216 protein-coding genes and 1 tRNA gene (2 of these 217 only partly in view) are annotated in these 230,686 nt (G+C 71.0%); 107 read left to right on the forward strand and 110 right to left on the reverse strand.

The annotated features are described in order from the left end of the window. On the reverse strand, positions 1–70 hold the 5' portion of the coding sequence (locus HQ603_RS01615; protein WP_308126305.1) for an ABC transporter ATP-binding protein. 1,949 nt of this gene lie to the left of the window's left edge; 70 of the gene's 2,019 nt are visible here — the first part of the coding sequence; it begins with the start codon at positions 68–70; its stop codon lies off the left edge, out of view. Between the two features lie 54 nt (positions 71–124). On the opposite strand from HQ603_RS01615, the gene HQ603_RS01620 reads away from it, so the two are divergent. Continuing rightward, complete coding sequence (locus tag HQ603_RS01620) at positions 125–1,396, forward strand: MFS transporter (RefSeq protein WP_222682623.1); 1,272 nt, start codon at positions 125–127, stop codon at positions 1,394–1,396. Here the strand turns inward: HQ603_RS01620 and HQ603_RS01625 are convergent. The 7 genes from HQ603_RS01625 to HQ603_RS01655 all read right to left on the reverse strand — a co-directional run bounded on the left by HQ603_RS01625 (position 1,376) and on the right by HQ603_RS01655 (position 7,914). Further along, positions 1,376–2,749, reverse strand: a complete 1,374-nt coding sequence (locus HQ603_RS01625; RefSeq protein WP_222682624.1) for a DEAD/DEAH box helicase — start codon at positions 2,747–2,749, stop codon at positions 1,376–1,378. The two genes, HQ603_RS01620 and HQ603_RS01625, sit on opposite strands and share 21 nt — an antisense overlap. Before the next feature lie 163 nt (positions 2,750–2,912). Then, on the reverse strand, positions 2,913–3,419 hold the full coding sequence (locus tag HQ603_RS01630; RefSeq protein WP_222682625.1) for a WS/DGAT domain-containing protein: 507 nt from the start codon (positions 3,417–3,419) through the stop codon (positions 2,913–2,915). Continuing rightward, positions 3,420–4,229 carry a wax ester/triacylglycerol synthase domain-containing protein gene (locus tag HQ603_RS01635; RefSeq protein ID WP_222682626.1) on the reverse strand — a complete coding sequence of 270 codons (810 nt, stop codon included), beginning with the start codon at positions 4,227–4,229 and terminating at the stop codon, positions 3,420–3,422. 52 nt (positions 4,230–4,281) lie between these two features. After that, positions 4,282–5,628 (reverse strand): HNH endonuclease, encoded by a 1,347-nt coding sequence (locus HQ603_RS01640; RefSeq protein WP_308126306.1) that lies wholly within the window; start codon positions 5,626–5,628, stop codon positions 4,282–4,284. A gap of 71 nt (positions 5,629–5,699) precedes the next feature. Then, positions 5,700–6,599, reverse strand: coding sequence for a DUF3089 domain-containing protein (locus HQ603_RS01645; RefSeq protein WP_222682627.1), 900 nt, complete (start codon positions 6,597–6,599; stop codon positions 5,700–5,702). Between the two features lie 23 nt (positions 6,600–6,622). Continuing rightward, positions 6,623–6,698, reverse strand: a tRNA-Arg gene (locus HQ603_RS01650). A 46-nt stretch (positions 6,699–6,744) separates the two neighbouring features. Beyond that, entirely contained in the window at positions 6,745–7,914 is a 1,170-nt protein-coding gene (locus HQ603_RS01655; protein ID WP_222682628.1) for a PucR family transcriptional regulator, read from the reverse strand. Positions 7,915–8,195: 281 nt separating this feature from the next. On the opposite strand from HQ603_RS01655, the gene HQ603_RS01660 reads away from it, so the two are divergent. After that, positions 8,196–9,146, forward strand: coding sequence for an acyl-ACP desaturase (locus HQ603_RS01660; RefSeq protein WP_222682629.1), 951 nt, complete (start codon positions 8,196–8,198; stop codon positions 9,144–9,146). A 13-nt stretch (positions 9,147–9,159) separates the two neighbouring features. On the opposite strand, the gene HQ603_RS01665 is transcribed toward HQ603_RS01660, so the two are convergent. Genes HQ603_RS01665 through HQ603_RS01675 form a run of 3 tightly spaced genes read right to left on the reverse strand, consistent with a single transcriptional unit; the run spans position 9,160 to position 10,798 of the window. Next, the gene (locus HQ603_RS01665; protein WP_068102784.1) at positions 9,160–9,486 is read right to left on the reverse strand and encodes a cupin domain-containing protein; all 327 of its coding nucleotides are present in this window, start codon (positions 9,484–9,486) and stop codon (positions 9,160–9,162) included. Positions 9,487–9,518: 32 nt separating this feature from the next. Continuing rightward, a complete protein-coding gene (locus tag HQ603_RS01670; protein WP_222682630.1) occupies positions 9,519–10,004 on the reverse strand; it encodes a dihydrofolate reductase in 486 nt (161 codons plus the stop codon). Continuing rightward, complete coding sequence (locus HQ603_RS01675) at positions 10,001–10,798, reverse strand: thymidylate synthase (RefSeq protein WP_222682631.1); 798 nt, start codon at positions 10,796–10,798, stop codon at positions 10,001–10,003. The genes HQ603_RS01670 and HQ603_RS01675 overlap by 4 nt, the downstream gene beginning before the upstream one ends. Before the next feature lie 36 nt (positions 10,799–10,834). Here HQ603_RS01675 and cobF point away from each other — a divergent pair, with 36 nt between their 5' ends. Further along, on the forward strand, positions 10,835–11,590 hold the full coding sequence (gene cobF, locus HQ603_RS01680) for a precorrin-6A synthase (deacetylating) (protein WP_222682632.1): 756 nt from the start codon (positions 10,835–10,837) through the stop codon (positions 11,588–11,590). A 10-nt stretch (positions 11,591–11,600) separates the two neighbouring features. After that, positions 11,601–12,467 (forward strand): Fpg/Nei family DNA glycosylase, encoded by an 867-nt coding sequence (locus tag HQ603_RS01685; RefSeq protein ID WP_222682633.1) that lies wholly within the window; start codon positions 11,601–11,603, stop codon positions 12,465–12,467. A gap of 13 nt (positions 12,468–12,480) precedes the next feature. Here HQ603_RS01685 and HQ603_RS01690 read toward each other — a convergent pair whose 3' ends face one another. Next, positions 12,481–14,043, reverse strand: a complete 1,563-nt coding sequence (locus tag HQ603_RS01690) for a carboxylesterase/lipase family protein (protein ID WP_222682634.1) — start codon at positions 14,041–14,043, stop codon at positions 12,481–12,483. Positions 14,044–14,083: 40 nt separating this feature from the next. On the opposite strand from HQ603_RS01690, the gene HQ603_RS01695 reads away from it, so the two are divergent. Further along, positions 14,084–14,656, forward strand: a complete 573-nt coding sequence (locus HQ603_RS01695) for a molybdenum cofactor biosysynthesis protein (RefSeq protein WP_222682635.1) — start codon at positions 14,084–14,086, stop codon at positions 14,654–14,656. Here HQ603_RS01695 and HQ603_RS01700 read toward each other — a convergent pair. Further along, positions 14,653–16,086: a dihydrolipoyl dehydrogenase family protein gene (locus HQ603_RS01700; protein WP_222682636.1), complete on the reverse strand. Its 1,434-nt coding sequence runs from the start codon at positions 16,084–16,086 to the stop codon at positions 14,653–14,655. The genes HQ603_RS01695 and HQ603_RS01700 overlap by 4 nt on opposite strands. Positions 16,087–16,148: 62 nt before the next feature. On the opposite strand from HQ603_RS01700, the gene HQ603_RS01705 reads away from it, so the two are divergent. Then, entirely contained in the window at positions 16,149–16,910 is a 762-nt protein-coding gene (locus HQ603_RS01705; protein WP_222682637.1) for an SDR family oxidoreductase, read from the forward strand. An 8-nt stretch (positions 16,911–16,918) separates the two neighbouring features. On the opposite strand, the gene HQ603_RS01710 is transcribed toward HQ603_RS01705, so the two are convergent. The 4 genes from HQ603_RS01710 to pgi form a co-directional block, all read right to left on the reverse strand. Next, positions 16,919–17,164: a DUF2630 family protein gene (locus HQ603_RS01710; RefSeq protein ID WP_068102768.1), complete on the reverse strand. Its 246-nt coding sequence runs from the start codon at positions 17,162–17,164 to the stop codon at positions 16,919–16,921. 39 nt (positions 17,165–17,203) lie between these two features. Then, the gene (locus HQ603_RS01715; RefSeq protein WP_222682638.1) at positions 17,204–18,511 is read right to left on the reverse strand and encodes a hypothetical protein; all 1,308 of its coding nucleotides are present in this window, start codon (positions 18,509–18,511) and stop codon (positions 17,204–17,206) included. Next, positions 18,508–19,269, reverse strand: coding sequence for a crotonase/enoyl-CoA hydratase family protein (locus tag HQ603_RS01720; RefSeq protein ID WP_222682639.1), 762 nt, complete (start codon positions 19,267–19,269; stop codon positions 18,508–18,510). The genes HQ603_RS01715 and HQ603_RS01720 overlap by 4 nt, the downstream gene beginning before the upstream one ends. Positions 19,270–19,435: 166 nt before the next feature. Further along, positions 19,436–21,079, reverse strand: a complete 1,644-nt coding sequence (gene pgi, locus HQ603_RS01725; RefSeq protein WP_222682640.1) for a glucose-6-phosphate isomerase — start codon at positions 21,077–21,079, stop codon at positions 19,436–19,438. Positions 21,080–21,185: 106 nt separating this feature from the next. Here pgi and HQ603_RS01730 point away from each other — a divergent pair, with 106 nt between their 5' ends. Continuing rightward, the gene (locus HQ603_RS01730) at positions 21,186–22,655 is read left to right on the forward strand and encodes an NAD-dependent succinate-semialdehyde dehydrogenase (RefSeq protein ID WP_222682641.1); all 1,470 of its coding nucleotides are present in this window, start codon (positions 21,186–21,188) and stop codon (positions 22,653–22,655) included. A gap of 35 nt (positions 22,656–22,690) precedes the next feature. Here the strand turns inward: HQ603_RS01730 and HQ603_RS01735 are convergent, their stop codons facing one another. Then, positions 22,691–22,984: a chorismate mutase gene (locus HQ603_RS01735; protein WP_068144987.1), complete on the reverse strand. Its 294-nt coding sequence runs from the start codon at positions 22,982–22,984 to the stop codon at positions 22,691–22,693. A 113-nt stretch (positions 22,985–23,097) separates the two neighbouring features. Here HQ603_RS01735 and pcrA point away from each other — a divergent pair, with 113 nt between their 5' ends. Further along, complete coding sequence (gene pcrA, locus HQ603_RS01740) at positions 23,098–25,533, forward strand: DNA helicase PcrA (RefSeq protein WP_222682642.1); 2,436 nt, start codon at positions 23,098–23,100, stop codon at positions 25,531–25,533. A 21-nt stretch (positions 25,534–25,554) separates the two neighbouring features. On the opposite strand, the gene HQ603_RS01745 is transcribed toward pcrA, so the two are convergent. Continuing rightward, entirely contained in the window at positions 25,555–26,655 is a 1,101-nt protein-coding gene (locus tag HQ603_RS01745) for a M23 family metallopeptidase (RefSeq protein WP_222682643.1), read from the reverse strand. A 215-nt stretch (positions 26,656–26,870) separates the two neighbouring features. On the opposite strand from HQ603_RS01745, the gene HQ603_RS01750 reads away from it, so the two are divergent. From HQ603_RS01750 to purH, 9 genes are all read left to right on the forward strand, one after another. Continuing rightward, positions 26,871–28,586: a hypothetical protein gene (locus HQ603_RS01750; RefSeq protein ID WP_222682644.1), complete on the forward strand. Its 1,716-nt coding sequence runs from the start codon at positions 26,871–26,873 to the stop codon at positions 28,584–28,586. Between the two features lie 136 nt (positions 28,587–28,722). Continuing rightward, the gene (gene sucC, locus HQ603_RS01755) at positions 28,723–29,886 is read left to right on the forward strand and encodes an ADP-forming succinate--CoA ligase subunit beta (protein WP_222682645.1); all 1,164 of its coding nucleotides are present in this window, start codon (positions 28,723–28,725) and stop codon (positions 29,884–29,886) included. 15 nt (positions 29,887–29,901) lie between these two features. After that, entirely contained in the window at positions 29,902–30,804 is a 903-nt protein-coding gene (sucD, locus tag HQ603_RS01760; protein ID WP_068102750.1) for a succinate--CoA ligase subunit alpha, read from the forward strand. A gap of 193 nt (positions 30,805–30,997) precedes the next feature. Next, complete coding sequence (locus HQ603_RS01765) at positions 30,998–32,227, forward strand: acyl-CoA dehydrogenase family protein (protein WP_222682646.1); 1,230 nt, start codon at positions 30,998–31,000, stop codon at positions 32,225–32,227. Positions 32,228–32,268: 41 nt separating this feature from the next. After that, a complete protein-coding gene (gene sfnG, locus HQ603_RS01770) occupies positions 32,269–33,393 on the forward strand; it encodes a dimethylsulfone monooxygenase SfnG (protein WP_222682647.1) in 1,125 nt (374 codons plus the stop codon). Between the two features lie 82 nt (positions 33,394–33,475). Continuing rightward, the gene (locus HQ603_RS01775) at positions 33,476–34,657 is read left to right on the forward strand and encodes a DUF5336 domain-containing protein (RefSeq protein WP_222682648.1); all 1,182 of its coding nucleotides are present in this window, start codon (positions 33,476–33,478) and stop codon (positions 34,655–34,657) included. A gap of 72 nt (positions 34,658–34,729) precedes the next feature. Then, a complete protein-coding gene (locus HQ603_RS01780; protein ID WP_222682649.1) occupies positions 34,730–36,151 on the forward strand; it encodes a cell division protein PerM in 1,422 nt (473 codons plus the stop codon). 46 nt (positions 36,152–36,197) lie between these two features. Further along, complete coding sequence (purN, locus tag HQ603_RS01785) at positions 36,198–36,824, forward strand: phosphoribosylglycinamide formyltransferase (protein WP_261773272.1); 627 nt, start codon at positions 36,198–36,200, stop codon at positions 36,822–36,824. Then, complete coding sequence (gene purH / locus HQ603_RS01790; protein ID WP_222682651.1) at positions 36,817–38,379, forward strand: bifunctional phosphoribosylaminoimidazolecarboxamide formyltransferase/IMP cyclohydrolase; 1,563 nt, start codon at positions 36,817–36,819, stop codon at positions 38,377–38,379. The genes purN and purH overlap by 8 nt, the downstream gene beginning before the upstream one ends. 35 nt (positions 38,380–38,414) lie before the next feature. Here purH and HQ603_RS01795 read toward each other — a convergent pair whose 3' ends face one another. Beyond that, positions 38,415–40,406 (reverse strand): DUF222 domain-containing protein, encoded by a 1,992-nt coding sequence (locus HQ603_RS01795; protein ID WP_222682652.1) that lies wholly within the window; start codon positions 40,404–40,406, stop codon positions 38,415–38,417. 114 nt (positions 40,407–40,520) lie between these two features. Between HQ603_RS01795 and HQ603_RS01800 the strand changes: the two genes are divergently transcribed. Then, complete coding sequence (locus HQ603_RS01800) at positions 40,521–41,033, forward strand: hypothetical protein (RefSeq protein ID WP_222682653.1); 513 nt, start codon at positions 40,521–40,523, stop codon at positions 41,031–41,033. Between the two features lie 46 nt (positions 41,034–41,079). On the opposite strand, the gene HQ603_RS01805 is transcribed toward HQ603_RS01800, so the two are convergent. From HQ603_RS01805 to HQ603_RS01815, 3 genes are all read right to left on the reverse strand, one after another. Continuing rightward, positions 41,080–42,495, reverse strand: coding sequence for a PepSY-associated TM helix domain-containing protein (locus tag HQ603_RS01805; RefSeq protein ID WP_222682654.1), 1,416 nt, complete (start codon positions 42,493–42,495; stop codon positions 41,080–41,082). A gap of 92 nt (positions 42,496–42,587) precedes the next feature. Beyond that, the gene (locus tag HQ603_RS01810) at positions 42,588–43,106 is read right to left on the reverse strand and encodes a hypothetical protein (protein ID WP_222682655.1); all 519 of its coding nucleotides are present in this window, start codon (positions 43,104–43,106) and stop codon (positions 42,588–42,590) included. A 35-nt stretch (positions 43,107–43,141) separates the two neighbouring features. Continuing rightward, positions 43,142–44,353, reverse strand: a complete 1,212-nt coding sequence (locus HQ603_RS01815; RefSeq protein ID WP_222682656.1) for a PucR family transcriptional regulator — start codon at positions 44,351–44,353, stop codon at positions 43,142–43,144. A gap of 139 nt (positions 44,354–44,492) precedes the next feature. Between HQ603_RS01815 and HQ603_RS01820 the strand changes: the two genes are divergently transcribed. From HQ603_RS01820 to HQ603_RS01845, 6 genes are all read left to right on the forward strand, one after another. Further along, positions 44,493–45,344 carry an SDR family oxidoreductase gene (locus tag HQ603_RS01820; RefSeq protein WP_222682657.1) on the forward strand — a complete coding sequence of 284 codons (852 nt, stop codon included), beginning with the start codon at positions 44,493–44,495 and terminating at the stop codon, positions 45,342–45,344. Positions 45,345–45,379: 35 nt separating this feature from the next. Next, entirely contained in the window at positions 45,380–45,583 is a 204-nt protein-coding gene (locus HQ603_RS01825; protein WP_222682658.1) for a zinc-ribbon domain-containing protein, read from the forward strand. Between the two features lie 21 nt (positions 45,584–45,604). Next, positions 45,605–46,243, forward strand: coding sequence for a vitamin K epoxide reductase family protein (locus HQ603_RS01830; RefSeq protein ID WP_222682659.1), 639 nt, complete (start codon positions 45,605–45,607; stop codon positions 46,241–46,243). 117 nt (positions 46,244–46,360) lie between these two features. Continuing rightward, the gene (locus tag HQ603_RS01835) at positions 46,361–47,698 is read left to right on the forward strand and encodes an MFS transporter (RefSeq protein ID WP_222682660.1); all 1,338 of its coding nucleotides are present in this window, start codon (positions 46,361–46,363) and stop codon (positions 47,696–47,698) included. Between the two features lie 23 nt (positions 47,699–47,721). Beyond that, on the forward strand, positions 47,722–48,384 hold the full coding sequence (locus tag HQ603_RS19070) for a response regulator transcription factor (protein WP_222682661.1): 663 nt from the start codon (positions 47,722–47,724) through the stop codon (positions 48,382–48,384). Positions 48,385–48,391: 7 nt separating this feature from the next. After that, complete coding sequence (locus tag HQ603_RS01845; protein ID WP_222682662.1) at positions 48,392–49,843, forward strand: sensor histidine kinase; 1,452 nt, start codon at positions 48,392–48,394, stop codon at positions 49,841–49,843. Here the strand turns inward: HQ603_RS01845 and HQ603_RS01850 are convergent. Further along, positions 49,770–50,744: a TAXI family TRAP transporter solute-binding subunit gene (locus HQ603_RS01850; protein WP_222682663.1), complete on the reverse strand. Its 975-nt coding sequence runs from the start codon at positions 50,742–50,744 to the stop codon at positions 49,770–49,772. The two genes, HQ603_RS01845 and HQ603_RS01850, sit on opposite strands and share 74 nt — an antisense overlap. 117 nt (positions 50,745–50,861) lie before the next feature. Between HQ603_RS01850 and HQ603_RS01855 the strand changes: the two genes are divergently transcribed. Next, the gene (locus HQ603_RS01855) at positions 50,862–51,101 is read left to right on the forward strand and encodes a hypothetical protein (RefSeq protein WP_222682664.1); all 240 of its coding nucleotides are present in this window, start codon (positions 50,862–50,864) and stop codon (positions 51,099–51,101) included. Here HQ603_RS01855 and HQ603_RS01860 read toward each other — a convergent pair. Both HQ603_RS01860 and HQ603_RS01865 read right to left on the reverse strand, forming a co-directional pair. Next, the gene (locus HQ603_RS01860) at positions 51,079–53,472 is read right to left on the reverse strand and encodes a molybdopterin oxidoreductase family protein (RefSeq protein ID WP_222682665.1); all 2,394 of its coding nucleotides are present in this window, start codon (positions 53,470–53,472) and stop codon (positions 51,079–51,081) included. The genes HQ603_RS01855 and HQ603_RS01860 overlap by 23 nt on opposite strands. A 33-nt stretch (positions 53,473–53,505) precedes the next feature. After that, positions 53,506–54,153, reverse strand: a complete 648-nt coding sequence (locus HQ603_RS01865) for a TetR/AcrR family transcriptional regulator (RefSeq protein WP_222682666.1) — start codon at positions 54,151–54,153, stop codon at positions 53,506–53,508. 266 nt (positions 54,154–54,419) lie between these two features. On the opposite strand from HQ603_RS01865, the gene HQ603_RS01870 reads away from it, so the two are divergent. Then, complete coding sequence (locus tag HQ603_RS01870; RefSeq protein WP_222683173.1) at positions 54,420–55,886, forward strand: MDR family MFS transporter; 1,467 nt, start codon at positions 54,420–54,422, stop codon at positions 55,884–55,886. 321 nt (positions 55,887–56,207) lie between these two features. Continuing rightward, entirely contained in the window at positions 56,208–57,551 is a 1,344-nt protein-coding gene (locus HQ603_RS01875) for an MFS transporter (RefSeq protein ID WP_222682667.1), read from the forward strand. A 101-nt stretch (positions 57,552–57,652) separates the two neighbouring features. Here HQ603_RS01875 and HQ603_RS01880 read toward each other — a convergent pair whose 3' ends face one another. From HQ603_RS01880 to HQ603_RS01895, 4 genes are all read right to left on the reverse strand, one after another. Then, positions 57,653–59,158 (reverse strand): HNH endonuclease signature motif containing protein, encoded by a 1,506-nt coding sequence (locus tag HQ603_RS01880; protein WP_222682668.1) that lies wholly within the window; start codon positions 59,156–59,158, stop codon positions 57,653–57,655. 87 nt (positions 59,159–59,245) lie between these two features. Then, positions 59,246–60,964 (reverse strand): bifunctional 3-(3-hydroxy-phenyl)propionate/3-hydroxycinnamic acid hydroxylase MhpA, encoded by a 1,719-nt coding sequence (gene mhpA, locus HQ603_RS01885; protein ID WP_308126307.1) that lies wholly within the window; start codon positions 60,962–60,964, stop codon positions 59,246–59,248. A 61-nt stretch (positions 60,965–61,025) separates the two neighbouring features. Continuing rightward, complete coding sequence (locus HQ603_RS01890) at positions 61,026–61,739, reverse strand: IclR family transcriptional regulator (protein WP_222683176.1); 714 nt, start codon at positions 61,737–61,739, stop codon at positions 61,026–61,028. 10 nt (positions 61,740–61,749) lie between these two features. Beyond that, positions 61,750–63,009, reverse strand: coding sequence for a DUF3500 domain-containing protein (locus tag HQ603_RS01895; protein WP_308126308.1), 1,260 nt, complete (start codon positions 63,007–63,009; stop codon positions 61,750–61,752). Between the two features lie 86 nt (positions 63,010–63,095). Between HQ603_RS01895 and HQ603_RS01900 the strand changes: the two genes are divergently transcribed. Continuing rightward, the gene (locus HQ603_RS01900) at positions 63,096–64,010 is read left to right on the forward strand and encodes a fumarylacetoacetate hydrolase family protein (RefSeq protein WP_222682669.1); all 915 of its coding nucleotides are present in this window, start codon (positions 63,096–63,098) and stop codon (positions 64,008–64,010) included. 139 nt (positions 64,011–64,149) lie between these two features. After that, complete coding sequence (gene msrA / locus HQ603_RS01905) at positions 64,150–64,686, forward strand: peptide-methionine (S)-S-oxide reductase MsrA (RefSeq protein ID WP_222682670.1); 537 nt, start codon at positions 64,150–64,152, stop codon at positions 64,684–64,686. 70 nt (positions 64,687–64,756) lie between these two features. On the opposite strand, the gene HQ603_RS01910 is transcribed toward msrA, so the two are convergent. After that, positions 64,757–66,094 carry a helix-turn-helix domain-containing protein gene (locus HQ603_RS01910; RefSeq protein WP_308126309.1) on the reverse strand — a complete coding sequence of 446 codons (1,338 nt, stop codon included), beginning with the start codon at positions 66,092–66,094 and terminating at the stop codon, positions 64,757–64,759. A gap of 237 nt (positions 66,095–66,331) precedes the next feature. On the opposite strand from HQ603_RS01910, the gene HQ603_RS01915 reads away from it, so the two are divergent. From HQ603_RS01915 to HQ603_RS01935, 5 genes are all read left to right on the forward strand, one after another. Further along, positions 66,332–67,381, forward strand: coding sequence for an amidohydrolase family protein (locus HQ603_RS01915; RefSeq protein WP_068102518.1), 1,050 nt, complete (start codon positions 66,332–66,334; stop codon positions 67,379–67,381). Further along, positions 67,378–68,103: an iron-sulfur cluster assembly protein gene (locus tag HQ603_RS01920; protein ID WP_222682672.1), complete on the forward strand. Its 726-nt coding sequence runs from the start codon at positions 67,378–67,380 to the stop codon at positions 68,101–68,103. The genes HQ603_RS01915 and HQ603_RS01920 overlap by 4 nt, the downstream gene beginning before the upstream one ends. 43 nt (positions 68,104–68,146) lie before the next feature. Continuing rightward, positions 68,147–69,172 (forward strand): NAD(P)-dependent alcohol dehydrogenase, encoded by a 1,026-nt coding sequence (locus tag HQ603_RS01925; protein WP_068106108.1) that lies wholly within the window; start codon positions 68,147–68,149, stop codon positions 69,170–69,172. Positions 69,173–69,253: 81 nt separating this feature from the next. After that, entirely contained in the window at positions 69,254–69,577 is a 324-nt protein-coding gene (locus HQ603_RS01930) for a putative quinol monooxygenase (protein WP_068102514.1), read from the forward strand. 172 nt (positions 69,578–69,749) lie between these two features. Continuing rightward, positions 69,750–72,140 carry a transketolase-like TK C-terminal-containing protein gene (locus HQ603_RS01935; RefSeq protein ID WP_261773275.1) on the forward strand — a complete coding sequence of 797 codons (2,391 nt, stop codon included), beginning with the start codon at positions 69,750–69,752 and terminating at the stop codon, positions 72,138–72,140. Position 72,141: 1 nt separating this feature from the next. Here HQ603_RS01935 and HQ603_RS01940 read toward each other — a convergent pair whose 3' ends face one another. Next, positions 72,142–73,389: an MFS transporter gene (locus HQ603_RS01940; protein ID WP_371830950.1), complete on the reverse strand. Its 1,248-nt coding sequence runs from the start codon at positions 73,387–73,389 to the stop codon at positions 72,142–72,144. Between the two features lie 83 nt (positions 73,390–73,472). Here HQ603_RS01940 and HQ603_RS01945 point away from each other — a divergent pair, with 83 nt between their 5' ends. Then, a complete protein-coding gene (locus HQ603_RS01945) occupies positions 73,473–74,387 on the forward strand; it encodes a LysR family transcriptional regulator (RefSeq protein WP_222682674.1) in 915 nt (304 codons plus the stop codon). Here the strand turns inward: HQ603_RS01945 and HQ603_RS01950 are convergent. From HQ603_RS01950 to HQ603_RS01975, 6 genes are read right to left on the reverse strand one after another with little or no spacing between them, the layout of a single operon-like run. Beyond that, positions 74,359–75,156 (reverse strand): TauD/TfdA dioxygenase family protein, encoded by a 798-nt coding sequence (locus HQ603_RS01950; RefSeq protein WP_222682675.1) that lies wholly within the window; start codon positions 75,154–75,156, stop codon positions 74,359–74,361. The two genes, HQ603_RS01945 and HQ603_RS01950, sit on opposite strands and share 29 nt — an antisense overlap. Further along, positions 75,153–76,259, reverse strand: coding sequence for a D-alanine--D-alanine ligase family protein (locus HQ603_RS01955; protein ID WP_222682676.1), 1,107 nt, complete (start codon positions 76,257–76,259; stop codon positions 75,153–75,155). Before HQ603_RS01955 ends, HQ603_RS01950 begins: the two co-directional genes overlap by 4 nt. A gap of 1 nt (position 76,260) precedes the next feature. After that, positions 76,261–77,583 (reverse strand): ATP-grasp enzyme, encoded by a 1,323-nt coding sequence (locus HQ603_RS01960; protein ID WP_222682677.1) that lies wholly within the window; start codon positions 77,581–77,583, stop codon positions 76,261–76,263. Continuing rightward, the gene (locus HQ603_RS01965; RefSeq protein ID WP_222682678.1) at positions 77,580–78,386 is read right to left on the reverse strand and encodes an O-methyltransferase; all 807 of its coding nucleotides are present in this window, start codon (positions 78,384–78,386) and stop codon (positions 77,580–77,582) included. The genes HQ603_RS01960 and HQ603_RS01965 overlap by 4 nt, the downstream gene beginning before the upstream one ends. After that, the gene (locus tag HQ603_RS01970) at positions 78,383–79,636 is read right to left on the reverse strand and encodes a sedoheptulose 7-phosphate cyclase (protein WP_261773280.1); all 1,254 of its coding nucleotides are present in this window, start codon (positions 79,634–79,636) and stop codon (positions 78,383–78,385) included. Before HQ603_RS01970 ends, HQ603_RS01965 begins: the two co-directional genes overlap by 4 nt. Positions 79,637–79,656: 20 nt before the next feature. Beyond that, complete coding sequence (locus tag HQ603_RS01975; RefSeq protein ID WP_222682680.1) at positions 79,657–80,328, reverse strand: HAD-IA family hydrolase; 672 nt, start codon at positions 80,326–80,328, stop codon at positions 79,657–79,659. Between the two features lie 232 nt (positions 80,329–80,560). On the opposite strand from HQ603_RS01975, the gene HQ603_RS01980 reads away from it, so the two are divergent. Together HQ603_RS01980 and HQ603_RS01985 are read left to right on the forward strand one after the other, a co-directional pair. Then, positions 80,561–81,160, forward strand: coding sequence for a TetR/AcrR family transcriptional regulator (locus HQ603_RS01980; protein ID WP_222682681.1), 600 nt, complete (start codon positions 80,561–80,563; stop codon positions 81,158–81,160). Positions 81,161–81,197: 37 nt separating this feature from the next. After that, positions 81,198–82,511 carry an NADH:flavin oxidoreductase/NADH oxidase family protein gene (locus HQ603_RS01985; protein WP_308126310.1) on the forward strand — a complete coding sequence of 438 codons (1,314 nt, stop codon included), beginning with the start codon at positions 81,198–81,200 and terminating at the stop codon, positions 82,509–82,511. A 13-nt stretch (positions 82,512–82,524) separates the two neighbouring features. Here HQ603_RS01985 and car read toward each other — a convergent pair whose 3' ends face one another. Continuing rightward, positions 82,525–86,028, reverse strand: a complete 3,504-nt coding sequence (gene car, locus HQ603_RS01990) for a carboxylic acid reductase (RefSeq protein WP_222682682.1) — start codon at positions 86,026–86,028, stop codon at positions 82,525–82,527. Positions 86,029–86,188: 160 nt separating this feature from the next. On the opposite strand from car, the gene HQ603_RS01995 reads away from it, so the two are divergent. The 4 genes from HQ603_RS01995 (at position 86,189) to HQ603_RS02010 (ending at position 91,312) form a co-directional block, all read left to right on the forward strand. Then, positions 86,189–87,580, forward strand: a complete 1,392-nt coding sequence (locus HQ603_RS01995; protein ID WP_222682683.1) for an ABC1 kinase family protein — start codon at positions 86,189–86,191, stop codon at positions 87,578–87,580. A 117-nt stretch (positions 87,581–87,697) separates the two neighbouring features. After that, positions 87,698–88,615, forward strand: coding sequence for an AurF N-oxygenase family protein (locus HQ603_RS02000; RefSeq protein WP_222682684.1), 918 nt, complete (start codon positions 87,698–87,700; stop codon positions 88,613–88,615). Between the two features lie 12 nt (positions 88,616–88,627). Beyond that, positions 88,628–90,151 carry an FAD-dependent oxidoreductase gene (locus HQ603_RS02005; RefSeq protein WP_222682685.1) on the forward strand — a complete coding sequence of 508 codons (1,524 nt, stop codon included), beginning with the start codon at positions 88,628–88,630 and terminating at the stop codon, positions 90,149–90,151. A 387-nt stretch (positions 90,152–90,538) separates the two neighbouring features. Further along, positions 90,539–91,312: a hypothetical protein gene (locus HQ603_RS02010; RefSeq protein ID WP_222682686.1), complete on the forward strand. Its 774-nt coding sequence runs from the start codon at positions 90,539–90,541 to the stop codon at positions 91,310–91,312. On the opposite strand, the gene HQ603_RS02015 is transcribed toward HQ603_RS02010, so the two are convergent. The 5 genes from HQ603_RS02015 to HQ603_RS02035 are packed head-to-tail and all read right to left on the reverse strand — an operon-like array spanning position 91,299 to position 97,562. After that, on the reverse strand, positions 91,299–92,606 hold the full coding sequence (locus tag HQ603_RS02015) for an MFS transporter (RefSeq protein WP_308126311.1): 1,308 nt from the start codon (positions 92,604–92,606) through the stop codon (positions 91,299–91,301). The two genes, HQ603_RS02010 and HQ603_RS02015, sit on opposite strands and share 14 nt — an antisense overlap. Before the next feature lie 41 nt (positions 92,607–92,647). After that, the gene (locus tag HQ603_RS02020; protein ID WP_222682687.1) at positions 92,648–94,441 is read right to left on the reverse strand and encodes an ABC transporter permease subunit; all 1,794 of its coding nucleotides are present in this window, start codon (positions 94,439–94,441) and stop codon (positions 92,648–92,650) included. After that, complete coding sequence (locus HQ603_RS02025; protein WP_261773191.1) at positions 94,438–95,922, reverse strand: ABC transporter substrate-binding protein; 1,485 nt, start codon at positions 95,920–95,922, stop codon at positions 94,438–94,440. The genes HQ603_RS02020 and HQ603_RS02025 overlap by 4 nt, the downstream gene beginning before the upstream one ends. A gap of 27 nt (positions 95,923–95,949) precedes the next feature. After that, positions 95,950–96,756: an ABC transporter ATP-binding protein gene (locus HQ603_RS02030; protein WP_222682688.1), complete on the reverse strand. Its 807-nt coding sequence runs from the start codon at positions 96,754–96,756 to the stop codon at positions 95,950–95,952. Then, the gene (locus HQ603_RS02035) at positions 96,753–97,562 is read right to left on the reverse strand and encodes an ATP-binding cassette domain-containing protein (RefSeq protein ID WP_222682689.1); all 810 of its coding nucleotides are present in this window, start codon (positions 97,560–97,562) and stop codon (positions 96,753–96,755) included. Before HQ603_RS02035 ends, HQ603_RS02030 begins: the two co-directional genes overlap by 4 nt. A 169-nt stretch (positions 97,563–97,731) precedes the next feature. On the opposite strand from HQ603_RS02035, the gene HQ603_RS02040 reads away from it, so the two are divergent. Then, the gene (locus HQ603_RS02040; protein ID WP_222683187.1) at positions 97,732–98,013 is read left to right on the forward strand and encodes a DUF1490 family protein; all 282 of its coding nucleotides are present in this window, start codon (positions 97,732–97,734) and stop codon (positions 98,011–98,013) included. Position 98,014: 1 nt separating this feature from the next. Next, positions 98,015–100,144, forward strand: a complete 2,130-nt coding sequence (locus HQ603_RS02045; RefSeq protein ID WP_222682690.1) for a heavy metal translocating P-type ATPase — start codon at positions 98,015–98,017, stop codon at positions 100,142–100,144. A gap of 12 nt (positions 100,145–100,156) precedes the next feature. Here the strand turns inward: HQ603_RS02045 and HQ603_RS02050 are convergent, their stop codons facing one another. The 8 genes from HQ603_RS02050 to HQ603_RS02085 form a co-directional block, all read right to left on the reverse strand. Beyond that, complete coding sequence (locus tag HQ603_RS02050; RefSeq protein WP_222682691.1) at positions 100,157–100,576, reverse strand: ChaB family protein; 420 nt, start codon at positions 100,574–100,576, stop codon at positions 100,157–100,159. 105 nt (positions 100,577–100,681) lie between these two features. Continuing rightward, positions 100,682–101,542 (reverse strand): cyclopropane mycolic acid synthase family methyltransferase, encoded by an 861-nt coding sequence (locus HQ603_RS02055; RefSeq protein WP_222682692.1) that lies wholly within the window; start codon positions 101,540–101,542, stop codon positions 100,682–100,684. A 174-nt stretch (positions 101,543–101,716) separates the two neighbouring features. After that, positions 101,717–103,387 carry a RecQ family ATP-dependent DNA helicase gene (locus HQ603_RS02060; RefSeq protein WP_222682693.1) on the reverse strand — a complete coding sequence of 557 codons (1,671 nt, stop codon included), beginning with the start codon at positions 103,385–103,387 and terminating at the stop codon, positions 101,717–101,719. A 59-nt stretch (positions 103,388–103,446) separates the two neighbouring features. Further along, positions 103,447–105,126 carry a phospholipase D family protein gene (locus HQ603_RS02065; RefSeq protein WP_222682694.1) on the reverse strand — a complete coding sequence of 560 codons (1,680 nt, stop codon included), beginning with the start codon at positions 105,124–105,126 and terminating at the stop codon, positions 103,447–103,449. Then, a complete protein-coding gene (gene idi, locus HQ603_RS02070; protein WP_222683189.1) occupies positions 105,123–105,698 on the reverse strand; it encodes an isopentenyl-diphosphate Delta-isomerase in 576 nt (191 codons plus the stop codon). Before idi ends, HQ603_RS02065 begins: the two co-directional genes overlap by 4 nt. A 43-nt stretch (positions 105,699–105,741) precedes the next feature. Beyond that, the gene (locus tag HQ603_RS02075) at positions 105,742–107,004 is read right to left on the reverse strand and encodes a cupin domain-containing protein (RefSeq protein ID WP_371830951.1); all 1,263 of its coding nucleotides are present in this window, start codon (positions 107,002–107,004) and stop codon (positions 105,742–105,744) included. Then, on the reverse strand, positions 107,001–107,258 hold the full coding sequence (locus tag HQ603_RS02080) for a BatC protein (RefSeq protein ID WP_222682695.1): 258 nt from the start codon (positions 107,256–107,258) through the stop codon (positions 107,001–107,003). Before HQ603_RS02080 ends, HQ603_RS02075 begins: the two co-directional genes overlap by 4 nt. 38 nt (positions 107,259–107,296) lie before the next feature. Beyond that, positions 107,297–108,691, reverse strand: a complete 1,395-nt coding sequence (locus HQ603_RS02085; RefSeq protein WP_222682696.1) for an APC family permease — start codon at positions 108,689–108,691, stop codon at positions 107,297–107,299. Positions 108,692–108,865: 174 nt separating this feature from the next. On the opposite strand from HQ603_RS02085, the gene HQ603_RS02090 reads away from it, so the two are divergent. Continuing rightward, the gene (locus tag HQ603_RS02090) at positions 108,866–109,777 is read left to right on the forward strand and encodes a manganese catalase family protein (protein ID WP_222682697.1); all 912 of its coding nucleotides are present in this window, start codon (positions 108,866–108,868) and stop codon (positions 109,775–109,777) included. A gap of 299 nt (positions 109,778–110,076) precedes the next feature. Here HQ603_RS02090 and HQ603_RS02095 read toward each other — a convergent pair whose 3' ends face one another. Continuing rightward, the gene (locus tag HQ603_RS02095; protein WP_222682698.1) at positions 110,077–111,732 is read right to left on the reverse strand and encodes a catalase; all 1,656 of its coding nucleotides are present in this window, start codon (positions 111,730–111,732) and stop codon (positions 110,077–110,079) included. Between the two features lie 123 nt (positions 111,733–111,855). Between HQ603_RS02095 and HQ603_RS02100 the strand changes: the two genes are divergently transcribed. Continuing rightward, the gene (locus tag HQ603_RS02100; protein ID WP_308126312.1) at positions 111,856–112,344 is read left to right on the forward strand and encodes an NUDIX domain-containing protein; all 489 of its coding nucleotides are present in this window, start codon (positions 111,856–111,858) and stop codon (positions 112,342–112,344) included. On the opposite strand, the gene HQ603_RS02105 is transcribed toward HQ603_RS02100, so the two are convergent. Beyond that, the gene (locus tag HQ603_RS02105; protein ID WP_222682699.1) at positions 112,329–112,502 is read right to left on the reverse strand and encodes a hypothetical protein; all 174 of its coding nucleotides are present in this window, start codon (positions 112,500–112,502) and stop codon (positions 112,329–112,331) included. The genes HQ603_RS02100 and HQ603_RS02105 overlap by 16 nt on opposite strands. A gap of 190 nt (positions 112,503–112,692) precedes the next feature. On the opposite strand from HQ603_RS02105, the gene HQ603_RS02110 reads away from it, so the two are divergent. Next, complete coding sequence (locus HQ603_RS02110) at positions 112,693–113,667, forward strand: ferritin-like domain-containing protein (RefSeq protein ID WP_222682700.1); 975 nt, start codon at positions 112,693–112,695, stop codon at positions 113,665–113,667. A 72-nt stretch (positions 113,668–113,739) separates the two neighbouring features. Here the strand turns inward: HQ603_RS02110 and HQ603_RS02115 are convergent, their stop codons facing one another. Both HQ603_RS02115 and nadE read right to left on the reverse strand, forming a co-directional pair. Next, positions 113,740–113,925, reverse strand: a complete 186-nt coding sequence (locus HQ603_RS02115; RefSeq protein ID WP_222682701.1) for a hypothetical protein — start codon at positions 113,923–113,925, stop codon at positions 113,740–113,742. 180 nt (positions 113,926–114,105) lie between these two features. Continuing rightward, the gene (nadE, locus tag HQ603_RS02120) at positions 114,106–114,939 is read right to left on the reverse strand and encodes an ammonia-dependent NAD(+) synthetase (protein ID WP_222682702.1); all 834 of its coding nucleotides are present in this window, start codon (positions 114,937–114,939) and stop codon (positions 114,106–114,108) included. 126 nt (positions 114,940–115,065) lie between these two features. Here nadE and HQ603_RS02125 point away from each other — a divergent pair, with 126 nt between their 5' ends. Then, entirely contained in the window at positions 115,066–115,605 is a 540-nt protein-coding gene (locus tag HQ603_RS02125) for a CinA family protein (protein WP_222682703.1), read from the forward strand. Between the two features lie 18 nt (positions 115,606–115,623). Here HQ603_RS02125 and HQ603_RS02130 read toward each other — a convergent pair whose 3' ends face one another. The 5 genes from HQ603_RS02130 to HQ603_RS02150 form a co-directional block, all read right to left on the reverse strand. Next, positions 115,624–116,979, reverse strand: a complete 1,356-nt coding sequence (locus tag HQ603_RS02130; protein ID WP_222682704.1) for a PP2C family protein-serine/threonine phosphatase — start codon at positions 116,977–116,979, stop codon at positions 115,624–115,626. A 98-nt stretch (positions 116,980–117,077) separates the two neighbouring features. After that, the gene (locus HQ603_RS02135; protein WP_222682705.1) at positions 117,078–117,527 is read right to left on the reverse strand and encodes an ATP-binding protein; all 450 of its coding nucleotides are present in this window, start codon (positions 117,525–117,527) and stop codon (positions 117,078–117,080) included. Positions 117,528–117,576: 49 nt separating this feature from the next. Continuing rightward, positions 117,577–117,963: an STAS domain-containing protein gene (locus HQ603_RS02140; RefSeq protein ID WP_222682706.1), complete on the reverse strand. Its 387-nt coding sequence runs from the start codon at positions 117,961–117,963 to the stop codon at positions 117,577–117,579. A gap of 65 nt (positions 117,964–118,028) precedes the next feature. Continuing rightward, positions 118,029–119,276: a glycosyltransferase gene (locus tag HQ603_RS02145; RefSeq protein WP_261773193.1), complete on the reverse strand. Its 1,248-nt coding sequence runs from the start codon at positions 119,274–119,276 to the stop codon at positions 118,029–118,031. A gap of 220 nt (positions 119,277–119,496) precedes the next feature. Further along, the gene (locus HQ603_RS02150) at positions 119,497–119,829 is read right to left on the reverse strand and encodes a DUF3140 domain-containing protein (RefSeq protein WP_222682707.1); all 333 of its coding nucleotides are present in this window, start codon (positions 119,827–119,829) and stop codon (positions 119,497–119,499) included. A gap of 68 nt (positions 119,830–119,897) precedes the next feature. Between HQ603_RS02150 and HQ603_RS02155 the strand changes: the two genes are divergently transcribed. Next, entirely contained in the window at positions 119,898–120,713 is an 816-nt protein-coding gene (locus HQ603_RS02155) for a PIG-L family deacetylase (protein ID WP_222682708.1), read from the forward strand. Positions 120,714–120,749: 36 nt separating this feature from the next. On the opposite strand, the gene HQ603_RS02160 is transcribed toward HQ603_RS02155, so the two are convergent. Next, positions 120,750–122,504 carry an HNH endonuclease signature motif containing protein gene (locus HQ603_RS02160; protein ID WP_222682709.1) on the reverse strand — a complete coding sequence of 585 codons (1,755 nt, stop codon included), beginning with the start codon at positions 122,502–122,504 and terminating at the stop codon, positions 120,750–120,752. Between the two features lie 201 nt (positions 122,505–122,705). Between HQ603_RS02160 and HQ603_RS02165 the strand changes: the two genes are divergently transcribed. From HQ603_RS02165 to HQ603_RS02175, 3 genes are read left to right on the forward strand one after another with little or no spacing between them, the layout of a single operon-like run. Then, positions 122,706–123,941, forward strand: coding sequence for a glycosyltransferase family 4 protein (locus HQ603_RS02165; RefSeq protein ID WP_222682710.1), 1,236 nt, complete (start codon positions 122,706–122,708; stop codon positions 123,939–123,941). Then, positions 123,935–124,675, forward strand: coding sequence for a class I SAM-dependent methyltransferase (locus HQ603_RS02170; RefSeq protein WP_222682711.1), 741 nt, complete (start codon positions 123,935–123,937; stop codon positions 124,673–124,675). Before HQ603_RS02165 ends, HQ603_RS02170 begins: the two co-directional genes overlap by 7 nt. Further along, complete coding sequence (locus tag HQ603_RS02175; RefSeq protein WP_222682712.1) at positions 124,672–125,769, forward strand: prenyltransferase; 1,098 nt, start codon at positions 124,672–124,674, stop codon at positions 125,767–125,769. Before HQ603_RS02170 ends, HQ603_RS02175 begins: the two co-directional genes overlap by 4 nt. Here HQ603_RS02175 and HQ603_RS02180 read toward each other — a convergent pair. From HQ603_RS02180 to HQ603_RS02210, 7 genes are all read right to left on the reverse strand, one after another. After that, positions 125,745–126,389: a class I SAM-dependent methyltransferase gene (locus tag HQ603_RS02180; protein ID WP_222683194.1), complete on the reverse strand. Its 645-nt coding sequence runs from the start codon at positions 126,387–126,389 to the stop codon at positions 125,745–125,747. The two genes, HQ603_RS02175 and HQ603_RS02180, sit on opposite strands and share 25 nt — an antisense overlap. 26 nt (positions 126,390–126,415) lie before the next feature. Then, positions 126,416–127,816 (reverse strand): AMP-binding protein, encoded by a 1,401-nt coding sequence (locus HQ603_RS02185; RefSeq protein ID WP_222682713.1) that lies wholly within the window; start codon positions 127,814–127,816, stop codon positions 126,416–126,418. Beyond that, on the reverse strand, positions 127,806–128,453 hold the full coding sequence (locus HQ603_RS02190; protein ID WP_222682714.1) for an energy-coupling factor transporter transmembrane component T family protein: 648 nt from the start codon (positions 128,451–128,453) through the stop codon (positions 127,806–127,808). Before HQ603_RS02190 ends, HQ603_RS02185 begins: the two co-directional genes overlap by 11 nt. Then, complete coding sequence (locus tag HQ603_RS02195) at positions 128,450–129,130, reverse strand: energy-coupling factor ABC transporter ATP-binding protein (RefSeq protein ID WP_222682715.1); 681 nt, start codon at positions 129,128–129,130, stop codon at positions 128,450–128,452. The genes HQ603_RS02190 and HQ603_RS02195 overlap by 4 nt, the downstream gene beginning before the upstream one ends. A 13-nt stretch (positions 129,131–129,143) precedes the next feature. After that, positions 129,144–130,259, reverse strand: a complete 1,116-nt coding sequence (locus HQ603_RS02200; RefSeq protein ID WP_222682716.1) for a thiolase family protein — start codon at positions 130,257–130,259, stop codon at positions 129,144–129,146. After that, on the reverse strand, positions 130,256–130,837 hold the full coding sequence (locus tag HQ603_RS02205; RefSeq protein ID WP_222682717.1) for a biotin transporter BioY: 582 nt from the start codon (positions 130,835–130,837) through the stop codon (positions 130,256–130,258). Before HQ603_RS02205 ends, HQ603_RS02200 begins: the two co-directional genes overlap by 4 nt. 69 nt (positions 130,838–130,906) lie before the next feature. Next, a complete protein-coding gene (locus tag HQ603_RS02210) occupies positions 130,907–131,893 on the reverse strand; it encodes an NAD-dependent epimerase/dehydratase family protein (RefSeq protein ID WP_222682718.1) in 987 nt (328 codons plus the stop codon). A 58-nt stretch (positions 131,894–131,951) separates the two neighbouring features. Here HQ603_RS02210 and HQ603_RS02215 point away from each other — a divergent pair, with 58 nt between their 5' ends. Continuing rightward, entirely contained in the window at positions 131,952–133,076 is a 1,125-nt protein-coding gene (locus tag HQ603_RS02215) for a class I SAM-dependent methyltransferase (protein ID WP_222682719.1), read from the forward strand. Positions 133,077–133,080: 4 nt separating this feature from the next. On the opposite strand, the gene HQ603_RS02220 is transcribed toward HQ603_RS02215, so the two are convergent. Beyond that, complete coding sequence (locus HQ603_RS02220) at positions 133,081–133,548, reverse strand: hypothetical protein (protein WP_222682720.1); 468 nt, start codon at positions 133,546–133,548, stop codon at positions 133,081–133,083. A 218-nt stretch (positions 133,549–133,766) separates the two neighbouring features. Between HQ603_RS02220 and HQ603_RS02225 the strand changes: the two genes are divergently transcribed. Further along, a complete protein-coding gene (locus tag HQ603_RS02225; RefSeq protein WP_222682721.1) occupies positions 133,767–134,609 on the forward strand; it encodes a Bax inhibitor-1/YccA family protein in 843 nt (280 codons plus the stop codon). A gap of 226 nt (positions 134,610–134,835) precedes the next feature. On the opposite strand, the gene HQ603_RS02230 is transcribed toward HQ603_RS02225, so the two are convergent. Both HQ603_RS02230 and HQ603_RS02235 read right to left on the reverse strand, forming a co-directional pair. Beyond that, positions 134,836–136,053, reverse strand: a complete 1,218-nt coding sequence (locus HQ603_RS02230) for an acetyl-CoA C-acetyltransferase (protein WP_222682722.1) — start codon at positions 136,051–136,053, stop codon at positions 134,836–134,838. Positions 136,054–136,093: 40 nt separating this feature from the next. Further along, complete coding sequence (locus HQ603_RS02235; RefSeq protein ID WP_308126313.1) at positions 136,094–137,080, reverse strand: SGNH/GDSL hydrolase family protein; 987 nt, start codon at positions 137,078–137,080, stop codon at positions 136,094–136,096. A 44-nt stretch (positions 137,081–137,124) separates the two neighbouring features. Here HQ603_RS02235 and HQ603_RS02240 point away from each other — a divergent pair, with 44 nt between their 5' ends. The 3 genes from HQ603_RS02240 to ilvA all read left to right on the forward strand — a co-directional run bounded on the left by HQ603_RS02240 (position 137,125) and on the right by ilvA (position 141,036). Further along, the gene (locus tag HQ603_RS02240; RefSeq protein WP_222682723.1) at positions 137,125–138,510 is read left to right on the forward strand and encodes a cystathionine beta-synthase; all 1,386 of its coding nucleotides are present in this window, start codon (positions 137,125–137,127) and stop codon (positions 138,508–138,510) included. Between the two features lie 51 nt (positions 138,511–138,561). Beyond that, positions 138,562–139,731 (forward strand): cystathionine gamma-synthase, encoded by a 1,170-nt coding sequence (locus HQ603_RS02245; RefSeq protein ID WP_222682724.1) that lies wholly within the window; start codon positions 138,562–138,564, stop codon positions 139,729–139,731. 87 nt (positions 139,732–139,818) lie between these two features. Beyond that, entirely contained in the window at positions 139,819–141,036 is a 1,218-nt protein-coding gene (gene ilvA / locus HQ603_RS02250; RefSeq protein ID WP_222682725.1) for a threonine ammonia-lyase, read from the forward strand. A 16-nt stretch (positions 141,037–141,052) separates the two neighbouring features. Here the strand turns inward: ilvA and HQ603_RS02255 are convergent, their stop codons facing one another. From HQ603_RS02255 to HQ603_RS02265, 3 genes are all read right to left on the reverse strand, one after another. Next, positions 141,053–141,673 carry an FAD:protein FMN transferase gene (locus tag HQ603_RS02255; protein ID WP_222682726.1) on the reverse strand — a complete coding sequence of 207 codons (621 nt, stop codon included), beginning with the start codon at positions 141,671–141,673 and terminating at the stop codon, positions 141,053–141,055. 184 nt (positions 141,674–141,857) lie between these two features. Then, the gene (gene greA, locus HQ603_RS02260; protein WP_222682727.1) at positions 141,858–142,352 is read right to left on the reverse strand and encodes a transcription elongation factor GreA; all 495 of its coding nucleotides are present in this window, start codon (positions 142,350–142,352) and stop codon (positions 141,858–141,860) included. A 281-nt stretch (positions 142,353–142,633) separates the two neighbouring features. After that, positions 142,634–143,074, reverse strand: coding sequence for a DUF4307 domain-containing protein (locus tag HQ603_RS02265; protein WP_222682728.1), 441 nt, complete (start codon positions 143,072–143,074; stop codon positions 142,634–142,636). Between the two features lie 132 nt (positions 143,075–143,206). Here HQ603_RS02265 and mca point away from each other — a divergent pair, with 132 nt between their 5' ends. Genes mca through HQ603_RS02280 form a run of 3 tightly spaced genes read left to right on the forward strand, consistent with a single transcriptional unit; the run spans position 143,207 to position 146,356 of the window. Continuing rightward, entirely contained in the window at positions 143,207–144,061 is an 855-nt protein-coding gene (gene mca, locus HQ603_RS02270) for a mycothiol conjugate amidase Mca (RefSeq protein ID WP_222683198.1), read from the forward strand. A 14-nt stretch (positions 144,062–144,075) separates the two neighbouring features. Continuing rightward, complete coding sequence (locus HQ603_RS02275; protein ID WP_261773297.1) at positions 144,076–144,303, forward strand: hypothetical protein; 228 nt, start codon at positions 144,076–144,078, stop codon at positions 144,301–144,303. A gap of 37 nt (positions 144,304–144,340) precedes the next feature. Beyond that, the gene (locus HQ603_RS02280) at positions 144,341–146,356 is read left to right on the forward strand and encodes a thioredoxin domain-containing protein (protein ID WP_222682730.1); all 2,016 of its coding nucleotides are present in this window, start codon (positions 144,341–144,343) and stop codon (positions 146,354–146,356) included. 6 nt (positions 146,357–146,362) lie between these two features. Here the strand turns inward: HQ603_RS02280 and trhA are convergent, their stop codons facing one another. The 3 genes from trhA to HQ603_RS02295 are packed head-to-tail and all read right to left on the reverse strand — an operon-like array spanning position 146,363 to position 149,130. Then, entirely contained in the window at positions 146,363–147,031 is a 669-nt protein-coding gene (trhA, locus tag HQ603_RS02285) for a PAQR family membrane homeostasis protein TrhA (protein WP_222682731.1), read from the reverse strand. Positions 147,032–147,076: 45 nt separating this feature from the next. Further along, the gene (locus HQ603_RS02290) at positions 147,077–148,699 is read right to left on the reverse strand and encodes a phytoene desaturase family protein (RefSeq protein ID WP_308126314.1); all 1,623 of its coding nucleotides are present in this window, start codon (positions 148,697–148,699) and stop codon (positions 147,077–147,079) included. Continuing rightward, on the reverse strand, positions 148,696–149,130 hold the full coding sequence (locus tag HQ603_RS02295) for an SRPBCC family protein (protein WP_222682732.1): 435 nt from the start codon (positions 149,128–149,130) through the stop codon (positions 148,696–148,698). The genes HQ603_RS02290 and HQ603_RS02295 overlap by 4 nt, the downstream gene beginning before the upstream one ends. 153 nt (positions 149,131–149,283) lie before the next feature. On the opposite strand from HQ603_RS02295, the gene HQ603_RS02300 reads away from it, so the two are divergent. Further along, complete coding sequence (locus HQ603_RS02300) at positions 149,284–150,051, forward strand: isoprenyl transferase (RefSeq protein ID WP_222682733.1); 768 nt, start codon at positions 149,284–149,286, stop codon at positions 150,049–150,051. Positions 150,052–150,099: 48 nt separating this feature from the next. On the opposite strand, the gene coaA is transcribed toward HQ603_RS02300, so the two are convergent. Beyond that, the gene (coaA, locus tag HQ603_RS02305; protein WP_222682734.1) at positions 150,100–151,032 is read right to left on the reverse strand and encodes a type I pantothenate kinase; all 933 of its coding nucleotides are present in this window, start codon (positions 151,030–151,032) and stop codon (positions 150,100–150,102) included. A gap of 92 nt (positions 151,033–151,124) precedes the next feature. Here coaA and HQ603_RS02310 point away from each other — a divergent pair, with 92 nt between their 5' ends. Both HQ603_RS02310 and glyA read left to right on the forward strand, forming a co-directional pair. Then, positions 151,125–152,318 carry a DUF885 domain-containing protein gene (locus HQ603_RS02310; protein WP_222682735.1) on the forward strand — a complete coding sequence of 398 codons (1,194 nt, stop codon included), beginning with the start codon at positions 151,125–151,127 and terminating at the stop codon, positions 152,316–152,318. A gap of 76 nt (positions 152,319–152,394) precedes the next feature. Then, a complete protein-coding gene (glyA, locus tag HQ603_RS02315) occupies positions 152,395–153,696 on the forward strand; it encodes a serine hydroxymethyltransferase (protein ID WP_222682736.1) in 1,302 nt (433 codons plus the stop codon). A 3-nt stretch (positions 153,697–153,699) separates the two neighbouring features. On the opposite strand, the gene HQ603_RS02320 is transcribed toward glyA, so the two are convergent. Further along, complete coding sequence (locus HQ603_RS02320; protein WP_308126315.1) at positions 153,700–154,527, reverse strand: alpha/beta hydrolase; 828 nt, start codon at positions 154,525–154,527, stop codon at positions 153,700–153,702. Between the two features lie 302 nt (positions 154,528–154,829). Here HQ603_RS02320 and HQ603_RS02325 point away from each other — a divergent pair, with 302 nt between their 5' ends. Both HQ603_RS02325 and HQ603_RS02330 read left to right on the forward strand, forming a co-directional pair. Further along, on the forward strand, positions 154,830–156,143 hold the full coding sequence (locus tag HQ603_RS02325) for a PhoH family protein (RefSeq protein ID WP_222682737.1): 1,314 nt from the start codon (positions 154,830–154,832) through the stop codon (positions 156,141–156,143). 146 nt (positions 156,144–156,289) lie between these two features. Then, positions 156,290–157,150, forward strand: a complete 861-nt coding sequence (locus tag HQ603_RS02330; RefSeq protein ID WP_222682738.1) for an acyl-ACP desaturase — start codon at positions 156,290–156,292, stop codon at positions 157,148–157,150. Positions 157,151–157,154: 4 nt separating this feature from the next. On the opposite strand, the gene HQ603_RS02335 is transcribed toward HQ603_RS02330, so the two are convergent. The 3 genes from HQ603_RS02335 to glpX all read right to left on the reverse strand — a co-directional run bounded on the left by HQ603_RS02335 (position 157,155) and on the right by glpX (position 160,151). After that, positions 157,155–157,574, reverse strand: a complete 420-nt coding sequence (locus HQ603_RS02335; RefSeq protein WP_222682739.1) for a hypothetical protein — start codon at positions 157,572–157,574, stop codon at positions 157,155–157,157. Between the two features lie 84 nt (positions 157,575–157,658). Continuing rightward, positions 157,659–159,056 (reverse strand): class II fumarate hydratase, encoded by a 1,398-nt coding sequence (locus HQ603_RS02340; protein WP_222682740.1) that lies wholly within the window; start codon positions 159,054–159,056, stop codon positions 157,659–157,661. 57 nt (positions 159,057–159,113) lie between these two features. Next, positions 159,114–160,151 (reverse strand): class II fructose-bisphosphatase, encoded by a 1,038-nt coding sequence (gene glpX, locus HQ603_RS02345; protein ID WP_222682741.1) that lies wholly within the window; start codon positions 160,149–160,151, stop codon positions 159,114–159,116. Between the two features lie 98 nt (positions 160,152–160,249). Here glpX and HQ603_RS02350 point away from each other — a divergent pair, with 98 nt between their 5' ends. After that, positions 160,250–160,822 carry a DUF4245 domain-containing protein gene (locus HQ603_RS02350; protein WP_222682742.1) on the forward strand — a complete coding sequence of 191 codons (573 nt, stop codon included), beginning with the start codon at positions 160,250–160,252 and terminating at the stop codon, positions 160,820–160,822. Positions 160,823–160,846: 24 nt separating this feature from the next. Here HQ603_RS02350 and HQ603_RS02355 read toward each other — a convergent pair whose 3' ends face one another. The 3 genes from HQ603_RS02355 to HQ603_RS02365 are packed head-to-tail and all read right to left on the reverse strand — an operon-like array spanning position 160,847 to position 162,959. Next, positions 160,847–161,059, reverse strand: coding sequence for an exodeoxyribonuclease VII small subunit (locus HQ603_RS02355; RefSeq protein WP_222682743.1), 213 nt, complete (start codon positions 161,057–161,059; stop codon positions 160,847–160,849). Beyond that, positions 161,056–162,324 carry an exodeoxyribonuclease VII large subunit gene (gene xseA, locus HQ603_RS02360; RefSeq protein ID WP_222682744.1) on the reverse strand — a complete coding sequence of 423 codons (1,269 nt, stop codon included), beginning with the start codon at positions 162,322–162,324 and terminating at the stop codon, positions 161,056–161,058. The genes HQ603_RS02355 and xseA overlap by 4 nt, the downstream gene beginning before the upstream one ends. Beyond that, positions 162,321–162,959: a lipid droplet-associated protein gene (locus HQ603_RS02365; RefSeq protein ID WP_222682745.1), complete on the reverse strand. Its 639-nt coding sequence runs from the start codon at positions 162,957–162,959 to the stop codon at positions 162,321–162,323. Before HQ603_RS02365 ends, xseA begins: the two co-directional genes overlap by 4 nt. A gap of 90 nt (positions 162,960–163,049) precedes the next feature. Here HQ603_RS02365 and HQ603_RS02370 point away from each other — a divergent pair, with 90 nt between their 5' ends. Next, complete coding sequence (locus HQ603_RS02370; protein ID WP_222682746.1) at positions 163,050–164,099, forward strand: 4-hydroxy-3-methylbut-2-enyl diphosphate reductase; 1,050 nt, start codon at positions 163,050–163,052, stop codon at positions 164,097–164,099. A 9-nt stretch (positions 164,100–164,108) separates the two neighbouring features. Here HQ603_RS02370 and HQ603_RS02375 read toward each other — a convergent pair whose 3' ends face one another. Then, positions 164,109–165,002: a DUF6542 domain-containing protein gene (locus HQ603_RS02375; protein WP_222682747.1), complete on the reverse strand. Its 894-nt coding sequence runs from the start codon at positions 165,000–165,002 to the stop codon at positions 164,109–164,111. Between the two features lie 20 nt (positions 165,003–165,022). Further along, on the reverse strand, positions 165,023–166,201 hold the full coding sequence (locus HQ603_RS02380; protein WP_222682748.1) for a DNA recombination protein RmuC: 1,179 nt from the start codon (positions 166,199–166,201) through the stop codon (positions 165,023–165,025). Positions 166,202–166,313: 112 nt separating this feature from the next. On the opposite strand from HQ603_RS02380, the gene HQ603_RS02385 reads away from it, so the two are divergent. Beyond that, positions 166,314–167,510, forward strand: a complete 1,197-nt coding sequence (locus HQ603_RS02385) for a metallophosphoesterase family protein (protein WP_222682749.1) — start codon at positions 166,314–166,316, stop codon at positions 167,508–167,510. Beyond that, the gene (locus HQ603_RS02390) at positions 167,507–170,485 is read left to right on the forward strand and encodes an AAA family ATPase (protein ID WP_222682750.1); all 2,979 of its coding nucleotides are present in this window, start codon (positions 167,507–167,509) and stop codon (positions 170,483–170,485) included. The genes HQ603_RS02385 and HQ603_RS02390 overlap by 4 nt, the downstream gene beginning before the upstream one ends. A gap of 3 nt (positions 170,486–170,488) precedes the next feature. Here the strand turns inward: HQ603_RS02390 and HQ603_RS02395 are convergent, their stop codons facing one another. The 4 genes from HQ603_RS02395 to HQ603_RS02410 all read right to left on the reverse strand — a co-directional run bounded on the left by HQ603_RS02395 (position 170,489) and on the right by HQ603_RS02410 (position 175,269). After that, positions 170,489–171,748 (reverse strand): AI-2E family transporter, encoded by a 1,260-nt coding sequence (locus HQ603_RS02395; protein WP_308126316.1) that lies wholly within the window; start codon positions 171,746–171,748, stop codon positions 170,489–170,491. 99 nt (positions 171,749–171,847) lie between these two features. Next, a complete protein-coding gene (locus HQ603_RS02400; protein WP_308126317.1) occupies positions 171,848–172,768 on the reverse strand; it encodes a DNA-3-methyladenine glycosylase family protein in 921 nt (306 codons plus the stop codon). Between the two features lie 24 nt (positions 172,769–172,792). After that, entirely contained in the window at positions 172,793–172,984 is a 192-nt protein-coding gene (locus HQ603_RS02405; RefSeq protein WP_308126318.1) for a YbdD/YjiX family protein, read from the reverse strand. Positions 172,985–172,986: 2 nt separating this feature from the next. After that, entirely contained in the window at positions 172,987–175,269 is a 2,283-nt protein-coding gene (locus HQ603_RS02410; protein ID WP_222682751.1) for a carbon starvation CstA family protein, read from the reverse strand. A 165-nt stretch (positions 175,270–175,434) separates the two neighbouring features. On the opposite strand from HQ603_RS02410, the gene HQ603_RS02415 reads away from it, so the two are divergent. Next, the gene (locus tag HQ603_RS02415) at positions 175,435–175,884 is read left to right on the forward strand and encodes a CD225/dispanin family protein (RefSeq protein ID WP_308126319.1); all 450 of its coding nucleotides are present in this window, start codon (positions 175,435–175,437) and stop codon (positions 175,882–175,884) included. 19 nt (positions 175,885–175,903) lie between these two features. Then, positions 175,904–176,983, forward strand: a complete 1,080-nt coding sequence (ychF, locus tag HQ603_RS02420; protein ID WP_222682753.1) for a redox-regulated ATPase YchF — start codon at positions 175,904–175,906, stop codon at positions 176,981–176,983. A 9-nt stretch (positions 176,984–176,992) separates the two neighbouring features. Here ychF and arr read toward each other — a convergent pair whose 3' ends face one another. After that, positions 176,993–177,394 (reverse strand): NAD(+)--rifampin ADP-ribosyltransferase, encoded by a 402-nt coding sequence (gene arr / locus HQ603_RS02425; protein ID WP_222682754.1) that lies wholly within the window; start codon positions 177,392–177,394, stop codon positions 176,993–176,995. Between the two features lie 45 nt (positions 177,395–177,439). Between arr and HQ603_RS02430 the strand changes: the two genes are divergently transcribed. Further along, the gene (locus HQ603_RS02430; protein ID WP_222682755.1) at positions 177,440–177,976 is read left to right on the forward strand and encodes a putative immunity protein; all 537 of its coding nucleotides are present in this window, start codon (positions 177,440–177,442) and stop codon (positions 177,974–177,976) included. Between the two features lies 1 nt (position 177,977). On the opposite strand, the gene HQ603_RS02435 is transcribed toward HQ603_RS02430, so the two are convergent. Next, on the reverse strand, positions 177,978–178,997 hold the full coding sequence (locus tag HQ603_RS02435) for an LLM class flavin-dependent oxidoreductase (protein WP_222682756.1): 1,020 nt from the start codon (positions 178,995–178,997) through the stop codon (positions 177,978–177,980). Between the two features lie 52 nt (positions 178,998–179,049). Between HQ603_RS02435 and HQ603_RS02440 the strand changes: the two genes are divergently transcribed. Next, positions 179,050–179,622 (forward strand): GNAT family N-acetyltransferase, encoded by a 573-nt coding sequence (locus HQ603_RS02440; protein WP_308126320.1) that lies wholly within the window; start codon positions 179,050–179,052, stop codon positions 179,620–179,622. Between the two features lie 9 nt (positions 179,623–179,631). Here the strand turns inward: HQ603_RS02440 and HQ603_RS02445 are convergent, their stop codons facing one another. Further along, a complete protein-coding gene (locus HQ603_RS02445; protein ID WP_222682758.1) occupies positions 179,632–181,449 on the reverse strand; it encodes an HNH endonuclease signature motif containing protein in 1,818 nt (605 codons plus the stop codon). Between the two features lie 137 nt (positions 181,450–181,586). Here HQ603_RS02445 and HQ603_RS02450 point away from each other — a divergent pair, with 137 nt between their 5' ends. Further along, the gene (locus HQ603_RS02450; RefSeq protein ID WP_222682759.1) at positions 181,587–181,940 is read left to right on the forward strand and encodes a VOC family protein; all 354 of its coding nucleotides are present in this window, start codon (positions 181,587–181,589) and stop codon (positions 181,938–181,940) included. A 19-nt stretch (positions 181,941–181,959) separates the two neighbouring features. Here HQ603_RS02450 and HQ603_RS02455 read toward each other — a convergent pair whose 3' ends face one another. Both HQ603_RS02455 and HQ603_RS02460 read right to left on the reverse strand, forming a co-directional pair. Next, entirely contained in the window at positions 181,960–182,925 is a 966-nt protein-coding gene (locus HQ603_RS02455) for an SDR family NAD(P)-dependent oxidoreductase (protein ID WP_308126321.1), read from the reverse strand. A gap of 2 nt (positions 182,926–182,927) precedes the next feature. Beyond that, complete coding sequence (locus HQ603_RS02460) at positions 182,928–183,155, reverse strand: antitoxin (RefSeq protein WP_214503171.1); 228 nt, start codon at positions 183,153–183,155, stop codon at positions 182,928–182,930. A gap of 20 nt (positions 183,156–183,175) precedes the next feature. Between HQ603_RS02460 and HQ603_RS02465 the strand changes: the two genes are divergently transcribed. Further along, entirely contained in the window at positions 183,176–185,122 is a 1,947-nt protein-coding gene (locus HQ603_RS02465; RefSeq protein ID WP_222682760.1) for an alpha-amylase family protein, read from the forward strand. Here the strand turns inward: HQ603_RS02465 and HQ603_RS02470 are convergent. Next, positions 185,100–186,278 carry a lipase family protein gene (locus HQ603_RS02470; protein ID WP_222682761.1) on the reverse strand — a complete coding sequence of 393 codons (1,179 nt, stop codon included), beginning with the start codon at positions 186,276–186,278 and terminating at the stop codon, positions 185,100–185,102. The two genes, HQ603_RS02465 and HQ603_RS02470, sit on opposite strands and share 23 nt — an antisense overlap. A 76-nt stretch (positions 186,279–186,354) precedes the next feature. Between HQ603_RS02470 and HQ603_RS02475 the strand changes: the two genes are divergently transcribed. The 6 genes from HQ603_RS02475 to HQ603_RS02500 all read left to right on the forward strand — a co-directional run bounded on the left by HQ603_RS02475 (position 186,355) and on the right by HQ603_RS02500 (position 191,307). Then, positions 186,355–187,605 (forward strand): acyl-CoA dehydrogenase family protein, encoded by a 1,251-nt coding sequence (locus tag HQ603_RS02475; protein ID WP_222682762.1) that lies wholly within the window; start codon positions 186,355–186,357, stop codon positions 187,603–187,605. A gap of 19 nt (positions 187,606–187,624) precedes the next feature. After that, positions 187,625–187,945 carry a hypothetical protein gene (locus HQ603_RS02480; RefSeq protein WP_222682763.1) on the forward strand — a complete coding sequence of 107 codons (321 nt, stop codon included), beginning with the start codon at positions 187,625–187,627 and terminating at the stop codon, positions 187,943–187,945. Next, complete coding sequence (locus HQ603_RS02485; RefSeq protein WP_222682764.1) at positions 187,942–188,619, forward strand: class I SAM-dependent methyltransferase; 678 nt, start codon at positions 187,942–187,944, stop codon at positions 188,617–188,619. Before HQ603_RS02480 ends, HQ603_RS02485 begins: the two co-directional genes overlap by 4 nt. Further along, on the forward strand, positions 188,609–189,007 hold the full coding sequence (locus HQ603_RS02490; RefSeq protein WP_222682765.1) for a VOC family protein: 399 nt from the start codon (positions 188,609–188,611) through the stop codon (positions 189,005–189,007). The genes HQ603_RS02485 and HQ603_RS02490 overlap by 11 nt, the downstream gene beginning before the upstream one ends. Next, a complete protein-coding gene (locus tag HQ603_RS02495) occupies positions 188,992–190,341 on the forward strand; it encodes a WS/DGAT domain-containing protein (RefSeq protein WP_308126323.1) in 1,350 nt (449 codons plus the stop codon). The genes HQ603_RS02490 and HQ603_RS02495 overlap by 16 nt, the downstream gene beginning before the upstream one ends. A 132-nt stretch (positions 190,342–190,473) precedes the next feature. Further along, entirely contained in the window at positions 190,474–191,307 is an 834-nt protein-coding gene (locus HQ603_RS02500) for a DUF1906 domain-containing protein (protein ID WP_222682766.1), read from the forward strand. Positions 191,308–191,445: 138 nt separating this feature from the next. On the opposite strand, the gene HQ603_RS02505 is transcribed toward HQ603_RS02500, so the two are convergent. Then, positions 191,446–192,165, reverse strand: coding sequence for an Rv1157c family protein (locus HQ603_RS02505; RefSeq protein WP_222682767.1), 720 nt, complete (start codon positions 192,163–192,165; stop codon positions 191,446–191,448). 395 nt (positions 192,166–192,560) lie between these two features. On the opposite strand from HQ603_RS02505, the gene HQ603_RS02510 reads away from it, so the two are divergent. Then, a complete protein-coding gene (locus HQ603_RS02510) occupies positions 192,561–193,787 on the forward strand; it encodes a mannosyltransferase (RefSeq protein WP_308126324.1) in 1,227 nt (408 codons plus the stop codon). On the opposite strand, the gene HQ603_RS02515 is transcribed toward HQ603_RS02510, so the two are convergent. Next, positions 193,750–194,034: a 4a-hydroxytetrahydrobiopterin dehydratase gene (locus HQ603_RS02515; RefSeq protein ID WP_222682768.1), complete on the reverse strand. Its 285-nt coding sequence runs from the start codon at positions 194,032–194,034 to the stop codon at positions 193,750–193,752. The genes HQ603_RS02510 and HQ603_RS02515 overlap by 38 nt on opposite strands. 6 nt (positions 194,035–194,040) lie before the next feature. On the opposite strand from HQ603_RS02515, the gene HQ603_RS02520 reads away from it, so the two are divergent. The 6 genes from HQ603_RS02520 (at position 194,041) to HQ603_RS02545 (ending at position 199,960) form a co-directional block, all read left to right on the forward strand. Further along, positions 194,041–194,466 carry a (deoxy)nucleoside triphosphate pyrophosphohydrolase gene (locus tag HQ603_RS02520; protein ID WP_222682769.1) on the forward strand — a complete coding sequence of 142 codons (426 nt, stop codon included), beginning with the start codon at positions 194,041–194,043 and terminating at the stop codon, positions 194,464–194,466. A 240-nt stretch (positions 194,467–194,706) separates the two neighbouring features. Next, on the forward strand, positions 194,707–196,614 hold the full coding sequence (gene typA / locus HQ603_RS02525; protein ID WP_222682770.1) for a translational GTPase TypA: 1,908 nt from the start codon (positions 194,707–194,709) through the stop codon (positions 196,612–196,614). Positions 196,615–196,636: 22 nt separating this feature from the next. Further along, positions 196,637–198,385: an ABC transporter family substrate-binding protein gene (locus tag HQ603_RS02530; protein WP_222682771.1), complete on the forward strand. Its 1,749-nt coding sequence runs from the start codon at positions 196,637–196,639 to the stop codon at positions 198,383–198,385. Next, positions 198,382–199,257, forward strand: coding sequence for an N-acetyl-1-D-myo-inositol-2-amino-2-deoxy-alpha-D-glucopyranoside deacetylase (gene mshB, locus HQ603_RS02535; RefSeq protein WP_308126325.1), 876 nt, complete (start codon positions 198,382–198,384; stop codon positions 199,255–199,257). Before HQ603_RS02530 ends, mshB begins: the two co-directional genes overlap by 4 nt. Before the next feature lie 108 nt (positions 199,258–199,365). Continuing rightward, entirely contained in the window at positions 199,366–199,524 is a 159-nt protein-coding gene (locus tag HQ603_RS02540) for a hypothetical protein (RefSeq protein ID WP_156509752.1), read from the forward strand. A gap of 34 nt (positions 199,525–199,558) precedes the next feature. Next, positions 199,559–199,960 carry a hypothetical protein gene (locus tag HQ603_RS02545; protein WP_222682772.1) on the forward strand — a complete coding sequence of 134 codons (402 nt, stop codon included), beginning with the start codon at positions 199,559–199,561 and terminating at the stop codon, positions 199,958–199,960. A 23-nt stretch (positions 199,961–199,983) separates the two neighbouring features. Here the strand turns inward: HQ603_RS02545 and HQ603_RS02550 are convergent, their stop codons facing one another. From HQ603_RS02550 to HQ603_RS02560, 3 genes are read right to left on the reverse strand one after another with little or no spacing between them, the layout of a single operon-like run. Further along, entirely contained in the window at positions 199,984–200,721 is a 738-nt protein-coding gene (locus HQ603_RS02550) for a uracil-DNA glycosylase (protein ID WP_222682773.1), read from the reverse strand. After that, complete coding sequence (locus HQ603_RS02555; protein ID WP_222682774.1) at positions 200,718–202,265, reverse strand: PH domain-containing protein; 1,548 nt, start codon at positions 202,263–202,265, stop codon at positions 200,718–200,720. Before HQ603_RS02555 ends, HQ603_RS02550 begins: the two co-directional genes overlap by 4 nt. After that, positions 202,262–202,786 carry a PH domain-containing protein gene (locus HQ603_RS02560; RefSeq protein ID WP_308126326.1) on the reverse strand — a complete coding sequence of 175 codons (525 nt, stop codon included), beginning with the start codon at positions 202,784–202,786 and terminating at the stop codon, positions 202,262–202,264. Before HQ603_RS02560 ends, HQ603_RS02555 begins: the two co-directional genes overlap by 4 nt. 59 nt (positions 202,787–202,845) lie before the next feature. Between HQ603_RS02560 and HQ603_RS02565 the strand changes: the two genes are divergently transcribed. The 9 genes from HQ603_RS02565 to HQ603_RS02605 are packed head-to-tail and all read left to right on the forward strand — an operon-like array spanning position 202,846 to position 212,166. After that, positions 202,846–205,425 (forward strand): bifunctional FO biosynthesis protein CofGH, encoded by a 2,580-nt coding sequence (locus tag HQ603_RS02565; RefSeq protein ID WP_222683218.1) that lies wholly within the window; start codon positions 202,846–202,848, stop codon positions 205,423–205,425. Continuing rightward, positions 205,422–206,210 carry a hypothetical protein gene (locus tag HQ603_RS02570; RefSeq protein ID WP_371830952.1) on the forward strand — a complete coding sequence of 263 codons (789 nt, stop codon included), beginning with the start codon at positions 205,422–205,424 and terminating at the stop codon, positions 206,208–206,210. Before HQ603_RS02565 ends, HQ603_RS02570 begins: the two co-directional genes overlap by 4 nt. Before the next feature lie 12 nt (positions 206,211–206,222). Beyond that, positions 206,223–206,546, forward strand: coding sequence for a ferredoxin (fdxA, locus tag HQ603_RS02575; protein ID WP_068102344.1), 324 nt, complete (start codon positions 206,223–206,225; stop codon positions 206,544–206,546). 38 nt (positions 206,547–206,584) lie between these two features. Beyond that, positions 206,585–207,688 carry a succinyldiaminopimelate transaminase gene (dapC, locus tag HQ603_RS02580; RefSeq protein WP_371830960.1) on the forward strand — a complete coding sequence of 368 codons (1,104 nt, stop codon included), beginning with the start codon at positions 206,585–206,587 and terminating at the stop codon, positions 207,686–207,688. Positions 207,689–207,698: 10 nt separating this feature from the next. Next, the gene (locus HQ603_RS02585; protein WP_222682775.1) at positions 207,699–208,238 is read left to right on the forward strand and encodes a DUF6584 family protein; all 540 of its coding nucleotides are present in this window, start codon (positions 207,699–207,701) and stop codon (positions 208,236–208,238) included. Between the two features lie 60 nt (positions 208,239–208,298). Next, the gene (locus HQ603_RS02590) at positions 208,299–208,505 is read left to right on the forward strand and encodes a hypothetical protein (protein ID WP_222682776.1); all 207 of its coding nucleotides are present in this window, start codon (positions 208,299–208,301) and stop codon (positions 208,503–208,505) included. 12 nt (positions 208,506–208,517) lie between these two features. Then, positions 208,518–209,924, forward strand: a complete 1,407-nt coding sequence (locus HQ603_RS02595) for an acyl-CoA synthetase (RefSeq protein ID WP_222682777.1) — start codon at positions 208,518–208,520, stop codon at positions 209,922–209,924. A gap of 22 nt (positions 209,925–209,946) precedes the next feature. Beyond that, a complete protein-coding gene (locus HQ603_RS02600; protein ID WP_222682778.1) occupies positions 209,947–210,972 on the forward strand; it encodes an NADP-dependent oxidoreductase in 1,026 nt (341 codons plus the stop codon). Positions 210,973–210,981: 9 nt separating this feature from the next. Beyond that, a complete protein-coding gene (locus HQ603_RS02605) occupies positions 210,982–212,166 on the forward strand; it encodes a lipase family alpha/beta hydrolase (protein WP_222682779.1) in 1,185 nt (394 codons plus the stop codon). On the opposite strand, the gene HQ603_RS02610 is transcribed toward HQ603_RS02605, so the two are convergent. Genes HQ603_RS02610 through HQ603_RS02620 form a run of 3 tightly spaced genes read right to left on the reverse strand, consistent with a single transcriptional unit; the run spans position 212,145 to position 215,415 of the window. Then, positions 212,145–213,155 (reverse strand): crotonase/enoyl-CoA hydratase family protein, encoded by a 1,011-nt coding sequence (locus HQ603_RS02610; protein ID WP_222682780.1) that lies wholly within the window; start codon positions 213,153–213,155, stop codon positions 212,145–212,147. The genes HQ603_RS02605 and HQ603_RS02610 overlap by 22 nt on opposite strands. After that, the gene (locus HQ603_RS02615) at positions 213,152–214,789 is read right to left on the reverse strand and encodes an acyl-CoA dehydrogenase family protein (protein ID WP_222682781.1); all 1,638 of its coding nucleotides are present in this window, start codon (positions 214,787–214,789) and stop codon (positions 213,152–213,154) included. The genes HQ603_RS02610 and HQ603_RS02615 overlap by 4 nt, the downstream gene beginning before the upstream one ends. Next, the gene (locus tag HQ603_RS02620; RefSeq protein WP_222682782.1) at positions 214,786–215,415 is read right to left on the reverse strand and encodes a TetR/AcrR family transcriptional regulator; all 630 of its coding nucleotides are present in this window, start codon (positions 215,413–215,415) and stop codon (positions 214,786–214,788) included. The genes HQ603_RS02615 and HQ603_RS02620 overlap by 4 nt, the downstream gene beginning before the upstream one ends. Before the next feature lie 69 nt (positions 215,416–215,484). On the opposite strand from HQ603_RS02620, the gene HQ603_RS02625 reads away from it, so the two are divergent. The 4 genes from HQ603_RS02625 to HQ603_RS19075 all read left to right on the forward strand — a co-directional run bounded on the left by HQ603_RS02625 (position 215,485) and on the right by HQ603_RS19075 (position 219,455). Next, positions 215,485–216,642, forward strand: a complete 1,158-nt coding sequence (locus HQ603_RS02625) for a hypothetical protein (protein ID WP_222682783.1) — start codon at positions 215,485–215,487, stop codon at positions 216,640–216,642. Between the two features lie 71 nt (positions 216,643–216,713). Beyond that, entirely contained in the window at positions 216,714–217,502 is a 789-nt protein-coding gene (locus HQ603_RS02630; RefSeq protein ID WP_222682784.1) for an ABC-three component system protein, read from the forward strand. Between the two features lie 25 nt (positions 217,503–217,527). After that, positions 217,528–217,728, forward strand: a complete 201-nt coding sequence (locus HQ603_RS19185) for an ABC-three component system middle component 6 (protein WP_371830961.1) — start codon at positions 217,528–217,530, stop codon at positions 217,726–217,728. Then, complete coding sequence (locus HQ603_RS19075) at positions 217,728–219,455, forward strand: DUF2326 domain-containing protein (RefSeq protein WP_222682785.1); 1,728 nt, start codon at positions 217,728–217,730, stop codon at positions 219,453–219,455. The genes HQ603_RS19185 and HQ603_RS19075 overlap by 1 nt, the downstream gene beginning before the upstream one ends. A gap of 585 nt (positions 219,456–220,040) precedes the next feature. On the opposite strand, the gene HQ603_RS02640 is transcribed toward HQ603_RS19075, so the two are convergent. Continuing rightward, positions 220,041–221,738, reverse strand: a complete 1,698-nt coding sequence (locus HQ603_RS02640; protein ID WP_308126327.1) for an LGFP repeat-containing protein — start codon at positions 221,736–221,738, stop codon at positions 220,041–220,043. 367 nt (positions 221,739–222,105) lie between these two features. Then, positions 222,106–223,173, reverse strand: coding sequence for a hypothetical protein (locus tag HQ603_RS02645; protein WP_222682786.1), 1,068 nt, complete (start codon positions 223,171–223,173; stop codon positions 222,106–222,108). Between the two features lie 168 nt (positions 223,174–223,341). On the opposite strand from HQ603_RS02645, the gene HQ603_RS02650 reads away from it, so the two are divergent. Continuing rightward, on the forward strand, positions 223,342–223,809 hold the full coding sequence (locus HQ603_RS02650; RefSeq protein ID WP_222682787.1) for an antitoxin Xre/MbcA/ParS toxin-binding domain-containing protein: 468 nt from the start codon (positions 223,342–223,344) through the stop codon (positions 223,807–223,809). Continuing rightward, complete coding sequence (locus HQ603_RS02655) at positions 223,810–224,370, forward strand: RES family NAD+ phosphorylase (RefSeq protein WP_222682788.1); 561 nt, start codon at positions 223,810–223,812, stop codon at positions 224,368–224,370. Between the two features lie 7 nt (positions 224,371–224,377). Here HQ603_RS02655 and HQ603_RS02660 read toward each other — a convergent pair whose 3' ends face one another. After that, a complete protein-coding gene (locus tag HQ603_RS02660; protein ID WP_222682789.1) occupies positions 224,378–224,917 on the reverse strand; it encodes a GNAT family N-acetyltransferase in 540 nt (179 codons plus the stop codon). A 35-nt stretch (positions 224,918–224,952) separates the two neighbouring features. Continuing rightward, complete coding sequence (gene dapD / locus HQ603_RS02665; protein ID WP_222682790.1) at positions 224,953–225,903, reverse strand: 2,3,4,5-tetrahydropyridine-2,6-dicarboxylate N-succinyltransferase; 951 nt, start codon at positions 225,901–225,903, stop codon at positions 224,953–224,955. A 39-nt stretch (positions 225,904–225,942) separates the two neighbouring features. Between dapD and dapE the strand changes: the two genes are divergently transcribed. From dapE to folP, 5 genes are all read left to right on the forward strand, one after another. Beyond that, positions 225,943–227,058 (forward strand): succinyl-diaminopimelate desuccinylase, encoded by a 1,116-nt coding sequence (gene dapE, locus HQ603_RS02670; protein ID WP_222682791.1) that lies wholly within the window; start codon positions 225,943–225,945, stop codon positions 227,056–227,058. A 10-nt stretch (positions 227,059–227,068) separates the two neighbouring features. Next, positions 227,069–227,803, forward strand: coding sequence for a TIGR00730 family Rossman fold protein (locus tag HQ603_RS02675; protein ID WP_222682792.1), 735 nt, complete (start codon positions 227,069–227,071; stop codon positions 227,801–227,803). Next, complete coding sequence (locus HQ603_RS02680; RefSeq protein ID WP_308126328.1) at positions 227,800–228,342, forward strand: TIGR00730 family Rossman fold protein; 543 nt, start codon at positions 227,800–227,802, stop codon at positions 228,340–228,342. The genes HQ603_RS02675 and HQ603_RS02680 overlap by 4 nt, the downstream gene beginning before the upstream one ends. A gap of 85 nt (positions 228,343–228,427) precedes the next feature. Then, positions 228,428–230,200 (forward strand): long-chain-acyl-CoA synthetase, encoded by a 1,773-nt coding sequence (locus HQ603_RS02685; RefSeq protein WP_222682794.1) that lies wholly within the window; start codon positions 228,428–228,430, stop codon positions 230,198–230,200. Between the two features lie 107 nt (positions 230,201–230,307). Further along, on the forward strand, positions 230,308–230,686 hold the start of the coding sequence (gene folP / locus HQ603_RS02690) for a dihydropteroate synthase (RefSeq protein ID WP_222683225.1). Its footprint extends 434 nt past the window's final position; the window shows 379 of its 813 coding nt (coding positions 1–379); it begins with the start codon at positions 230,308–230,310; the stop codon falls past the right edge of the window.

A 230,686-nucleotide genomic window follows, 5' to 3' on the forward strand; every position in this document is an offset into this window, starting at 1 on the left:
CGAGAGCCGTCATGACCGAGCCGGTGGCCGTTTCCTCCGGATGTAGTCTCCTGTCAGCCCGAACCGTCACTCCGTCGAGTGTGCCACCGAGTGTCCGAATCGCCGGAGCTGGAAGGAGCGGTGTGTGACCGTCGTCGCCCGCGGGACCACTGCCCGACGCGTGCATCCCGCCTGGGTCGTCGCCGCCGTCGCGTTCCTCGCGCTGGTCGGCGCCGCCGGGTTCCGCGCGGCCCCGTCCGTTCTGATGGTCCCGATCACCGACGAGTTCGGGTGGTCACGCTCGGTCCTGTCCGCGGCGGTCGGCATCAACCTGCTGCTGTTCGGCCTCACGGCGCCGTTCGCGGCCGCGCTCATGGAGCGATTCGGCGTCCGCCGGGTCACGACGATCGCCTTGACGGTGGTCGCCGCCGGCAGTGCGCTGAGCGTCCTGGTCACCTCGCCCTGGCAGATCCTGCTGACCTGGGGACTGCTCATCGGGCTGGGGACCGGATCGATGGCTTTGGTGTTCGCCGCGATGGTCACCGACCGGTGGTTCGTCGCCCGGCGCGGGTTGGTCTCCGGCATCCTCACCGCCGGCAGCGCGACCGGGCAGCTGATCTTCCTGCCGGTCGTCGCGTGGCTGGCGGAGGGCGCGGGGTGGCGTACCGCATCGCTCGTCGTGGCCGGAGGTGCGCTCGCCGTCGTGCCGCTGGTGGCGCGCTTCCTGCGCGATCGCCCGTCGGACGTCGGGGTGCTGCCGTACGGGGCGACGGAGGAGCCGCCCGCGCGGGCCGTCGTCGGCAACCCGGCCCGACGCGCGGTGCAGGCGTTGCTCGACGCGGCGCGGGTGCGGACGTTCTGGGCGTTGGTCGTCGGGTTCGCGATCTGCGGGGCCACCACCAACGGTCTGGTGGGCGTGCACTTCGTGCCGTCCGCGCACGATCACGGGATGCCGCAGACCACCGCGGCGACGCTGCTCGCGGTGGTCGGCGTCTTCGACATCGCGGGGACGATCGCGTCGGGATGGCTCACCGACCGGGTCGATCCCCGGTTGCTGCTCGGCGCCTACTACGCGTTCCGCGGGGTGGCGCTGCTGTTCCTGCCCACCCTGCTGTCGGATGCGCTGCACCCGTCGATCGTGGTGTTCGTCGTCGTCTACGGACTCGACTGGGTGGCCACGGTGCCGCCCACCATCGCGCTGTGTCGCGAGGTGTTCGGCGACCGCGGGCCCCTGGTGTTCGGGTGGGTCTTCGCCGCGCACCAGATCGGTGCGGGCGTCGCGTCCGTCGCCGCCGGGGCGATCCGGGACGCCACCGGTGAGTACACCGCCGCCTGGTTCGGCGCCGCAGGTCTCTGCGCCGTGGCGGCGGTGCTCAGCGTCGGTATCGCGCGGAGATCAGCCCCGGTAGCCGGCTGATTCGCTGCGCGCGGACGTCGGGCGTCCGCCGCGACGCCCGGAGTTGCCGGCGTGGCCGCCGCGTGCGGACCGCGAGCGCGGCTGCTGGCCCGTGCGGGGCTGGCCGGACCGCTGGCCACCGCCGGTGCGCGGACCGCGAGCCTTCGGCGCGGGGGCCGGCTCCTTCGGGGCCGGTGCGACGTACTCGGCGAGCGGGCCGACGAGTTCCGCCACGGCGGGGGTGTCGACGGTGACGCGCTGCGGTGCGGCGTCGATCTTGGCCTTGCGCAGCAGCACCGCCACGTCACGACGCTGCTCCGGCAGCACGACGGTGACGACGTCCCCGGCGCTGCCGGCGCGGGCCGTGCGACCGCTGCGGTGCAGGTACGCCTTGTGCTCGGCGGGCGGATCCACGTGGACCACCAGCTCGACGTTGTCGACGTGCACGCCGCGGGCGGCCACGTCCGTCGCGACGAGCACGCGGGCGTCGCCGCCGGAGAACGCGGCCAGGTTGCGGTCACGCGCGGCCTGCGAGAGGTTGCCGTGCAGGTCGACCGACGGGATGCCGGCCTCGGTCAGCTGCCGGGCGAGCTTGCGCGCCTGGTGCTTGGTGCGCATGAACAGGATGCGTCGACCCTCGCCGGACGCGAGGCGCTGCACCAGCACCTTCTTCGCGTCGACGCCACCGACCTCGAAGATGTGGTGCGTCATCGCGGCGACGGGGGAGTTCTCCTCGTCCACCGAGTGCTGGACCGGGTTGGACAGGAACTGCTTGACCAGCTTGTCCACGCCGTTGTCGAGCGTGGCGGAGAACAGCAGACGCTGCCCCTGCGACGGCGTCGCCTTGAGGATGCGAGTCACGCCGGGCAGGAAGCCGAGGTCGGCCATGTGGTCCGCCTCGTCGAGCACGGTGATCTCGACCTCGTCGAGGAACACGTGGCGCTGCTTCATCAGATCCTCGAGGCGGCCGGGGCACGCGACGACGATGTCGACGCCGCGATCGAGCGCCGTGACCTGACGGTTCTGCGACACCCCACCGAAGATGGTGGTGACGCGCAGGTTCGACGCGAGCACCAACGGCTCGAGCGTGGCGGCGATCTGCGTGGCCAGCTCACGGGTGGGGGCGAGGATCAGGCCCCGCGGACGGTTGGGGGTGCGCGACCGCGACGCGGTCTCGGACAGCCGCGCGACCATGGGGATGGAGAACGCGAGAGTCTTTCCGCTGCCGGTCTTTCCGCGTCCAAGGACGTCGCGACCACGCAGGGTGTCGGGCAGGGTGTCGGCCTGGATGGGGAACGGTGCGGTGATACCCGCGGCCGTGAGGGCGCGGACGAGGCGGTCGTTCACGCCGAGGTCGGCAAAAGTAGCAGTCATGAAGGGTTCGAGTGCCTTTCGGGCATCGGAGCGCCCCGATGTCCGGGACACAGATGGCGAGACTGCCGGCGGGCAGTATCGATCGCCGTAAGAAACGTGTTCGTGCTGATTCCACGACGTACGCCGCGAACGAGAGCGCGGCAGCGTGACCCAGTGTAGACGGTCAGTGGATGTGACCGACGTCTCGCCGAACGGCGTCCCGGAGCCGTGCGACGTAACCGGCGAAATCGGTGCAGCCCCCGGGGTCCGCCAGGATCCCGATCGTGACGTGCTCGCCGATCACGGCGACGCTGTGCGTCAACACGATTCCGGGCGTCAGCATCGGAAAGCCCGTCGAGAATCGGTAGGCGTGGCCGATTCCGCCCAGTGCCGTGGCGGGACGCACCGCCGAACTGACGACGGTGTGCCCGCCGACCGGCCCGTTCGCGTGCGGTCGGCGGACGCCGCGCCGGATCAGCCGCGACACCACGGCGGGCGGCAGTTCCTCCACCACCTCGTACCGGGCGAGGTACTCGGGAGTGAACATGCGCGCGCGGGTCTCGGACACCGATGCCCGGATGGCGCGGGCACGGTGGGTCGGATCCTCGACGTCGGCGTGGAAGGGGATGGCCGCGGAGACGAAGCGGTTGGCCGACGACCACGAAATCGACGGCGGCAGAACGAGAGTCACCTAGGCCGCGAGCGCCGCGCGGGCGTCGGCATCGCCGTGGACGTGCGCGTGGTCCGCCATCGCCGACGAGATCGCCGCCAGGGTCCGCGACAGCGGGTCGGCCACTCCCGTGCCGTCGACGGCAAGGATCTCCACCGCCCGGTCGCGGTGCGGGACGGCCGTGTAGATCAGGGGCGTCGTGGTTCGCGGGGGATCGACGTCGCCGTGCCGGCGGAACGCGATCGCCGCGCGAGCGGACCGGGCCACGTCCGCCGGTATCCGGGCGAGGCCGCGCAGCGCGGCACGACGCCGGGACCGCACGTCCGGATCGGGGAGGTTGGGAACCGGCAGGTCGCCGTCGAACAGCACCGTCTGCACCGACAGGGACAATCCGAAGCCCGCGCACAGGCTGTGCGACGCGTGCACCACCACCAGGACCGTCGTGCCCTCGGGGCCGTCGGTGAACCCGTCCAGCACCGTGACTTCCCAGAGATGCCGGTGGACGTCGAGCGGTGTCCGGACGATGTCGGCCACCGCGGCCAGTCCTTCGCGCCAGCTGCCGACGTGCCGCCCGACGACGCGGGACGGATCGAAGGTGGGGTCGACTCGGATCAACGGGTGCGCGAGATCCCCCGGCACCCGTTCCAGTCGGCGGTGGAAGAACGGTGCCAGGTGGTACCGACGCGCGAATTGTTCGCGCACTGCGTCGAGCGGACTCTCCCCGTCGGTCGGCCACGCGAAGGCGTAGACCAGATGCTGGTCGGTGGAGGACGGCGACCCGTGTATCCAGGGGTAGACGAACGCCGCATCCTTGGCCGACAGTGGACTCACCGGGGCATTGTGCACGGCGGAACAATCGGTCCACGGGCTTTCTTCGTGCCGTTCACCCCGTCCTTTTCCACGGCGTCGGAAGGGGTGGGGAAATAGACCGGTAGGTATGGCCGGTGGGGGTGCGGAAGTCCACGACGTGCCCGGTCCGACTGTCGGTGTCGTCGGTTCTGGTGGTGGCCCAGCCGTCACCCTGCTTGGCCAGATTGCAGGCCGCGCACAGGCCGAGGCCGTTGTCGGCGGTGGTGGGTCCGCCGTCCTCGTGCGGGGTGATGTGGTCGTGGTGGCGGATGGGGGCGTCGCACCACGGGGTGCGGCAGGTGCGGTCCCGCAGGTCGATCAGCCGGGCCAGGCCGGTGGGGAAGCACCGGGCGACGGACTCCACGGCGGTGAGGTGTCCGTCGGTGGGTCGGGCGTAGAGCTTCCGCAGCGTCACCGCGGTGTCGGAGTCCACGGCGTCGTGAATCCACTCCCGTGCTGCCGCGGCGGGGATCGGCCCGTACCCGGGCACCTCGGCGGGGATATCGCTGCCGCCGAGGAGACTCTGGTCGGAGATCACGACCTGCACCGCCACCGGCGGTCTCAGGGCGGGGGCGAGTCCGATGGTCCGCTCGACCAGCAGGTCCGCCATGATCTGATCGCGGGTGCGGCCGTCGGCGTCGCCGGTGGCGATGAGGGTGTCCGCATCCCGGCGCAGGGTCGCCCAGACGCACACGGCGCGGTCCATCGGCAGCAGCGCGCCGAGGTGGCCCATGAAGTCCGGCGCCGGTCGGACGGTGACGCGGCGGTGCCGGGCGGCGCGGGCCTTGCGGCGGGCGACGGCGGCGGCGTCGAGTTCGGCGGCCAGACGGGCGGCCATCGCCGCGACGGTGCTGTCGCCCTTGCCGGTGAGGACGGCGGGGTCGGCGCAGAGACGGGCGTCCACGAGGCGACGGTCCTCGGCGGTCAGGCACGCGGTTTCGCGCACCAGGATCGTCGCTCGCCATTCGGAGAGGTCCCCGCGGCGCAGTTGTCCCAACGTGTGGGGCATCTCGGCGGTGAGGGCGCGGGCGAGGCCGAGGTGGGTGGTGCCGCGGTGGGGTGAGTCCTTCCGGGCGAGTCCGATCTGGGTGGCGATGCCGGTGTTCCAGCGGGCGGCGGGGCGCCCGGCCTCCCTGCGTTGCTGTCGGATGGTGTCGGCCACGAGGGTCGTCAGCACGGCCTGGGCGCCGGCCGCGGCGGCTTTCAGCTCCTCCAACGCGGTGATGGTCTCGACCGCGAGCGTTGCCGAGGCCCCGTCGGCCCCGTCGTCGTCGACCCCGCCCTCGGTCTCCGCACCGCTCACCGCGACGGCGGCGATGCGTGTCAGGAATTGTCGGATGTCGTTCGGCGACAACCCGTCACCGCATGATTCGTCGTGCACGTGAATCCCCCCGATTTCGTGTCACCGACACCATGACACAGGGGTCCGACAAGAATTCGTCGTCGGGCGATCTACCGCCCGAGGAACGCCGCGCTCTGCGTCCGAACCAGGTCGACCAGGCTGTCCTGCGCCAGGGTGATGTCGAGCAGGTGGAGTCCCCAGGTCGCGTCGGGCACGGTCGGCAGAGCGCCCGTCACCCCGCCTTCGACGTGAAGGACGTTGTCGGCGTCGCACCGGGCGCTCACGTCGGGAATCGGACCGCGCAGCGGCGCAGGGGCGGTGGATCCGAGTGCTGCCGGGTTGGTGCACACGGCAGTCGGACCGCCGTAGCGCGCGTCGGCGGGACGCGGGCGGTTGTAGGTGGAGTAGGCCACGAAGCACCCGGTCTCCCCGGGCGCGGAACACGGTGTCACGGTGCGGAAGTCGTCGTCGGTGATCGTCACGCCGATGAGCAGCGCCGACACCAGCCGATCCCGGGCGGGCGTGGTTTCGATGTCCTGCACCAGGTTCCGCAACATCCGGGTGCCCTGCGAATGGCCGACGAGCACGACGGGCCGACCGTCGTTGTGATTCGCGAGGTAGTCGTCCCACGCTGCTCGCACATCGGTGTACGCCGTGGCGAGGGCGGCGTCGCGAGCCGGGCCGCCGTCGAGCGTCGCGAGGCTGCGCAGCGTCAGCTGGCGGTAGGTGGGTGCCCAGACGTTGCACACGTCGTCGAACGGCCGCGCCTGCAGCGCGGCCACGGCGGCCAGTTCGGGTGAGGGGGAGCGATCGGCATTGACCGACTGTTGCAGGGAAGCCGTGGGGTAGACGTAGAAGCAGTCGACCGGCTTGTCGTCGCCCCCGCCGCACGGCCCGGCATCACCGGGCCGACACAGCCAGGTGGTGGGGGATGGGTCGGCGGAGGCGGTGGGAACCCACACGCCGAGCAGGACGACCAGAGCGGAGAGCAAGACGGCGAGTCGGGTCACCGCCGCATCGTAAGCGCAGAACCTGGTGCCCTCGGCAGGATTCGAACCTGCGACCTACCCTTTAGGAGAGGGTTGCTCTATCCCCTGAGCTACGAGGGCCGACCCGGCGTGCGCATCGCACTCTACCGGGTCGGCGGCGCGGCGATCAGGCGCTGGGCGCGATGGCTTCCAACTTCCGGGCCACCAGGGCGGCCTGCAGATGACGCATGCCGGACGGGCGCGTCGGGTCGAATCCGGTGAGGTGCGCGATGCGCTTGAGCCGGTAGTCGACGGTGTTGGTGTGCAGGTGCAATTGCCGGGCCGACCGCTGACGGTTCAGGTCGTGGTGGATGTGGATCTCGAGCGTCTCGAGAAGCTCGGGGGAGTTGTCGAGCGGCGTCAACACCCGCGACAGGTACGCCCGGCCCGGGCCGGGGCGCGTGAGCTGGTATTCCAGCACCAGGTCGGTCATGCGGTAGACCCCCGGCGGCCGGCGCAGCTGCTGGGCCAGATCGAGCAATTCGTGCACCTGGTCGGACGAGGTGGGCACGTCGTTCGCCGCGCTGACGGCGACGGTGGCGGTCACGGGTGCGTCCGCAGCGGTGGACAGACGGGAGACCAGGGAGGACACCCACTCGTCGTCGTGCTCGCCGGGGATGAGGATGGTGCCGCCCTCGGAGCTGAGCATCGACAGCGGCGACCGCTCGCAGGCCGTCGCCAGTTCCGCCTGGACACGCCGCAGCTTGCGCCGCGCGACGATGGGCCGGGGGAGCGAGGGGTTGGATTCGTCCGCGTGCGCGCCGATCGAGACCGCGAGCACGGTGTAGCAGTCGGCCAACTCGATGCCGGACTGACGGGCGACCGAGCGGGCGTTGTGCCCGCTGAGCAGGGCGGTGACGACGGTGTGGGCGGCCGTGTGATGCTCGCTGGCGACGGCCTGCAACTCGTCGACGTACGCGGCGGATGCGGCGGTGGAGATGCGGTCGAAGAGGCCGACGAACGCCTTGGCCGCCTTGGCCAGATGCGCGGTGCCGTTGTTCGCGGCCCGCTCGGCCACCAGGTCCCAGCCCATCTGGACGCCCTCGTGGTACGCGGCTAGCACGGCCCGCAGCGGAACGCCCTCGCGTGCCCACTGCGCGGCCCGGGCGCCGAGCTCCGCGATGTCGTGGTCGGTGGGCGCGGTGCTGTCGGTGGCTCCGACGGCGAGCGAGAGACACGCGGCGGTCAGCTCGGTGACGTCGGCGCGCAGCGACACGCCGGCCGACGTGCCTCGGGAGGCAGGTGCGGGCGCGGCGGAGCGGCGAGGGGCGTTCTTCAGCGTGTTGTCGACACTCACGTGCGGGGTTTCCTTCCGTCGACCGGAACCAGGAGCATCCGGAGCCGGTGTGGCCCCCGATGCCCGAAACGGGGCGCTGGTTCAGATTGTAGGGGTAATACCGGCACGGAACGGGGTTAGCGCCCGATTGTCGGGGCGCCTGTGACTGCATCCAGCGGCCTTGCGTGGGTGCTGCGAAGTTTCCCAACATCGCCGCAAGGCCCCGGTGGAGCCCGTCGCACGCTCCTAGCGTCGGTCGTCGGCGCCGGATCTCGGTGCTGTCGAACAACCCGGGAGACGACATGCGACCGCTGTCTCAGATCGAACTGTTGCGCGAACTCGAGCCGGTGGCCGAGGCCAATCTCGAACGTCACCTCGACCTCGCCAAGGCCTGGAATCCGCACGACTACATCCCGTGGAGCGACGGTCGGAACTTCGCGATGCTCGGCGGCGAGGACTGGTCGCCCGAGCAGTCCACCCTGTCCAAGGTCGCCAAGGCGGCGATGGTGACCAACCTGCTGACCGAGGACAACCTGCCGTCCTACCACCGCGGACTGGCCGAGAACTTCTCCATGGACGGGGCCTGGGGCACCTGGGTCGGCCGCTGGACCGCGGAGGAGAACCGCCACGGCATCGCCATGCGCGACTACCTGGTGGTGACCCGCAGCGTCGATCCCGTCGCCCTCGAACAGGCCCGCATGGAGCACATGACGGTCGGCATCGACTCGCCGATGGAAGGCGCGAACCTGCTCCACGGCGTCGCCTACGTGACGTTCCAGGAGTTGGCGACGCGGGTGAGCCATCGCAACACCGGCAAGGCCTGCAACGACCCCATCGCCGACGCCCTGCTCGCGCGGATCGCCGCGGACGAGAACCTGCACATGATCTTCTACCGGAACATGTGCGCGTCGGCCATCGAGCTCGCGCCGGACCAGACCATGAAGGCGATCGCGGACGTGGTCATGAACTTCCAGATGCCCGGCCTGAACCAGCCGGACTTCCGCCGCAACGCCGTGCTGATCGCCAAGTACGGCATCTACGACCTGCGTCAGCACCTCGACGAGGTCATCATGCCCGTCCTGCGCAAGTGGAACCTGTTCGAGCGCACCGACTTCGGGCCGGAAGGCGAGCGTCTGCGCGAGCTGGTCGCCGACTTCCTGGCCGACCTCGAGAAGCAGGCCGTGCGGTTCGAGGAATCCCGTGACCGTGCGCTCGCCCGTGAACGCGAGCGCGGCGAGGTGCTGTCGGTCTGAGCCGGACCGCGACCTACATCGCGACGGTCAACAGGAAGGCGACGTCCTCGACGGCCTCGACGCTGTGCCGCGCGTCGGGGACGACGAGGAGGTCGCCGGCCGACCCCTTCCAGGACTTGTCGCCACTGCGCAGTTGCAGCTGGCCGCTGAGGACCAGGACGGTCGACTCGCCATTGAGATCGTGCTCGGCGAGCGACTGCCCGGCCGACAGTCCCACCACCGTCTGACGCAGGCTGCGCTGATGCCCGCCGTACACCGTCTGCGAGCTCCGTCCGCTCGTGGCGGACTGCGCGAGCTTCAACTGCTGCCGGGCCACGGCCGTCAGTGATTTCTTGTCCATACCGTCCGAGTATCACCGACGGCGGGGCGCAATCAGTGGGAACGGCGGCGGTGACGCACGAATCGATACCGGACGCCCGACGTGCTGTCCTGCCACTCGCCGGCGGTCGCGGCGTAGGCGTCCGGGATCTCGGGGGCGACGGTGTCCCCGCCGTCGACGTCGAGGTCCAGCTCGGTTACCTCGACGACGTCGGCGTGCGGAAGCGCGAGCGCGTAGATCTGGGCGCCGCCGATGATCCAGGTGTCCGTGCCCCCGAGCAGCGCTTCGTCGAGGGTCGCCGCGCGGGCCGCGCCCTCCGCGGCCCACGAGGCGTCGCGGCTGATCACGATGTTGGTGCGACCGGGCAGGGGGCGGAAGCGCTCGGGCAGCGAGTCCCACGTGCGTCGCCCCATGACGACGCGGGCACCCGCGGTCACCTCGCGGAAGTGCGCCATGTCCTCCGGCACGCGCCAGGGGATGCCGCCGTCGCGACCGATCACGCCGTGGCGATCCTGCGCCCAGATCAGCCCGACGGTCACACCGCCACCGGTGCCTTGATGGCCGGGTGGTGCCGGTAGTCCAGCACCTCGACGTCGTCGTAGGTGTAGTCGAAGATCGACTCCCGCGGCGCCAGCCGGAGCGTCGGGAGCGGGAACGCCTCGCGGGTGAGCTGCTCGCGCACCTGCTCGACGTGGTTGTCGTAGATGTGGCAGTCCCCGCCGGTCCACACGAAGTCGCCCACCTCGAGCGAGGTCTGCGCCGCGACCATGTGGGTGAGCAGCGCGTAGCTCGCGATGTTGAACGGCACCCCGAGGAACATGTCGGCGCTGCGCTGGTAGAGCTGGCAGGAGAGCTTGCCGTCGGCGACGTAGAACTGGAAGAACGCGTGGCACGGCGCCAGCGCCATCCGCGGGATGTCCGCGACGTTCCACGCCGAGACCACCATGCGTCGGGAATCGGGATCGCGGCGGATCGTCTCGATCACCTGCGAGATCTGGTCGATGTGCTCGCCCGACGGGGTGGGCCAGCTGCGCCACTGCACGCCGTAGACGGGCCCGAGGTCGCCGTCGGCGTCGGCCCATTCGTCCCAGATGCTCACCCCGTGCTCACGCAGGTACGCCACGTTCGACTCGCCCCGCAAGAACCACAGCAACTCGTGCACGATCGACTTGAGATGCACCCGCTTGGTGGTCACCAGCGGGAATCCCTCGGCGAGGTCGAAGCGCATCTGGTGGCCGAAGACGCTCCGCGTGCCGGTGCCCGTGCGGTCGGACTTCGGGGTGCCGTGATCGAGAACGTGGCGGAGCAGATCCTCGTAGGGCGTGGCGACCATACGACCAGACTAGGCGCGCACCCTAGGCTGGCCCGAATGAGGCTCCTGCACGTCATCGGCATCGGCGCCGGCGATCCGGACCAGGTGACCGTCGCGGCCGTCAAGGCGATGAACGACGTCGACGTCTTCGTCATGATCGACAAGGGCGCGGCCAAGCAGGAGTTGATCGACGTTCGCACCCGCATCCTCGACGCGCACGTGCGTCGTCCCCATCGCGTCGTCGAGTTCGTCGACCCCCCGCGCGACCGGACGCCGCGTGACTACGACGGCGCCGTCGACACCTGGCACGAGGCGCGCGCCCGGGCGTTGGCCGACCTCCTCGCCGCCGAGCCCGACGACGCCGTGGGCGGCATGCTCGTGTGGGGTGACCCGTCGCTCTACGACAGCACGCTGCGCGTCGTCGACCGCGTCCGCGCGCGACTCGACGACCCCTTCGACGTCCACGTCACCCCCGGTGTGACCAGCCCGTCCGCCCTCGCCGCCGCCCACGCCACGGTGCTCAACCGCGTGGGCGAGCCGGTGCTCACCACCACCGGCCGGCGACTGCGCGAGGACGGCGTTCCCGACGGTGTCGACGCCGTCGTCGTGATGCTCGATTCGGACTGCGGATTCCTGGCCCTGCCGGACTGGCACGTGCACTGGGGAGCCAACCTCGGCACACCCGACGCCGTGATCCGGGCCGGGCTGGTGTCCGATGTCGGCGACGAGATCGTGCGTCTGCGGGCGGACCTGCGACGACGGGCTGGGTGGGTCATGGACACGTACCTGGTCAGGCGGCCCGTGGGTCGTTAACCTCGGGTCGGTGCCGGAATTACCCGAAGTGGAGGCCCTGGCGGGCTTCCTGCGCGATCACGCCCTCGGAGCCGTGATCGGCCGCATCGACGTCGCCGCCCTCAGCGTGCTCAAGACGGTCGACCCGCCGCTCACCGCGATGCAGGGCCAGGACGTCACCGACGCCGCCCGCTTCGGCAAGCACCTGGGTCTGCAGGCCGGCGGGCTGTGGATGATCACCCACCTCTCGCGCGGCGGCTGGTTGCGCTGGACCGACAACCCGTCGTCGGCGCCGCCGAAACCGGGCAAGGGCCCGTTGGCGTTGCGCGTGCACCTCTTCACGCCGGAGGGGTCGACGCCGGCGTTCGATCTGACCGAGGCGGGCACCCGCAAGCGCCTGGCCGTCTGGGTGGTGCGGGACCCGAACGAGGTGTCGTCCATCGCGCGCCTCGGCCCCGACGCGTTGGCGATCGCCGAACCGCAGTTCGTGGATCTGTTGCGCGCGAAGAGTTCTCGGCTCAAGACGGTGCTGGTCGACCAGCAAGTGCTGGCGGGCATCGGCAACGCGTACAGCGACGAGATCCTGCACGCCGCACGGCTCTCGCCGTTCGCGACGACCGGGTCGCTGAGCGACGAGACCTTCCACGAGCTCTACGTGACGATGCGGCGCATCCTGCTGGACGCGGTGGAGCGGTCGGTGGGACAGGACGCGGCGCGGTTCAAGGGCGAGAAGCGGTCCGGCATGGCCGTGCACGCGCGTACCGGCGAGGCGTGCCCGGTGTGCGGGGACACGGTGCGCGAGGTGTCCTACGTCGACCGGTCGTTCCAGTACTGCCCGACGTGCCAGACCGGCGGCCGCGTCCTGGCCGACCGCCGGTTGTCCCGTCTGGTCAAGTGACCTGTCGAGTGACCTACTGCGCGGTGCTCGACCGGAAGTCCTGCGACGACTCGCCCGACGCGGTGTCCCATCCGTCGAATCCGTCCCACGCGGCCCGGCGCTCGCCGAGCGGATCGTCCTCCATGCGGGAGGTCGCGTCGAGAATGCGGGTGGCGCGCCGAGGCACGTCGTACCGCGTCCACTCCGGTCCCGGCTCGCCGGTGGTCGCGAACGCGAGCCACTGACGCTGCACCTCGTCGGTGATGCGCCGGGCGCTGCCCCAGTCCCCGAGAATCGTCATCATCTTGCCGATCCGCGAGCGGTACGCCCCGAACACGGCGAGCAACTCGGACCCGTGGGTGGCGTGCAGTTTCAGCAGGTCGAACAGTCGCGGCGCGTAGTCGTAGCGGTAGACCCAGGTCGGCGCGTGCTCGGAATGCGCGTCCGCGAGTTCGAGCGACGGCCGCCAGAACGTGAAGTCGCCGCCGAAGTCGACGGCGGACAGACCCGCCGGGTAGCCGGGGTACTGCGCGAGGATGCGCTCCTTCGCGGCGGGATCGGTGGCCTCGAAGAACGCGTCGATGCGGGGCGCCTTGGTGAGCAGCGCGTCGAGGAAGCGGGAGAAGAGCGTGCCCTCGTGCTCGTTGCTGCCGATGATCATCGGGACCGCGTGCGCCGCCCCGGACCGGTACGCCTCGAGGGGAGCGGCGGGCACAATCTCGCCGTCCACGTTGGGCCCGAACGGGATCAGCCCCGGCGTCTCCTTCAGGACCTTCGCGTTGAGCCGACGCGCGGCACTCACCAGGTCCGCGGGGCGCGCGTCCTCGAGGACGGTCCGCGCGGTCTCCTCGGTACCGCCGAGCAGCCGCACGAAGTCGCGGGCCCAGCCCTCGCTGCGCTCACGGGAGGCGACCATGCCGGGGGCGGAGCTCTGCGCGATCGCGCGGTGGAAGAGCCCGGCCGCCGACGGGGTGGCCACCAGCGTGGTGACGGCGTTGCCGCCCGCGGACTCGCCGAAGACGGTGACGTTGTCCGGATCGCCGCCGAACGCGGCGATGTTCCGCTGCACCCACTCGAGCGCGGCGATCTGATCGCGCAGCCCCAGGTTGCCCTCGAACGGCCGCTCGGGCGTCGAGAACTGTCCGAAGTCGAGGTAGCCGAGCGGGCCGAGGCGGTAGTTCATCGACACGTAGACCACGTCGCCCCGCCGCACCAGCGACGACCCGTCGTACAGCGACGTCGCGGACGTCCCCACCAGGTACGCACCGCCGTGCACGAACACCATGACCGGGCGCGGCCGGGTGGACCGAGTGGTCGGTGCCGTGACGTTCAGCGTCAGGCAGTCCTCGCTGGCCCGCTGTCCGCGGACCGGACCGATCGGCGACCGCGCGGTGTCCTGGATGGACGCGTCGCCGTAGCGGGTGGCGTCGCGCACCTCGGTCCACGGCGTCACCGGCGCCGGCGCGCGGAACCGCAGCGGCCCGACGGGCGGCGCGGCGTACGGAATGCCCCTGAAGATCGAGCGCGATCCGCGGACGAGCCCGCGAATCGGCCCGTCGGCGGTGGTCACGACGGTATCGGTGTCTCCCTGCCCCATTCGGCCGACTGTACGTGATGCTGCGTTACGGTCACCCGCGATGACATTCACGTATCCGCTCGAGATCGTGCAGCTCCTCGTGGCTCCGTCACACGCCTACTTCGGTCGGAGCAAGGACGGCCCCGCCGACGTGCCCACCGTCTTCCCCGAGTCCGTCGAGGTGGTCGAGGGGAAGGGCATCCGCGGCGACCGGTTCTTCGGCGTGCGTGCGCACACCGAGGCGGCCGTCAGCTTCCTGGCGATCGAGGCATGGGGAGCGGCGACCACCGCCGCGAACGGCGCACCCTGGCGAGGGGATGTGTCCGTGGCCCGACGCAACGTCGTGACGAGGGGCCTCGAGCTGGACCCGTTGCGCGGCGAGGACTTCGCGATCGACACCGGCGACGGCCCCGTGCTCTTCCGCGGCGGGCGTCCCGCGCACCCGTGCGCGTGGATGGACCGCATGGTGGTCGACGGCACCCGCAAGGCGCTGATCGGCCGCGGCGGACTCCGCGCCGGGGTGCTCGGCTCGGGTGTCCTGCGGGTCGGCCCGGGCGTCGTCGTCTCGCCCGTGCCGCTCGACGCCGCCCGCGCCGCGGACTCCGTGCGGCGCGCGCAGCCGCTGGGGCACTAGCGCTCGCGCGCCTCCTCGAGCAGCCGCAACCAGATCTCGCTGGTGGTCGGGTACGACGGAACTGCGTGCCACAGCACGTCCAGCGGAACGGCCCCCACGACGGCGACGGTGGCCGAGTGCAGGATCTCGGCCACCCCCTGCCCGACGAACGTCGCCCCGAGAAGAGTGTCCGACAACCGGTCGATCACCAGCTTCGCGTGACCGGAGAAGTTGTCCTGTCGCAGCGACGAGCCCGCCACGGCGATGTCGGTCTCGACGGTCCGGACGTCGCGTCCCGCCTCGCGAGCAGCCTCCTCCGTGGGGCCGATCGACGCGACCTCCGGCGTCGTGAAGACCACCTGCGGCACCTGACCGTGGTCCGCCGTCGCCCGGTGGCGTCGCGAGTCGGTCGGGCGGCCGTCCGCGCGGGCGGCGATCACGTCGCCGCAGACCCGGGCCTGATACTTGCCCATGTGGGTGAGCAGCGCGCGCCCGTTGACGTCCCCGGCGGCGTACAGCCAGTCCCCGACGGCCGTCAGCGTGTCGTCGACGGTGACGTGGTCGCCCGGAGTCAGGCCCACCGTCTCGAGTCCGAGATCGCCCGTGGCCGGACGACGTCCGGCGGCCACCAGAATCTCGTCGACCTCGACCGTGTCGGTGCCGCCATCGGTCTCGATCGTCACCGTTGCCGGTCCGCCGTGGCGGTGGCCGTAGCCCGTGTCGCGCACGTCGGGACGGTCGACGCGCGCGATCGTGGCGCCCGTGCGGATGTCCGCGCCCGCCGCGGTCAACGCGTCGAACACCGCGGTCCCGGCGAACGGTTCGGCGGTTCCGAGCAGTCCGCTGCGCACCACCATCGTGACGCGCGCACCCAGCGCCAGCAGCCACGTCGCCGACTCGCAGGCGACGACGCCGCCGCCGAGAATCAGGACGCGGTCCGGCACCTCGTGCAGGTTGGTGGAGTCACGCGAGGTCCACGGATTCGCCTCGCGCAGACCCGGAATCGGGGGTATCGCCGCCGTGGTGCCGGTGGCGAACACCACCGCGTGACGCGCGGTCAGAGTCCGATCGCCGACGGTCACCGTCTTCTCGCCCGCCAGTCGGCCGTGCCCGCGAACCACGTCGATTCCGGCGCCCTCGGCCCACTCGACCTGCGACGAGTCGTCCAGGCCGTGGGTGTAGGAGTCGCGTCGGGCGAGCACGGCGTCGACGTCGAGCGGTCGGTCACCCACCAGTGACGCCACCCCCGGCATGTTGCGCGCCTGCTCGAGCACGGACCCGGGCAACAGCAGCGCCTTGCTGGGCATGCACGCCCAGTAGGAGCATTCGCCGCCGACCAGCTCGTGCTCGACGATCACGGCCGTGCGGTCCGAGTTCGCGACGGCGTACTGGGCGGCGTTCTCGCCCACCGGTCCACCGCCGAGGACGATCACGTCGTAGGTATCGGTCATGGGCGGAATCCTTCGCATCGATCGGACGGGAGACGAGACGGGCATCGGTATAGGTTCGCCCGATGGGGAGAACGCGAATCGTGATCACGGGAGCCAGTTCGGGACTCGGCGAGGGGATGGCCCGGCGCTTCGCCGCCGAGGGGCGTGACCTGGGGTTGTGCGCTCGGCGCCTGGATCGTCTGGAGGCGCTGCGCGACGAACTGGTCCGCGCGCATCCCGGCATCACCGTGGCCGTGGCCGCCGTCGACGTCACCGACCACGCGTCGGTCGTCGACGGGTTCGCCGCGTTGCGACGCGAGCTGGGCGGCATCGACCGGGTGATCGTGAACGCCGGGCTGGGCAAGGGCGCCCGGCTGGGCACGGGGCGCGCGGACGCGAATCTCGAGACCGCGCGCACCAACTTCGTCGGTGCGGTGTCGCAGATCGAGGCGGCGCTGGCGGTGTTCCGCGAGCAGAACGCCGGTCACCTGGTTCTGGTGTCCTCCATCAGCGCGGACCGCGGGCTGCCGGGCTCGATGGCGGTGTACTCGGCGTCGAAGGCCGGGGTCTCGGCACTCGGGGAGGCGTTGGTCGCCGAGCTGCGCGGCACCCCGATTCGCGTCACCACCCTGCTGCCCGGCTACGTCGCGACCGACATGTCGGCGCGCGCGGAGAACTCGGGCCGGATGATGTCGACGCTCGACGCCGGGGTGTCCGCGATGGTCGACGCCATCGAGAAGGAAGTCACGCGCGCGGCGCTCCCGGGACTCACCTGGCGCGCCGTGGACGTGGTCCTGCGGGTGTTGCCCCGGCGTCTGACGGATCGGCTGGTCGGCTCCGCCTGACCGGGCCGTCACTGCAGGTAGTTCTCCACCTGCGTGACCGGTTGCGCCTCCGCGTCCTCCGGCGCGAGCCCGGCGTCGCGGCGAGCGCGCCGCCGACGCAGCAGGTCCCAGCACTGGTCCAGCGACTCCTCGATGCGCTGCAGTTCCGCGCGCTCCTCGGCCGGGTCGATCTCCCCGGATTCCGCGCGTGCGCGGAGCCGGTGCTCGGTGTCGATCAGCTCGGTGATCCGGGCGTGCAGATCCTGCTCGGCCATGAGGGGTGTCCTTCCGTCGAGGGTGGGCGGACGGTCCGCTCACCAGAACCGTGGCGTCAACTCGTGCCGCGCGGCGGCAGCGGTGACGGCGTCGCGGACGGCGGCCGAGGTGTGTGCCGCGGTCGGGTCGGTGACCACCACCGACATCGTGTACGTACCCGCGCATCGGCTGACGTATGCGGAGAGCACCGTCGGCGACGCGGCGGCCTGCTCCCAGCGCAGACCGGGATGAATCGCGCGCGTGGCCACCCGCCGCGCGGTGATCCCACCGACGTGCCGCACCGCGTCCGGGAGGTCGCCGATGTTCGAGCACAACGCATCCCGACGACCGGTGGACGGCGCCAACGCCGCGGCCCACCGATCGGGGACGACGTGGAGCAACTCGTCGGGAAATCCGGCGGGAGCGGTCAACGGGTGGCGGTACGCCGTGCGGGCCGCGGCCCGGACGTCCGACAGCGGGGTGTCGGGCGCCGCGCGGACGGCCGTGACGGACAGGGCGTTCGCGCCGCCGGCCTCGACCCGCATCGGCACCCCGAGCGTGACGGGCGCACCGTGTCCGCGCCGCAGCAGGTCCACCACCCCGGCGACGATCGAGAGGAACAGCACGTTGGGGGTGCCGCCGTCGCCCTGTGCCCGCGCCTCGAAGTCGGCCGCCGACACGTCCGCGACGACGGAGACGGGTGCCCAGCCCACCGGCGGCGTGCGGGGGACACTCCGACCGGTGGCGCCCGGGGTGCTGCGCGACGCGGCCAGGTATCGGCGCAGGTCCGCGCGGCGGTCGGGATCGACCGCCAACGACGCCGACGCCGCGGCGGTCCGCCCGATCACCCGCCCGAGCACGGTCGCGGCGTCCCGGAGATCGTCGGATCCGGTCTCGTCGGAGTGCTCGTCGTCGACCAGGGGGCTCGGCTCGGGACGGGCGTCGGAGACGGCCGCCGTGGCGGCCGCGATCAGGCCGCGGGCGTCGGCGACCACGTGGGAGCAGACCACGGACACCGCGGTCCCGGTGCCGTGGGGCGCGGCCGACAGTCGCCACCCCGGACCGAACTCCGGGTCGAGCGGCACGTCGGCGCAGTGGTCCGCCCAGGCCGCGACGTCGGTGATCGGGTCGCTCCACGTCACTCCGGCCGGGTCGGTCGCGCGCACCCAGCGCCGTCGCGCGCCCGGAATTCGGGGGCGCACGATGCGCACTCCGAGCGCGCCCTGACCGAGCTCGAGGTCGGCCCGGTCGAGCGCCGTACGGTCGATGGGCTCGTCGAACACCCAGATGCCCTGCATGGCAACGGGTATGCCGTATCCGCGGTGGGTTCGCAGGAAGATCTCGTCGACGACGGACAGTCGGCTCACTCGGCGGGCGCTCCGTGCCGACCGGCCCCGGCGGTGAATCGCTGCACGCCGGTGGCGGCGTCGGCCAGCGAGATCGCCCCGTGCCGGAACTCGGCGACGATCGCGTCGGCAGTGCTCAGTCCGTTCTGCTCCAGCACCGACAGGCGGTCACGACGCAGGCAGGTCTGGGGGAGGGCGGCGAGCTGCTCCGCGAGTTCCTCGGCCGCGGCGCGCGCGGTGCCCGTCGGGACGACGCGGTTGGCCAGACCGAACGCCGACGCTTCCTGCGCGTCCACCGACCGCCCCGTGAGAATCATGTCCATCGCGCGGGACTCGCCGATCAGCCGGGGCAAGCGGACCGTGCCGCCGTCGATCAGCGGCACGCCCCACCGGCGGCAGTAGACGCCGAAGACGGCGTCCTCCTCGACCACCCGCAGGTCGCACCACAGCGCCAGTTCCAGACCGCCGGCGACGGCGTGGCCGGCGACCGCGGCGATCACCGGCTTGGACAGCTCCATCCGGGTCGGTCCCATCGGTCCGTCACCGTGCTCGGTGGCGACGTTCGATCGATCGGTCCCCAGTGCCTTGAGATCGGCGCCCGCGCAGAAGGTGCCGCCCGCACCGTGGAGGACGGCGACGGCGGCCGTGGGGTCGGCGTCGAAGTCCTCGAACGCGGCGACCAGTTCCGCCGCGGTGGGCCCGTCGACGGCGTTCCGGACATCGGGACGATCCAGGATGATCGTGACCACCGGGCCACGGCGTTCGACGGTCACGTTCATGAGACGACCGTACCGTCGTCGGGCGTCGATCGTGACTGTTCACGAACGGTTTCCGACGTGTTCGTCGTGCGGTGTAACGCCGGGCCACGCTGCGACGACATGGTGAGCGAGACCGTGCCGGCCCGTCAGACCCCCGACCCGACGGACCGGCACGGTCTCGCCTGTGTCAGCGTCCGCGGGCCGCTCGGTACCACTGCACGAGGGACGCGGTGGAGGAGTCGAGATCGTCGCCCGGCCCCGCCTCGTCGGTGAGGGTGGCCGTCAGTTCCTGAGCCTGGGTCTTGCCCAGCTCGACACCCCACTGGTCGAACGAGTCGATGCCGAAGACCACGCCCTCGACGAACACCTGGTGCTCGTAGAGAGCGATGAGTTGGCCGACCACCGACGGGGTCAGGCGCGGCGCCAGGATCGACGTCGACGGCCGGTTGCCCGGCATCACCTTGTGCGGCACCACGTCCGCGGGCGTGCCCTCCGCGGCGATCTCCTCGGCCGTCTTGCCGAAGGCCAGCACCTTGGTCTGCGCGAAGTAGTTGCTCATCAGCAGGTCGTGCATGCTGCCGGTGCCGTCGGCCGTCGGGAGGTCGTCGGTGGGCTCGGCGAGCCCGATGAAGTCGGTCGGGACCAGGCGGGTGCCCTGGTGCAGCAGTTGGTAGAACGCGTGCTGGCCGTTGGTGCCGGGCTCGCCCCAGAAGATCTCCCCGGTGTCGCCGACCACGGGCGACCCGTCGAGCCGCACCGACTTGCCGTTGGACTCCATCGTCAACTGCTGGAGGTAGGCGGGGAAGCGCGCCAGATCGTTCGAGTACGGCAGCACGGCCCGCGACTGGGCGCCGAAGTACTCGGAGTACCAGACCCCGAGCATGCCCAGGAGCACCGGCGCGTTCTCCTCGAGCGGGGCCTCGCGGAAGTGGGTGTCGATGCGGTGGAAGCCGTCCAGGAACTCCCGGAAGCGCTCGGGTCCGACGGCGATCATCACCGACAGGCCGATGGCGGAGTCGACGGAGTAGCGGCCGCCCACCCAATCCCAGAAGCCGAACATGTTCGCGGTGTCGATGCCGAAGTTCGCGACCTTCTCGGCGTTGGTCGACACGGCCACGAAGTGCTGCGCGACGGCGTCGTCGCCCAGGGCGTCGGTCAGCCACCGCCGCGCGGCCGTCGCGTTGGTCAGCGTCTCGAGCGTGCCGAACGTCTTGGAGGCGACGACGAACAGCGTCGTCGCCGGGTCGAGATCGGCGAGCGTGCCCACCAGATCCGCCGGGTCGACGTTGGAGACGAACCGCGCGGTGATGCCCGCGTCGACGTAGTGGCGCAGCGCGGCGTACACCATCACCGGACCGAGATCGGATCCGCCGATACCGATGTTCACCACGGTTCGGATGCGCTCGCCGGTGGCGCCCGTCCACTCCCCGCTGCGCACCCGGTCGGCGAACTCGCTCATGCGGTCGAGCACGTCGTGGACGTCGGCGACGACGTCCTGGCCGTCGACCTCGAGCGACGCGTCGCTCGGCAGACGCAGCGCGGTGTGCAGGACGGCGCGGTCCTCCGAGACGTTGATGTGCTCGCCGGCGAACATCGCGTCGCGTCGGCCGGGGACGTCGGCTGCCCGCGCGAGATCGACCAGGGCGGTGAGGGTTTCGCGATCGATCCGGTGCTTGCTGTAGTCGACGAAGAGGTCGCCCGCGGTGACGGTGAGGTCGCTGCCCCGCGTCGGATCGTCGGCGAAGAACTCGCGCAGATGGCGATCGGCCAGCGCGGCGTGACGGTCGGCGAGTCGGGCACGGACCTGATCGGTGGAGGTGTCGGCGCTCATGGGTCGACCCTAATCGTGTTCGCTTCGAGCGGTCGGGGTATGACTGCGGGACGGGGACGTACCCGGCCCGGAACGTGAGGAGAGACCTGTGTCAGGAACGGCCGCAGTGACCGAGGAGCAGAGTCGGCGCGAGCGTGAGTTGATCGCGTCGGTGCCCACCAGGCTGTGGGTGGGCGGCGAGCAGGTCGACGCCGAGAACGGCGCCACGTTCGAGGTGCGTGATCCCTCGACGGGGGAGGTGCTCACCTCCGTGTCGGACGCGAGCCCGGCCGACGCGGCGCGCGCGCTCGACGCGGCGGTGGCCGCCCAGAAGGGATGGGCTGCGACGCCCGCCCGCGAGCGCGGCGAGATCCTGCGCGCGGTCTTCGAGTCCATCTCGGCGCACGCGGACGACATCGCGCTGCTCATGACGCTCGAGATGGGCAAGGCGCTGGCCGAGAGCAAGGCCGAGGTGAAGTACGGCGGGGAGTTCTTCCGCTGGTTCTCCGAGGAGGCCGTGCGGATCGCGGGTCGCTACACCCCGGCACCGGCCGGCAACGGGCGGATCCTGGTGACCAAGCAGCCCGTCGGACCCGTGCTGGCGATCACGCCCTGGAACTTCCCGCTGGCCATGGGCACCCGCAAGATCGGTCCCGCCCTCGCCGCCGGCTGCACCATCCTGGTCAAGCCCGCGTCCGAGACGCCGCTCACCATGCTCTACCTGGCGAAGCTGATCCAGGACGCCGGTCTGCCCACGGGCGTGCTCTCGGTCCTGCCGACGTCGAAGTCCTCCGCGGTCACCGGACCCCTGCTCGAGGATCCGCGGCTGCGGAAGTTGACGTTCACCGGCTCCACCGAGGTGGGCCGGATGCTGGTGGAGAAGTCGTCGACCAACCTGCTCCGCACGTCGATGGAGCTCGGCGGGAACGCCCCGTTCGTGGTCTTCGACGACGCCGATCTCGACGCCGCGGTCGAGGGCGCCATGCTCGCGAAGATGCGCAACGGCGGCGAGGCCTGCACGGCCGCCAACCGTTTCCACGTGCAGAACTCGGTGCGCGAGGAGTTCGTCGCCAAGGTCACCGAGAAGATGAAGGAGATGACGGTCGGGCGGGGCAGCGACCCGGACACCAAGCTCGGCCCGCTGATCAACTCCGACCAGCGCGACACGGTCGCGGAGCTGGTCGACGACGCCGCCGCGAAGGGCGCGACCGTCGCGCTCGGCGGGACCGCCCCCGACGGCCCCGGGTGGTTCTACCCGGCCACGGTGCTCACCGACGTACCCGACGATGCGCGCATCCTCGCCGAGGAGGTCTTCGGGCCGGTGCTCGCGGTGCGGGGCTTCGAGACCGAGGACGACGGCATCGCGGCGGCCAACGACACCGAGTTCGGCCTGGCGTCGTACATCTACACCGAGAGCCTCGACCGGGCGCTGCGCGTGGCGGAGGCCGTCGAGACCGGCATGGTGGGCGTCAACCGGGGCGTGATCTCCGACGCGGCGGCGCCGTTCGGCGGGATCAAGGCCTCCGGATTCGGACGCGAGGGCGGCAGCGAGGGCATCGAGGAGTACCTCGAGACCAAGTACATCGCGCTGCCCTGAGGGCAGGGACCGCCCTCGGGGGGGGGGGGGGGGGCTCAGTGGCCCAGGCGACCTCGGCCGAGGCGCAGCAGCAGCATCGCGAGGGTGTGACCCTCCTGGCCGAGGTCGCTGAACCGCTGCAGGACGGCCATCTCGCGGGTGTGGACCAGCCGGGGTCCACCCTGGGCCATGCGGGTGCGGCCGATGATCTGCGACACCTCGGACCGGCGCTTGACCGCGGCCAGGATCTCCGCGTCGAGTCGGTCGATCTCCTTGCGGAGTTCGGTGATCTCGGCCTCGGTGGTGGGGACGTCGACGCCCGTGTCGTGCGTCGTGTGCGAAGTACTCATGGCGACTCCTCCTGTCACGACGTGTGTCGCACGCCCGGACCGATCCGTTACCGGGCCGTGTCCAGTATGCGCCCCGCCGAGGTGTCGGTGGTCGGCGGTAACCTGGACGCACGATGAACACCACGTCTCCTGCGCGCGCACACCGGTCGGCCCCGTCCTCCGAGCACCTTCTCGAGGGCCTCAACCCGCAGCAGCGTGAGGCGGTGGTACACACCGGATCGCCGCTGCTCATCGTGGCCGGTGCCGGCTCGGGCAAGACGGCGGTGCTCACCCGCCGCATCGCGTATCTGCTCGGGGAGCGGGACGTCGCCCCCGGTCAGGTCCTGGCCATCACGTTCACCAACAAGGCCGCGGCGGAGATGCGGGAGCGTGTCGCGCAGTTGGTGGGTCCGCGCGCGCACTACATGTGGGTGAGCACCTTCCACTCGAGTTGCGTGCGCATCCTGCGCGCGCAGGCGGCCCTGCTGCCCGGTGTGAACAGCAACTTCTCGATCTACGACGCCGACGATTCGCGTCGCCTCCTCACCATGATCGGCAAGGACCTCGAGCTCGACCCGAAGAAGTTCTCGGCCCGCCTGCTGGCCACGCAGATCTCCAACCTGAAGAACGAGCTGATCGATCCCGATCGGGCGGTCGCCGACGCGCAGCAGGACACCGCGGAGCTGCCCGCGATCGTGGCCAAGGTCTACACGCACTACCAGCAACGGCTCCGCGCGGCCAACGCGTTCGACTTCGACGATCTGATCGGTGAGACCGTCGCGTTGCTGCAATCGCATCCGGACGTGGCGGAGTACTACCGTCGGCGGTTCCGGCACGTGCTGGTCGACGAGTACCAGGACACCAACCACGCCCAGTACATGCTGGTGCGGGAGCTGGTGGGCACGGACGGCGAGTCGAGCGAGGGCGTGCCGCCGAGCGAGCTGTGCGTGGTCGGTGACGCGGACCAGTCCATCTACGCCTTCCGCGGCGCCACCATCCGCAACATCGAGGAGTTCGAGCGCGACTACCCGGATGCGCGCACCATCCTGCTCGAGCAGAACTACCGCTCCACCCAGACCATTCTGTCCGCGGCCAACGCGGTCATCGCGCGCAACACCGGCCGGCGGGAGAAGCGGCTGTGGACCGACACCGGTGAGGGCGAGCAGATCGTCGGATACGTCGCCGACAACGAGCACGACGAGGCACGGTTCGTCGCGTCGGAGATCGATCGGCTGGTCGACGGCACCGACCTCAAGTACTCCGACGTCGCCGTCTTCTACCGGACCAACAACAACTCGCGTGCGCTCGAGGAGATCTTCGTGCGCCTCGGCCTGCCCTACAAGGTGGTCGGCGGAGTGCGGTTCTACGAGCGCAAGGAGGTCCGGGACATCGTCGCGTACCTGCGGGTGCTCGCCAATCCGGACGACACCGTGAGCATGCGCCGCATCCTCAACACCCCGCGTCGCGGTATCGGGGACCGGGCGGAGGCCTGCGTCGCGGTGCACGCCGAGCGGAAGAACATCAGCTTCAACGCGGCGCTGCTCGACGCCGCAGTGGGGCGGGTGTCGCTGCTGAACACCCGCGCGCAGAACGCGATCGGCTCGTTCGTGGAGATGATCGACGAGTTGCGCGCGGCCATGAACCAGGTCGACGCGGACGGCAACGACGTCGCCGACATCGGCGACGTGGTGGAGGCGGTCCTGGACCGCACCCGCTACCGCGCCGAGCTCGAGGCCAGCTCCGATCCGCAGGACGGCGCGCGCCTGGACAACCTCAACGAACTCGTCTCCGTCGCACGAGAATTCAGTGCCGACGCGCGCAATGCTGAGGGTCTGGAGGATCTGGACGTCGAGGCGGACACCGACCGCGACACCGAGGGTGTGGCCGAGCCGGGTTCGCTGGCGGCGTTCCTCGAGCGGGTCTCGCTCGTGGCGGACACCGACCAGATCCCCGACAACGGCGACGGCGTGGTCACGCTCATGACCCTGCACACGGCCAAGGGCCTCGAGTTCCCCGTCGTGTTCGTCACCGGGTGGGAGGACGGGCAGTTCCCGCACATGCGCGCCCTGGGCGACCCGGCCGAGCTGTCGGAGGAACGTCGGCTGGCCTACGTGGGCATCACGCGCGCGCGGCATCGGCTCTACCTGACCCGCGCGATCATGCGCTCGGCGTGGGGGCAGCCCATCCAGAACCCGGAATCGCGTTTCCTGCAGGAGGTTCCGCAGCACCTGATCGACTGGAAGCGCGAGGATCCCGGCGTCGGTGGCGGCGGGACGGGCGGCGGTTTCGGCTCGGGCCGTCAGCGGGACTGGACGTCGAACCCGCGCGGGGGATGGTCGGGCGGCTCGTCGCCGTCGTCGACCCCCACCCCGAGTTTCGGCAAGGCGCGTGCCTCCAACACGGTGCTGTCGTTGGCGGTCGGCGATCGCGTCAGCCACGACAAGTACGGGCTGGGCACGGTGGTGGAGTCCGAGGGGACCGGTCAGCGCGCGATGGTGCTCATCGACTTCGGTACGGCCGGTCGGGTGAAGATGATGCTCATCGGCGGAGTGCCGATGCAGAAGCTGTAGGCGCGGGGAGCGGGCCGACGATCAGTCGCCGGCCGGCCCCAGGCTGATGCCGCGGGTGGCCAGCCAGGGGAGGGGGTCGATCTTGTTCTCGCCGGGCAGGTGCACCTCGAAGTGCAGGTGCGGTCCGGTGGACTGGCCGCGGTTGCCCATCTTGGCGATCTCGTCGCCCGCCATGACCGTCTGGCCGACCTGGACCTCGGACGAGTCGATGTGCCCGTAGACGGTGATGGTGCCGTCGGCGTGCTGCAGGCGGATCCACAGCCCGAAGCCGGCGGCGGGGCCGGAATCGATGACGGTGCCGTCGGCAACGGCGCGAACCGGGGTGCCGATGGCGTTGGCGATGTCCACACCCGCGTGCAGCGTGCCCCAGCGGGCGCCGAAGCCGGAGGTGTAGGTGCCCAGAGCCGGGAGCACGAAGAGCGGGCGGCGCGCCGCGGCTTCGCGGGCCTCACGCTCGGCGAGGAAGCGCTGGCCCTTGGCCAGCAGCTCGTCGAACTGACCGAGGTCGATCGGCGAGGTGACGTTGAGGATCTGCGGTGCGGCGGACTTCGACGGCGCCGAGATGGGCGCTCCGGTCGAGGTGGCCGTGGGCAGCGTGTCCGACGTGGGCGCAGCGACGTCGAGGACGGCCGGAGCGGCGGCATCGTCCACCCCGGCGGACGCGGCCGCGGCGGGAGCCTGGCCGGCGGCCAGGGCGTACTCGGAGACGTCCGTGCGCTCGGCAGACTGGTGTCCGGTCACGGCGGCCTGGCCGGCGGAGACCACGGCGCCGGCGGCGACGGCCACGACGGCGACGCGGCCCTTGAGTGCGCTGGGGGGAGCAGGAATGCGGTGGGCGCCGGAGCGGCGCGGGGCGACCTCGTCGACCGTGTCGGGGTCGGTGGTGGCGATCAGGAACTGGGTGGCGGGCACCGAGCGGCGGCGACGCGGTGCGTCGTCGGCGGGGGTGGTCGCGGACCAGGCGGGAACGGTGGCGTCGTAGTCGTCGGCTTCGTGATCGCGGTCCCACGGACTGGAGGTGTCGACGGGGGAGGGATCGGGAATGCCGGTGATTCCGGTGGTGTCGGTAGAGCTGTCGCCGACGAAGCGGCTGGGTGTGAACGGAGTGCGGTGGTGCTGCAAGAGCTGCCGTCCTCCTGATCGTGAAACCCCGGTGGGTCGCGGTGAGAATCCGTGACCTGCTCGTGATGTGAGCCTCGGCGACGGTAACGAAACGGTCGCAGGCAGCGCAAGCCGATCCGCGGTCCCGCATGAAACTGTGAGGTGGCTCACAAGCCCACCTGGCGGAACTCGGGAGAACGACCGAAGCGATCGGGTCCCCGATACCGTCGTCCATCGTGACGACGTCCCGCGCTGCCGTGCTCACCGGGTCCGCCGCGTTCGTCGTGGTGGGTGCGACCGCGGTGACGGTGGCCGCCTTCGTCGGCGTGGCCGCCCCGGTGCTCGGCGGTCCCGTGTGGGGGTCGACCGCGGTGACCGCGATCCTGTCCGTTCTGCTCGTCGCGCTCGTCCTCGGGGGCCGTCGGTCACGCCCCGATCTCGCCGCGGCGGCGACGGCCGCCGTGGGTGCGGTGAGTGTCGGGCTCGCCGTGACCGATCTGCAACTGTTCACGCGCGCGCTCGACGCGGACCGGCTGGACCTGTTCCGCCCGACGACGACGGCGTCACCCGTGGCCGGCCTCGGCGCCGTCGTGCTGACCGCCGGGCACCTCGCCCTCGTCGTCGCCGGCGTCCTGGCCGTGCTCGCGCTGGCTCGGCCGACGTTTCTCGACGACCCTGCTCTCGACGACCCTGCTCTCGACGACCCTGCTCTCGACGACCCTGCTCTCGACGACCCTGCGAACCCCGACCGTCGGCCCGTCCTGGTCGCCGTCGGGGCGGTCGCCGCCGCGTCGAGCGTCGCGTTGCCCGCCTACGTCAGTGCCGATTCGGTGTTCCTGGCGCCGTCGGTGCTGGGCGCGCCGCTCCCGCTCGCGTTGGGCTACGTCCTCGCCGCGCTCGCGACGCTGGTGGTCGTCGCGGTCGCGGCCACGTCGTCACGCGGCGACGTGCTCCGGGGCGCGCTCCTCGGGATCGTCCTGTGCGTCCTGCTCGTCTGCGCGCCGCGACTCCCGGCCGCCGCCGCGGCGGGTGACCGCATCGACGTCGGTCCCGGCACGTGGGCGGGGCTCGTCGGAGCGGCTGCGCTGCTGGCGGCCGCGCGCCCGGCCGCGGCCCCACGCGACGACCGAAGCGACCGTCGGGGGCCGCGGCCGAGTCGGACCCGTGGACCCGTCCCGCACGTGACGGCCGGGCTCGCCCTCCTGGGGTCCGCGATCCTCGCTGGCGTCGGGTCGCTGCTGCCCGTGCTCGCGGCGGACGGGCCGGTGCCGTCCCCGGGCGGAACGGCAGCCGTCGCGGTGTCGTCGATGGTCGTCGCCGTGGTCGGCGTCCTGTTGCTGCTCTCGGAGTTCGCACCGGCCGTGCGACCCGCCGCGCCGCCGATCCTGGCCGCGCACGTGGCCGTCGTCGCCGTCGTACTCCAGGCCGTCGTGCTGGGCGTGGGGGTCGACGGGGTCCGTCCGGGCCTCGGAGGATGGCTGCTCGTCGTGGCGGTGCTCGTGGCGGTGGTGGCGGGCATCGCGCTCGCTGCCGCGGGTGCGACCGACCGCGGTGCGTCCGAGGGGACCGCGACCGGACCCCGGGACGAGCCCGAACGTCCGCGGCCCGTGCACCTCCTGGCGTGGGCGACGGCCGCGTCGATCGTCGTCGGGTCGCTGCTCCCGGCGCGCACGGTCGCCGGCCGCGTCGGCGGCTGGGTCGGCACGTGGCCGTGGGGGTGGGACGTGTGGGGGCGCGTCGTGTTCGCCGCCGTCGTCGTCGCGACGACGGCGATCCTGCTGCGCGCGCGGCGGTCTCGCGCCGTCGCGGCCGCGGTCGGGACGGCGATCGCGGCGGGTGGTACGGCTGCGGCGGCGCTGCTGGAGGGCGGCACGATCGGCGGCGCGATCACGGGCGTCGGTGCAATCGGCGCGGCCCTGCTCGCGGGTCTGCTCACCCGTACTGACCAGTAGCTTTCGTGCAGGTCGGTGAGATGGAGCACAACATCCACGGGGTGTTGTCCAGGCCTCCGGGCCGGTCGTTATTGTCGTTGGTCGGACCCGCTCCTACCCCTCGAGCGGGCATCAACGCAGACGAGATGGTGAGCTGATGGATCTCTTCGAATACCAGGCGAAGGAACTCTTCGCCAAGCACGAAGTTCCGACCTCGGCCGGACGTGTCACCGACACGGTGGCCGGAGCCCGCGCGATCGCCGAGGAGATCGGCAAGCCGGTCATGGTCAAGGCGCAGGTCAAGGTCGGCGGCCGCGGCAAGGCCGGCGGCGTGAAGTACTCGAAGGACGTCGCGGAGGCGGAAGCCAACGCCGAGGCAATCCTGGGCCTGGACATCAAGGGCCACGTCGTCAAGAAGCTCCTGGTCGCCGAGGCCAGTGACATCGCGGAGGAGTACTACATCTCCTTCCTGCTCGACCGCACCAACCGCACCTACCTGGCGATGTGTTCCGTCGAGGGTGGTGTCGAGATCGAGGTGACGGCCGAGGAGAACCCGGACGCCCTGGCCCGCATCCCCGTCGACGCCGTCAAGGGTGTCGACCTGGCGTTCGCGCGGCAGATCGCCGAGGCCGGCAAGCTGCCCGCCGAGGTGCTCGACGCCGCCGCCAACACCATCCAGAAGCTGTGGGAAGTCTTCATCAAGGAAGACGCCCTCCTCGTCGAGGTCAACCCCCTCGTGCGCACGCCGGACGACCAGATCCTCGCCCTCGACGGCAAGGTCACCCTGGACGCCAACGCGGACTTCCGCCAGCAGGGTCACGCCGAGTTCGAGGACGCCGACGCGGCCGACCCGCTCGAGGCGAAGGCCAAGGCCAACGACCTCAACTACGTCAAGCTCGACGGCCAGGTCGGCATCATCGGCAACGGCGCCGGGCTGGTCATGTCGACCCTCGACGTCGTCGCGTACGCCGGTGAGGCCCACGGCGGCGTGAAGCCCGCCAACTTCCTCGACATCGGTGGCGGTGCCTCGGCCGAGGTCATGGCCAACGGTCTCGACGTCATCCTCGGCGACGATCAGGTCAAGAGCGTGTTCGTCAACGTCTTCGGCGGCATCACCGCGTGCGACGCCGTCGCGAACGGCATCGTCGGTGCGCTGAAGAAGCTGGGCGACGACGCCAACAAGCCGCTGGTGGTTCGCCTCGACGGCAACAAGGTCGAGGAAGGCCGCACGATTCTCGCCGACGCCGCGCACCCGCTGGTGACGCTCGCCGAGACCATGGACGAGGGCGCCGACAAGGCCGCCGAGCTGGCTGCGAAGTAGAGGGCTGAACACACAATGTCGATCTTCCTGAACAAGAACAACAAGGTCATCGTCCAGGGCATCACGGGCGGCGAGGGCACCAAGCACACCGCTCTCATGCTCAAGGCCGGAACGCAGGTCGTGGGTGGCGTCAACGCCCGCAAGGCCGGAACCACGGTGTCCCACAAGGCCGCCGACGGTTCCGACGTCGAGCTCCCCGTCTTCGGCTCCGTCGCCGAGGCCATGGAGAAGACCGGCGCCGACGTCTCCATCGCGTTCGTGCCGCCGGCGTTCTCCAAGGACGCCATCGTCGAGGCCATCGACGCCGAGATCCCGCTGCTCGTCGTCATCACCGAGGGAATCCCGGTGCAGGACAGCGCCTACGCGTGGGCCTACAACGTCGAGAAGGGCGAGAAGACCCGCATCATCGGGCCGAACTGCCCCGGCATCATCACCCCGGGCGAGGCGCTGGTCGGCATCACCCCGGCCAACATCGCGGGCAAGGGCCCCATCGGCCTGGTCTCGAAGTCGGGCACCCTGACCTACCAGATGATGTTCGAGCTCCGTGACTTCGGCTTCTCCACGGCCATCGGCATCGGCGGCGACCCGGTCATCGGCACCACCCACATCGACGCCATCGAGGCGTTCGAGAAGGATCCCGAGACCGAGATCATCGTCATGATCGGTGAGATCGGTGGCGACGCGGAAGAGCGAGCGGCCGACTACATCAAGGCCAACGTGACCAAGCCGGTCGTCGGCTACGTCGCCGGCTTCACCGCTCCCGAGGGCAAGACCATGGGCCACGCCGGCGCCATCGTCTCCGGCTCCTCGGGCACCGCCCAGGCCAAGAAGGACGCCCTCGAGGCGGCCGGCGTCAAGGTCGGCAAGACGCCGTCCGAGACCGCCGCTCTGGCGCGGGAGATCCTCGAGAAGAAGTAGTTCCTCCGTCGCCGTCTGCGACACCCGAAGGCCGGTTTCCCGTGGGGGGACCGGCCTTCGGTCGTCCCCGCACCCTGCTGCGCCGGCGCAACGAGCCCCTCGACCCGGAGAAGTCCCGGACGCGCGGCTCACGTAAGAATCACCGCGATTCGAACGGTGGTCGGTCACGGACCGCGCCGGTGTACTGCAGGGCATGACGATCACCGAGAACCGTCCGACCGGAACCGGGGCGCGCTGGACCACCGCGCCGACCTCACCCGAGGGGTGGATCGACCGCGCTCGGGAGGTCGCGGCCATCCTCGCCGAGGACGCGGTCGCCCGGGACCGAGGCACGGACGCACCGCACGCCGAGGTGACCCTGCTGAAGGACTCGGGGCTGGCCACCGTGCTCGGTCCCGTCGAGTTCGGCGGCGGCGGTCAGACGTGGGAGACGGCGTACCGGCTGATCCGCGAGGTCGCGACGGCGGACGGGTCGATCGGGCAGCTGTACGGCTACCACCTGCTGTGGTTCTGGGCGGCCCGGCTGGTGGGCACCTCCGAGCAGATCGCCGCCGTGGAACAGGCCGCCACGGAGAATCGGTGGTTCTTCGGCGGTGCGGTCAATCCGCGGGACAACGACGTCGAGATCACCGACGAGGGCGACACTCTCGTCTACCACGGCGCCAAGACCTTCTCCACCGGCAGCCGCGTCTCCGACGTCACGGTGCTCGAGGGTGTGCTGGCGGGAACGGACACCCACGTCTTCGCCATCGTGCCCTCGGACTCCGAGGGCCTGACGTTCCACGACGACTGGGACAACATCGGTCAGCGTCGCACCGAGAGCGGCAGCGTCACCATCGATCACGTGCGCACGGAGTGGAGTTCGGCGGCGGGCTTCGTCGACAAGGTTTTCCAGCCGCGGGTCTACAACACGCTGAACGTGCCGATCATCCAGTTGGTGTTCGTGAACTTCTACCTCGGCATCGCCCGCGGCGCGCTCGACAGCGCGGCGGAGTACACCCGCACCACCACGCGGGCGTGGCTGCACTCCACCGTCGACAACGCGCTCGACGAGCCGTACATCGTCGACCTCTACGGCGACTACACGGCCAAGCTGTGGGCGGCCGAGGCGCTGGCCGATGCCGTTGCGGCGGAACAGCAACGGCTGCACGACGACGCCGATGCGGTCACCGAGACCCAGCGCGGTGAGCACGAGGTCCGCGTCGCGGCCGCCAAGGCGCGGGCGACGGAGGTCGCGCTCGAGATCACCGCCGGCATCTTCGAGGCGCTCGGCGCCCGGGCCACGGCGTCGAGCCACGGATTCGACCGGTTCTGGCGGAACGTGCGGACACACACGCTGCACGACCCGGTCTTCTACAAGCGGCGGGAAGTGGGCCGTCACGTCCTGACCGGTGAGCTGCCCACGCCCACTTGGTATTCCTGACCGCCTGCCCCGACCTGCCACCACCGAGAAGAACGAGAGACATGAGCACCGAGAAGATCGCCGACGCCGTGAAGTTCGCGTACTGGGTCCCCAACGTCAGTGGGGGACTGGTCACCAGCGACATCGAGCAGCGCACCAGCTGGGAGTACGAGTACAACAAGAAGCTGGCGCAGACCGCGGAGAACAACGGGTTCGAGTACGCGCTCAGCCAGGTGCGATACGAGGCCAGCTACGGCGCCGAGTACCAGCACGAGTCGACCAGCTTCAGCCTCGCCCTGCTGCTGGCCACCGAACGGCTGAAAGTCATTGCGGCCGTGCACCCCGGCCTGTGGCAGCCGGGGGTGCTGGCCAAGCTCGGCGCGACGGCGGATCACCTGTCGAACGGGCGGTTCGCGGTGAACGTCGTCAGCGGCTGGTTCAAGGACGAGTTCACTCACCTCGGTGAGCCGTGGCTCGAACACGACGAGCGGTACCGCCGCAGCGCCGAGTTCCTGCAGGTGCTGCGCAAGATCTGGACGGAGGACGACGTCGACTTCCGGGGCGACTTCTACCGGATCCACGACTTCACGCTGAAGCCGAAGCCGCTGAACACCCCCGAACGCCCCAACCCCGAGCTGTTCCAGGGCGGGAACTCCACGGCCGCACGGCAGAACGCGGGTCGCTACGCCGACTGGTACTTCTCCAACGGCAAGGACTTCGACGGCATCACCGAGCAGATCGACGACGTGCGCGAGGTGGCCCGAGCCCACGACCGTGAGGTGAAGTTCGGCCTCAACGGGTTCGTCATCGCCCGCGACTCCGAGAAGGAAGCCCGCGACGTGCTGCGCGAGATCGTGGCGAAGGCCAACCGCCCCGCAGTGGAGGGTTTCCGCGGCGCCGTGCAGCAGGCGGGCAACTCCACCGGGGACAAGAAGGGCATGTGGGCGGACTCGTCCTTCGAGGACCTCGTGCAGTACAACGACGGGTTCAAGACCCAGCTGATCGGGACGCCCGAGCAGGTCGCCGAGCGGATCGTCGACTACCGCGACCGCGGTGTGGACCTGATCCTGAGTGGGTTCCTGCATTTCCAGGAGGAGATCGAGTACTTCGGAGCCAAGGTGTTGCCGCTGGTCAGGGAGATCGAGGCATCGCGGTCGAGTGATCGGGACCGGATCGGCGCCGCCTGACCCCCATCCGAATGTTCCGTAGGGTGGCAGGCGAGATTTCCCCGACCACGGGGCCGCCCCACGAACAGGAGGACGAACTCGGATGAGTGTTTCGCCAGGAGAGTCGGACCGCCGACCGGGGGACGAGCCGAGCGGTTCGGCCCACCCGCCGATCGGAGCCGAGCCGACGGTGTCGGTGCCCACGGCGTCGGTGCCCACGGCGTCGGTGCCGGCTGCGTCGGCGCCCGGCGGGGATCCGGGCCGACACGGCCACACGGACACCGGAGCGCCCTCGTCGTCCGAGCGCCACGACAGCGAGAGCGACACCGACGACGCGACCACGACGGCCGAGAAGAAGGCCGCTGCGCTGCGTTCCGTCCGTCGGATCGCGTCCTTCGTGGTGCTTGGTACCGGCGTGCTCGCGTTCGTGCTCGGCCTGGCTGCGCGCTTCACGCTCGAGGGCCAGTCGACCAACTTCTTCGAGCAGGGCGGGGGTGACTCGACGTCCGTCGCGCTGTTCCTCGCCGCGGCGGTCGTGGTGGGTCTGTCGCTGCTGCCGAAGCAGGTGGCGCCCTGGCCGGTCGTCGCCGGTCTGTCGGTCGCCGGGGTGTTCACGCTGGTCTTCCAGCTGTTCAACGCCGGGTCGATCGTGACCCCGTTCGAGACCGTCCAGGTCGGGGTCGGCATCGGCGCGATTCTCGTGCTGATCCTCGGCCTCGTGCAGGCCGCCTCCGCGGTCGCGCTGGTGCTGCTCGACGCGGGGGTCGTGAGTCTGCCGGAGAAGCGTCCCGCGAAGCAGAACCCGTTCGGCGGCGGTTCGACGTTCGACCAACAGCAGGGTTTTGGGTCGCAGCAGGGTTACGGCCAGCCGCAGGGGTACGGCCAGCCCCAGGCCTACAACCAGCCGCAGGGTTACGGCCAGCCGCAGGGGTACGGCCAGCCCCAGGGCTACGGGCAGCCCCAGGGCTACAACCAGCCGCAGGGTTACGGCCAGCCGCAGGGTTACGGCCAGCCGCAGGGCTACAACCAGCCGCAGGGCTACAACCAGCCGCAGGGCTACGGCCAGCAGGGGTACGCCCGCCCGAGCTACGGACAGCCGGGCTACGGCCAGCCGGGCTACGGCCAGCCGGGCTACGGGCAACAGGGTTACGGCCAGCCGGACCACGGGCAGCAGGGCTACACCCCGTCGCCGCAGCCGGACTCGGGTGCGTCCGGTCCCGACGCGGGGTCGTCGGCCGACACCACCCGCGCGTTCGATCCGGTCGAGGACCGCGACCGCGGCTGACGCGGGCCGAGACCGTTCACCGACGGCGCGCCTGGACCACCCGGGCCGCCGTCGGTGGGATTCTGAGCGGCGATGACTTCGCTACTCGATCGTGACGCCGCTGCGCGGACCCGTCTGATGCCGACGCCCGACGAGGCTCGCCTGCTCCTGGGAGTCGCCTTCCGGCCGTCGGGCGTGCTGTTGGCCGTGGTGTCGGTCGTCGTGGTGCTGACGCTCGTTCTGGCGGGCAGCGATCTGACGGGCACGTTCGGCGCGCTCGCCGGGACGTGGCTCGCTGTTCATCAGGTGCCGCTGGGTATCGCGGGCGCCACGCTGTCGTTGCTGCCGATCCTGCCCACGCTGTTGTTGGTCCGCGGAGTGGCGCGTCAGGTGGCGCGCGCGGTAACGCCGTCGTCGACCCGTCGTGACGTGGTATGGGTGATCGTCGCGGCGCTAAGCGGGCCGCTCGCGATGGCCGTGGTGATGCTGGCGATGATCGGCGACGCGTCGACCGTCATCGCGATGAGTACGCCCGGATTCTTCGCCACCGTCGGGTGGGTGCTGGCGGTGCACGGGCTCGGCGCGGCCATCGGCTGCGTGCGGGGAACGTGGCCGACGCCGATCCATCGCACCGTCGTTCCGTCCTGGGCGCTGGCGGCGGCCGGTCCCGCTGCGCGCGCCGGCGCTGTTCTGGTGGCGGGCGGCGCGGTGGTGGTCGTGGGGTCGCTGGCGATGTCGATGTCGACCATGGGCGCGCTGCTCGAGTCCGGCGGTGGGGTCGGGGGCGCGCTCGGGTTGACCGCCCTGTCCGCCTTGTATCTGCCGAACGTCGTGGTGGCGGCGTCGGCCGTGGTGACGGGCGCGACGGCCGCTGCCGGCGCCGCGTCGGTCAGCGTGTTCGAGACCACGGGCGGCGAGCTGCCCGCGGTGCCCGTCCTGGCCGCGCTCCCCGAGTCCTCCGCGCAGATCTGGTGGCCGGTTCTCCTGGTGGTGCCGGCTGCGGCGGCCTTCGTGCTCGGGCGTTCCGCCGCGCGCGCGACCGCGACGCTCCCGGATGCGGTGCGGGCGGCGTCGTTGGCTGCGGTTCTGGTCTCGCTGGGGTGCGTGGTGGTGGCGGCGGTGTCCGGCGGCACCATCGGGACCTTCGGACGCTTCGGCGCCGACGTCGCCCTGTTCGGGGTCACGGCGTTCACCTGGTGCCTCGTGGTGGGGGTCGTCGTCGCGGGCGTCGCGGCGTACCTGCTGCGTCGTCACGACGTGCACGGGTGGGACGAGCACGACGCCGTGATCGACGACACCGTGAACGACGACACCGAGAACGACGACACCGACAACGACCACACCGAGAAGCACGACGCGCCCGCCGCCCTCCCCGCCGGGGCCGGCGACGCGGCCGACGAGCCGACCCCGACGCAGTCGGACGCCGAGGTCGTCGATGCCGAGGTGGTCGACGCCGAGGTCGTCGACGCCGAGGTGGTCGACCTCCCCGACGAGCCGGGAACGAAGGGCGTCTAGGCTTCTCCTCGCCCCCGCCCGTCGTTCGAAGCCGAGGAGAAGCGCGCTGTCTGCTCCGCCCGCGACGTCCCCCCGAGCCCGCGCGGCTCGGGTGGTGGTGCTGGCGTCGGGAGCCGGTTCGCTGCTTCGTTCGCTGGTCGAGGCCGCGGCGGCCCCGGATTTCCCCGCCGACGTGGTCGGTGTCGTGGTGGATCGCGAGTGTCCCGCCGAGTCCGTGATCGGGGCGACGCGGGTGCGCCCGTGCGATCACGCCGACCGCGCCGAATGGGACCACGCGATCACCGCCGCCGTGGCGCAGTTCGATCCCGACTACGTCGTGAGCGCCGGGTTCATGCGCATCCTCGGTCCGCACTTCCTGGCCCGCTTCGGTGGTCGCGTGTTGAACACGCATCCGGCGCTGCTGCCGTCGTTTCCCGGGGCGTGCGCCGTGCGCGACGCGCTGGCCGCCGGGGTGCGGGTCAGCGGCACCACCGTGCACCTGGTGGACGAGGGTGTCGACACCGGGCCGATCCTGGCGCAGGAAGCCGTACCGGTGCTCGTGAGCGACGACGAGTCGTCGTTGCACGAGCGCATCAAGATCGTCGAGCGGCGTCTGTTGATCGACGTGGTCGCCGCCGTCGCCGCCCGCGGAGTCATCATCGATGGACGAAAGGCCCTGATTCCCAGTGACTAGCCCCGAGAACCGTAGAGCCGTCCGGCGCGCTCTGGTCAGCGTGTACGACAAGAGCGGCCTCGACGAGCTGGCCGCGGGCCTGCACGCTGCGGGCGTCGAGATCGTGTCCACCGGATCGACCGCCAAGCGCATCGCCGACGCCGGGGTGCCGGTGACGCCGGTCGAGGAACTGACCGGGTTCCCCGAGACCCTCGACGGTCGGGTCAAGACCCTCCACCCGCGGGTGCACGCGGGCATCCTCGCCGACACGCGTCGCGACGAGCACGTGGCGCAGCTCGAGGACCTGGGTGTCGCTGCGTTCGAGCTCGTGGTGGTGAACCTGTATCCGTTCACCGACACCGTGGCGTCGGGTGCATCGGCGGACGAGTGCATCGAGCAGATCGACATCGGCGGACCGTCGATGGTGCGCGCTGCGGCGAAGAACCATCCGTCGGTGGCCGTGGTGGTCGACCCCGCTCGGTACGACGACGTCCTCACCGCGGTGACGACGGGCGGCTTCACCCTGGAGCAGCGAATCCGATTGGCGGCGCAGGCTTATCAGCACACCGCGGCGTACGACGTCGCCGTCGCGTCGTGGATGACCGAGTACTCGGCCGCCGACGAGGCGTTCCCGGCGTTCACCGGAGCCACCTACCGGCGCGCCGCGGTCCTGCGGTACGGCGAGAACCCGCATCAGGGTGGGGCGCTGTACGTGGATGCGACGTCGGGGTCCGGCATCGCGCGGGCCGAGCAGGTGCACGGCAAGGAGATGTCGTACAACAACTACACCGACGGTGACGCCGCGTGGCGCGCCGCGTTCGATCACGACGTGCCCGCGGTGGCGATCATCAAGCACGCCAACCCCTGTGGCATCGCCGTGTCGCGGAGCGGCTCGATCGCCGAGGCGCACCGCAACGCGCACGCCTGCGATCCGGTGAGCGCGTACGGCGGCGTCATCGCCGCCAACCGCGAGGTCACCGTCGAGATGGCCGAGCAGGTCGCCGAGATCTTCACCGAGGTCATCATCGCGCCGTCCTACGCCGACGGGGCGCTTCCGGTTCTGCAGCGCAAGAAGAACATTCGCGTGTTGATCGCCGAGCCGCCGGCCGCCGTTCCGGAGATCCGGCAGATCTCGGGCGGACTGCTGGTGCAGGACCGCGACCTCCTCGACGCCGACGGCGACGACCCGTCGGGCTGGACTCTCGCCGTCGGCGACGCTGCCGACGAGGCGCAGCTGGCGGATCTGCAGTTCGCCTGGCGTGCGTGCCGTGCGGTCAAGTCCAATGCGATCCTCCTCGCCTCGGACGGAGCGTCCGTCGGTGTCGGGATGGGCCAGGTCAACCGGGTCGATTCCGCGGAACTCGCCGTCCGCCGGGCCGGTGACCGTGCTCGCGGCGCCGTTGCTGCCTCCGATGCGTTCTTCCCGTTCCCCGACGGCTTTCAGATCCTCGCTGCCGCCGGCGTCACCGCCGTGGTGCAGCCGGGCGGGTCCATCCGTGACGACGAGGTGATCGCCGCTGCGCGTGATGCGGGCGTGACGATGTACCTCACCGGCTCCCGCCACTTCGCGCACTAGCCGACGCCCGTTCCGACGCGCCGAGTGCAGGCGCGTCAGAACGGGGGTGGTGTGTCCTCCGCCCGCGGTGGGGCGACGCCGTTGAGGGCGTTGCGGAGTCGGTTGCGGTTGCGTTCCTGCCGTCGGCGGGCGTGTTTCTGCTCGGTGCGTGGGGCGGGGCGAGTGGGTTCGGGTTCCGGTGGGTGGTTCTTGCCGGTGGCGGGTGGGTCGCCGAAGACGATCATGTCCAGGCCGGGGTGGGTGTCGAACCCCGTGTAGGCGGGGCCTAGGACGGTGCGTCCCTCCGGGATGATGAACGTCCGGATGACCCGGCCGGGGTGGTCGGGGTCGGGGTACTGGTCGTCGACGAAGTCGCCGAACGTTTTCAGTAGGTGGTGGAAGCGGCATTTGGCGCCGAGCCCGCAGGCCGTGGTCTGACCTCCCCGCTCCGGGTTGCGGTGGTCGTATTCGGTGATGTGGTCGAGGTCGCCGTCCCAGGCGGCTCGGTTGCAGCCGGGCCAGGCGCAGTACCGGTCGCGGGTGCGGATGTAGGTGTTCAGGGCCGCGGACGGGCGGTAGGGGTCGGCGGGTTGGGTGGCCGGGAGTGGGGCGTCGGTGCCGTCGCCGAGGGGGCGGATCAGGGTGTCGGGGTCGGCGGCGAGGTCGCGGATGTGAGCCCCGGAGACGATGCCGAGTCCGGCGATGTAGCCGACACCGTCCACCAGCTCCGGCGCGTGCCCGGACTCGGGACCGGCCTCGACCGCAACGGCGTCGACAGAAGCGCCCTCGACGGTCGAGACCGCCTCGGCTGCAACGTCCGCGGCCGCCGCGTCGTCGGTCGAGATCGTCTCGGCGGCAACGGAATCGGCGGTAACGGCATCGGTCGGAGTCTCCTCGTCCACGACTTCATCGACTGCGACGTTGTCGTCCGAGACCGCCTCCGCCGTAACGGCATCGGCCGCGTTCTCCTCGCCGGCAGTGCCGTCGACCGCGACCTCATCGACCGCGACCTCATCGACTGCGACCTCGGCGACGACCTGGTCTGCCGGAGCCGCGACCGCGGTCGTGTCGCCGTCCCGGGTCCGTGCATGCGCTGCCGGCTCTGCCGCAGCCTCGGCAGCGGCGGGGGTGGTGGCGGCGGTTGCGGGTACGGGTCCGGCGAGGGTGGTGGTGTCGGTGACGACGTGAATGACGATCCGTGCCGCGTTCGCCGCCACCTCATCCGCATCCACCGCCGCGAAGGTGCACTCCGGGCGTGCGCAGTCGCACCCGAACGGGGCGTGCTTGACGAGTGCGAACAACGCATCCGACGCCCGCGCGGTCTTCGTGCGACTGTCGTGCTTACAGACTTGTGCGGCGAGGCGTTCGACGACACGAGCGACGATGGCAGCCTGTTCGGCGGACATCGTCGCCCCCACCGTCGCCATCCCGTCGAGTCCGGCCTCGGTGAAGAAGCACCGCCCCTTCAAGGCTTCGTCGCGGCGTTCGCGGACGGCGTCGGGGTCACGGCGGTAGACCATCTGATCGCACAGATCCCGCACTCGGGCTGTCGACCACGTCCCCGGCTTACGGAGGGCGGCGGCGATGTCGGCGTCCACCAGTCCCTGATACGGCCGGCCGTGGATGAGTTCGGTGCGGGAGACGATGGCGCGGATGAAATTGGCGGAGACGACCCCGTCGCGTAGGCATTCCGCCACCCGGGGGAGTCGGTCACGCAGGGCGACGGCGTCGTCGAGGAGGCGTTCGGCGACGTACTGCGACACCGACAACGAGGTGGCGACGCGGGCGGCGCACTGGGCGAACGCATCGACCGCTCGCTCGTCGCGGTCTTCCTCCGGGACGACCAGTTCGGTGTGCAGGGCGGCGGCGTGCTGGTAGCGGCGCCATTCCAGGTAGGCCGCCCCCGCAGCCAGGTCGGCCAGGGCGTCGAGGTGCCCACCGACGGGCAGGTCGAACGAGGCGGACAGACCCATCGCAGCATGGTCACGCGAGGACCAGGCACCTCCCACCTGCGCATCCCCCACCGTTCCGACCCCCCGATCGCTCATGTGTTCGATTGTATCGAACCCCACCGACACGAACCAGCAAACCGACCGGAAACCGAGACAGCGCCGAACAAATCCCTCGAGGGGACGCTCGGCACGCTGTGATAGGCCTCCACCATGGACACGAGCAAGGGCCGGTGGTCTCGACGTGCACTGTGGCTCTCGGTCGCACTTCTCATCGCGACGGCGGTGTGGGCCGTCGCCACCACGGACGGTCCGGTGGCCCTGCGAGTCGACGCGTCGGGCGAGGTGACGCGCGTCGGATCCGTCTGGACGTTGGTGGGGGTGCTCGGCGGCATCGGTGGTGTGCTGGCTGCGACGTTCCTGGGGGCGCAACGGTTTCTGCCCCACCTCCCCGCGCGGCTGATCAACCTCCCGTCGGCCGAGGCGCATGCCTTCTGGACGGCGCCGGAGAACAGGAACGAGCTGCACCGACTGCTCGCCGAGGACCTCGAGTGGATCGGCGCGGCCACCCTGGTGCTGTTCTCCTGGTTGACGGCGGTCTGCGTCACGGCGGAGAATTCCGTGGCGGCATGGGCGCTCGTCGTTCCCGTGGTGGCGTACACGATCGCGGTCCTCGGCTACTCCGTTCACCTGATGCGCGGGGGCCGGTACCGCCCACGTTCCTGAGTCGAGGCGGGCTCGCACGGCGAACTGCTGTTCGAGCCCGCTGCACTCAGGCGCGCCGCAGGCGTCCCGTCACGGCGTCCACCGCGAGGAACGCGAGCAGCGATACGCCCAGAAGCGGCACGAACCACCCGACGGCGACGGTGACCATCGCCAGACCGACGACGGCACCGGGCGACAGGCGGCGGAGCGCTCCCCGCTGCGGCGGCCGGCCCACCGGCATCCCGCCCGTCCGAGACGGTTTGCGCTGGAACCACATTCGGTACCCGCCGACGATCACGGCCACCAACACCACGGCCAGGGCCAGCAGCGCGAGTTGACTGACCAGCCCGAACAACACGCCCATGTGCAGGCTGATGCCCCAGGTCGTCAGCTTGGCCGCCAGGGGCCAGTCGGCGAACCGTTGCACGTCGACCACACGGTCCGAAGCCCCGTCCACCGCAATCGAATCGGTGGAGAACACCCAGGGATCGCGGAGCTGCGACACCTGGAACGCCGTGTCGCCGGACGCGGGGATCGACGCCTCGACCGGCCCGGTGACATCGTTCTCGCGCGCGACGGCGAGGACGCCGTCGATCTGCCGCACGTCGACGGGCGACGCCGTCGCCACGTCCGACGCCCCGTGCCCGACGTGACCGGCGTGCTCGTCGTCGGTGTGGCCGGCATGGCCGGTCAGATCGGTGTCGACGGTCGGGGTGGTCCAACGCAGCGCGCTGCGGACGTCGGTGATGTTCGCTCCCGCGTAGGTCGACCACGTCAGTCCGGTCGCGGACAGGAAGACCAGGCCGACGACGATCCAGGCACCCCCGGCGCCATGAAGGTTCAGGGTGCGTCGCCGACCGCGGGTGGCGCGGTCGACGGTGAACAACCGGGCGTCGGACCGGGACCGCCGACGCCGGAAGCGCTCCACCCACAGGAACAGACCGCCCAGCGCGACGACGCCGAGCCACGAGGCGGCGAGTTCGCTGTAGAGACGTCCGATCTCACCGAGATGCAGTGTGCGGTGCAGCTCGCTGATCCAGGTGCGCAGGGGGAGCGAGCCGGACGAGCCGTACACCGTCGACTCGCCGACGGGTGTGGCGGAGGCGGGGTCGACGAACACGGCGGTGCGCTTCGACTCGCCGAGGCTCGGGTCGGTGAACAGGACCTTCGTGGTGTCACCGGCCTCGGTGGCCGGTCGGACGGCAGCGACGGTCAGATCGGGCCGCTCGGCCTGCGCGGCGAGTATCTGATCGGACACCGGGAGGGCCGGGCCGGTGTTGTCGGTGTGGAGCAGGTCGCGATAGACGACACTCTCGAGGGTCGGCGCGATCGCGTACAGGCCGCCGGTCACTGCCGCGATCAGGATGAACGGGGCGACGAAGACGCCGGCGTAGAAGTGCAGGCGCAGGATCAGCGGCCGCCAGCGGCGTGCGGGTGGAGGAGCGAGATCGGCTGTCGGCTCGATCTTCTCGGGTGTGGACACGGGTGTACTCGATTCCGGGGAGTGCGCGGCGGACGCCGCGACAACGGGGCATCACCCGACCGCACGGGGCGTCGGGTGACAGGTGGAAGGACTCAGCGGAATCGAGCAGGTGGCCCGCGCGTGCCCCGGCCCGAGTGGTCGATCAGACGACTCGGTGCGTCGAGGCGGGCGACGGGCAGTGACGGGCGGACCGTGTCGGTGTCGACCGTGACCGCGGCGAGCACGACGGGCACGATGCGGCGCATCGAACGGGCGGCCCGGACCGAGCCGGTCTCGGCGCCACGGACGGCCGCGGCTCCGACCGCCACGGCGACGGCGTGAGCGACGGCCATGCGGGGATCGAGCAGGGGCCCGTGCACGTGACCGTCGACGGCGACGAGCGTCAGGTGTCCGAGCGCCTGCGCCGCGACGAGCGCGGTGACCAGGGGGCCGGTGCCGCGTCGCGTCGACGCGATCCACCCGATGCCGAGACACACCGCGAGCAGCGCGACGACGGCGGACTGGGACGGTGCCGACGCCCCACCGAGATCGTGGGCCGCGGCGGTGACGAGCACGGACGAGACGCCGACGACGACGCCGCGCAGAGGCGCGCCGGTCGCCGGGGTTGTCACGGCGACACCCTACCCTCTGCTACGTGCTGTAGTAGTCACGATCGGTGGTCCGGATCCGAGAAGACCCGGCGATACGCCAACGCCAGCTCGAGCTCCAGCCGCCCCGGCCCGCCGATGGGCCGTCCCAGATCCTCCTCGGCGCGGCGGATCCGGTACCGCACCGTGTTCCGGTGCACCCCGAGACTGCGGGCGGCGGCGTCGAGACTGCGGTCGTGGCGCAGGTAGGCCGCCACGGTCCGTCGCAGTCGGTCCGACGCGGCGTCCGTCCCGTCGATGCCGCGTAGCTCGCGGTCGACGAACGCGCCGACGGCGTCCGGTCGGCCGCCCAGAAGGTAGGCGATCTCGACGTCCGCGTACCGCACCACGGCTGCCGCGCCGGGTGCCGCCTCGGCCACCGCCCGGGCGCGCAGCGCCTCGAGATGACTCCGACGGAACCCGTCCAGCCCCGTCCCGATCGCCCCGACGGCGATGCGCACGCCGCCGGGAACGCCGTCGGGAACGACGTCGGCCGAGACGTCGTCACCGGACACCCAGGCCCACACCGCGCCGGATCCCGCCGACACCGTCAGCACGCGATGCCCGGTGGGGAGGGCCTCGCGCAGCGCGGTGTCGAGATCGGTGGTGCCGGGTCCGTCGACCCACGCGACCAGTGCGAGATGCGTCGTCCGCGTCGGGTGGCCGAGACGCGTCGCGGCCACGCCGTCGTCGAGAAGCTCGCCGCGCACCACGGCCCGAACCGTCTCGACGCGGCGCGCGACGTCCCCGCGCAGATCGCGTTCGCGTTGCTCGGCGTAGGTGTCGGTGAGGACCTCGAGGGAGACGCTGATCCAGCGACTCGCACGTTCGAGCAGGCGAATCTGGATGCCGGGCACCAGGATCGGATCCTGGACGCGATCGGCCGCCACCTCCGCGACGTGGCGTACCAGCACCGTCTGCCCGGCTCGATAGATCTGCATCAGCACCTTCAGGGGAAGGCCGCGACGCGCGACGGTCCGGGCGAGCTCGTAGGCAGCGGGCGGCGGGACCACCTCGTCGGAATCGCCGGCGATCCACCCCAGCAACGCCCTGGCCTGCGCGAGGTTGCTGGCGTGCAGGTCGCGTCGCAGTTCGCGGTCGGCCGTCAGCGCGGCGACGTCGGCGGCGATCGCGTCGTCGAAACGGGCGACGACGGCCGCGACGGCGTCGTCCGCCAGCGTCTCGGTGACGAGGACGTGGACCCATCGATCGGCGTCGTCGGGTGCCGTCATGGTGTTGTCCTCCGAGAACAGAAGCGGGTGCCCGACTTGGCAGACAAGGCCAAGAGACGCGGGTCGGTGTTGTGCCACGATGCTAGAACATGGTGCAGGTCACAGCCTGCGCCGAGACCCGAGTCGAGGAGAACGCGCCATGACCACCGACCTGACCGGCCGAGTTGTCGCCATCACCGGCGGTGCCCGCGGCATCGGGCACGCCACCGCAGCCGCGTTCCTGGCGCGCGGAGCTCGGGTGGCCATCGGCGACATCGACGACGTCGCGGTGAAGGAGGGGGCGACGGCGCTGGAATCGACCGCCGACACCGCCCACACCCGTATCCATCACGACACCCTCGACGTCACCGACCCGGAGTCGTTCGACCGCTTCCTCGACGGCGTCGAGGCCACCCTCGGCCCGATCGACGTCCTGGTCAACAACGCCGGCATCATGCCGGTCGGGCGCGTGGTGGACGAGCCCGACGCCCTCACCCGACGCGTGCTCGACATCAACGTCCTCGGCGTCATCACCGGCTCGAAACTGGCTGCGCGACGGATGCTTCCGCGTGGACGCGGGCACATCGTCAACATCGCCTCCGCAGCCGGCGAGACCTACTCGCCGGGACTCGCGACGTACTGCGCCAGCAAGTTCGCCGTGGTCGGGTTCACCGACGCCGCCCGCCTCGAACATCGCGGCACCGGAGTGGAGTTCTCGCTGGTGATGCCGTCGTTCGTCAACACCGAACTCACGGCGGGCACCTCGGGGGCGCGCGGCTTCCGCAACGCCGAGCCCGACGAGATCGCGCGCGCCGTGGTGTCGCTGATCGACAAGCCGCGCTCCCGCGTGCGGGTGACCCGCCTGTTCGGGGCGGCCGTGGTGAGCCAGAAGTTCCTCCCGCGGCCGCTCGCGGAGGCGATGTCGCGGGCTCTCGGCGCCGACGACGTCTTCCTCGGCTCCGTGGACCAGGGGGCGCGGCGCGCGTACGAGGAACGAGCCCGTCACAGCTGACCGGGGGCGCTCGTGGTGACGCCTACGCTGGCGGAATGCTCCTCTTCTTCGGCTACGGCAGCAAGCGTCGACAGCTCGGCGCCGGCGGGGTCCACACCTGTCCGCGCTGCCACAACACCACCCAGTGGGCGCGCATGCGCCAGTACAACCAGCTGACGGTGTTCTTCGTGCCCGTGCTGCGGTGGAAGCGGGTCACGTTCGAGCAGTGCGGAATCTGCGGCCAGACCACCGCGGCGTAGCGGGCTTCTACGATGGAGTCCATGACCACCGCCACGCCGCCGGAGGCGTCGACCGACGCCGGGACCCGTCCGGACGCAGGAAGTGCGACGCCGTTCCCCCGGGCGTTGCCGTGGCTGATGATCGTGGCGGGCGTCGTCGGGCTCGTGGCGTCCTTCGTCCTCACCGTCGAGAAGTTCGCCCTGGCCGCCGACGCGACCTACGTGCCGTCGTGCAGCATCGACGCCGTCGTGAACTGCGGATCGGTCATGGGGTCGGCGCAGTCCGCGGTGTTCGGCTTTCCCAACTCGCTGCTCGGCATCGTCGGCTTCACCGCCGTGCTCGGGACCGGGGCGGCGCTGCTGTCCGGCGCGCGGCTCGGCCGCGGGTACTGGGCGGGGCTGCAGTCGGGGCTGACCGCCGCCGTCGTGTTCGTCCACTGGCTGCTGTTCCAGAGCCTGTACGTCATCGGCGCACTGTGCCCGTACTGCATGGCCGTGTGGGTGTCGACGGTCACCGTGTTCTGGTTCGTCACCCTGCGCTCGCTGCACCACGGGGTGTTCTCTCGCCGGGTGTCGGCGCACGCGCTGACCGCGCCCGTGAACGCCGTCGTGCCGCCGGTGGCCTGGCTGATCGCCGTCGGCGCGCTCGTCTTCTACCGATTCGGTGCCTTCTGGGCCTGAATGCAAAGTGTCTGTAAAGAGTCGCGGACGGTCCGCGGTGCATGACGCCGGTCACACCTAGGGTTCTGGTTCGAGGTCGCCCGTCCCGGCGGCTCTCCCCGGACCGAAAGGCATCCCATGAGTGCACCGGCGAGCCCCGCAGGGTCTGCCCACCCGGCACCGTCCACCCGGCGCGCGGTCTTCAACACCGTGCGCGGGTCGCTCGGCAACCTGGTCGAGTGGTACGACGTCTACGTCTACACCGTGTTCGCGTCCTACCTGCAGTCGAGCTTCTTCGCCGACGGTGAGCCCAACGCCGGCATCTACACCATGGCGATCTTCGCCGTCACCTTCGTCATGCGGCCCATCGGTTCCTGGTTCTTCGGCCGCTTCGCCGATCGGCACGGGCGCCGACCCGCGCTGGTGTTCTCGATCTCCGTCATGGCGGGCGCGTCGCTCCTCATCGCGATCACCCCCACCGCGGAGAGCATCGGCTCCCTCGCCGTGGTGATCCTGGTGCTGTGCCGCCTGCTGCAGGGTTTCGCCACGGGCGGTGAGTACGGCACGTCCGCGACGTACATGTCCGAGGCCGCGACGCCGGGTCTGCGCGGCTTCTTCTCGTCGTTCCAGTACGTCACGCTCGTCGGCGGCCACGTGCTCGCCCAGATCACCCTGCTGGTGCAGCAGGCGTTCCTCACCGACGAGCAGATCCGCGAGTTCGGCTGGCGCATCGCGTTCCTCATCGGCGCGCTCGGTGCCGTGGTGGTGCTGTACCTGCGCCGCGCGATGGACGAGTCGCTGCACACCGACACCGAGGACAAGCGTCGTGGCTCGATGACCGAGCTGTTCACCGCGTACCCCAAGCAGCTGCTGGTGTGCTTCCTGGTGACCCTCGGCGGCACCGTCGCCTTCTACACTTACAGCGTCAACGGCCCGCTGATCGTCAAGAGCACCTACACGGACCGCGGCATGACCGCCACGTGGATCAACCTCGCCGCGCTGGTGTTCCTCATGCTGATCCAGCCGCTCGGGGGTCTGCTCAGCGACAGGATCGGCCGCAAGCCGCTCCTGGTCGGATTCGGTGTGGCCGGTGTCCTGTGGTCCTGGACCTTCCTGAACCTGCTGCCGAAGGTGGAGACGCCCATGGTGTCCTTCCTCCTGCTGGCCGGCACGTACGTCATCTTGACCGGCTACACCTCGATCAACGCCATCGTGAAGGCCGAGCTGTTCCCCGCGCACATCCGCGCTCTGGGACTGGGCCTCGGGTACGCGCTGGCCAACTCCATGTTCGGCGGCACGGCCCCGGTGATCTACGAGACGGCCAAGGAGAAGAACGCGCTCGACGCCTTCGGCATCTACGTCACTGTCGCCATCGGCATCTCGCTCCTGGTCTACGTCTTCGTGCTGAAGAACCGTCAGCAGACGTACCTCGACCGCGAGCAGCTCGCCCATCGGGATCGCGTCACGGTGCAGTAGGTTCGACGGCTGGAGGTGGGTCGGTGCAGGTGCTCGTCGTCGAGGACGATCTCGGCGTCGCCGATGCTCTCACCCACGCCCTCCGGCGGCAGGGGTGGTCCGTCCGCCACGCCGCGACGGGAGCGGCCGCCCTCGACCTGATCGACGACGCGGACATCGTCCTGCTGGACATGGGTCTGCCGGATCACGACGGACTGTGGGTCTGTCGGCGGATCCGGCAGACCTCCGCGGTGCCGATCGTCGCCCTCACCGCGCGTCGTCACGAGGACGCGGTGGTGGGGGCGCTGCGCGCGGGGGTCGACGACTACGTCACCAAGCCCTACAGCGTCCCCGTCCTGCTCGCGCGCATGGACGCCGTCGTGCGTCGCACGGTGGGACGGGCCGCGACCCCGACGCCGGATCCGGGCTTCCGCTTCGACCCGGACACCCGCGAGGTCTGGGGGCACGACGGCACGCCGCGGGCCTTGACGGCGAAGGAGAGCGAACTGCTGGTCGCCCTCGCCCGCACCCCCGGGCGGCCGGTGAGCCGGGCAGCGCTGATGGAGGAGGTGTGGGACACCACGTGGGTGGGCGCGTCGCGCACCCTGGACGTGCACGTGGCCTCCCTGCGCGCGAAGCTGCGTGACCTCGCGGCGGTGGAGTCGGTGCGCGGCGTCGGATACCGCCTCGTGGTGACCTCGACGTGAGCCGAGCATGAGACGGCGACTGCTGATCCTCGCGATCACGCTGACGGCCGCGGTCCTGACGGCGCTGATCGCTCCGCTCGTCACCGCGTACGCGGAGGAGCGGGCGGTCACCCTGCACGAGCAGCGCCTCGCCGCCGCCACCCGGTTCGCCGCGCTGGTCGACGATTCCACGTCCGGGGCACCCGCTCTGCTCGAACCCGACCTCGCGCGGTACGACGCCGTCGTCGGCAGCACCCGCAGCGCCGTGATCGGTACGGACGGCAGCACTCTCGCGTCCGGAAGGGAGATCGGCGCGGGGCCGGCGGTGACGCCGGGGTACGACGACGCGGTCGAGCGGGCACTGGCCGGCACGCCCACCGCGGCGCCGTCGGCGCTCTGGCCGTGGCGGACCGACCCCATGATCGTGGCGACGCCCATCGGGCGCGACGGGCAGATCCTCGGCGCCGTCGTGATGATCGTCGACACCGCCGGTCCGCGTGACGACGTCGCCACCGGACTGGCCGTAGCCGCGGCGGGCGGCGTCGCCCTGCTCGCGCTGGTGGCGTTCCTCGTCGGAGTTCCGTTGGTGTCGTGGGTGGTTCGCCCGGTGGACCAGTTGACCGAGCGTGTGCAGGCGCTCGCCGGCGGGCACCGTCCCGGCGCGGCGGACGGTGGCGGACCGCCCGAGCTGCGTCGGCTCGCGACCTCCTTCGACGAGATGGCTCGCGCGGTCGAGTACTCGCGCAGCCAGCAACGGGACCTGATCGCCGACGTCTCGCACCAGCTGGCCAATCCGCTGACGGCGATGCGGCTGCGACTCGACGGCCTCGCGGCCGACGACCCCGCGGTCGAACCCGTTCTCGCCGAAGCGGATCGGATGGCCCGAGCGCTCGAGGGCGTCATCGAGGTCAGCCGCGCCGGAGGGCACGACCGACGCCGCGTGGCGGTGGACGTGGCCGCGCAGATCCGCGAGCGAATCGCGTTGTGGGAGCCACTGTTCGACGGCAAGCTGCAGGTGAACGGAGTCGCGACCGAGGCGCCGGCCGTGCTCGAGGAGGACCTGGTCCCGACGATCGTCGACACACTGCTAGACAACGCCGTGAAGTACGCACCGGACTCCGTCGTCGAGGTCACGCTGAGTCGTACCGGGGGCGACGAGGCGAGCCGGTACGTGCTGACGGTGCGCGATCACGGCGGTCCGGCCGGCGCCGACCCGACGGACAGCGCTCTCGGGGACACTGCTCTCACGGACACCGAGGCGGCGGAGTTGGGCGAGCGGTTCCACCGACTGCCGCGTCACGCCAACGTCGACGGCACCGGCCTGGGACTGTCGATCCTGGTGCTCCGCGTCCGCGACGCCGGCGGGTCCGTCGTGCTCGAGGCCGCGCACCCGGGCCTGCGATGCGTCACGACCCTCCCCGCGCGTCCCGGTCCCGGAACCAGCGCAGCGATCCCGGATGGAGCGGCACCGGGGCGGTGAACATCCCGGCGGCGACGGTGGGTTGACGGACGGTCGGGGCCCGCCGGGCGACGTCGTCCTGGCGGTCGAAGAGAACCGACGTCAATCCGTACACCGTGTCCTCGGCCAGGCTCGGCGCGGCGACCAGGTAGGTCTTGATGCTCACCGTCGTCGCGTCCGTGGGCAGGCCGTAGGGGCCGCGGGGGAGCGGGCCGGTGACGTAGCTCGGTCCCCACCGCTCCACCAACGGATCGACGAGCCCACCGATGTCCAACGCGCGCAACGGTACTCGGGTGCCGAGCTCGACGAGGGTGCGGACGGGGAAGCCGCTGACGAACGCCACGGCGTCGGCGGTGCCGGCCGCCAGGTCCGCCGCGGCGTCGCTGAGGGAGCGGGGAACGTAGCGGACGTCGTCGGGGCCGAGGCCCGCCGCCTCGAGGCATCGCGCCACGGCCAGCCGGGTGCCCGATCGCGCCTCTCCGCCGACGATTCGGCGGCCGGCCAGATCCGCCGGCGTGCGGACCGGGGAGTCCCGCCGCACCAGGATCTGCAGGAAACTGTCGTACAGGCGCGCCACGGCGACGATCGGCATCGGCTCGGTGAACGGATCCGTCCCGGCCACGGCCGACGTGGCGGTGTCACCCAGACAGAACCCGACGTCCGCGGCCCCGGTCAGCACGTCGTCGACGTTGGCCACCGATCCGGCAGTGGTCACCACTGACGTCGTCAGGGACGGCATGGCCGTGCGGGCTTCCTCCGCGAGTGCCCGTCCGTACTCGTCGAACACGGCACCGGGGTTGCCGGCCGCGATGCGCAGGGTTCCGGACGCCGACTGCCAGGGCGCGGCGGACGCGCAGCCGGAGAGGGCGGCGGCAGCGACCGCGCCGACGCCCGCGCGGAGGAACTGCCTGCGATCGACCATCGCGTCGGAGTCTAGGACCGGGCCGCGACGCCGTGGGCCGGAGTGCCCGGCGGATAGTTCGCGGCCCGGCGGGGTACCCGGTCCCGTCCGATCAGGGTGAGATGAGGAGCGAGCACTGTGACCACCCGGAAGTCCGCGCTGTACGTCCTCGCGCTGTTCGTCGCGTTGGCCGTGTTCTGGGCCGCGGTCAGCGCGCGCCTGGACGACGCGCATCCGGTGCGCACCATGTTCGTGGTCGGCGGCGCGGTCCTCGCGTTCGGCGTGCTGCTGGTCGGCTCGGCGACGGCGATGAAGGTGCGCCGCCTGCGGGCTCGGCGGCGCGAGAGCAACGAGGTCACCGCGTCCGGTCGGGTGTGACCGCGCCCGGCGGAGGCGTATCGACGACCCGCACGCGCGCCACCCCGGTCTTGAACTGCGGTTGCTTGGACACCGAATCCCACGTGGTGGGCGTCAGCTCGTTCGCGGCCCGGCGGATGTCGGGGTTCGCGCCGGTGCCGTCGGTGTTCCGACGACCGATGTCCCAGTAGCCGTAGTGGAACGGCAGGAAGAGCACACCGGGCCGAATGTCGGTGCGCCGCATCCGGGCGGTGACGGCGCCCCGCGGTGACGACACCTCCAGCATCGTGCCCTCGGGAATACCCAGCCGGACCGCGTCGTCGCCGTTCATCTCGACCCACACCTCCGGGGCCGCCCGGTTCAGTTCCGGCGCGCGGCCGGTCTTCGTGCGGGTGTGGAAGTGGTAGATCGTGCGACCGGTGATCAGGTGGAACGGGTGCTCGGCGTCCGGGGTCTCCACGGCCGGCACGTACCGCACCGCCCGCAGGAGGGCGCGTCCGTCGGGGTCGTGATCGCGATAACGCGCAGGGTCGATCGGGTCGCCCGAGATCAGGTCCTTCCCGTAGGTCTCGCACGTGTCCGCCGCCGTCGGGAACACCGCGTCGGTGTAGAGGCGCTCGGTGCCGCCGGGCCGGTCCAGGGTCGCGGGCCATTGGATTCCGCTACCGCCGCGCAGCGCGTCGTGGCTCAGACCGGTGTAATCGCACGGCCGGCCGGCCGTGGCGCGGGTCCATGCGGCGAACGCCGACTCGGGGTCCGTCCACGGGATCAACGGCGCACCGTCGCGATCGCGAAAATTCATGCGGCGGGTGAAGTCCAGGAAGATGTCGAGGTCCGCCCGCGCCTCACCCGGAGGCTCGACGGCCTTGTCGGACAGATGCACCGTGCGATCGGCGTTGGTGAACGCACCCGTCTTCTCGCCCCACGCGGCGGCGGGGAGGACCACGTCCGCCAGAGCCGCCGTCTCGGTGAGGAACATGTCCTGCACGACGACCGTCAGTTCCTCGCGGCCGAGGATCCGTCGGATGCGAGCGAGCTCGGGAAGCGACACCGCCGGGTTGGTGGCGCTGATCCACAGCAGGCCGAGATCCCCCTGCTCGGCGAGACGGAAGATCTCCATCGCGTGGGTCGGCGGGCCGTCGTGCGTCAGGAAGTCCTGCTCGACGTTCCACAACTCCGCGAGTTCCGCGACGTGGTCGGGATTGGCCCAGTTCCGGAACCCGGCCAGGTCGCCGTTGGCCCCGCATTCCCGCGTGTTCTGAGCCGTGGGTTGGCCGTTCATCTGCAGCAGCCCGCACCCGGGTCGGCCGATCATCCCGCGGAGCAGGTGCAGGTTGTTCACCTGCACGGCCGAGGCCGTCGCCTGGTTCGACTGATAGAACCCCTGCAGCACCGTCGACAGCAGAGCCTCCGCGGTGCCGACCAGCCTCGCGGCCCGGCGGACGTCGTCGGGGTCGAGTCCGCACGTGGCCGCGACGGTGTCGACCGTCCAGGGTTCCACCGTGCGGCGAAGTTCGTCGAACCCGACGGTGCGCTCGTCGACGAACTTCTCGTCGATCCACCCCTGCGTGATCACCTCGCGGAGCAGGCCGTTCATCAACGCGAGGTTGGTTCCCGGCCGCGGGGCCAGATGGACGGTGGCGCGGCGGGCGACCGGCGTCGCGCGAGGATCGACGCACAGCACCGCCGGGGGAGTGGGGCCGTCGAGCCGATCCAGGATGCGTGACCACAGCACCGATTGCGTTTCGGCGACGTTGTGCCCGAACAGGGCGATCGCGGTGGCGTGATCGACGTCGGTGTAGGACCCCGGCTGACCGTCGCTGCCGAACGATTCCTTCAGCGCCTCCGCCGCCGTCGCGGTGCACAGCCGCGTGTTGCCGTCCAGATGGTTCGTACCGACACCGCCGCGTGCCATCACCCCCAGCGTGTAGTACTCCTCGAGGAAGAGTTGGCCGCTGGTGTAGAAGCCGATGGATCCCGGTCCTCGGGTGTCCAGGAGGGTGCGCGTGCGACCGACGACGCGGGCCATCGCCGTGTCCCAGTCGGTCGGAACGAGGTCGCCGTCCACGCGGATCAGCGGTCGGGTGAGACGGTCCGGTGAGGCGTTGGCCTGCCACCCGTACAGGTCTTTCGGGCCCAGCCGTCCACGGTTGACGCGGTCGACGGCGCGTCCGCGGACGCCGACGATGCGCCCGTCGCGAACGGCGATGTCCATCGCGTCACCGTTGGAATGCAGGACGGACGCCGACTGCACCCAGCGCTCGACGTCGTCCTCGGTGACCCCGTCGGCCAGCACGGTGTCCACCCGCGTCGGCCAGACGGTGCCGCGAGCGAACGGGGTTCGCGCGCCCCAGGGTTCGGCGATGCGGTCGACAGACTCGGCGGTGCTCATGGAGCGCCGGTACCCCCGCAGCGTGGTGAACAATCAGACCGGTGATCGGCCTTCGTCCGGTACGTCGGGAAGGTCGGAAACGAGGCGTCGGAGATCTGCGGTGGCGGACGCGTACAGGGCGACGGGGTCGGCGGCGGCGCCGTCCCGGCCCCCGTCGACCGCTTCGGCCCAGGCGTCGTACGCCACGCGCGCGGTGCTGCCGGCGACCTCGACGAGCACCCGTGCGTAGCCCCGGGACGCGGAGTCGCCGAGGATCTCCGCGACCCGGTCGGTCAGTCGACACATCGCCATCGCGTCGGCGGCGTAGGCGGCGGATCGCAGGTGGGCGTCGTCGGCGAGCAGTCGCCGCACACGCATCAGCCGCGCCCGCACGTCGGCCGACTCGGCTGCGAGTCGGCCGAAGGACCGTCGGAAGAGGTTCTCGAGCGCGGGGAGGGTGACGTCCTCGGGCGCGGCGTCGGCGAGCCATCGGTCGAGATCGGCCTCGAAGAGGGAATCGCCGTGCAGCACCGACTCCTCCTTGGTGGCGTAGTGCCGGAAGAAGGTACTCGGCGAGACGCCGGCCTCCCGCGCGATGTCGTCGACCGTGGTCGCCGAGAACCCGCGCTGCTCGACCAGGGTCAGGGCGGCGTCGGTGATCTCGACGCGCGTCGCCTCGCGTCGTCGTTCACGTAGGTCCATCGTCGCTCCTCGTCGAGTCGGTGCCGTCGTCCCGGGTCCATCACAGGGTTGTTCGTGTCACTTTGACAGTCACTGTCATGCAGGAGCAGACTATCACCGAGAGTCGCGGCCCACGAGGATCGCGGCTCGACGACCGTGAGAGGGGACAGCCCGTGACGACCACCGGGAACACGACCACGCCGACCGGCGGCGCGCCCGACAAGGGAGCACTGGATGGGGGAGCTGCGGACGGGGGAGCTGCGGACCGGCTGGCGCCCGGCAGCGCGATGCTCATCGGTGTCCTGGTGGTCGCGGCCTTCGTCATGATCCTCAACGAGACGATCATGAGCGTCGCGCTGCCGACGCTGATGACCGAACTGTCGATCGGGGCGTCGACGGCGCAGTGGCTCACCACCGCCTTCCTGCTGACGATGGCCGTGGTCATTCCCACCACCGGGTTCCTGTTCCAGCGCTTCACGGTGCGGCAGGTGTTCACGGCGGCGATGACGTCGTTCGTCGTCGGCACGCTCCTCGCCGCGCTGGCGCCGGGCTTCGAGGTCCTGCTCGCCGCGCGGGTGATCCAGGCGGCCGGCACGGCGATCATGTTGCCGCTGTTGATGACCACGGTCCTGTCGCTGGTTCCGGAATCGCGTCGCGGCCGCATGATGGGTGTCATCTCCATCGTGATCGCCGTGGCGCCCGCCGTGGGCCCCACCATCTCCGGCGTCGTGCTCGACGCGCTGGGGTGGCGATGGATGTTCTGGCTGGTCCTCCCGATCGCGGTGGCCGCGACCGGTCTCGGTATCGCGTTGGTGCGCAACGTGACCGAGACTCGACGCGTTCCGCTCGACGTGGTGTCGGTGGTCGCGTCGGTGTTCGCCTTCGGCGGCATCGTCTACGGACTGAGCAGCATCGGGCACTCGGCCGAGGGCGCCGCCGTTCCCGTGTGGATTCCGCTGACCGTGGGTGTGGTCGCGCTGGTGTTCTTCGTCCTCCGCCAGCGCCGCCGGCAGGACGCGGGGACCGCGCTGCTGGACCTGCGCCCGTTCGCGACGCCGGCGTTCTCGGTGGGGCTCGGCATGATCGCCATCTCGATGATGGCGCTCTTCGGTGCGCTGATCCTGCTCCCGATGTACCTGCAGAACGTCCTGGGTCTCGACACCCTCGCCACGGGCCTGACCCTGCTGCCGGGCGGGCTCGTCATGGGACTGCTCGCGCCGTTCGTCGGCCGCGCGTTCGACCGGGTCGGACCGCGCCCGCTGGTGATCCCGGGATCCCTGGTGGTGTCCGCCGCGCTGTGGTCGATGACGAGCCTCGACGCGCAGTCCGGGCAGAGCACGGTGATCGGCATCCACGTGCTGATGTCCGTCGGGCTCTCGATGATGATGACCCCGCTCATGACGTCGTCGCTGGGATCCGTTCCGCCGCGGTTCTACTCGCACGGCAGCGCGATCTTCTCGACCGTGCAGCAGCTCGCCGGCGCCGCCGGCACCGCACTGTTCGTCACCGTCATGTCGACGACGGCGACAGCGCGGGCCACCGACGGAGCCGACGCCGTCGCCGCGTCGGAGGCCGGCGTGCACACCGCGTTCCTGTTCGGCGGGGTCGTGTCTCTGGTCGCCGTGGCCGCGTCGTTCTTCGTCGGACGCCGGCCGGCGCAGTCTCACGTCGTGGGGTCGGGTGCCGACACGGCCTCCGGTGTCGACGTCGGCATCGACGGCAGCTCGACGACGTCGGCCGGCTCGACTCGCTGAGCGAGGTGGGCTCGTCGGCGAGCCCGGACGTGCCGGTTGCGTTCGGCGTGGTGCTCGGCGAGATACAGCTCGGGTGGCAGGTAGGTCATGCCGGCACCTCCGTTCTGCGAAAGTCGTTGCGGTACAGGCCCGTTCTGTGGGCCCGATGTGCGTACGAGAACGATGCTGACAGATCGGGCGTGCTCGGCGCATCCGAATAAATCCGTCGCCGACGCTCGCGAGGGTGCAGCGGACCCCCTCTTCCGGGGGTAGTGGGGTATGGCGTGGCTCACATACCGTCCTGACCACTTCGCCCGTTCCGTCCCCTCGAGCAGGAGCACCATGACCACAGTGTCACCCGACGACGCCACCGCGCGTTCGGTCACGCCGCCCACCACCCCGCCGACGACCAGCGTCCGCAAGGTGGCCGTGGCCAGCGGCATCGGCACCACGATCGAGTTCTACGACTTCTTCATCTACGGCACCGCGGCCGCCCTGGTGTTCCCGACGGTCTTCTTCCCGGCTCTCGGAGCCACCGCCGGCACCGTGGCGTCCTTCGCCACGTTCGCCGTCGCCTTCATCGCGCGTCCCGCGGGTGCGGTGCTGTTCGGTCACTTCGGCGACCGGATCGGACGCAAGCGCACGCTCATCTCGACGCTGCTGTTGATGGGTGTCTCGACGTTCGTCATCGGCCTGCTGCCCGGTGCCGAGACCATCGGCGTCGCCGCCCCGATCATCCTGGTGCTCCTGCGATTCGGCCAGGGCTTCGCCGTCGGCGGCGAGTGGGCCGGTGCCACCCTGCTCACCGCGGAATACGCCCCGGCGAAACGTCGCGGCTTCTACGCGATGTTCCCGCAGCTCGGACCGTCCGCAGCCTTCATCCTTTCCAGCGCGACCTTCCTGGTCACCGGCGCCGTGTTCGGCGACACCAACGAGACGTTCCTGAACTACGGCTGGCGAATCCCGTTCCTGTTCAGCGCCGTTCTGGTGCTCATCGGCCTCTACATGCGCCTCGCGATCGAAGAGACCCCCGTGTTCCGCGAGGCCGCGGCTGAGGCGCCCGCCGCCGCCGCGACGCGTCTGCCGGTGCTGGACGCGTGGCACGTGCAGAAGCGCGAGGTCCTGTTCGCCGCCGGCGCTCTGGCGTCCCTGTTCTCGCTGTTCTACATGGGCACTGCGTACCTCACGAGCTACGGCACCAAGACCCTCGGCTTCGATCGGCCGTTCGTCCTGATCACCGGCATCGTCGGCGCCGTGGTCTTCGGTATCGCCATCGCCCTCTCCGCGGCGTACTCCGACCGGGTGGGACGACGGCGCGTCATCCTGATCTCCTGCGTGGTCGCGGTTCCGTGGACGCTGGCCCTGTTCCCGATCCTCGACACCGGGTCCGCCGGACTCTACGTCCTGGCCATGTGCGTGACGTTGACGATCTTCGGTATCGCCTACGGGCCCACCGGCGCTCTGTTGCCCGAGCTGTTCCAGACCCGATTCCGGTACACCGGTGCGGGATTGGGCTACAACCTGGCCGGTGTCCTCGGCGGCGCGATCCCGCCGTTGCTGGCCGCCCCGTTGACCGCTGCCTACGGCAGCATGGCGGTCGGCGTGATGCTGGCGGCGCTCTCCGTGCTCAGCATCGGCTGCACCCTGAAGCTGACCGAGACGAAGGACGTCAGCATGCGGGCCTGATCGACGGTCCGCACGACCCCCGACGCACGACTCTCGCCCCCGAGCCGGGTTCCGGTTCGGGGGTTCGTCGTGTTCGGTTGTGGTGGTGGGGTTTTCGGCGGTCAGGGACTGCCGGGGTCGTGGAGGAGGTCGCCGGGGTGGAAGTGGTGGTTGACGCGGCCTTCTCTGGTGGGGTCGGCGAGGGCGGGTGGGTGCCAGAGGGTGCGGCCGGCCCAGCGGTGGCCGGGTGGGGCGATGGTGGTGGCCCAGCCGAGGGGTCCGGTGTGGATCTGGCGGTGGTGGCGGTCGCAGGCGTAGGTGAGGTACCCGATGTCGGTGGTGCCGCCGTGGGCCCAGTCGGTGACGTGGTGGACCTGGGTGCGGGTGGCAGGGGCGGTGCAGCCGGGGAAGGTGCAGCCGTGGTCGGTGGCGAACAGGGCGAGGCGTTGGTCGGTGCTGGCGGTGCGGCGGCTGCGTCCGAGGTGTAGGGGCCGATCGTGCAGGTCGGTGATGCACAGCCAGGTGTCGAGGTCGTCGGGGTGGTTGCCGGCGAGGGTGAGCAGGTCCGCGATGGGGAGGGCGGTGCCGCCGGCGGTGAGGGCGAGTCCGGCGCGGGCGGCGAGGTCGGCGACGGTGGTGGTGAGGATCAGGGAGACGGGCAGGCCGCGGTGGGTGGTGCCGAGGTCGCGGCGGGCGAGGGTGCGGGTGATGGCGGTGAAGACGGCGTCGTAGTCGCGTTGGGCGGCGGTGCGGGGGTCCCGCACCCGCTCCGCCGCCGCGGCCGCGGCCGTCTCGGCCCCGTCGCCATCCCCGTTCTCGCCGTCCTCGTTCTCCCCGTTCTCGCTGTTCGCGCTGTCGCCGCAGTCACCCACCTCGTTCTCGCTGTCACCGGCTCGGTCGCCGTTGCTGTCGAGGGTGACGCCGGGTTTGCCGAGGGTCTCGCGGACGAGTTCGAGGGTGGCGGCGCCCTCGGCGTCGCAGACGATGACGGCGGTGTACATGCCGTGGCGGTCGGGGCCGGAGATGCGGAAGGAGCGGCGTCGGCGGCGGTCGGCGGGGTCGGTGAGGGCGCCGTCGGCGTCGATCCATCCGGCGAGGCGGGTGGCGGCCCGGCGGAGGGTGGCGGGGGTGATCTGCCGGGCGAGGTCGGCCAGTTGCTCTTCGGCGCGCTCGCGGGTCTGCGCGTCGACGGCGGGGGAGAGCTCACACAGGAATGTGTCGATGACGGTGACGTGGGCGAGGGAGATGGCCCCGTCGCGCAGGGCGGCGGCGGTGCCGGGCATGCGCGGTGGGAGGGGGTCACCGGTGAGGGTGGTCTGCTCGGTGAGCAGCATCGAGCGGCGCATTCGGGTGCGGGCGTCGGGGAGGTCGATGTGCAGGAGGCCGGAGAGGGCGTCGGCGCAGGTGAGGCCGGTGTCGGTGAATGCGCCGGCGTTCACGGAGCGGTGCAGCCAGGTCTGGCCGAGGCCGGTGAGGGCGCGGGAGGCGCGTTCGGAGTCGATGATCAGGGCGAGGAGGTCCTCGAGTCCGGCGGTGCGGGTGTCGAGGGCGGCGAGGTCGGCAATCGCCGCGTTCAACGCGGCCCTCGCCGCCGACACCGCCGTCACCGGTGAGACCGGTGCATCCACCGGTGTTGCTGCTGTGTGTGCGGGTCCGTTCCCGCCGCCCCCCGACGACATGGCCCCAGTGTAGATCGACCCACCGACAGAAATCGATCATACGTTCGAACTGCCGACACGCACGCAAGTCCCGGTCCGCACCCCCTCGAGGAAGCCGCGGACGAGTGCTCCGGCGTCGTCTCCGGTTCCGGTGCCGTAGAGGTGGAAGTCCGGGCGGACCAGCACCACGTCGGCTCCCAGTTCGTCCAGCCAGGCGGTGTAGGTGCCGTCGACGTCATCGATCACGGCGACGTCCTCGATCACGGCGACGTCGTCGACCACTGCGGCGGGTCCGTCGGCGGAGAGTGCCACCACGGTCACGCGCAGCGCGGCGAGGTCCGCGCGGTCTCGCGTCGACAGCTCCGGCGCGTCCTCGGCCCGACGCAGCAGCAGGGCGCCCGGACCGTCGAGCACATCGTCGAAACGACCTGTGCCGCTGGGGGTCCGCACCCGCCCCTGCCGCGACAGCACGCCCCCGTGCTCGCCGACGTGCAACCCCGGGCCGAGGCCGGGACGCGGTGGTCGCGGCCTGTCCCCGGCGCGGTGCTCGGCCTGCAGCCGCCGATCGCGTGCGGCGGCCTCGTCCGGGTCGGTGATGCAGATGACCTTGCCCAGCGAGACGGAGAAGTCGACGAACGCGTGGGCATGGTGTTGCCGCTCCGGGGTGTAGGTGTCCAGCAGGGCCGGAGCGGCGACCCCGCGCAGCACGGCATCGAGTTTCCACGTCAGATTCATCGCGTCCCGGAACCCCGCGCCGAGGCCCTGCCCGGCGAACGGCGGCATGAGATGTGCTGCATCCCCGGCGATCACGACCCGACCGCGACGCCACCGTTCCGCCCAGCCGGCCTGGAACGTGTACACCGAATGGCGCACGAGCTCCGCGGTGTCCGGAGTGGGTCCCCACGGCGCCAGCAGAGACCACGCGGCGTCCGGGGTGTTCAGCGCGTCGGGATCCTCGCCGGGCAGCCGCATGAACTCCCACCGGCGTCGCCCCGGCCCGCCGGGCACCATGGTGGCGGGTCGGTCGGTGTCGCACCGCTGGGTCGCTCCCGTCGGAACCGATGCTCCCGCACCGGGTTCGACGTCCACCACCAACCAGTCGTGCTGGTACCCCTCGTCGTGCCAGCCGGAGTCCATAAGATCGCGCACCGTGCTGCGAGCGCCGTCCGCGCCCACCACGAATGCCGCCCGCACCTCGACGTCCTCGATATTCCCGCCGCCGTCGCCGCTGCCGCCGCCACGGCGGATCGTCACCGTCACGGCGTCGGTCCCGTCGTCCAGCGCCGTCACCTCCGCCCCGCGCACGACGTCGACGTGCGGCAGATCGGCGACGACCGCGTCGAGCGCGCGCTCGAGCGACGGTTGATCGAAGAAGTACGTGTTGTACCAACCGGATTCGCCGAGACCGCTCCAGTCGACCTCGACCAGGGTCTCGTCGTTCCCGTTGGTCCAGACGTACATCGCGTCGTACGGCTCCGTGACGTCGGGGACCGCGTCGGGGGAGAGTCCCACCGACTGCAGGATCCGGGCGACGTCGGAACAGTGCGTGACCGCACGGGGGAGCGGATAGGGCGCGTCGGCCCGGTCGACGACCAGAACTCGGTGTCCCCGTCGGCCGAGGTGCGCCGCGACGATCGTGCCGACCGGGCCGTAACCGACCACGACCACGTCGTACGTCGAGCCGATCCGGCCGTCGGGACCCACACGGGCCGGCTGCTGGGACGTCGAGGGTGGCTGCACGCTGTCGAGGATGGCGTGGTGATCGCGATCGGTCACGTCACCCGTCCCGATCCTCGGGACGGCAGTCCGGAATGTGCAGCATCGCGGCGAGACTCGGTCACGCGAGGTCCGGGTTGAGTCGTTCCAGTCCCTCGATCGCGCGGGACTGCTTCAGCCGGAAGCGGGACGACGGCATCACGACGGACACGGCCTGCAACGCGCCGGTGCGCCCGCGAAAACCGGTGGCCACGGCGCAGATTCCGAGATCGTGCTCCTCCCGGTCGACGGCGATCCGTGTCGACCGCACCTCCTCGATGCGCTGCCACAGGACGTCGGGATCGGTCACGGTGTGCTCGGTGAACCGTTCCAGCGGCCGGACGAGCAGGGAGCACACCACGTCGTCCGGGAGCAACGCCAGCAACGCCACCCCGAGGCAGCTCGCGTGCAGGGAGAACGATCGACCCACCTCGGTGGCCGACCGCACCCGATCGGGCGACTCGACCTGATCGACGACGACCACCTCGCGTCCGCTGAACACCGCGAGGTCCACGTTCTCCCCGGTGGTCCGGGCCAGCGACGCGAGCGAGCGCCGGTTGCTCGACACCAGGCTCGAATGTGCGGCGACGCCGAACTTGAGCAGCCCGGGCCCCAGCGAGTAGCCGCGGCGACCGGGGTCGCGCACGACGTACAGCTCCTTCTCGAGCGCCTGGATCAAGCGGTGCACGGTGGAGCGCGGCAACTCGGTGCGGCGCGCGAGTTCGGTGAGCGAGAGCATCGTTCGGCTCTCGGCGAGCGTGTCCAGGATCAGCGACGCACGTCCTATGTCGGCCAGGAGACTCTCCTCACGATCGTGGCCGCCTCTGCCGCCATTGGTGGACCCAGGATCGGCCGTAATCGTTACCGTGGGGGATACGCAGCACCGTGTGGACGTGGAACGGCTTCGGCTCGTCGTAGTCGAGGAAGACGCCACAGTGGTGATCGACCTCGACCAGCACGACCGGAGACTGGATGCGCGCGTAGAAGACGTCGTCCTCGCCGTGGCCGCCGATCCAGCAGAACCACGTCTCGTCGCGATGGTCGACGACCCCACGCATCGCTGCCCGTCGTGGGCCGTCGGGCAGCAGATGGAGGAACACCTCGACCGCGTCGTCGACCGCCGCGGCGTCGGCGTCGGGTAGATCGGCGACGCGCACGCCCTCGACCGGGATCACCCGGTTGTCCTGGAACGCGCCCGCGAGGTGGCGCTCGTCGCCGGGATGCACCCGGCCCGGTGGCATCGCCGGGTCGACCATCGACCGGTAGACGGTGGCCTGCGCGCGGTGGGACTCCCCGAGCGCGGCCATGATGCGGCGCATGGCGGCGGTGTGCCGACCGAGCGTGCGGACGCCGGCCCGCGGTCCGGCGTCGATCTCGTCGGGCTCGGCGCCGAGGAACGCCGGGCCGATCGTCATCCGCCCGTCGACGACCAGACAGTTCAGGGCCAGGTGATGCCCGAACAGCTGCCACCCCCACGGGGCGGTGGGATGCGGGCGGCCGTAGAGCGCGAGGTTGTAGGACCACTCGTTCAGGATGGTCGGGAGATCGACGGTCTCGCCGAGAAAACCGTTGACGGCCATGGTGTTCCGTGCCGTCTCGAATCCCTCGGGCGAGAGCGACGCGCGCATCAGCTCCATCGCCGCGTCGCGCACCGCGTCGGTGGTGCGTTCCAGACGCAGGCCCGTGTCGAACTGCAGGAATTCCGGGTTGGCCCAGGTCTGCCACTCGACGGCGTCGACGTCGTGGCAGAGCCGCGCGCGGTCCGAATCGGAGAGGGTGTCCAGCAGCGTCGTCGCGGCCTCGACCATCGCGGCGACGGGCGCCGCGTCCGACGCCTCCGCCGGCGTCAACGGATGCACGTCCCGGCGCAGGATGCCGTTCTCGGTGACGCCGCGGAACGGGGCGCGGTAGAGCGGGGCCCACCCCGCGATCAGTCCGCCGGTGAACGTCCCCGGCCGACTCGCGACGCGGGCGTACTCGGCCGCGTCCAGGCCCCGAATCTCGGACAGGCGGGGATGGTCGTGCGGGAAGAGGTAGCGGCGGAAGTCCCCGGTCACGACGGCCACGTCCGTCCGCTGCCGGCCGACCGCACGCGCTGCGCGGCGCGCCGTCGTAGGGTCCGTCCCCGACGGTCGACGGAGCAGGGGGCGGTATGCGCATCGTGGGAATCAAGCGGACGACGAGCGGTCCGGTGGAGGTGGCGGAACTGCGGGGCCCGGGTAACGGCGCAGGCATCGGCGGCGGGGAGGCGGTGGTCCCGATCGCCGACCTCGAGGCGTTCTGGGCGGACCCGGGCGGTCACCTCGCGCGCGGCGCCGGCGGCCCGGAGATCCCCCGATCCGACGTCACGCTCGTCCCCCCGGTGCTGCCGGGCGCGCGGGTGTTCTGCGTCGGCCTGAACTACCGGAAGCACCACGCCGAGGGCAGCTACGCGGACGACCCGATTCCGGAGTACCCCACGATCTTCGCGCGGTGGACGTCGTCGCTCGGGGTCGGCGACGGCATCGTCGAGGTCCCCGCGGACGAGGACGGCCTGGACTGGGAGGGCGAGGTCATGGCGTGGGTGGGCGCCCACCTGACGTGCGCGGACGCCGACGAGGCCCTCGCCGCGGTGGTCGGCTACTCGACCTTCGACGACATCACGGCGCGGGGCGCGCAGAAGCGGACCTCCCAGTGGACGCTGGGCAAGAACGTCGACGGATCCGGCCCCCTCGGTCCGCTGGTGCCCGCCGCCGAGGTGGGCGACCTGCGCGACGGACTGCGCATCCGGACCCGGGTCAACGGCGCCGTCGTGCAGGACGCGACGACCGACGAGCTGGTCTTCTCCGTGGGCGACACGCTCGCGCTGATCTCGCGCACCGTCGGGGTCCGAGCAGGTGACCTGCTGGCCACCGGGACACCGGCGGGCGTCGGGTACGCCCGCGACCCGCAGTGGCTGCTCACCGACGGGGACGTGGTGGAGGTGGAGGTGGAGCGGCTGGGCACGCTCCGCACCACCGTCGTGCGCGGTCGACCGAATCACAGCTCCCCCCGGGGCCTCGGCGAACAGAGTCTCAACGAACGTTGAAGACGGTAGCAAGTCCGCGCGCCCGTCGGCGAGCGATGCGGCGGAACAACCGAACCCCGTCCGAACGTTCGACCGGTAGACGGTGCGCAGTGTGTATCGAACCGAGCGCACCGAACCGACCTTCGAGGAGGAGTCACACATGACCGAGGCAACGGGAACGGGAACCGGAACGCGGACCGAGACGGCCGTCCTGGCGGGCGGATGCTTCTGGGGTGTCGAGGAACTGATCCGCAAGCAGCCGGGTGTGCTGTCGACGCGGGTCGGCTACACCGGCGGCGACGTTCCGAACGCCACCTACCGCAACCACGGCACGCACGCCGAGGCGGTGGAGATCGTCTTCGACCCGACGCGGACGTCGTTCCGGAACATCCTCGAGTTCTTCTTCCAGATCCACGATCCGTCGACGAAGAACCGTCAGGGCAACGACGTCGGACTCAGCTACCGCTCGGCCATCTTCTACACCAGCGAGGAGCAGAAGGAGGTCGCGCTCGACACCATCGCCGACGTCGACGCCTCCGGCATCTGGCCGGGCAAGGTGGTCACGGAAGTGACGGCGGCGGGCGACTTCTGGGAAGCGGAGCCCGAGCACCAGGACTACCTGCAGCGCATCCCGAACGGGTACACCTGCCACTGGGTGCGTCCCGACTGGACGCTTCCCCGGCGCGCGACGGCCTGATCTCGTCACTCGTCACCGAACCCCGCGGCGCCTTCGTCGCGGGGTTTCGTGCGTCGGGGCCCGGTCGGGGTCAGCGTGCGGGGATCCGGTAGTACTTGATCTTCCGGTAGAGCGTCGCGCGGCTCATGCCGAGTCGCTCGGCCGCGGCGGCCATCGTGGCTCCGTCGGCCAGGACTCGCACGATCTCGCGGCGTTCGAACGCCTCGATGGTCGACAGTCGGCGACCGCCGGAGTCGACGACGAGCTCGGCCGGGAGGGCGGGAACGTCGACGACGTCCACCCGGCGGACCACGTCCTCGACGACGCGGCGGAGGTGGGCGCAGTTCTGCGGCCAGGAGAACTGCTGCAGCACCCGGATCGCCGCTGCCGTGAAGGCGACGTCGCGTCCGCGGACGCCGTGCGCGATTCGGTGGGCCAGGGGCGCGACGTCGCCGGGTCGCTCGCGCAGCGGTGAGAGCGGCACGGCCGCGGTGATCGCCGTCGTGAACGCGGCCGGTATTGCAGCGAGGTTCTCCGCCGTGACGACCACCGGCATCGTGGTTCCGGGACCGGTGAGCAGAACCGCCGCGAGGCGGTCCGCAAAATACGTGGGCAGGGCGTCCACATCGCGGACGACGACGACGGTGTCCGCCCGTCCGGCCTCGAAATCCCACAGTGACAACCAGGACTCGGCGTCGTCCGGATCGGGTGCGCCCGCGGTGAGGACGCGGTGGTCGGGCCAGGCGCGCCGGGCCGCGATCTCGGCGGCGGTGGCGCGTCCGGTGCCCGGTTCGCCCACGACGGCCACGACGCGGCCGGCGATCAGTGCTGCTCGGGTGGCAGTGACGGTTGCCGTCCAATCGGATCCGAGATTTTCGGTGGCGCGGCCGAGTCCGTGGTCGACGCGGAAGAGCGAGCGACGTGGGCGGGTGAGAGCCGGTCCGGACGAGCCGCGGCTCAGCATGGTCGCCGCGATGGTGCCGGCGGCGGCCCGGGCCAGGGTGAGCAGCAACTCGCTGGAGGACCGAGACCACGTGGTCAGGTTGACGGCGCCGTCGAGTCGGCCAGTCGCCGGATCGACGACCGGGGCTGCGGCGCAGGTGAATCCGGACAGTGTGCGGGAGTAGTGCTGCTCCGCTCGGACCAGGGTGGGCGCGTGGTCGGCGAGCGCGAGTCCGAGGCCGTTGGTGCCCACCTCGCGTTCGGAGTAGCCGAACCCGGGGGCGAGGTGGACCGCGTCGAGCGCGCGGAGAAGCGCCCGATCGCCGCTGAGGCGGGTGATGACGACGCCGTGGGCGTCGGTGAGCATCATCCCGACGGGCTCGGTGGTCATCGACCGGTGCAGGTCCGCGAGGACGGCGTCGCCGCACTCGTGGAAGAGCGATCCGGGAGATCGGGTTCCCGTGAACGTCGGTTCGACTGCGTCCACCGGGATGCCGTACGACTGGCTTCGTTCCCAGGACGCCCGCACACGCGGTGGGACGGGTGCGCCGACAGCGTCCCGCTCCCCGTCGCGTGGCTCCACCTGCATGTGACTCACATTACAGTTTCGGGTGCCCCGCATCGTCTCAATGTGAGACGCCGACGGCCTGTCCGTACCTTTCCGTGCCTCCTAGCGTGGACGCCATCAGGTGTGGCAGCAGTCACACCGGGAAGGAAAGCCCGGATGTACACCAAGGACGGCACCAGCTACTTCATCGTCGACGCGCACGTGGCGCTGTGGGACGCGCGACCGGAGAACCAACGCAACGTCCACGGAAAGCAGTTCATCGACTGCTTCTACGACTATCACCGCAATCTGTCGCCGGACAGCGAGCTCTGGACGTACGAGGAGTACCTGTACCAGGGCGGTGAGCGGTTCATGAAGGACCTGTTCGAAGACGGCTACGTCGATCACGCGATCTTCCAGCCGGCTCGGCTCGGGGAGTTCTACGTCGACGGTTTCGGGCAGACCGAGGAGGCGTGGGCACTCACGCAGGCCAACCCCGGCAAGCTGACCTACAACCACAATTTCGATCCCCGCAACGGGGAGGCCGGGTTGGACCAGCTCCGCGCGGATGCGGAACGGTTCGGCCTGAAGGGCGTCAAGCTCTACACCGCCGAATGGCACGGCGACTCCCGCGGATACAAGCTCGACGACGACTGGACCCGCCGCTACCTCGAGGTGTGCCGGGAGGTCGGCATCCGCAACATCCACGTACACAAGGGCCCGACCATCCGGCCGCTCGACCGGGACGCCTTCGACGTCGCGGACGTCGACCACATCGCCACCGACTTCACCGATCTGAACTTCGTCGTCGAGCACTGCGGTCTGCCCCGCCTCGAAGACTTCTGCTGGATCGCCACCCAGGAGCCGAACGTGCACGCCGGTCTCGCCGTGGCGATGCCCTTCATGTTCACCCGCCCCAAGTACTTCGGGCAGATTCTCGGCGAGCTGCTCTACTGGGTGGGGGAGGACCGCATTCAGTTCTCCAGCGACTACGCCCTGTGGACGCCCCGGTGGCTGGTCGAGAGCTTCGTCGACTTCGAGATCCCCGCGGAGCTCACCGAGTACCCGGCGCTGACCGAGAACCAGAAGCGCAAGATCCTGGGGCTGAACGCGGCTGCGATGTACGACATCGAGGTGCCGGCCCATCTGCGGGTCGCCGACGCGGACGAGACCGCGACAGGCCCCCGCGGCGCGGATCGCGTCGCCGACGACCTGGTGGGCGCATGACCGCGAACTCCCCGCGCACGGACTCTCGCCGGGCGGACGTGTGGCGGGCGCTGGACACGGTGATCGACCCCGAACTCGACGAGCCCGTGACCGATCTCGACTTCGTGGCGTCGTTGGCGGTATCCGACGACGGCGACGTTACCGTCCACCTGCGCCTCCCCACGTCCTTCTGTGCGCCGAACTTCGCCTACCTCATGGCGTCGGACGCGAAAACGGCTCTGTCGGAGCTGGATTGGACACGATCGGTGTCGGTCGCGCTCGACGACCACCACGATTCGGCGATCATCAACGCCGGCCTCGCGACGGACGCGGGCTACCGCGGAACGTTCGGTCACGAAGCCGAGGACGACTTGGAGGAGCTGCGAACGATCTTCCGACGCAAGGCGCACGTGGCGGCGATGGAACGCAGCCTGACCGCCCTGATGGCGGCGCACCCGTGGCGCAGTCCGCAGGAGATGGCCACCGTCGTCCTCGGTGATCTGCCGCCGGGGCGCACCACGGACGAACTGCTGGACCGACGGTTGGCGATCGGCCTCTCGACCCGCCCCGACGCACCGGTCATGGTCGACCACCTGGGCGCGGGCTACGTCGGCCTCGACGTTCAACTGGCTCTGCGCCGCGCGCGGTCCACCCGCATCTCGATCGAAGGGAATGCGCATTTCTGCCGTGGCCTGCTTCGGACGCGGTACGACGACCCCGACCGCACCACCATCTCGGCCTGACTCAGGCCTCACTCCCGAGAGGACACACCTCACCATGAGCTCGATGCGCGCCGTACAGGTCGTGGGCTACCACGAGAAACTGCAGATGACGGAGTTGCCCGTACCCGAGCCGACGGGCCCGTTCGACGTGATCGTCCGGATCGGCGGGGCCGGTGTCTGCCGGACCGATCTACACATCCTCGAGGGGCAGTGGGCGGAGAAATCGCAGGTGACGCTGCCGTACACCATCGGTCACGAGAACGCCGGCTGGGTACACGCGGTGGGGTCCGCGGTCACGACCGTGGCCGAGGGCGACAAAGTGATCGTGCACCCGCTCATCACCTGCGGTTTCTGCCGCGCCTGCCGATCCGGTGACGACGTCCACTGCGAGCAGAACCAGTTCCCGGGCATCGACACCCACGGCGGGTACGCGGAATATCTCAGGACGTCGGCACGCAGCGTCGTGAAGATCGACGACTCGCTCGAACCCGCCGACGTCGCCGCCCTCGCGGACGCCGGACTGACCGCGTACCACGCCGTCGCCAAGGCCTCGCGCACTCTGACTCCGCGGGACCGTGTGGTCGTGATCGGGGCCGGTGGACTGGGGCACATCGGGATTCAGGTGCTGACGGCGCTCACCCCCGCCGAGATCGTGGTGGTCGACCGGAACCCGGACGCGGTGGCGTTGGCCGAGACCATCGGCGCGCACCACGGCGTCGTGGCGGACGGCGGCCAGGTGGAGGCCGTGCGTGACCTCACCGGCGGTGTCGGCGCCGAGGTGGTGATCGACTTCGTCGGCGAGGGCGGAGCGACCGCCGAGGGTGTCGCGATGCTGCGGCAGGCGGGCGACTACTACGTCGTCGGCTACGGCGAAAACATCGACGTCCCCACCATCGACATCGTCTCGGCCGAGCTGAACATCGTCGGTAACCTGGTCGGGTCCTACAACGACCTGTGCGACCTCATGGCACTCGCTGCGCGCGGCGCGGTGGTGCTGCACACGGCGAAATACGCCCTCGACGATTTTCAATCCGCCATCGACGATCTCGACGCCGGCCGGGTCCGCGGCCGGGCCATTCTCACACCGTGACCGACTCGGCCGAGCGTCACGCCGGCCGCGAATCCCCTTCAGTCGAGAACAGCTCGGACACCGACCCCACAGGAGCGCCCCGTGATCTTCATCGTCGTCAAGTTCACCACCAAGCCCGACTGGACCGACCGCTGGCCGGACCACGTTGCCGAGTTCACCGCGGCCACCCGCGCCGAGGAGGGTTGCCTGTGGTTCGAGTGGTCGAAGAGCCTCGAGGAGCCGAACACGTACGTGCTCGTGGAGGCCTTCCGCGACGGTGAGGCCGGGGGTGCCCACGTGAACAGCGATCACTTCCGGAAGGCGACCGAGGAGCTGCCGAAGGCGCTGGCGTCGACGCCGAAGATCATCAGCGAGTCCATCGAGGCCACCGGGTGGAACGAGATGGGCGAGATGACGGTCGAGTGAGAACCGTTCCTCTTGCGCACACTGCCGTGGTTTCCCGTCGGGGGCCACGGCAGTGTGCGTCATTCTGCGCAATCGTTGCGCGCACTGTTGTTCCTACTGGCCGGTAATGATCGACTGAGGATCGCGTTCTGCGCAGGCCGTACACGATCAGGGGGTTGGGATGACGGACACGATGGACACGACGGACGCGAGCAGCGCGATCGAGGTGCGGGCGCGGCCGGGGGTGGCCTCGCCCGAGCGCGACGTGCTGCGGGACGTCGAGGACTCCGTGCTGTGGATCGCCACCGCGATGATCCACCACGCCAACCGGGTTCGTCCGAATCCCTCGGGCATGAAAGTCGGCGGCCACCAGGCGTCCAGCGCGTCGTTGGTGACCATCATGACCGAGCTGTGGTTCGAGCAACTGCGCCCCGAGGACCGCGTCTCGGTCAAGCCCCACGCGTCGCCCGTCCTGCACGCGATCAACTACCTGCTCGGTGAGCTCGACCAGCGCTACCTGACCACGCTGCGCGAGTTCGGCGGGCTGCAGTCCTACCCGAGCCGGGCGAAGGACCCCGATCCGGTGGACTACTCCACGGGCTCGGTCGGCATCGGTGCCACCGCACCGATCTGGGGCGCCATGGCGCGGCGCTACGTCGACACCGCGTTCGGCGGACCGGACACCGTGAGCCACGACGTGCCCGCGACCGGCCGTCAGTACTCACTGGTCGGCGACGCGGAACTGGACGAGGGCGCGGTCTGGGAAGCCATTCTCGACCCGGCCGTGGCCGAGCTGGGCGAGATCGTGTGGATCGTCGACCTCAACCGCCAGTCGCTTGACCGAGTGGTGCCCAACATCGCCGCCGGGCGCCTGGAAGCGATGTTCGGGGCCGCGGGGTGGCAGGTGCTCACCGTGGCGTTCGGCGCGCTGCTCGAGGCGCTGTTCACCCGCCCCGGCGGCGACGCCCTGCGCCGCCGCATCGTCGGCATGTCCAATCCCGAGTACCAGCGTCTCCTGCGGTGCGACGCCGACGAACTGCGCTCCCGACTGCCCGGCGAGGGCGCGGACGGCGAGGCGATCTCGGCGCTGGTCGCGGACGTGGACGACGCCGAGCTGGTGCGGGCGTTCCGCAACCTCGGTGGCCACGATCTCGACGCGTTGCGGAACGCCTTCGACGCGATCGACGACACCCGCCCGACGGTGATCATCGCCTACACCATCAAGGGCCACCGCCTCCCGACCGAGGGGCATCCGCAGAACCACTCGGCGCTGCTCACCGTCGAGCAGTTCGAGGATCTCGCGGCGGAGCTCGGCCGGGACCCGCAGAATCCCTGGACGCGCCCCGACGCCGACTCCGGCGCCGGGCGGCTGTGTGCCGACACCGCCGGTCGACTGCGACGGACGCCGGTGTCGGCCGCGGCCCCGCCGACCGTGCCGGCGGACTTCGGCCGCACTCCGGCGGGGACGTCGACGACCCAGGCCGCACTGGGCCGAACGCTGTTGGACCTCACCCGATCCGCGCCGGACGCCGCCGCGCGCGTGGTGACCGTCAGTCCCGACGTCAGCAGCACCACCAACCTCGCGGGGTGGCTGAACAAGGTGGGCGTCTGGTCCCCGCAGGAACGTCGGGACTGGTTCGCCGACGACCCCGAGACGATCATGCACTGGCGCGAGAAGCCGACCGGTCAGCACATGGAACTCGGCATCGCCGAGACCAACCTGGTGGGACTGATCGGCGAGCTCGGCGCGACGTGGAGCCGTTGGGGGCAACCGCTGTTCCCCATCGGCGTGCTGTACGACCCCTTCGTCGAGCGCGCTCTCGAACCGTGGTCGTACGGCATCTACGCCGGTGGGCAGTCGATTCTGGTGGGCACGCCGTCCGGTGTCACCCTCGCCGCCGAAGGTGGTGCGCACCAGTCGATCACGACTCCGTCCGTCGGCCTGGAGCAGCCCGGGTGCGTGTCCTGGGAGCCGGCCTTCGCCGTCGACGTGGAATGGACGCTGCTCGCCTCGATGGCGCAGCTCGGCCGTCCCGACGGCACCTCGTCGTACCTCCGTCTGTCGACCCGTCCGGTCGATCAGTCGCTCGCCGCGGTGCCGACGGATCCGGCCGCCCGCGAGCGCCGACGTCGGCACGTCGTGGCGGGTGCCTACCTGTTGCGCCGAGCCGAGCGCCCGGCGGTCACCCTGGTGGGCATGGGCGCCCTCATGACCGAGACGCTCGCGGCCGCGGATCGCTTGGCCGACCTCGGCATCGACGCCGACGTCGTCTGCGTCACGAGCCCCGGCCTGCTGTTCGAGGCGGTGCAGGCCCGCCGAGGGGTCCAGGACGGATCGTCCTGGATTCTCGATCGGGTGTTCCCGGCGGATCGCGCCGTGCCGATGGTGACCGTGCTCGACGGGCACCCGCACACGCTGGCCTTCCTCGCGACCGTCAACCGCGTCGAGTCGATCTCGTTGGGCGTCAGCCGGTTCGGTCAGGTCGGCTCGCTCGACGAGGTCTACCGCTGGCACGGCATCGACACCGACTCCGTGGTGCGCGCGGCCCTCGACCTGGTGGGCGACGAACCCGGGCGGTCCTGATTCAGGAGTGATCGGCGCGCAGCGCCACTGCCGCCCATCCCGCCGCGATCACGGCGAGGGCGGCGACGTACAGAGCCATCGGGGTCCAGCCGGCGGTCTGGAACACCAGACCGCCGGTCCACCCGATCACCGACGAACCGGCGTAGTAGAAGAGGTTGTAGAGCGATCCGGACTGGGCGCGGCCCACCGTCGCGCGATGGCCCGTCCAGCCCGACGCGATGGCGTGTGCGGCGAAGAAGCCGACGGTGAACACGACGAGCCCGGTGAGGATCACCGCGAGCGAGGACGCCGCGGTGAGGGCGACACCGGCGATCATGACGGCCGTGGATCCCGCGAGCACCGCGCGTCGCCCGAGGCGGCCGGCGAGTTGCCCGGCGACCCGCGAGGACACAGTGCCGGACAGGTAGGCCACGAAGAGCAGACCGATGACCGACTGAGGAAGTCCGAACGGCGGCGCCTCGAGCCGGAACCCGAGGTAGTTGTAGACGGTGACGAATCCGCCCATGAGCAGGAACGCCTGCCCGTAGAGCGCGAGCATGCCGCGGTCGGCCAGGTTGGCCCGGATCTTGTCCCACAGTCGGGTGTCGTCGTCGCGGGCGGGAAGCGGCCGACGCGGTTGCGGCGCGAGCGCGAGGAACGCCGCTGCCGCGGCCGCCGCCATGACCGAGACGGTGAGAGTGCCGAGACGCCAGTCGGTGTGTTCGGCGATGGGTGCGGCCACCACCCGGCCGAGCAGCCCCCCGATCGTGGTGCCGGACACGTAGGTGGCCGCGGCCACCGCGGTGTGACGGCGGTGCACTTCTTCCGAGACGTAGGCGATGGCGATGGCGGGCAGCCCGCCGAGAGCCATCCCCTCGAGGAAGCGGACGCCGAGCAGCATCGGCAACGAGGGGGACAGGGGGACGATCAGGCCGAGTACGGTCGCGGCGACGACGGACAGGCTCATCGCGCGGACTCGGCCGAGGCGGTCGGCGACCACCGACCAGGGCAACACCGAGACCGCGACACCGACCGTCGCGAAGCCGACCGCCAGCGACGACTGCGACGGGGTGATGCCGAGATCGGACGCGATCAGCGGCAGGATGCCCTGGACCGAGTAGAGCTGGGCGAAGGTGGCGATACCGGCCGCGAGCAGCGAGACCACGAGACGTCGGTAGGCGCGCGAGCCCCGCGGGTGCCCGTCCCACTCCTGGTCTCGGTCCTGGTCCCGGTCCGCCGCGGTCGGGGGGAGCGTCGTCCGTTCGGTCACGTCACTCGACGGTAGGCATCACGAACGCATACGTCCAATGCATGAATGATCGGTAACCCATTCGTTCGCGTACGGTGAGGTCGATGAGGACCGAGATCGATGCACTCCTCCCGCTCGTGCGTACGGTGCTCGCCGTCGCCGAGACCGAACACGTCACCGACGCCGCCCACCTCCTCGGGATTCCGCAACCCACCGTGAGCCGCCACCTCGCGCGGGCCGGCTCCGCGCTGGGGGTCGACCTGGTCGAACGGCGCGGCCGTGGCATCGCGCTGACGCCTGCCGGTCACGTGCTGGTGCCCTACCTTGCCCGCGCGGTCCGCGAGATCGAGACCGGCCTCGACGCGATGGCCGACGAGGACGCGCGTGTGCGAGGGCGGGTGGCCATCGCGTTCCAGAACACCCTCGGTGAGCGGGTGGTCCCCCGCCTCATCGAGCGGTTCAGACGGGACCGTTCGGGTGTCACGGTGGAGCTGGACCAGGGTGCCCGTGATCGTTGCCTGGCCCGACTCGATCGAGGCGAGAGCGACGTCGCGTTCGTCGCGCTCGGCGACGAGCACCGTGACCGATCGACGGAGCTGTTCTCCGAACGTCTCGTCCTGGCGGTTCCCGCCGGGCACCGCCTCGCCGATCGCCCCGACGTTCCGCGCGCCGTGGCCGACGTCGCGGACGAGCCGTGGGTCACGATGGCCCACGGATACGGCATTCGATCCGTGCACGAACTCCTGTGGCGCGCTGCGGGGAGTACTCCCGCCATCGCCTTCCAGGGACAGGACATCCACACCGTCCGGGGGCTGGTCGGTGCCGGCCTGGGCGTCAGTGTGCTTCCGCCCGAGGTTCGCCCGTCGGAACCGGTGCAGGCGCACACCGTCGATCTGCCGTTGTCGGACGCCCACGCCGAACGTCGGATCGGGATGGTCTGGTCCGACCGCGTCCTGCCGCCGCAGGCCGCCGCGTTTCGTGATCTGGTGATCAGCGAGGGGCGTGCGGTGCTGCGGTGAGGCGGCCGTCGGTGGCCATGCCCCGATGCATCGTGCGCTCGCCGACCACACCGGAGTGGTCCGCGCGGTGCATGACGCACCGGTTGTCCCACAGCACGACGTCGCCGGGCCGCCAGGAATGACGGTGCACGTTCTCGTCGGCCGTCGAGTGCTCGTAGAGCCGCGCCACGGTTTCCGCGGTCTCGTCCGCCGACAGCCCGCTGATCGCGGCGCACCGCTTCGGCGTGGACAGGAACAGCGACGACCGACCCGTGATCGGATGCACCGTCACCACGGGATGCTCGGCGGACGTCTCCGCGTCGTCCGGGAGGTCGAGACCGGTGACGACGTGCGTCATCGTTCGCGTCGCCAGGTCCGCACGCAGGCCCTCCGGCAGGGTGTCCCAGGCTCGGTACTGATTGCTGAACAGCGTCTGTCCGCCGGACTCGGGCACCGTGACCGCCCGCAGCGCCGTGTACGCGGGCGGGTCGGCGACGTAACTGGTGTCGACGTGGAAAGTCGACGTCGGGGCGGTGGTCCGGCCGGCGTTGGTGATGACGTTGAGATCCGGGTGACCGTCCACCGGCGTCTCGCCCTGCGTGAACACCGGCGCGCCGAGACGTCGGAGGAACTCTTCGAAGTCGCTGTCGTCGATTTCCTGATCGCGGAACACCACCACGCCGTGTTCGGCCGCGAGGTGACGGACCTCGTCGATCCGGTAGTCGGTGAGGTCCTGGATGCGGGCGTCGCTGACGTCCACCCCCACGGGGTCGAGTGCGGTGGCCTTCATGACGGTGTTCCTCTCTCGGAGCGGTCGGCGTTCTCGGACGGACGGGCGACGCGGGAGCCGGTGCGGCGCTCCAGTTCTCGCAGCCCGTGGTCGAAGAGGGTGGGGGCGTCGATGCCGGCGGCCGCGGCCATGGTGACCACCACGCTGCCGCGCGCGTACGAGCAGTACAGGCCCGCCTCGAGGAACCAGGGGTTGCCCTCGGGGTCGATGCGGAAGTCGAACAGGCTGTAGTACCGACAGCCGAGGGCCGCGTGGGCCCGGAGCGCGAGCTCGTGCACGCGGGCCGTCACGGGATCGTCGGTGGGCACGATCCAGGCCCGGTCGGCGGTCTTCGCCGCGAGGTAGAGCTCGCCGTCGTCGGATCGCCGGAGCTTGTCCTCGCGGGTGCGGATGGGCGCGGTGTCCCGGTGGACGGCGTATTCCTCGAGCGGCAGGCAGACCGGCTCGCCGTCCACCACCACGACGCCACAACGTACTTCGCGTCCCAACTCCACGTAGTCCTCGACCAGGACCTGCGACGAGTACCGCGAGGCCTCGGTGACCGCGGCGTCGAACTCCTCCGGCGTGCGCACGAGGGTGACCCCGACGGAGTTGTCGGAATCGGACGGTTTCACCACGGCGGGCAGCGGCGGAGTCGGGCGCGCACCCGGCCGGTCGGCGTGGACGATTCGTCCGGCGGGCACGGGAACGCCCGCGTCCGCAACGACGGCGCGGGTGCGGGCCTTGTCGGCGGTGAGCGCCATCAGGGTGGCGTCGTTGCCCAGCAACGGGATTCCCAGCAGATCGGCGAGCGAGCGGTAGGTCGTCATGCCCGGTAGGCAGAACATCTGGGGGAGGATCACGTCGACGCCCAGCGTCCCGATGTGCGCGACGGCGTCGGACAACGAGAGCGGTGCCGCGGCCCCCAGTCCCTCCATGGTCTCGGCGAAGCGCCACGTGCGGTCGGGATCGACGGACGCGACGATCGCGCGGAATCGCGCGGGATCGTCGAGCGTGCGCAGCGCGTCGGCGGCGTACACCCGCGAGAGGTCGGCATGGAAGGTGTCGACGGCGGAGCCGACGAGGTGCAGCACCGTGGTGCGGCCCTGCTGGGGTGCGTTCACGTCAGTCACCGCCCTGCTCGACCAGCTTGCCGATGTTGAAATCGATTCGGCTCCAGCCGCGTCCGGAGCGGAGGTTGGCGAGCAGCAGGGACGGCACGTGCAGGTGGTGCAGTAGGAACCACGGCCACGGATCCCACCCGGTCAGCACCGCGTCGCGTCCGCGCGCGATGGTGCGGAGCCGGGCCGGTCGACCCGGCTCGGTGAGCAGCCGCCACACCTCGTGGTAGAGCCAGTACGTGGGGCGGGCCGAGGGCAACGGCGTGATCACCGCGCGTTCGGACCCCAGGTACGCCGCCGCGACGTCCGGATGATCGTGGAACATGGTGATGGCGGAGTGCGTGCGCGGATTGCACTCGATGGCGAACACCTCGCCGTCGCCGTTCTCGATGAAGTCGAACGAGAACTGGCCCGTGGCACCGAGTTCGGCGACGAAGCGCTCCACCCACGCCAGGATGTCCGGCTTGTCGACCATGGCGTAGTTGATCTGGAACGCCGACGACTCGCAGCACCCGTACACCTGCAGCGATCCGTTCCGCACGGTGCCGTGCGTGCAGTACTCACGGCCGGTGACGAATTCCTGCAGGATCCACGGATCGTCCTCGGCGATGCCCAGCGAGCGCGCGAACGTCAGGTTGGCTTCCGGGGTCTCGCGCCGCAGCGGCGTCAGATCCATCCGCCCGACCGGGTTGTAGGCGATCCGCTTGAGCACGAAGCTCGTTCCCGGCGGGAGGTCGATGTCGGCGATCTGCTCGGGGTCGGTGATGCGGTGCGACTGCGGCACCCGTACCCCGAATTCTCTTGCGGCGTCGGCGAATCGGTTCTTGTCGTCGACTCGGCGGATGGTCTCGGGGTCGGCGTGGACCACGTCGACGGACGGTCCCATCGCGACCCCGGCCTCGGCGTCCGGCACGGACGACGCGGGGGAGGAGACGGGGACGAAGACGTCGACGTTCTCCGCGCGGGCCACCCGGACGAGCGCGTCGACGTAGCCGGGGTCCGACGCCTCCGGGACGACGTGGAACGCGTCGACCGCGCGGGAGAAACGGTGCGCCGTCCAGCGGTACTTCGCGGACTCCACCAGGACCACCCGGTGCCCCGCGGCGTGGAACGAGCGGGCCAGCTGCAGTGACTTGGTCATCTTCCCGCCGTTGACCAGGACAGTGCGAGCCACCTGCGGCGACGACGGCGCCGGCGGAGTGCGTCGACCGAAGACTCGAGCGCCGGCGACGATCATCAGGTCGAGGGGGGCGGTGAGGGTGAGGGCCGCGAGGACCGCGACGGTGCGGGCCGCGCCAGTGGATGCCGTGCGGGCCGCGCCGGTCACGACGGCTCGTCTCTCACGCGGGCGCGGCGGATCAGGGTCACCCCGTCACGTAGCGGGATCAGGACCTGCTCGAGGCGCGGATCGGCCGCGACGGCCTGGTTGAACGAGGCGATGGCGCGACCGTTCGGGGTGGTGGCGCCGCAGTACGGCTCACCCTGCATCAGGGTGTTGTCGACGACGACCAGCCCGCCCGGCCGCAGGAGGTCGGTGGTGAGCAGCAGGTCCAGGTACTGCGCGTAACCGGGCTTGTCGGCGTCGACGAACACCAGGTCGAACGATTCGCCGGCGCGGGCGGCGCGGGCCAGCGTGTCCGCGGCCGGCCCCACGCGGACGTCGATGCGGTTCCCGACCGGGGAGGCGGAGAAGCGGTCGCGGGCGAAGGCGGCGACGTCCTCGTCGACCTCGCAGGCGACGACGCGTCCGCCCCGGGGGATCTCCTCGGCCATGGCCAGCGCGGAGTACCCGGTGAACATGCCGATCTCGAGTACGTCCTGCGCTCCGGTCATGCCGACGAGGAAGCGCAGGAACCATCCTTCGAGGTGCCCGGACAGCATCTCCTGCTCGAGCGGGCCGTCGGACCAGACGTGTCCGCGCGTGCGGGTCTCGAGGTCGGCCAGGGCTGCCGACGGCGCCGTCGTCATGGCGTCGAGGTACGGGTCGAGGCCCGCCGCGAGGTCCCGGACGCGACGCAGGCGGCCCGCCACCTCCGGCCCCACCGCGGCGTCGTCGAGCGTCCGACAGAGGTCGGTGAGCTCGACTGCGACGAGGGAGACGGGGGTGACGGGCCGGGGCGCGTCGGTCACGAACGCCGAACCGAGCCCCGGGCGCCGGTGCCCGCGGCGGGGTCCACGGCGTCCTCGGCGGCGGTGTACATGTCGACACCGGCTCCGTCTCGGTCGAATTCGAGGCACAGCTTCTTGTGCAGGGTCAGCGCGTCGGCGAGCTCGTCCGTCCCCAGATCGTTGAGGAACGCGCAGGTGCCGATGGGGGCCGGCACCGCGGCACGCAGGATGCCGTCGCGCGTCTTGAGGATCGACGCGGTGGCGTCGGTGAGCAGCTCGGGCGTGAGGTGCTCGGAATCGAGCGCGAGTCCGATGCTGCTCATGACGCCGAGGACGCGGTCACGGTCCTGCGCGGTGATGTGGCCGCGCTGTTCGGCGATGGTGGTCGAGAGCGCCATGTCGATGTTGATCGCGTGGCCGTGGAAGAACGGCGCCGGGGGCGTCAACTCCAGGGTGGGGCTCCAGGTGTGGCCGAAGGCGATCACGCGGTCGAGATCGATCTCGTGCAGGTTGGGCGCCTCGAGCTCGAGCATCGTCTCGATCGCCTGGTAGGTCAGGCGGTGGGCGACGTCCAACAGCTCGGGGGTGCCGTCGACGTGACCGAACCGGGTGCGCAGCAACTCGGGCCCGTGCTGCTCGAGCATCTCGAAGATCTCGAGGTTGCCCACCACGGAGATCTTGATGAGTTCGGCCATGCCGTTGCGCACCTGATCCTCGGGCAGCGTGGCCAGGAAGCCGAAGTCCAGCAACACCTTCTGCGACGCGTGGTAGGCGCCCAGACGGTTCTTGTGCTTGCCGTAGTTCACCGCGACCTTGATGGACACCGAGGCGTCGATCAGGCCGATCAGTGTGGTGGGGATGCGGATGTACGGCGTGTTGCGGCGGTAGCTGGCACAGGCGAACCCGGCGACGTCCGTGGTGAGGCCGCCGCCGACGACGAGGACCGGCTCGGTGCGGACCAGGCCGAACGAGTCGAACTCGCCGACGATGCGTTCGAACGTCTCGAGGGACTTGGCCGTCTCCGCGATGTGCACCTCGACGACGGTGAGGTCGATGCCGTGGTGGTCGAAATAGGCGCGGATCCGTTCGCCGTAGTGCTCGAGTACCGACTCGTCGACGACCATCAGCACGCGGCCGTAGGGCCGGTAGCTGTCCGCGAGTTCGGTGTTCGCGGTGTCGAAGACGCCGTCGACGTACACGAGGTCGTACTCGATCTTCTCGTATCCCTCGACGTGGAAGCTGCGGTCGCTCGAGGTGACCTGTGCCTGCATGTTGCTCACTGCTGATTCTCCTAGGATCGCGCCGATGTCAGGGATTCGAGACGGGCGGGGTCCAAGGACTCGACCTTCTCGGTGGCCGAGGTGAAGGTGCCGTCGGCGGTGTTCTCGTTGGGGAAGGCGACGACGGTGATGCCCGCGGCCGTGGCGGCCGCGACACCGCCCTCGTTGTCCTCGACGGCCACGCAGGCGTCGGCGGACTCGCCCAGACGCTCCAGCGCGACCTGGTAGGACGCGGGGTCCGGCTTGCCCTGCGGGGCGTCGTCGGCGCTGAGTACGACGTCGAAGTGCTCGCGAGCCACGGTCGGGGCCAGGGCGGACAGCACGGCGTCGACGTTCTCGGCCGAGGTGGTGGTGACGAACCCGAGCTTGGTGCCCGAGGCGCGCGCCGCCTCGACGGTCTCCGCGACGCCGGGACGGGCGGTGGCGCCGCGCTCGGCCAGCAGGGAGCGGAACTTCTCGGACTTGGTGGCGTGGACCGCGGCGGCGTCGACGTCCTCGCCGCGGGTCTGCGCGTAGTCGGCGATGCGCTGCGCGCCGCCGTTGGATCCGAGCATGGAGCGGTAGTCCTCACGCGACCAGGACCAGTCCAGGCCGTGCTCGGCGAACGCGTCGTTGAACGCCGTGCGCTGCAGCTCGGAGGTGTCGGCGAGCGTGCTGATGGAGCCGAACAGAATGGCGGACATCGAGGACCTTCCTTCGGTGACGCGCCGGTCCCCGGAGGACACCTGCGCGGCGGCGGCGGTGCGCCGCGAAACGTGGTGGGGTGGATACGGTTCGAGTCACGGTCGGTCGATCGCAACTCACAGTACAGTACTGAACCAGCCGTTCAACTGAGAACGCGGAACGGGCGTCGGCCAGGGATTCGCGTACCTTCGTCTCGCACGAGGCGACCGGGTGAGGGAGGTGACGAACGGCATGAGCGAGACCCCTGACGACCACAGCATCGACGGTCGGAGCCGAAACCAAACCTCCGAGGACGCCCGCGTGGCCCGCACGCGCGCCGACGTCTCCGCCGCCGCCCTCGAGGTGCTCACCACCGAGGGGTGGGACGCCGTCACCCACGCGACGGTCGCGCGCGTCGCCGGCTACTCCAAGACCACCCTCTACACCCACTGGCCCTCCCGCGTGGACCTCCTGGGTCTCGCTCTCGACGTTCTCGGCGAGATGCCGCACCACACACCCACCGGCGATCTGCGCGCCGACCTGATCGGCGAGATGACCGTGTTCCGCGACGCCATGCTGGCCCTGCGTCTCGACCGGATCCTTCTCGCGCTCGCCCACTGGGGCGCCGCAGAGGACGAGATCGCCCGCGTGCGCTCCCGCCTGGTGGCCGACGGCGAGTCGGTGGTCCGCGAGGTCCTCGGGCGCACCGCGCAGGGCACCCGGCTGGACGCGGCCGTCGCCATGTTCTCCGGCGCCGTGGTCTGCCCCGTGCTGATGCACGGCCGGGCGCCGACCGACGAGGTGGTGGCCGCCGCCGTCGACATCGTTCTCCACGGCGTGGCCCCCGACTGACCACGTCTCGTCCCACCCCGTCGAAGAGAGGTCGCCCGTGTCCGAGACCGTGCCCGTCCCCGAGCCCGACACCGACACCGACACCGACATCGAGGCCCCGTCCCTCGGGGACTCCCTGACGCTCCCGTGCGGTGCGGTCCTGCCGAACCGCACCATGAAGGCGGCGCTCAGCGAATCGCTCGCCGACGAGCGCGGGGGGCCGGACGAGCGGCTGCGGCGGCTCTACCGACGCTGGGGTTCCGGCGGCTTTGGGCTGATCCTCACCGGGAACGTCATGGTGGACGCGCGGTACCTCGGCGAACCGGGCAACGTGGCCGTCGAGGACGATCGGCACCTGGGCGCACTGCGCTCGTGGGCGGACACGGCGAAGGCCGACGGCACGCCGGTGTGGATGCAGATCAATCATCCGGGGCGACAGGGCAATCCGGTCACGACGGAGGGTCGCACCGTGGCTCCGTCGGCCGTCGGTCTCGACATCCCGGGCGTTCCGGCTCCGCGGGCGTTGACCGACGACGAGATCGTCGACATCGTCGAGCGGTTCGCGACGACGGCCGAGGTCGCCGAGCGCGCCGGCTTCGACGGCGTCGAGATCCACGCGGCACACGGATACCTGGTCAACCAGTTCCTCTCCCCGCACACCAACCGCCGCACCGACCGGTGGGGCGGGTCGATCGAGAATCGCGCGCGCTTCGTCCTCGACGTCGTGGCGCGGATCCGGGAGCGGGTGAGTCCGTCCTTCGCCGTGGGTCTGAAACTCAACTCGGCCGACTTCCAGCGCGGAGGGTTCGAGGAGGGCGAGTCCCGTGCGGTGATCGCCATGCTCGCGTCGACGGGACTGGATCTGCTCGAGATCAGCGGGGGAAGCTACGAGTCGCCCGCGATGGTGGGCAAGGGAACGGCCGCGTCGACGGTGGCCCGCGAGGCCTATTTCCTCGACTACGCCGCCACCGTGCGCGAACTGGCCGGCACAGTGCCGCTGGCGGTGACGGGTGGGTTCCGTACCCGCGCCGCGATGGACGAGGCCCTCGCCTCGGGTGCGTGCGACGTCATCGGTCTCGGCCGACCGACGGCCACGCATCCCGACGCCGCCCGACGCCTGCTCGACGGGACGGTGTCGTCACTGACCAGCGCGAACACGGCGGTGCCCGTGCCGCGCGCCCTCGCCACCCACCGCACGGTGCGCACCGTCGACGGCTTGTTGGACCTGCAGTGGCACACCGATCAGTTGCACCGCATGGGGGCCGGCCGGGACCCGGATCCGCGCCACTCGCGGATCCGGGCCATGGTGGGCGCCGTGGAGCGCAACGGCATCGACGCCTTCCGGAGTCGCCGCCGCCGCTCGGTGAGCTGAGACCGGAGCTCGGTCAGCTGCGCTGGAGGGCGACGATGCCCAGCGCGTCGAGGTCCCGCACGTACTTGGCGACGAGATCCGGCCCGAGGTGCGGGATGTCGCTCCACCTCGGGGCCAGGTACTCCCGGACGGCGGCGCGGAACCGTTCGGCCGGAATCGGGGACCCGTCCAGCGGCGGCAGGGGCTGCCGGTAGGCGTGGATCAGCGGCAGCACGGAGTGCGAGCGGAGGGGTTCCGGCAACGCGGCCACCGCGTCGTGGAAGCGTCGGTACCACTCGTCGTGGTCGTCGATCCTCTCCACGGCCACGCCCGCATCCTCGAGCCAGTCGACCACCACGTCCCACGAGATGCCGTCGTGGTGCGGGTTGACCACGTGGTACGTCCGGTGATCCCGACGGTTCCGACTGCCGAGTTCCGCGACCGCGGCGGCGGTGAAGTCGACCGGCAGCCCGTCGTAGTGGGCGCGCGGTCGTTCGCCCCCGTCGGTGGCGTAGAACGTCCGCGGCGCCAGCGAGCACGCCGTGATGGACGCGAGGGTGCGGGTGAACACGTCGGGCACGTTGACCTGGCCGCGCCGGCGCGGATGCGCGAGGATCATGTTCGACCGGAAGACGGTGACGGGCAGGCCCACCGCGTCGAAGGCGTTGCGCAGCAGCACTTCACCCGCCCACTTGGAGGTGGCGTACCCGTTGGCGTAGTCACCGCCCAGTGACCGTCGCGGGCTCTCGACCCGGATGTCGCCGTCCTCGGTCAGCGACTCGACGCCGGCGGCCACCGCGACGGTCGACAGGTAGTCGACGGGCTTGAGGTGGTGGGTCGTCGCCAGCCGGATCACCTCGGCGGTGCCACCGACGTTGGGGGAGAACATCTCCCGGTACGGCAGGGCGTGGTTGACCATGGCCGCCGGGTGCACGATGTGATCCACCTCGTGCGTCAACCGGGTCCACCGCTCGTCCGACAGCCCGAGACGCGGCTGCGCGACGTCGCCGACCGCGATGTCGAGGCGGCGATCCGCCAGCTCCGTCCACCGGGCCATCAGGTCCGGGTCGACGGCGTGATCGCCCGTCGCGCCGAAGGTCTCGTCGAGCCGTCGGCGCGCGTCCTCGGCCGAGCGCGCCCGGACCAGCGTCACCACACGGCCGTCGACGGCGTCCATGCGGTCCAACCATTCGAGCAGCAGGAAGCGACCCAGATAGCCGGTCGCGCCGGTGACCAGCACGGTGCGGATGTCCGCGCGCGGGCCGTCGGCCCGGCCTGCGACGCCCGAGAAGTCCGGGCCCAGAACACGATCGGGGGTCAGATCGTCCGCGTGGACCTCGTCCGGGTCCGTGCCGTGGACGCCCTCGAAGGTCGGGGCCGGCGCGGCGTCGGCGTCGCTCGGGTTCGCGGCGGCAGCCCGCGCCCGATCCACGGTCGCGGCCACGGCGGCCAGGTCCGCGGTGGGGGAGACCACGGCGGTCACCGGCATCTCGACGTCGAAGAGGTCACGCAGCACCGCCCCGAAGGACACCGCCGACAGCGAATCGCCGCCCAGGTCGGTGAAGCGATCGGTCGCGGCCACGTCCTCGTCGGCGAGCCCGAGCTGTCCGGCCGCGGCACGACGCACCACGTCGACCGTCGGCGCCGTCCCCACCTCCTGCCGGAGGGCCTGCAGCCGATCACGACCGCCGCCCTCGATCTCCCGGTAGCGCGCGTCCAGCGCGTCGGCGTACCGCGCCGAGATGGCCGGGCGCAGTTGCTTGTTGGCGCCCGAGAGCAATCCGTTCGCGGTGGTGAACGGCTCGTCGGCGACGATCACGTCGCGCGGGATCTCGTAGGAGGCCAGCCCCTCGCGGCGGGCGATCTCTTGCAGGGAGGTCAGGACGTCGCGGGTGGTGCGGCCGGCGGCGGGCACGACGACCGCGAGCACGAACGAGCGGGTGCCGTCACCGTGCACGTGGATCTGATCGACGGCGTCGGACGCGCCGTACACGGCGTCGAGACTCGACAGCGCGACGAACTCGCCCTGGGCGAGCTTCACCACGTTCTTGCGGCGATCGACGTACCGCAGCCGGTCCGGGCCCAGCTCCTCGAACACGTCTCCGGTGCGGTAGAAGCCGTCGTCGGTCATGACGCTCGCAGTCGCGTCCGCGCGGCGGAAGTAGCCGGGCGTCAACGACGCGGTGCGTAGCAGCAGTTCGCCGCGGGGGTGTGGCCGGTCCGCCGTGGAGTAGCCGAGCTCCGGCACGTCCTCGAGGCGGTAGTCGAGCACCGGCGGACGGGTCAGGACGCCGTCGACCAGGACGTGTCCGGCCTCGGTGGAGCCGTACATGTCGTGCACCGGCACGCCGAGCACGTCGGACACCGTCGCGACGGCCTCGACGGTGGCGGGTGCGGTGCCCACGATCGCCGACGCGACCCGGCCGCCGAAGACGTGCTCGCGCATGTCGTCGTACACCTCGGTGCGGACGTCGTCGGGGGTGCGCCCGGTCTCCCGCGCGCGGCGGTCGACGGCCGACGACGCCTCGGACCGGATCAGATCGCACACGCGGGGGACCAGCAGCACCGTGGTGGGGCGGGCGAGCGCGAAGTCCCCGAGCAACGTCGACAGGTCGGAGGTCGCGGCGAAGTGCACGGTCCCGCCCGCCGCCAGGGTCGAGGTGACCAGGCCGCGTCCGGCGAGGTGGCTCATCGGGAGGTAGTCGAGCGCCACGACCGGGCCGGGAGCGGCGTCGGGGGACCCGAACGCGCCCGTCCCGTCCATCAGGTTGGCGGCCCACTGCCGGACGACCAGAGCGTCGGTGTGCATGGCGCCCTTGGGGGTTCCGGTGCTGCCGGAGGTGTAGACGAGGGCCGCGAGCCGGTCGGGATCGGGTGCGAGGGTGGGCAGCTCGGTGGTCGGCGCGTGATCGTCGTCCGCTCGGGCCAGGACGTCGGCGAGCGGGAGCACCTCGGTGCCCGCGGGTACCGCGCCGCGGGCCTCGGCCAGACGGTCGACGTCGTCGTCGACGCGCGGGTCGTGGTTCATGACGACGACGGCAGTGATGTCGGTGCGGTTGGCCAGCGCGGCCGCCGTGCGCAGATGCTCGCTGTCGACGACCAGGGCCGTCGGGCCGGCCTCCGCGGCGATGTCGACGAGCCGGTCGACGCTCGCGCCGGTCTGCAGCGGCAGCGCGACGGCGCCGAGTCGGACGGTCGCGAGCTCGGCGATCACGTACTCGCTGCCGGCGAAACCCAGGGTGGCGAGCGCGGTTCCGGGCGGGACGACGCCGGCGAGGTGCCGGGCGAGCGCCCCGGCTCGCGACCACAGCTCGCCGTAGGTGAGGGTGTCGACGGCGTGCGTCGGTTCGGTGCGTCGGCGCCCCGACTCGTCCGTCACCGGGCGCCGCGACCGGGTCGCGACGGCGGGACGGTCCGCGTACTCGTGCATGACGGTCTCGACCACGCGATGCAGATCGGGACCGGCCGCGGCGAGCAGCGCGGACACGGCAGGGTCCGGTGCTGCGGTGGTCACGGTCGAGACGTCGGTGGTGGTCATGTCTTCCCCTCCCAGAAGTCGTTACCTCTGCAAACGTATGCCCACTGCGCGCGGTCGCGCCACGGTGACGTGCGCCACAGGGTGTCCGAAAAGCGTTGTCTGCGTTGTCTGTCCGTTCGGAGGTCGCTCCGCCCGCCCCGCCCGGGCGATACTGGGCCGCGTGTCGGACAAGGTGCCCACGTCACGGGTGGTCAGGGGTGCGGAAGTCGGTCGCCTGGTGGCGGAACGGACCGCGCGCAGTGCGGTGTTGCGGGTGCGGATGGCCGGTCGGACGGACGCCCTGCGCGACGCCCTCGCCGAGAAGGAAGCGGTGCGCGCGGCCGAGCGGTTGGTGACGGTGCTCGGCGGCCTGCGGGGCGCGGCCATGAAGCTGGGGCAGATGCTGTCCACGCTCGACCTGGCGTTCGTGCCGGACGAGCATCGCGAGCAGTTCCAGCAGCGCCTGGCCGATCTGCTGGACCGGGCGCCGAAGGTGTCCTTCGAGGACGTGCGGGCGGTGGTGGAGGGAGACCTCGGCGCGCCGCTGACCACGCTCTTCGCCGAGTTCGACCCCGTCCCCGTCGCGGCGGCGTCGATCGGACAGGTGCACCGCGCGGTGCTTCCGGACGGGCGGGTGGTGGCCGTCAAGGTGAAGTACCCCGGTATCGACGACGCCGTGCGCGCGGACCTGAGGAACCTCTCGTTCTACGTCAAGCTGCTCCCGGCGTCGATGCCGATGCTGTCCTCGAAGGCCGTCGTGGAGGAGTTGCGCCGCAACCTCGAGGCCGAACTCGACTATCCGGCCGAGGCGCGGACGCAGCGCCGCGCGGCCGACCTCTTCCGCGATCACCCGCACTTCGCGGTGCCGGACGTGGTCACCTCGCACTGCGGGGAGGCGGTCCTCACCACGGACTTCGTCGACGCGGTGCCGTTCGAGCGCATCCGGGAACTGCCCGCCGACGAGCGAGACCGGATCGGCGAGACCATCTTCCGCTTCTACGTCGGTTCCCTGCACACGCTGGGCGAGTTCTGCGGGGATCCGCACCCCGGCAACGTGCTGCTCGCCCGCGACGGACGGGTGACCTTCGTGGACTTCGGTCTCTACATCCACATGAGCGACGCCGACATCCGTTTCGAGCGCGACTGCCTGCGCGCGGCGATCGAGGGGCGGGGCGCGGACCTGCACCGACTGCTGTCCGAGCGCGGCATTCTCGATCCCGGGTCCGAGGTGGGGCCGCAGGACTGCCTGGACTACGTCTCGGCCGCAGCCGAGCTCAGCCTGACCGACCGGCGCGTCACCGTGACGCCCGAGATGGCCGGCGCGTGTTTCGTCCTGGCGGTGGATCCGCGCAGCGGCAGCTTCGGGGAGATGACCAAGCAGTGGCTCCCGCCGGAGCACGTCTTCTCGCGTCGGACCGACTTCCTGACGTTCGGCATCCTCGGTCAGCTGCGGGCGACGGCGAACTGGGGCGCGATCGCCCGCGAGTGGCTCTACGACACCGAGCCGACGACCCCGATGGGGCAGGACATCGACCGGTGGCGCCGGTCACGGTCTCGGTCGCGGCGGTCCTGAGCTGCAGCGATGGGTCGGTCAGTGTCCGTGACGTCGAGTATCTGATAATCTCCGTCACAGCAAAGGCACGCCGCGGTTCGGCGATGCGATCCGGTGCTGCACGGAAAGGATGCGCTCATGACCAGCACGCTCGACCCCGCCACCTCCACCGACCTCGGTCGCGAACCGGAGGACGTCGCCGCCCGGCTGCTCGACTCCGCCGCGGCACTGTCCTACGACCCGACCACCGAGGTGGACTGGGACGCACCGCTCGACCCCGATCACTACGGGCTGAACCCGGAATGGAGCACCCTGTACGGCACCGATCTGTGGCGCGAGATGAGTCACGAGCAGCGCATCACGCTCACCAGGCACGAGGTGGCGTCCATCATGAGCACCGGGATCTGGTTCGAGATGATCCTGCAGCAGATGGTGCTTCGTGATCAGTACTGCGGGAAGTACGCCGAGTCCGACTTCCAGTTCGCGCTCACCGAGATCGCCGACGAGTGCCGCCACTCGCTGATGTTCGCCCGCGCGTGCCGCACCATGGGGATCGAGGCCTACGTCCCCCGCCGCGCCAGCCGTGAGCTCGGCCGCCTCTTCAAGACGATCGCCGTCTCCGAGGCCGCGTACGGCGGCATTCTCGTCGCCGAGGAAGTCCTCGACGTCATGCAGCGCGACTGGATGCGCGGCGAGAACGTCCTGCCGCTCGTGCGCACCACCAGCAAGATCCACGTGGTCGAGGAATCGCGCCACATGACCTTCGCCCGCGCCCAGATGCGCGAGCACATGGCGGGCACCTCGGCCGTCCGTCGTCGCTCGGCCGCGCTGCTGATCGCCATCGCGGCCCGTGTCATCGTCTCCAACATGGTCAGCCGCGACGTCTACGCGGCCGCCGGTCTGGACGTCGACCGCGCCGTGCGGGCGGCGAAGGCCAACACGCACCACCACGTCATGATGCGGACCTCGAGCCAGCACCTGATGGCGTTCCTCGCCGACTGCGGCCTGCTCACCAGGCCGGCGGCGGCGATCTATCGCACCGTGCACATGCTCTGAGGCCGGTCACCCATGGCCTTCGCGATCACCCAGAACTGTTGCAACGACGCATCCTGCCTGTCGGTGTGTCCGGTCAACTGCATCCACCCGACGCCCGACGAGCCGGACTTCGGTACGACCGATCTGCTCTACATCGACCCGCGTTCGTGCATCGACTGCGGTGCGTGCGCGGACGCCTGTCCCGTCGACGCGATCACCCGCGTGAGCCGGCTGACGCCCGAGCAGCAGGTCTACGCCGACCTCAACGCCGACTACTACCGTGACCGGCCCGTCGACAACGCCTGGGGCGCACCGCGATTCCCGCTGCCGAACATCGCCGACGTGTCCCTGGGCTCGGTAGCCGTCATCGGCACCGGTCCGGCCGCCTGCTACGCGGCCACGGCGATCCTGCGTCAGACCGACGCGCGGGTGACGTTCTACGAACGGCTGGCGGTGCCCGGTGGCCTCGCCCGGTTCGGCGTCGCCCCCGACCACACCGGCACCCGACGCATCGGCGAACACTTCCGGCCCCTCTTCGATCACCCGCGCGTGACCGTGCGCACCGGGGTGAACGTCGGCGCGGACGTCGACGTCGACGACCTTCGCGCCGCCCACGACGCCGTCGTCGTCGCGGTCGGCGCGGACCGCGACCGCACGCTGCCCTGGGTCCGCTCGGACTCCGGCGGTGTGGCCCCGTTCAGTGCCCGCACGCTGGTCGGGTGGTACACCGGCCACCCCGGCGTTCCCGCCGACGCGGTCGACCTCACCGGGGTGCGTCGCGTGGTGGTGATCGGCAACGGCAACGTCGCCCTCGACGCCGCCCGTATCCTGACGGCCGACCCGAACGCGTTGGCCGCCACCGAGATCGCACCCCATGCGTTGGCCGCGCTGCGGGCGGCCGAGGTCGCCGAGGTCGTCGTCGTCGCCCGTCGGGGTCCCGAGCACGCCGCCTTCACCCGTCCCGAGTGCCAGGCTCTCGTCTCGCGCGCCGAGGTTCCGGTGGTGATCGCCGGCCCCGGCGCCGCCGAGGCCGCAGCGGCGCTGCCGTTCTCGGCGTCGGCGTCCCCGCTCGCCGGGGTGCCCGAGGTGACCCTGTCGGACCTGTCGGGGCCGGCCGGGACCGGGCGCCGCATCGTGTTCGCCTTCGGTGTCGACCCCGCTGCGCTGCGCCGCGCGGACGGTGCGCTGGAAATGACGGCGACCACGGCCGACCGCGGGTCGGTCACGCTGCGCGCCGACCTCGTCCTGCAGGCCGTCGGCTACCGCGGCGCACCTCTCGGCGGCCTGCCCTTCGACGAGGACCGCGGCACCGTACGCAACGTCGACGGCCGGGTGGTCCGCGACGACGGCACTGCAGTGCCGCGCACCTATGTCGTGGGGTGGGCCAAGCGCGGCGCCACCGGCGGCATCGGTGACAACAAGGCCGACGCCGAGGCGACCGTCGAGGCGATGCTCGCCGACGCGGTCCACGCGGGAACGGCGGGGGCACCGGGGTCCGGTCGGAGCGCGGGCCGCCGTCGACTCCTGCCGTTGCGTCCGGTGGTCCGACGACGCTGACGGCCCGCTCGGTCCCGGGAGTCGGGTGCCATTGTCGCGACCCTTGGTGAGACGCCGGTCACACTGAGCCGGACGGCCATTCCGACGAGTCGGTCGGTTCGTCCGTCTCGAGTTCGTTTTGTGAACCGTCACTCCATGTTCGGGTCCGAAAACCGGCGACGTGACTGTTTCGTTGGGGCATAATCACCGAGTACACCGTGTCGAGACCCCGGTCGCCGAGAACGGCCATCCCGCCGTATCAGTGACATCTCCCTATAAAACCGCCCATTTCTCTGTTGGCGGGACAATCGGTGTGTGAACCATTCGGAAGTCGTCCGAATGGCTCGGTCGGGCGCCGATGACGGCGATCCGGCACGTCCGTGCCCGTTCCGTCGTTAGGAGAGTCCCGTGTCCGTCCTCGTCGCCGCCCGCCCGTCCGACTCCACCCGTTCGTCCGACCGCACCCACGCAGCAGCGCGCCCGCGCGACCTCGCCCGGCCACTCTCGCGCGGCGCGACCCGTCTCGACGATCGTGCCAGCGGAACGACGCTGGTGATGAGCACCCCGTCGATGGACCGCGCGCTGTGGGAGGACTACCTCGACGCGGCCGACGTGTCCTACTCGCGGCACGGGGTCTCGATCGCCCTGGACGCGGCGCGGGTGCGCGACGGCCGGGACACCGCCGTGTTCTTCGCCGCCGTCGACGCGTCGGGCACGGTGGTCGGGGGTGTGCGCGGGCAGGGTCCCTACCTGTCGGCGCAGCAGTCGCACGCGCTCGTCGAGTGGGCGGGCAACGCGGACCGCCCGCGCGTCGAGGCGCTGATCACCGACCGACTCCCGCACGGAGTGGTCGAGATGAAGTCGGCGTTCGTCTCGACCACCGCCGAGGCACCCGGGGCGCTCTCCGCGCTGCTGTCGCGGACCGCGTTGCCCACCATGGTCTTCACCGGGGCACGGTTCGTCATGGCGACGGCCGCCGATCACGTCCTGCGGCGCTGGGAGTCCGGCGGCGGCCGCGTGACCGAAGCGATCGCTCCCGCGGCCTACCCGGACGAGCGGTACCGCACCCGCATGATGTGGTGGGACCGCGACAGCCTCGACCGGGACGTGGCGCCGGAGGTGTGGGACCGGATCGCCGCCGAGACGGAGATGCTCACGGGGCGGGACATCATCGCGGCGTGACGGATCCCGGTCCGGTGCTTCCCTGTTCGGTGCTCCTCGGCCCGGTGTTGCTCGACCCGGTGCTGCCCGACCTCAGCGAGTCGGCTCGCGCCGAGACCGACCGCAGCATCACCGCGGCCGCCAGCGGAAGAGCCGCGGCCACGAACCACGGCACCGCGCGACCGACCGTCGTGTCCGGAACGGCGTCCAGCACCGCGCCGAGCGCGGCCGACCCGAGCAGCACCCCGATCCCGCCGACCGAGGCGAGGAAGCCGTAGTACGACCCCAGCGTGCGGTCGCCCGCCAGCACGGGGACCAGATCGCGGGCGACGGGCATGGCGATCATCTGCCCGACCGTCAGCAGTACGACGAACAGCGCCGGACCCGCCAACCCGGCCCACCCCGACGCCCCGCCGAGGCTGACCACTCCGGCGCCGGCGAACGCCGCCGCCATGAGCAGGAATCCGGCCGGCAACACCGTCCGGAGCGGCCGTCGCCGCGCCGCCCGGGTGACGGGCATCTGGCCGGCGACCACCAGCAGCGAGGACGCGGCGAAGAACCACCCCAGCGGGGCCTGCGACCCCCACACTCGATCGATGTCGAGCGGCAGCAGGAGATAGAGCTGGTTGTAGGCGACCAGCTGCACACTCGTGGCCACGGCGAACACGAGGAAGAGACGGTTCCGGGCGACGGTGCGCCAGTCCTCGAACCACGTCGTCGTCGACTCCGCCGGACGACGTGCGGGCAGCATCACCGCATGGGTGACGGTGATGGCCACGAACACCCCCGCCGCGACCAGGCAGGCGACGCGGAAGTCGACCAGCAACAGCAGCGAACCGAGCAGCGGCCCGGTGAACGAGCCGATCTGGCCGCACACGGTGAACAGCGCGAACGCGTCGAGCCGGCTCTGGCCGCCGGCGCGCTCGCTCACCGAACCCTCCACGGCCACCGCCGATTCGACGGCGGGGGAGAACAGCGCCGCGGCGACCCCGACCAGCACGGTGGCCACCAGCACCCCGGTGAGCGACTCGGCGAACGCCAACCCGACGAACCCCACCACCCGGATCGCGCATCCCGTCAGGACCACCGGGCGGATGCCGAGCCGATCGGCGAGGGTGCCGCCCAGGAAGAACAGGCCCTGTTGCGAGAACGTGCGCACCCCGAGGATGGCCCCGACCGTCGCTGCGCCGAGCCCGAGGTCGCCGGTCAGATGCACCGACAGGTAGGGCAACACCATGAAGAAGCCGACGTTGAAGGCCAGCTGCGTCAGCACCAGCAGACGCACCGTGGGGGTCGCCGCACGCAGGTCGGCCACGGGAAGCGCACGCGCCCAGCGCGATCGGGGACGGACGGCGGTCACGGGGTCGGCACAGCGCTGTTCGACACGGGGGACGACGTTACCGGCGTGGTCCTGCGGCCGGGCCGGCCGGCCAGCGACGACGCCGCCACGGCGGTGACCGACAACAGGATCAGTGACAGCAGCGGCGCGGCCGCCACCCAGGGGGCGCGCTCGACCGCGGCGACTCCGTCGGCGAGGACGAGGCCCCAATCGGGGCTCGGCGGGGTGGGTCCGAGTCCGAGGAAGCCGAGGGCGGCGAGCGCCAGCGCCACCCCGGGCAGACGGAGGAGGGCGTGCCGCACCACCGTCGGCACGACCGCGGGTAGCACGGTTCCCAGCAGGATGCGGCTCCGACTCGCGCCGAGCGACGGCATGATCACGACGTAGGGGCGGGAGCGAACCTCGGCGGCCAGCGCGGCGGTGTGCGCGGCGAGCGGAGCCCACGACACCAGCAGCACCGCCAGGGCCGCGGCGCCGGCGCTCGGACCCTGGATCGAGGCCACGAGGACTCCGGTGACCACGGGCGGTGCGGCGTTGGACACCTCGATGGGGCCGACGAACAGACGTGGCGCGCAGCCCAGGACCACCCCGACGACGACGGCCGCAAGCAGCACCGCCGCGGACGTGCCGATGGTCGTCGCCGCGCCGTGGGCGACGCGGGCGAGGACGTCGCGACCGGAGGCGTCGGTTCCGAACGGTGCCGCCGACGACGGTGGGGCGTACTTCGCGGTCGTCGCGGCGTAGGGGTCGCGCGGCAGGCCGACGAGGACGATCGCCAGGATGCCCAGTGCGGTGGCGACGGGGATCGCCGCGTGGCGTCGTCGTCGGACGAAGCGGGCGGCGGGCACCGGCACCGCGTCGTCGTGCACGGAGGCACCCAGCAGGGCGCGGCGGGCGGCGGTGGTCACGATGCCGACGATCACGCCGACGACGAGCAGCACGAGGACGTCGGCCTGCAGGGCCGGAAGGTCCTGCGAGCGTGCGTCTCCCAGCATGGTGCGGCCGAGACCGGGGACGGCGAAGACCTGCTCGACGGCGACGGCGCCCCCGAGCACGGCCACGGCGACGAGGCCGATCTGCGGTGTCACGGCCGCGGCGGCGCGGCGCAGGACGGCGAGGGCGGTGCGTCGACGGTCGATGCCCGCGGCGGACCAGGTGACCACCCAGTGCTCGGTGCTCGCGGACGACACCGAGTCGGCCAGCAGTCGGCCGACCAGTCCGCCCGCGGGCAGGCCCAGCGCGAGTGCGGGGAGGATCGCCGACTGCGGACCGGTCCATCCGTAGGAGGGCAGCGACAGATACAGGCTGCCCACGACGACACCGATCGAAGCCAGCAGGAACTCGGGCGTCGCGGTGAGCGCGGCCGCCGCGAATCCGGACGTCCGACGCGGCGCCCCCGTGACTCCCGCGCGCAGGGCCGGAGCCACCAGCGCGGCCGCCACCGGCACCGCGACCAGAGCGGCGCACGCCAGCAGCGTCGCGGACACGCCGAGGGCGGCGAGGGTGCTCGGCAGCACGTCGCGGCCGGTGTTCCACGACGTCCCGAAGTCTCCGTGCAGGACCCCGCCGACCCAGCGGAGCAGGATCGCGACCGGCCCGTCCGCCAGGCCGAGGTCCCGGCGGACGGCCTCGAGCGCTTCCGGCGTGGGGTCCTGCTCCGCCGAGCGGGCGCGCAGGATCGACAGGGCCGGATCCCGACCGGACAGCCACGGGAGCAGACCCACGACGCCCAGCAGCGCCGCGACGGTGAGGACGCGGGACAGCGTGGCGACCGGGACCGTCGGCCGTCCCCGCGTGCGCGCCCCGGTCACGACAGGGCGGTGTCGGTGGTGATCAACGTGCGTTCGCGGGGGTCGCGGGCCACGCCGGACACCCGGCTCGACTCGCCCTGCACCACGCGCTCGTGCAGCATCGGCACGGCCGCGTCACGCTCGAGGATCAGCCGCTCCGCGTCGAGGATCGCGGTGCGACGCTCCGGTCCCGGTTCGGTGGCCGCGGCGTCGGCGAGGGCACGGTCGACCGCCGGATCGCAGAACTGGGCGAGGCCGAACGAGCCGTCGCAGGCGAAGTCCGAGTAGAGGTAGGCCACCGGATCTCCCGAGTCGAGGACCGTCGCACGGGAGAGCACGAAGGCGTCGAAGGCGCCGGCGAGGGCGTCGGCCTCGATGAACTGGTACTCCCGCACCACCTGCTCGACGACGAACCCGCGGGCCTCGAGGGCCTGTTGCAGCAGGACCGCCACCTCGGGCAGCTCGGCGCGGTCGGTGAAGGTCGCCAGCGTGATGCGTTGTCCGGCAGCGTCTCCGGCCGCGGCGGCCGTGCGGGCGGGGCGATCGGCCGACCAGGGGAGTGCGGGACCGAGGAGGCCGCGGGCGGCGTCGGCGCGGCCCTCGTAGACCTGATCGACGATGCGGTCGGCATCCACGGCCTCTCGTGCGGCGGCGCGCAGAGCCGGATCCGTGAACGGGCCGGTGCGGTTGTTCAGGTACAGCGTGTTGGTGCGCGGCATCGGAACCTCGTGGATCAGCGCGGGATCCACCGACGCGGCCTGCGACACCGGCACCGCCTCGACGACGTCCGCGGTCCCGTTGCGCAGGGCGGCCGCGCGCGCCGTGCCGTCCGGCACGAAATCGACGTCGATGCCGGCGAGACGAGCCGGTTCGCCCCAGTAGTCGTCGTTGCGCTCGAGGGTCGCGCCGGAGGTGCCGTTCACCGCGGTGAGGACGAACGGTCCCGTTCCGTGCCGTACCGGGTCGACCGGGCCGCCCGCGTAGGCCGCCGGGGACAGCACCGCCAGCTGCGGGCTGGAGAGGCGTTGCGGCAGCAGCGGATCCGGTGTCGCGGTGGCGACCGACACGGTATCGGCGTCCGTCGCGGTCGCGGTGAGCTCGACCCCGTCGAGAATGCGCGGCTTCGGCGCCGCCGCGGTGGCCGCACGCAGCACGGCCACCACCGCGTCGGCGGTGAGCGGCGCGCCGTCGTGGAACCGAACGTCCGGACGCAGGTCGAACGAGAACGTGCGCTCGTCGACCCGTGTCCACGCGGTGGCCAGTGCGGGTTGCGCCGCACCGAGGTCGTCGAGGGTCACCAGCGTCTCGGCGGTCGACCAGCGCGACAGCTTGAACGCGTCGTCGCTGAACGGGGACAGCGCCGAGCGCGGGGGCTGCAGCATCGCCAGGCGCAGGCGATCCTCGGCGTCCGCCGGGGCGGCCGCGGAGAAACAGCCCGCGAGCAGGGTGGCCGCGGCGCCGGTGGCCGCGGTGACGAGCAGGGGTCGGCGTGGCCGCACCATCGTGGTCTCCAGGGGTCGAGGGGTGGGTCAGATCGGTTGTGCGACAGTGCCGTCGAGGCGAGGTACCGCCGCCACGAGTGCGCGTGTCGCCGGGTGGGTCGGCGCGGTCAGCACGTCGTCGACCGGGCCGTACTCGACGAGGCGGCCGTCGGCCATGACGAGGACTCGGGTGGCGACGCGCGCCGCGACGGCGAGGTCGTGCGTGACCATCAGCAGGGCCGTGTCGGGGCCGAGTCGGACGAGGACGTCGAGCACGACGTCGCGGGTTCCGCCGTCGAGTCCGCTGACCGGCTCGTCCGCGAGCAGGAAGCGAGGTTCGCAGGCCAGGGCGCGGGCGATGGCCACCCGCTGCTTCTGGCCACCGGAGAGGCGATCGGCGCGGACGCGGAGGATCGACTCGTCGAGATCGACCGACTGCAGCGCCCGACGCGCGCGGTCGCGGCGGTCACCGGGGACGTGCAGCCAGCGCAGGGGCGCGGCCACCGCGGCCAGCACCGACGTGCGCGGGTCGAGGGACGCGCCGGGATCCTGCGGGACGAACTGCACGGCGCGGCGGAACGGTCGCACGGCGCGGGCCGGGCCCGGCCCGACGGGCCGGCCGTCGAGCGTGACCGTTCCGGCGTCGGGTGCGCGCAGCGCCAGCAGGGCGCGCAGCACACTCGACTTGCCGGACCCCGACGCGCCGACCAGGGCGACGCGATCGCCCGCGGCGATCCGCACGGTGACGTCGTCGACGGCGACCGTGGCGCCGTAGCGCACGGTGATGCCCGACGCGGTCAGGCCGGGGTGCGTTGCGGGGGAATCGGATTCGGCCGTGGCGGTGGACTCGGTCACGACGCGAGGGCGGGGGAGGACGGAGACTGCCGAGCCGGTGGAGACGACAGGAACGGCCGGGACGGCAGGGCGAGGGATCGCGCGCGGGCGACGAGATCGGCCGTCGCCGGGTGGGTCGGTCGGTCCAGCACGTCGCGGACGGGCGCGTCCTCGACCACGACGCCGCCGTCGAGCACGACGACGCGGGAGCAGAGGGCGGCCGCGACGGCGAGGTCGTGGGTGACGAACACCAGGCCCCGTGGCCGGGTGGTGGCCGCGCGCAGCGTGTCGACGACGGTGCGTGCGGCGACGACGTCGAGTGCGGTGGTGGGCTCGTCGGCGACGAGCAGGGGGGCGTCGGCGGCGAGGGCGAGGGCGATGCAGACCCGTTGGCGTTGACCGCCGGACAGCTCGGCGGGCCGCCGCGGGCCGACCGTGTCGGGATCGAGGTCCACGGCGCGCAGGACGGACGAGATGGCGCGGCGGCGGTCCCCGGCGGACGGGTGGCGGCGCCGCAGGGCCAGGTCGAGGTGCCGGCGGACCGTGGTCACCGGCTCCAACGCGGCTGCGGATTCCTGGAACACCATGGCCGCCCGGGACTCGGGGCGGCGCCGCGCGGCGGGGATTCCGGCGACGGGGGTGCCGTGCAGGCGGATCGATCCGCGCACGGTGAGATCGGGCGACGTGCAGCCCGCGACGGCGGATGCGGTCAGCGACTTCCCGGAGCCGGAGCGGCCCACCAGGGCGACCCGTTCGCCGGCCGCGACGCGGAACGTCACGCCGGACAGGAGGGTGGTCCGCCCGGCCGAGACGGTCAGGTCGGTCACGTCCAGCACGGTCGGGGGTCCTCTCGGTCGGCGGCGGGTCGGCTCGCGGGTGAATCGGTAGTGACAATCGTTGTCGAACTGTAGGGTGCGGTCGTCGCACGCGCAAACCGCCGCGGGGCGGTACTGTCGACAACCGTTGTCGACTGTCGTACTCGAGGAGGCGCTTGTCATGCTGGGCCCGTTGGTCGCCAAGGCGGCATCGACCGTCGTCACCGGAGTGGTCGGGGTCGCCGCCTGGAACGGCGTGAAGAAGGCCTACGACCGGGCGCCGGTGCGCGAGGCCGCCGTGCGCGTCACCGAGGTGGGGCTGCGCGGCGTCCGCCGCGCCGAGGTGCGTGCCGAGTCCGCGCGACTCGCCGTCTCCGACGTGGTGGCCGAGGCCAAGGACCGACTGGGCGAGGACGTGCGCCCGCCGTCGGCCGACGCCCGGGGCCACGGGCACGACCACTGACGTGATCCTCTCCGAGGGCGGCGGACGCCTGCGCCTGCGCGTCGACTGGATCGCCGGTGACGCCACGCGGGCGATCGCCGTCGAGGACGCGGTGGGCGCGTCGGTGGGCGTGCGCGCCGTCCACGCCTACCCGCGCACGGCCTCCGTGGTGGTCTGGTACTCCCGCACCCGAACCGACCGCGACGCGGTGGTCGCCGCGGTCGAGGCGGTACGCGAGCGACCGGTGCCCGACGTCGGCACGCGCACACCGCGATCCGCCGATGTCGGCTCCACCGAGTTGCTGCGCATGGCCGTCGGCGGCGCGGCGCTGCTGCTCCTGGGCATCCGCCGCTACGGACTCCGTCGACCGCCCGTGCTGGGCTCGACCAGCCGCCTGGTGGCCACCGGCGTCACCGTCTTCACCGGCTACCCGTTCCTGAAGGGTGCCGTGCGCTCGCTGGCCGGCGACCGGACCGCCGGAACCGACGCGCTCGTCTCGGCGGCCACCGTCGCCAGCCTGGTCCTGCGCGAGAACGTCGTGGCGTTGACCGTGCTGTGGTTGCTCAACATCGGCGAGTACCTCCAGGAGCTGACGCTGCGCCGCACGCGCCGCGCCATCTCCGACCTGCTGTCGGGCACGCACGACACCGCGTGGGTGCGGCTCGCCGACGGCGCCGAGGTGTCGGTGGACGTCGACACCCTCGAGGTCGGGGACGAGGTGGTCGTCCACGACCACGTCGGAATCCCCGTGGACGGGGTGGTGGTCGACGGCGAGGCGGTGGTGGACCAGTCGGCCATCACGGGCGAGACGCTGCCGGTCACCTGCGCCGCCGGGACGCGCGTGTCCGCCGGCACCGTGGTGGTCCGCGGACGGCTGGTGGTGCGCGCGTCGGCCGTCGGCCGCGACACCGCGATCGGCCGCATCATCGACCGCGTCGAGCAGGCGCAGGAGGACCGCGCGCCCATCCAGACCGTCGGCGACACGTTCTCGCGGCGCTTCGTACCGGCGTCGTTCCTGCTGTCCGCCGCCACGCTCCTTCTCACGCGCGACGTGCGGCGGGCCATGACGATGCTGCTCATCGCGTGCCCGTGCGCGGTGGGCCTGTCGACGCCGACGGCCATCAGCGCGGCGATCGGCAACGGCGCCCGCCGCGGCATTCTCATCAAGGGCGGATCGCACCTCGAACTCGCCGGCCGGGTCGACGCCGTGGTCTTCGACAAGACCGGCACCCTCACCGTCGGGCGACCCGTCGTGACCACCGTGATCGCGTTCTCGACGGCCTGGGAGCCGGAGCAGGTGCTCGCCCACGCGGCGAGCTCGGAGATCCATTCGCGACATCCGTTGGCGGAAGCGGTGATTCGCAGTACCGAGGAGCGGCGCATCGAGATCCCCCCGCACGAGGAGTGCGAGGTGCTGGTGGGTCTGGGCATGCGGACCGTGTCCGACGGACGCACGCTGCTGCTCGGTGGCCCGTCGCTGCTGCAACGGGAAGGCGTCACCGTCACCGAGGACGCCGCCCGGTGGGTCGACCGGCTGCAGAGGCGAGCCGAGACGCCGCTGCTGCTCGCGGTGGACGGCGACCTCGTGGGCCTGATCAGCCTGCGCGACGAGGTCCGGTCGGACGCGGCCGCCGTGCTGACCGCCCTGCGGGCGGACGGGGTGCGCCGCATCGTGATGCTCACCGGCGACCACCCCCACACGGCCGCTGCCGTCGCCGCCGAACTCGGCATCGACGACTGGCGCGCCGAGGTGATGCCCGAGGACAAGCTCGCGGTCGTCCGGCAGCTGCAGAGCGACGGGCATCTGGTCGCGGTGGTGGGGGACGGCACCAACGACGCGCCGGCGCTCGCCGCCGCCGACATCGGCATCGCGATGGGCGCCGCCGGAACGGACGTGGCCGTCGAGACGGCCGACATCGCACTGGCCGGCGACGACCTCACCCGACTGTTGGACGTGCGAGCGTTGGGACGGACGTCGGTGGGAGTGATCCGTCAGAACTACGGACTCGCGATCGCGGTCAACGCCGTCGGTCTCGCGATCGGAGCGGGCGGCGCGCTGTCGCCCGTTCTCGCGGCGGTGCTCCACAACGCGTCGTCGATCCTGGTGGTAGGCAACAGTTCCCGGCTGATCGGGGCGAACCCCGAGCGGTGATCGGACGGACCGTCAGCGGTTCCGGTCCGTCCGACGGCGGTTCTCCTTCTCGATCGCGTCGACCAGCTCGTCCTTGGTCATGCGCGACCGGCCCGTGATGTCGAGCTTCTTCGCCACGTCCTCGAGGTGATCCTTCGTGGCGTTGGCGTCGACGCCCTCCTTGCTCTCCCCGCTGGGGTTCGGGCCACCGCTCTCGGCCCGCTCGTCGGAGGGACCGTAGTCGTCCTTCTCCTCCCAGTGATCGCCCACCTTCTCGTGGGTGTGCTTCAGCGCGGCGTAGGCCACCCGGTGGGCGCGGGACTCGTCGTCGTACTGCTCCTCGGCGGAGTCCAGTGCCTTCGCGTACGTGCGCTGGGCCTTCTCGTCGGATTTCTGCAGCGTCGAGGGCAACTCCGAGGACTTCGCGTCGCCGTGGTCGTCGGTGGCGGGCATGGTGCACTCCTTCGGGTCGTCTCCGTCACCCGGAGGCCTACCCGCGACGCGGGACGCGAAAACGGCGCGCAGCATCGTTCTGCTGCGCGCCGTGTGCTGGGGGCTCTACTTCGACAGGGTGAACTGCATGACGTCGATGGTGCCGCGGCGGAACTGCTTCGCGCAGCCGCTCAGGTACTTCATGTAGCGGTCGTAGACCTCCTGGCCGCCGATCTCGAGGGCCTCGTCCTTGCGGGCCTCGAGGTTCTCGGTCCAGATCTCGAGGGTCCGTGCGTAGTGCTGCTGGAGGGAGTGGACGCGATCGACGGAGAAGCCGACGGACTGCGCCCGCTCCTGAATGGTCTTCGGTCGCTCCAGCTCCCCGCCGGGGAAGATTTCGCGGATGATGAAGCGCATGAACACCGCGTCGCGCTTGTCGACGGCGACGCCCATCTCGGCGAGGTCGTCCAGTCCGTAGCCGACGATGGTGTGCAGGAGCATCGTTCCGTCGTCGGGCAGCAGACGGTACGCCTTCTCGAAGAACGGGACGTGCCGTGCGCGGCGGAAGTGCTCGAAGGCGCCGATACTCACGATGCGGTCGACGGGCTCGTCGAATTCCTCCCAGCCCTGCAACCGCACCTCGGCGGTGCGGTCCCCGTCGAGGGCGTCGAGCCGGCTCTGCACCCGTCCGAACTGATGCTCGCTGAGCGTCAGGCCGACCACGTCCACGTCGTACTTCTCGCGCGCACGGATGATGGTGGTGCCCCAGCCGCAGCCCACGTCGAGCAGTCGCATCCCCGGTTCGAGGCCCAACTTGCCCAGTGCCAGGTCGATCTTGGCCAGCTGGGCCTCTTCGAGCGTCATGTCGTCGCGCTCGAAGTACGCACAGCTGTAGGTCCAGGTGGGATCGAGGAACAGCGCGAAGAAGTCGTCCGAGAGGTCGTAGTGCGACTGCACGTTCTTGTAGAAGGGCTTCAGATCCGTCATGTACCGTGCCTCGCCTCGGTGTGGGGTTCGTCCGACGGCCGCCCTCCGTGCTCTCGACGGGCCCGTCTCCAGAAACCTAGGCCAGCTGAGAGGGGCCTCGCTCGGGTACGGGCACAAAAGAACCTGCGGACGGTTCGCATGGGTCACGACGCGCCCGGGGCCGGTTTCCCGGGCTCAGGCGGGCTTCAGCAGATCGCGGTCACGGGCGACCGAGGAGGCCAGCGTTCGGTAGCCCTGGTCGTCGAAGTGCGCGGTCACGCGGTCCGGTTCCACGGAGACCACCTCGCCCTCGCCCCACTGCTCGTGACGCACTCGGTCACCGGGCGCCAGGCCGAGGTCCGTGCCGCCCGAGCCGGCTGCCGCGGCCGTCCGGTCGGCGCGTCCCGACTCGCAGGAGTCGCACCGGCCGCACCGATCGTCGTCGGTCGCGTCGTCCGGTGCCGCGCCGAAGTATTCGAGCAGCATCCGTCGCCGACAGCGTCCGGCCTCGGCGTAGTGCCGCATCATCTCCACGCGCGAGGTGGCGGCCGACTCCTCCGCCTCGGCGGCGGCGCGGACCCGAGCCATCACGGCGCGGACGTCCGAGTCGAGGTCGACCCATCCGGCAGTCCCGTCGTCACCGCGGTCCAACCGCACGGCGCCGACGCGTTCGAGCAGGTCGAGCGCAGTTCCCGCCGAGCGGGCGCTGACCGACGGCAGCGCCGTGATGGCGTCCGTCGGCAACGGATCGGTCGAGGCGACGACGGCGCGCAGAACCGTGCGGACCACCTTCTGGTTCGGTCGGCGAACGGCGAAGAAATTCTGCAGCCCGAGATCCTCCGCGCGGTAGTGCAGGATGGCCCGGGCGGATTCTCCGTCTCGTCCGGCGCGACCGAACTCCTGGTAGTAGCGCTCCAGGGAATCCGGCGGTGCGGCGTGGACGACGAAGCGGACGTTCGGATTGTCGATGCCCATCCCGAAGGCGGACGTGGCGATCACGACGTCGACGTCGCCGCTCACGAAGCGTCGGTGAACCTCGCTCCGATTCCTGGCCGACAGTCCGCCGTGATACGCGAGCGCGCGCAGGTCGTGCTGGGCGAACAGGTCCGCGTACTGCGTCGTCGCGGCGCGGGTCGCGGTGTAGACCAGGCCCGTCCCGGCGCCACGCGCGAGATCGACCACGTCGTGGACGACCGCGCTCACCACGTCGTCGGCGTGCGCGTGATGGCGAACCGAGAGATGGATGCCGGGGCGATCGACGTCGCCCAGGACGAGCAAGGGCTCCGTCAACCCGAGCCGCGCGACGATCTCGTCGCGGACGGGCGGTGGCGCCGTCGCCGTCAACGCGAGGATCGGAGGCCGCCCCACGGCGTTCGCGAACTCGGCGATGCGGAGATAGGCCGGGCGGAAGTCGTGACCCCAGGCGGCGATGCAGTGGGCCTCGTCGACGACCACGGCGCCCACGGACAGGAACGTCAGGCGCTCCCGCACCTCGGACCGCGCTGCCTGCTCGGGCGTGAGATAGAGGAGCACCCCGGTCTCGGCGTCGGCGACCCGGCGCCACGCCTTCTCCGTACGGGAGGCCGAGAGTCCGGAGTGGATGGCGACCGCCGTGACGGCATCGGTGTCGGCCACGGCGAGAACCTGATCGTGCTGGAGCGCGATGAGGGGTGAGATCACCACGGTCACTCCGTCGAGCATCGTCGCGGCGACGCGGTACACGACGGACTTGCCGAACCCGCTGGCGAGCACCCCGAGCACGTCGCACCCGGCCAGCAGTGCTTCCACGGCGCGTCGTTGATCCGGCTTGAGGTGATCGATTCCCAGTTCCGCTGCGTGCCGATCGATGTCCTGTACCGCGTTCACCGTCGGCTGATACCCGGTGCGGGGACGGAGAAACGACGGACACTCGTACGGGGTCGTCGTCAGAACCGGCGCGTGAACCGCAGTCGCCAGGGCCGTCCGTCCGGATCGACCACCACGCGGTAGAGCCACGAGAACACCCGCTGCTTCCACACCGGAGGAACCTCGATGGCGTGTCGACGCAGTCGCCCGGCCGGGCGGGGTCCGTGGCGACCGCCGTCGTGCCAGTCGTCGAGGGCGGACACGCTGCGGGCGACGGCGTCGAAGCACGCGTCCGGGTCGAGCAGATCGGATGTGTCGTCTATTCCGTTGCGGGAGAGGTGTTCCGCCATTAGTCCGAGTCGGAGCTCGCGGGCGAACACCCGAGCGCCGTCGCCCAGCCCGCCGGGGTCGAGCGGCTCCCGTGGATCGCGCTCGGTGTCGACCACCGCGGCGGTCAGCTCCGAATCATGGGTCCAGGAACGGCGATTGAAGTTGTCACTGCCGATCGCGGCCCACACGTCGTCGATCACGCATGCCTTGGAGTGCACGTAGACCGGCACGCTCTCGTCGTTCTCGATGTCGAGGACCAGCACGCGGTCCGACCCCGCGCTCCGCAGGATGTCCAGTGCCGCAGCGTGACCGAGCAGTGACGGGGGAATCGTCACGGCGCTGTCGTCGTCGAGGTGGCGTGGCACCACCACGATCATGCGCAGGGTCGGCGAGCGTCGCAGTGCGCTCGCGAACACGCGCGCGACGTCGACCGACCACAGGTACTGATCCTCGATGTACACGAGGCGTTCCGCCCGGGAGAGGGCCTTCGCGTAGGCCCGGGCGGCGCTGCGTTCGCCGTCGGTCGCGAACGGATACGCGGGGCGGCGCCGGGGATAGGTGCGGAGCAGCTGGACGGTGCAGGTTCCGGGCTCCGGGGGATCGGGCAGTTCCGTCGGCAGCACCGACGGCTCGCGTCGATGCCGACGCACCAGGTCCGAGAAGACGTGCCACGGCAGGCGGGAGAGCGCAGCCGGGTCCTCCCACCGTTCACGGAACGTGTCCTCGACGTCGCGCACGGCCGGGCCCGTGATCTCGAGTTGGATGTCGTGCCAGGCAGGGGTCTCGCCGTACTCCGGCGGGAACGGCCGCGACAGCGGATCGCCGTGGTGCCGCGCGTCGTCCCGTCGCGCGCGTGCGAGGTCGATGCCGCCGACGAACGCGACGTTGCCGTCCGCGCGGTCGGGGGAGCGCATCACCACCAACTTCTGGTGATGCGACCCGAAGGCCAGCACCCGTTGGTCGAGGACGCACTCGCCGCCGGCGTCCTCGAGCGCCATCGCCAGCGACGAGTTCTTGTCACCCGTGTAGCCGAACAGGCCGCTGTGGGAGCGCCACATCAGCCCCCGTACCGCCGCACCGCGGCGAGCCGCGTCGCTCAGGGCGTCCTCGACGGTGGGCCCCGAGTCGCCGAGAACCTGCTCGGGGTCGCCGCGCCAATCGGTGAACAGCACCAGATCGCCCGGACCGGCCGCGGCGAGATGGTCGCCGAGCACCTCGAAGTAGGTGGCGCCGTGCACCAGGGTGCGGCAGGCATTGCCCTCGGTCCACGGGCGGATGCGCGTGTCGGGGTTCCCGCGTTCCTCGGCCGTCAGCAGCCAGGGGTGCGCGTCGTGGTCGAAGGTGCTGTCGGCCAGGATCGACGACCGTCCCAGCGCGTGGGAGAGTCGGTCGATCGTCCGGAGGAGAAGACTGCCGACGCCGTCGGTCACAGCGGCCGCGCCGCGGGCGGCAACAGCGCCGCGTCGCTCACCGGCCAGGACCGAGGGTCCGGCCCCAGCTGCTGCAACTGCCGCACCTGATCCTGACACCACGGCGAGAGTTCGCTGGTTCCGCTCGCGACGTCGTCGACGATCTCCGTCCAGGTCTGCCACCGGTGCTCGGCCACCTCGTCGGGCCGCGGGTCGACGACGGCAGCGTCGTAGCGAACCAGGAACACCGGGCAGATCTCGTGCTCCACCACCCCGTTGTCCATCACGGCGCGGTAGCGGAACCGGGGCAGTACGGGGTCGGCCGCGGCAGCGTCGATGCCCAGCTCGTGGGCGAGGCGCCGAAGCACGGCGCGATCGAGCGGCTCGCCGGGGGCGGGATGGCCGCAGCACGAGTTGGTCCACACTCCGGGCCACGTGAGCTTGGTCAGGGCCCGGCGGGTGACGAGCACCCGACCGTCGGGGTCGACCACGTAGCTCGAGAACGCCAGGTGCAACGGCGTGTCCTCGTGATGGACGGTGGCTTTCTCCTGCGTTCCCACGGCGATTCCGTCGTCGTCGACGAGGACCACCATCTCCGGGGAGGTTGTTCTCACCCCGTCCAGAGTAGAGGTCGAATCAGCGATCGTCGGACCCGATCACCAGCACACCCTCGCGGACCAGACGCCGCACCACGACCGCGCCGTCGTCCCCGTCCAGTCCGGGGAGGTCGCCGACGGTCAGGGTCTTCCCGCCGAGCAGGGCGTCCAGCGCCGGGGCGCACTCGATCGGCAGCGAGATCGTCGTCCGACGGGTGCGCACGTGCACTCGCTCGGCGTCGGTGTCCGTCCGCACGACGAGCCCCGGGCGGCGACGGACCGGCGTGGCCGCATTCAGCGCGGCCAGCGCGTCGACGGTGGCGAGCGGACGGACCGGTGCCGGACGGGTGACGTCGGCGAACCGGCGACGGACGCGCTCGCCGACCGACACGGTCAGCGACGGGTCCGGGTCACCGGCCACGGCGGCGAGGTCGGACAGCACGGACTGCACGTGCGGCGCGACCGCGTCCGGGTCGGTGAGATCGATCCCGAGGGGGAGCGGGGCGCGGAACCCGGCGTCGTCGGCGAGGGCCGCGACGATCTGCCGCAGGAGATCGTGGCGGGTGAACGCCGACATCCCCACGGTGAGGTGGATCGACGTCGCGCCCAGCGCCTCGGCGGAATGGATCCATCCGCGCGGGACGTAGAGCGCGTCGCCGGGGCGGAGCACGGTGTCGAGGGCGGGGGGTTCGGCGGCCCGCGCGGCGACCGCGGCGCGATGATCCGTCCACGGCTGGTCGGCGAGCGGGTGCTCGTGGACCGGCGGGTGCAGGATCCAGCGCTTCTCGCCGGCGATCTGGAGCACGAACACGTCGTGCACGTCGTGGTGCGGATCGAATCCGCGGCTCGACGCCGGCGTGATGTAGGAGTTGACCTGGACGGGGTGGCCGATCTCGGCGACCAGGTCCCCGGTGAACCGGATGAGTGCCGGCCAGAGGCGATGCAGACCCTGCAGGACCAGGGTGTGGCCGTCGGCGAACGCGGCCAGGACACCGGTGGAGTCGAGCTGGTCGGTGACCTCGGCCCCGAACCCACCAGAGCCGGTGTAGCGGGACCGGTCGGTGATTGCGCCGTCCTTGGCCATGCGGACGAACGGGGTGCGCACGCCGCGCTCGGAGATCAACTCGTCGACGGCGTCGGCCGTCAGCAGGTCGTCGAACGAGGCCGGGAGGTCGGCCGCGCGCGTCAGCAGGGGCTCACGGCCCCAGTGGCGGTCGGCGAACTCGCGGCGATCGAGAGTGGTGAGACGAGACAGCGCGGACCGGGTGACCGGTCCGCGCTGCTCGTGGTGCTGCAGGCTCAAGCCGTACCGTCCGCGCCGCCGTCGTGGCCGCCGGGGTTCGAGCCGCCGTCGGCCGGGCCCTCGCCCGAGGCCGCGGAGCCGTCGGCGCCGCCGTCGTGGCCGCCGGGGTTGGAGCCGCCGTCGGCCGGGCCCTCGGTGGGCGAGGCCGAGCCGTCGGCACCGCCGTCGTGGCCGCCGGGGTTCGAGCCGCCGTCGGCCGGACCCTCGCCGCCGGCCGACCCGGTGGTGGTGATGTCGTCGTCGTTGATAGCCATCGCACAGAACCTTTCGTCGCTCGAGATGCTTCTCGCCGCTACGAGTTGACGGTCTCCGCGTTTTCCAAACCCCGCCCCCGCGTCCGGCGCAGACCGAGATGGAGCACGGCTCCGACGGCGAGGAGAATGCCCGCCCGCAGCCACGTGTCGGCGGTCTGCTGGGTGGCCAGCACGACGCAACTGATCAGGGCGAGGACGGGCAGGATCACCGGCGTGCGGAAGTGCGGGTGGTCCACCCGGTCACGGCGCAGGACCAGGACCGCGAGGTTGGTGCTGACGAAGACGACCAGCAACAGCAGCACGACGGTCTCGGCCAGCGCGGCGACGGTGCCCGTGGCGCAGAGGATCATCGCGATGACGGTGGTCGCGACGATGGCGACCCACGGCGTCCGACGTCGCGGCAGGACCCGCGCCCCGGCGCCCGGCAGCAGACGCTGCCGGGCCATGCCGTAGGTCAGACGGCTCGCCATGATCATCGTCAGCAGGGCGCCGTTGGCGACGGCGACGAGGGCGATGAGGCCGAACAGCCGATCGGGGACGCCGACGTCCGCGGCGGAGACGACCGCCAGCAGCGGGGCGGAGGTCTCGGCGAGTTCCGACGACGGCACGACGGCGCTGACCGCCAGTCCCACGGCGACGTAGACGGCGCCCGCGACGCCGAGCGAGAGGAACAGGGCCCGCGGGTAGACCCGGTGCACGTCCCGCACCTCCTCTGCCATGTTGGCGCTGGTCTCGAAGCCGACGAACGAGTAGAACGCGAGCAGCGCCGCGGCGAGAACGGCGACCGCCGGGCTCGCGGTGTCGGTGAACTCGAGGGTGCGTCCGGGGTCGCCGTCCCCGCGGCCGACCACGACGGCCGCCAACGCGACCACCAGCATGAGGCCCCCGACCTCGACGACGGTCATCACCACGTTGGCGCGCATCGATTCCTTGATGCCGCGGGCGTTGAGCAGGGCCACGACCCCGAGGAAGACCAGCGCCGCCGGGACGGTGGGCACGTCGAGGAACGTCCCGAGGTAGTCCCCGGCGAACGCGAGCGACAGGCCCGCGGCGCTGGTGACGCCCGCGGCGAGCATCGAGAACCCGACGAGGAAGGAGACGGCCGGACGTCGGAAGGCGCGCTCGGCGAACACGGCCGCGCCACCGGCCTTCGGATACTTGGTGACCAGTTCGGCGTACGACGAGGCTGTCAGCATCGCCATCGCGAGGGCGACGAGCAGCGGTACCCACACGGCGCCGCCGACCTTGCCGGCGATCTCGCCGACGAGCGCGTAGATCCCGGCTCCGAGCACGTCGCCGAGGATGAAGACGAACAGCAGCTTCCCGGTGATCGCGGATTTCAGCGGACTCGACCCGGCCGAATCACGTTCGTTCGCAGGGGAATCGGCGTCGCCGGTGGGTCGAGCATCGGCGTCGCGGGACACAGGGTTCATCCCGCGGGTGTACCCGACGAACGGGTCGTTACTCCGGCGCAGGAAACGTTTTCGTGCACCGTTTGCCCGGTTCGGCCTCGGGTAGTCGGCCCGCGTCCGAGAGGCTCGCCTGGATGGAGCACCCCGACAGGCGCAGCACGATCACACGTTCGTCCCACCAGTCGGGAGACACCCATGTTTCGTCACACGGACCACTTGCAGTTCGACGTCGCGCCGGAGAAGCCGGACCCCGTCTACGCCCGCAAGTTGCAGGAACTGATCGGCGGCGCCTACGGCGAGATGACCGTCACCATGCAGTACCTGTTCCAGGGCTGGAACTGCCGCATGAAGGGCAAGTACAAGGACCTCATCATGGACATCGCGACCGAGGAGATCGGTCACGTCGAGATGCTCGCGACCATGGTCGCGCGCCTGCTCGAGGGTGCGCCCGCCACCGAGTCCACCAAGAACGCGGCCATGGATCCCGTGGTCGCCGCGGTCATGGGCGGCATGGATCCGCAGCAGGCCATCGTCTCCGGCGGTGGGCCCTCGCTCGCCGACAGCAACGGTGTCCCCTGGAACGGTCGCTTCATCGTCGCGAGCGGCAACCTGCTGGCGGACTTCCGCGCCAACGTCGCCGCCGAGGCCCAGGGCCGGGTGCAGACCGCCCGCCTGTGGCACATGACGGACGACCCCGGCGTGAAGGCCATGCTCAAGTTCAACCTCGCCCGCGACACCTACCACCAGAACATGTGGCTGGCGGCGATCGAGGAACTGCAGGCGGACGGCCTGGAAGGCGTCGTCGCCCCGAACGACCTGTTCGACGAGGAGTACGAGGAGCACGCGAGCACGCTCTGGCACCTCTCGGACGGCACCGAGTCCGACAAGGGTCGGTGGGCGCACGGCACCGCACCGGACGGACGCCACGAGAACAAGTTTCTCGCCGACCCCCAGCCGCTCGGCAACGTGCAGGCCGGCCCGCCGCCGGACCCCAAGCTGTACGCGACGTACGACGGCGCGCTGGGCGAGCCGTCCAACGCCGAGCTGGGCACCGAGAAGGGCGTCATGGGCAAGATCAAGGAGACGCTCGACCCCAACGCCGGCTGACGTTCACCCGGCGAACGTCCCGCCGAGAATACGAAGCCCTCGGTAGCTCGCTACCGGGGGCTTCGTGGTGATCGGATGGTTGTGAATTCTCGTGTTTCAGCGCTGCGTCGAATCGCCGGTCGGCGTCCGGATCGGACGCGGCAGACGATGCGCGGCAACGGGTTTCGACTCGTCGATGGGCACCACCAACCTTCGAGGAGAACCAGGTGTACGGGCACCTTCGACGATAAACCCGGCCCCCCGTGTTGTCCAGAGATCGGTGGCCCGGAGATCGTTGTCCGGAGATCGGTTGCCCGGAGTTACCGGGACACGACCACGTGCTCGTTCGGGACGCAGTGGGTCATGGTGAGACCGGTGACGTCGCGCGGCCCGTTCTTCCCGAGGTTGGACCGGCGCTCCTCCTCGACGTCCGAGAGCGTCTGCGAGGCGAGGGGCGGCAACTCCCGCACGTCGTCCGCGGTGATGCCGAGGCCCTCGCCCACCCGTGCGCCGAGTTCGTCGTCGCACATCAGGAAGTGCCACACCATGCGCTCCTGGACCTCGCGGGTGGCCTCGCCGATGTTGGCGGTCAGGTTGGCCACCAGATCGTCCTGCTCCCACGCGTCCATGAGCTGGTATCGCTGACCGGCCTGCTCGTAGTCGTTGGTCCGCTCGATCCGCTTGCGGGTGAGCCGACCGCGGATCTCCGGCCCCTGCTCGTCGTGCGTCGGGTACTGCGCCTCGTGCAGTCCGCCGGTGATCGACGGCTCGTAGTTGACGTGCGGGTTCGACCCGACGTCGTCCACCGAGTACTGCATCTGTCCGCCCTGCTGGTTGGTGGCCACCCGGGACTTGGGCTGGTTGACCGGCAGCTGCAGGTAGTTGGGGCCGACCCGGTACCGCTGGGTGTCGGAGTAGGAGAACGTGCGACCGACGAGCATCTTGTCGTCGGAAAAATCGAGCCCGTCGACCAGAACGCCGGTGCCGAAGGAGATCTGCTCGTTCTCGGCGAAGTGGTTGGACACGTTGCGGTCGAGAACCATGCGGCCCACCACCTTCGGCGGGAAGTCGTTCTCCGGCCAGACCTTGGTGTCGTCGAGCGGATCGAAGTTCAGCTCCTCGTGCTCGTCGTCGCTCATGAGCTGCACGCGCAGTTCCCATTCCGGGAAGTCGCCGCGCTCGATGTGCTCGTAAAGGTCCTTCGAGGCGTGTCCGAGGTCGGTGGCCTGGGTGGCGGCCGCGTCCTCCTCGGTGAACGAGGCAACCCCCGCCGTGGGGATCCAGTGGTACTTCACCAGGTGCGTCTCGCCGTCCGCGTTCACCCACTTGTAGGTGTTGACGCCGAAGCCCTGCTGCGTGCGGTAGTTGGCCGGAATGCCGCGCGGGGAGAAGAGATTGACCAGCATGTGCATCGCCTCGGGGGTCTGCGACATGAAGTCGAAGATGCGCGCCGGCTCCTGCCGGAAGGTCACCGGGTCAGGCTTGAGCGCGTGGATCACGTCGGGGAACTTGATCGCGTCGCGGATGAAGAAGACCCCGAGGTTGTTGCCGACGAGGTCCCAGTTCCCGTCCTCGGTGTAGAACTTGATCGCGAACCCCCGCGGGTCGCGGGCCGCCTCCGAGGAGTCCCGGCCGCCGATGACCGTGGAGAACCGGATCGCCAGATCGGTGCGTTTCCCCTTCTCGGAGAACAGCTTCGCGCGGGTGTACTTCGCGATCGGCTCGTCGCCCCACGTCCCGGTGGCCTCGAAGTATCCGTAGGCCACGGCGCCGCGGGCGTGCACCACACGCTCCGGGATGCGTTCGCGGTCGAAGTGGCTGATCTTCTCGAGGAAGTGGTAGTTCTCGAGGGTCGCGGGTCCGCGGGACCCGACGGTGCGCTGATTCTGATTGTCGTAGATCGGGTGGCCCTGTCGGTCGGTCAGGTGCCCGCGATCGTCGGACGAGGGTGAGCCCTGTGAGGCGACGTCGGTCATACCAGCTCCTCGGCTGTCGATGGTCGTGCGGTGTCCGCACGACCTACCCGTGAGAGGACGCGGAAAACCCGGGGGGGGGCGGGCATCCGTCGACGCGAGTCGGCCCGGCCTAGCATCGAGCGGGTGAAGCACAGTGCCGGACTACTGGTGCACCGGACCGGTGCGCGCGGCGGGCCGGAGGTGTTGCTGGCGCATCCCGGCGGGCCGTTCTGGGCGCGCAAGGACGACGGCGCCTGGTCGGTGCCGAAGGGCGAGTTCGACCCCGCCACCGAGGACCCGGCCGCCGCTGCCGCACGCGAGTTCGCCGAGGAACTCGGCTCGCCCCCACCGTCCGGACCGTGGCATCCGCTGGGGACGGTGATCCAGTCCCGCGCCAAGCACGTCACCGCGTTCGCCGTCGAGGGCGACGTCGATCCCGCGACGCTGCGATCGAACGACGCGGAGATCGTGTGGCCGCCGCGCTCGGGGCGCGTGATCACCGTCCCGGAGATCGACCGGATCGAGTGGTTCGACCTCGCGACCGCGCGCCGCAAGATCCTCGCCGGTCAGGTGCCGCTGCTCGACACGCTCGAACGCCTGCTGGAGACGGGGACGGGTCAGTCGTCCTCGTGATCGGTGCTGTCGGTGCTGTCGGGAGCCTCGACGGTGGGAGCCTTCTCCGCCGCGCGCCTGGCCTCGTCGATCGTGTCCTGGACCGCGTCGAGGTCGGGGAGGTTCTCGGTTCCGGTGTTCTCGGTGGGCTCGGTGTTGCCGGTGGGCTCGGTGCTCATGTCGATGACCTCTCGTGGGGCGGCTGTGCATCGCAGGGGCCGCTGTGGCGGTGGATACGGCCGTCTGGTATGGCGTCGGCCACATCGGGTTTTCCCGTTCCTACCGAGTGGTAACCATGGATCAGATCGACCCGAAGGCGCGGCACACCGCCGCGTTCGACGACCAGTCATCGAAGGAGTTCGACAGACCATGGCACAGATCTCGATCGACACGCAGCGTGGAACCCTCGTCGCGCAGTTGCGCGCCCTGCTCCAGCTGACGAACACCGAGGTCCAGGTGGCCGAGACCCGCGTGGTCCAGGCCCGGACCGACGCGGTGCGCCGCGAGCTCGAGGAGAACGCCGCCAACGGTCGCACCCGGTCCGAGCGCATCGCGACCGCCATCCGTGACCTCGGCAGCACGCCGGACGTCGTGGCGCCGCTGCTCGGCCGCCTCACCGCCGCGCTGAAGGCCGTCGCGGAGCAGGCGCAGCCGTTCGACGAGGCCCTGCTCGGCGACCTCGCCCTCGAGCACCAGCTGCTCGACCGCTCGCGCTACGTCAAGGCCCTCGCCACCGCTACCTCCGACGCCGCGGTCGTCTCGCTGGCCGACAGCCTCGTCGAGGCTCACTCGGCCACCGTCGACTGGCTCACCACCGTCCTGGCCGAGGACGCCCTCGGTGGTCCGGCCGCACTGCGCCGGACGCCCATCCAGGCCGCGACGGGTGCCGCGGTGCGCCTGATCAACACCCCGGTCACGTGGTCCGCACGCAGCGTCGACCGCGCCGTCGACACCGCGCGTGACGTCCCGAACAAGGTGGCCGAGCTGCTCGGCCGCGGACAGAAGGCCGGCGAGCTCACCGTCGACACGCTCGTCGCGAGCCGCGACTCGGCACTCGAGGCCGCCGAGGAGACCACCCGTGAGGGCGGCGCCGAGACCGTCGCCGACGCGATTCACAAGGCCCGCGCGGCCACCGGGTCGCTGTCCGCCGACGAACTGCCCGTCGACGGCTACGACGAGTTGAACGTCTCCGCGGCCGTCGCCGCGATCAAGGACCTCGACGCTCCCGCCGACGTGCGCACCGTCCTCGCCTACGAGGAGCAGCACAAGAACCGCCACAGCGTCGTCTCCGCCGCGCAGACGCGGATCGCCGCCATCGCCAAGGAGGTCGTCGGCGTCGAGTGACACTCGCCGCGACATACGAAACGCCCCGGATCCCATCGGATCCGGGGCGTTTCGGCTGTGCGGGGCGACCGCTCAGCTGCGGTCGGGTGCGGCGCGGGGAGTGCGGCGCCGGCGATCGCGGGGCGGGACGTACGACGTGCAGCGGGACATGACGCTCTCCCACCAGTCGCGGGTGTCGCCGTTCTCGGACCACACCACCGTCTCGACGTCCGCCGGCCCCGAGTCGCGGGGCGCGGGTTCTTCGATGTGCAGGGTCATGGGTGAACTCCTGTCGACGTGCCTGGCCTCCGTCGACACGGACCGATCGCACACGCGACCGGGCGCCCGTGGGGTGACGGATGACTTCGACGCCACGTTTTTCGAGCGCTCACCTCGATTGTTACCCCTCGATGCGGGTCTCGACACCTGATCGGCCCCGGCGGTCGTACCGGAATCGGTTCAGGGCGTCTCCCGCCACCAGGTGTCCGCCGGTGCGACCGGCATGGTGCGCTTGTGCCGAGTCCGTGCGAACCACGCCTCGATGGTCGCCGCGGCGTCGTCGGGCACGTCTTCTCCCTCGAGGTACGCGTCGATCTGCGCGTACGTCACGCCGAGTGCCTCCTCGTCGGGAAGCGCGGGGCGATCGTCCTCGAGGTCGGCCGTCGGCACCTTGCTCCAGGTGCTCTCCGGCGCCCCCAACTCCCGCAGCAACGCCGCGCCCTGCCGCTTGGTCAGCCCGGTGAGCGGCGTGAGGTCGACGCCGCCGTCGCCGTACTTGGTGTAGAAGCCGGTGACGGCCTCCGCGGCGTGATCGGTGCCGACCACCAGGAGGTTGCGCTCGCCGGCGAGCGCGTACTGGGCGACCATGCGTTCACGGGCCTTGATGTTGCCGCGCACGAAGTCGCGCAGCCGCTCCACACCCAACGCGGCCGCGGCGGCGGTCCCCGCGCCGTCGGTCGACGCCTTGATGTCGACCCGCACCGTCTCGTCGGGACGGATGAAGTCCAGCGCGACGACGGCGTCGTCCTCGTCCGCCTGCTGTCCGTAGGGCAGCCGCACGGCCAGGAACCGCACGTCGTGCCCCGCGTCCCGCGCCCGCTCGGCGGCCAGCTGGCACAGTCGCCCGACGAGTGTGCTGTCCTGCCCACCGCTGATGCCGAGGACGAACCCCGCAGTGCCGGTGGCGGCCACGTAGTCCGCGAGAAACGCCACGCGGGACTCGATCTCGGCAGCCGGGTCGATGGGGGACCGGACGTTCAGTTCGGCGCGGATGGTGTCTCGGAGACTCTGCATACCGACAACGCTAGCGCCGTTCGCGGCGATCCGCCGGGGGTGTTTGCCCGCGATCGACCGGGGAAGCCGAGTGCCTCGTGCACGGTGACCCATCCGCCACGTCCGACCGAGGAGGGAAGCACGCCGATGTCCACCGAACGGATCGAGGGTGACGCCGCGCAGCCGGAGGAACGGGTCGACACCGACGCCGATCTCGCCGACCTCTGCTCGGAGATCGCCGAACTCGCCGTCCGAGCCGACCTGCGCATCGCCACGGCCGAATCGCTCACCGCGGGCAACATCGCCGCGAACCTCGGCCGCGCGCCGTCCGCCGGGCGCTGGTTCCGCGGCGGCGTCGTCGCTTACGCGGAGGAGGTCAAGCACGGGCTGTTGAACGTGCCCGAGGGTCCGGTGGTCAGTGAGGCCTCCGCCCGCGCCATGGCGGCCGGCGTCGCCGATCTGACCGGCGCCAACCTCGCCGTCGCCGTCACGGGCGAAGCCGGTCCGGAGACCGACGAGGACGTGCCGCCGGGCACGGTCTGGTTCGGTCTCGCCGACCACGGCACGGTCACCGCGGAGCACGTCGTGTTCGAGGGCGATCCGCCCGAGGTGCTGGCCGCGACCATCGAACACTCGCTGCGCCTGCTGCGCGACCACGGTCGGGACCGCGCCGGTCGGCAGGCGTGATCGCCACGCGGGGCGGGGTCAGGCCCCCAGCGCGAGCAACGCGATGTCGTCGATCGGCCGCAGGCCGGGGATGAGGTCGACCAGATCGTCGACGAGCGACTCGACGGGACGTCCGAGGCGTCGGCGAACGAAGTGGACCAGACCCTCCTCGCCGAACATCGTCCGACCGTCCGGGCGCGCCTCGGTGATGCCGTCCGTGTACATCAGGAGCGTCTGTCCCGGCGCGAGGCGGAAGCTGCAGGCGCTGAACGTCGCCTTCTCCAGTGCGCCGACGAACATGCCCGTGGTGGACCGGATCTCGTGGACGTCGTCGGTGTCGGGGTCGAGCAGCAGCGCCGGCGGGTGGCCGCCGGTGGCGAGCGTGATGCGGAAGCCGCCGCGCGGATCGGGCGTGGCGATGCCGAACAGGACGGTGCAGAACCGCTTCTGCGTGGGGTCGAGCATCAGCACCTGGTTGAGCTCGGCGAGCCCCTCCGCCGGATCCGGCTGGTGCAGCGCGGCCGCGCGCAGGGTGTACCGGACCAGGGAGGTGACGGAGGCGGCTCCGGCGCCGTGGCCCTGCACGTCCCCGAGGAAGAACGCCCAGCGATCGTTGCCGAGGGCGAAGACGTCGTAGAAGTCGCCGCCCACCTGCAGCGGCGAAACCGCGTGGTAGTGCGACGCGAGGGTCAGACCCTCGATTCGGGGCAACGACGGCGGCAACAGGGTGCGCTGCAGCACGGCGGCGTAGTCGGTGATCTCGACGGTGTCGGACTCCGCCCGGGTGCGCAACGCCTGCTCGTCCCGCACGGTCGACAGGGCGGACAGGCGGAGCTCGAGCTCGTCCACCACGATGTCGGCGAGGTCGGCGAGCACGTCGACGTCGACGATGTCCGCCGAGTCGCGGGGTTCGGTGTCGAACACGTTGACGGTGCCGAGTCGGTGGCCGTCGGCCGTGACGATCGGGGCGCCCGCGTAGAAGCGGATGCCGGCGTCGCCGTGCACCAGAGAGTTGTCCGCGGCCGGGCCGTGCCGCAGGGCGTCGGGAACGACGTACACGCCGTCCTGGGCAATGGCGGACGAGCACAGACCGTCCTCACGCGGGACGCGGTCCGGAATGCCGTCGCCGTGCCGGGCGGCGAACCAGATGTGGTCCGAGTCGACGATGGTGACCGACGCGTACGCCGTGCGCATCCATCGCGACGCCAGGCGGGCGATGCGGTCGAATGCGCCGTCCGGAGGATTGTCCAGCACGTCGTACCGGGCCGACGCTGCGAGCCGAGCGGCCTCCACGGCACGGGACAGTGCGGCCGGGAAGGGATCGAAACCCGAGGACTCGACGGGCGGGGGGTCGACGGGCGGGGGGTCGACGGGAGAATCGTGCAGGGCAGTCATGATGCCTCCAGGGAGCGAGAGCGAAAGCGAGTGCTCTCCCCGGGTCTGGAGGAGGCGGAACCCCGGTCGGTGCGAGTTCGACGTGCTGTCGTGCGTCGTCAGTCTACGAGATCGCGCACGCTTTGTGCACCCATGTCTTCCCATCGCATGACCACCTCGGTACCCGTGGCGGCGGCGGTGACGGTCACGTCGTCCGACAGGGTCTCGATCAACGGCAGCCCGCGCCCACGCAGCGGGCCGGGGGCGCTGGACGACCAGGATCCGTGGTCACGGACGCTCACGTCGAGGTGACCGGACTCCGCGGCGTACCGGGCCCGCAGGTCGAACACGCCGCGGCGGGTCGACGACGCGTACGCGTGCTCGACGACGTTGGCCATGGCCTCGTAGACCGCGAGGACGACGTCGTGCATGCGGTCCGAGTCGACCCCACCGGCGGCGAGCCACCGGGAGAAGAACACGCGCACGTCGGAAATGCGTCGCGGGTCCGCGTCGAGGTCGGTCAGCACCAGGGGATTGGGGAGGGGGCTGGCGGTCTCGGCGTCGATCACAGCCGGAGTAGTACCCCCGGATCGTGGGTCCCTCACATCGACGCGGAGGTCAGGCGAAGTCGGAGCGACGGGCATCGCGCGTGGCCGCGAGTGCGTCCTGTCGGGACGCGTGGATGGGGAACGTCTCGTCCAGGCCCACCAACTGCAGGGGGCGCGCCGTGGCCGCACCGACGGCCACGACGGAGAAGGTCACGCCGTCGGGCACCGACTGATGAGACTGCACCAACACGGTCATGCCGGCGGAGGCGAGGAACTCGACCCCGGTCAGATCCACGACGAGCGCCTCGGTCGCCTCGCTCCGCACCGCGTCGACCGCGTCCTGCAGGATCGGGGCCGTCGCCAGGTCGAGTTCTCCGACGACCGTGAGGATCGCTGCCCCGTTCTGCAATTCGGTGTCGACACGGAACGAGTCCGTGGAGTTCTCGGCGACCGACATCGACGTCCTGCCTTTCCCGGCCCGTACGTACGGGCTCTGCGTTCGGACAACCATTCAATCAGTCCTCACCGGACGGGGTCGAGTCGGCCGGTCGGGGCACTGTCGGCCCCGTCGGACGCGTCCGAATCCGGCTCGGGGAGGGCGGCGTCGTAGACGCGCTCGGTGTCGAGGGCGATGTGGTCGAGCGAGTACCGGGCGCGGATGCGGTCCGCCGCGGACATGCCGAACCCGGTACGACGCCCGTCGTCGTCGAGCAGGCGACGAACGGCCTCGGCGACGGCGGCCGGGCTGCGCCGCGGCACCAGGACGCCGGTGACCCCGTCGATGACGGTGTCGAGCAACCCGCCGACCGCGGACGCGACGACGGGGGTCCCGCACGCCATGGACTCGATCGCGGAAATGCCGAACGGCTCGTAGGTGGGGGTGAAGACCGCGAGATCGGCGGCGCGCCAGAAGTCGGGCATGCGCTCGCGGGGGATGCGGCCGATCCGCACCCGGTCCGCGACGCCGTGCGTGCGTGCGAGGTCGGTCAGGCGCTGCGCTTCGGGGTCGGCGGACACGTCGGCGTCCGGTCCCGCGGCGATGGACAACTCGGCGTCGGGAACGGCGGCGAGCGCGGCGATGGCGAGGTCGAAACCCTTGCGCGGCACCAGGCGTCCGGCTGCGGCCAGGCGGTGGCGTCGGGCCGGACGTGCGCCGCGGGCGATGGGCGCCGGGTAGAAGGTCCCCAGGTCGACGCCGGCGGGGATCACCGAGATCGATCGGCGCGGCACCCCCATGCGCACGAGATCGACGACGTCCTCCGACGCCGTCGCGATCACGCGAGATGCCTTGCGAGCGATCATCTTCTCGACCTTGCCCCGCGCCGTGGTGTCGGCGCTCCGGTCGCCGCGGTAGCGCCGCGCGGCGACGGCGAGCGTGTGGAACGTGACCACCGTCGGCACCGCGTGCGTGCGGGTGGCCAGCTGCGCCGCGAACGCCGAGGTCCAGTAGTGCGCATGGACCAGGTCGGGACGCTCTGCGGCCCAACGACGTTCGAGGCCGTCGGCGAATTCCCCGAGGTGCGGAACCAGCGCTTCCTTGGCCACCGGTCCGGGCGGGCCGGCAGGCACGTAGGAAACGCGATAGCCGCGCGGGGCCTGCACGTCCGACGGTGCCGTCGGATCGGCGCACCGGGTGTGGACGGTGACGTCGTGGCCCCGGCCCGTGAGGGCCGCTGCCAGGGCGTCGACATGGGCGTTCTGGCCGCCCGCGTCGACCCCACCGAGGGGCGACAGCGGATCGGCATGCGCGGACACCAACGCAACTCTCATGAGACATCCATCCCTGCTGCAGTCTGAACAACGGACCGCCGCTGGTGGATGAACGGCGAAGCACAGAACCGGGACATCGACATCCGGTCGTGGTCGTGGAATTGACCGTATCCGATCTTCGGAAACATCCACAGCCGGGTCGGCTACGAATGCTCTGCCGGGTCGGCTACGAAGACTCTGCCGGGTCGGCGCTCGCCTGATGAGAAAGCCCTGGTGACGGCTACTTCAGCGGGTCGTGGCCCCAGTTCATCAGCGAGTACCGCCACCGGGAATGTTCGACGTCCTTCTTCGGCCCCTGGGCGCTGTGCCGATGGACGTACCCGACCACCTTTTTCATGGCCGACGCGTCGTCGTCGGTGAGGTCGGCCTTCTTGGTGCCGAGGATGCGCACGATCTCCCGACCCATGGCGTGGCCGGTGGATTCGCCGTCGGAGGAGTCGCCGACGGACTTGGACTCCTCGGTGTCGAGCCACTCGTCGAGTTCCTTGGCCGTGAGGTTGACGGCGTCCTTCCAGTCGTCCCAGACGTCGTCGACCGTGGTGTCCTTGCTCATGGGCACCGCGTTCCCGAACGTGAGGCGGTCGAACCATCCTCCCGTCGACGCTGTGCTTCGATGGATCGATGAGCACGCTGGTGTGTTTCCACGCGCATCCCGACGACGAGGTCTTCGGCACCGGGGGTGTCATGCGGGCCGCGTCCGACGCCGGTCACCGCGTGGTCCTGGTGACCGCCACCGACGGGGCGCTCGGCGAGGTTCCCGACGGACTGCTGGAGGAGGGGGAGTCCCTGGTGCAGCGTCGGCAGGCCGAGGTGGCCGCGTCCGCGGCGGTGCTCGGTGTTCACCGCGTGGTGAATCTGGGGTACGCGGACTCGGGAATGGCGGGGACGGAGGGCAATTCGGCGCCCGGGGCGTTCGCGACGGCCGACGTCGAGGCTGCCGCCGAGCGGCTCGCGGAGGTGCTGCGCGAGGAGAACGCGACGGTCCTCACGGTGTACGACCCCAACGGCGGCTACGGCCACCCCGACCACGTGCAGGTGCACCACGTGGGCACCCGTGCCGGTGCGCTGGCCGAGGTGCCGTTCGTCTACGAGGCCACCATGAACCGCGATCACATGCGGATGCTGATGGAAGCGAACCCGGCGTGGCGCGATCAGGCCGAGTCGCAGGACGACGCCGAGAGTGCGCAGCGTCCCGACGTCGAGGTCTTCGGGCTGCCGGAGTCGGAGCTGACCACCGCCGTCGACGTGACCGCCGTCCTGGACGCCAAGCGGGCGGCGATGGAAGTCCACGAATCGCAGATCGGCGACTTCGGCCCGTTCCTCGCGATGGAGCGCGACGTGTTGGCCGTGGTGTTCGGCACCGAGTGGTTCCGCCGTGTCGTTCCGCCCGCATCCGCACTGTCGGGTTCGGCCCGGGAGACGGCGCTGCCGCTCTGAGGTGATCGACCGTCGGGTCGACCCCGCCCCCGTCTGTCAGAACGGGGGTGGTTCGTGGTCCGCCGCTTCGGCCGGGGTTGCGGGGAGTCCGAGGTTGCGGAGGCGGTTGCGGTTTCGTTCTTGTCGTCGGCGGGCGTGTTTCTGCTCGGTGCGGGGGGCGGGTCGTCGGCGTTCGGAGAGGCCCGGTGGTCGTGGTGGGGGTGGGTCGCCGAAGACGATGCAGTCGAGGCCGGGGTGGGTGTCGTGGCCGGTGAACGCCGGACCCAGGACCGTCCGTCCCTCGGGGATGGTGATGGTGCGGATCAGCCTGCTCGGGTCGGTGGGGTCGGGGTACTGGTCGTCGACGAAGTCCCCGAACGTTTTCAGTAGGTGGTGGAAGCGGCATTTGGCGCCGAGTCCGGTCGCGTCGGTGCGCCCACCCTGCTCGGGGTGGGTGTGGTCGTATTCGGTGGTGTGGTCGAGGTCGGCATCCCACGCGGGTCTGTTGCAGCCGGGCCAGGTGCAGAGTTGATCCCTTGCCCGCACATAGGCATCGAGGGCCGCGGAGGGCCGGTAGGGATCCGACGGTTGCGTCGCCGGCAAGGGGGTGTCGGTGCCGTCACCCAACGGGCGGATCACCGAGCGGGGATCGGTGGCGAGGCCCCGGACGTGGGCGCCGGAGATGATGCCGATGCCGGAGAGGAATCCGACGCCGTCGACGGTGTCGAGACCGACCGGCTCCTCGCACCCGCGCAGGTCCTGCGCCGCAGGCTGTTCCGCCGCGGACGGATCGGTGGAGGTCGGGTCCGCGTCGGAGTCGGCCTTGGGCAGAAGAGGCGCAGGGGTGGGCTCGGTGTTCGGTCGCGGCAGGTGCTGCGGCGATCTGCAGACCCGGTCGGTCTCGGGTGCGGGGACGGGGCCGGTGAGGGTGGTGGTGTCGGTGACCACGTGGATCACGATCCGCGGCGCGGTCGCTGCGAACTTACCGACGTCGACGCTCTTGTAGCGGCAGTCGGTGATGGGGCGGTCGCAGTCGCACCCGAACTCGGTTCGGGTGACCAACGCGTAGTGCGCATCGGAGGCCCGCGCGGCCGTCGACCGGGTGTCCTTCGGGCACACCTGCCCTGCCAACCGCTGCACAGCGGCGGCGGCGAGGGCGGTGTCTTCGGCGGACCGGGTGTCCGTCGTCGTGGCCATCCCGTCCCGCCCGGTCTCGACGGAGAAGTTGCGCTTCCGCTGCATTCTGGCGCGGTGTTCGCGGACGGCGTCCGGGTTACGGCGGTGCACCATTGTGTCGACCATCGTCTCCACCCGCTTCGTGGACCAGGTTCCGGGTTTGCGGAGGGCGGCGGCGATGTCGGCGTCGACGAGGGCGGCGTAGCACTGCCCCTCGATCAACTCCGTGCGGGAGACGATGGTGCGGATGTGGTGCGGGGTGACCACCCCGTCCCGCAGGCATTGCGCGACTGTGGGGAGTCGATCCCGCAGCGCGACCGCATCGGTCAGCAGCGTGGACGCCGCCCACTGAGTGATCGAGAGGGTGGTGGCGATCGAGGCGGCGCAGCGGGTGAACGCATCGAACTCGCGGCGGTCCTCGTCCTCGTACGGCACCACCGACTCCGTGTGCATCGTCGCGGCGAGCTGGTATTTGAACCATTCGAGGTAGGAGACCCCGGCGGTGGCGTGCACCAGCGCGTCCAACGCTTCCGGGGCAGCAAGGTCGGTGGTGGCCGGCAAGCCGAGCGCGGTGTGGTCCAGCGCAGCCCACGGCACCGCACCGTCGGCACCTGCCCCCACCTGCGTCGTGACCATGCTGCCGACCCCCCAGTCGCTCGTATGTTCGAGTGTACCACCACCCACCGACACGGTCCATGACACGCACGCACGAACCCGCCCCGCACACTGCACCCACCACGAGCGCCGGGGTGAGTGCGTTACCGGACGGCGTCCGGGTGGTAGACAAGTCGCACACCGGACGGACGTACCGGTGCACCACGACGGTCGGGGAGGCACGTGCGCATCGCTCTGCTGTCGTACCGGAGCAAGCCCCACGTGGGTGGGCAGGGCGTCTACGTCGCCCGGCTCGGCAAGGCGTTGGTGGAGGCCGGTCACATCGTCGAGGTGTTCTCCGGACAGCCCTACCCCGTTCTCGATCCGCGGATCACGCTGACCCGCGTCCCCAGCCTCGATCTGTACCGCGAGCCGGATCCGTTCCGCACCCCGCGCCCGTCCGAGATCCGTGACTGGATCGACGTGATCGAGGTCGCGACGATGTGGACGGCCGGCTTTCCCGAGCCCCTCACCTTCGGCCTGCGGGCCGCCCGTCTGCTGTCCCGTCGCGAGGCGGATTTCGATGTGGTGCACGACAATCAGTCGCTCAGCTACGGACTGCTCCGGCTGCGTCGCCCGTGGGTCGCGACCATTCATCACCCGATCACGCGTGATCGGGAGCTGGACCTGGCCGGTGCGTCGTGGCGTCGCCGGATCACGCTGCGGCGGTGGTACGGATTCCTGGCGATGCAGCGGCGCGTCGCTCGGCGCGTCGGGCACGTGATCACGGTGTCGCGCAGTTCGGCGGACGACATCGTCGAGGCGTTCGGAGTCCGTCGTACCGCGGTGTCGGTGATCCCGCTGGGGGTCGACACCACCGTGTTCGCGCCGCGCGGCGAGCGCGTGCCCGGACGCATCGTCGCCGTCGCCAGTGCCGATGTCGCCCTCAAGGGTGTCCGCCATCTTCTCGAGGCGGTCGCGAAACTGCGGACCGAACGCGACGTGACCGTGGATCTGGTGTCGACCATCGATCCCGAGGGGCCGACGCGTCGCACCATCGACCGTCTGGGACTCGGCGACGCGGTGACCGTCCGAACGGGACTGACGGACGACGAGCTCGCCGACGTTCTCGCCCGAGCCGAGGTGGCCTGCGTTCCGTCGCTGTACGAGGGGTTCTCCTTGCCGACCGTCGAGGCGATGTCCTGCGGGACGCCGCTGGTGGTGAGTCGCACGGGGGCGATTCCCGAGGTCGTCGGTCCGGACGGCGAGTGCGCCGATCTGGTCGACCCGGGCGACAGCGAGGCCCTCGCCGCGGCGCTGTCGGCGCTTCTGGGCGACGACGCGCGTCGGGCGGAGATGGGACGACGCGGGCGTGCACGAGCAGAATCGACGTTCTCCTGGCCGGCCGTCGCCGCGGCCACGGTGGACGTCTACGGCGCGGCGATCGCCGCGCACCACGAAGGGGACCACGCATGTTGACGATGGATTTCGACCGACTCGGCTTCGGCGTTGGTGACCGGGTGATCGACATCGGGTGCGGACTCGGTCGGCACTCCTACGAGCTCTATCGACGCGGTGCGCACGTGGTGGCGTTCGATCGGAATGCGGCGGAGCTCGACGAGGTGAAGGTCATGTTCGGCGCGATGGAGGCCGAAAGCCAGGTGCCCGCGTCGGCGAGTGCGGAGACGATGGTGGGCGATGCCCTCGCCCTGCCCTTCCCCGACGGGCACTTCGACGGCGTCGTCGTCTCCGAGATGCTCGAGCACATCCCGGACGACCGCGCGGCCATCGCGGAGATCGCGCGAGTCGTGCGTCCCGGCGGGACCGTGGCCGTCAGCGTCCCCCGGTGGCTTCCCGAGCGCGTGTGCTGGGCCCTGTCCGACGAGTACCACGCCAACGAGGGTGGCCACGTGCGCATCTACCGCGCGAGCGCCCTGCGCGCCGCGCTGACCGAGGCCGGACTCGAGGTCACCCACAGCCATCACGCACACGCGTTGCACGCGCCGTTCTGGTGGCTCAAGTGCGCGGTCGGGGTGAACCGGGACGACAATCCGCTGGTGCGTGCGTACCACTCGATGTTGGTGTGGGACATGATGAAAGCTCCGGCGGTGACGCGGTGGGCGGAGCGAGTGCTGGATCCGGTGATCGGCAAGTCGGTGGTGATCTACCTCCGCAAGCCGCCGCAGGCCGGCCGCGGGGGAGCGGCGTCGTGAGTCGGCCGACGCCGGACGTTCCGTCCGTCGCCGGGGTGCTCACCGCGGACCAGTGCCGCGCCACCGCCGAATCCATTGCGGCAGTGCAACTCCGATCCGGAGTGATTCCGTGGTCGACCGGGGGCCACGAGGATCCGTGGGATCACGTGGAGTCGGCGATGGCGCTGTCGGCGGCCGGTTTCACCGAGGAAGCCGACGCCGCGTACGAGTGGTGCCGACGCACCCAGCGTGACGACGGCTCGTGGCCGCTGCGCACCCGCGCCGGCGTCGTCGAGGACGCCGGCTCCGACACCAACTTCTGCGCGTACGTCGCGGTGGGCGTGTGGCACCACTTCCTGGTGACGGGCGACGACGGCTTCGCGTTGGCGCTGTGGCCTACCGTCCAGCGCGCCGTGGACTTCGTCCTCTCGCTCCAGACCGACCGCGGCGAGATCGGGTGGGCCGCCGGCCCCAACGGTCCGAACGTCGACGCCCTGCTCACCGGCAACGCCAGCATCCACCACAGCCTGCGCTGCGCCCTCGCTCTCGCCGCGTACATCGGTGACCCGCAACCGGACTGGGAAGTCGCCGTCGGCCGGCTCGGCCACGTCCTGCGACACCATCCCGACGCCTTCGTCCCCAAGACGACCTACGCGATGGACTGGTACTACCCGATCCTCGGCGGTGCCGTGCGCGGCACGGCGGCGCGGCATCGCATCGGCGCGCGGTGGGCGGATTTCGTGGTCGACGGACTCGGCATCCGCTGCGTCGACGACCGCCCGTGGGTCACCGGGGCGGAGACGTGCGAACTGGTCCTGACCCTCGACGCCCTCGGCGACGACGCCGCCGCACTCGAATTGTTCGGTGCCATGCAGCATCTGCGCGAGGACGACGGGTCGTACTGGACCGGGTTGGTCTACGCCGACGGCAAGCGGTGGCCGGTCGAACGGACCACCTGGACCGCCGGTGCCGTCGTCCTCGCCGCGGACGCCCTGGCCCGCACCACTCCGGCGTCGGGCATCTTCCGCGGCGACGACCTGCCCGCCGGGCTCACCGGAGCGCACCGGAGCTGCGGCTGCGCCGGCGAGTCCTACCCGGCGAGCGTGCCCGGCTGACCCTCGGTGCGCACCAGCACCCGCAGCGACCCGACGGCACGCACGTCGGCGAAGTGCCCACCGGCGCGGGCCCGTTCGTAGATCAGGAACGGCGGACGTCCGCCGTCGGCGGGGTCGGGGAAGACGTCGTGGATGACCAGTGCTCCGCCGGGGGCCACCCAGCGCGCCCACCCCTCGTAGTCCGCCGTCGCGGCCGCCTCGGTGTGACCGCCGTCGACGAACAGGAACGTCACGGGCGTCCGCCAGAACGACGCCACCGCGTCCGAGCGCCCGACGACGGCCACCACCACGTCCTCGAGACCGGCGCCCGCCAGCGTGCGTCGGAACGCGCCGAGCGTGTCGAGTTTCCCGACGTCCGGATCGACCAGTGAGCGGTCGTGATACTCCCACCCCTCCTGGTGCTCCTCGGATCCACGGTGGTGGTCCACCGTGACGATGCGCCCGCCCGTCGCCCGCGCCGCCGCACCCAGATAGATCGTGGATTTGCCGCAGTAGCTACCGATCTCGACCCCCACGCCGTCGCCGAGGAACTCGCGCGCGGCGTCGAACAGCGCCAGGCCCTCGTCCTCCGGCATGAAGCCGCGTGCCTCGCGGGCGTGGTGGAGGAGGTCGGACGGCATCTCGGCGTCGTGCGCCGCGGTCGAGGTCACTCGCTCAGCCTATCGATCAGTGCCAGCACCGCCGGGCGGTCCAGCTTGCCCCGCGGCGTCCGGGGCAGCGCGTCGGTCACCACCACGCGCGTCGGGCGCGACGGCACGTCCAGCGCGGCACGCAGATGCCGCCACAACGTCGTGCGATCGACCGGCGCGTCCGTCACGATCGCCGCGACCGGAACCGCGCCCATGCGGGGATGCGGCGCGCCGACACAGGCGGCCTCACGCACGCCCGGCACCGCCAGCAACGCGCGCTCGACCTCCGCGGGCTCGACCTTCAACGCGCCGCGGGAGATGGTGTCCGACACTCGGCCCGTGAGGAAGAGCCACCCGTCCTCGACCCGGCCACGATCGCCGACGCCGAACCACCCGTCGACCGGACCGTCCACCGGGCCGGCCGCGGTATCGGTGAGGTAGCCGTCGAACAGCATGTCGCTGCGCACCTGCACCACTCCGTCGGTGACCCGCACGTCGACGCCCGACACCACCCGTCCCGACGACCCGGCGGGAACGTCCTCGTCCGACGCGGCGACCGACACCAACGACAGTTCCGACGCCCCGTAGAAGTGCACGATGCGGGCCCGCGGGAGGCGCGCGGCGAGAGAGGCTCGGGCGGGTTCCGGCCAGAACGCCCCGGAGGACAACACTTCTCGCACCGACCGCAGCGGGCCACCCTGCCCGTCCGCGACGTCGACGGCGAGCGTGGGCACCGTGTACAGGTGGGTCGGATCGGCGCCCGTGCCGAGGTCGGGGGACAGGGGGCGCAGGTCCACGGCCGCGCCCCGAGTCGACGCATGGATCACGCCGTAGAGGAAGTGCGTGTGATCGAGCACTCCCGGCGTCGCGACGCGGGACTCGGCATCGACCGTGAACTCCTCGTCGCTGCGATCGAGCGTGCGCGACCACGACGACCGCGACCGCGCGAACAGCTTCGGCCGGCCCGACGTGCCCGACGTCAGCCCCGCCAGCAACTCCGCCCCCTCGTCGATCGCGGGCAGTGTCTCCGCGCGGTGCCGCGCGGCCTCGTCCGGCGTCAGCAGCACACCCGAGTACCCGAGGCGACGCAACCGCGCGTGGTGACGCGAACTCGCGACCACGTCGTCGGCCCCGCCGACGGCCAGGACCGACGCCAGACCTTCCGCCGTCAGGTGACGGTGCAGCAACACCACCGACGATCCGGCCCGCACGGCGCCCAGCACGGCCACCACCGACCCGACGTCCGACGACGGCAGGATCGCCGTGCGGCGACGCCCGACCAGTCGCGAGGCGACGCGGCCCGACGCCTCCCACAGCGCGCCGTACGTCGTGGCGCCCGACGCGTCGACCAGGGCCACCGCGTCCGGCCGGTCCCGTGCCCGACGCCCGATGCGCACGTCGATCGGCTCACCGATCATCCGCGGCCCTACCCGAGGCGGCATCCTCCGGATCGACTGTGTCGTCCAGGCCCCGCGCGACGAGACTGTCTCCCAACGCATCCGCCGTCCGCAACGCCCGCACCACGACGGGGGTCGCCAGGGCGGACATCGACCACTGCAGGCCGCGTGCCTTCCGCGCCTCGGACACCTCGCGGACGATGCCCGTGAGCACCGGCACCAGTCGGATGGTCAGGGCGAGCAGCAGTCCCACGCGATCCGGATCCACCCCGAACCTCCGCAGCGGCCCGAGCGCGCGGCCGACGGTGTCGAGCATCGCCGTCACTCTCGTGGTCAGAGTCACCAACCCGGCGGCGCCGACCGTGACCAGCAGGACCCCGCACACCACCGTCGCGCGAGCGGGGGTGGTGAGCCACACCTGGAACGCTGCGATGATCAGGATCATCCACAGCAGCGGTCGGAGCTGCGCGAGCAGAACCCGCGGTCCGAAGCCGGCGACCGCGTACGCGACGAGGACACCCGCGAGTGCGACGGCCACGTCGACGGGCCGGCGGACCAGCACCAGGACCGCCACGACCACCACCATGAGAAGCAGCAGCTTCGCCCCCGCCGGAAGTCGGTGCAGGACCGACGTCCCCGGCCGGTACAGGCCGATCATTCGAGGAGGTCCCGGTAAGCGGGGATCGCCTCGGCCGGCGGACCGTCGTGCGCGATGACGCCGTCGTGCACCACGACGACACGATCGAACTCCGCGAGCAGGTCGAGGTGATGGGTGACGACGACGAGCTGCAGGTCGAGGTCGGCGAGCACCCGGCCCACCAACCGCGTGTTGCGCAGGTCCAACAGGGTGGTGGGCTCGTCCGCCACCAGGATATCCGGGCGGCGGATCACCACGGCCCCGATCGCGAGCATCTGCTTCTGACCACCGGAGAGCAGGTGCGCCGGGTGGTCGGCGTGTCCGGCCAGCCCGAACCGCGCGAGCGTCTCCGCGACCCGCTCGGCCACCTCGGATTTGGAGGCGCCGCTGCGGCGGAGCGAGAACGCGAGATCCTCCGCCACGGTCGGCATGACGATCTGGTTGTCGGGGTCGGTGAACACGAATCCGACGCGGCGCCGGACCGCCGCGCCCTTCTTCGCCACGTCGAGACCGTCGACCACGACCCGTCCCGACGTCGGGGACACCAGTCCGTTGATCATGCGGGCGAGGGTGGACTTGCCGGAGCCGTTGGAGCCGACGATGCCGATGCGTCGCTCGGTGAGGGTCAGCGACACCTCGCGCAGCACGGTGCGGTCGCCGTAACCGTGCCGGACCTTCTCGAACCGGATCTCGCTCACGCGGTGCCTCCTGTCACGCCGAGATCCTCTCGACCACCATGGCGACACCCTGTCCACCGCCGACGGCGCAGGCCGCCATGCCCAGTCCCGACCCTTCACCGCGTGCCATACGAGCAGCCAACCGCACGAGCAGGAGCGCTCCGGACGCGCCCCACGGATGGCCCAGCGCGATGGCGCCGCCGTCCGAGCAGACCCGGTCCGGATCGAGCCCGACCCGGTCGATCACGGCGAGCGCCACCGACGCGAACGCCTCGGTGAGCTCGACCGCCTCGAGGTCGGCGGCCACGCATCCGGCTCGGCGCAACGCGGCGTCGACGGCCGGTGCGGCAGCCAGGCCGGGCAGCGCCGGATCGCCGCCGGCGACGGCCCACGAGCGCACCAGCAGGCACGGGCCCTCGGCGCGATCGCGCGTCGTCACGGCCAGCACCGCCGCCCCGTCCGAGATTCCGCACGAGTTGCCCGCGGTCGCCGTCCCGCCCTCCCCGAACGCGGCGGGCAGCCGGGCCAGACGCTCCACGGTCAGACCGGGCCGGATGCGGCGATCGCGGGTCTCCCCGCCGACCGGCACGATCTCGTCGGAGAAATCGGCGCCCGCGGCCAGGCGATGCGACCGGGCGGCGTACTCGTCCTGCCGGGCGCGGGTGATGCCGAGGGTGCGCGCCAGGTGATCGGCCGCCGGTCCCATGTCGGGATCCGGCGTCCCCGCCGGGGTGAACGGCGCACGGGTGTAGCGCGTCGGCGGACCGTCGCCGTCCGGGGGCCACGAGCGCCACGGGGCGGTGCTGGCCGATTCGACGCCCCCGGCGAGGACCAGGTCCGCGTCGCCCGCCCGCACCCGTGATACCGCCTGCCCGACGGCGTCGAGTCCCGACCCGCACTGCCGGTCCACGGTGACGCCGGGGACGCCGTGGCCGAGGCCCGCCTGGAGGGCCGCGACGCGAGCGACGTCGCCGCCGGGGCCGAGGCAGTTGCCCAGGATCACGTCGTCGATCGGGCCGAGGTGCGCGACGCGGCCGGCCACGTCGGTGACGACCGCGGCGGCGAGATCCGCCGCGGTCAGTGCGCGGAACGCGTGTCCGGCGATGCCGACGGGGGTGCGCCGCGCGGCGAGGAGAACGGTGTCCCTCACGCCGCCGGCGGGGTCCGGCGCGGGGCGATCAGGCCGGGGTACGCGCGGTGGACGCCCTTGGCGACGACGGTCGCGACGACGACCTTGAGCAGGTCACCGGGGATGTAGGCACCGGTGGACGCGATCGCGGCGCCGACACCGAGGTCGGTGCGCAGCAGCAGACCGAGCACGCCGACGACGTAGATCACGACGATGCCGCCGATCGCGTTGATCGCCAGACCCGCCCACAGGGGGTACCGCGGCACGATCAGACGGGTCGCCGCGCCGATGACCGCGGCTCCGACGACCCACCCGACCAGGTATCCCACCGTCGGTCCGGCGAAGACGCCGAGTCCGCCGCGTCCGCCCGAGAGCAGGGGCAGGCCGAGGGCGACGAGGGCGAGCAGCACCAGAACGGCGGCGGCGCCCTTGCGTGCGCCGAGGATCGCCCCGGCCAGGATCACGCCCAACGTCTGCAGGGTGATCGGGACGCCGCTGATGCCGACGGTGATGGCGCCCGGGAGTCCCAGAGCGGCGACGAGGGCTGCGAACACGGCAACCTGCGCGAGGTCGCGAGCGGTCAGGCGGGACGAGGACACCGGGGCTCCTGTGGTGGTCGGACGAGGACTTGAACGGTGTTCAAGTCGGCCCAATCTAACAGGAACGCCTCAGAGCGACGCGACGAGTGCGTCCAACGTGCGCTGCGAGGAGTAGCGCGGATGCCAGCCCAGCTCGCGCTTGGCCTTCGAGGTGTCCATGACCACCGACGTACGCGCCACGTGGATCCACTCGACCAGCGACGGCACGAACGGCAGGCGGCGCAGAGTCGCCGACGCCGCGGTACCCAGCACCGCCGGCACCCGCACGGGGATCGCGCCGAGCGCGGACGCCACCGTCGACAACGTCACCGTGCCGTCGCCGGCGATGTTGAACGCACCCGGCTCGGCGTCGGACGTGACGGCGAGCGCGATCGCCGCGGCGACGTCGTCGTGATGGACCAGCTGCAGCGGATGGCCCGGATCGGGGAACACCGGCCCCGGGACCTTGCCGACCAGCGCGCCGAGCGGACCCGGCAACGCGGACGCGAGCTGCCGCCACGGCATCGAGTCGGCGAGCGCGGGCGCCTTGGGACCCGCGACGATGCAGGGCCGCAGGACGAAGACCTCGAGGTCCGACCCGCCGGTCACCTCGGTGAGCACGCGCTCGAGTTCGGCCTTCTGCTCGGAGTAGTAGTGCTCGGCCGACCCCCGCGTCGGAGTGTCCTCGGTGAGCGGCGTGCGGTTGTCCGCGTGGTAGCCGTACGCCGCGACCGAGGAGGTGTAGACCAGCCGCGTGGGACGACCCGCCGCCACCGTCGCCTCGAACACGTTGCGGGTGCCCTCGAGATTGATCCGCGCGCTCTCGGTACGCGAGCCCATGATGAGAAACGCGAGATGTACGACGACGTCCGCGTCGGTCACGAAGTCGTCGACCGCCCCGCGGTCGAGGATGTCGCCCTGGCGGTACTCCGTCTTGGTCCACCCGTGTGCCGACGGGTCGAACGGTCGACGGGCCATGCCCAGGATGCGATCGACTCCCGGGTCGCGCTCGAGGGCGTCGACGGTCGAGATTCCGATCTCGCCAGTCGGTCCGGTGACGGCCACGGTGATTCCCATGTCCGAGGAGATGCCCCCGAACGGGTCGTCTCAAGCGTCCCGATGCAAGGATCGACCCATGGCAGACCTCCCCGCGGTGCTCGCCTCTCTCCGTCGAGCCCCGGACGTCGAGGCCCCCGACCTCACCGCGGTCGACGCCTCCGATCGTCTGATCCTCGCCGAGGCCGAGGCCGCCCTGGGCGCGGTGGACGGCGACCGGGTGGCCGTCGTCGGAGATCGGTACGGGGCACTGACTCTCGGGGCGGCGACCACCCACGGACTCACCGGGCTCCGGGTGCACCAGGATCCGATCACGGGTGAGCAGGCGTTGTCCCGTAACTCCGCCCGGCTGGGACTGTCCGCGGTGTACACGAGTCACCACCTGGACGCGGACCTGTTCCGCGGGGTCGGAGTGGTGCTGCTGCAACTACCGCGCAGCCTCGGCGAACTGACCGAGATCGCCGAGGCCGTGGCGCGGTGGGCCGATCCCGACGTGGCGCTCTACGCCGCCGGACGGCTCAAACACATGTCGCGGTCGATGAACGACGTCCTCGCCCGCAGCTTCACCGAGGTGACCGCGACGCGCGCCGCGCAGAAGTCGCGGGGCCTGATCGCCCGCGGTCCGATGCCGACCGATCCGCCGACCTTCCCCACTCGAACGCCGCTTCCGGAACTGGACCTGACGGTCGTGGCGCACGGTGCGGTGTTCGCCGGCGGCACACTCGATCTGGGGACACGCGTGCTCCTGCGCCACGTCGACCGCATCGCGCCGGACGCCCGGCGCATCGTCGATCTCGGGTGCGGCACCGGGCTTCTCGCGATCGCCGCGGCCCGCGCTCGACCCGACGCCGACGTGGTCGCGAGCGATCGGTCCGCGGCGGCCGTCGCGTCCGCGCGGGCCACGGCCAACCTCGCCGGCGTGCGCCTCGAAGTGCGGCGGGAGGACGCGGCGGCCGGTGTGCCCGACGCGAGCGCCGACGTGGTGCTGTGCAACCCCCCGTTCCACGAGCACACCGCGCTGCACACCGGCGGAGCCGCGAAGTTGATCGCCGCCGCCGGCCGGGTTCTCCGGCCGGGCGGGGAGATGTGGACCGTCTACAACGGTCACCTGCACCATCGCGGGGTGCTGGCGCGCGCGGTGGGGCCGACGGAGATCGTGGACCGCACCCCGAAATTCGTCGTCACGCGCAGCGTGCGGGTGTGACGGTCTACTCGAAGAAGGACCCGGCGTCCTCGGGAGTGCCGTCGATCTGGCCTCGGTGCGTGGCCGAGTTCTCCACCACGACGCCGTCGACGATCTCGGCCTCCTTGTCGGGATTCGCTGCGTCCGCGCCGTCGGTCTCGTCGGCGATGTAATCGTTCTCGTCGGGGCTGTCCACGACGCGGTCGACGAGGTCCTCCGTGAGGTCGTCGTCGGGCGTCGCCGCGACGGGGATCTCGGGGGCGTCCTCGGGCTGGACGTCGGGAACTTCCTCCGCGAGCTTCTGGTCGAGGGATTCGCCTTCGCGGGCCTCGCGTTCGGTGGTGCCGAACTTGTCCGCCTCCGCCCACGAGTCGGGCGGGGTCACCACGTCGTCGACGTCGTCGGTTCCGCGCACCTCGTCCGAGTCCAGGCTCTCGCTGGGGTCGAGGGTGTCGCCGGGGCCGTCTTCGATTCCGCCGTCTTCGATACTCATGTCCGTCCTGTTGCCGGTACGTCGAGGCGTGAAACCCGCGCGCGAGTCGCCTTGGGCACGCCTCGTTGGGCCGCGCCCTAGTACAGTCCGTTTTGTCCGATCGATGTCCGGGCGTCGGGAACTCCCCGCCGCGCCAGCGCGTTGAACGGATCGACAGGAGATCGACACGCCGCCGTCGGCGCGCGAGGTCGGTCCACACACGAAAGGGATGAGACTCGGTGCGCACTTCCAGCAACCCGGTGTTCCGCAATCTGCCCAAGCAGGCGGGAGGCGGATACGCCTCGTTCGGTTCGGCCGCCGCCGGTGCCGGTGCGGCCACCCAGCAGTTCGGTCAGCCGGCCCCGCAGCCGTACACCACCTCGGACTCGCAGCGGGCGATGACGATCGACGACGTCGTCACCAAGACCGGTGTCACGCTCGGCGTGCTCACGGTGGCGGCGATCGTGTCGTACGTCCTGGCCAGCAACAACCCCGGCCTCGCTCCGATGTTCGTCATCGGCGGTGGACTGATCGGGTTCGTCCTGGTCCTGGTGGCCACCTTCGGCCGCAAGATGGACAACCCGGCGATCGTGTTGGCCTACGCGGCGTTCGAGGGACTGTTCCTCGGCGCGCTGTCTCTTCTGTTCACCGGGCCGATGTTCGGGGTGAGCAACGGCAGCGGACTGATCGTGCAGGCCGTGCTCGGCACGTTCGGCGTGTTCTTCGGCATGCTCGTCGTCTACAAGACCGGTGCGATCCGGGTGACGCCGCGCCTGACCCGCATGGTGGTCGGCGCCCTCATCGGTGTCGTCGTCCTCATGCTCGGCAACCTGATCGCGTCGTTCTTCATGGACGGTGGTTTCGGCCTGCGTGACGGTGGACCGATCGCGATCGTCTTCAGCCTCGTCTGCATCGGCATCGCCGCGTTCAGCTTCCTGCTCGACTTCGACCAGGCCGACCAGCTGATCCGCGCCCAGGCTCCGGCCAAGGCCGCCTGGGGCGTGGCGCTCGGCCTCACCATCACCCTGGTCTGGCTCTACGTCGAGATCCTGCGTCTGCTGAGTTACTTCCAGAACGACTAGCACCACACGCACAGCAGCCCCCGACCTCGCGGTCGGGGGCTGCTGTCGTTCCGGGTGGCGCGGGTACCGAGTCACGGTGTCGCGAGCCGAGGCGACGGCGATGCCCGAGCCGTGGGCTCGACTCGCGCATCGGCGCCGGGTGCAAGCGGGGCACCTGAGCCTCACCATTCCCGGTCCCGGTGGCCTTCAATCCTGGCCGGTCCGGGCCGGGCGGCGAGACCGCCCGTCAGCTGAGGCGCTCGAGCACCATCGCCATGCCCTGGCCGCCGCCGACGCACATGGTCTCGAGGCCGAACTGCTTGTCGTGCGCACGGAGGTTGTTGAGCAGCGTCGCGGTGATGCGCGCTCCCGTCATGCCGAACGGGTGACCCAGCGCGATGGCGCCACCGGAGACGTTCAGCTTGTCCTCGTCGATCTTCAACTCGCGCGCCGAGCCGATCACCTGCACCGCGAAGGCCTCGTTGATCTCGACCAGGTCGATGTCGTCGATCGTCTTGCCCGCGAGCGCCAGTGCCTTCTTCGACGCCTCGATGGGGCCGAGGCCCATGATCTCGGGCGACAGGCCGGAGACGCCGGTGGACACGATGCGGGCGAGCGGGGTCAGGCCCAGCTCCTTCGCCTTGGTGTCGGACATGATCACCAGGGCTGCCGCACCGTCGTTCAGCGGACAGGCGTTGCCCGCGGTGATGGTGCCGTCGGGACGGAAGACGGGCTTCAGGCCCGAGATCTTCTCGTAGGTGGTGCCCGCGCGGGGGCCGTCGTCGGTCGACACGACGGTGCCGTCGGGAAGGGTCACCGGGGTGATCTCCTTCTCGAAGTGGCCCCGCGCGATGGCCTCCTCGGCACGGTTCTGACTGCGCACACCCCAGCGGTCCTGCTCCTCGCGGGTGATGCCGGTGATCTGCGCGACGTTCTCCGCCGTCTGGCCCATCGCGATGTAGGCGTCGGGCAGCAGGCCGTCCTCACGGGGGTCGGACCAGGTCTCGCCGCCCTGCGACAGTTTCTCGGTGCGAGCCTGCGCGTCGGCGTAGATCGGGTTCTGCGTGTCCGGCAGGGAGTCCGAGGTGCCCTTGACGAAGCGCGACACCGTCTCGACTCCGGCGGAGACGAACACGTCGCCCTCGCCGGCCTTGATCGCGTGCAGCGCCATGCGCGTGGTCTGCAGCGACGACGAGCAGTACCGCGTGATGGTGGTGCCCGGGAGGAAGTCGTAGCCGAGCTGGATCGCGACGTTGCGGCCCAGGTTGAAGCCCTGTTCGCCGCCCGGCAGACCCACGCCCATGATGAGGTCGTCGATCTCGGTGGGGTCGAGGGCGGGCACCTGCGCCAGAGCCGCGGCGACCATCTGCGCGGCCAGGTCGTCGGGACGCATGTCCTTGAGCGACCCCTTCATGGCGCGTCCGATGGGGGAGCGGGCGACGGACACGATCACTGCCTCTGGCATGGAACGGACTCCTTCGTATCAGCGGTGGTGCACGATTCGGTTAGTCGACACTAACCTGTGGTCCCCACCGCGGGACGCGCCTGTTGGCCGCGGCCGTGAGACGGGAGACCACGCGGCGCCGTTCCGCCACCTCGGACTTGGCCGGCAGCGTCGGGAGGGGACCACCGGACCACTCTCCCAAAGCGGCGGCGAGCACGGGCAGGATCTGCCGCGCCGCCAGCTCGTACCCGGCCGCCGACGGATGGAACCGGTCCGCGGAGAACAGACGGTCGGGAGCGGCCAGGAACTCGGGGGCCAGCAGGTCCGCGAGCGCGACGGGATGACCGCCGGCGGCAAGGGTCGCCGACGTCTGAGCCCGCGCCAGGCGGTGACCCCAGGTGCGGACGACGCTGCGGAGCGGCTGCGGGATCGCCGTCACCACGCCCAGATCCGGGCACGTCCCCACCACCACGACGGTGCCCTCGGCGCGCAGGCGTCGTACCGCTGTCCCGAGCCGCGCGGCCGACGCCGCGACCCCGTGCTTCTTGGTGACGTCGTTGGCGCCGATGAAGACCACGGCGGCGTCCGGCGGCGTGCCCGCGACGAGCATCGCGTCGACCTGACCCTCCAGGCCCTTCGACGTCGCGCCGGGAATAGCCTTGGTGGACAGGCGGATCCGCTTCCCGGTCTCGTCGGCCAGGCCGCGGGCGACCAGCACGCCGGGCACCTCCTGTGCGGCGGTGCATCCGATGCCGGCGGCGGTGGAGTCGCCGAAGATCATCAGGTGCAGGTCGTACGGCACGCCGGGGCCGGGACGTTCGGGGTTCTCGGCGCCGGGCGCGTAGACGCCGTCGGCCTCCGGCGGCTTGCTGGTGGTCCGGCCGATGACGACCCGCGCCGCCGCGGCCTGCGCCATGAGATGGCGGTAGGCCGCCCACGACAACGTGGTCGCACCCGACCCGGCCACCACCGTCGCCGCACCGGCCTTCGCCGCGCTGCGCCACCCCCCGAACCCGTTCCCTGTCGGTCGCCCCGCCTGCCCAGTCACGTGTCCGATTCTAGGTGCGCGCCCGAGTCTGGGAGGATGGCCACATGCGCATTGCGAACAGCGTCGTCGACCTCATCGGCAACACCCCGCTGGTGAAGCTGAACACCGTCGTGGCCCCGGGATCGGCCCTGCTGGCCGCCAAGATCGAGTACCTGAACCCCGGCGGCAGCTCGAAGGACCGCATCGCGGTGAAGATGATCGACGCCGCCGAGGCGGCGGGCGAGCTGAAGCCCGGCGGCACCATCGTCGAGCCGACGTCGGGCAACACCGGTGTCGGCCTCGCCCTGGTCGCCCAGCAGCGCGGGTACAAGTGCGTCTTCGTCTGCCCGGACAAGGTGGGCGAGGACAAGCGCAACGTCCTGCGGGCGTACGGCGCCCAGGTGGTGGTGTGCCCCACGGCCGTCGCGCCGGAGGATCCGAACAGCTACTACAGCGTCTCCGACCGCCTCGTACGCGAGATCGAGGGCGCCTGGAAGCCCAACCAGTACGCCAATCCCGGTGGACCGCAGAGCCACTACGAGACCACCGGACCGGAGATCTGGGCCGACACGGACGGGAAGATCACGCACTTCGTGGCGGGCGTCGGCACCGGCGGCACCATCACCGGCACCGGGCGCTACCTCAAGGAGATGTCCGGCGGGGCGGTGAAGATCATCGGCGCCGATCCCGAGGGTTCGGTCTACTCCGGCGGCACGGGCCGGCCCTACCTGGTCGAGGGTGTGGGCGAGGACTTCTGGCCGTCGGCGTACGACCCCTCGATTCCCGACGAGATCATCGCCGTCTCCGACGCCGACTCGTTCGAGATGACCCGTCGCCTCGCCCGCGAGGAAGGTCTGCTGGTCGGCGGATCCTGCGGTATGGCCATGGTGGCGGCCCTGCAGGTGGCCGAGCGGGAGGGCCCCGACGCGCTGGTGGTCGTGCTGCTGCCCGACGGCGGCCGCGGGTACCTCGGCAAGATCTTCAACGACAAGTGGATGAGCTCCTACGGCTTCCTGCGCACCCCCCTCGAAGGAGAGAAGGTCGAGCCCACCGTCGGCGACGTGCTGCGCGGCAAGTCCGGCGCGCTGCCCGATCTGGTGCACACCCACCCGTCGGAGACGCTGCGCGACGCCATCGAGATCCTGCGCGAGTACGGGGTCTCCCAGATGCCCGTCGTCGGGGCGGAGCCGCCGGTCATGGCCGGTGAGGTCGCCGGCAGCGTCAGCGAACGCGACCTGCTCTCGGCCGTGTTCGAGGGCCGCGCGGCCCTCTCCGACGCCGTCTCGGAACACATGAGCGGCCCGTTCCCGTTGATCGGTGCGGGCGAGTCCGTCACCGCGGCCACCAAGCAGCTCGGGGACACCGACGCCGTGATGGTGGTCGAGGACGGCAAGCCCGTCGGGGTCATCACCCGACACGACCTGCTCGGGTTCGTCAGCGCAGGCAGCTAGACCCGCCACGAGCGACACGCCACGAGCGACACACGACGAGGGAGAGACGAGATGACCGACAGCAGCGCGTCGATCGAGCGTGCGGGACAGGGCTTCGCCACCCGCGCCGTGCACGCCGGGTACGAGCCGGATCCGCTCACGGGCGCCGTCAACGTTCCGATCTACGCCTCGAGTACGTTCGCGCAGGACGGCGTCGGCGGGATGCGCAGCGGCTTCGAGTACGCGCGGACCGGCAACCCCACCCGTCGACCGCTCGAGGCCAACCTCGCCGCGCTCGAGGAGGGCCGGTACGGGCGTGCGTTCTCCTCGGGGATGGCCGCGACGGACTGCGCGCTGCGCACGGTGCTGCGGCCGGGCGATCACCTGGTGATCCCGAACGACGCGTACGGCGGCACGTTCCGCCTCATCGACAAGGTGTTCACGCAGTGGAACATCGAGTACTCGGTGGCGCCGGTGTCGGACGTCGACGCGGTGCGCGCGGCCGTCCGGCCGAACACCAAGCTGGTCTGGGTCGAGACGCCGACCAACCCGCTGCTGAACGTCGGCGACATCGCCGCGCTGTCCGAGGTGGCGCACGACGCCGGCGCGAAGCTGCTGGTGGACAACACCTTCGCCTCGCCGTACCTGCAGCAGCCGCTGACCCTGGGTGCGGACATCGTGCTGCACTCGACCACCAAGTACATCGGCGGTCACTCCGACGTGGTCGGCGGAGCGCTCGTCACCGGCGACGAGGAACTCGACGCCGGGTTCGCCTTCCTGCAGAACGGCGCGGGCGGCGTGCCCGGACCGTTCGACGCGTTCCTGACGCTGCGCGGCATCAAGACGCTCGCCCTGCGCATGGAGAAGCACAGCGACAACGCCGAGCGGGTCGTCGACCTGCTCTCGGGGCACCCGGCCGTGGCGTCGGTGATCTACCCGGGCTCGCCGGAGCACCCCTCGCACGCGGTCGCCGCGCGGCAGATGCGCCGCTTCGGCGGCATGGTGTCGGTGCGCCTGACGGGCGGCCGCGAGGCGGCCCTGGACCTGTGCAAGCGGACCGAGGTGTTCACGCTGGCCGAGTCGCTCGGCGGCGTCGAGTCGCTGATCGAGCACCCCGGCGCGATGACCCACGCGTCGACGGCCGGCTCCCTGCTCGAGGTGCCGGACGATCTGGTGCGCCTGTCGGTGGGCATCGAGGACGCGGCGGATCTGGTGGCGGACCTGGAGAACGCGCTGGGCTGACGGCCCTGCAGGTCTCACGCCTCTGCAGGTCTCACGGCTCTGCAGGTCTCACGGCTCTGCGGGTCCCACGGCTCTAGAGTTCGGGTCATGGAACTGTTGACCCGAGAGGGGCTCGACCGCGCCACCGCGCGGCTGGCCCCCGTCATGCGCCGCACACCCCTGGTGGCCTCCCGTGTCCTGTCCGATCGCACGGGCCGTGAGGTGTGGCTCAAGTGCGAGAACCTGCAGCGGACGGGATCGTTCAAGCCGCGCGGGGCGTACAACCGCATCGCCGGCCTGACCGACGCCGAACGGGCCCGTGGGGTGGTGGCCGCCAGCGCCGGCAACCACGCGCAGGGGGTGGCGTGGGCGGCGGCCGAGCTGGGTGCGGAGTCGACGGTCTTCATGCCCGGCGGTGCGCCGTTGCCGAAACTGGTGGCCACCAAGTCCTACGGTGCCCGCATCCACCAGGTGGGCACCACGGTCGACGACGCGTTGGTGGCCGCGCGCGCGTTCGCCGACGACACCGGTGCGATCCTCATCCACCCCTTCGACCACATCGACGTCGTCGCCGGGCAGGCCACGGTCGGCCGCGAGATTCTGGAGCAGATGCCGTCGGTGGGCGCCATCGTCGTCCCCACCGGCGGTGGGGGGCTGGTCGCCGGCATCGCCGCCGCCGTCGCGCTCGACGAGCGGACCGTTCCGGTGGTGGGAGTGCAGGCCGAGCAGGCCGCGGCCTGGCCGGGGTCACTCGCGGCGGGGAGGCCGACGCCCACCGAGAAGATGTCCACGATGGCCGACGGCATCGCCGTGGGTCGGCCCGGCGACGTGCCGTTCGCGCACGTCAGCGCGCTGGGCGACCGCATGCTGACCGTCAGCGAGGACGCACTCTCCCGCGCCCTGCTGCTGTGCATGGAACGCGCCAAGCTCATCGTCGAGGCGGCGGGGGCGGCGGCCGTCGCCGCGCTGATGGACCACCCGTCGGAGATTCCCGGCGACGGTCCGGTGGTGGCCGTGCTGTCCGGCGGGAACATCGACCCCCTGCTGCTCACCCACGTGGTGGCGCACGGACTGCGGGCCGCTGGGCGCTACCTGACGGTGCGCATCGTCATTCCGGATCGTCCCGGCGGTCTGCTCGGCGTGCTGGGGGTGGCGCGGGACGCGGCGGCCAGCGTGGTCGACGTCGTGCACGCGCGCACGGCCGGTCGGCTCGCCATGGACGAGGTCGAGGTGATGATGACGCTCGAGACCCGCGGGCCCGACCATCGCGCGGCGGTCCTCGCCGCCTTCGAGGCGGCGGGACACTCCGTGGCCGTGCAGGAATAGGGCCGGCGGGGGTGGGTCAGGCGGCGGCGAACACGGCCGCTGCCGCCCGCTCCGCCACGCGCCGCACGGCGTCGGCGGCGTCCCGGGTGACGGCCACCGTGCCGGACGCGAGGCCGACGGTGCGACGCTCGGCGCCGTCCTCGACCGTGATCTGCCAGCCCTGCACCGGCTCGGGGCCGGCGGCGGCGACGTGGTCGGCCATGGAGACGAGGACACCGCAGCCGAAGCGGCGGGCGACGGAATCGGCGACGCGCGCCACGGCGACGGCCGGGGCGGTGGCGCCGAGGTCGAGGGTCGCGAAGCCGGGGAGGCGCACGGTGGCACCGTCCAGCTCGAGCTCGCGGAACGAGGCGTCGCGCACGGGGTCGACGTCGCCGTCGGTGATCTCGGCGGCCTCGACGGCCACGCGGAGGTGATCGGCGAGGGCGGGGCTGATGCGCACTGTGCGGCCGAAGGAGCGGTTGACCCGCTGCAGCTCCGAGGTGGCGCGCTCGGTGGAGAAGACCTCGCAGGCGACGTCGAGTTCGGCGCGGGCGAACGCGGCGGCGTCGGCGACGCGAGAGGGATCGGTGACGACCACGCGAACGTGGTGGCCGTCGATGTCGAACCCGGCGAATGCCTTCGTGGCGAGACTCATGTCGTGTGCACCTCCACTGATCGCATCGCTCCGGCGGTCACCGGGCGTTACACGGTTCGGACGACTTGTGGTGTGTCACGAGGTCGCCGTGTGTGCGCTCAGGGTGGACCGACCGCCCGGGAGATCCCCGGGAACGACGACGGCCCCGCGTCCGGTCGGACGCGGGGCCGGTCGATGACGGTGCTCAGTTGTGGTACGGCTCCGCGCTGACGAGCGTGACCTTCATGGTCTTGCCGTTGGGGAGGACGTACTCACGGGTGTCGCCGACGGTGGCGTCGATGAGCGCGCCGCCGAGCGGGGAGTTGGGCGAGTAGACCTCGAGCTTGCCGTCGCGGGCGCCTTCCTCGCGCGTCGCGATGAGGAAGGTCTCCGTGTCCGACTCGTCGCCGTCGTAGTACACCTTCACTACGGACCCGGGCAGTGCCACTCCGGAGCGGGTGGGGGCCTCGCCGACCTTCGCGTTGTTCAGCAGTTCCTGCAGCTGGCGGATACGCGCCTCCTGCTGACCCTGCTCCTCGCGCGCCGCGTGGTAGCCACCGTTCTCCTTGAGGTCGCCTTCCTCGCGACGCTCGTTGATCTCGGCGGCGATGACCGGCCGGTTGGCGATGAGCTGGTCGAGTTCGCCCTTGAGCCTGTCGTGCGACTCCTGGGTCAGCCAGGTCACCTGGGTCTCGCTCATCTCGATCACTCCTTCGTTGTCGAACGGTGTCGGCCGGCGCCCGTGCGGCGTCGGCGGCCGAGGACCGCCCACACGTGAAAAGCGAGCCCGCGCGTCGCGCGGGCTCGGTGGTGACGGGCCCTGCCGGTCCCCTCGGCCGCCCCCGGTGAGTCGAGGACGGTGGCGGTGGGACCCGTCAATGCAGCAATACACGGCTCAACCCGTGAGCCGTGTACACACCGAACTTACCACGAATCGGACCGACGAGTTCCGGAGGACGTCACCGGTCGGTCGTCCGGTCGTCACCCGCGTGTGAGGTACTCCGGCACGGTCAGGCTGCATCCGTACAGGTCCGCGAGCCCCGGCGGGGCGGACGTGATCACCTCGGTGCGGATGTCCTCCGTGCCGTTCGACGACGCCGGGATCAGGACCTCGCGACGCCCGGTCTCGGAGCCGTCGCGCGAGCGGGAGCGGACGATGCAGACGGCGGGCTCGGACGGGTCGTCCCGCGTGACCGACAGGCGCACGTCCACGCGGTCGTCGGAGACGATCTCGAAGGAGACCAGGGTGCCGTCGACGTCGGGCGTCGTGAACTTGGTGTAGCCGAGGTAGGCGATGCCGATGCCGAGGGCGATCACCAGCAGGGTCAACGTCACCGCGAGCACCCGTGACGGTGTGCGACCGCGGTCCTCGGGGTACCGACCCTCGGGGAGCGCTCGGCTGGGCGGCGGCGTGGTGCTCATCGACCACGAACCTACCGGCCCGCGCCCCGGACGATTCCGGTGGTGGGCAGGTGGGACAATCGAGGAGTGCGCCTGTCGGGGCACGAGACGACGAAGACGCGAAAGAGAGCTGACGTGAGCGGACTGCGGTTGATGGCAGTGCACGCGCATCCGGACGACGAGTCCAGCAAGGGTGCGGCCACGATGGCGCGCTACGCGGCCGAGGGGCACGAGGTCCTGGTGGTGACGCTCACCGGCGGTGAGCGTGGCGACATCCTGAACCCGGCGATGGACATCCCGGGTGTGCGCGAGCGGCTCCCGGAGGTGCGCCGCGAGGAGATGGCGGCCGCGGCCGGGATCCTCGGGGTCCGGCAGACGTGGCTCGGGTTCGTCGACTCCGGTCTTCCCGAGGGCGATCCGCTGCCGCCGCTCCCGGACGGGTGCTTCGCCCTGGTGCCGCTCGAGGAGTCCACCGAGGCGCTGGTGCGCGTGATCCGCGAGTTCCGTCCGCACGTGATGACGACGTACGACGAGAAGGGCGGCTACCCGCACCCCGATCACATCCGCTGCCACGAGGTGTCGGTGGCCGCGTACGAGGCCGCCGCCGATCCCGAGCAGTTTCCCGACGCCGGGCCGGCGTGGGAGGTGTCCAAGCTCTACTACTCGCACGGCTTCATCCGTCAGCGCATGCAGCTCTTCCACGACGAGCTGCTCGCGCGCGGCGAGGAGAGCCCGTTCGCCGACTGGCTGGCCCAGTGGTCCAAGGACCGCGACGAGATCATGGGCCGTGTCACCACCCAGGTGGAATGCGCCGACTTCTTCGACGCGCGGGACGACGCGCTGCGCGCGCACCGGACCCAGATCGACCCCAACGGCCGATTCTTCGCCGTGCCGACCGAGTTGCAGCGCAAGCTGTGGCCGACGGAGGAGTACGAGCTCGCCCGGACGCGGGTGCGGACGTCCCTGCCCGAGAACGACCTCTTCGCCGGGATCGAGGGGTCGTCGTGACGACCGCGGTCGGACTGGCGATCCTCGCCCAGAACACCACCGGGCCGGAGTTCGGCAAGGCGTCGCCGATCGGGCTGGTGATCATCGTCCTGCTGCTGATCGGCACGGCGCTGCTGGTCCGGTCGATGAACGGTCACTTCAAGAAGCTGCCGGCGTCGTTCGAACCCACCGATCCGACGCCCGATCAGGCGGTCGACGACGGCACCGACCGCGGCGGCATCGGACCCGACCCCCGAGGCTGACCCGGTTCGAGCAGCGCGCACGGGGAAGACTGGGAGCGTGGATCCCCGCGCGCGCAACACGCTGACCGAGTCGACCAGTCCCTACCTCCGCCAGCACGCGGACAACCCGGTGCACTGGCAGCAGTGGACCGACGACGCCCTGGCGTGGGCCCGCGAGCGGGACGTGCCGGTGCTGCTGTCGATCGGCTACTCGGCCTGCCACTGGTGCCACGTCATGGCGCACGAGTCGTTCGAGGACGACGCGACGGCAGCCCTGATGAACGAGCACTTCGTCTGCATCAAGGTCGATCGCGAGGAACGGCCCGACCTCGACGCGGTGTACATGAACGCGACGGTCGCGATGACCGGTCAGGGCGGCTGGCCCATGACGGTGTTCCTGACGCCCGAGGCCGAACCCTTCTACTGCGGGACGTACTTCCCGCCGACGCCCCGGCAGGGCATGCCGTCGTTCCCGCAGCTGCTCACCGCGATCACCGACACGTGGGCCACGCGCCGGGACGAGGTGACCACCGCGTCGGCGTCGATCGTCGCGGAGCTGCGTCGGGGGTCGACGGGTGTGCCGATGGGGGAGCGCGCGGTCGACGCCGGCTTGCTCGATCACGCCGTCGAGGCCGTTCTGGCCGCCGAGGACACCGCCCGCGGCGGGTTCGGGCCGGCCCCGAAATTCCCGCCGTCCGCGCTGGCGGAGGCGCTGGTGCGCCACACCGAGCGGACGGGGTCCGCCGCCGCCGGCGCGACTCTCGACCGCACGCTGGCGGCGATGGTGCGGGGCGGGTTGTACGACCAGCTCGGCGGCGGATTCGCCCGCTACTGCGTCGACGCGGACTGGGTGGTGCCGCACTTCGAGAAGATGCTCTACGACAACGGACTGCTGCTCCGCGTCCTCGCCCACGCGGCGCGGCGCGGGGACGCGCTCGCCGCCCGCGCCGCGTCCGAGACGGCCGCGTTCCTGCTGCGTGACCTCGGGACCGACGACGGGTGCTTCGCGTCGGCACTCGACGCGGACACGGACGGCGTCGAGGGACTCACCTACGTCTGGACGCCCGCGCAGATGCGCGAGGTGCTCGGCGACGCGGACGGGTCGGCCGCCGCCGACCTGTTCGGCGTGACCGACGCCGGGACGTTCGAGCACGGCACGTCGGTGCTGCAGCTGCGGTCCGACCCGGTGGACGCCGCCTGGTTCGACACCGTTCGTGCGCAACTGCGGGCCGTGCGCGACACCCGCCCGCAACCCGGCCGCGACGACAAGGTGGTGACGGCGTGGAACGCGTTCGCCGTCACGGCGCTGGCGGAAGGCGGTGCCGCACTGGGGGAGTGGACGTGGGTCGAGGCCGCCGCTCGGTGTGCGGAGCGGCTGCTGTCGCTGCACGTGGTGGACGGGCGACTCCGACGCGCGTCGTTGGGCGGGACGGTCGGGGCGGCCGCCGGCGTGCTCGAGGACCACGGCGCGCTGGCGACGGCGCTGGCGGCCCTGCACCAGGCGACGGGCGAGATGCGCTGGCTGACGGCCGCGCACGACGTCCTCGACGCGGCCCTGGCGCATTTCGCCGACCGCGAGCGGCCGGGCGCGTGGTTCGACACCGCCGACGACGCGGAACGGCTGGTGACCCGGCCGTCGGATCCGCTGGACGGGGCCACCCCGTCGGGCGCGTCGCTGGTCACGGAGGCTCTGCTCACGGTGTCCGCGCTGAGCGACCCCGACCGCGCGTCGCGGTACCGCGAGGCCGCGGATCTCTCTCTGGCCCGCGCGTCGATCCTGCTGGAACGGGCCCCGCGCTCGGCCGGGCACTGGCTCGCGGTGGCCGAGGCCGCGGTGGCGGGGCCGCTGCAGGTCGCGATCGCGACCGACGCTCCGAGTTCGGCGCTGGCCGACCTCGCGCGGCGACGGGCCCCCGGCGGCACCGTGGTGGTGGCGGGCGTCCCCGGGTCGACGCCGCTGCTGGCGGACCGGCCGACCGTCGACGGCCACGACACCGCCTACGTGTGCCGCGGCTTCGTCTGCGACCGGCCGGTCACCGAGGCGGCGGACCTGACGGGCTCGCTCGGCGCCTGACGCCCGTCAGCGCAGCAGCACCAACCACACGGCGACGTAGTGGCAGATCGCCGCGATCACCGTCGCGGCGTGGAAGAACTCGTGGTGTCCGAACGTGGTGGGCCACGGGTCCGGCCACTTGGTGGCGTACAGAACGCCGCCGATGCTGTAGAAGATGCCGCCGGCCAGCAGAAGGGCCATCGGCGTGACGCCGACGGCGTGGGTAAGGGTGCCGGCCACGGGCACGATCGCCCAGCCGAGCAGGAGATACAGCGGTACACCGAGCCAGCGCGGCGCCGCGGGCCAGACCATCTTCAGCGCGACCCCCGCGAGTGCGCCCGCCCAGACCACGATCAGCAGCGCCTTGCCCGTCGACCAGGGCAGACCGAGGACGGCGAACGGGGTGTAGCTGCCCGCGATGAACAGGAAGATCATCGAATGGTCGGCCCGCTTCATCCACACCCGACTGCGCGGGTGCCGCCAGTGCACCCGGTGGTAGGTGGCGCTGGTGCCGAACAGCCCGCACGTGGCGAGGGCGTAGATCCCCACCGCCGGCCCGGCGCCGGGAGGGCCCGCGGCGAGGGCCACGGACACCAGCACGATCCCGCAGACGATGGACACGCCGAAGGCGTAGAGGTGGATCCAGCCCCGCATGCGCGGCTTGACCGGCAACTCGTCGATCCCGAAAGCAGTCACGAACCTACGCTAGCGTAAGTTTCTGCGGTCCGGTCGTGTCTCCGATCACCGGAGCAGGAGGTCGAGCAGAGCGCCGACTGCGCGTCGACGGACCGCCCCGGTCGGTCCGGCGTCGGCCAGGGCCGCCCGCGCGGCGGACAACCCGGGTGCGCCGGACACGCCGCCGCCCGGATGCGCGGACGCGCTCCCGAGGTACAGGCGCTGCACGGGCGTCTCGGCCCGACCCAGCCCCGGGGTCGGGCGGAACACCAACTGCTGCTGGATCTGCGCGGTACCGCCGTTGACGGCGCCGCCGTAGAGATTGGCGTCGGAGCGGGTGAGATCCGACGGGCGCTGCACGTGCTTGCCGACGATCGACGCCGCGAAACCCGGCGCGTGCTCTTCCAGCACCGAGTCCACGCGGGCGGCGAGCAGGTCGGCCGAGGCGTCGTCGACCACGCCGCGCGGGAGGTGGGTGTAGGCCCACGCGCTCTCGGTCCCCGCGGGGGAGCGCGTCGGATCGGCCGTCGTCATCTGCCCGAACAGCATGAAGGGCCGCTCGGGAATCCGACCGGTGACCAGATCGGCGTTCCAGCGGACCAACCCGTCGTCGTCGGCGCCGACGTGCACCGTGCCCGCGTCGTTCAGGCTGGCCGACCGCCACGGGATCGGCGCGTCGAGCGCGTAGTTGACCTTGACGACGGGGGTGTCCCACTCGAACGTCTCGAGGTCGCGGTGGACTCGCGCGGGCACGGCGTCGTGCGGGAGGAGAGAGCCGTAGAGCGCCGGCGCCGAGACGTCGGCGATCACGGCGCGCCGGGCGCGGTAGTGCTCCCCGCCCGCCGTCCGCACCCCGGTGGCCACCCCGCCGGAGACGTCGATCCCGACCACCGGCGCGTGGTACACCACGCGCGCGCCGGGTCGCTCGGCCCGTCGTACCAGGGCGGCCGCCAACTCGCCCGCACCGCCCAGCGGCACGGGATACCCGACGTCCTGGGCCAGCATCGTCAGCAGATATCCGAGGATGCCGCTGGCCGGCGCGTCCGTCGGGACGTCGGCGTGCATCGCGTTGCCGAGCAGGAGGCACCGCGCCGCTTCGCTGTGGAACAACTCGTGCGCCATGGCGCGGGCCGGCAGCAGAGCGAAGCGCAGGAATCGCAGCGTCTCCGCGGTCCCGAGGCGCCGGAACAGCTGGGTCGCCCCGCGCACCGGCGGAAACGCACTGCCGAACAGCGAGTGCAGCAGCGGATCGCGGACACGGTTCCACTGCTCGACCACCTGCATCCAGGCGTCGCCGTCCCGCGGATCGTGCCGCGCCAGCATGGCCGCGGTGTCCTCCGGTCGGTGATGGATGACGGGCGCGTCGTCGTCGTCGGGGGAGCGCGGGTGCCCGTAGGCGCGGGGTGCGTGCGTCCACCGCAGCCCGACCCGGTCGAGTTCGAGCGCGAGCATCGCCGGCGACGAGACGCCCAGCGGATAGAACGCGCTGTAGAGATCACTGACGTAGCCCGGCGTCAGTTCCGCGCTGCGGATCGCGCCGCCGGGCGTCGACGACGCCTCGACGACGACGACGTCCCAGCCGGCGTCCGCGAGCGCCGCGGCGGCGACCAGGCCGTTGTGGCCGGCGCCGATCACCACGGCGTCGGCGGTGACGACCGTTTTCACAGCGGCGGTGACGACCGGGCTCACCGCGTCGCGCGTTCGGCGAGGAACGCCAGTCGGCGCAGGGCTTCGGTGTTCCGGGGGTGGACCGCGAGATGTTGCACGGTGTCGGGTACCCAATCGAAGGGCGCCGAGGCGGCGTGTTCGATCATCTCGATCCGGCACCCCGTCGCGGTCGGGCTCAGCCTGAGGATGATCTCCGCACGCCCGGCCGGCAGGACCCGCGCCTCGAGGACCAGCTCGCGGTGGTCGACCATGCGTCGCACCACCGTCTCGTCGTCGACCACCGCCGGCCACAGCCCGAACGAGTGATGGATCCGCGAGCCCACATGGGGCCACCGCGGGTCGACCGCCCGGATGCGGGAGGCGCCGACGACCCACATGCCGTAGCTCCACCCGTCGGCCAACACCGACCACACGGCGTCGACATCGGCTGTGGTCTCACGGACGACGGTCATCGAACTCACTCCTTCGCAGCGTGGTGGGTCCTGTCGGCGACAGGTGCCCGGGGCACCTGCTGTCTACCCGGGTCGACCGAGAAGAATCCGACAGCGGCGTAGGGTGATTCCTCGGTCGTGCCCCACAGGTCGAAGGAGTCGGTGAGGAGCCGGGTGAAAGCTCGAGGTCTGCTGTACACGCTGTACGAACGGCGTCTGGTGCGGCAACTGGACGGAGCGCAGCACCCCCGGCACATCGCCGTGATGTGCGACGGCAACCGCCGGTGGGCCCGCGAGAACGGCTTCACCGACGTCAGCCACGGCCACCGGATGGGTGCGCTGAAGATCGCCGAACTGCTCACCTGGTGCGACCTGGCCGGCATCGACATGGCCACGATCTACCTGCTCTCCACCGAGAACCTGCGCCGCGATCCGGAGGAGATCGACTCGCTCCTCGGCATCATCACCGACGTGGTCGAGGAGATCTCCGGGCCGTCGATGAACTGGAGCGTCAAGATCGTCGGCACGCTGGACCTGCTGCCGGAGGAGTCGGCGCGTCGTCTGCAGGACGCCGCGGCGCGCACGGTCGGGCGATCGGGCACGCACGTCAACGTCGCCGTCGGGTACGGCGGGCGTCAGGAGATCACCGACGCCGTCCGCTCGCTGATCACCGAGAAGTTGGACGCCGGTCTGGACGGACGTCGATTGCTCGACTCGGTCACGGTCGACGCCATCGACGCCCACCTCTACACGTCGGGTCAGCCCGATCCGGATCTGGTGATCCGCACGTCCGGTGAGCAGCGGCTGTCGGGGTTCCTGCTGTGGCAGAGCGCGTACTCGGAGATCTGGTTCACCGAGGCGTACTGGCCGGAGTTCCGGCGGGTCGATTTCCTGCGGGCGCTGCGGGACTACGCGCGGCGGCACCGCCGGTTCGGCGTCTGAGGGCACCGCCGGTTCGGCGTCTGAGGGCACCGCCGGTTCGGCGTGTGATCAGAGCTTCCGCAGCCGCAGCCGATTGATGGCGTGATCGGAGTCCTTGCGCAGCACCAGCGTCGCGCGCGGCCGCGTCGGGAGGATGTTCTCCACGAGGTTCGGTCGGTTGATGGACTGCCAGATGTCCGCCGCGGCCATCCGGGCGTGCTCGTCGGACAGGCCCGAGTAGTGGTGGAAGTGCGAGGCGGGGTCCGCGAACGACGTCTTCCGCAGCGCGAGGAAGCGGCTGACGTACCACTGCTCGATGTCCTCGATGCGGGCGTCGACGTAGATGGAGAAGTCGAACAGATCGGACACCATGAGCCGCGGGCCGGTCTGCAGGACGTTCAATCCCTCGATGAGCAGGATGTCCGGCTGCCGCACCTCGGTGAAGGCGCCGGGGACGATGTCGTAGGAGACGTGCGAGTACACCGGTGCCCGCGCCGATTCCGCGCCGGACTTGACCTCGGTGACGAAGCGCAGCAGTTTGCGACGGTCGTAGGACTCCGGAAAACCCTTGCGGTGCATCATTCCTCGCCGGATCAACTCGGCCGAGGGGTACAGGAAGCCGTCGGTGGTCACCAGGTCGACCCGCGGGTGGTGCTCCCACCGCGAGAGCAGTGCCTGCAGGACGCGGGCCGTCGTCGACTTGCCCACGGCGACGCTGCCGGCGATGCCGATGACGAAGGGCACCTGACGGTCCGGTGTCTGCTCCCCGAGGAACGTCGCGGTGGCGGCGAACAGGCGCTGACGCGCCGCGACCTGGAGATGGATGAGGCGGGACAGGGGGAGGTAGACCTCCGCGACCTCGTCGAGGTCGATCTGCTCGCCCAGACCGCGCAGCCCGGTCAGCTCGTCCTCGGTCAGCACGAGGGGGGTCGCCTTGCGCAGGGTGCGCCACTGTCGGCGATCGAACTCCACGTACGGACTCGACTCGCTCACTCGGGACACGCTGCCTCCATTCACGAACGGTGCCGAGAGGAATAGTGCCGGGTGGCGGCGGTCGGGCGTAACCCGGGTCGGCCGACGTAGGGTCGATCACCGTGGACGCCGACGACTTCGTGACCGAGTACCTCACGCTGGGACTGTCCTTCGACCGGCTCGAAGAGGGCTTCGTCGACGCCTTCACCGGTGATCCGGCGCTGCGCCGCGCCGTCGAGAACGCCCCGACGCCGGACCCGCGGATCCTCGCTCGCCGGGCGGCCGACCTGCGGGCGACGCTGCCGTCGGTCGACCTGGCGGCCGACCGCGCGTCGTACCTCGACGTGCATCTGCGGGCGCTCGAGTGCTCCGCGCGAAAGCTGGCGGGAGACGAGATCGGCTTCGTCGACGAGGTGCGCGCGTACTTCGACGTCGACATCGCGCTCGGTGACCAGGACGACTACCGCGCCGCGCACCGCGCCCTCGACGAGGTGCTGCCGGGATCCGGGCCGCTGGCCGAGCGCGTCCGCGCGCACCGCGCGGCGGACGAGATCCCGCCGGAGCGTCTCGCGGAGTGCGTGGAGGCCTTCTCGAGTGCGCTGCGGGACGAGGTGCGGCGGCGCTATCCGCTGCCCGACGCCGAGCAGGTGACCTACGAGGTGGTGGGGGACAAGCCGTGGTCCGGCTTCAACTACTACCTGGGCGACTACCGCTCGACGGTGGCGATCAACTCGGACCTGAAGCAGCACATGGCGCATCTGCCACGGCTGATCGCGCACGAGTCCTACCCGGGCCACCACACCGAGCACTGCCGCAAGGAAGCGGGACTGGTCGCGACGGCCGGGCAGCAGGAACAGACGATCTTCGTCGTCAACACCCCGCAGTGCCTCATGGCCGAAGGGCTGGCGGACCTCGCCCTCGAGTCGTTGATCGGGCCGGGGTGGGGGACGTGGGCGCAGGAGATCTACGCGGATCTGGGGTTGCGGTTCGACGGGGCCCGCGCCGAGGCCGTGCACACCGCGTCGGCGGGGCTGCTCGGCGTCCGCCAGGACGCGGCGCTCCTGCTGCACGACCAGGGCCGGAGCCAGGACGACGTCGCCGCGTTCCTGGAACGGTGGTCGCTCACGACGCCCGAGCGCGCCCGCCAGTCCCTGCGCTTCCTCACCTCGCCGCTGTGGCGCGCCTACATCTCCACCTACGTCGAGGGGTACCGGCTGCTCGGCTCGTGGCTCGACCGGGCGGACACCGCCGACCAGCGCAGCGCCCGATTCGCCCGACTTCTCGACGAGCCCCTGATCCCATCCGGATTGCGCTGACGGTCTGCGCCTAGACTGGACGGGCGCCTGCTTGACCCCGGTAACCGCTCGTCTTGCTGCTTGGAGAATCGTCGCGATGACTGCTGCCCCTGTGAAGTCCACGATCGACACCGCGTCCCTCGCGGAACTCGATCCCGAGGTCGCCGCGGCGATGGCGGGGGAACTCGGCCGCCAGCGTGACACGCTCGAGATGATCGCGTCGGAGAACTTCGTGCCGCGGGCGATCCTGCAGGCCCAGGGCAGCGTGCTGACCAACAAGTACGCCGAGGGATACCCCGGCCGCCGGTACTACGGCGGCTGCGAGCACGTCGACGTCGTCGAGGACCTGGCGCGGAACCGGGCCAAGGAACTGTTCGGCGCGGAGTTCGCCAACGTGCAGCCGCACGCCGGAGCCCAGGCCAACGCCGCCGTGCTCATGGCGCTCATCTCGCCCGGCGACAAGATCATGGGCCTCGACCTCGCCCACGGCGGCCACCTGACGCACGGCATGAAGCTCAACTTCTCCGGCAAGCTCTACGAGGTCGAGTCCTACGGTGTGAGCAAGGAAGACCACCGCATCGACATGGACGAGGTGCGCAAGCAGGCGCTCCACGCCCGCCCGCAGGTGCTCATCGCCGGCTGGTCCGCCTACCCGCGCCACCAGGACTTCGCCGCGTTCCGGTCGATCGCCGACGAGGTGGGCGCCCTGCTGTGGGTCGACATGGCGCACTTCGCCGGCCTGGTCGCCGCGGGCGTGCACCCCTCGCCCGTGCCGCACGCCGACGTCGTCTCCTCGACCGTCCACAAGACGCTGGGCGGCCCCCGCTCGGGCATCGTTCTGGCGAAGAAGGAGTGGGCGAAGAAGCTCAACTCCGCCGTCTTCCCCGGTCAGCAGGGTGGACCGCTCATGCACGCCGTCGCCGCCAAGGCCGTGGCGTTCAAGATCGCCGGCACCCCCGAGTTCCGGGAGCGTCAGGAGCGCACCCTGCGCGGCGCGTCGATCCTCGCCGAGCGTCTCACCGGCGCCGACGTCGCCGATCAGGGCATCTCGGTGCTCACCGGCGGCACCGACGTGCACCTCGCCCTGGTGGACCTGCGCAACTCCCGCCTCGACGGGCAGCAGGCGGAGGATCTGCTCCACGAGGTCGGCATCACCGTCAACCGCAACGCCGTGCCCTTCGACCCGCGCCCGCCGATGGTGACCTCGGGTCTGCGAATCGGCACCGCGGCCCTCGCCACCCGCGGCTTCGGCGACACCGAGTTCACCGAGGTGGCCGACATCATCGCCACCGCCCTGGTGACCGGCGAGGCCACCGACGCCCTGCGGGGGCGGGTCACCGCACTGGCGCAGAACTTCCCGCTCTACGACGGACTCGAGGACTGGGGCCTGCTGGGCTGACGCCTACCGGCTGCGCAGCGGGAGCCCCGCGCCGGCGAGGAAGTCGAGCACGTCGGACTCCACCTCGTCGCGGTTGGTCTCGTTGAAGATCTCGTGGCGGGCGCCGTCGTACTTCTTCTCCTGGAACGACGCGCCCCGGAGCGTCGTCATGGCCGCGGCGGTCGGCTCGTAGGGCACCAGCTGGTCGTCGCCGCCGTGCAGCCACAGCGTGGGCTGGTCACCGAGGGTGCCCGACGACGCCACGGTCTCGACCGCGCGGCCGAAGGTCTCGAGCGTCGTGCGGGCGAAGGGGCCGTGGTAGACGAGCGGGTCGGCCTGGTAGGCGGCGCCGACCTCGGGGTCGCGGGAGAGCACGGCCGGGTCGATCGGGACGTCGGGGATCTCGTCGAGGTCGAGCAGCGCGGCGAACACTTCCATCCTGCCCACCAGGGGTCCGGAGAGCACCAGCGCGGCCAGCTCGTCGCGGTGGGTCTGGGCGTAGCGCGTGGCCAGCAGGCCGCCCATGGAGTGTCCGATCAGCACGAGCGGCAGGTCGGGGAACTCGGCGCGGGCGCGGTCGGCGACGGTGTGCAGGTCCGCCACCACGGCGTCGACGTCGGAGACCACCGCCGGATCCCCGTCGGAGCGGCCGTGGCCGTGGTGGTCCGGGGCGAACACGGCGGCGCCGGCGGCGACCAGGGTGGACGCGAGGTGCGCGTACCGCCCCGAGTGCTCGCCGTACCCGTGCGCGATCAGCACGAGGAACTGCGGCGGCCGCGGCACCGGCCACGTCCGGTACCGCACGGTTCCCTGCGCTCCGTCGAATTCCTGCATCTCCTGGGCGTTCTGCACGACGGCGACGCTAACAGCGTCGGCTCGTGTTTCGGGGCGAATGCGTGACGCCGCTCGGTCGTCACATGCTGTTCACCGACACGCCCGACGCCGGAAGAGGTCCCGGGTGCGACGGCGGCAGTAGCGTCGGCAGTGCGGACGGCGGGGAAGCCGTCCGTGCGGGAGGTCTCCGACATGGTCATGCCACACGACCGAGAAGGGACCGGATCCTCGGTCTCGTCGGTGTCCGTCACTCCGGCATCGGAGGCCCTCCGGTCCAGCGATCGACAACGTCGCGTCCGCGCGGCGTTCGAGGAGTCCACGTGACTGCATCTCGCTCCGCCTCCACCCGCACCTACGTTCTCGACACCTCGGTGTTGCTCTCCGACCCGTGGGCCGTGACCCGGTTCGCCGAACACGCCGTCGTCCTTCCTCTGGTGGTCATCGGGGAGCTCGAAGGCAAACGGCACCATCACGAGCTGGGTTGGTTCGCGCGGGAATCGTTGCGGATGCTGGACGATCTGCGCATCGACCACGGTCGGTTGGATCAGCCCGTCCCGATCGGGGTCGACGGCGGAACGCTGCAGGTCGAGCTCAACCACACCGACCCGTCCGTGCTGCCGGTCGGATTCCGCACCGACACCAACGACAGCCGCATCCTCGCCTGCGCTCTGAACCTCGCCGCGGAGGGACGCGACGTGGTGCTCGTCAGCAAGGACATTCCGCTGCGGGTCAAGGCCGGCGCGGTGGGTCTGCCCGCCGACGAGTACCGGGCCCACGACGTCGTGCCCTCGGGGTGGACGGGGATGGCCGAGCTCGAGGTGTCGCGGGAGGTCGTCGACACGTTGTTCGCGCACGGTGTCGTGGACCTCGACGAAGCGCGAGATCTGCCGTGCCACAACGGTGTTCGGCTGTTGGGTGGGTCGTCCAGCGCCCTCGGCCGGGTGACGCCCGACAAGCAGGTGCAGGTGGTGCGGGGCGAGCGGGAGGCGTTCGGTCTGCACGGTCGGTCCGCGGAGCAGCGGATCGCGCTCGACCTGTTGCTCGACGAATCCATCGGCATCGTCTCCCTCGGCGGGAAGGCCGGCACCGGCAAGTCGGCGCTGGCGTTGACCGCCGGCCTCGAGGCGGTGCTCGAGCGGCGCACGCACCGCAAGGTGGTGGTCTTCCGGCCGCTGTACGCCGTCGGCGGGCAGGAACTCGGCTATCTGCCGGGCAGCGAGAGCGACAAGATGGGTCCGTGGGCGCAGGCGGTGTTCGACACCCTCGACGGGCTGGCGAGCCCGGAGGTCATCGAGGAGGTCACCGCGCGCGGCATGCTCGAGGTGCTTCCCCTCACGCACATCCGCGGCCGGTCGTTGCACGATTCGTTCGTCATCGTCGACGAGGCGCAGTCGCTCGAGCGGAACGTGCTGCTGACCGTGCTGTCGCGTCTCGGGTCGGGATCGCGGGTGGTGCTCACCCACGACGTCGCCCAGCGCGACAACCTCCGGGTGGGCCGACACGACGGCGTGGCCGCGGTCATCGAGAAACTCAAGGGCCACCCGCTGTTCGCGCACGTGACGTTGACGCGGTCGGAGCGGTCCGCGATCGCCGCGCTGGTGACGGACATGCTGGAGGAGTTCGGGCCCGCCTGAGCACGCGGGCGTTCGGCGCCCCGGTCACGCCGGATGGTGTGACCGGGGCCAGAACCCGGCGGTCGGTGTCTGGACGGTCACCGAAACACCGGTCGACGGGTCGAAGGATTCCGAGACGTCCCGGCCCGACCGTTATTCTCTGGGGCATGGACTCCAGCGACCACGACGTGTTGACCGCCCTGGAATCGGATGCCGCGCGCGTCCTCGAGGCTCACATCGCCGTCGCCGACGGGTGGCAGCCGCACGAGTACGTGCCGTGGGACGCCGGTCGCAACTTCGCCTTCCTGGGCGGCGAGGACTGGTCGCCCGAGCAGGTCTCGCTGTCCGACGTCGAGGTGCTCGCCGCCACCGTCGGGGTGCTCCTGGCCGACAACCTGCCCGAGTACCACCGCGATCTCGCCTTCGCGCTCCGGGCGAACGACACCTGGTGGAAGCTCATCGGTCGCTGGACCGCCGAGGAGAACCGCCACGCGATCGTGCTGCGGAACTACCTCATGACCACCCGCGCCGTCGATCCCGTCGAGCTCGAGCGCATCCGTGTCGAGCACATGACCACCGGGTACCGCTCGCCGTCACTGCACGCCGTGCACATCCTGGCCAAGTTCGCCCTCGACGAGCAGGCGGCGACCGTGCGTCACCGTCGCAGCGCCGACGTCAGTGAGGACGCGCTGCTGTCCGCCATCTTCGATCGCATCGCGACCGACGACGCTCTGCAGGCCGAGCTGTTCGCCGCGCTCGTCGCGGCCGCGCTCGAGCACGACGCCGACGGCACCGTCGTCGCCGTGGCCGATGCCGTGGACTCGTTCTCGCTGCCGTCCGTGGACCTGCCCGGACGCGGCAACAGCACGGCTCTGCTCGCCGAGGCCGGCCTTTACGACGAGGCGGTGCAGACCGAGCAGGTGGTTCGGCCGCTGCTCGAGAAGTGGGGCATCTTCGACCTCGACGGTCTCGGCGACGACGCCGCGGCGGCGCGCGACCGGCTCCGCTCCGCGGTGGGCGTCTCCTGACCCCTCAGCGTGTGAGCGTGAACCCGCCGATCGGCACGGCGCCCCCGAAGCCGACGAAGTAGACGGTGCCGTTGTACCGACCGGCGTTCGTCGGGTCGACGGTCATCTCGTCGTGCACCAGGGCGCCCAGCGCGGGCGAGAGTCGGCCGTAGTCGACGTGGATCACGTCCGCCCCCGTGGCGATGGACGGAGCGCTGTAGACGTCCGCCGGCAGGATCTCCGCACCGAGCACGCGGTTGGTGGCCGCCGTGCCGCCACCGGTGATGGTCTTGCCCTGCCAGAGGGGCACCGGCGCGCCCGACGGGTCCGTTCCGACGTAGACCCCGTCCGGGGGAAGGGGTGCTGCAGACGCCACTGCCGGTGCCGCGAGAGCGGCACCGGCAGCGGTGAGGACGAGCAGAGTGGCGGCGGACGTTCGCTTCATGAGATGTCCTCACGTCGGAAGTGATCAGTCACATCAGACTGTCCACTCTCGGCGTCGGCTACACCGCCACGTCGGGGGAAAACGTCAGTCGCGCACCTTCGCCATGGCGAGCACGTCGAGACGCGAGTCCAGCTCCGCCTCCGACAGCTTCTCCGGCACCAGCCCGCGCTCGACGACGACCTCGCGGATCGTCTTCTTCTCCTTCAGCGCCTGCTTGGCCACGGCCGCGGCCTCCTCGTAGCCGATCGCGCTGTTCAGCGGGGTGACGATCGACGGCGAGGACTCGGCGAGCTGCTTGAGGTGCTCGTCGTTGGCCTCGAGGCCGGCGACGCACTTGTCGACGAACAACCGCGAGACGTTGGCGAGCAGCTTCAGCGACTCGAGGAGGTTGCGCGCCATCATCGGGATGTAGACGTTGAGCTCGAACGCACCGGCGGCGCCGCCCCACGCGATGGCGGCGTCGTTGCCGACGATCTGCGCGGCGACCTGCGTCGCGGCCTCCGGCAGGACCGGGTTCACCTTGCCCGGCATGATCGAGCTGCCCGGCTGCAGGTCCGGCAGACGGATCTCGCCGAGACCGGTGAGCGGGCCCGACCCCATCCAGCGAATGTCGTTGGCGATCTTGGTCAGCGAGACCGCGATGGTGCGCAGGGCGCCCGACGCCTCGACCAGCCCGTCACGTGCCGCCTGCGCCTCGAAGGAATCCTTGGCCGGGGTCAGCGCGTCGACACCCGTCGACTTGACCAGCTCGGCCACCACCTTGGGGCCGAAGCCGTCGGGTGCGTTGAGGCCGGTGCCGACGGCGGTGCCGCCGATGGGCAGCTCGCCGAGGCGGGGGAGAACCGACTGCACGCGCTCGATGCCGGCCTCGATCTGGCGGGCGTAGCCGCCGAACTCCTGGCCGAGGGTGACCGGCACGGCGTCCATGAGGTGGGTGCGGCCGGACTTGACTACGGTCTTCCACTCGGCGGCCTTCGCCGCGAGCGCCTCGTGGAGGTACTGCAGCGCCGGGATGAGATCGGTGACCGCCGCCTCGGTGGCGGCGACGTGCGTGGCCGTCGGGAAGGTGTCGTTGGACGACTGCGACATGTTGACGTGGTCGTTGGGGTGGACCTCGACGCCGTTGTTCTTCGCGATGCTCGCGATGACCTCGTTGGCGTTCATGTTCGAGCTGGTGCCCGACCCGGTCTGGAATACGTCGATGGGGAACTCGCCGTCGTGCTTGCCGTCCGCGATCTCCGTCGCGGCGGCCACGATGGCGTCGGCCTTCTCCGCGTCGAGCAGGCCCAGGTTTTTGTTGACCTGCGCGCAGGCGGCCTTGAGCAGGCCCATGGCGCGGATCTGCGTGCGCTCGAGGGGCCGCCCCGAGATGGGGAAGTTCTCGACGGCGCGCTGGGTCTGGGCGCGCCAGAGCGCGTTCACCGGAACGCGGACCTCGCCCATGGTGTCGTGCTCGATGCGGAACTGGTCGGAATCAGTCATGAACCTTTGCCTCGTCGGTTGCGGGTGGTCGGGAGAACGGGACGCTGCGGGGAGCGATCAGAAGGACGGCACGACGCCGGAGTCGCCGTCGAAGTCGACGGACGAGTACTCCCGGAGCTTGTCCAGGCGGTGGTACGCGTCGATCATGCGCACGGTGCCGGACTTCGATCGCATGACGATCGACTGGGTGTGGGCGCCGCCGCCGGAGTAGCGCACGCCCTGCAGCAGGTCGCCGTCGGTGACGCCGGTGGCGGTGAAGAAGACGTTCTCGCCCGAGACCAGGTCTTCGGTGAGGAGCACGCGGTCGAGATCGTGACCGGCGTCGATCGCCTTCTGGCGCTCGGCGTCGTCGGTCGGCGCGAGGGCGCCCTGCAGCGTGCCGCCGAGGCAGCGCATGGCCGCCGCCGCGATGATGCCCTCGGGAGTGCCGCCGGTGCCGAGCAGGATGTCGATGGGGGACGTCGGGCGGGCGGCGGCGATGGCGCCGGCCACGTCGCCGTCGGAGATCAACCGGATGCGGGCGCCGGTGGCGCGCACCTGGTCGATGAGCTCGGCGTGGCGGGGGCGGTCGAGGATGCACACCGTGACGTCGGTGGTGGACCCCTTCTTGACCCGCGCGATGCGCTCGATGTTCTCCCGCACCGGTGCGGTGATGTCGACGACGTCCGCGTAGTCGGGACCGACGGCGAGCTTGCGCATGTAGAAGACCGCGGAGGGATCGAACATCGCGCCGCGCTCGGCGACCGCGAGGACCGAGATCGCGTTCGGCATGCCCTTGGCCATCAGCGTGGTGCCGTCGACCGGGTCGACGGCGAAGTCGACCTCGGGGCCGTTGCCGTTGCCGACCTGCTCGCCGTTGTAGAGCATGGGCGCTTCGTCCTTCTCGCCCTCGCCGATGACGACCACACCCCGCATGGACACCGAGGAGACCAGCTGCCGCATGGCGTCCACCGCCGCGCCGTCGCCACCCTCCTTGTCGCCGCGGCCGACCCAGCGGCCGCTGGCCAGGGCGCCCGCTTCGGTGACTCGCACCAGTTCGAGAGCCAGGTTGCGGTCCGGTGCCATCGGGGTGGAGCTGTCGGTGCTGGCCGTCATGTGCGCGGTGCCTCCTCGGGCGGGGATACGTGCCGTGATTGTCTCATCACACCCTGCGCGGCGGCGTCGGCAGGTCGGCGGGTGGGATAGTGGACGTCGTGGCCGAGAAGAAACCCAGGATCCTCCAGAACAACAAGGACATGGCGTGGTCGTTGATCCCGCTGCTCCTGGCCTGCTTGGTGATCGCGGCCATCGCCGGGCAGTGCTCGCTGCGAGTGGGCGGTCCCGAGGCCGGGCAGGTCCCGCGCATCGACCTGGGCGCGTCGCTGCAGGCCGACGCCGACGCGCTCGACTTCCCGATCCGGCGGCCCGAGGTGCCGGCCGAGTGGATTCCGAACTCGGCGTCGCGGCCCGCGGTCACCGGGGCCGACGCGGTCGCGAGCACCGTCGGTTTCGTCACACCGGCCGGGAGCTACCTCGGTCTGACGCAGAGCGACGCCGGCGAGGAGGAACTCCTGCGGTTCCGTGCCGACGGCGCCCGTACCGACGGCCAGGGTGTCGAATCCACGGCCGGCACGGAGTGGGTCGTCTACCGCGGTGAGGACACCGAACCGTTCTGGATCGCAGATCTGGGCGAGAGCCGGGCGTTGATCACCGGCTCGGGAAGCCAGGACGAGTTTCTGACGCTCGCGTCGGCCGTGGCGTCGGCGCCGGTGCTCGACCCCCGCTGACGCGTCGGCCCCCGTCAGGCGTCGTCAGTCGTCGTCGCGGCCGGCGAGGGCCTCTTCGATCCGCGCGCGAGCGCCGGCGAGGTGGTGCTCGCAGCGCGCCGCCAGAGCTTCGCCGCGCTCCCACAGCGCCAAAGACGCGTCGAGGTCCAGGCCGCCCTGCTCGAGCACCTTCACGACGTCGACCAGTTCGTCGCGGGCGTCCTCGTAACCGAGTTCGTCGACAGGGGTCTCGCTCATGAATCCATTGTCTCCGACGACCGGGTCGGTGACGCCGACCGGCCCATCCCGACGGCGGTGACCGACCCGTCGGCCACGCGGATACGGAGCTGGGTGCCGGGCGGGGCGTCGTCGACGGTGCGGAGCACCTCGGGGTCGTCACCCGGCACGACGCGCTGCACGACGGCGTAACCACGGGCCAGCGTGGCGGCCGGACCGAGGGTGACCAGGCGGGCTCGGAGGTGGTCGACGGCGGTGCTCTCGGACGCGACGGCGCGGCGAACGTCCCGGCGGACGACGCGGCGCATCTCGGCGATCTCCTCACCACGGCGGTCGAGTCCCGAGACGGGATCCGCGAGAACCGGGCGATGCCGGAGCATCTCGAGTCCGCGTGCCTCGCGGGCGACCCAGCCGCGCAGGGCCGCGGAACTGCGCGCGCGCAGGTCGGCGATCAGCGCGAGTTCCGCGACGGCGTCGGGTACCACCCGCTTGGCCGCGTCGGTGGGCGTCGCGGCCCGGACGTCGGCGACGTGGTCACTGAGGGGACTGTCCGGCTCGTGACCGATCGCGCTGACGATCGGGGTCCGGGCGGCGACGACCGCGCGGCAGAGGGCCTCGTCGGAGAAGGGAAGCAGGTCCTCGACGCTGCCGCCGCCGCGGGCGAGCACGATCACGTCGACGTCGGGATGGTCGTCGAGTTCGGCGATCGCCCGCAGGATGCCGGGTACGGCCGACGGGCCCTGCACGGGCGTGTTGCGGACCTCGAACCGTACGGCCGGCCAGCGTCGTCGGGCGACGGAGAGGACGTCCTTCTCCGCGGCGCTCGCCCGCGCCGTGACCAGCCCGACCGCGCGGGGAAGGAACGGCAGGGGTCGCTTGAGGCGGGGGTCGAACAGTCCCTCCGCCGCCAGCATGCCGCGCAGGCGCTCGATCCGCGCGAGCAGCTCGCCGACCCCGATCGCGCGAATCTCCGTGGCGCGCAACGAAATGGTGCCCCGGCCGGTGAAGAACGACAGTTTGCCGTAGAGAACCACCCGCGCGCCCTCGACCACCGGAACGGGGGAGGACTGGATGAGCATCGGCGAACACGTCACCGACAGCGACATGTCCGCGGCCGGGTCCCGCAGCGTGAGGAACGCCGTGCGCGTGCCCTGCCGGACCGACACCTGGGTCAGCTGCCCCTCCACCCAGATGCTGCCCAGCCGGTCGATCCACCCGGCCACCTTGGTGGCGACGCTGCGAACGGGGAGCGGATTCTCCGGTGAGCTGGTCGGCGGGGACGTCACTTGGCGCGTGCGGTGGTGATGCGGTTCTCGAGCATGGTCCGGTACGGCGCGCGGTTCTTCGACGCGGTCTCGTAGTCGAGCAGCTCGGTGAGGTCGTCCACCGACAGCGACCGCAGCCGGGCGCGCAGCTGCGCCAGCGTCAGGGTGTCGTAGTCGAGGTACTCGGCGATCTCCGGTCGCGAATCGGCCGCCGTGAGCGTCGGCGCGACGACGTGATCCGCCGGCTGCACGTCCGCGGGCGGCGTCGAGTACAGCGCGAATCGACCGGTCGTGGGCGCCTCCTCCTCGGACCGATTCCCGGTGGAGGTCGACGTGGTGACGGCGACGTCGCGGTAGCGACCGGAGTCGGTGGCAACGGAGTCGGCCGCGGTGGAGTCGGCGGCAGCGGGGGCGTCGTCGTCGAACGTCGCCCAGGCCGGCTGCTCCTCGGCACGGCCGCCGAGGAGGGAGAGGACCTGATCGCCCTTGATGGCGAGCTCGGTCACCGTCTGCTGGAACCGCATGGCCGTCTGCAGCATCTCGCTCACCGCCGTCATGGGCAGCGAGATGGCCGTGGTGGGGAGTCGTCGCGCCTCGTCCACGACCGTGACGGCGATGCCCAGCGCGACGCGGGCTGCGAAGGGAGGACGGATCATGGTTCACAGAGTGCCCGACGTCGCGCCGTTTTCCCAGTCGGGACCACGCGCGGGCGGGTGTCGGTCGCAGGTGCCACGTATCCTGGTGGCATGTCCTCGGCTGTTCCCGGTTCCCCGTCCACCTCGGCGCCCTCGGCGCCGATCGCTCTCGATCTCGGTATCGCCCGGCGGGCGACCACAGAGGGGGAGTACACGGGACCCAAGCGGGTGCTGCTGGCCGAGCCTCGCGGGTACTGCGCGGGGGTGGACCGTGCGGTCGAGACGGTCGAGAAGGCCCTCGAGAAGCACGGCGCCCCGATCTACGTGCGCAAGGAGATCGTGCACAACCGCCACGTGGTGGAGACGCTGACCGATCAGGGCGTCGTCTTCGTCGACGAGACCGACGAGGTGCCGGAGGGTGCCCTGCTGGTGTTCTCGGCGCACGGGGTGTCCCCGGCGGTGCACGCGTCGGCGGCGGAGCGGAACCTGCGGACCATCGACGCCACCTGCCCGCTGGTGACCAAGGTGCACCAGGAGGCCAAGCGCTTCGCGCGGGACGACTTCGACATCCTGCTCATCGGCCACGAGGGTCACGAGGAGGTCGAGGGCACCGCGGGCGAGGCGCCGGATCGCGTGCAGGTCGTCGACGGTCCCGAGAGCGTCGACGCGGTCACCGTCCGGGACGAGAGCAAGGTCATCTGGCTGTCGCAGACCACGCTCAGCGTCGACGAGACCATGGACACCGTCGCCCGCCTGCGGGAGAAGTTCCCGCTGCTGCAGGACCCGCCCAGCGACGACATCTGCTACGCCACCCAGAACCGCCAGGTGGCCGTCAAGGCGATGGCGCCCGAGTGCGATCTGGTCATCGTGGTCGGATCGCGGAACTCCTCGAACTCGGTCCGGTTGGTCGAGGTCGCCCTGGCCGCGGGCGCCCGCGCGAGCTACCTCGTGGACTACGCCAAGGAAGTCGACCCCACGTGGCTCGACGGCGTGCGCACGGTCGGCATCACGTCCGGCGCCTCGGTGCCCGAGGTGCTGGTGCGCGGGGTGCTCGATCTGCTCGCCGAGCACGGGTTCGGTTCGGTCGAGCCGGTCACCACGGCCAACGAGACCCTGGTCTTCGCACTGCCGCGTGAACTGCGGACCACCGCCCGCGTCTGACCCGTCGGGTCACTGCTCGCGGTCGCGGTACCGCACGCGCGGGGTGGGGTGCGGTGCGATGTTCTCCGCCCCCGTACGACGCTCCGTGTACGGACGCGGCTCCGAGTAGGGGCGCGGCTCGCGGTACGTCGGAGCGTCCCGGTAGGACCGGCCCTCCCGCGGCGGTTCCGGATTCCGACGGGGTTCGGCGCTGCGCCGAAGCTCGCGGTCGCCGCGACGGTCGTCGTCGATCCGGGCACGACGTCCGGTGGTGGGGTTCGCCGAGTGGGCCCGGTCGTCGCGAGGCGTTCCGCGCATCCGGCGTGCTGCCGGGGCGTCGGTGCGGGCCCGTCGGGTCTCTGCGCGGCTGCGTGAGGGTCGCGGCGGCGTGTCCGGACGCGCCGCCTTCTCGGGGCGCCGCGCCGCAGGCTTCTCGGTGGCGGTCCGGGGCGTGCGGGTCGTCCGGTCGGCGGTGCGGGCTCGCGCGGGGTGGGGACGGTCGAGGAGCAGCCGGGCCGCGCCGATGCCGAGCACCAGCATCGTGGTGAGGAACATCAGCGGGAAGCGGTTCACGAGCGGCACGGCGACGGTCAGGACGAGGTCCTTGAGCGAGCTGCCTGCGTCGTCACCGGTGGTCTGATAGGCCACGGGTACCGCGACGATCATCAGCAGCGGTGGCTGCACCATGGCGGCGAACAGGCCCCGGCGGCGCACGGCCACCACGGCGAGCGTGCAGCCGAGAACGTAGAGGACGGCGAACGTGGCGCCGGGCTCACCGATGCGCAGCGAGTCGACGAGGAAGCCGAGAACGCACGCACCGATCGCCAGCACCACGGCGCCCCACGCCGGGATGCCGGGCACGGTGGGAAGGGCCGAACGGTGATCGAGAGGCACTCCCGAGCGCGCGTGTTGGGTGGTCGACACATACCGAGGTTAGCGTCGATTCATGCCGAGGCCTCGTCGGCGTGCCCGGAACACGAGGACGCGGTGGTGTGCGTTGCCGCTCGGACGACGCTGCGCGGGCGCGCGTCGACGGTCCGTGCGGTGGGCGGATCCCCGTCGAATAGGGACATCTCGTGAAGGCGCCGTGCCGTGACGAACACGCGGTTGTCGAGCGAACCGACGGCGGTGTTGAACGCGTCGACGGCCTTGCCGAGGTGACTGCCCACCTTGTCGACGTGATCCCCGACGGTCCCGAGCCGCTCGTACAGTTCACGCCCGAGCGCGACGACGGCGGCGGCGTCCTCCGCCAGACTCTCCTGACGCCAGGTGAACGCGACGGTGCGAAGCAGCGCGATCAGGGTGGTCGGGGTCGCGAGCACCACGTTGCGGGTGAACGCGTGCTCGAGCAACCCGCGGTCGCGGGTCAGGGCGGCGTCCAGGAACGGATCGCCGGGCACGAACAGCACCACGAACTCCGGGGACGGATCGAACGCACGCCAGTACTTCTTGTCGGCCAGGGCGTCGACGTGGGTGCGCAGGTGACGAGCGTGCCGTTCGAGGTGCCGGTCGACCGTCTCGGGGTCGGTCTCGGCCGCGGCGTCCAGGAAGGCCACCAGCGGCACCTTCGCGTCGACCACGATCGAGCGGCCGCCGGCCAGGCGCACCACGAGGTCCGGCCGGATGCCGTCGCCGACCACCTGGGTGTCGAAGTCGCAGTGCCGCGTCATCCCCGCGAGTTCGACCACCCGCTCGAGCTGCATCTCGCCCCACCGCCCGCGGATTTGAGGGGCGCGCAGGGCCGTGACCAGCTGGTCGGTCTGCGAGGCGAGGTGGCGGGACGCGCGGTGCATCCCGGCGACCTGCTCGGTCAGACCCGCGTACGCGCTGACCCGGTCCCGCTCGGCCACCCGCACGTGGTTCTCCAGGGCGTCCACGGCGTCCCGCAGCGGGTCGACGACGCGGGCGATGCTCTCGCCGATCGCGCCGGAGTGGCGCCGCGCGGCGTCCTCGTTGAGCAGTGCCAGGGAGCGGCGCACGGCCTCCTCGCCGGCCGCGGTGGCCGCCAGCCGCTCACCCGCGCGGGCCAGTTCGACGTCGCCCTTCGCCGCGCGGAGCCACCAGCCCAGCGCCATGCCCACGGCGAGGGCGGCGAGGACGACGAGTGCGGTCACGACGGTCATGGCGCACAGCATGGCCGACACCACCGACACGGTCGCCGGAGACGGAGATCGCGCCGGGGGCCTTGCGTGCGTCGACCGGGATCTGTCGGACCCCTCCGTTAGCGTCGGTCGTATGAAGATCCTGCACACCTCGGACTGGCACATCGGGCGCACCTTCCACGGTGTCGACCTGCTGGCCGATCAGCGGCGTGCGCTCGACGCGGTGGCGGACATGGTGGCCGAGCACGCGGTCGACGTCGTGGTGGTTCCCGGTGACGTCTTCGACCGCGCGGTGCCCAGCGCCGACGCGGTTCGCCTGTGCACCAGCGCTTTCGAGCGGATTCGCGCGGCCGGCGCCCGCATCGTGGTCACCTCGGGCAATCACGATTCGCCGGCGCGCCTCGGTGCGGGCGCCTCGTTCGCCGCGGCGGGCGGCCTGCACGTCTTCACCACGGTCGCCGAGGTCGGCGAGCCCGCCGTGATGTCCGACGAGCACGGCGACGTCGCGTTCTACGGCATCCCGTATCTCGAACCGGACGCTGTCGCACGGGAACTCGGTGTGGTCTCGGGCCGATCGCACGCGAGCGTTCTCGACGCCGCGATGGGCCGCGTGCGCGCCGACCTGGCGCGGCGCGACGCGTCGACGCGGTCCGTGGTCCTGGCGCACGCGTTCGTGGTCGGCGGGGAGGCCACCGGGTCCGAGCGGTCCATCTCGGTCGGCGGGGTGGAAACCGTGGCGGCGGGGGCGTTCTCGGGCGTCGACTACGTCGCCCTGGGTCATCTTCACTCCCCGCAGGAGGTGGAGCCCCACGTGCGGTACTCCGGATCGCCGGTGCCGTACTCGTTCGGAGAGCGCACCCACCGCAAGGCGGTCTGGATGATCGAGCTCGACGCCGACGGTCTCGGGGACGTCACGCGCATCGACCTCCCCGTCGTGCGCGGTCTGTCGGTTCTCGAGGGCACGGTGGACGAGTTGTGCTCGGACGCACGGTTCGCCGCGGCCGAGGAGCACTACGTGTCCGCGGTGCTCACGGATCCGATCCGTCCGGTCGACGCCATGCGCGCGCTGCGCCGCCGGTTCCCGCACGCCGTGCACCTCGAGTGGCAGCGTCCCGCGGGGGAGGACGTCAGCCGCTACCGCGACAAGGTGATCGGCCGGTCCGACGCCGCGATCGTGCGCAGTTTCGTCACCGACATGCGGAGCGCGCCGTCGGATCGGGAGTGCGCGCTGCTCGACGCGGCGGTGGAAGCGGCGGCGGCGCAGCAGGATTCGTCGACGGTGGACACTGCGCCGGCCGCGGCCGCCGAGACGGTGGCGATGTCGGCGTGAGGCTGCACGCTCTGTCGGTGACGGCGTTCGGACCGTTCGGCGGGTCGGTGGACATCGACTTCGACCGGTTGGGCGCCGACGGCCTGTTCCTGCTGCACGGCCCCACCGGCGCCGGCAAGACGTCGGTGCTCGACGCCGTGGCGTTCGCGCTGTACGGGGTGCTCCCCGGGTCGCGGCGCGAACATCGGCGGTTGCTCTCCGACCACGCCGCTCCCGGTGTGGTGCCCCGGGTGGAACTGCGGGCCACCCTGGGCGGGCGGCGCGTCACCCTGACCCGCACGCCGGAGTACCTGCGGCCCAAGCGGCGTGGAAACGGCGTGACCAAGCAGAACGCGTCGGCCTCCCTCGTCTGGGACGACGGCGACGGCGAGAACCTCACACGCATCGACGAGGTCGCGCGGGAGGTCGAGCGCCTCCTCGGCATGCGCGTCGATCAGTTCTTCCAAGTGGTGATGCTGCCCCAGGGCGACTTCGCGCGGTTCCTGCGGGCGCGCACCGAGGAGCGCGGTGCACTCCTCGAGCAGCTGTTCGACACCGACCGGTTCGCGGACGTCGAGCAGTGGTTCGCCGAGCGTCGACGAGCCGGGGCGGAGGCGCTCGTCGGTCGTACGGACGCCGTCGACCGCCTGGCGGCGCGGGTGGCCACCGCCGCGGGCGTCGACCTCTTCGCCGGGGGCGACGTCGTCGACTGGGCCACCGGCTTGGCCGAGGACGCGCGTCGGCGAGTGGAGGCCGACCACGCCGCCCTGACCGTGGCGCGTGCCGACCACGACGCCGCCCGGGCGGCCGCCGCCGTCGCTCACCGCCGCTCCGACGCCCGGCGCCGCGGAGAGGCGGCCCGGTCCGCCCTCGCCGCGCTGGAGGCCGGTCGGCCGGACCGGGACCGTCGTGCCGAGGAACTCGCCGCCGCCGAGCGCGCCGACCCCGTCGTCCGCCGCATCACGGCGTTCGAGTCGGCCCGGCGCCGTGCTGACGACGCCGCCGACGCGGTGCACGCCGCCGTGCGGACGGCGCAGCGCACCCGCGCCGCCGAGGTCGTGGGCGCGCTGTCGTGGCCACCGGCGGCCGACGACGCACCGCGCCTCGACGCTGCGGTCCGTGCCTGGAGCGGCGAGATCGCCGTCCTCGACGGCGTCGCGGAGGTCGAGCAGCGTCGAGCGAGCGCGGCCGACCAGCGGCGGGCGACGGCGGCCCGCGTGACCGCACTGACCGAGGCGCTCGCGGCCGCACGGACCCGGCTCGACGCCTGTCCCGCCGACCGCGCCCGCTGGGACGCCGAGCTGGCCGCCTGCGTCGACGCCGCGGCCGCCCTCGTGCCGGCCGAGGCCCGTCGTGCCGCGGCGATGGCCGCCGTCGACGCCCGGGTCGAGCGCCGTCGCGCCGAGCGTCGCCTCGACGACGCCGTCACGGCGGCCGAGGCGACCGGGCGCCGCCGCGACGATCTACGCGCCCAGTGGTTGGACCTGCGCGAGCGTCGCCTCGACTCGATGGCGGCGGAACTCGCGGCGCGGTTGACGGCAGGGGAGCCCTGCACGGTCTGCGGTGCGACGGAACACCCGGCGCCCGCCGCGCGCCGCGACGACCACGTCGAACTCCACGAGGAGCGCGACGCCGAGGCCCGCGCGCAGGCCGCCGCGGCCGACGACGCCTCGGCCCGCGCGCGCGTCGACCACCTCCGCGAGGCGCTCGCCCTCCTCGGACCCGACGACGCAGCCGACTCCGCGGTCCTCGCCGGCCTTCTGGACGAGGCGACGGCGGACGTGGAACGGCTGCGGGCGCAGGCCGACCGCCGCGACGAGGTGCACGCCGCGCGGGAGGCCCTCGACCGGGAGGCCGACCGGATCGCCACCGAGACGGCGACGGTGTCGGCGGATCTCGCCACCACCCGCGAACGGCTGGCGGCACTCGACACGCGGATCGCCGAGGACACGGCCCGCGTCGAGGCCGCCGTCGGCCCGTCGGCGTCGGTGGCGGACCGTCGCCGCGAGGTGGAGGACGCCATCGAGGCCGCGATCGCCGTGCGCGACGCGCGGGTCGAGGCGGTGGCGGCCCGGGACGCCGCACAGCGCGCCGACGCCGAGGTCGACGAGGCGGTGACGACCGCGGGGTTCGCCACGCGCGCCGAGGCGGTCGCCGCCGCGCGCTCGGCCGACGCCCGGGAGCGGCTGCGCGCCGACCTCGCCCGCGCCGAGCGCGAGGAAGCCGCGGCGGGTGCCGCACTCGCGGACCCGGACGTGGCCGAGGCGATGGTCGGCGACCCCGTCGACACCGACGCGGTCGACGCGGCCGACGCCGCGACACGGGACGCGCTCGACCTCGCCGTGGCACGGTTCGACGACGCGGAGCGACGGTCGGTGGTGCTCGCGGATCTGACGGCGCAGTTGTGGGCGGCGGCGGACGTGGTCGGACCCCTGCAGGAGCGGCAACGCGAGCTCGAAGCGCTCGCCGACGTCGTGGCCGGTCGTGGGGCCAACGCCCGCAAGATGTCGCTGCGCTCGTACGTGTTGGCCGCTCGCCTCGAGGACGTGGCGGCGGCCGCGTCGGTGCGGTTCCGGCGCATGTCCGAGGGTCGGTTCGAGTTCGTCCACTCCGACGAGGCCGGTCCGCGCGGAACCCGAGGCGGCCTGGGTCTCGACGTCCGGGACGGCTACACGGGGGTCGTCCGACCCGCGGGCACCCTGTCGGGCGGGGAAGCGTTCTGCGCGTCCCTGTCGCTCGCGCTGGGCCTGGCGGACATCGTCGCCGCCGAGGCCGGAGGGGTCACGCTGGACACCATGTTCGTCGACGAGGGCTTCGGCACCCTCGACGCCGAAGCGCTGGATGCGGTGATGGGGGTGTTGGACGAGTTGCGTTCGGGCGGTCGCACCGTCGGCATCGTCAGCCACGTCAGCGAACTGCGCGATCGTGTGCCCAGTCGACTCGAGGTGGTGCGTGGTCGGACCGGGTCGAGCGTGCGGGTGCACGCACCCGTCTGAGAGTCAGTCGCGGGTGTCGGTAGGCGAAGGCTCCGGCTCCTCGGTGGGGTCGGGGGCGAAGCGGGTGTCGTGGTCGTGGACCACGACGGGCGCGTCGTCGCCCTCGGTCCCCAGATCGTCGTGCACCTTTTCGGCGATCACGTTGGCCGGCGGGTGTTCGTCGGAGCGCAGCTCGATCTGTTCGTTGACGTAGCGCACCAGGACGGCGGCCGCGGCGGCGACGGGCACGGCCAGGAACGCGCCGATGATGCCGAACACCGAGCCGCCCGCGGTCACGGCGAGCAGCACGACCGCGGCGTGCAGTTTCATCGACTTGCTCTGCAGGATCGGCTGCAACACGTTGCCCTCGATCTGCTGCACCGCGAGGATGATCGCGAGCACGATCACGGCCGTCGTGAACCCGTTGGCCACCAACGCGACCAGCACGGCCAACGCGCCGGCGACGAACGCACCGACGATCGGGATGAATCCACCGAGGAACGTCAACGTCATCAGCACCGGGGTCAGCGGCACCCCGAGGATCAGCAGACCGATGCCGATGAAGATCGCGTCGATGGCGGAGACGATGGCCTGGGTTCGGATGAAGCCGCCGAGGGTGTCCCATACGCGGCTCAGGACCTCGGCGATGTGCCCACCGGCCTTGCGTCCGGCGAGACCGTGCAGCCAGGGGAGGAAGCGGGGCCCGTCCTTGATGAAGAAGAAGCTGAGCACCAGCACGAGACCGAGGGTGACCAGGATCGACCCGGCGGTGGCGACGCCGGAGAAGACGCCGGAGGCGATCATCGCGCCGCTGTCCTGCAACTGGGTGCCCAGAGCCTGCACCGCGCTGTCGATCTGCTGGTCGTCGAGGTTCACGGGCGGGCCCTCGAGCCACGTCTGCACCTGGACGATGCCCTGCTGTGCGCTGTCGGCGAGGTCCGGGGCCTGCTCGACGACCGACGGCACGATGAATGCGACCACTCCCGCGAGCACCGCGAGGAAGCCCAGGAGCGAAGTCGCCGCGGCCAGCGCCGGGGGAGCCCCGATGCGACGCAGCCAGCGGGTCGGTGGCCACAGCACGGTGGCGACGATCAGCGCGAGCAGGACTGGCAGCACGATGACCCACAGCTGGCCGATCAGCCACCCGCCGACCCACAGGGCCCCGGCGATGACCAGCAGCATCGCCGACCACTTGGCCAGCCACGTGCCGCCGCTGCCGAAGAGCGCGGATCGGTCGCGGCGTGGGCGGCCGGACTCGGGGGATGTCGCGTCGTTCTCTCCCACGGTGGGGTGTTCCTTCCCGTTGGGGGTGGGTCACGAACCGACCCGAGGAGAAAGGTCGCATGCGCCCTGCACTGTACCCGGGCGGGGCGGACGCTCTCCCTACCCCGCCGCGGCGGACGGATAGGTGCCCCGGTCCAGAAGCGCCACCCGCCACAGATGCATCGACGCCGACGAGCGCCACGGCGACCAGCGTCCCGAGTCGCGGAGGTCCACGTTCAGCAGCGCCGCGCCCTGTCGAACGACCAGATCGGTGTCGAGCAGCACGTCGGGGTCTCCCTGCACGCGCATCGAGACGTACCGGGCCGTCCAGGGGCCGACGCCGCGCAGCGCGAGCAGGTCGGCCTCCTGCTCGGGGGCCGGTCGTCCGCGATGGAGTTCCACGTCGCCGTCGGCGAGTCGACGGGCCGTCTCGGCGATGGCGGTGATTCGACGCGTCGGGCCGGTCAGAACGGACGCGCCGGCGTCGGCGACGACCGCGGGGGTGGGGAAGAGACGCACGATGCCGTGCTCGGACACGCCGTCGTCGTCGCCGACCGGGTCGCCGAGTGCGGCGACCAGCCGCGCGGTGTGCGTGGCGGCGGCGCCGAGCGAGATCTGCTGTCCGATCATGGTGCGCAGCAGCGTTTCCGCCGGGTCGACGGACCCGGGGACCCGGATGCCGGGCGCCTGCTCGACCGACGGCGCGAGGGCCGGGTCCGCCGCCAATACCGCGTCGGCCTCGGCGGAGTCGACGTCGGTGCCGTACAGCAGGCGCACCCGATCGAGCGCCTCGGGCACGTTCCGGTCGTCCGCGGTCCGGACGGCGACACGCAGCACCGTCCGGCCGCGGGGTCGGTCGAATCGACACGACACCACGGCCGGACCGTGCAGCAGACGAAGCGACCGCCGGTAGGTTCCGTCGACCGTCGTTTCCATACCGGGGACGGCATGACCGCTGAGGAACCACTCCATCCACCGCACGTCGTACGGTTCGGTGACGTCGAGGTCGGCCTCGGTGGTGGTCCAGCGCGGTGCGGTCACCGCCTCATGGTGTCAGCGGTGGCATCAGCAGCATCGGGCTCCCGGGTTGGCGTCGGCCTCCGCGTGACGACGACGCCAGTACTCCCGTTCCGACGGAACGGGCGCGTCGGGGTGTCGTCGCTGCAGATGGTCGACGTAGCGGGCGTAGTCGTGGTCTCCCATGACGGAGGTGATCCACCAGTGCACGCCGCGCAGGGACCGGAGAACGACGTCCACGGTCAGTGCCCGCCGTGCTTGGTGCCGGGTCGGTCCACCACTCCGGATTCGATGAGGCGGTCCCACTCGGCCTGCACGGTCTTCTCCGCCTCGGTGGGGATGAACCCGCTGGGGGCGAACATCTTCGACGGCACGTCGGGCTCCTCGGTGCCGGGCAGACCGCCCTGGCGAACGGCCTTGATGCACACCATTGCTCCGGCTGCCGCGACCACCAGCACCAGTCCGGCGAACACGATGGACAACGTGCCCTGGATGAAGGTGTTGCGAATGACGGCGTCGATCGCGTCGGGTGACGCCGCGGTGCGGAACTTCTCGAGGCCTTGCGCCTTCGCCTCCTTGAAGTCGCTGTGCTGCGCCCAGTAGCCGATGGCCGGGACCGACGAGAAGATCTTCTGGTACGAGGCCGTCATGGTGACCACCAGGTCGAACACCAGCGGCACACCCGGAATCCACGCCCACTTGAACAGGCCCTTCTTCATCACCACGGTGAGCACCACGGTGAGGGCGATGGCGGCGAGCAGCTGGTTCGCGATGCCGAAGAGCGGGAAGAGGGTGTTGATGCCGCCGAGCGGGTCGGTGACGCCCATGAGCAGGATGGCGCCCCAGGCACCGACCACGACGATGGAGCAGACCCACGCACCCACGCGCCACGACGGGTCGCGGAACTTCTTGGCCGGGCCGCCGAGGTTGCCCAGGGAGTCCGAGAGCATGAAGCGCGCGACGCGGGTGCCGGCGTCGACCGTGGTGAGGATGAAGAGCGCCTCGAACATGATCGCGAAGTGGTACCAGAAAGACTTGAGGCTCTCGCCGCCGAACACCTGGTGCAGCACCTCGGACATGCCGAAGGCGAGGGTGGGCGCACCGCCGGTGCGCGAGATGATCGATTCCTCTCCGACGTCGGCTGCGGCCTGCGACAGCTCGGCCGGGGTGATGTCGCCGCCGGACAGTCCGAGGCCGTTGACGTACTCCGCGGCGGTTTCCGGGGTGCCGCCGGTGAGGGCGGTGGGCGCGTTGAGGGCGAAGTAGATGTGCTGGTCGAGGATGCACGCGGTGACCAGAGCCATGATGGCGACGAACGATTCGGTGAGCATGCCGCCGTAGCCGATCATCCGCATCTGCTTCTCCTTCTCGAGAAGCTTCGGCGTGGTGCCGGACGAGATGAGGGCGTGGAACCCGGACAGTGCGCCGCACGCGATGGTGATGAACAGGAACGGGAAGAGCGATCCCGCGAACGCCGGGCCGTTGCCGGTGCTGGCGAAGGACGTGGTGTCCGGCATCTGCAGCACGGGCCGGGCGATGAGGATGCCGACCGCCAGCAGGACGATGGTGCCGATCTTCATGAACGTCGAGAGGTAGTCGCGCGGCGCCAACAGCAGCCACACCGGGAGCACCGAGGCCGCGAGGCCGTAGGCAATGAGCAGCCACGCCACGGTGACCTTCGAGAGCGTGAACCAGTCCGAGCCCCAGTCGGTTTCGGCCACCCAGCCACCCGCGACGATGGCGAGCAGCAGCAGCACCACGCCGATGAGCGAGACCTCCGAGACCTTGCCCGGGCGCAGGTAGCGGAGATAGACGCCCATGAACAGTGCGATCGGGATGGTCAGCGCGATGGAGAAGACGCCCCACGGGCTCTCGGCGAGGGCGTTCACGACCACCAGGGCCAGCACCGCGATGAGAATGATCATGATGACGAAGACGGCGACGATGGCGGCGGTTCCGCCGACCACGCCGAGCTCCTCGCGGGCCATCTGGCCGAGGCTGCGGCCGCGTCGACGAGTGGACAGCCACAGCACCAGGTAGTCCTGCACCGCGCCGGCGAAGACGACGCCCACGATGATCCACAGCGTGCCGGGCAGGTAGCCCATCTGGGCGGCGAGGACCGGCCCGACCAAGGGGCCGGCGCCGGCGATGGCCGCGAAGTGGTGGCCGAACAGCACCCGTCGATCCGTCGGCAGGTAGTCCTTGCCGTTCTCGAGGATCTCCGCCGGTGTCGCACGGTCGTCCCGCGGTTGCACGACGCGGTTCTCGATCAGGCGCGCGTAGAACCGGAACGCGAAGATGTAGGTACAGACGGCGGCGATGACGAACCACACCGCGTTGGGGTTCTCGCCGCGCACGATGGCGACGATGGTCCAGGCGACACCGCCCAGAATGCCGATCAGGACGAACATGACGCGCTTGGCCGCGGACATCGGAGTCCGGTCGACCACCGCGACCGGGGGAAGGGCATCGTCGTTCTTGACGAACTCGACGTGGGGGTTGTCTCTGTCGGAAACGACGGTCATCTAGGGGACTCCTGCGTCGGAAGGGTGATCATCGTGTGATCGGGGACACTGTAAGCAGGGGGACCGACATTTCGTGGCGGAGTGCGCGCGCGCCCGTGTCACGACCTGACAACGCCGCCCGTTTCACCGCGTCGTCCGTCGGTTGGACCGCATACGATGCTCCTCGTGTCCGATCACCCCGAGTACAAGCCCACGCCGAACCCCGACTACCGAGCCGACCACGGCACGGGTTCCACGCTCGGTGGCGGTACCGGATCGTTCGAGCAGACGGGTTACCAGCAGGCGCCGCCGTTCCCGCAGCCCGAACAGCAGCAGCCGTCCGCGTACCCGCAGCAGTTCGGCCCGCCGCCGTTGCCGCCCACGAACGCCGGGTGGGCCGTCGCCGCGCTCGTGTTCTTCTGGCCGCTCGCGTTCTCGGCCTTCAATCACTCGAGTTCCGTGTTCCTGCGGTGGTCGCTCGGCGACTACCAGGGCGCGCACTACGCGTCGGAGCGGACGAAGCAGCTGGGCAAGTACTCGCTCTACATCTTCGGTGCGCTCTTCGCGCTGTTCATCGTGTTCTACGTCGTGATCATCGCGGTCGCGGTGTCGGCGGGATCGAGCTACGACTACTGACCGTTAGACTCTTCTCTCTGTGAGCCTCACTCTCGGAATCGTCGGTCTGCCCAACGTCGGCAAGTCCACCCTGTTCAACGCGCTGACGCGGAACGACGTCCTCGCGGCGAACTACCCCTTCGCCACCATCGAGCCCAACGAGGGTGTCGTGCCGCTGCCCGACCCGCGGCTGGACGAGTTGGCGAAGATCTTCGGTTCGGAGCGCATCCTGCCCGCGCCGGTGACGTTCGTCGACATCGCGGGCATCGTGAAGGGCGCCTCCGAGGGTGCGGGCCTCGGCAACAAGTTCCTCGCCAACATTCGTGAGGCCGACGCCATCTGCCAGGTGGTGCGCGTGTTCGCCGACGACGACGTGGTGCACGTCGACGGCCGCGTCGACCCCGCCGCCGACATCGAGGTCATCGAGACCGAGCTGATCATCGCGGACATGCAGACGCTGGAGAAGGCCGTGCCGCGGCTCGAGAAGGAGGCGCGGACGCAGAAGGATCGGGCGCCGATGGTGGCCGCGGCCAAGGAAGCGCAGAGCATCCTCGACAGCGGCAAGACCCTGTACTCGGTGAAGGATTCGTTCGACGCGTCGTTGCTCCGCGAGCTCAACCTGCTCACCACCAAGCCGTTCCTCTACGTCTTCAACGCCGACGAGTCGGTCCTCACCGATGAGGCGAAGGTGACCGAGTTGCGGGCCACCGTCGCACCGGCCGACGCGGTGTTCCTCGACGCGAAGATCGAGTCCGAGCTCATCGAACTCGACGACGAGTCGGCCATGGAGCTGCTCGAGAGCATCGGTCAGTCTGAGCCGGGGCTGCACGCCCTGGCGCGCGCCGGCTTCCACACCCTCGGTCTGCAGACGTATCTCACCGCAGGGCCGAAGGAGTCGCGGGCCTGGACGATCCACCGCGGCGACACCGCCCCTCAGGCCGCGGGCGTCATCCACACCGACTTCGAGAAGGGCTTCATCAAGGCCGAAGTGGTGTCCTACGACGACCTGATCGCCGCCGGATCCATGGCCGCGGCCAAGGCCGCCGGCAAGGTGCGTATGGAGGGCAAGGACTACGTCATGGCCGACGGGGACGTGGTGGAGTTCCGCTTCAACGTGTGACGTGCGGGGTCAGTTGATGATCTCGGCGCGCTCGTCACGCATGACGGCAATGCGATCGCGCCACAGCTGCAACGCGTCCGGGGTGAGGCGAGGCCAGTCGTCGATCTCCTCGACGACGCGCAGCGGGTCTCGGCTGCGGTAGGAGCGAGTCGGGTTGCCGGGGAACTTCTTGTCGGTGACGTTGGGATCGTTCTCCCACTCGCCCGTCGGCTCGACGCGATAGACGCGGGGTTCGCCCCCGCCCGCGGCCAATTCGGCGGCCAGGCCGGCGCCACTGATCAGGGCCGTGAAGTAGATGTGGTTCATGACGACCTCGGGCCGATAGTTCGACCGTCGACCGGCGGTGAGCAGATCGCCGGGAGCCAGATCGGCCTTGGTGCCGTGGTAGAAGGGGCCGTCGTCGAGCGCCATCGTGACAGGGTACGACGGGTGCTTGCCGCGTGGGACGATCGCGGGATGCCGTCACCGCAAACGCTGTCCGACGACGATCGACGCGTGCTGGCGCGGTGGGCGGCCGAGTGTGCGGGTCGAGTGGTCGACCTGTTCGCCGCCGACGACGAATCGGTGCGCGTGGTACGGGACGCTCTCGACCGCACGCGCGCCTACGCCCGCGGCGAGAGCACCGTAGCGCAGGAAATCGCCCGACGGATGGAGCCGGTGAAAGCGGCAGGATCCGCGACGACGCCCGCCGGCGCGGCTGCCGCTCGGGCTGTCGCCCAGGCAGCGGCGGTGGCGCACATGGGCGCCCACGCGCTGGGCGCCGCCGGGTACGCCGCCAAGGCGGTGGCCCTGGCACGTCCCGGCGACCCAGACGCGGTCCCGGAGGAGACCCGATGGCAACTCGACCGGCTGACCGACGACGAACGCCGTGCTCTGGCGCGGCTGCCCGCACTCGGATCGAGCACCTCGGGCCCCCTCGGCGCGGGTCTGCTCACCCGCGGTGTGCCGGGCGACGTGATCCGTGCGATTCAGCGGGACGTCGGGACGGCCTGACTCACCGCCAGCCGAGCTCCGGCGCCACGTGCGTCAGGATCGACTCCAGCAGGTGGGCGTTGTACTCGACCCCCAGCTGGTTGGGGACGGTGAGCAGCAGTGTGTCGGCGGCGGCGATCGCCTCGTCCTGCGCGAGCTGCTCGATCAGGCGATCCGGGGTACCGGCGTAGGTCTTGCCGAAGCGAGCCTTGCCTCCGTCGAGGTAGCCCACCTGATCGCCGCTGCCACCCTCGCGGCCGAAGTACATGCGGTCGATCTCGTTCACGATCGGAAAGATGCTGCGGCTGACGGACACTCGCGGCTCGAACGGGTGACCGGCGTCGGACCATGCCTTGCGGAACCGTTCGATCTGCTCGGCCTGCAACTCGTGGAACGGCACGCCCGTGTCCTCGCTCAGGAGCGTCGAACTCATGAGGTTCATGCCCTGCTGGGCGGTCCACTCGGCGGTCGCCCGCGTTCCGGCACCCCACCAGATGCGCTGGCGGAGCCCTTCCGAATGCGGCTCGAGGCGCAACAGGCCGGGCGGGTTGGGAAACATGGGCGACGGGTTCGGCTGGGCGAATCCCTTGCCCTCCAACAGGTCCAGGAAGATGCGGGTGTGATCGCGCGCCATGTCGCCGTGATCCTTGCCCTCCGCGGGGGCGTACCCGAAGTAGCGGTAGCCCTCGACGACCTGCTCGGGCGATCCCCGGCTGACGCCCAGCTGCAGGCGGCCGCCCGCGATGAGGTCCGCCGATCCCGCGTCCTCGACCATGTAGAACGGGTTCTCGTACCGCATGTCGATGACGCCGGTACCGATCTCGATCCGGCTGGTCTTGGCGCCCACTGCAGCCAGCAGTGGGAACGGCGACGCGAGCTGGTTCGCGAAGTGGTGCACCCGGTAGTAGGCGCCGTCCGCGCCGAGCTCTTCGGCCGCGACGGCGAGGTCGATCGACTGGTGCAGGACGTCCGCTGCGCTCCGCGTCTGCGAATGCGGCGAGTCGGACCAATGCCCGAACGAGAGGAACCCGATCTTCTTCATGGAAGCTTCAACCTCGTTGTCAAAGGAACTATTCCTGTCGGACACTGGGACCGTGAGTTCCACCGTATTCGTTCTTCGTCCGCTCCCGGCCGCTGCTCTGGATGACGCCGCGGCGCTGCTCGCGGCCGCGTTCGCGGACTATCCCTGGACGCGGTGGGCCGTGCCCGCGCAGGACTACACGGACCGGCTGACCCGACTGCAGCGTCTCTACCTGCAGTACGCGCGTGAGCACGGAATCGTCCTGGCCGACGCGGACGTCACCGGTGTGGTGGCGCTGCTCCCGCCGAATCCGCCGGAGCCGCCGTCGGAGATGCAGGACGAGGTCGCGGCCCTGCACGGTGATCGGCTGGACGCGGTCGCCGGGGCGGTGACGCCGCCGCCTCCGACCGGGGCGTGGACCCTCGAAACCCTGGGCGTGGACCCACGGCGCCGCGGGCGCGGTCTCGGTGCCTCCCTGGTGCGGGCAGCGCTCGACGCCGTTCCGGCCGGGGTTCCGGTCGCACTCGACACCTCGGACCCGCGAAACGTCCGCCTGTACGAGCGGTGTGATTTCGGTGTCACCGCGACGACACTCGTACCCGACGGCCCGACGGTCGTCTCGATGGTGCATCCCGCCGCGACCTGACCGCCCCGGTCAGAACGGGGGTGGGGTGTCGTCGGGCGGGTGATGCTTCATCGCGTTGCGGAGGCGGTTGCGGTTGCGTTCCTGTCGGCGGCGGGCGTGTTTCTGTTCGGTGCGTGGGGCGGGGCGTTGGCGTTCGGTCGGAGCCGGTGTCGAGGGCGGTTTCGGTGGGTCGCCGAAGACGATGGCGTCGAGTCCGGGGTGGACGTCGTGGCCGGTGAACGCCGGACCCATCACGGTGCGCCCGTCCGGAATGGTGACGGTGCGGATCAACCGGCTCGGGTCGGTGGGGTCGGGGTACTGGTCGTCGACGAAGTCCCCGAACGTTTTCAGCAGGTGGTGGAAGCGGCACTTCGCCCCCAATCCGGTAGCGGACGTTTGTCCGCCCCGCTCGGGGTGGGTGTGGTCGTATTCGGTGATGTGGTCGAGGTCGGCGTCCCGGGCGGGTCGGTTGCAGCCGGGCCAGGTGCAGAACAGGTCCCGGGCACGGATGTACGCATCGAGCGCCGCACTCGGGCGGTAGGGGTCCGATGGTTGCGTCGCCGGCAGTGGGGTGTCGGTGCCGTCCCCCAGCGGGCGGATTACCGTGCGGGGGTCGGCGGCGAGGTCGCGGACGTGGGCGCCGGAGATGATGCCGATGCCGGGGAGGAATCCGACGCCGTCGACGTAGTCCAGGCCGACGGGCTCCTCGAATCCGTGGGAATCGTGTCCCTCGGTGTCGGTGTCGGTGTGGTGCGGCGTCAGCGATTCCGTTGCTACGGCTTCCGCTGCGACCCGATCACGCGCAACCGATTCCGTCGCAATGGGTTTCGGTGCAACCAACTCGGCTCCGGACGGATTCGCGGTGGGATCGGCTTCGGGCTCCGACGAGGAGGTAGTCACGTTCGGTTGAGGTAGGTGCTGGGGTGACCGGCAGACCCGCTCGGCCTCCGGTGCCGGGACGGGGCCGTGGAGGGTGGTGGTGTCGGTGACCAGGTGGATCACGATCCGCGGCGCGGTCGCCGCGAACTTCTGCAGGTCGACGGTTTTGTAGCGGCAGTCGGTGATCGGCCGGTCGCAGTCGCACCCGAATTCCGTTTGGGTGACCAGGGCGTAATGCGCATCGGACGCCCGCGCCGCCGTCGACCGGGTGTCCTGCGGGCACACCTGCCCCGCCAACCGCCGCACCGCCGCGGCGAGGGCGGCGACGTCCTCGGCCGGTCTGGTGTCGGTGGCGGTGGCCATCCCGTCGCGGCCGGTGTCGACGGTGAATTCTCGATTTTTCTTCGCCGCCTCTCGGCGGGCGCGGACGGCGTCGGGGTCGCGGCGGTGGACCATCTTGTCGACCATGGTCTCCATCCGCGCCGGCGACCACGATCCGGGTTTGCGGAGGGCGCGGGCGATGTCGGCGTCGACGAGGGCGGCGTAGCACTGCCCGTCGATCAGTTCGGTGCGGGAGACGATGGTGCGGATGTGATGGGGGGTGACCACCCCGTCCCGCAGGCATTGCGCGACTCTGGGGAGTCGATCCCGCAGCGCGACGGCGTCGGTGAGCAGAGTGGACGCCGCCCATGGGGTGATCGAGAGGGTGGTGGCGATGGAGGCGGCGCAGCGGGTGAACGCGTCGAGCTCACGCCGGTCCTCGTCCTCGAACGGTTCCACCAGTTCGGCGTGCATGGCGGCGGCGAGTTGGTATTCGAACCACTTCAGGTAGCCGACCCCCGCTGCGGTGTGCACCAGAGCGTCCAGAGCTCGGGCGGACGGGAGGTCGGTGGTGGCGGGCAGGCCGAGGGCGGCGTGATCGAGCGCAGCCCAAGGCGTCGCACCTGTCCCCACCTGCACACTCGTCATGCTGCCGACCCCCCAGTCGCTCGTATGTTCGAGTATACCGGCACCCACCGACACGGTCCATGACACGCACGCACGAACCCCCGCCGACCACGAGAACGCCGTGACATCCTCGTCCCACGGAGTGTGAGGAGGTCATCGTGGAGGTCGTTCGCATCACCGCCAACCTGACCGTCGCCGACATCCCGTCCGCGGCGCCGTTCTATCGCGACGTGCTCGGCCTGAGCGAGGTGGAGTTCGACCTGGGCTGGGTCACGCGCCTCACCGCACCGGACAGCGGTGCGAGCGTCCAACTGGTGTCGACCGACGCGACCGCACCCGCGGTGCCGGCCGTGTCGGTCCACGTCGTGGACGTGGATGCGGCGTACGAGGAGGTGACGGCTCTCGGTCTCGACATCGTGCATCCGCTCACCACCGAGGAATGGGGAGTGCGGCGCTTCCTGGTACGGGCGCCCGACGGCACGGTGGTGAACATCGTTCGCCACGCTCGCTGACCGCACGCACACCGACCGCTCAGCCGACCCCCGTCGCCGATGCCACGTCGCGCCAGAGTGCGGCGCGCACCGCGGGATCGTCGCGCCGCCAGGGCGGGTAGTGCGTCGGCCGGGGCGCGCGGTCGTGCCAGAAGGCGCCCGTCGTCGACAGGGCCGTGTCGGAGGCGGCGAGCCACACGATGGTGTCCGCACCGTCGTCGGGCGTTCGGAGCAGCGGCCGCACGACCGTGTCGAACAGCGGTAGTGAATCGGTCACGCCCGGTGTCGCGGCCCATCCGGGATGCATGCTGTGGACCACCGGATCGTCGGGGCCGTCGAATCGGTCGGCGAGCAGTCCCGCCATCACCACCTGCATCCGCTTGGTGCGGGCGTAGGCGGTGGTCCCCGAGAAGCGGCCCTGCCGGTACTCGAAATCGGGGTTGGTGAGCGGCACGACGTACATGCCGCCGCTCGAGACGAACACCACGCGTGACCCCGCGTCGAACAGCGGACGCACGGCGTACGTGAGCAGGGTCGGGCCGAGAACGTGTGTTGCGTAGGCGCTTTCGTGACCCTGCTCCGACTCGGTGCGGGACGGTGGCAGGACCCCGGCGCAGTGGATCAGTGCGTGGAGGGACGTCACCTGCGCGGCGAACGACGTGCCGAACTCCGCGACGGCGTCCAGGTCGCTGACATCGCAGACGTGCGTCTCGACGCTCGATCCCGGCACCGTGTGTCGGATCTCGGAGGCGGCGGCGTCGAGACGTCGCTCGGTCCGCCCGACGAGGTGCACGCGTGCGCCCAACTCCGCCAGTCGGCGGGCCGCGGCGGCGCCCAGTCCCGACCCGCCACCGGTGACGAGCACGTCGACCGGCGCGGGAAACGGGGTGGCGTCGGCGGCCCAGAACCGGCGGCGCACCATCGACCCGACACGGGTGTATCCCGGCACGACGGCGAGGTCGAGCACGGTGTCCAGAACGCCCCCGACACGTCCCCCCAGCGGCACCACTAGGCGGGCGGGGGATCGCGTCGCTCGGAGTTCTTCTCCCCGATGGCGTCCTTGGCCCGATCGAGGCCCTGATCGATCTGCGAGTCGTGACCGGCGAACTTCTTCTTGGCCGCGTCACCCAGCTTGTCCAGGCCCTTCTCGACCTTGTCCTCGTTGGCGTCGAGCTTGCGCTTGATCTCTCCGAAGTTGACCATGCGTCGCAGTACCCCGTCCGCCTCGACGGCCAAACCAGTGACAGAATCCGCGCATGACGCGCAGCGCCGTTCCGGATGCGATCTCCGACCTCGTCGACGCCGCGTTGGCCGCACTTCCGCGCCACCGCCGCGACACGTTCGCGCTGCGACTGGATCGCTGGTGGCCCGATCTGCACGACGCCGTGGCGGCCGTCCACGCCTCGCCGGACGATGTCGCGGCGCGATTGGTGGCCACGGCGGCCGCGGGATTCGCGGCACGGCCCGACGACCTGCACGCCCTCGACGAACGTCGGCTCCTGACCCCGGACTGGTTCCGCCGCCCGGACATGGTGGGCTACGCCTGCTACGCCGACCGCTACGGCGGGACGCTGGCGGGGGTGGGGGAGCGCCTCGATCATCTGACCGAGCTGGGCGTGACCTACCTGCACCTCATGCCGCTGCTGGACCCGCGACCGGGAGACAACGACGGCGGGTACGCCGTCCGCGACTATCGCGCCGTGCGCGCGGACCTCGGGACGATCGACGATCTTCGCGAGCTCGCGACCACCCTCCGGGGTCGCGGCATCTCGCTGGTGATCGACCTGGTGCTCAATCACGTGGCGCGCGAACACGACTGGGCCGAACGCGCCCGCGCCGGCGATGCCGAGTACCGCGACTACTTCCTGATCCACCCCGACCGCACGACGCCCGACGCCTACGAACGCACCCTCCCCGAGGTCTTCCCGGATTTCGCACCCGGCAACTTCACGTACGACGACGGCGTGAACGGCTGGGTCTGGACCACGTTCAATTCCTGGCAGTGGGACCTGAACTGGGCCAATCCGGCGGTGCTGGTGGAGTTCGCAGAGATCGTGATCGACCTGGCGAATCTCGGCGTCGAGGTGCTGCGGCTCGACGCGATCGCGTTCCTGTGGAAGCGGCTCGGCACCAACTGCCAGAACCAGCCGGAGGTGCACGCGATCACGCAGGCGCTCCGGGCGACCGCCCGCCTCGCCGCGCCCGCCGTGCTGTTCAAGGCCGAGGCCATCGTCGGACCGCGGGAGCTGATGCCCTATCTCGGGCAGGGTCGGCACACGGGGCGCGTGTCGGACATCGCGTACCACAACAGCCTCATGGTGCAGGTGTGGTCGATGCTGGCGTCGGGGTCCACCCGCCTCGCCGAGCACGCGCTCGGCGCCCTGCCGCCCACGCCGCCCGGCGGAACGTGGGTGACCTACGTCCGGTGCCACGACGACATCGGGTGGGCCATCGACGACGGCGACGCCGCCGCGGTGGGTCTGACCGGCGCCGGGCATCGGCGATTCCTCGCCGACTGGTACTCGGGCGATTTCCCCGGGTCGCCGGCGGAAGGGCTGGTCTTCCAGCACAACCCGGATACCGGCGATCGGCGGATCAGCGGCACGACGGCAGCGCTGACCGGGCTCGGCCCCTCGCGCCGCGACCCCGACGGCGCCTTCGCGCGGCTGTTCCTCGCGCACGCCGTCGTCGCGATCTGGGGCGGCATCCCGGTGATCTGGAGCGGCGACGAGGTGGCGTCCCCGGGCGACCCGGCCTGGGCCGACGACCCGGCGCACGCCGCGGACAACCGGTGGGTTCACCGCCCGGCCGTCACCGACGCGGACCGCGCTGCGTGCCGCGAACCGGGCTCGGACGCGCAGCGTGCCTATTCCGGTCTCGTCCATCTCGTCCGCACCCGCGCGGGGCTCCCCATGCTGCACGCCGAGGCGCCGGTGGACCTGATCCCCGGCCTCGACGACGGCGTCCTCGGGGTCGTGCGCCGCCACGCGAGCGGTACCGTCCTCGGTCTGTTCAACGTAACCCGCGAGCACCGGCCGGTACCGCACCACGTGATCACCCATCAGGTCGCCGACCCGCGAGAGGTGCTCTCGCAGCACGACATCGAGCCCGACGACGCCGGGTCGTCCTGGATGCCGCCCTACGCGGCCTGGTGGATCACCGACACGCTCACCGGGCCGTTCAGCGAATCACCGCCTCGGTGAACCGCGTCGCCACCCAGCGGAGCACGAACGGCAGGGCGGACACTGCACCGACGAAGTGATCGCCGACGACGCGTCGCACCTCGACGTCGGCGCCCTGCGCGCGCCAGGTGTCGGCCAACGCGCGCACGCCGTGTTCGGGAATCCACCGGTCCAACGCCCCGTGATAGAACGCGAACGGTGCGCTCGGCGCCCCCGTGCCGGGAGTGTTGGCCTCGATCACCGCGCGGGCGACGGGTGAGTCGAAGACGTCGGGATCGGTCGCGAGCGCCTCGAGCGGCAGCCGCGCCAGCCCGCCGAGCGCGAGGGGGATCACGGACAGGTCCTTGATGCGGGTGGCGAGATAGAGGCCCAGCGGGCCGAACTCGTGCGCCAGGTCCTCGTGTTCGCGGGCCATGCCGATCACCGCCGCGCCGTAGAGGCCGGACGCGAGCGTGCCGTTCATCGTCTCCCGCAGCAGACCGACGTTCGTCGGCGTGCCACCGGCGATCGCACCCGCCGAGGGCAGTTCCGGCGCGTAGGTCGGCTGCAGTTGCGCGGCCCACACCGTGGCGATCGCACCGCCGCTGTAGCCGTACATCACGGTGGGGCTCTCGCGGTACGCCTCCTCGATCCGCAGCAGACCGCGCCATCCGTCGAGCACGGCGTGGCCCGCCATCGTGCCCTCCGCGTACGCCATCCGTGGTCCCTCGTGGTCGACGATCAGCACGGCGTATCCGCGCTGGAGCCAGAGGGGCACCACCGTCGGGAAGTCCTGGCCGACCCCGTGCATCAGGCGGTACGACGGCGTCGCGGCCAGCCCCAGCGAGTCGATGGCGACGTTGTGCACCACGACCGGACGCGGGCCCGGGCCGCGCCACGGGCGCCGGGGTTCCATGAGCGAGGCGGTCACCGTGACCGGTCGGCCTCGCGCGTCGGTGGACGCCACGGCGAACTGCCGTAGCCGGGTGCGGGGCCGGGGAACGCGGCCGGTGACCTCACGGCTGCGCAGCACGGTGCCGGGCGGGGCGTCGACCGGCCCCGACGCGTCCGGGTCGACGAAGAACGGGTCGGACGTGACGGGCGTCGGCAGCAGGGCCGCGTACGGATCGGCGAGCACGTCCGCGGGCACCCGCCCGGGCAGACCGAGCCGAGTGAGCACGTCGACGATGGTGGACATGCTCGGACCGTAGAGCCCGGGCGCGGACAAAGAATCGGCTCGAGCACAACGCTGTGACGGACCACGGCGACGCGGCATGGTGTCGGCCGTGACCGACATCCGCACTGCAGCCCATCCGACCGACGCCGACCTCGCCGCCCGGTTCCGGCCCGTGTTCGAGCGCATCGCGGCCGGCGCTCTCGATCGCGAGCGCGACCGCCGACTGGCGCACGACGAGATCGCCCTGCTCCGCGACGCCGGGTTCGGCGCGCTGCGCGTTCCGGTCGAGTTCGGGGGGCTCGGCGCCTCGGTCGAGCAACTGTTCACGCTGCTCGTCGACCTGGCGGCGGCCGAGTCGAATCTGCCGCAGGCCCTGCGCGTGCACTGGAGCTTCGTGGAGGACCAGCTCGCCGCGGACCCGAGCCCGGAGCGCGAGCGGTGGCTGCGGGCCGTGGCCGACGGCACCCTCGTGGGCAACGCCATCACCGAACCCGGCGTGGGTGCGGTGGACCGCTACCGCACCACGGTGACACGCGCGGACGACGGCACCCTCCGGCTGAACGGCGAGAAGTTCTACAGCACCGGCAGCCTGTACTCCGACCACATCCTCGTCGCGGCGGATCTGGACGGGGAGCGAGTGTCGGTCCTGGTCGACGCGGACGCCCCGGGTGTCACGCAACGCGACGACTGGGACGGGTTCGGTCAGCGGCTCACCGTCAGCGGGACCACCGTCTTCAGCGACGTCGAGGTGCCGGCCGACCGCCTGCTCGGCCCGGGGTACGGCGGCCCCGGCCGCACCTACGCCACGGCCTACCTGCAGTTGGTGCAGCTCGCGGTCCTCGCCGGAATCGCCCGACGCGCCGCCGACGACGTCGCCGAGTGGGTGCGCGGCCGCACGCGGAGCTACACGCACGCGGCCGCCGATCTGCCCCGCCACGATCCGGTGGTGCAGCAGCTGATCGGTCGCCTGGAGGCGGCCGCGTGGTCGTCACGGGCCCTCGTGCTCGCGGCGGCGGCCGACGTCGCGCGGGCGGTCGAGGTGGGTGCGGGGGAGAGCGGGGCCGAGGCGCTCGACCGCGCCGAGCTGTCGACGGCGCACGCCCAGAACACCGTCGTCGATCTGGTGCTCACCGCGACGACGCAGCTGTTCGAGGTCGGTGGGGCGTCGATCGTGTCCGAGCGCGCGGGGTTCGATCGTCACTGGCGCAACGCCCGGACCATCTCCGTGCACAACCCGGTGCTGTACAAGGCGCGGTCGGTGGGGGCGCACGTTCTGAACGGCGAGGACCTGCCCTACGCCTGGTCGGCCGGCGCGAGAACGCCGTCGGACACGGCCACGCCGTCCTGACGCGGGTTACCGTGGCGAGGTGACGGACCACGACGCGCGCCGCGAGCAGCACCCGGATCCCGTTCCGTACAGCACCGGGGAGCGGGTGTTCGGGCCGCCCGGCGGGACGTTCGATCCCGACTGGGCGGCGACCGCGTTGCGGTCGCATCGGCCGGACCTCACGCACGCCGATTCGGTCCGGCTGGTCGAGCGCGCCTGGGAACTGCTGCGGGAGAACGGGTTGCGCGACGCCGCGTTGGCCGACGCCGTGGCGGCGACACTGACGCCGGACGATCGTCCGCTCGCGGACACCGTCGCGGCGGTCGCCACGGAGACCGCGCGCTTCTATCTCGATCGATGAGCGCGCCGACGCGGTGGAGCCTGGAACGCTCCGCGGCCGACTCGCACGCCTACGTCGAGCGGTTCCGCGAGCTCGAGCGGTCGGGCGCCGACCTGCACGGTGAGGCCCGGCTGATCGACGCGGCCGTGGATCGGCGGTCGCGCATTCTCGACGCGGGGTGCGGCACCGGTCGGCTCGCCGCCGAACTCGCCCGGCGCGGTCACCGGGTGACGGGGATCGACCTCGACCCCGTCCTGGTCGCGGAGGCGCGGACGCGGGCCGGAATCGAGGTCGTGCTGGGGGACCTCACCACCGTTCCGCTCGAATCGGAATCCTTCGACGCCGTCGTCGCGGCGGGCAACGTCCTGGTCTTCCTCGCTCCCGGCACCGAAGCGACGGTGCTCCGGCGCTGGTACGACGCGTTGCGGCCGGGTGGTCGACTGATCGCCGGCTTCGCGACCGACCGCGCCTGGTCGCCGGACGACGCGCTCCGCGACCTCGCGGCCGTCGGGTTCGTCGCGGTGCAACGGTTCTCGACGTGGGCGCTCGATCCGTGGCGTCCCGACGCGGACTGGATCGTGCTCGACGCCCGGCGACCCCCGGCCGCGGACGGCGCCAATCCGGACCGAGTCCGAACCACTCCGCGCCGCGCCGAACACCCCGGACCGTCCTTAGAATCCGGACATGACTGCTGACTCCACCGATTCCGCCGCGGCACGCCCCACGATCGAGATGGACTACACGGTCCTGGACTGCCCGGACACGCAGGCGTTGGCGCGGTTCTACGTCGCGCTGCTGGGGTGGGAGATCGAGCGGGACGACCCGGACTGGGCGGTGATCCGCGGGTCCGGCGGGCAGGGACTGGCCTTCCAGAAGTCGGACGAGTTCGTCCCCCTGTACTGGCCGCGCGAGGGAATCCGCATCCACCTCGACCTGATCGTCGACGACATGGACGCGGCCACCGAGTACGCCGTCGCTCGCGGGGCGCGCACCATCGACGACGACGACGACGACGAGCACCCCGGCTTCCGAGTCCTGCAGGATCCGGTGGGACACCTGTTCTGTCTGTGCCGCCGCGACTGAGCGGCGCGCGCCTCACGGCGGTCGACGCGCGCATGTTCTGGCTCTCGCGTCGACTGCCCAGCGATCAGTTCCTGTTGTACGCGTTCGACGGCGGCGTCGACGGGCCCGCCGTCGCGCGGGGGCTGCTCGCCCGTGCCGAGACGGTCGCGGACCTGTGCGTGCGCATCCGGGAGACGCCGGCCGCGCTCGACTACCCGTACTGGGTGCCGCGGTCGCCGACCCCCGACCTGGTGCGGTCGGACGACACCGCGGACTGGCAGGGATGTCTCGACCGGGTCGCGGCGTCGACGGCCGACCGGGTGGACGCCACCGTGTCGCCGTGGCGCCTGCACCTGTTTCCCGCGGTCACGGGCGTCCCCGGCGCGTCGGGCCTCGCGGCCGTGGCGGTGCTGCAGGTGGCGCACGCCCTCGCCGACGGCGGGTCGGCGTCGATGCTCGCGCGGGCGTTGTTCGCCGCCGACCCGCCGGTTCCCGCGCCGCCACCGGGAGCGCCGTCCGCTCCGGTCGCCGCCGCGCTCGGCGTGCTCGGCCTGCCCGCCCGGGTGGTGCGGACGGCCCGCCGCGCCCGTGACGCCGCCGCGGCCGACCGCGATCGGCGCGAGGCGACCGCGTCGGGCCGGCTCCCGGCGCCCCCGATCGGACGCACCCCGACCGTCCTGTCCCGTCCGGCCCGCGGCGCGGTCGCGGTGCGATGCGTGGTGTTCCCGGCCGACGTGCTGACGGGTGGATCGGTCAGCGTGACCGTCGCGGCGCTGACCGCGATCTCGGTGGCGCTCGCCGACCACCTCACCGCCGTGGGCGCGGAGGTCCCCGCGGACCTCGGCGCCGAGGTCACGGTCGCGATCCCGCCCGCGTCGCGAACGGTCCCCGCCCGCAACGCGTTCCACAACGCCGGGGTCGATCTGCACCCCGACGTCGGCGACCTCGCGCGCCGCGCGGACGCGATCGCGGCGTCGCTGCACGACCGGCGTCGTCGGTTCGAGCATCCGGCGTTCGGCCTCGGTGACCGGGCGACGGAGGCAGTGCCGGCCGCCGTGATCCGGCGCGACGTCGCACGCGCCGATCTCGATGCCCGGCCGACGACGGTCGGCGGGCACACCGTCGTCTCCAGTGTTCGGCGCGGGCCCGCCGATCTCGTTCTGGGTGGCCACCCCGTCCTGATGACGGCGGGCTTTCCGGCCCTGTCCCCGGCGGTCGGACTCACGCACGGTGTGCACGGTATCGGGGACACCGTCACCCTCTCGGTGACGACGAGCGTCGGCGTCGTCGATCCCGACGCGTACGCGACACGCCTGCGACACGCCGTGGAACGGGTCGTCGAGAGTCGCCAGTGACTGGCGGGTCTCGAGGTGTCTGTGGTGTGATTGCGACTCGGTGACACTGATGTGACCGAAACGCAGAAAACTACCAGTCCGACGTCGCCCACGCGGGGAGGCGCGCCGGGCGCGTCGTGAAGGCAGGTGCTCGTGCACGTATCCCGTCGACAGCTCTTCCGGTATGCCGCCGTCGGCGGCGTCGCCGTCGGCCTCGGCGCGGCGGGCACGTCCGTCGCCTCCGCCGAACCCGGGCTCGGCACCATCGTCGACTACGCCGCGGGCGTCCCGTCGGCCGCGGCGATCGCCGCCGCGGGACACGTCGGCGCCATCCGCTACGTCTCCGACCGGCGCCCCGGCGCGGAGTGGATGACCGGCAAGCCGATGACGGCCGCCGAGGCCACCGCCCTCACGGGTGCGGGACTGCAGGTGGTGTCCTGCTACCAGTTCGGCAAGGGGACCACCGCCGACTGGCGCGGCGGCTACGACGCCGGCGTTCGCCACGCCACGCGCGGACTCGAACTGCACACGGCGGCAGGCGGACCGGCGAATCGGCCGATCTACGCCGCGATCGACGACAACCCCACGGCCGCCGAGTTCGCCGCCATGATCGCCCCCTACCTGCTCGGCTGGCACGCCGTCGTCGGGCGGGAGAACACCGGGGTCTACGCCAACGCCCCCACCATCACGCTGGCCGCCGCGGCCGGGCTGGGATCCTGGTACTGGCAACACAATTGGGGCACCCCGAAGGGCTTCGTGCACCCCGCCGCGCACCTGCACCAGATCGAGATCGACAAGCGCCGTCTCGAGGGCGTCGGCATCGACGTCAACACGGTGCTGAAGGCCGACTACGGCCAGTGGTCGCTCGCCGGCGACGTCGCCGCGCCCGACCCGGACACGTCCGCTCCCGCGGCGCCGGTCGTCGACACCCCGTCGGGACCGGATATCGCAACCACCGTGATTCGCACCCTGGAGGCATTCTCATGACGTTCATCGACGTGCTGTACTCGATCGCCGGCGCGCTCTACACCCAGTTCTCGGCGTACTTCGGGTCCTGACCCCGGACACGAGAAGACCGGTGGCCGTACTCGGCCACCGGTCTTCCGTCGTTTCCCGGTCTCGTCGTCAGTTCACCACGAAGGCGCCGACGGTGGGCAGGAAGCTGCAGGTGATGCCGGCGTCGGTGGAGATCGATCCGGAGATCGCGGCCAGGACGCGTCCACGCCCGGTGTCGGCGATGGCCGACAGCGTGGCGGGGCCGTCGGGGTTGATGTTCGCGGCGCCGGTCAGGACGGTCGCGCCGGTCTTCCCGGTGTCGACGTTGACCCAGTTGGCGGTCAGCGGGGCGGCCTGCCGATCGGCGAGCGGCGCGGTGCCGAGGGCGGTGAAGACGAAGCCCGCGGTGCCCGCGGCGGGTCCGGGCGGCGGCAGATCGGCCGGACCGGGCACGGCCAGTGCGGCGCCGACGGAATCGGCCGTGGGGGAGATGCAGCCGCGTCCGACCGTGGGGTAGAGGAACTGGGCGATGACCGGCCCGTCCTGCGGGATTTCCGGACCGCCGCCGCGACTGCCGTCGAGGAAGGTGATGATCGAGGTCAGGATCCGCTTGGCGTCCGGGGAGAGCGGCGCGGTCTCGAGCAGCTGCTTCGCCCGCGCGAGGATCTCGTTCTGCGGGTTCGCCGCGTCGATCTCGGCGGCGTCGAGCAGGGTGGGGGCGAGGGCGGCGATCGCCTCGTAGCCCGGGACCACCTGCGGATCGGTGGGGATCGGCAGTGTCGGCTGTGCCGACGCGACGGCCGGGGCGGCGACGGCGCAGGCCGCGGCCAGTGCGACTCCCGCGACCATGCTGCGCGTACGTCGACGTGCCGTTCGGCGTGTCGAATCCGTTGTCTGCATGGTGTTCCCGCTTCCTCGTCTGCCGGCTCGAACGACTGCCCCACGACCCCTCCGCCCGTCACGGACGGGCAGGCGAGGTCACTCTAATGACACCGTTCGACGGTTGTACAGCGCGTGCTCGGGCCGTCGGACCGTGTCGCTGCTCGGGTACCCGACGTTAGCCTGTTATAAGAGGGGCGGGAGTGGTCGGTGTGAACAGTGATGCGATTGTGACTGCTGATACCCGTGATCGGCGACAGTGCGCCGGACGTGACCCCGGGTCCGATCACCTCACCGACTACCCTCGCCCACGGTCCTGTCCCACGGTCCTGTCCCACCCGGTCGATCGAGAGAACCCCGCTGCCGTGAGTGCCCCGAACCGCGCCCCGCGGCTGCCCGTGCTCCTGCGCGCGGCGCCCGCGGTCCTGGCGACGACGGTGATCCTGCGCGTGCTGTGGACGGTGTTGGCCCCCAACGGCAGCAACTGGGTCGATCTGCACGTGTACGTGGACGGGTCGGCCTCCGCGTTCGACGGCACCCTCTACGACTTCACCTACTCGGCGCAGACCCCGGATTTCCCGCTGCCGTTCACCTACCCCCCGTTCGCGGCCCTCGTCTTCTATCCGCTGCACTTCCTGCCGTTCCCGCTCGTCGGCGCGCTGTGGATGGTCGCCACCGGTGTCGCGCTGTACGCCGTCGTCCGCATCGCCCTCCGCATGGTGGGCGGCGACCGGGCGGACACACCGGCCTGGCGCCGGGCCGCGCTCCTGTGGACGGCCGTCGGACTGTGGACCGAATCCCTCCGCACCACCCTGGACTACGGCCAGGTCAACGTCTTCCTCGTGCTCATGGCGATGCTCGCGGCGCGCAGCGCGCGGTGGTGGGTCTCGGGTGCGCTGGTCGGGCTCGCGGCCGGCGTGAAACTGACCCCGGCGATCACCGGTCTGTACTTCCTCGCGCGGCGACGGTGGGCGGCGGCGGTGTTCTCCGCGGTGACCTTCGCGGCCACCGTCGGAGCCGGCTTCCTGCTCATGGGGTCCGCGGCGACCGAGTACTTCGGGACGTTGCTCGGCGACGCCGACCGCATCGGACCCGTCGGCTCGGTGTGGAACCAGTCGCTGCGCGGCGCGCTCTCCCGCCTGGTCGGGTACGACGTCGGGCAGGGACCGCTGTGGCTCGGCGCCGTCGCGGTGCTGCTGGTCGCCGCGGTGGCGGCGTGGCGGGCCCTGGGCCCGGACGATCGCCTCGGCACCCTCGTCGTCGTGTCCTTCGTGGGCCTCGCCGTGTCGCCGATCTCGTGGTCGCACCACTGGGTGTGGGTGATTCCGCTGCTGATCTGGTTGGTCCACGGTCCGCTGCGGCGGGCGCGCGGCGTGCGCTGGCTGGTCGGCTACTGGCTGGTGGTCACCCTGGTCGGGGTCCCGTGGCTGCTCAGCTTCCGGCAACCGTCCATCTGGGAGATCGACCGGCCGCTGGTCCTCGCGGTGGCGGGCACGGCGTACGCCGTGGGCACGCTGGCGACGTTCGTCGTGGTGGCCGCCCACGGCCGCACGGTCAGGACGCCAGCGAGTCGATCGTCCGCGCCAGCCTGACGTCCTTGTCGGTGATGCCGCCGGCGGAGTGCGTGGAGAGCCGGAACGTGATCGCCGTCCACCGGATGTCGATGTCCGGGTGGTGATCGGCGGCCTCGGCCGCGTCGGCCACCCGACGCACCAGATCGATGCCGTCCCGGAACGTGGCGCAGGTGACGGTGCGGGTGATCGCGTCGCCGTCCCGAGACCAGTCGGGGAGATCGGTGAGTTCGCGACGGACGTCGTCGTCGGTGAGCAGCTCGGCCATACTGCGATGGTGCCACCGCCCCTGCCCCCGCCGCCCGGACCCGCGACGGTCGTCGCAGGAGCGGTGATCGAGAACGGGCGCGTCCTGCTCGCCCAGCGCGCCGCGCCGCCGGAACTGGCCGGCCGGTGGGAGCTGCCCGGCGGCAAGATCGAGCCGGGGGAGACCCCGCCGGACGCGCTGGTCCGCGAACTGCGGGAGGAACTCGGCATCGACGTGACGGTCGGCGAGCCCGTCGGGGTCCACGTGCCCCTGCCGACGGGACACGTGCTGCGTGCCTATGCGGTGCGCCGCGTCGCGGGGACGCCGTCCGCGCTCGACCACGACGCCGTGCGGTGGGTCGGCGCGGCCGACCTCCACGAGGTGGACTGGGTGCCGGCGGACCGCGAGTGGGTGGCCGATCTGGTGATGTTGATAGGGCCGGAGACCGCGTGAGCCCCCGGTCGGAGGGGACCGGAGACCGCGTGAGCCCCCGGTCGGAGGGGACCGGAGACCGCGTGAGCCCCCGGTCGGAGGGGACCGGAGACCGCGTGAGCGCAGTCACCCGCCCCGAGCGAGTAAACTTTTTCGAGTCGCACGTCTCGTTCGCGACGCAGCGCGTGCTCCGGGAGAGGTAATCGCCTGCTCTTCACCCGCCGTACTCGCCCCGTACTCGAACCCGATGGAGATCACCGCGTGACCAGCCCCACCACCCCCACGTCGTTCCGCAATGTCGCGATCGTCGCCCACGTCGACCACGGCAAGACGACGCTCGTCGACGCGATGCTCCGCCAGTCGGGGGCGTTCGCCGCCCGCGCGGAGTTGGTCGATCGAGTCATGGACTCGGGTGACCTCGAGAAGGAGAAGGGCATCACGATCCTGGCCAAGAACACGGCGGTGCACCGGCACCACGCCGATGGTTCGGTCACGGTCATCAACGTGATCGACACCCCGGGTCACGCGGACTTCGGCGGTGAGGTCGAGCGCGGCCTGTCGATGGTGGACGGTGTGGTGCTGCTCGTCGACGCGTCCGAGGGCCCGCTGCCGCAGACGCGCTTCGTGTTGCGCAAGGCGCTCGCGGCGTCGCTGCCCGTGATCCTGGTGGTCAACAAGACGGACCGTCCCGACGCGCGGATCGAGGAGGTCGTCTCGGAGAGCCACGACCTGCTGCTGGATCTGGCGTCGGATCTGGACGACGAGGCGTCGGAGGCCGCGGAGCTCGCTCTCGATCTGCCGGTGCTGTACGCGTCGGGTCGTGAGGGCAAGGCGTCCACGAAGCAGCCCGAGAACGGGCAGGCACCCGACGCGGAGAACCTCGACGAGCTGTTCGAGGTGCTGCTGAACTACGTGCCGGCGCCGAAGGGCAGCAGCGACGCGCCGCTGCAGGCGCACGTGACCAACCTCGACGCGTCCGCGTTCCTCGGCCGCCTCGCTCTGGTGCGCGTGCACAACGGCGAGCTCCGCAAGGGCCAGAACGTGGCGTGGATGAACGAGGACGGCGTCAAGACCGTCAAGATCACCGAGCTGCTCAAGACGGTGGGCGTCGAGCGCAGCCCCGGTGAGGTGGCCGTGGCCGGCGACATCGTCGCGGTGGCCGGCATCCCGGAGATCATGATCGGCGACACCCTCGCCGATCCGGAGAATCCCGTTGCGCTGCATCGCATCACGGTGGACGAGCCGGCGATCTCGGTGACCATCGGCACCAACACCAGCCCGCTCGTCGGCCGCGTGCAGGGCCACAAGCTGACCGCCCGCATGGTCAAGGCTCGCCTCGATCAGGAGCTGGTGGGCAACGTCTCGCTGCGCGTCCTCGACATCGGCCGTCCCGACGCCTGGGAGGTGCAGGGCCGCGGTGAGCTGGCGCTGGCGATCCTGGTGGAGCAGATGCGGCGCGAGGGCTTCGAGCTGACCGTCGGCAAGCCGCAGGTGGTCACCAAGCAGGTCGACGGCAAGACCCACGAGCCCTACGAAGAGCTGACCATCGACTGCCCCGAGGAGCACCTCGGCGGCATCACCCAGCTGCTGGCCGCCCGCAAGGGCAAGATGGTCCAGATGACCAACCATGGAGCCGGGTGGGTCCGCATGGAGTTCATCGTTCCCTCGCGCGGTCTCATCGGGTTCCGTACCGACTTCCTCACCGAGACGCGCGGCACCGGCATCGCCAACGCCGTGTTCCACGGGTACGCACCGTGGGCGGGCGAGATCCGCGCGCGCCACACCGGGTCGCTGGTCTCGGACCGTCAGGGCAGCGTGACGCCGTTCGCGATGATCCAGCTCGCCGACCGCGGCACGTTCTTCGTCGAGCCGGGCGCCGACACCTACGAGGGCATGGTGGTGGGTATCAACCCGCGTCAGGAGGACCTCGACATCAACGTCACGCGCGAGAAGAAGCTGACCAACATGCGTCAGTCGTCGGCGGACGTCATGGAGACGCTGGCGAAGCCGAAGAAGCTCGACCTCGAGATGGCGATGGAGTTCTGCGCCGCCGACGAGTGCGTCGAGGTCACCCCCGAGGTGGTGCGGGTGCGCAAGCTGCACCTGGACTCCAACGAGCGCGCCCGGGAGCGTTCGCGCGCGAAGTCGCGCGACAAGGCTGCTCTCTGACGTGGTCGGCGCGCGTGCGGTGATGCCTGCGGTCCGGGTCCTGGCGGTCACCGCCGTCCTGCTGACCGCGTGCACCGCCGACCCGCCGCCGGCCATCCAGAGCACGGAGACCGCGACGACGACGCCCCCCGCCGCCCCGGTCGCGACCGGGAATCCGGTGGTGGTGGCGATCGACGACGTGGGCACCGGGTTCAATCCGCACCTCGTCGCCGATCAGTCCCCGGCCAACACGGCAGTGTCGACGCTGGTGTTCCCCAGCGCGTTCCGGCCGGTGCGGTCGGTGGACGGCGCGCGCACCGACTGGGTGCCCGACACGTCGCTGCTGATCTCGGCGGACGTGACGTCGACCGCGCCGTTCACCATCACCTACCGGCTGCGCACGGAATCGCAGTGGTCCGACGGCGCGCCCATCGCCGCCGAGGACTTCCGCTACCTGTGGCAGCAGATGATCGAGGCGCCGGGCGTCGTCGACCCCGCGGGGTACGCCGCCATCGAGGACGTGCAGTCCGCGGACGGGGGCAAGACGGTGTCGGTGGTGATGTCGCGGCCCTACCCGGCGTGGCGCGAGCTGTTCACCGACCTGCTGCCGTCCCATCTGCTCAAGGATCTGCCGGGCGGGTTCGAACGCGGTCTGCGCGACAACGTCTCGGTGTCGGGCGGGCACTTCCGGATCGAGACGATCGACCGGGGCCGCGACGAGATCCTGCTCGAACGCAACGATCGGTTCTGGGGTTCGCCCGCCACGCCGGATCGCATCCTCCTGCGGCGCGGCGGCAGCGATGCCCAGGTCGCGGATTCGATGCGGTCGGGGGACGCCCAGCTCGCCGAGGTGCGCGGGGGCCCGTCGCTGTCGGCGCAGCTGGGCGCCATCCCCGACATCCGGACCGACACGCGATTCCGCTCGCGCACACTGGAACTCACCCTCAACGGGCGCGTGCCCACGCTGGCCGACCCGGCGGTGCGGCGATCGGTGATGGGACTGCTCGACGTCGACCTGCTCTCGACCGTGGCGTCCGGCTCGACGGCGCCGACGGCCGCGGCGCGTGCGCAGATCGTCTCGCCGTCCCAGCCGGGGTACGTGGCGACGGGACCGACGCCCCTGCCGCGCGAGGACGCCGTCGCGGGCCTCGCCGCCGCCGGCTTCACTCCGGTACCCCTGCCCCCGGCCCTGGCGCCGACCTCCGCGGCGGGGACGACCACCCCGAGCGTCACCCCGCCGCCGGTCGCCGGCGCGCAACCGCTGACCATCACGCTGGGTGCGCCGCAGAACGACGCCATCGCCGTCGCGGTGGCCAACACCGCGTCGGATCAGTTGCGGGACGCCGGAATCGACGCCACGGTGACGCCGCTCGACCCGGAGGAGCTCTACGGCACCGCCCTCACCACGGGTGCCGTGGACGCGGTGGTCGGCTGGTCGCACGCGGGCGGTGACCCGGCGACGGCCCTGGCGTCCCGATTCGGGTGCGCGGCCGTCCCCCCCGTCGGCGCCGACGGCACCGAGGACGAGGACGCGGGCGTCGTCGGTCCGCTGTCGGGTGTGTGCGATCCCGCGTTGGCGCCGGCGATCGCGGCCGCGGAGACTTCTCCCGATCCCACCGCGGCCGTCATGGCGTTGCAACCGAGCCTGTGGGCACTGAACACCGTGCTGCCGATCGTGCAGGACTCGTCGGTGGTCGCCGCCGGTCCCGGCGTGAGCGGGGCGACCCTGTCCGGGCCGATCGAGGTGGGCATCTTCGGTGATGCCGACCGTTGGATGAGAGAGGTGCCGTGACGCGCCGACTGCTGCTGGTGCACGCCCACCCCGACGACGAGTCCATCACCACCGGCGGCACGATCGCGCGGGCCGCCCGCGACGGTGTGGACGTCACGGTGCTGACGTGCTCGCTCGGCGAGGAGGGCGAGGTGATCGGCGACCGCTGGGCGGGACTGACCGCCGACCGCGGAGATCAGTTGGGCGGGTACCGCATTCACGAGCTCACGGTGGCCCTGGACGCGCTGGGCGCGCGGCCACCGCGCTTCCTCGGCGGCGCGGGCCGGTGGCGTGACTCGGGCATGGCCGGCACGGCGGCGGCTCTGCACCCCCGCGCGTTCGTCCGGGCGGACGACGACGAGGCGACGCGGGCGATGGTCGCGGTGATCCGGGAGACCCGTCCGCAGGTGGTGGTCTTCTACGACCCCGAGGGCGGCTACGGTCACCCCGACCATCAGCAGGCGCATCGACTGGTCGGCGCGGCGTTGGGTCGTGCGGCCAACGCGGGGAGCGACCCGGAGGCGGGCGAGCCGTGGTCGGTCGCCAAGGCGTACTGGACGGTCACCGGGGCAGCCCAGTTGCAGGAGGGTCTCGCGCACCTCGGTCCGCTGCCCGACACGTGGCGGATGCCGGAACCCGGTGAGTTGCCCAGTGTTCCGGACTCCGAGGTCACCGCGAGCATCGACGTGCGCGGCGTGCTGGACGCGAAGCGGGCGGCGCTGCGTGCGCACGCCACGCAGGTCACGGTCGCCGAGACGGGGACGGCGTACGCCCTGTCCAACGACATCGCGCAGCCGGTGCTGGCCGACGAGCAGTACGTGCTGGTGCACGGCGACCGCGGCGCCGTCGACGAGTCCGGTCGCGAGACGGATCTGTTCGCGGGTCTGCCGTGAGCCCGGTGGTCGAAACGGGGAATGTGCCGGGTTATGCTGTGAGCGCTGTCACGGAGCGGGGTCCGGCGTCGGCGCCGACCTCTCGCCCCATCGTCCCGAGGAGACCGTGTGATCTTCAACTACGACCTGCAGAACGCCGTGGTGGCGTTCGTGGACTCGCTGCGCCCCACCGCCGATCTGCAGCGCGAGATCTACCTCAACGCGGTCTCCGGGTTCGCCACCACGGTGAGCAACTTCCTCACCTCCATCGGTTACCCGCCGCGCTGACGACGGCCCGTCCCGGCCACGTCCGGGTGACGGGGTGAGCGGCCACGCGGGGGAGTCGGTGGTGACGGGCGTGAAAGCGGCCATTCTCGCCGCGCTCACCCTCGACGGGTTCCTCTGCGCCCTGGGCGCGGTGCTGTTCCTGCCCGCGTATCTGGGCAGCACCCCGTTTCCGGTGAGCGGCCTCGTCGCGGGGGCCGCCAACGTGCTGCTCGTCCGAGTGGCCTGGTCGGTCTCGCGGGACGGCGGGCGTGCCGCGCTGCCGCTGGCCGGCTTCGCGCTGGGGTTGGTCCTCGCCATGCTGGGCGGACCCGGCGGAGACGTCCTGGTCCTCGCCGACTGGCGGTTGCTCGTGCTGGTCGCCGGGGGACTGCTGCCGCCGATCGTGCAGCTCTTCGCGCTACGAGTGCGGCGCCTGACCGCCCTCGGGTCTCGCTGACTCACACCCGACTCACACCCGGCTCACACCCGGCGCTGCACGCCCGCGGCGTCGGCGGCCTCGGCCAGCACCGCCTCCACCATCGCCGGCGTGAGTCGACCGGTGAAGGTGTTCTGCTGACTGACGTGGAAGCACCCGAACACCGTCAGCTCCGGAAGGTCGGACGCGATCGGGGACAGCGTCACGCGTGCGCCGTGGCCGAACGTCGGCCGCGGCCGCGGCACCGACCATCCGGCGCCCGCCAGGACCGGCATCAGCGCGTTCCAGCCGAATCCACCGAGCACCACCACGGCACGCACGGTCGGGGCGAGCAGGTGCAGCTCCGCCTCGAGCCAGGACCGGCAGCGATCCCGCTCCGCGGGGGTCGGCTTGTTCTCCGGCGGGGCGCAGTGCACCGGCGACGTGATGCGCGTGCCGATCAACTCGAGCCCGTCCCCGGGCGCGACGGCCGTGGGTTGCGTGGCCAGCCCGACGGCGTGCATGGCGGCGTAGAGCACGTCCCCGCTGCGGTCGCCGGTGAACATGCGCCCGGTGCGGTTGGCGCCGTGCGCGGCCGGTGCGAGACCGACGACGAGCAGCCGCGCGTCGGCGGGCCCGAAGCCGGGTACCGGCCGCCCCCAGTACGTCTGGTCACGGAACGCGGCCCGTTTCTCGCGCGCGACGAGTTCCCGCCACTCGACCAACCGCGGACACGCGCGGCACTCGGTGACGCGAGCGTCGAGTTCGGCGAGGGTGCGGGGGCGCGGATCGGCGGGCGTCATCGGTCGGCTCCCCACACGTCCGTCGCGCCGGGGGCCGCCGCCTCCGCGATCGCCCACGCCCGCTCGACGGGTACGTCGAGAACCCGGTACGCGCCGGTACCGGCGGCGGTGGCCGCGACGAGCGTCGCGACCCCGGCCCGTCGCTGGAAGAAGGTCTGGCGCACGGTCCACGCGACCACTCCGCGGGCGTCGAGCACCACCCGTCGTCGATCGAGGCTGCCGTGTTCGGTCACCAGCAGACCGGGTTCGGCGCGGTGGCCGAGCGCTGCGTAGCGGTCCGCCGCGAGGGCCGACGCCGCCAGGGTGGCGACGACGAGCGCCGCCCACACCCACCACGGCACCGACCGACCGCTCACCGCGTATCCGGCCACCGCCACCGCGACCGCCGCCGGCGGCAGGAGGGCGCGGGTGACGCGTCGCCGTCGGGCGACGGGCCCGTGCACGACGAGCCGCGCGGTGACGGCATCGCCCATCGCGGGCAGCAGTGCCGCCGCGGTCGTCGAGACGGCCGATCGCGGTGCCGGCGGGAGGATCAACGACGACTCGTGTTCGTCCGCACTGACTCCCGTCATGACGGCGTCGAGTCGGGCGCCGCCCGCCAGTCGCAGCAGCAGCGGGCGACGCACCGACGCGCCGCGCAACCGGGTGCGGTCGAAACTGCTGTGCCGGGTGGAGACGACGCCGTGGGACACCCGAAGCCGCTCGCCGTCGTCGGTCACCACCAGATTGCCGTAGACGAGGAGGTAGCGGACGGCCGCCACCACGCTCGAGACCACCAGCGCGGCGACGACGGCCACCACCACCGCCGCGGTCGCGCCGAGGTCGACGACGCGCCGGTACGTGTCGTCGACGATCGCGGAGGACGCCACGGCGCCGGCCGCTCCGGACTGACCGAGCAGTCCGGCCGCGGCCCCGACGACCACGATTCCGGTGAGCGTGAACGGGGCGTAGCGCACCCACGCCGGGTGGACGCGCGCGAGTTCGCGCACCGGGGGAGCGGGCGTCGTCGGGCGGTCGTCGAATCGGGTCCCGGTCTCAATCCCGGTGTCGGGTGCCGCGGCCGCCGACGTCTCCAGCAGCCCGTCGCGGAGAGCCGGGACGACGCGGGCGTCGAGCGCGTTCAACTCGAACGTCTCGCCCGTCCCGGCGTGCTGCCCCGTCCCGACGGTCACCACCGCGAGCCCGAGCAGGCGGTGCAGGGCGTTGGCCCGCACGTCGACGCTGCGGATCCGGCCGCGCGGGATCGAGAGCACCTTCTTCTGCAGCACTCCGGTGCGCAGTTGGACGTGTACCGGACCGAGGCGGTAGCTCGTGGTGAGCCACCGGGCGATCGCCGCGCCCACGACGATCACGAGCACCACCGCGCTCCAGAGGTGATTGCCGCTGCTGGTTCCCACGACGAACGACACCACCAGGACCGGGAGCAGGCGCACCACCTCGGTGACCGGGTGGACCAGGAGCATCCGCCGGTCGAGGCGCGCCCACGGCATGGCCTCCTCGCGCGCCTCGGCGGCGTCGCCGCCGTCGGGCGGGGCGAGGCTCATGTCGCGTCCCCGCGCGAGCGTGCGGCGGCCTCGGTGACGCGCGCGACGACGTGGTCCGCCGTCGCGAGGTCGAGCGCGGCGATCCGCACCGCTCCGGCCGACGACGCTGTGGTCACGGTGACCGTGGCGAGGCCCAGCGCCCGTTCCAGGGGGCCGCGTTCGGTGTCGACGGTCTGGACACGGTTCAGCGGGGCGATGCGGCGTTCCTGGTCGAACCAGCCCGTCCGGGTGGTCACGGCGGTCTCGCTGACCTCCCACCGATGCACCGCGTACCGCCAACGGGGGACGACGATCACGTGGACGAGCGCCGCCACCAGGGCGATCGGGGCGAGGACGAGCAGCGGCGTCCACAGCGGGCGATCCGCGACCGTCGCCAGGAGCACGGCCCACACCGCGAGCCCGATCAGGATCGGGCCCCACAGCAGGGCGGCCGCGACGGTCCAGAGCGTGACGGCGCGGGGACCGAGCTTCTCGGCGGGGTCGGCCACGGTGAACTGCGGTCGAGGCGTGCTGTCGGACACGTCGTTCACCCCTGCTGTGGTCGAGCCCTGCGGCGAGGGCGCATGATCGAACGGTGACGATGTTGCCCGATCCGACCACTCCCGCGCGCACCGACACCGGCGCGTCCGCCGATGCCGCTGTGCCCGTCCCGACACCCTCGGCGATGCGTCGGGCCCTGCGGCGTGCTCGCGACGGCGTGGTGATCAGCGTCGACGAGGCCACGACCCTGCTGCACGCGCGCGGGGACGACCTGGTCGATCTGTGCGCCTCGGCCGCGCGGGTCCGCGACGCCGGTCTGCTGGCCGAGGGCCGGCCGGGCACGGTGACGTACTCGCGCAAGGTGTTCGTCCCGTTGACCCGGCTGTGCCGCGACACGTGCCACTACTGCACCTTCGTCACCGTCCCCGGCAAGTTGCGCGCCGAGGGACGTGGCATGTTCCTCGACCCGGACGAGGTGCTCGACATCGCCCGCCGCGGAGCGGAACTGGGATGCAAGGAGGCGCTGTTCACTCTCGGGGACCGCCCGGAGGACCGGTGGCCCGAGGCCGCCGAGTGGCTCGAGTCGCGCGGATACGGATCGACCGTGGACTACCTGCGGGCCATGTCGATCCGGGTGCTCGAGGAGACGGGACTGCTGCCCCACCTGAACCCGGGTGTCCTGAGCTGGGAGGAGATCTCGCGGCTCAAGCCCGTGGCGCCGTCGATGGGCATGATGCTCGAGACCACGTCGCGTCGGCTGTTCGAGGAGAAGGGTCAGGCGCACTACGGCAGCCCGGACAAGGATCCGGCGGTCCGGTTGCAGACGCTCACCGACGCGGGCCGGCTGACCGTGCCGTTCACCACCGGCATCCTGGTCGGCATCGGGGAGACGGTGCGGGACCGCGCCGAGTCGATCATCGCGATCCGGGCGTCCCACAAGCAGTTCGGGCACGTGCAGGAAGTAATCGTGCAGAACTTCCTGGCCAAGTCCGACACCGCGATGCGCGCGGTGCCCGACGCCGGGCTCGAGGAATTCCGCGCCACCATCGCCGTCGCGCGCATCCTGCTCGGCCCCGCGATGCGCATCCAGGCGCCGCCGAACCTGGTGTCGCCGGACGAGTGCGCGTTGCTGCTGGCGGCGGGCGTCGACGACTGGGGCGGGGTGTCCCCGCTGACCCCGGATCACGTCAATCCCGAACGCCCCTGGCCGAATCTGGACACCCTCGCCGAGATCAGCGTCGCGGCCGGGTTCACCCTCACCGAACGGACCGCGGCGCAGCCGAAGTACGTCCGCGCGGGCTCGCCGTGGATCGATCCGCGCATCGCGGCCCACGTCCGGGCGCTGTCCGATCCGGCCACCGGTCTCGCGGCGGACGTCCGCCCGACCGGTCTGCCGTGGCAGGAACCGGACGAGGTGTGGGAGTCGACGGGTCGGACCGATCTGCACACCGCCATCGACACCGACGGCCGGAACACGGAGACGCGCAGCGACATCGGGTCGGCGTTCGGTGACTGGGACTCGGTGCGCGAGCAGGTCGCCGCGCTGGCCGAGCTCGCGGCCACGGCACCCGAACGGCTCGATCGCGACGTCGCCGCGGCGCTGCAGGCGGCCGAGCACGATCCGGCCGGGCTGTCCGACGAGCAGTACCTGGCCCTGGCCAACGCCGACGGCCCGGCCCTCGACGCGGTCGCCGCGTTCGCCGACGCGCTGCGGCGCGACACCGTCGGCGACGACGTCACGTACGTGGTCAACCGGAACATCAACTTCACCAACATCTGCTACACCGGCTGCCGGTTCTGCGCGTTCGCGCAGCGCAAGGGCGACGAGGACGCGTTCTCGCTGTCCGCGAGCGAGGTGGCCGACCGAGCCTGGGAGGCACACGTTCTCGGGGCGACCGAGGTGTGCATGCAGGGCGGGATCGACCCGGAACTGCCGGTCACGGGATACGCCGATCTGGTGCGCGCGGTGAAGGCCCGGGTGCCGTCGATGCACGTCCACGCGTTCTCGCCGATGGAGATCGTCAACGGGGCCTCGCGCGGGGGACAGTCGGTGGAGGACTGGCTGATCGCGTTGCGGGAGGCGGGACTGGACACCATTCCGGGGACCGCCGCGGAGATCCTCGACGACGAGGTGCGGTGGGTGCTCACCAAGGGCAAGCTGCCCGCCCGGACGTGGGTCGACGTGGTGTCCACCGCACACCGGGTGGGTCTGAAGTCGAGCTCGACCATGATGTACGGCCACGTCGACAATCCGTCGCACTGGGTCGGACATCTCAATGTGCTCAAGGGTATTCAGGACCGGACGGGTGGTTTCACCGAGTTCGTCCCGCTGCCGTTCGTGCATCAGTCGTCGCCGCTGTACCTCGCCGGTGCCTCGCGCCCGGGTCCGACGCAGCGCGACAACCGCGCGGTCCACGCGCTGGCGCGGATCATGCTGCACGGGCGCATCGACAACATCCAGACGAGCTGGGTCAAATTGGGCGTGGCGGGTACACGGGTGATGTTGACCGGCGGAGCCAACGATCTGGGGGGCACGCTGATGGAGGAGACGATCAGCCGGATGGCGGGATCGCAACACGGATCGGAGAAGACGGTGGCGGAACTGCACGAGATCGCGGCGGGCATCGGACGGCCCGCGGTGCAGCGCACCACCGCGTACGCGGACCGGACGGCGGCGTGAGCCCCGACCGGTTGGGCGACCAGCGCGTCGCGGGCGTGCTGCGGGCAGCGGTCCGCGTCATCGATCCGATGCTCGAGCTGCTGGCCGATCGCGATCCCCTCGGCATCAAGAAGCGCACGTTCACCGAGTCCGGGTCCACCGGCTCGACCGGGTCCGTCGACACGGCGCTCAACGCCGTCGCCAAGGTCTTCGACGCCGCGGACACACCCGGCACCAAGGCCTGGGAGTCCATGACGGTCGACCAGCGCGTGAACTGGTGGGTGCGACGCGTCGGTGGGATCAGCACCGTGGCCGTGGCGTTCCCCGGCATCTTCGGGGTGCTCGCGCGGCGGCTGCCGCTCGGCGACGTCCTCGGGTTCGCCAACCAGGCGATCGTGTTGGTGGCGGTGGCGCGCGAGTACGGCATCGACGATCGGGACGAGCAGGTGCGCCTGCTCGCGTCCGTGCTGTGCAACCGCGAGCTGCCCGTCGGCGCCTCGGTGGACGCGCCGACGCCGCAGGAGGCGGCCGAGGTGGAGACGGGGGAGTCCCGTCGACTGTCGCGGTCCCCGTTCGCACTGCTGTCGACGCTGTGGTCGGTCACCAAGATCCTGCGCGCGGTGACGGACGAGTTAGACAAGCGACCCCGCAGCCGTACCGTTTATCGGTGGCTCGGTAACCTGCCCGTGGTCGGTGCGGTGGCCGGCTACTTCGGCGAGCGCGGCGCACTCGTCCGCGCGGCGAAGCTGGGTCGAACCTGGATCGAGCGGCGCAGTACGTCCGCGCCCGTAGTTCGGAAAGGCTAAAGGAGAACGTCAGTGCCGTACACGATTGCCGAACCCTGCGTCGATGTCCTGGACAAGGCCTGCATCGAGGAGTGCCCGGTCGACTGCATCTACGAGGGTGGCCGGATGCTCTACATCCAGCCCGACGAGTGCGTGGACTGCGGTGCGTGCGAGCCGGTGTGCCCCGTCGAGGCGATCTTCTACGAGGACGACGTTCCGGAGCAGTGGTCGGCCTACATCGCCGCCAACGTCGACTTCTTCGACGATCTGGGCTCGCCCGGCGGCGCGGCGAAGGTCGGCAAGACCGACTACGACCCGCCGTTCATCAAGTCGCTCCCGCCGATGGGCGAGAGCTGAGCGTGGTCGACGCGCCGACCGCACGATCCACGCGGCGGGTGCCGAGGCGGCGGGTGTCGGAGCGGCTGCCCGTGTTCCCGTGGGACACCATCGCCGAGGCCAAGGCCAGCGCGACGGCGCATCCCCACGGCATCGTCGACCTGTCCGTCGGCACGCCGGTCGATCCGGTGGCGCCTGTCGTCCGTGACGCGTTGGCCTCGGTCTCGGAGCAGGCGGGGTACCCGACGACGGCCGGCACTCCCGCGTTGCGGACCGCCGCCGCGGCGGCCCTGAGGCGTCGGTACGGCATCACCGGCGTCGCCGACGACGCCGTCCTGCCCGTCATCGGGACCAAGGAAGTCATCGCCTGGCTGCCCACGCTGCTGGCGCTCGGCTCCGACGACCTGGTGGTCGTGCCGGAGCTGGCCTACCCGACGTACGAGGTGGGCGCCCGTCTCGCGGGTGCGCGCACGCTGCGGGCCGACGGCCTGACCCGTCTGGGGCCGGAGAACCCAGCCCTGATCTACGTGAATTCGCCGTCCAATCCCAGCGGGCGGGTTCTCGGTGCGGCGCACCTGCGCAAGGTGGTCGAGTTCGCGCGCGAGCGCGACGCCGTGGTGGTGTCCGACGAGTGCTACCTCGGTCTGTCGTGGGACGCCCCGGCGGTGTCGATCCTGGCGGACGAGGTCAGCGGAGGCGACCACACCGGCCTGCTGGCGGTGCATTCGCTGTCCAAGACGTCGAACCTCGCAAGTTACCGCGCCGGGTTCGTCGCGGGCGACGCGTCGCTGGTCGCGGAACTGCTCGCGGTGCGCAAGCACGCGGGGATGATGGTGCCGCTGCCGGTGCAGGCCGCCATGACGGCCGCGCTCACCGACGACGAGCACGAGAGCGAGCAGCGCGAGCGTTACCGTGCCCGCCGCACCGCCCTGGCCGCCGCCGTCACCGCCGCGGGCTTCCGCATCGACCACAGCGAGGCCGGTCTGTACGTCTGGGCCACTCGGGGCGAATCCGGGCGCACGTCCGCCGCCTGGTTCGCCGAGCGCGGCATCCTGGTCGCGCCGGGCGAGTTCTACGGTCCGGACGGCGAGCAGCACGTGCGTATCGCCCTCACCGCGACGGACGAGCGCATCGCCGCGGCCGTCGCGCGCCTGACGGTCTGAGACCCTCGCCGTGGGAGCCCTCGACCGCGTGCAGGAGGACCTCGCTCGCGGGGAGCCGTGGAACGCGCGCAAACGCCTCGGCGTCGTGCTCGAGCGCGACCCGGCGTCGCAACCGGCCCTGGACCTTCTCGGATTCGCCTGCCTGGCGATGAACGATCCCGCCGGCGCCGGCGCCGCGTGGTTCCTCACCGACCGGGACGAGACCGATCCCGTCGTGCGGGACGCGTTGGCCGCGTTCGGTGCCTCGTCCGATCGACCCGTCGTCCTGGCCCGGCGTCTGCCGATGAACGCGCCGTCGCGGGCCTACCCCCCGCGCGCGCGGGAGCGTCTCGCTCTGCTCGAGTCCCGGATCCGCGCGGCGGGGGACGAGTGGGAGCCCCCCGGCGAGGTGCACTACGTCGCCCAGGAGGGCGTCGACGTCGAGGCGTTCGACGAGTGGACCGAGCCGACCGTGCGCGATCGGTCCGGCGTCAAACTCGTCGCCGCGGTGCTGGTGGTCGCGATGGTGGGAGGCGTCACCCTCGCGACCCTGCTCACGGTCCTGTTCTGACCGTGTCGGACGGCGACCGTGTCGGCGGCCGGTGGTACTGATGGAGACATGGATCAGGTCATGACCGACCCCGGGTGCCTCGACTGCGCCGGATCGCTCGATCACTGCCACGGGACTCTCGTCGTCCATTCCGACTTCACCGTCGAGTGCACCGAGGCGGGCTGCGTGCTCGTCCACCGTGAGCGCCACGCGCTGGTGGTGGACTGCACCGCGATCGCGGGTGGGTGCGCCTGCGAGGACGTGTCCGTCGCGCGACGGGCCTCGTGAGAGGCTGCCCCGGTGCTGCTGAGATCGCTGAACTCGTACACGGTCGCGCGCGGTGACGACGTCGACGACGCCGTCACCGTGGGCGACACCGTCCTGTCCCGCAGCGACCTGATCGGCGCCGCCACGTCGGTGGCCGAGCGCATCGCCGGCGTCGACCGGGTGGCGGTGTGGGCCGAGCCCACGGCGCGCACCGTGGTGGCAGTGGTGGGCGCGCTGATCGCCGGCGTCGCGGTGGTGCCGGTCGCGCCGGATTCCGGTCCGGCGGAACTCGACCACGTCCTGGCCGACTCCGGCGCTCGCGCCTGGCTGGGGGTCGCACCCGAGCACGCCGGCGGACTGCCGACGGTGCCGGTGCGTATGCACGCGCGGTCGTGGCACAGCTATCCCGAGCCGGCGGGGGAGAGCACCGCGCTGATTCTGTACACCTCCGGCACCACCGGGCCACCGAAGGGTGTGCTGCTGAGCCGGGACGCGCTGGCGCGGGGGCTGGACGCGCTCGCCGAGGCATGGGCCTGGACGGCGAACGACACCGTGGTGCACGGACTTCCGCTCTACCACGTGCACGGATTGGTGCTCGGCATCCTCGGCTCGCTGCGCATCGGCAGCCGCGTGGTGCACACCGTCAAGCCCACCCCCGAGCGGTACGCCGCCGCGCGCGGGTCGATCTACTTCGGGGTGCCGACGGTGTGGTCCCGCATCGCGGCGGACGAGGACTCGGCGCGCGCACTCGCCCGCGCACGCCTCCTGGTGTCCGGCAGCGCGCCGCTGCCGGTGCCGGTGTTCGAGAAAATCGCCGCGCTGACCGGTATCGCACCGATCGAGCGCTACGGCATGAGCGAGACCCTGATCACGATCAGTACCCGCGCGGACGGCGAACGACGGCCCGGCTGGGTCGGACTTCCGGTGCGGGGCATCGACACTCGGTTGCGCGCCGAGGACGGGTCCGACGTTCCGCACGACGGCGAGTCCATCGGCTCGTTGCAGTTGCGCGGGCGGTTCTTCGACGGGTACCTCGGCAAGCCCGAGGCGACGGCCGCGACGTGGACCGACGACGGCTGGTTCGTCACCGGCGACGTGGCCGCGATCGACGCGGAGGGGTTCCACCGCATCGTCGGGCGCGCGTCGACCGACCTGATCAAGACCGGTGGCTACCGGGTGGGCGCGGGCGAGGTGGAAACCGCGATCCTCGGCGTGCCGGGTGTGGCGGAGGTGGCCGTCGTCGGGTTGCCGGACGACGATCTCGGTCAACGCATCGTCGCGTTCGTCGTCCCGGAGAGCGGTGTCGACGTCGAGTCCGACGCGGTGATCGACCATGTCTCGCAGCAACTCTCGGCCCACAAGCGTCCGCGCGAGGTCCGCCTCGTCGAGTCGTTGCCGCGCAACGCCATGGGGAAGGTTCGCAAGACCGAGCTGGAGTAGCGCTGGAGTAGCGTCGGTGGACATGACCACGTCCACGCGCATCGTCCTCGCTTCCCGCCCCACCGGAGCCCCGACCGCCGAGAACTTCCGTACCGAGACCGCCGACCTCCCGGAGGTCGGCGACGGTCAGGTGTTGCTGAAGGTTCTCTATCTCTCGCTCGACCCCTATATGCGGGGACGGATGAGCGATGCCGAGTCGTACGCCGAGCCCGTCGCGGTGGACGGCGTCATGTGCGGCGGCACCGTCGCCGAGGTCGTCGAGTCCCGCAGCGACGCCCTGCCGGTGGGATCGGTCGTGCTGTCCTATTCCGGCTGGCAGACCCACGAGGTGGTCGACGCCTCCTCGGTGCGACGCCTCGATCCCGACCGAGCGCCGATCTCCACGGCCGTCGGTGTGCTCGGCATGCCGGGATTCACCGCCTACGCGGGCATGACCGTGATCGGGCAGCCCAAGGAGGGGGAGACGGTGGTGGTCGCGGCGGCGAGCGGGCCGGTCGGGTCGGCGGTCGGACAGTTCGCGAAGATCAAGGGTGCCCGCGCCGTGGGCATCGCGGGTGGACCGGAGAAGTGCGCGTACCTGATCGACGAGCTCGGCTTCGACGCCGCGGTCGACCACCGCGCCGACGACTTCCGTGAGCAGCTCGCCGCGGCCACACCGGACGGCATCGACGTGTACTTCGAGAACGTGGGCGGCGCGGTCGCGCGCGCGGTGCTGCCGCGCCTGAATCTCTATGCGCGCGTGCCCGTGTGCGGGTTGATCGCGCAGTACAACGACACGCAGGCGCCCGAGGGACCGGACCGGCTGCCGGGCTTCTTCACCCGCGTGCTCACCAAGAGCCTGACGGTGCGCGGGTTCATCCAGAGCGAGTTCGTCGGTGAGCACTACAAGAATTTCCAGCGCGAGGTCTCGGAGTGGATCGCGGACGGCCGATTCCGGTACCGGGAGGACGTGGTGGAGGGGCTCGAGAACGCCCCCGACGCGTTCTTCGGGCTGCTCGAGGGACGCAACTTCGGCAAGCTCGTGGTGAAGGTCGCCGACCGCGATTAGAGTACACGTGTGCACTCGAATCCCCCACGCGTCCGCCGCCGTAACGAGGTGGCCGGCGCGGCGACCGTCCTGGCCTCGGCCGTCGACATCCTGTCCCGGCCGGTCCAGGGCACGCACCGCGCGGTGAACGACGTCGTGTTCGGGGTGCTCGGGCGGCCGGCCGCCCCGATCCGCGCGGTGAACGACGGCATCGCGGACGCCGTGTACGCCGCGGTGCGGGGAGGCAGCGCCGCGATCGCGAAGGCGGTGGCCACGGGGTCCGAGCTGCTCCCGGACGAGACCGTCTCGCACGCGGTGACCTCGTCGGCCACCGGATCGGTCCTGGTGGGGGCGGTCAACGGGCTGCTCGGCGATCGATTGGTCGCCGAGGCCAACGACCTCGCCGTCGAACTCGGCCCCCACCACCGGCGCCGCGTCGTCGCCAACGAGACGGCCGAGCTGACGACGGCGTTCCCCTTCGCCACCGGGCATCTCGCGGTGCTCGTGCACGGTCTCGGCGAAACCGAACAGGCGTGGTACTACCGCCACGACGGCCGTGGCAGTTACGGCGAGACGTTGGCCGCCCACGGGATCTCCGCGGTGTGCCTGCGGTACAACACCGGCAGGGGCATCGTCGACAACGGCGCAGCGCTCGCCGACCTGCTCGACCGCGTCGTCACGGCCTGGCCGGTCCCGGTCGAGCGCATCGATCTGGTGGGCCACTCCATGGGCGGACTGGTGCTGCGCCGTGCCTGCGGGGTCGAGGCGAGCCGAGCCACGTGGCTGCCCCTGGTCCACACGGCCTGCTACCTGGGCACACCGCACGAGGGTGCCCCCCTGGCCACCGGCGTGTACCACCTGTCGCGGGCGCTGCGGCGGGTGAAGCGCACCGCCGTGTGGTCCGATCTGCTGGACGTCCGCAGCCGGGGCGTGGACGATCTTCGGCTGGCCACCGACGTTCCACTCGCGCCGGGAATTCGGCACGTCGCCGTGCAGGCGACGCTCGCGGAGGACCCGCACGCCTGGTGGGCCGACGCCGTCGGGGACGGGCTGGTGACCCTGCGCAGCGCGCGTGGTCCGGTGTCCGAGGTCTACACCCTGCCCGGCACGGGCCACCTCGCCCTGCTGTCCGACCCGCGGGTGTCCCGCGTGCTCGTCGACCTCATGACCGACGCCTCTCCGCGACGGATCAGTCAGGTCGCCGCCGGCGCCTGAGGCTTGGCGTCGCCGAACGGCTCGTCACGTTCGCGGACGGCCTCACGGAACCCGACCGTCGCCGCGCGGGTCTGGAAGGCGTACCCCTCCCGGGTGTGCCGGGAGATGCCGTCGAACACCGTGGAGATCATGGTGGACGTCGCCACCCCCGACGCGAGCAACGCGCTGTTCAGGGCGAGCTTGACCATCATCAGCTGGTTGATCGGCATCTGCGCGATACGCCCGACGAACTCCTCGGTCCGCGCGTCGAGCTCGTCGGCCGGGTGCGACTCGACGGCGAGGCCCCAGTCGACGGCTTGCCGCCCGATCAGGCAGTCGCCGGTGAACAGCAGACGCTTCGCCCGCTGGTCGCCGAGGCGGTGCGCCCACATGCCCGCGGCCGGGATCCCCCACACGCGCGTCGGTGGGTAGCCGATTCGCGCGTCGTCGGCGCACACGATCTGGTCGGCGTAGAGGGCGATGTCGGTGCCCCCGGCGACGGCGAAGCCGTGCACCTTGGCCACCACGGGCTTCGTGGCGTGCAGCAGGCTCGCGAAGCCGCGGTTGAAGCGGCTCATCATCGCGTAGTCCAGCATCGGATCCCACGTCCGCGAGGGGTCGTGGTTGCGGGCCTGCACGGTCGGATCGAGGGCTGTGCCCTCCGCACCCGACCCGTCCGTACCGTCGACCGGACGCGCGCCGTTCTCGGCGAAGACGGACAGGTCGTACCCACCGCAGAAGCCCTTGCCGCGGCCGGACAGCAGGATCACGTGGACCCGCGGATCGAGGTCGGCGCGTTCGACCGCGTGCGCCAGGTCCAGCGGGGTGTCGGCCGTGATGGCGTTCCCGCGTTCGGGACGGTCGAAGGTGATCCGCGCGATGCGGCCGGTGACCTCGTAGGTCAGGGTCGTGTAGCGGGGGTCGTCCGTCCCCGCCGGGGCTCGGCCCGCGAACGCGCTGTCCTCGCCCTCGTCCCACCCGTCCCGCCAGGCGGCCGGGCGCTCGCTCACGCGCCCACCTTCGGGGTGTTGCGCTCGATGATCGCGGCGGTGTCGACCCCGGTGGGCAGGGTGCCGAAGACGGTGCCCCAGTCGCCGCCGAGCCGGGTGGCGGTGAACGCGTCCGCCACCGCGGGATGGCCGTGCCGCACCAGCAACGACCCCTGCAGGGTCAGCGCGAGATCGCCCACGACGCGCCGTGCGCGGTGTTCGAGCGAGGCGACGTCGGTGAACGCCGACTTGACCCGGCGCACCGCCGCGTCGAGGGCGTCGTCGGCGCCGGCCGCGCTGTCGAGCTCGTCGAACAGCACGGTCAGCGTCTCCGGTTGACGGGCCACCGCGCGCAGCGTGTCCAGCGCGGCGACGTTGCCGGAGCCCTCCCAGATGGAGAGCAACGGTGCTTCCCGGTACAGCTTGGGCATGCCCGACTCCTCGGCATACCCGTTGCCGCCCAGGCATTCCAACGCTTCGGCCGCGTGCGCCGGGCCGCGCTTGCACACGTAGTACTTGCTCACCGCCAGCCCGATCCGGCGGAGCAGCGCGGCACGCTCGTCACCCGCCGCGGCCCGGTCGGTGAGTGCCACGAGCCACAGGGCCACCGTCGTCGAGGCCTCGGCCTCCACGGCGAGGTCCGCGAGCACGTTGCGCATTGCCGGCTGGTCCACCAACTGCTTGCCGAACGCGGCCCGGTGCGTCGCGTGGTGGATCGCCCGCGCCGTGGCGTCGCGCATCCCCGTCGCGCTGCCCAGCGTGCAGTCCAGTCGGGTCATGTTGACCATCTCGATGATGGTCCGCACGCCGCGGCCTTCCTCGCCGACCAACCACGCCGTGGCGCCGTCGTACTCGACTTCGCTCGAGGCGTTGGAGTGGTTGCCCAGCTTGTCCTTCAGGCGCTGGATCGCCATGGCGTTGCGGGTGCCGTCCGGCAGGATCCGCGGCAGCAGGAAGCAGGACAACCCGCTCTCGCTCTGGGCGAGGACGAGCAGGATGTCCGACATCGGGGCCGAGGTGAACCACTTGTGGCCGGTCAGCGACCACGTGCCGTCCGGCCGCGGCACGGCCGTGGTGGTGTTGGCCCGCACGTCGGAGCCGCCCTGCTTCTCCGTCATCGACATGCCCGCGATCAGCCCGCCCTTTTCCAGCGGCGGCCGGAACGACGGGTCGTAGACCCGCGTGGTGAGCAGGGGCTCGTACTGCGCGGCGAGGTCCGGGTTCGCGCGCAGCGCCGGCACCACAGCGTAGGTCATCGAGATCGGACAGCCGTGCCCGGCGTCGACGACGCTCCACACGCTCGACGTCGCGGCGCGGACGAGGTGCGCGTGCGGCGACTCCTCGGCCCACGGTGCGCCGTGCAGGCCGAGATCGACTGCCGTGCGCATCAATTCGTGGTAGGCGGGGTCGTAGATCACCTCGTCGACGCGGTTGCCGTAGCGATCGTGGGTGTGCAGGACCGGCGGATGGGCCTCGGCCAGCTCACCCCACCGCTGCGCGCGGGCGCTTCCGGCCAGTCGGCCCACTCGGTGCAACTCCGCCTCGGCGTCGCCCGCCCCCTCGCGGTGGAGCGCCTCGAGCAGCACGGGCTGATCCGCGACGTCGTACTCGACCAACGGCGGGACCTGGTTGGTGACGGTGTGGGTGGGTGTCATGTGGTGCTCCTCACGACGGGATTCGGTGCGCCGAGCGCGCGGAGGGTGACGGTCTCGAGGGCGTCGATCACGCGGGCGTCGACGTCTCCGCGAGCGAGGGGGACCACCAGCGCCTCGCCGATGGCGCCGACGAGGCAGGCCGCCGTCAGGGACGCGTCCTGCTCGGGGAGTTCGCCGTCTCGGACGGCGGCGCGGATGGCTGCGGCGAGTGTGTCGGCGAACGACCGCCGGAAGGTGAGGCGCTCGGTCTCGACGAGGGCGTCGATGGGCTCGGCCAGCAGGGCGTAGGCGAGAGTCGGTGCGCGGCAGGCATGCTCGCAGAAGGTGCGGACCGCGGCGAGCACGGAGTCGGTGTGGGTGCCGGTCGCGGCGGCACGGTTCCCGGCCGCCGTCGCGGCGGCCACCTCACGGGTGCAGGCATCACGGAAGACCTCGGCGAGCAGGTCCCCCTTGCCGGGGAAGTAGCGGTAGACGGTGCCCACGCCGATGCCGGCACGGGCGGCGACCTCGGCCACCCCGCACCCGGCGTATCCGCGTTCGGCCACGAGGGACAGTGCGGCCGTGACGATCCGGGATCGGGCGGCGTCCAGCCGTTCCTGGACCGCCGCGGTTCGTCGGTACACCACGGCAAGAAGTGAACGCCCGTTCCGCGGAAGTGTCAAGGATGGAACAAAGATTCCGTTCTTACGGCGCCCGTGAGAGGGGACGGCACGAAGGTCAGTCTGCGCCGCGACTACGTGCGCGCGCAGACCGCAGCGAACATGCTCGAACACCGCTACGGATCGACCGTCCTGAACTCCCGCGAGCAGGACCGCGGTGTGCGTGGCCTGGAGCCGGCGGAGATCGAAACGACCCGGCGAACCGGTGCACCGGAACCGGTCCGCTACACCTTGGAACGGAAGGTCCGCGCCGCCGCCACGGTGTCGAAGACCGAAGCGGAGTTCGTGCGCCGGGTTTGCGCGGACGGCGTGCTAATACGCCCCCGGTACGACCGGGGCACGACCGGCACGGTGGTCGGGTACTCGGTCGCCGCGACCCCGGCCCGGGGCGACCGCGCAACAGGAACGGCGCCCGTCTGGTACGGCGGCGGTCGGCTCTCCAAAGACCTGACGTTGCCGCGGCTGCGGGACGAGTGGGACACCTCCGCCCCGGCGAACGAGGCCGCAGCGCAGGAGTGGCGGGCGGCCCGCCAACGGTCGGCGGTCACCGTCGGCAACGGCCGCGAACGCGCCGGCCTCGACCCGGCGATGTACGCGCGCGCTGCGGCGGACATGGACCGGTGGAACACGTATTTGGCGTCGGTGCCCACATCCGATCGCGCGCAGTGGACACGCGCCGCAGGGCGCGCCTCCGGAGTGTTCGCAGCGTGGTCGGCCCGCATCGAATCGACACCGGGACCGCTGGCTGCTGCGTCGGCGTCACTGGCCCAATCGGCGCAGACCCCCGCCCACACCCGAGGGGAGGGCGCCGGCGCCAGGATGACCGCGGCCGCCGGTGCGGCGCTGGTGTTGTTGCAGGCGACGACGACCGACCCGACTGCAGCAATGGCGCTGTTGCTGCACCAACTGATGCGCACCCTCGATGCTGTCGCCGCAGCACATCGCGCTGCGGGTGAAGCGGACCGAGCGGCTCAGCTGGTCGACGTCCGAGCGCGACACCTCGATGCGCTCCACACGCGGTTGGCGAACCCGATGACTGCGGCGAGCGCGTTCGAAGTGCACCACGAATCGGTGCGCCGTGGGCAGTTGCGAGATGCAGCGACGGTGTCGATCGCCGCGCCCGAGTCGGCGGGCCGCAGTACCCGGCCCGGTGTCCGGCGGACGCAGCACGATCGTTCCGGCCGGGAACGCTGAGCGCTCCGGCGGCGATCGTGAACGGCATGGCACAGACGAGAACAAACCGCACGCAACTAATGTTCGACCGTATGAACACCACTGCGCGCGATCCGGTGCCGAAGGCGCAGGAGAAGGTTGTCATCGCCCGCAGCGGTAACCAATGCGCATACCCCGGCTGCGCACTGGAACTGACCGTGAACCCTCAAAGCGTGGGGGATCAGCCGAAGGCGACAGGCAAGGTTGCGCACATCGCTGGTGCAAGTCCGAACGGTCCCCGTTACGACCCGGACATGTCCACGCCCGAGCGTGGATCAGCGAACAACCTCATCTACCTGTGCGGAACACATCACGACGCGATCGATGCGCAGCTGCATCACCACACTCGCGAGTTTCTGATTGGCGCGAAGAAGGACCACGAGCAGGCTGTAGCACGCGCCGTGCGAACCGGTCTCGGCCACGTAACCTACGCCGAGCTCGAAGTTGTGTGCACGGTCATGGCGGGTGACGCAGTCTCGCTGCAGCCCGGAGGGGTCGAATTGGCTGTGCCGCTTCAGCAAAAGATCGAGGTGAACAACCTGGGGACGCAGTCGGTGCAGCGAATCACCGACGGGCTGTCTCAGGCAACGCGCGTCCGAGTGTTCATCGCGTTCCAAAGCACTTCACAGCCGGGCTTTGGTACCCGACTGGTAGCCCGCTTCAAGAGCGACTACTACAAAGCCCTGGCAGATGGGGTCGACGACCCCGACGTCCTCTTCGACTACATGGTGCAGACGGCTTACGCCAATTCCGGGCCCCGCGATACCACGGCGACGCGCGCCGCCGCTCTCGCTGTTGTGGCGTACCTCTTCGAGCTGTGCGAGATCTTCGAACGTGAGTGAGATCTTCCCGAGCAAGTTCACTCCTGTGGAGCGAACGATCGTAGGTGAGGCGGCAGCGTTGCTAAGCCTGCTCGCTGGGCGAAGCGTGAGCATCGGCCAGCTGTACGCCGAGCATCGGCAACTAGCAGACGCCTCGTCAACCTATGACTCTTTCGCGGCGGCTCTGACTCTGTTGTACGGGGCCGGCGCGCTGACCTACACCGATCGAATCGTGAGGCTCACCTAGTGCTTGTTCGCCTGAGTGCCAACCGTGATGAGTTCAAACCGGTCGCCTTTCGGCCGGGCTTCAACGCAATAGTTGCTGACCGTGCGGAGGAGTCCACCCAGCAAGACAGTCGGAACGCCCGCGGCAAGTCGACCTTGCTCATGCTCATCAACTACGTCCTGGCCGGTCAACTGCACAAAACTCTGAAGCCACTGGCAGAGGACGGATGGGAGATGACGCTCGAACTGCAAATGTTCGGAGGAACGGTCGCTGCCACCCGATCACTCGCCAAGGGCGGAAAGAGTCTTATCGTTCGCACCGACGGCCAAGCACGGGCGGTGTTCGAGCCCTACCTCGTGGAGGGGCGCATCGCACTCGATGACTGGAAGACGCTGCTCGGACTTGCGTTGTTCCGGCTGGAACCCGACGTGCAGGGGAGTGCGGGCGGCATCTCCGTTCGCACCCTCCTGTCGTACGTGATTCGTACCGAGATGCCGAAAGACCCCCTCAAGATCATCGCCCAGCAAGGTGCGACGAGCAGTCGTGAACATGTCGCGTTCCTCCTCGGGTTGGACTGGAAGGTTGTACACGAGCTGGCGGCGATCAAGAAAGGTCTCAGCCAAATCTCCACTATCAGCGCCGCTACGCGGGAGGGATTGGTAGCGACGTTCCGGCCAGAGAAGGATCTCGTGCTCGAAAGAGCGGCTGTGATGCACGAGATCGAAGAGTGGCAGCACAGGATTGACCGGTTCCGGATTCTGGAGGATCCGAACTCGTTGGTGAAGCGGGTGGACGAGCTCACCGATTCGATCGCACGGCTGCGTGACGATGCCGTAGTGGATCAGAGGATGCATGCGCTTTACCTGGAATCCTTGGCCGACACCGATGGCCCGAAGAGCACACCGCTCGCTGTAGAGGCGCTCTTCGACGCCGCGGGCGTAATCCTGGCGGACGGGTTTCGTCGCCAGATAGATGACGTTCGCGACTTCCACGATTCACTGCTCACCAACCGGCGGCTGTTCTTGCGTTCGGAAGTGACGACGATCGAACAGCGCATTGCCACCCGCTCTGCCGAGCTCGACCGCTTGGACCAGCAGCGCGACAACGCTCTGCGCACGCTTGACGCAGGCGGAGCGCTTGATGAGCTCAACGCGCTGAGAATCGAGCTAGGGGAAGCCGAACAACGCCGCGCAGCCCTCGATCTCCAGATCGAACAAGCTCGCGACCTGGATGCGCGGAAGCAGGAACTCAAGCTGGAACAATCGACAATACGAAGTGACGCCGCCCGCGAACTGACGATCTCGCGCGAGAAGCTCGATCGCATCAGCGACCGGTTCACCTTCAAAATGCGGCAGCTGTACGGGAAGGATGCCGCCCTTACAGTCGCGGTGGACGACGCAGGCTACCTGTTCTCCATTCGAGCCGCAGGTTCCGGCAGCACCGGTGTCGACCGAATGACCATGTTTTGTTTCGACCTGACCATGCTTGAGGAAGGAATTTTGACCGGGCACCACCCCGACTTTCTTGTGCACGACTCCACCGTCTTCGACGGGGTTGATCCCCGCCAGCGCGCAGGGGCCATGCGGTTCGCTCAGCAGATGGTCGCACAAACGAATGGGCAGTACATCTGCACCATCAACAGCAACGATGTTCCTCAAGAGGTGCTCGGGGAGGATTGGTTCCAGGCGGGGGTGGTCAGGACAGTCCTGGACACCGAGGTAGGGGGCCTGATCGGGCGGGCGTTCTGACCGGTAACCCCGCCCTGGTGGCCTCACGATGGGCGAATCATCCGGGGCCCCCGGCGTTGGTCGTCCCGCGCGGCCAAGTGGGTTCACATACCCCCATAATGGGGTGGATGTCGACCACTTCGCTTCGCTCTTCTAATGGGGGCTCGGAGCGTCCAAAGTAACGCGTAAAGCGCTGTATTGCCCATGAAGGGGGTTTCGATGACTGAGGGAACGGTCGACCAATGGAACGCTGAGGAAGGTTGGGGTGTAATTGTTTCAGCGGAAACACCCTCTGGATGCTGGTTCCACTTCAGCAACCTGTGGAGGTCTGACGTACCAAACCTTGGTCATGGCCAGCATGCGTCAATTTCGCCAGCACGAAACCCCATTGTTGGAGAGCCTGTTTCCTATGAATGGATCGCAGACGAAGGCGACGGATACCAGTTTTTCGCGACCGAAGTCCGTCCCATGCGGTCGGGTCCGGAAGTCGAGGTCGTTTCAGACCAACAATAATTACCTAGGGCGATGTGCCCGAGCTACGGGGGATGCTGAGAGCTACCGTCAGCACCCCCCGTACCTCGCTTTCGCTCTCTTCCGCGCTACCTTCTAGCGGATTCGGAAGATGTAGGTCCTGTCTACATGGGCAACGAAGTACCCGTATGCCAACGTGCCCCTACCGTTCAAGTTTTGGGTCTTGTTGTGGAACCCGCAGCTGATGTTTAACGCGTATTCTCGGTTGTCGTCGTGGTTTCCGACCGAGTTGTGGTAGACGCGCGTTATAATCATGTTCTTGTGGCGTGGGTCGTTGTCCTTGAAATGCACCCCCCGCGATCTCGAGTAGATGGCCGTGGTGCAGTCCTTGGGCGTCGACGTTCCATACTGTGCCCGGTATAAGATGGCTGACTGGCTGATCTCGAAACCGTAGCTCAATTTCCTGGAGTCGAATTCGGCTGAGTTTCGACGGATGTTCAACGTACCGCCGACTCCTCGAAGAACTTTCTCGTCTCCCGCGTAGAACTCGATCGGGTTGCCGAAATCTGCACGAGCTTGAGGGGTGCTGGGGTCAGGTTCCAGGGCTCCAAATTCCAGCAGATGGTTCTCGAACAGCTGCTTGATGGCGCCGTTCTCGACATACTCGTCTGATGCTGGATAGCCCAGGGTCCCCCCCTCGAAACCGATGAACTCCCAATGATTGAGAATACCTCCTCGCACTACCCATGCTCCGTAAGTGGGGTGGTAGTAAATGACGCCGTTCTGGAATCGGGCCATTTGGCCTTGGCCGTCGGGGAGGGTTCGGATGTGGTCTTCGGTGAGGTAGCCGAGGAGGCTGCTGCCGGGGGTGAGTCCGCCGACGGAGTTGTACTTGTCGCGCAGAGGCCCGTTCTGGATGGCGGATCCAATAGCGTTTTGGAACGAGACGTAGATGGCGCCGTCCTGGAATTCCTGGCGGCGGCCGCCGTCGGGGAGAACGATTTCGTCGGTGGTGGGGTACTTGAGGTAGCTGCCCTCGTAGCCGAGGATGCCCCAGCGGTTGAGGAAGCTGTTGACGACGGGGTGTGCGCCGCCGGCGGCAGACCAGTAGATGGGCCCGTTGGCGAAGGTGACTCGCTCCCCGGTGCCTCCGGGGTTGATGATGTTCCCGCTGGTGGGGAGGAACAGGAAGCTGCCCACGCCGCCGAGCGAGTTGTACTTGTCGCGGATCGCACCGCACACGTCGAAGTTCGACGGCCAGTACCTCTGGCAGGTCACTGCGGCGCGCGATGTGCGCTGTTTGGCGAGCAGTCGGGCTTCCCCGATCTCGGCCTGGTCGGCCTGCTCCTTCGTGTACCCCTCTGGCCACTCCTCACGGTCGGACCGCATCTTGCCGGGGACGAGGGTGCTATTGGGGTTCTCCGTGGGCAGCCCGGTGTACGGGATTCGCTTGCCGGTCGGGGTCGGTGCGGTCGCCTCAGCGCTGGGGGTCGCCGTTGTGATCGTCGTGCTGGTGCTCGACGGTGCCGCCGTCGGTACGTCAGCGACGTCTGGATTCTCGGACTGCGGGACGAGTGTCTGCTGGATGGGCGGGGCCGGTGACGGCGCGTCGACGCACGAAGTCGGTACGGCCGACGTGGTGGTCGACAGCGGCGCCGTGGTGGTGGTCGGCGGCGTGGTGGGCGCGCACGGATCGGCTGGTGCCGGGGCCTGCTGTTGCAGCGCAGCCGGTGCGGGGCTGGTTGGTGAGGCTGGGGTGGTGGACGGTTGCGCGGTGGCCGCCGCTCCCCCTCCGGTGGCGACCAGCACAGCGGTCATCCCGGCGATCAGCACGGCGCGGGGAGCTGTGTGGGACAACGGTTTCGGCCATCGTGGCCGACGAAGCATCGACATGAGAGCTGCTCTCTGCGGAAGGAAAGCGACCGGTCTTCCTCGACCGACGCCTACGCATCCTTAGCGACGGACCACAAGAAGTGCAAATGCTCCGATTGCCCCGTATCGCCCAAAGCATGACGTCTGGTATTGAGAGTTGGTAAGAAACCCGCGGCCGTTCCAGCGATGAACCTTGGGAGGCGGTGATCACCAAACGACACGCCGAAACGACCGTCCATATGGCCCGTTTCGCTCTGTGTGGTGTTGCGGTTTGAACGCCGGATTTGACAGGTTGAGCCGCACCACGAGCATCCCTAGAGTGTGCCCATCATCTGTCCATGCCGGGCCGAATATCGTTGCCGCTGCGATCTCGATCCCGGCGGCGAGTAGGCGTTGTCTCCGTCCCGGCGGTGGCCGGTCGGCCGGCGTCGTGGCTCAAAGCCCCGTCAATCGGTTTCGCCTGTTGGACGTCGGCGATCATGCGGGCGTCGACTATGTCGGCGTCGATGCCGGCGTCGAGCATCGCTTCGGCATCGGCGGCTCGGCGTTCGCGGGAGTCGTACAAGGGACCTCGGGGGTCGAGGTTGGCCTTCGGCCGGCCTGCTGCGGTCCATTCGTCGAGCAGTTCGGTGCGGGCGGTGAGGTACTGCTCGCGATTGGCCGATGCTTCGCTCTGGGAGAACTGAGCGGCTAGTGCGGGGGCGTTGCTCAGCGCCCATGCCTTCGCTTGTTCCACCGCCCATGCGGTGGTGATCGCCTGTTCTTCGGCGGTCTTGCGGGTGCCGTTGCCGTAGACGGCGCGTTCGGCGTCGCGCGGCAGTGCCGTCTTGGCCCACTGGACGGCGAGGGCGGGGTCCGCTTGTTCTGCGGCGTCGGGTGAGGTGGGCGTCGGGGCCGGGAGGTCGTCGCGTGCGTCTCGGTGGGCGAGCGACGCCGAGGAGGCCGCGATCGCTGCCGCGGCGTCGCGGCGGTCGTTCTCGGCTTTGTCGGGGGCCGGGGCCTTGTCGCGTTCGGCGACGACGGCCGCCAGGCGGGCGCTCAGGTCGTCGGGCGTTCCGGCGAATTTCTGCGCGTCGACGCCGTAGCGGCGGGAGATCTGATCGCGGACGTGGGCGACGCCGTACGCGGCGCCGGTGTACATCAGTTGTTCGTGCGCTTCGGCGATCTGGTGCTCGGCGGCCATTTCCCACCAGCAGTCCTCGTACACCAGGTGCAGCGGCGGGACGGGGCGGGTGAGTCCGGCTGCGTCGGGGTCGGTGCAGAAGTATTTCGGGACGAGTTCGCCTCGGTCGTTGCGGCCGGCGTGGACTGCCCAGTGCTTCGGCTCGGCGCCGACCATCAGGGCGGCGGTGTCGACGCCGAATCGCGCCGCGAGCTGGTCGTCGAGGTTGAACACCGCGTTGGCGGCGACAGGGGAGTCGTTCTTCCAGGCCTGCGCCGTCCTGTACGTCTGGGCGACGACGTCCGGGGTGGCCGCTGACCACCACCGCGGTGAGAACGACGGACCTGGACAGGGCTTCAGGTCACACGCAGACCCAAGACTTTCGTTGGGTAGCATGGAGGCATGGCGACAGCACGCGACACTTCGAAGGCGACCCGGCGCGTGTTAGCGGGAGAAGCGACCGTCGGCCGGTCGGCGCGAAGTGGGGCGCTGCAGGAAGGTGCACAGGTCGGTCGTCGTGGTCGCTCCACCCCGGCTGACGACCCGTTGTCGAGTAGCCGCGTCCGCTATCTGATGGATGCATTCGGTGGACAGGCCCTTGCGATTCTGACCGGCGTCAGCGCATCACAGCCGACTCGGTGGAGCGCGGGGGACGAGCGTCCCGGAGCAACGGCTGCCCCGTTGCTGATCGATCTTGAGCACGTGCTGGCGAAAGCCCGTCTGGTCTGGGGCGAGCAGGCAGCACAGCAGTGGCTGGTGAGCGCAAATTCGTACCTTGGTGGTGCCCGCCCGCTGGACGCGCTGCGTGTGCACGGATCGTCCGCTGTCCTGGACGCTCTCGACGGCGAGATGTGGGGCGGAGCAGCCTGAGTGCTCGTCTATCGCGTCTTCCCGTTTCTGGACACCGCCGAGCCAGGCGAGCCGGGCCATCCGATCTACGAACACAGACCGCAACGGGGCGGACGTATCGACCATCCCGACTATTACGTCTGGTACGTCTCGAGAAACGCGGAAGCAGCGTGTGGGGAAGTCTTCGGAAACCTCTCGACATGGGACGACTCGATGTTCGAGTTTCCGTTGATACCGGGAGCGCGGCGAGCGTTGGGGACGTTCGCCCTTCCCGACACCCTCAGAATCCTGGACCTCGACGATCCTGCCCAGCTGGTTCGCCTCGACTTGCGGCCGACGCAGGTCGTGGCCCGCAACGCACCTGTCACACGGGCGTGGGGACACAGAATATGGGACGAGAGAACGCCCGGAGACCCCGGCGAGCGGCAGTGGGACGCGGTGCAGTGGTGGTCCTACCACCGTCCGATCTGGAATGTCATGGCCAGTTGGCAGCGGCCCGAATTCCGGGATGTCACCCCTTTGGACACGGAGCACCCTGCAATCGTCGATGCAGCGTCCGCGCTGAGTCGAATAATCGCATGACGGACGACTACCAGCGCGGCCCCACGCGATTGTTCACGCACAGCGTGCCCTCGACATCGATGCTGCTCGGCGGCCGGAACACCATGACGTTCTCACCGTCGGCCGGTGGCCTCGGGTCCTCGCCGTTGCCGACCACCCCGAGCCGGCCACGCCACCGCACCCACCCGCGGCCCTCCCAGAAGCCGATCGCGCCGGGCAGCGAGTTGAGCACGCCCAGTGCACCCTCGTCCTCGATCACCGCCTCGAGGCGGTCGAGGACGATGCGGCCGAGTCCGGTGCCGCGGCGGTCGGAGTCGACCGCCACGGCCTCGACGTAGCGGCCGTCGATCTCCTTGCCGTCGTGGACGAGCAGCCGGGGCACTGCCGCGGCGTGCGCCACCACCAGGCCGTCCAGCCGCGCCAGCACGTGGGTTCCGCCGAGTGCGTGCACCCAGTCGTGCGGTTCGAACTCGCTGCCGAATACCGCCCGCACCAGGGCTTCCGCCTGGTGTGCGTCGTGCTCGGTCAGATCCTCGGTGGCGACGGTCTCGAGGCGCGGTTCGGTCATGGTCTCCCCGGATCTGCCGACCGCGGCACCCGCGGTCAGTCGTTGGCGTGCAGGATGGAGTTCAGTTCGACTCCGGTGCCCTTCCACGGAACCACCTCGACGGCGCCGGAGACGGAGTTTCGGCGGAACAGCAGGTTCGACCGACCGCTGAGGGCCGCGGCCTTGACCACGGTGCCGTCCGGTCCGGTGACCTTGGTGCCGGCGGTGATGTAGAGCCCGGCCTCGACCACGCAGTCGTCGCCGAGCGAGATGCCGAGGCCAGCGTTGGCGCCGAGCAGGCACCGCTCGCCGACGGAGATGACGGCTTTGCCGCCACCCGAGAGGGTGCCCATGATCGACGCGCCGCCGCCGACGTCCGAGCCGTCGCCGACGACGACACCGGCGGAGATGCGCCCCTCGACCATCGACGAACCGAGCGTGCCGGCGTTGAAGTTCACGAAGCCCTCGTGCATGACCGTGGTCCCCGACGCGAGATGCGCGCCCAGTCGGACCCGGTCGGCGTCGCCGATGCGTACGCCGGTCGGCACCACGTAGTCGACCAGGCGCGGGAACTTGTCGACGCCGTAGACCGTGACCGGGCCGCGGGCCTTGAGTCGCGCACGCGTGACCTCGAACCCGTCGACGGCGGCCGGCCCGTGGTTGGTCCAGACGACGTTGGCGAGCAGGCCGAACTGTCCGTCGAGGTTGACCCCGTGCGGCGCGACCAGGCGGTGCGAGAGCAGGTGCAGGCGGAGGTAGACGTCGTGCGCGTCGGTGGGGGCGTCCTCCAGCGAGGCGATGGTGGTGCGCACGGCGACGACGTCGACGCCGCGCGCGTCGTCGGCACCGACCAGCGACGCCAGGTCCTCGGGCACGTCCGCGCCCTGCAGGCGGGTGGTGCCGGTCTCGGTGACCTCGCCCAGTTCGGGGGCGGGGTACCAGGTGTCGAGCACCGTGCCCGACGTGGTGATGGTTGCGAGTCCTGTTGCCGATGCGCCTGTGGTCACGGTGCCCGAGCCTAGAGCACGGCAGTAGGGTCGTCGGTCGTGAGCGCACCCGTGGTTCTGGACCTGCACGCCGACCCGATCGACCTCACCGCGGCGCTCGTGGACGTCCCGAGCGTCTCGCGCGAGGAGGCGGTGCTCGCGGCGGCCGTCGAGCACGCCCTTCGGGAGCAGACCGTCGGCTTCGAGGTGGTGCGCTCGGGCAACGCCGTGCTGGCGCGGACCCGCCGCGGATTGCCGACGCGCGTGATCCTGGCCGGTCACCTCGACACCGTCCCGATCGCGGACAACGTGCCGTCGCGGCGCGAGCGCGGGGGCCCCGAGGGCGACGTGCTGCACGGCTGCGGCACCGTCGACATGAAGTCCGGTGACGCGGTCTTCCTCCACCTCGCGGCCACCGTGGCGGACCCGGCTGCGGACCTGACGCTGGTCTTCTACGACTGCGAGGAGATCGAGGCCACCGCCAACGGACTCGGCCGGATCGAACGCGAGATGCCGGACTGGCTGCGCGGTGACGTCGCGATCCTCGGGGAGCCGTCGGGTGGGTTCGTCGAGGCGGGCTGCCAGGGCACGCTCCGCATCCGGGTGACGACGTCCGGAGTGCGCGCGCATTCGGCACGGTCCTGGTTGGGCGACAACGCGATTCACCGGCTGGGCCCGGTCACGGCCCGACTCGCCGCGTACGAACCGCGGTCGGTCGACATCGACGGCTGTGTCTATCGCGAAGGGCTGCAGGCGGTTCGGGTGTTCGGGGGAGTGGCGGGCAACGTGGTCCCCGACGAGGCGGGCATGGACGTCAACTTCCGGTTCGCCCCGGACCGCACGGTCGAGGACGCCGTGGATCACGCGTCGAGCGTGCTGGCCGGGGACGGCGTGCACCTCGAGGTGACCGACAGCTCGCCCGGTGCGCTGCCGGGGCTCGGCGCTCCGGCCGCCGCGGCGCTGGTCGCGGCGGCGGGGGGACAGGTGCGGGCCAAGTACGGTTGGACCGACGTCTCGCGGTTCTCCGCGCTCGGCATCCCGGCGGTGAACTACGGCCCCGGTGACCCGAATCTGGCCCACAAGCGCGACGAGCGCGTACCCACCGAGCAGATCACGCACGTGGCCGACGTTCTCCGGCGCTACCTCACCACGGGAACCGGTCCGTCGGCCGGTTAACCTCACCCCCATGACGCAGGATCGACAGGCCGCGCGCTATCGCGGTCCGATACTGGACCGACGCACCCGGGCGAACTCGACCACCGATCAGCGGTTGCTGGACAACCGCGGGCCGTCGGACTGGGTGCACACCGACCCCTGGCGCGTGCTGCGCATCCAGAGCGAGTTCGTCGAGGGATTCGGCGCGCTGGCCGAATTGCCCCGTGCCGTCACGGTGTTCGGCTCCGCGCGCACGTCGCCGGAGTCGCCGGTGTACGAGGCGGGCGTGCGGCTGGGTTCCGCTCTCGCCGACGCGGGCTACGCCGTGGTGACCGGCGGCGGTCCGGGTGCGATGGAGGCCGCCAACAAGGGCGCGTGCGAGGCGGGCGGCTTCTCGGTGGGCCTCGGGATCGAGTTGCCGTTCGAGCAGTCGCTGAACCCGTGGGTGGACCTCGGGGTCAACTTCCGCTACTTCTTCGTGCGCAAGACCATGTTCGTGAAGTACTCGCAGGCGTTCGTGTGCCTGCCCGGCGGCTTCGGCACGCTCGACGAGCTGTTCGAGGCCCTCACCCTGGTGCAGACGCGCAAGATCACGCGGTTCCCGATCATCCTGTTCGGGACGGAGTTCTGGGGCGGACTCATGGAGTGGATCACCTCGACGCTCGTGGCGGCCGGCACGATCTCCGACGCCGACGTGGCCCTGCTGCGATGCACGGACGACGTCGCCGAGGCGGTCCGCTGGATCGACGAGAGCCGACAGCCGTGACGACGACGGTGTGCGTCTACTGCGCCTCGGGTCCGGTCGAGCAACGGCACCTCGATCTGGCGACCGAGCTCGGCGCCGAGATCGGCCGGCGCGGCGGGACGTTGGTCTCGGGCGGCGGCAACGTCTCGATGATGGGCGCCGTCGCGCGCGCGACCCGGGCCGCGGGCGGCCGCACCATCGGCGTCATTCCCCGCGCCCTGGTCGACCGCGAGGTCGCCGACGTCGACGCCGACGAGTTGGTGGTCACCGAGACCATGCGCGAGCGCAAGCGGATCATGGACGACCGCGCCGACGCCTTCGTGACGCTGCCGGGTGGCATCGGCACGCTCGAGGAGCTGTTCGAGACGTGGACCTCGGGTTATCTCGGCATGCACACCAAGCCGGTGGTCCTGTTGGACCCCACGGGTCACTTCGCGCCCCTGGTGGACTGGCTCACCGGGCTGACCGGAACGGGGTTCGTCTCGGCCGCGTCGATGGACCGTCTCGTCCGGGTGGACACGGTGGATGCGGCCCTCGAGGCGTGCAACCTTCGCCCATGACGTGTCGTGAAACTTACCTATCGGTAAGGTAACCGTTGTCACAGCCGGACGTCGACGGAGACCGGCTCGTCAGGGGAGGAACTGTATGGCTGCCGAGGCTCGTCACAAGGTCGGACTGCTCGATCTCGCCACCGCGACCGCGAAGATGGCCCCGGCGCTGCCGACCGTGCTCCGGGGCGTGCCGGGTTTCCTGCGCAAGCCGACCGACAAGGAGTCCATCGGCTTCATTTTCCAGCGCGCCGCCGCCAAGCACCCCGACCGTCCCTTCGTTCGGTTCGAGGGGGACACCCTGACGTACGGCCAGGCGAACGATCTGGTCAACCGCTACGCGTCGGTGCTCGTCGACCGGGGGGTGCGGCGCGGGGACGTGGTGGGCGTCCTGGCCAAGAACTCCATGAGGACGCTGCTGGTGGCCCTGGCCGCGGTCAAGCTCGGAGCGACCGCCGGCATGCTGAACTTCAACCAGCGGGGCGAGGTCCTCGACCACAGTCTCGGCATCCTCGACGCCCGCGTGCTCGTCGTCGACGAGGACTGCCTCGAGGCCCTCGACTCGCTCGACGAGGCGCTGCCGGAGAAGGTGGTGCTGCACGCCGACGAGCTGGACCGCCTGGCCGAGTCCGCGAGTGCGGAGAACCCGGCGGTCACCGCCGAGATCCAGGCCAAGGAGAAGGCGTTCTACATCTTCACCTCCGGCACCACGGGAATGCCGAAAGCCAGTCTGATGAGCCACTTCCGGTGGCTGAAGTCGATGTCCGGGCTCGGCAGCATGGGAGTCCGGCTGCGGGGCGACGACGTCCTGTACTGCTGCCTGCCGCTGTACCACAACAACGCGCTCACGGTCTCGCTGTCGTCGGTGCTCGCCTCCGGCGCGGCCATCGCGATCGGCAAGCAGTTCTCGGTCTCTCGGTTCTGGGACGACGTCCGGGCCAACGAGGCCACCGCGTTCACCTACATCGGCGAGCTTTGCCGCTATTTGCTCACCCAGGACGAGAAGCCGTCCGACAAGGACAACTCCATCCGCCTCATCGTGGGCAACGGCCTGCGGCCGGAGATCTGGCACGAGTTCACCGAGCGCTTCGGCATCTCGCGCGTCGCCGAGTTCTACGGCGCCAGCGAGTGCAACATCGCGTTCATCAACGCGTTCAACCTCGACCGGACCGCCGGCTTCTGCCCGCTGCCGTACGCCGTGGTGGAGTACGACGACGAGACCGGCAAGGCCAAGCGCGACGGCAACGGCCGCCTCACCAAGGTCCCGGCCGGCGGGGTCGGGCTGCTGCTGTCGAAGATCACCGACCGTGCGCCGTTCGACGGGTACTCCGACGAGGACGCCACCAAGAAGAAGCTGCTCGAGAACGGGTTCAAGGACGGCGACTGCTGGTTCGACACCGGAGACCTGGTGCGCCAGCAAGGCTTTCGGCACGTCGCGTTCGTCGACCGGCTCGGAGACACTTTCCGGTGGAAGGGGGAGAACGTCGCCACCACGCAGGTCGAGGGTGCCCTCGGATCGCATCCGGACGTGGATCAGGCCGTGGTGTTCGGCGTCGACATCCCCGGCGCCGACGGCAAGGCCGGCATGGCTGCCGTGACCCTGCGGAACGGCAAGAAGTTCGACGGCGCGTCCCTGGCCACCCACGCCTACGAGTCGCTGCCCGCGTACGCCGTGCCGCTGTTCGTCCGCGTGGTCGACTCCCTCGAGGCCACCTCGACCTTCAAGAGCAAGAAGGTCGAGCTCCGCAAGACCGGCTACGGCGACGGCGACGGCGATCTGTACGTGTTGAAGGGCAAGGCCGACGGCTACGTCGAGTCCTACGACGGTTACGTCGACGAGGTCGGCGGCGGCAAGCTGCCCAAGGGCTGACGGACGAGCGGCCGACCGGGCCCGGCGCGGCGGGAAGGCAAGATGGTCGGGTGCACCCGTTCCCGACTCTCTGCGGCCGACCCGTCGCGACCGACCGCGCGTTGGTGATGGCGATCGTCAACCGCACCCCGGACAGCTTCTACGACCGCGGAGCGACGTTCTCGGACGACGCCGCCATGGCCGCGGTGCATCGCGCCGTGGACGAGGGCGCCGACGTCCTGGACATCGGCGGCGTCAAGGCCGGTCCCGGTGCCACCGTGGACGTCGAGGAGGAGACCCGGCGGGTCGTGCCCTTCGTCGCGGCCATCCGGTCCGCGTACCCGGACGTGGTGATCAGCGTCGACACCTGGCGTGCCGAGGTGGCCCGACGCGCCTGCGCCGAGGGCGCCGATCTGATCAACGACACCTGGGCGGGAGCCGATCCCGACCTGGTCGGCGTGGCCGCGCACGTGGGCGCGGGCATCGTGTGCTCGCACACCGGCGGTG

Source organism: Rhodococcoides corynebacterioides, from assembly GCF_019834675.1.
Lineage (GTDB): Bacteria > Actinomycetota > Actinomycetes > Mycobacteriales > Mycobacteriaceae > Rhodococcoides > Rhodococcoides corynebacterioides_A.

Bases quoted from the DNA above. Each gene is read 5' to 3' on its own strand.
- HQ603_RS01625 (WP_222682624.1), bottom strand. From the start codon at position 2,749: ATGACTGCTACTTTTGCCGACCTCGGCGTGAACGACCGCCTCGTCCGC.
- HQ603_RS01660 (WP_222682629.1), top strand. From the start codon at position 8,196: ATGCGACCGCTGTCTCAGATCGAACTGTTGCGCGAACTCGAGCCGGTG.
- HQ603_RS01665 (WP_068102784.1), bottom strand. From the start codon at position 9,486: ATGGACAAGAAATCACTGACGGCCGTGGCCCGGCAGCAGTTGAAGCTC.
- HQ603_RS01675 (WP_222682631.1), bottom strand. From the start codon at position 10,798: ATGGTCGCCACGCCCTACGAGGATCTGCTCCGCCACGTTCTCGATCAC.
- cobF (WP_222682632.1), top strand. From the start codon at position 10,835: ATGAGGCTCCTGCACGTCATCGGCATCGGCGCCGGCGATCCGGACCAG.
- HQ603_RS01690 (WP_222682634.1), bottom strand. From the start codon at position 14,043: ATGGGGCAGGGAGACACCGATACCGTCGTGACCACCGCCGACGGGCCG.
- HQ603_RS01695 (WP_222682635.1), top strand. From the start codon at position 14,084: ATGACATTCACGTATCCGCTCGAGATCGTGCAGCTCCTCGTGGCTCCG.
- HQ603_RS01700 (WP_222682636.1), bottom strand. From the start codon at position 16,086: ATGACCGATACCTACGACGTGATCGTCCTCGGCGGTGGACCGGTGGGC.
- HQ603_RS01705 (WP_222682637.1), top strand. From the start codon at position 16,149: ATGGGGAGAACGCGAATCGTGATCACGGGAGCCAGTTCGGGACTCGGC.
- HQ603_RS01710 (WP_068102768.1), bottom strand. From the start codon at position 17,164: ATGGCCGAGCAGGATCTGCACGCCCGGATCACCGAGCTGATCGACACC.
- HQ603_RS01720 (WP_222682639.1), bottom strand. From the start codon at position 19,269: ATGAACGTGACCGTCGAACGCCGTGGCCCGGTGGTCACGATCATCCTG.
- pgi (WP_222682640.1), bottom strand. From the start codon at position 21,079: ATGAGCGCCGACACCTCCACCGATCAGGTCCGTGCCCGACTCGCCGAC.
- HQ603_RS01735 (WP_068144987.1), bottom strand. From the start codon at position 22,984: ATGAGTACTTCGCACACGACGCACGACACGGGCGTCGACGTCCCCACC.
- pcrA (WP_222682642.1), top strand. From the start codon at position 23,098: ATGAACACCACGTCTCCTGCGCGCGCACACCGGTCGGCCCCGTCCTCC.
- sucC (WP_222682645.1), top strand. From the start codon at position 28,723: ATGGATCTCTTCGAATACCAGGCGAAGGAACTCTTCGCCAAGCACGAA.
- sucD (WP_068102750.1), top strand. From the start codon at position 29,902: ATGTCGATCTTCCTGAACAAGAACAACAAGGTCATCGTCCAGGGCATC.
- HQ603_RS01765 (WP_222682646.1), top strand. From the start codon at position 30,998: ATGACGATCACCGAGAACCGTCCGACCGGAACCGGGGCGCGCTGGACC.
- sfnG (WP_222682647.1), top strand. From the start codon at position 32,269: ATGAGCACCGAGAAGATCGCCGACGCCGTGAAGTTCGCGTACTGGGTC.
- HQ603_RS01775 (WP_222682648.1), top strand. From the start codon at position 33,476: ATGAGTGTTTCGCCAGGAGAGTCGGACCGCCGACCGGGGGACGAGCCG.
- HQ603_RS01780 (WP_222682649.1), top strand. From the start codon at position 34,730: ATGACTTCGCTACTCGATCGTGACGCCGCTGCGCGGACCCGTCTGATG.
- HQ603_RS01795 (WP_222682652.1), bottom strand. From the start codon at position 40,406: ATGAGCGATCGGGGGGTCGGAACGGTGGGGGATGCGCAGGTGGGAGGT.
- HQ603_RS01800 (WP_222682653.1), top strand. From the start codon at position 40,521: ATGGACACGAGCAAGGGCCGGTGGTCTCGACGTGCACTGTGGCTCTCG.
- HQ603_RS01815 (WP_222682656.1), bottom strand. From the start codon at position 44,353: ATGACGGCACCCGACGACGCCGATCGATGGGTCCACGTCCTCGTCACC.
- HQ603_RS01820 (WP_222682657.1), top strand. From the start codon at position 44,493: ATGACCACCGACCTGACCGGCCGAGTTGTCGCCATCACCGGCGGTGCC.
- HQ603_RS01825 (WP_222682658.1), top strand. From the start codon at position 45,380: ATGCTCCTCTTCTTCGGCTACGGCAGCAAGCGTCGACAGCTCGGCGCC.
- HQ603_RS01830 (WP_222682659.1), top strand. From the start codon at position 45,605: ATGACCACCGCCACGCCGCCGGAGGCGTCGACCGACGCCGGGACCCGT.
- HQ603_RS01835 (WP_222682660.1), top strand. From the start codon at position 46,361: ATGAGTGCACCGGCGAGCCCCGCAGGGTCTGCCCACCCGGCACCGTCC.
- HQ603_RS01845 (WP_222682662.1), top strand. From the start codon at position 48,392: ATGAGACGGCGACTGCTGATCCTCGCGATCACGCTGACGGCCGCGGTC.
- HQ603_RS01850 (WP_222682663.1), bottom strand. From the start codon at position 50,744: ATGGTCGATCGCAGGCAGTTCCTCCGCGCGGGCGTCGGCGCGGTCGCT.
- HQ603_RS01860 (WP_222682665.1), bottom strand. From the start codon at position 53,472: ATGAGCACCGCCGAGTCTGTCGACCGCATCGCCGAACCCTGGGGCGCG.
- HQ603_RS01865 (WP_222682666.1), bottom strand. From the start codon at position 54,153: ATGGACCTACGTGAACGACGACGCGAGGCGACGCGCGTCGAGATCACC.
- HQ603_RS01870 (WP_222683173.1), top strand. From the start codon at position 54,420: ATGCTCATCGGTGTCCTGGTGGTCGCGGCCTTCGTCATGATCCTCAAC.
- HQ603_RS01875 (WP_222682667.1), top strand. From the start codon at position 56,208: ATGACCACAGTGTCACCCGACGACGCCACCGCGCGTTCGGTCACGCCG.
- HQ603_RS01900 (WP_222682669.1), top strand. From the start codon at position 63,096: ATGCGCATCGTGGGAATCAAGCGGACGACGAGCGGTCCGGTGGAGGTG.
- msrA (WP_222682670.1), top strand. From the start codon at position 64,150: ATGACCGAGGCAACGGGAACGGGAACCGGAACGCGGACCGAGACGGCC.
- HQ603_RS01915 (WP_068102518.1), top strand. From the start codon at position 66,332: ATGTACACCAAGGACGGCACCAGCTACTTCATCGTCGACGCGCACGTG.
- HQ603_RS01920 (WP_222682672.1), top strand. From the start codon at position 67,378: ATGACCGCGAACTCCCCGCGCACGGACTCTCGCCGGGCGGACGTGTGG.
- HQ603_RS01925 (WP_068106108.1), top strand. From the start codon at position 68,147: ATGCGCGCCGTACAGGTCGTGGGCTACCACGAGAAACTGCAGATGACG.
- HQ603_RS01935 (WP_261773275.1), top strand. From the start codon at position 69,750: ATGGACACGACGGACGCGAGCAGCGCGATCGAGGTGCGGGCGCGGCCG.
- HQ603_RS01945 (WP_222682674.1), top strand. From the start codon at position 73,473: ATGAGGACCGAGATCGATGCACTCCTCCCGCTCGTGCGTACGGTGCTC.
- HQ603_RS01950 (WP_222682675.1), bottom strand. From the start codon at position 75,156: ATGAAGGCCACCGCACTCGACCCCGTGGGGGTGGACGTCAGCGACGCC.
- HQ603_RS01970 (WP_261773280.1), bottom strand. From the start codon at position 79,636: ATGCAGGCACAGGTCACCTCGAGCGACCGCAGCTTCCACGTCGAGGGA.
- HQ603_RS01975 (WP_222682680.1), bottom strand. From the start codon at position 80,328: ATGTCCGCCATTCTGTTCGGCTCCATCAGCACGCTCGCCGACACCTCC.
- HQ603_RS01980 (WP_222682681.1), top strand. From the start codon at position 80,561: ATGAGCGAGACCCCTGACGACCACAGCATCGACGGTCGGAGCCGAAAC.
- car (WP_222682682.1), bottom strand. From the start codon at position 86,028: ATGACCACCACCGACGTCTCGACCGTGACCACCGCAGCACCGGACCCT.
- HQ603_RS02000 (WP_222682684.1), top strand. From the start codon at position 87,698: ATGACCAGCACGCTCGACCCCGCCACCTCCACCGACCTCGGTCGCGAA.
- HQ603_RS02005 (WP_222682685.1), top strand. From the start codon at position 88,628: ATGGCCTTCGCGATCACCCAGAACTGTTGCAACGACGCATCCTGCCTG.
- HQ603_RS02025 (WP_261773191.1), bottom strand. From the start codon at position 95,922: ATGGTGCGGCCACGCCGACCCCTGCTCGTCACCGCGGCCACCGGCGCC.
- HQ603_RS02040 (WP_222683187.1), top strand. From the start codon at position 97,732: ATGCTGGGCCCGTTGGTCGCCAAGGCGGCATCGACCGTCGTCACCGGA.
- HQ603_RS02050 (WP_222682691.1), bottom strand. From the start codon at position 100,576: ATGCCCGCCACCGACGACCACGGCGACGCGAAGTCCTCGGAGTTGCCC.
- HQ603_RS02055 (WP_222682692.1), bottom strand. From the start codon at position 101,542: ATGACGGATCTGAAGCCCTTCTACAAGAACGTGCAGTCGCACTACGAC.
- idi (WP_222683189.1), bottom strand. From the start codon at position 105,698: ATGGTGGTCCTCGTCGACGACGACGGAATCGCCGTGGGAACGCAGGAG.
- HQ603_RS02080 (WP_222682695.1), bottom strand. From the start codon at position 107,258: ATGGCTATCAACGACGACGACATCACCACCACCGGGTCGGCCGGCGGC.
- HQ603_RS02085 (WP_222682696.1), bottom strand. From the start codon at position 108,691: ATGAACCCTGTGTCCCGCGACGCCGATGCTCGACCCACCGGCGACGCC.
- HQ603_RS02090 (WP_222682697.1), top strand. From the start codon at position 108,866: ATGTTTCGTCACACGGACCACTTGCAGTTCGACGTCGCGCCGGAGAAG.
- HQ603_RS02095 (WP_222682698.1), bottom strand. From the start codon at position 111,732: ATGACCGACGTCGCCTCACAGGGCTCACCCTCGTCCGACGATCGCGGG.
- HQ603_RS02105 (WP_222682699.1), bottom strand. From the start codon at position 112,502: ATGAGCACCGAGCCCACCGGCAACACCGAGCCCACCGAGAACACCGGA.
- HQ603_RS02110 (WP_222682700.1), top strand. From the start codon at position 112,693: ATGGCACAGATCTCGATCGACACGCAGCGTGGAACCCTCGTCGCGCAG.
- HQ603_RS02115 (WP_222682701.1), bottom strand. From the start codon at position 113,925: ATGACCCTGCACATCGAAGAACCCGCGCCCCGCGACTCGGGGCCGGCG.
- nadE (WP_222682702.1), bottom strand. From the start codon at position 114,939: ATGCAGAGTCTCCGAGACACCATCCGCGCCGAACTGAACGTCCGGTCC.
- HQ603_RS02125 (WP_222682703.1), top strand. From the start codon at position 115,066: ATGTCCACCGAACGGATCGAGGGTGACGCCGCGCAGCCGGAGGAACGG.
- HQ603_RS02130 (WP_222682704.1), bottom strand. From the start codon at position 116,979: ATGACTGCCCTGCACGATTCTCCCGTCGACCCCCCGCCCGTCGACCCC.
- HQ603_RS02140 (WP_222682706.1), bottom strand. From the start codon at position 117,963: ATGTCGGTCGCCGAGAACTCCACGGACTCGTTCCGTGTCGACACCGAA.
- HQ603_RS02145 (WP_261773193.1), bottom strand. From the start codon at position 119,276: ATGAGAGTTGCGTTGGTGTCCGCGCATGCCGATCCGCTGTCGCCCCTC.
- HQ603_RS02150 (WP_222682707.1), bottom strand. From the start codon at position 119,829: ATGAGCAAGGACACCACGGTCGACGACGTCTGGGACGACTGGAAGGAC.
- HQ603_RS02155 (WP_222682708.1), top strand. From the start codon at position 119,898: ATGAGCACGCTGGTGTGTTTCCACGCGCATCCCGACGACGAGGTCTTC.
- HQ603_RS02160 (WP_222682709.1), bottom strand. From the start codon at position 122,504: ATGGTCACGACGCAGGTGGGGGCAGGTGCCGACGGTGCGGTGCCGTGG.
- HQ603_RS02170 (WP_222682711.1), top strand. From the start codon at position 123,935: ATGTTGACGATGGATTTCGACCGACTCGGCTTCGGCGTTGGTGACCGG.
- HQ603_RS02180 (WP_222683194.1), bottom strand. From the start codon at position 126,389: ATGCCGTCCGACCTCCTCCACCACGCCCGCGAGGCACGCGGCTTCATG.
- HQ603_RS02185 (WP_222682713.1), bottom strand. From the start codon at position 127,816: ATGATCGGTGAGCCGATCGACGTGCGCATCGGGCGTCGGGCACGGGAC.
- HQ603_RS02190 (WP_222682714.1), bottom strand. From the start codon at position 128,453: ATGATCGGCCTGTACCGGCCGGGGACGTCGGTCCTGCACCGACTTCCG.
- HQ603_RS02210 (WP_222682718.1), bottom strand. From the start codon at position 131,893: ATGGGAATCACCGTGGCCGTCACCGGACCGACTGGCGAGATCGGAATC.
- HQ603_RS02215 (WP_222682719.1), top strand. From the start codon at position 131,952: ATGGCAGACCTCCCCGCGGTGCTCGCCTCTCTCCGTCGAGCCCCGGAC.
- HQ603_RS02220 (WP_222682720.1), bottom strand. From the start codon at position 133,548: ATGAGTATCGAAGACGGCGGAATCGAAGACGGCCCCGGCGACACCCTC.
- HQ603_RS02230 (WP_222682722.1), bottom strand. From the start codon at position 136,053: ATGCCAGAGGCAGTGATCGTGTCCGTCGCCCGCTCCCCCATCGGACGC.
- HQ603_RS02240 (WP_222682723.1), top strand. From the start codon at position 137,125: ATGCGCATTGCGAACAGCGTCGTCGACCTCATCGGCAACACCCCGCTG.
- HQ603_RS02245 (WP_222682724.1), top strand. From the start codon at position 138,562: ATGACCGACAGCAGCGCGTCGATCGAGCGTGCGGGACAGGGCTTCGCC.
- ilvA (WP_222682725.1), top strand. From the start codon at position 139,819: ATGGAACTGTTGACCCGAGAGGGGCTCGACCGCGCCACCGCGCGGCTG.
- HQ603_RS02255 (WP_222682726.1), bottom strand. From the start codon at position 141,673: ATGAGTCTCGCCACGAAGGCATTCGCCGGGTTCGACATCGACGGCCAC.
- greA (WP_222682727.1), bottom strand. From the start codon at position 142,352: ATGAGCGAGACCCAGGTGACCTGGCTGACCCAGGAGTCGCACGACAGG.
- HQ603_RS02265 (WP_222682728.1), bottom strand. From the start codon at position 143,074: ATGAGCACCACGCCGCCGCCCAGCCGAGCGCTCCCCGAGGGTCGGTAC.
- mca (WP_222683198.1), top strand. From the start codon at position 143,207: ATGGCAGTGCACGCGCATCCGGACGACGAGTCCAGCAAGGGTGCGGCC.
- HQ603_RS02295 (WP_222682732.1), bottom strand. From the start codon at position 149,130: ATGACCGTCGTCCGTGAGACCACAGCCGATGTCGACGCCGTGTGGTCG.
- glyA (WP_222682736.1), top strand. From the start codon at position 152,395: ATGACTGCTGCCCCTGTGAAGTCCACGATCGACACCGCGTCCCTCGCG.
- HQ603_RS02330 (WP_222682738.1), top strand. From the start codon at position 156,290: ATGGACTCCAGCGACCACGACGTGTTGACCGCCCTGGAATCGGATGCC.
- HQ603_RS02335 (WP_222682739.1), bottom strand. From the start codon at position 157,574: ATGAAGCGAACGTCCGCCGCCACTCTGCTCGTCCTCACCGCTGCCGGT.
- HQ603_RS02340 (WP_222682740.1), bottom strand. From the start codon at position 159,056: ATGACTGATTCCGACCAGTTCCGCATCGAGCACGACACCATGGGCGAG.
- glpX (WP_222682741.1), bottom strand. From the start codon at position 160,151: ATGACGGCCAGCACCGACAGCTCCACCCCGATGGCACCGGACCGCAAC.
- HQ603_RS02355 (WP_222682743.1), bottom strand. From the start codon at position 161,059: ATGAGCGAGACCCCTGTCGACGAACTCGGTTACGAGGACGCCCGCGAC.
- HQ603_RS02365 (WP_222682745.1), bottom strand. From the start codon at position 162,959: ATGATCCGTCCTCCCTTCGCAGCCCGCGTCGCGCTGGGCATCGCCGTC.
- HQ603_RS02370 (WP_222682746.1), top strand. From the start codon at position 163,050: ATGTCCTCGGCTGTTCCCGGTTCCCCGTCCACCTCGGCGCCCTCGGCG.
- HQ603_RS02380 (WP_222682748.1), bottom strand. From the start codon at position 166,201: ATGACCGTCGTGACCGCACTCGTCGTCCTCGCCGCCCTCGCCGTGGGC.
- HQ603_RS02385 (WP_222682749.1), top strand. From the start codon at position 166,314: ATGAAGATCCTGCACACCTCGGACTGGCACATCGGGCGCACCTTCCAC.
- HQ603_RS02410 (WP_222682751.1), bottom strand. From the start codon at position 175,269: ATGACCGTCGTTTCCGACAGAGACAACCCCCACGTCGAGTTCGTCAAG.
- arr (WP_222682754.1), bottom strand. From the start codon at position 177,394: ATGGCGCTCGACGACGGCCCCTTCTACCACGGCACCAAGGCCGATCTG.
- HQ603_RS02430 (WP_222682755.1), top strand. From the start codon at position 177,440: ATGCCGTCACCGCAAACGCTGTCCGACGACGATCGACGCGTGCTGGCG.
- HQ603_RS02435 (WP_222682756.1), bottom strand. From the start codon at position 178,997: ATGAAGAAGATCGGGTTCCTCTCGTTCGGGCATTGGTCCGACTCGCCG.
- HQ603_RS02445 (WP_222682758.1), bottom strand. From the start codon at position 181,449: ATGACGAGTGTGCAGGTGGGGACAGGTGCGACGCCTTGGGCTGCGCTC.
- HQ603_RS02465 (WP_222682760.1), top strand. From the start codon at position 183,176: ATGACGCGCAGCGCCGTTCCGGATGCGATCTCCGACCTCGTCGACGCC.
- HQ603_RS02470 (WP_222682761.1), bottom strand. From the start codon at position 186,278: ATGTCCACCATCGTCGACGTGCTCACTCGGCTCGGTCTGCCCGGGCGG.
- HQ603_RS02475 (WP_222682762.1), top strand. From the start codon at position 186,355: ATGGTGTCGGCCGTGACCGACATCCGCACTGCAGCCCATCCGACCGAC.
- HQ603_RS02485 (WP_222682764.1), top strand. From the start codon at position 187,942: ATGAGCGCGCCGACGCGGTGGAGCCTGGAACGCTCCGCGGCCGACTCG.
- HQ603_RS02490 (WP_222682765.1), top strand. From the start codon at position 188,609: ATGACTGCTGACTCCACCGATTCCGCCGCGGCACGCCCCACGATCGAG.
- HQ603_RS02505 (WP_222682767.1), bottom strand. From the start codon at position 192,165: ATGGTCGCGGGAGTCGCACTGGCCGCGGCCTGCGCCGTCGCCGCCCCG.
- HQ603_RS02515 (WP_222682768.1), bottom strand. From the start codon at position 194,034: ATGGCCGAGCTGCTCACCGACGACGACGTCCGTCGCGAACTCACCGAT.
- HQ603_RS02520 (WP_222682769.1), top strand. From the start codon at position 194,041: ATGGTGCCACCGCCCCTGCCCCCGCCGCCCGGACCCGCGACGGTCGTC.
- HQ603_RS02530 (WP_222682771.1), top strand. From the start codon at position 196,637: ATGCCTGCGGTCCGGGTCCTGGCGGTCACCGCCGTCCTGCTGACCGCG.
- HQ603_RS02550 (WP_222682773.1), bottom strand. From the start codon at position 200,721: ATGACGCCCGCCGATCCGCGCCCCCGCACCCTCGCCGAACTCGACGCT.
- HQ603_RS02555 (WP_222682774.1), bottom strand. From the start codon at position 202,265: ATGAGCCTCGCCCCGCCCGACGGCGGCGACGCCGCCGAGGCGCGCGAG.
- HQ603_RS02565 (WP_222683218.1), top strand. From the start codon at position 202,846: ATGTTGCCCGATCCGACCACTCCCGCGCGCACCGACACCGGCGCGTCC.
- HQ603_RS02590 (WP_222682776.1), top strand. From the start codon at position 208,299: ATGACCGACCCCGGGTGCCTCGACTGCGCCGGATCGCTCGATCACTGC.
- HQ603_RS02600 (WP_222682778.1), top strand. From the start codon at position 209,947: ATGACCACGTCCACGCGCATCGTCCTCGCTTCCCGCCCCACCGGAGCC.
- HQ603_RS02615 (WP_222682781.1), bottom strand. From the start codon at position 214,789: ATGACACCCACCCACACCGTCACCAACCAGGTCCCGCCGTTGGTCGAG.
- HQ603_RS02630 (WP_222682784.1), top strand. From the start codon at position 216,714: ATGAACACCACTGCGCGCGATCCGGTGCCGAAGGCGCAGGAGAAGGTT.
- HQ603_RS02650 (WP_222682787.1), top strand. From the start codon at position 223,342: ATGGCGACAGCACGCGACACTTCGAAGGCGACCCGGCGCGTGTTAGCG.
- HQ603_RS02660 (WP_222682789.1), bottom strand. From the start codon at position 224,917: ATGACCGAACCGCGCCTCGAGACCGTCGCCACCGAGGATCTGACCGAG.
- HQ603_RS02675 (WP_222682792.1), top strand. From the start codon at position 227,069: ATGACGCAGGATCGACAGGCCGCGCGCTATCGCGGTCCGATACTGGAC.
- HQ603_RS02685 (WP_222682794.1), top strand. From the start codon at position 228,428: ATGGCTGCCGAGGCTCGTCACAAGGTCGGACTGCTCGATCTCGCCACC.